The sequence below is a fragment of the Streptomyces coerulescens genome (genome assembly GCF_042657965.1).
Lineage (GTDB): Bacteria > Actinomycetota > Actinomycetes > Streptomycetales > Streptomycetaceae > Streptomyces > Streptomyces coerulescens.
The window spans coordinates 288358-517518 of sequence record NZ_JBHSKM010000044.1; the positions used below are offsets into that span (position 1 = coordinate 288358).

At 69.2% G+C, this 229161-nt stretch carries 197 protein-coding genes and 14 pseudogenes (1 of these 211 only partly in view); 107 read left to right on the plus strand and 104 right to left on the minus strand.

Translation table 11 applies throughout. From position 1 onward, the window contains the following. Positions 1 to 414: 414 nt before the first annotated feature. The 3 genes from ACFPQ9_RS38675 to ACFPQ9_RS38685 all read right to left on the minus strand — a co-directional run bounded on the left by ACFPQ9_RS38675 (position 415) and on the right by ACFPQ9_RS38685 (position 2430). Positions 415 to 657: a hypothetical protein gene (locus tag ACFPQ9_RS38675; protein ID WP_380863846.1), complete on the minus strand. Its 243-nt coding sequence runs from the start codon at positions 655 to 657 to the stop codon at positions 415 to 417. Between the two features lie 333 nt (positions 658 to 990). Then, positions 991 to 1560, minus strand: a complete 570-nt coding sequence (locus tag ACFPQ9_RS38680) for a dihydrofolate reductase family protein (RefSeq protein WP_380863848.1) — start codon at positions 1558 to 1560, stop codon at positions 991 to 993. 189 nt (positions 1561 to 1749) lie between these two features. Next, a complete protein-coding gene (locus tag ACFPQ9_RS38685; RefSeq protein ID WP_380863851.1) occupies positions 1750 to 2430 on the minus strand; it encodes an NAD(P)H oxidoreductase in 681 nt (226 codons plus the stop codon). Between the two features lie 113 nt (positions 2431 to 2543). Here ACFPQ9_RS38685 and ACFPQ9_RS38690 point away from each other — a divergent pair, with 113 nt between their 5' ends. The 3 genes from ACFPQ9_RS38690 (at position 2544) to ACFPQ9_RS38700 (ending at position 5429) form a co-directional block, all read left to right on the plus strand. Next, the gene (locus tag ACFPQ9_RS38690; protein ID WP_417804906.1) at positions 2544 to 3509 is read left to right on the plus strand and encodes an AraC family transcriptional regulator; all 966 of its coding nucleotides are present in this window, start codon (positions 2544 to 2546) and stop codon (positions 3507 to 3509) included. A gap of 462 nt (positions 3510 to 3971) precedes the next feature. Further along, positions 3972 to 4580 (plus strand): mycothiol-dependent nitroreductase Rv2466c family protein, encoded by a 609-nt coding sequence (locus tag ACFPQ9_RS38695; protein WP_380863857.1) that lies wholly within the window; start codon positions 3972 to 3974, stop codon positions 4578 to 4580. Positions 4581 to 4625: 45 nt separating this feature from the next. Next, complete coding sequence (locus ACFPQ9_RS38700) at positions 4626 to 5429, plus strand: GNAT family N-acetyltransferase (RefSeq protein WP_380863860.1); 804 nt, start codon at positions 4626 to 4628, stop codon at positions 5427 to 5429. An 11-nt stretch (positions 5430 to 5440) separates the two neighbouring features. Here ACFPQ9_RS38700 and ACFPQ9_RS38705 read toward each other — a convergent pair whose 3' ends face one another. Genes ACFPQ9_RS38705 through ACFPQ9_RS38715 form a run of 3 tightly spaced genes read right to left on the minus strand, consistent with a single transcriptional unit; the run spans position 5441 to position 7951 of the window. Further along, positions 5441 to 6802: a hypothetical protein gene (locus tag ACFPQ9_RS38705; protein WP_380863863.1), complete on the minus strand. Its 1362-nt coding sequence runs from the start codon at positions 6800 to 6802 to the stop codon at positions 5441 to 5443. Then, the gene (locus tag ACFPQ9_RS38710; protein WP_380863866.1) at positions 6799 to 7350 is read right to left on the minus strand and encodes an ATP-binding protein; all 552 of its coding nucleotides are present in this window, start codon (positions 7348 to 7350) and stop codon (positions 6799 to 6801) included. Before ACFPQ9_RS38710 ends, ACFPQ9_RS38705 begins: the two co-directional genes overlap by 4 nt. A 10-nt stretch (positions 7351 to 7360) precedes the next feature. Next, entirely contained in the window at positions 7361 to 7951 is a 591-nt protein-coding gene (locus tag ACFPQ9_RS38715; protein WP_380863868.1) for an MmyB family transcriptional regulator, read from the minus strand. Between ACFPQ9_RS38715 and ACFPQ9_RS38720 the strand changes: the two genes are divergently transcribed. Continuing rightward, entirely contained in the window at positions 7847 to 8584 is a 738-nt protein-coding gene (locus tag ACFPQ9_RS38720; RefSeq protein WP_380863870.1) for a DUF998 domain-containing protein, read from the plus strand. The genes ACFPQ9_RS38715 and ACFPQ9_RS38720 overlap by 105 nt on opposite strands. Before the next feature lie 294 nt (positions 8585 to 8878). Here the strand turns inward: ACFPQ9_RS38720 and ACFPQ9_RS38725 are convergent, their stop codons facing one another. Both ACFPQ9_RS38725 and ACFPQ9_RS38730 read right to left on the minus strand, forming a co-directional pair. Next, entirely contained in the window at positions 8879 to 9316 is a 438-nt protein-coding gene (locus ACFPQ9_RS38725) for an SRPBCC family protein (protein WP_380863873.1), read from the minus strand. Continuing rightward, a complete protein-coding gene (locus tag ACFPQ9_RS38730) occupies positions 9313 to 9654 on the minus strand; it encodes an ArsR/SmtB family transcription factor (protein WP_380863876.1) in 342 nt (113 codons plus the stop codon). The genes ACFPQ9_RS38725 and ACFPQ9_RS38730 overlap by 4 nt, the downstream gene beginning before the upstream one ends. A gap of 95 nt (positions 9655 to 9749) precedes the next feature. On the opposite strand from ACFPQ9_RS38730, the gene ACFPQ9_RS38735 reads away from it, so the two are divergent. From ACFPQ9_RS38735 to ACFPQ9_RS38765, 7 genes and pseudogenes are all read left to right on the plus strand, one after another. Continuing rightward, positions 9750 to 10172 (plus strand): SRPBCC family protein, encoded by a 423-nt coding sequence (locus tag ACFPQ9_RS38735; RefSeq protein WP_380863879.1) that lies wholly within the window; start codon positions 9750 to 9752, stop codon positions 10170 to 10172. 15 nt (positions 10173 to 10187) lie between these two features. Next, on the plus strand, positions 10188 to 10907 hold the full coding sequence (locus ACFPQ9_RS38740; protein ID WP_380863882.1) for a TIGR03086 family metal-binding protein: 720 nt from the start codon (positions 10188 to 10190) through the stop codon (positions 10905 to 10907). A 31-nt stretch (positions 10908 to 10938) separates the two neighbouring features. After that, entirely contained in the window at positions 10939 to 11190 is a 252-nt protein-coding gene (locus tag ACFPQ9_RS38745; RefSeq protein WP_380863885.1) for a hypothetical protein, read from the plus strand. Between the two features lie 207 nt (positions 11191 to 11397). Then, positions 11398 to 11724, plus strand: a complete 327-nt coding sequence (locus tag ACFPQ9_RS38750) for a PepSY domain-containing protein (protein ID WP_380863887.1) — start codon at positions 11398 to 11400, stop codon at positions 11722 to 11724. A gap of 336 nt (positions 11725 to 12060) precedes the next feature. Beyond that, positions 12061 to 12738 (plus strand): response regulator transcription factor, encoded by a 678-nt coding sequence (locus ACFPQ9_RS38755; RefSeq protein WP_380863890.1) that lies wholly within the window; start codon positions 12061 to 12063, stop codon positions 12736 to 12738. Between the two features lie 25 nt (positions 12739 to 12763). Next, positions 12764 to 13957 (plus strand): sensor histidine kinase, encoded by a 1194-nt coding sequence (locus ACFPQ9_RS38760; protein ID WP_380863893.1) that lies wholly within the window; start codon positions 12764 to 12766, stop codon positions 13955 to 13957. A 155-nt stretch (positions 13958 to 14112) separates the two neighbouring features. After that, positions 14113 to 14345: pseudogene (locus ACFPQ9_RS38765) on the plus strand (ABC transporter permease); the annotation flags it as partial. A gap of 304 nt (positions 14346 to 14649) precedes the next feature. Here the strand turns inward: ACFPQ9_RS38765 and ACFPQ9_RS38770 are convergent. After that, positions 14650 to 17193: an AMP-binding protein gene (locus tag ACFPQ9_RS38770; RefSeq protein WP_380863896.1), complete on the minus strand. Its 2544-nt coding sequence runs from the start codon at positions 17191 to 17193 to the stop codon at positions 14650 to 14652. Between the two features lie 275 nt (positions 17194 to 17468). Here ACFPQ9_RS38770 and ACFPQ9_RS38775 point away from each other — a divergent pair, with 275 nt between their 5' ends. The 9 genes and pseudogenes from ACFPQ9_RS38775 to ACFPQ9_RS38815 all read left to right on the plus strand — a co-directional run bounded on the left by ACFPQ9_RS38775 (position 17469) and on the right by ACFPQ9_RS38815 (position 28242). Continuing rightward, positions 17469 to 18512, plus strand: a complete 1044-nt coding sequence (locus ACFPQ9_RS38775) for an iron ABC transporter substrate-binding protein (RefSeq protein ID WP_380863899.1) — start codon at positions 17469 to 17471, stop codon at positions 18510 to 18512. A gap of 34 nt (positions 18513 to 18546) precedes the next feature. Continuing rightward, positions 18547 to 20142 (plus strand): ABC transporter permease, encoded by a 1596-nt coding sequence (locus ACFPQ9_RS38780; RefSeq protein ID WP_380863902.1) that lies wholly within the window; start codon positions 18547 to 18549, stop codon positions 20140 to 20142. After that, a complete protein-coding gene (locus ACFPQ9_RS38785) occupies positions 20139 to 21203 on the plus strand; it encodes an ABC transporter ATP-binding protein (protein ID WP_380863905.1) in 1065 nt (354 codons plus the stop codon). Before ACFPQ9_RS38780 ends, ACFPQ9_RS38785 begins: the two co-directional genes overlap by 4 nt. A gap of 704 nt (positions 21204 to 21907) precedes the next feature. Further along, positions 21908 to 22072 (plus strand): annotated as a pseudogene (locus tag ACFPQ9_RS38790) (PhoU domain-containing protein); the annotation flags it as partial. A 1301-nt stretch (positions 22073 to 23373) separates the two neighbouring features. After that, positions 23374 to 23988 (plus strand): hypothetical protein, encoded by a 615-nt coding sequence (locus ACFPQ9_RS38795; protein ID WP_380863907.1) that lies wholly within the window; start codon positions 23374 to 23376, stop codon positions 23986 to 23988. After that, positions 23978 to 24674, plus strand: a pseudogene (locus tag ACFPQ9_RS38800) (alpha/beta hydrolase). Before ACFPQ9_RS38795 ends, ACFPQ9_RS38800 begins: the two are co-directional and overlap by 11 nt. A 158-nt stretch (positions 24675 to 24832) precedes the next feature. Next, a complete protein-coding gene (locus ACFPQ9_RS38805; protein WP_380863910.1) occupies positions 24833 to 26194 on the plus strand; it encodes a carotenoid oxygenase family protein in 1362 nt (453 codons plus the stop codon). A 96-nt stretch (positions 26195 to 26290) separates the two neighbouring features. Beyond that, positions 26291 to 27223, plus strand: coding sequence for a sigma-70 family RNA polymerase sigma factor (locus ACFPQ9_RS38810; protein WP_380863912.1), 933 nt, complete (start codon positions 26291 to 26293; stop codon positions 27221 to 27223). A 197-nt stretch (positions 27224 to 27420) separates the two neighbouring features. Next, positions 27421 to 28242 carry a PhzF family phenazine biosynthesis protein gene (locus tag ACFPQ9_RS38815; RefSeq protein ID WP_380863915.1) on the plus strand — a complete coding sequence of 274 codons (822 nt, stop codon included), beginning with the start codon at positions 27421 to 27423 and terminating at the stop codon, positions 28240 to 28242. 76 nt (positions 28243 to 28318) lie between these two features. Here the strand turns inward: ACFPQ9_RS38815 and ACFPQ9_RS38820 are convergent, their stop codons facing one another. Beyond that, positions 28319 to 28762: an Lrp/AsnC family transcriptional regulator gene (locus ACFPQ9_RS38820; protein ID WP_380863917.1), complete on the minus strand. Its 444-nt coding sequence runs from the start codon at positions 28760 to 28762 to the stop codon at positions 28319 to 28321. A gap of 154 nt (positions 28763 to 28916) precedes the next feature. Here ACFPQ9_RS38820 and ACFPQ9_RS38825 point away from each other — a divergent pair, with 154 nt between their 5' ends. After that, positions 28917 to 30101 carry a trans-sulfuration enzyme family protein gene (locus tag ACFPQ9_RS38825; protein WP_380863920.1) on the plus strand — a complete coding sequence of 395 codons (1185 nt, stop codon included), beginning with the start codon at positions 28917 to 28919 and terminating at the stop codon, positions 30099 to 30101. Positions 30102 to 30201: 100 nt separating this feature from the next. Next, positions 30202 to 31500: an amidohydrolase family protein gene (locus ACFPQ9_RS38830; RefSeq protein ID WP_380863923.1), complete on the plus strand. Its 1299-nt coding sequence runs from the start codon at positions 30202 to 30204 to the stop codon at positions 31498 to 31500. A 148-nt stretch (positions 31501 to 31648) separates the two neighbouring features. Here the strand turns inward: ACFPQ9_RS38830 and ACFPQ9_RS38835 are convergent, their stop codons facing one another. After that, positions 31649 to 32758, minus strand: coding sequence for a carboxylate-amine ligase (locus ACFPQ9_RS38835; protein ID WP_380863925.1), 1110 nt, complete (start codon positions 32756 to 32758; stop codon positions 31649 to 31651). Between the two features lie 140 nt (positions 32759 to 32898). On the opposite strand from ACFPQ9_RS38835, the gene ACFPQ9_RS38840 reads away from it, so the two are divergent. Both ACFPQ9_RS38840 and ACFPQ9_RS38845 read left to right on the plus strand, forming a co-directional pair. Continuing rightward, positions 32899 to 34323, plus strand: a complete 1425-nt coding sequence (locus ACFPQ9_RS38840; protein WP_380863928.1) for an NAD(P)/FAD-dependent oxidoreductase — start codon at positions 32899 to 32901, stop codon at positions 34321 to 34323. A 151-nt stretch (positions 34324 to 34474) separates the two neighbouring features. Beyond that, positions 34475 to 34633 (plus strand): hypothetical protein, encoded by a 159-nt coding sequence (locus ACFPQ9_RS38845; protein WP_380863931.1) that lies wholly within the window; start codon positions 34475 to 34477, stop codon positions 34631 to 34633. Positions 34634 to 34637: 4 nt separating this feature from the next. Here the strand turns inward: ACFPQ9_RS38845 and ACFPQ9_RS38850 are convergent, their stop codons facing one another. Both ACFPQ9_RS38850 and ACFPQ9_RS38855 read right to left on the minus strand, forming a co-directional pair. Then, on the minus strand, positions 34638 to 35399 hold the full coding sequence (locus ACFPQ9_RS38850; RefSeq protein WP_380863934.1) for a maleylpyruvate isomerase family mycothiol-dependent enzyme: 762 nt from the start codon (positions 35397 to 35399) through the stop codon (positions 34638 to 34640). Between the two features lie 752 nt (positions 35400 to 36151). Continuing rightward, a pseudogene (locus ACFPQ9_RS38855) lies at positions 36152 to 36327 on the minus strand (transposase); the annotation flags it as partial. Between the two features lie 183 nt (positions 36328 to 36510). Here ACFPQ9_RS38855 and ACFPQ9_RS38860 point away from each other — a divergent pair. Continuing rightward, complete coding sequence (locus ACFPQ9_RS38860) at positions 36511 to 36939, plus strand: transposase (protein WP_380863937.1); 429 nt, start codon at positions 36511 to 36513, stop codon at positions 36937 to 36939. Between the two features lie 44 nt (positions 36940 to 36983). Further along, positions 36984 to 37214, plus strand: a complete 231-nt coding sequence (locus ACFPQ9_RS44735) for a zinc ribbon domain-containing protein (protein ID WP_465269603.1) — start codon at positions 36984 to 36986, stop codon at positions 37212 to 37214. 105 nt (positions 37215 to 37319) lie between these two features. Here the strand turns inward: ACFPQ9_RS44735 and ACFPQ9_RS38865 are convergent, their stop codons facing one another. Next, entirely contained in the window at positions 37320 to 37979 is a 660-nt protein-coding gene (locus tag ACFPQ9_RS38865) for an MSMEG_1061 family FMN-dependent PPOX-type flavoprotein (RefSeq protein ID WP_380863940.1), read from the minus strand. Between the two features lie 221 nt (positions 37980 to 38200). Beyond that, positions 38201 to 38551: a MerR family transcriptional regulator gene (locus tag ACFPQ9_RS38870; RefSeq protein WP_380863943.1), complete on the minus strand. Its 351-nt coding sequence runs from the start codon at positions 38549 to 38551 to the stop codon at positions 38201 to 38203. A 61-nt stretch (positions 38552 to 38612) separates the two neighbouring features. On the opposite strand from ACFPQ9_RS38870, the gene ACFPQ9_RS38875 reads away from it, so the two are divergent. Then, positions 38613 to 39179, plus strand: a complete 567-nt coding sequence (locus ACFPQ9_RS38875) for an RBBP9/YdeN family alpha/beta hydrolase (RefSeq protein ID WP_380863946.1) — start codon at positions 38613 to 38615, stop codon at positions 39177 to 39179. A gap of 101 nt (positions 39180 to 39280) precedes the next feature. Here ACFPQ9_RS38875 and ACFPQ9_RS38880 read toward each other — a convergent pair whose 3' ends face one another. From ACFPQ9_RS38880 to ACFPQ9_RS38900, 5 genes are all read right to left on the minus strand, one after another. After that, positions 39281 to 39853, minus strand: coding sequence for an SLATT domain-containing protein (locus ACFPQ9_RS38880; RefSeq protein ID WP_380863949.1), 573 nt, complete (start codon positions 39851 to 39853; stop codon positions 39281 to 39283). Positions 39854 to 39874: 21 nt separating this feature from the next. Continuing rightward, positions 39875 to 41200, minus strand: coding sequence for a hypothetical protein (locus ACFPQ9_RS38885; RefSeq protein ID WP_380863951.1), 1326 nt, complete (start codon positions 41198 to 41200; stop codon positions 39875 to 39877). Then, on the minus strand, positions 41197 to 42012 hold the full coding sequence (locus ACFPQ9_RS38890; RefSeq protein ID WP_380863954.1) for a nucleotidyltransferase family protein: 816 nt from the start codon (positions 42010 to 42012) through the stop codon (positions 41197 to 41199). Before ACFPQ9_RS38890 ends, ACFPQ9_RS38885 begins: the two co-directional genes overlap by 4 nt. 383 nt (positions 42013 to 42395) lie before the next feature. Continuing rightward, the gene (locus ACFPQ9_RS38895) at positions 42396 to 44027 is read right to left on the minus strand and encodes a TolB-like translocation protein (protein ID WP_380863957.1); all 1632 of its coding nucleotides are present in this window, start codon (positions 44025 to 44027) and stop codon (positions 42396 to 42398) included. Next, positions 44024 to 47437, minus strand: a complete 3414-nt coding sequence (locus ACFPQ9_RS38900) for a hypothetical protein (RefSeq protein ID WP_380863959.1) — start codon at positions 47435 to 47437, stop codon at positions 44024 to 44026. Before ACFPQ9_RS38900 ends, ACFPQ9_RS38895 begins: the two co-directional genes overlap by 4 nt. Positions 47438 to 47714: 277 nt before the next feature. Here ACFPQ9_RS38900 and ACFPQ9_RS38905 point away from each other — a divergent pair, with 277 nt between their 5' ends. Both ACFPQ9_RS38905 and ACFPQ9_RS44740 read left to right on the plus strand, forming a co-directional pair. After that, entirely contained in the window at positions 47715 to 49205 is a 1491-nt protein-coding gene (locus ACFPQ9_RS38905) for a hypothetical protein (protein WP_380863962.1), read from the plus strand. A gap of 84 nt (positions 49206 to 49289) precedes the next feature. Beyond that, a pseudogene (locus tag ACFPQ9_RS44740) lies at positions 49290 to 49698 on the plus strand (winged helix-turn-helix domain-containing protein); the annotation flags it as partial. Between the two features lie 5 nt (positions 49699 to 49703). Here ACFPQ9_RS44740 and ACFPQ9_RS38910 read toward each other — a convergent pair. Next, on the minus strand, positions 49704 to 50300 hold the full coding sequence (locus ACFPQ9_RS38910) for an NADPH-dependent F420 reductase (RefSeq protein ID WP_380863965.1): 597 nt from the start codon (positions 50298 to 50300) through the stop codon (positions 49704 to 49706). A 60-nt stretch (positions 50301 to 50360) separates the two neighbouring features. After that, positions 50361 to 51194: an inositol monophosphatase family protein gene (locus ACFPQ9_RS38915; protein ID WP_380863966.1), complete on the minus strand. Its 834-nt coding sequence runs from the start codon at positions 51192 to 51194 to the stop codon at positions 50361 to 50363. A 136-nt stretch (positions 51195 to 51330) separates the two neighbouring features. Between ACFPQ9_RS38915 and ACFPQ9_RS38920 the strand changes: the two genes are divergently transcribed. The 3 genes from ACFPQ9_RS38920 (at position 51331) to ACFPQ9_RS38930 (ending at position 55031) form a co-directional block, all read left to right on the plus strand. Continuing rightward, positions 51331 to 52224: a LysR family transcriptional regulator gene (locus ACFPQ9_RS38920; RefSeq protein ID WP_380863969.1), complete on the plus strand. Its 894-nt coding sequence runs from the start codon at positions 51331 to 51333 to the stop codon at positions 52222 to 52224. A 294-nt stretch (positions 52225 to 52518) separates the two neighbouring features. After that, entirely contained in the window at positions 52519 to 53739 is a 1221-nt protein-coding gene (locus ACFPQ9_RS38925) for a bifunctional class I SAM-dependent methyltransferase/NUDIX hydrolase (protein WP_380863971.1), read from the plus strand. Positions 53740 to 54227: 488 nt separating this feature from the next. Further along, the gene (locus ACFPQ9_RS38930) at positions 54228 to 55031 is read left to right on the plus strand and encodes an MBL fold metallo-hydrolase (RefSeq protein WP_380863974.1); all 804 of its coding nucleotides are present in this window, start codon (positions 54228 to 54230) and stop codon (positions 55029 to 55031) included. Between the two features lie 250 nt (positions 55032 to 55281). On the opposite strand, the pseudogene ACFPQ9_RS38935 reads toward ACFPQ9_RS38930, so the two are convergent. The 9 genes and pseudogenes from ACFPQ9_RS38935 to pyrF all read right to left on the minus strand — a co-directional run. Beyond that, positions 55282 to 55594, minus strand: a pseudogene (locus ACFPQ9_RS38935) (GNAT family N-acetyltransferase); the annotation flags it as partial. A gap of 14 nt (positions 55595 to 55608) precedes the next feature. Next, positions 55609 to 57792, minus strand: coding sequence for a geranylgeranyl reductase family protein (locus ACFPQ9_RS38940; RefSeq protein ID WP_380863976.1), 2184 nt, complete (start codon positions 57790 to 57792; stop codon positions 55609 to 55611). Positions 57793 to 57794: 2 nt separating this feature from the next. Then, complete coding sequence (locus ACFPQ9_RS38945) at positions 57795 to 58763, minus strand: polyprenyl synthetase family protein (protein ID WP_380863979.1); 969 nt, start codon at positions 58761 to 58763, stop codon at positions 57795 to 57797. Beyond that, positions 58750 to 59202 carry a hypothetical protein gene (locus ACFPQ9_RS38950; RefSeq protein ID WP_380863981.1) on the minus strand — a complete coding sequence of 151 codons (453 nt, stop codon included), beginning with the start codon at positions 59200 to 59202 and terminating at the stop codon, positions 58750 to 58752. The genes ACFPQ9_RS38945 and ACFPQ9_RS38950 overlap by 14 nt, the downstream gene beginning before the upstream one ends. Positions 59203 to 59251: 49 nt before the next feature. Further along, positions 59252 to 60670, minus strand: coding sequence for a S8 family peptidase (locus tag ACFPQ9_RS38955; RefSeq protein ID WP_380863983.1), 1419 nt, complete (start codon positions 60668 to 60670; stop codon positions 59252 to 59254). A gap of 578 nt (positions 60671 to 61248) precedes the next feature. Next, positions 61249 to 61581, minus strand: coding sequence for a putative quinol monooxygenase (locus ACFPQ9_RS38960; RefSeq protein ID WP_380863985.1), 333 nt, complete (start codon positions 61579 to 61581; stop codon positions 61249 to 61251). Positions 61582 to 61785: 204 nt separating this feature from the next. Next, on the minus strand, positions 61786 to 62328 hold the full coding sequence (locus ACFPQ9_RS38965) for a hypothetical protein (RefSeq protein ID WP_380863988.1): 543 nt from the start codon (positions 62326 to 62328) through the stop codon (positions 61786 to 61788). A 180-nt stretch (positions 62329 to 62508) separates the two neighbouring features. Continuing rightward, a complete protein-coding gene (locus ACFPQ9_RS38970; RefSeq protein WP_380863991.1) occupies positions 62509 to 64398 on the minus strand; it encodes a propionyl-CoA synthetase in 1890 nt (629 codons plus the stop codon). Positions 64399 to 65094: 696 nt separating this feature from the next. Continuing rightward, on the minus strand, positions 65095 to 65790 hold the full coding sequence (gene pyrF / locus ACFPQ9_RS38975) for an orotidine-5'-phosphate decarboxylase (protein WP_380863994.1): 696 nt from the start codon (positions 65788 to 65790) through the stop codon (positions 65095 to 65097). Between the two features lie 463 nt (positions 65791 to 66253). On the opposite strand from pyrF, the gene ACFPQ9_RS38980 reads away from it, so the two are divergent. After that, complete coding sequence (locus ACFPQ9_RS38980) at positions 66254 to 67291, plus strand: hypothetical protein (protein ID WP_380863997.1); 1038 nt, start codon at positions 66254 to 66256, stop codon at positions 67289 to 67291. Between the two features lie 288 nt (positions 67292 to 67579). Here the strand turns inward: ACFPQ9_RS38980 and ACFPQ9_RS38985 are convergent, their stop codons facing one another. From ACFPQ9_RS38985 to ACFPQ9_RS38995, 3 genes are all read right to left on the minus strand, one after another. Continuing rightward, on the minus strand, positions 67580 to 68164 hold the full coding sequence (locus tag ACFPQ9_RS38985) for a hypothetical protein (protein ID WP_380864000.1): 585 nt from the start codon (positions 68162 to 68164) through the stop codon (positions 67580 to 67582). 329 nt (positions 68165 to 68493) lie between these two features. Beyond that, positions 68494 to 69078 carry a DinB family protein gene (locus tag ACFPQ9_RS38990; RefSeq protein WP_380864002.1) on the minus strand — a complete coding sequence of 195 codons (585 nt, stop codon included), beginning with the start codon at positions 69076 to 69078 and terminating at the stop codon, positions 68494 to 68496. A gap of 134 nt (positions 69079 to 69212) precedes the next feature. Further along, complete coding sequence (locus ACFPQ9_RS38995) at positions 69213 to 70529, minus strand: MFS transporter (RefSeq protein ID WP_380864005.1); 1317 nt, start codon at positions 70527 to 70529, stop codon at positions 69213 to 69215. Positions 70530 to 70618: 89 nt separating this feature from the next. Here ACFPQ9_RS38995 and ACFPQ9_RS39000 point away from each other — a divergent pair, with 89 nt between their 5' ends. Continuing rightward, entirely contained in the window at positions 70619 to 71599 is a 981-nt protein-coding gene (locus ACFPQ9_RS39000) for a winged helix-turn-helix domain-containing protein (RefSeq protein WP_380864008.1), read from the plus strand. A gap of 146 nt (positions 71600 to 71745) precedes the next feature. Here the strand turns inward: ACFPQ9_RS39000 and ACFPQ9_RS39005 are convergent, their stop codons facing one another. Continuing rightward, positions 71746 to 72708: a hypothetical protein gene (locus tag ACFPQ9_RS39005; RefSeq protein ID WP_380864010.1), complete on the minus strand. Its 963-nt coding sequence runs from the start codon at positions 72706 to 72708 to the stop codon at positions 71746 to 71748. Positions 72709 to 73162: 454 nt separating this feature from the next. Between ACFPQ9_RS39005 and ACFPQ9_RS39010 the strand changes: the two genes are divergently transcribed. The 4 genes from ACFPQ9_RS39010 to ACFPQ9_RS39025 all read left to right on the plus strand — a co-directional run bounded on the left by ACFPQ9_RS39010 (position 73163) and on the right by ACFPQ9_RS39025 (position 78555). After that, a complete protein-coding gene (locus tag ACFPQ9_RS39010) occupies positions 73163 to 74170 on the plus strand; it encodes an NADP-dependent oxidoreductase (RefSeq protein ID WP_380864013.1) in 1008 nt (335 codons plus the stop codon). Positions 74171 to 74201: 31 nt separating this feature from the next. Then, the gene (locus ACFPQ9_RS39015; RefSeq protein WP_380864016.1) at positions 74202 to 75254 is read left to right on the plus strand and encodes an alcohol dehydrogenase catalytic domain-containing protein; all 1053 of its coding nucleotides are present in this window, start codon (positions 74202 to 74204) and stop codon (positions 75252 to 75254) included. A gap of 365 nt (positions 75255 to 75619) precedes the next feature. After that, complete coding sequence (locus ACFPQ9_RS39020) at positions 75620 to 76867, plus strand: choice-of-anchor Q domain-containing protein (RefSeq protein WP_380864019.1); 1248 nt, start codon at positions 75620 to 75622, stop codon at positions 76865 to 76867. Beyond that, positions 76864 to 78555 (plus strand): carboxylesterase/lipase family protein, encoded by a 1692-nt coding sequence (locus tag ACFPQ9_RS39025; RefSeq protein ID WP_380864022.1) that lies wholly within the window; start codon positions 76864 to 76866, stop codon positions 78553 to 78555. The genes ACFPQ9_RS39020 and ACFPQ9_RS39025 overlap by 4 nt, the downstream gene beginning before the upstream one ends. A gap of 34 nt (positions 78556 to 78589) precedes the next feature. On the opposite strand, the gene ACFPQ9_RS39030 is transcribed toward ACFPQ9_RS39025, so the two are convergent. Further along, the gene (locus ACFPQ9_RS39030; protein ID WP_380864024.1) at positions 78590 to 79339 is read right to left on the minus strand and encodes a TetR/AcrR family transcriptional regulator; all 750 of its coding nucleotides are present in this window, start codon (positions 79337 to 79339) and stop codon (positions 78590 to 78592) included. Between the two features lie 718 nt (positions 79340 to 80057). On the opposite strand from ACFPQ9_RS39030, the gene ACFPQ9_RS39035 reads away from it, so the two are divergent. Further along, the gene (locus tag ACFPQ9_RS39035; RefSeq protein WP_380864026.1) at positions 80058 to 83990 is read left to right on the plus strand and encodes an AAA family ATPase; all 3933 of its coding nucleotides are present in this window, start codon (positions 80058 to 80060) and stop codon (positions 83988 to 83990) included. A gap of 263 nt (positions 83991 to 84253) precedes the next feature. On the opposite strand, the gene ACFPQ9_RS39040 is transcribed toward ACFPQ9_RS39035, so the two are convergent. The 3 genes from ACFPQ9_RS39040 to ACFPQ9_RS39050 all read right to left on the minus strand — a co-directional run bounded on the left by ACFPQ9_RS39040 (position 84254) and on the right by ACFPQ9_RS39050 (position 86468). Then, positions 84254 to 84436: a hypothetical protein gene (locus tag ACFPQ9_RS39040; RefSeq protein WP_380864029.1), complete on the minus strand. Its 183-nt coding sequence runs from the start codon at positions 84434 to 84436 to the stop codon at positions 84254 to 84256. Between the two features lie 174 nt (positions 84437 to 84610). Then, positions 84611 to 85066, minus strand: a complete 456-nt coding sequence (locus ACFPQ9_RS39045; RefSeq protein ID WP_380864031.1) for a cytidine/deoxycytidylate deaminase family protein — start codon at positions 85064 to 85066, stop codon at positions 84611 to 84613. Next, the gene (locus ACFPQ9_RS39050) at positions 85059 to 86468 is read right to left on the minus strand and encodes a hypothetical protein (RefSeq protein ID WP_380864034.1); all 1410 of its coding nucleotides are present in this window, start codon (positions 86466 to 86468) and stop codon (positions 85059 to 85061) included. Before ACFPQ9_RS39050 ends, ACFPQ9_RS39045 begins: the two co-directional genes overlap by 8 nt. A gap of 370 nt (positions 86469 to 86838) precedes the next feature. On the opposite strand from ACFPQ9_RS39050, the pseudogene ACFPQ9_RS44745 reads away from it, so the two are divergent. Further along, positions 86839 to 87104, plus strand: a pseudogene (locus tag ACFPQ9_RS44745) (IS110 family transposase); the annotation flags it as partial. A 378-nt stretch (positions 87105 to 87482) separates the two neighbouring features. Here ACFPQ9_RS44745 and ACFPQ9_RS39060 read toward each other — a convergent pair. Together ACFPQ9_RS39060 and ACFPQ9_RS39065 are read right to left on the minus strand one after the other, a co-directional pair. After that, a complete protein-coding gene (locus ACFPQ9_RS39060; RefSeq protein ID WP_380864036.1) occupies positions 87483 to 87848 on the minus strand; it encodes a darcynin family protein in 366 nt (121 codons plus the stop codon). After that, positions 87838 to 88755 carry an NAD(P)H-binding protein gene (locus ACFPQ9_RS39065; RefSeq protein WP_380864039.1) on the minus strand — a complete coding sequence of 306 codons (918 nt, stop codon included), beginning with the start codon at positions 88753 to 88755 and terminating at the stop codon, positions 87838 to 87840. Before ACFPQ9_RS39065 ends, ACFPQ9_RS39060 begins: the two co-directional genes overlap by 11 nt. Before the next feature lie 107 nt (positions 88756 to 88862). Here ACFPQ9_RS39065 and ACFPQ9_RS39070 point away from each other — a divergent pair, with 107 nt between their 5' ends. The 3 genes from ACFPQ9_RS39070 to ACFPQ9_RS39080 all read left to right on the plus strand — a co-directional run bounded on the left by ACFPQ9_RS39070 (position 88863) and on the right by ACFPQ9_RS39080 (position 90965). Beyond that, positions 88863 to 89807 carry a LysR family transcriptional regulator gene (locus ACFPQ9_RS39070; protein ID WP_380864042.1) on the plus strand — a complete coding sequence of 315 codons (945 nt, stop codon included), beginning with the start codon at positions 88863 to 88865 and terminating at the stop codon, positions 89805 to 89807. 232 nt (positions 89808 to 90039) lie between these two features. Beyond that, a complete protein-coding gene (locus tag ACFPQ9_RS39075) occupies positions 90040 to 90300 on the plus strand; it encodes a hypothetical protein (protein ID WP_380864044.1) in 261 nt (86 codons plus the stop codon). Between the two features lie 20 nt (positions 90301 to 90320). Continuing rightward, the gene (locus ACFPQ9_RS39080; RefSeq protein WP_380864047.1) at positions 90321 to 90965 is read left to right on the plus strand and encodes a GAP family protein; all 645 of its coding nucleotides are present in this window, start codon (positions 90321 to 90323) and stop codon (positions 90963 to 90965) included. Positions 90966 to 91058: 93 nt separating this feature from the next. Here ACFPQ9_RS39080 and ACFPQ9_RS39085 read toward each other — a convergent pair whose 3' ends face one another. Continuing rightward, positions 91059 to 91733: a class I SAM-dependent methyltransferase gene (locus ACFPQ9_RS39085; RefSeq protein ID WP_380864050.1), complete on the minus strand. Its 675-nt coding sequence runs from the start codon at positions 91731 to 91733 to the stop codon at positions 91059 to 91061. Positions 91734 to 91837: 104 nt separating this feature from the next. Between ACFPQ9_RS39085 and ACFPQ9_RS39090 the strand changes: the two genes are divergently transcribed. Further along, positions 91838 to 92173 (plus strand): ArsR/SmtB family transcription factor, encoded by a 336-nt coding sequence (locus ACFPQ9_RS39090; protein ID WP_380864053.1) that lies wholly within the window; start codon positions 91838 to 91840, stop codon positions 92171 to 92173. Continuing rightward, positions 92173 to 92883 carry a cation efflux transmembrane domain-containing protein gene (locus tag ACFPQ9_RS39095; protein ID WP_380864056.1) on the plus strand — a complete coding sequence of 237 codons (711 nt, stop codon included), beginning with the start codon at positions 92173 to 92175 and terminating at the stop codon, positions 92881 to 92883. Before ACFPQ9_RS39090 ends, ACFPQ9_RS39095 begins: the two co-directional genes overlap by 1 nt. Positions 92884 to 92970: 87 nt before the next feature. Here ACFPQ9_RS39095 and ACFPQ9_RS39100 read toward each other — a convergent pair whose 3' ends face one another. Then, entirely contained in the window at positions 92971 to 93864 is an 894-nt protein-coding gene (locus tag ACFPQ9_RS39100) for a helix-turn-helix transcriptional regulator (protein ID WP_380864059.1), read from the minus strand. A gap of 179 nt (positions 93865 to 94043) precedes the next feature. Between ACFPQ9_RS39100 and ACFPQ9_RS39105 the strand changes: the two genes are divergently transcribed. From ACFPQ9_RS39105 to ACFPQ9_RS39140, 8 genes and pseudogenes are all read left to right on the plus strand, one after another. Continuing rightward, positions 94044 to 94907: an SDR family oxidoreductase gene (locus tag ACFPQ9_RS39105; RefSeq protein ID WP_380864061.1), complete on the plus strand. Its 864-nt coding sequence runs from the start codon at positions 94044 to 94046 to the stop codon at positions 94905 to 94907. Positions 94908 to 94998: 91 nt separating this feature from the next. Further along, a complete protein-coding gene (locus ACFPQ9_RS39110; protein ID WP_380864064.1) occupies positions 94999 to 95691 on the plus strand; it encodes a type 1 glutamine amidotransferase domain-containing protein in 693 nt (230 codons plus the stop codon). A gap of 131 nt (positions 95692 to 95822) precedes the next feature. Further along, positions 95823 to 97349, plus strand: a complete 1527-nt coding sequence (locus ACFPQ9_RS39115) for an NAD-dependent succinate-semialdehyde dehydrogenase (RefSeq protein WP_380864067.1) — start codon at positions 95823 to 95825, stop codon at positions 97347 to 97349. Then, complete coding sequence (locus ACFPQ9_RS39120) at positions 97346 to 98737, plus strand: class-II fumarase/aspartase family protein (RefSeq protein WP_380864069.1); 1392 nt, start codon at positions 97346 to 97348, stop codon at positions 98735 to 98737. The genes ACFPQ9_RS39115 and ACFPQ9_RS39120 overlap by 4 nt, the downstream gene beginning before the upstream one ends. 99 nt (positions 98738 to 98836) lie before the next feature. After that, positions 98837 to 99612: pseudogene (locus ACFPQ9_RS39125) on the plus strand (IS5 family transposase). Positions 99613 to 99700: 88 nt separating this feature from the next. Beyond that, on the plus strand, positions 99701 to 100279 hold the full coding sequence (locus ACFPQ9_RS39130) for a hypothetical protein (RefSeq protein ID WP_380864071.1): 579 nt from the start codon (positions 99701 to 99703) through the stop codon (positions 100277 to 100279). 230 nt (positions 100280 to 100509) lie between these two features. After that, a pseudogene (locus ACFPQ9_RS39135) lies at positions 100510 to 101275 on the plus strand (IS256 family transposase); the annotation flags it as partial. A 92-nt stretch (positions 101276 to 101367) separates the two neighbouring features. Further along, positions 101368 to 101730 carry a VOC family protein gene (locus ACFPQ9_RS39140; RefSeq protein ID WP_380864408.1) on the plus strand — a complete coding sequence of 121 codons (363 nt, stop codon included), beginning with the start codon at positions 101368 to 101370 and terminating at the stop codon, positions 101728 to 101730. 150 nt (positions 101731 to 101880) lie between these two features. On the opposite strand, the gene ACFPQ9_RS39145 is transcribed toward ACFPQ9_RS39140, so the two are convergent. Next, positions 101881 to 102357 carry a potassium channel family protein gene (locus ACFPQ9_RS39145; protein ID WP_380864074.1) on the minus strand — a complete coding sequence of 159 codons (477 nt, stop codon included), beginning with the start codon at positions 102355 to 102357 and terminating at the stop codon, positions 101881 to 101883. 499 nt (positions 102358 to 102856) lie between these two features. Between ACFPQ9_RS39145 and ACFPQ9_RS39150 the strand changes: the two genes are divergently transcribed. Genes ACFPQ9_RS39150 through ACFPQ9_RS39160 form a run of 3 tightly spaced genes read left to right on the plus strand, consistent with a single transcriptional unit; the run spans position 102857 to position 107239 of the window. Beyond that, entirely contained in the window at positions 102857 to 103186 is a 330-nt protein-coding gene (locus ACFPQ9_RS39150) for a CU044_2847 family protein (RefSeq protein WP_380864077.1), read from the plus strand. Next, complete coding sequence (locus ACFPQ9_RS39155; RefSeq protein ID WP_380864080.1) at positions 103183 to 104028, plus strand: S1 family peptidase; 846 nt, start codon at positions 103183 to 103185, stop codon at positions 104026 to 104028. The genes ACFPQ9_RS39150 and ACFPQ9_RS39155 overlap by 4 nt, the downstream gene beginning before the upstream one ends. Then, positions 104021 to 107239 (plus strand): hypothetical protein, encoded by a 3219-nt coding sequence (locus ACFPQ9_RS39160; protein WP_380864082.1) that lies wholly within the window; start codon positions 104021 to 104023, stop codon positions 107237 to 107239. Before ACFPQ9_RS39155 ends, ACFPQ9_RS39160 begins: the two co-directional genes overlap by 8 nt. 193 nt (positions 107240 to 107432) lie before the next feature. On the opposite strand, the gene ACFPQ9_RS39165 is transcribed toward ACFPQ9_RS39160, so the two are convergent. The 7 genes from ACFPQ9_RS39165 to ACFPQ9_RS39195 form a co-directional block, all read right to left on the minus strand. After that, entirely contained in the window at positions 107433 to 107765 is a 333-nt protein-coding gene (locus tag ACFPQ9_RS39165) for a putative quinol monooxygenase (RefSeq protein WP_380864084.1), read from the minus strand. A 146-nt stretch (positions 107766 to 107911) separates the two neighbouring features. Continuing rightward, entirely contained in the window at positions 107912 to 108991 is a 1080-nt protein-coding gene (locus ACFPQ9_RS39170; protein ID WP_380864087.1) for an ABC transporter ATP-binding protein, read from the minus strand. A 1-nt stretch (position 108992) separates the two neighbouring features. Continuing rightward, complete coding sequence (locus ACFPQ9_RS39175; protein ID WP_380864090.1) at positions 108993 to 110081, minus strand: ABC transporter ATP-binding protein; 1089 nt, start codon at positions 110079 to 110081, stop codon at positions 108993 to 108995. Then, positions 110078 to 110923, minus strand: coding sequence for a carbohydrate ABC transporter permease (locus ACFPQ9_RS39180; protein WP_380864093.1), 846 nt, complete (start codon positions 110921 to 110923; stop codon positions 110078 to 110080). The genes ACFPQ9_RS39175 and ACFPQ9_RS39180 overlap by 4 nt, the downstream gene beginning before the upstream one ends. After that, positions 110920 to 111798, minus strand: coding sequence for a carbohydrate ABC transporter permease (locus tag ACFPQ9_RS39185; RefSeq protein WP_380864095.1), 879 nt, complete (start codon positions 111796 to 111798; stop codon positions 110920 to 110922). Before ACFPQ9_RS39185 ends, ACFPQ9_RS39180 begins: the two co-directional genes overlap by 4 nt. Before the next feature lie 81 nt (positions 111799 to 111879). Beyond that, positions 111880 to 113481 (minus strand): ABC transporter substrate-binding protein, encoded by a 1602-nt coding sequence (locus ACFPQ9_RS39190; RefSeq protein ID WP_380864098.1) that lies wholly within the window; start codon positions 113479 to 113481, stop codon positions 111880 to 111882. 18 nt (positions 113482 to 113499) lie between these two features. Then, positions 113500 to 114525, minus strand: coding sequence for an NAD(P)-dependent alcohol dehydrogenase (locus ACFPQ9_RS39195; RefSeq protein WP_380864100.1), 1026 nt, complete (start codon positions 114523 to 114525; stop codon positions 113500 to 113502). A 182-nt stretch (positions 114526 to 114707) separates the two neighbouring features. Between ACFPQ9_RS39195 and ACFPQ9_RS39200 the strand changes: the two genes are divergently transcribed. Next, positions 114708 to 116492, plus strand: a complete 1785-nt coding sequence (locus tag ACFPQ9_RS39200) for a sigma-54-dependent Fis family transcriptional regulator (RefSeq protein WP_380864102.1) — start codon at positions 114708 to 114710, stop codon at positions 116490 to 116492. 94 nt (positions 116493 to 116586) lie between these two features. On the opposite strand, the gene ACFPQ9_RS39205 is transcribed toward ACFPQ9_RS39200, so the two are convergent. Further along, positions 116587 to 117132: a hypothetical protein gene (locus ACFPQ9_RS39205; RefSeq protein WP_380864105.1), complete on the minus strand. Its 546-nt coding sequence runs from the start codon at positions 117130 to 117132 to the stop codon at positions 116587 to 116589. A gap of 171 nt (positions 117133 to 117303) precedes the next feature. Further along, positions 117304 to 118359 carry an LLM class flavin-dependent oxidoreductase gene (locus ACFPQ9_RS39210; protein ID WP_380864108.1) on the minus strand — a complete coding sequence of 352 codons (1056 nt, stop codon included), beginning with the start codon at positions 118357 to 118359 and terminating at the stop codon, positions 117304 to 117306. Positions 118360 to 118593: 234 nt separating this feature from the next. On the opposite strand from ACFPQ9_RS39210, the gene ACFPQ9_RS39215 reads away from it, so the two are divergent. Together ACFPQ9_RS39215 and ACFPQ9_RS39220 are read left to right on the plus strand one after the other, a co-directional pair. Beyond that, a complete protein-coding gene (locus ACFPQ9_RS39215; protein WP_380864110.1) occupies positions 118594 to 119388 on the plus strand; it encodes an SAM-dependent methyltransferase in 795 nt (264 codons plus the stop codon). A gap of 67 nt (positions 119389 to 119455) precedes the next feature. Further along, the gene (locus tag ACFPQ9_RS39220; RefSeq protein WP_380864112.1) at positions 119456 to 119659 is read left to right on the plus strand and encodes a hypothetical protein; all 204 of its coding nucleotides are present in this window, start codon (positions 119456 to 119458) and stop codon (positions 119657 to 119659) included. 114 nt (positions 119660 to 119773) lie between these two features. On the opposite strand, the pseudogene ACFPQ9_RS44750 reads toward ACFPQ9_RS39220, so the two are convergent. The 4 genes and pseudogenes from ACFPQ9_RS44750 to ACFPQ9_RS39240 all read right to left on the minus strand — a co-directional run. Next, positions 119774 to 119890 (minus strand): annotated as a pseudogene (locus ACFPQ9_RS44750) (IS630 family transposase); the annotation flags it as partial. Positions 119891 to 119960: 70 nt separating this feature from the next. Next, positions 119961 to 122123, minus strand: a complete 2163-nt coding sequence (locus ACFPQ9_RS39225; RefSeq protein ID WP_380864114.1) for a hypothetical protein — start codon at positions 122121 to 122123, stop codon at positions 119961 to 119963. Positions 122124 to 122399: 276 nt separating this feature from the next. Further along, positions 122400 to 123486 (minus strand): annotated as a pseudogene (locus ACFPQ9_RS44755) (IS630 family transposase). Between the two features lie 66 nt (positions 123487 to 123552). After that, a complete protein-coding gene (locus ACFPQ9_RS39240; protein ID WP_380864119.1) occupies positions 123553 to 124005 on the minus strand; it encodes a VOC family protein in 453 nt (150 codons plus the stop codon). 348 nt (positions 124006 to 124353) lie between these two features. Between ACFPQ9_RS39240 and ACFPQ9_RS39245 the strand changes: the two genes are divergently transcribed. The 5 genes from ACFPQ9_RS39245 to ACFPQ9_RS39270 all read left to right on the plus strand — a co-directional run bounded on the left by ACFPQ9_RS39245 (position 124354) and on the right by ACFPQ9_RS39270 (position 130705). Beyond that, a complete protein-coding gene (locus ACFPQ9_RS39245; protein WP_380864121.1) occupies positions 124354 to 125820 on the plus strand; it encodes an aldehyde dehydrogenase family protein in 1467 nt (488 codons plus the stop codon). Between the two features lie 97 nt (positions 125821 to 125917). Continuing rightward, complete coding sequence (locus tag ACFPQ9_RS44760) at positions 125918 to 126292, plus strand: GMC oxidoreductase (RefSeq protein WP_465269608.1); 375 nt, start codon at positions 125918 to 125920, stop codon at positions 126290 to 126292. Then, a complete protein-coding gene (locus tag ACFPQ9_RS39260) occupies positions 126289 to 127785 on the plus strand; it encodes an APC family permease (RefSeq protein ID WP_380864124.1) in 1497 nt (498 codons plus the stop codon). The genes ACFPQ9_RS44760 and ACFPQ9_RS39260 overlap by 4 nt, the downstream gene beginning before the upstream one ends. 221 nt (positions 127786 to 128006) lie before the next feature. Then, entirely contained in the window at positions 128007 to 128756 is a 750-nt protein-coding gene (locus ACFPQ9_RS39265) for a dienelactone hydrolase family protein (RefSeq protein ID WP_380864127.1), read from the plus strand. A 233-nt stretch (positions 128757 to 128989) separates the two neighbouring features. Next, on the plus strand, positions 128990 to 130705 hold the full coding sequence (locus tag ACFPQ9_RS39270) for a SpoIIE family protein phosphatase (RefSeq protein ID WP_380864129.1): 1716 nt from the start codon (positions 128990 to 128992) through the stop codon (positions 130703 to 130705). A gap of 79 nt (positions 130706 to 130784) precedes the next feature. Here ACFPQ9_RS39270 and ACFPQ9_RS39275 read toward each other — a convergent pair whose 3' ends face one another. The 6 genes from ACFPQ9_RS39275 to ACFPQ9_RS39300 form a co-directional block, all read right to left on the minus strand. Then, complete coding sequence (locus ACFPQ9_RS39275; protein ID WP_380864132.1) at positions 130785 to 131225, minus strand: GNAT family N-acetyltransferase; 441 nt, start codon at positions 131223 to 131225, stop codon at positions 130785 to 130787. Positions 131226 to 131282: 57 nt separating this feature from the next. Further along, entirely contained in the window at positions 131283 to 132947 is a 1665-nt protein-coding gene (locus ACFPQ9_RS39280; protein WP_380864134.1) for a (2,3-dihydroxybenzoyl)adenylate synthase, read from the minus strand. A gap of 14 nt (positions 132948 to 132961) precedes the next feature. Then, complete coding sequence (locus tag ACFPQ9_RS39285) at positions 132962 to 133855, minus strand: ABC transporter ATP-binding protein (RefSeq protein WP_380864136.1); 894 nt, start codon at positions 133853 to 133855, stop codon at positions 132962 to 132964. Continuing rightward, entirely contained in the window at positions 133848 to 134621 is a 774-nt protein-coding gene (locus ACFPQ9_RS39290) for an ABC transporter permease (RefSeq protein ID WP_380864138.1), read from the minus strand. Before ACFPQ9_RS39290 ends, ACFPQ9_RS39285 begins: the two co-directional genes overlap by 8 nt. A gap of 77 nt (positions 134622 to 134698) precedes the next feature. Further along, positions 134699 to 135475, minus strand: a complete 777-nt coding sequence (locus tag ACFPQ9_RS39295) for an ABC transporter permease (protein ID WP_380864141.1) — start codon at positions 135473 to 135475, stop codon at positions 134699 to 134701. Positions 135476 to 135491: 16 nt separating this feature from the next. Next, positions 135492 to 136460 (minus strand): ABC transporter substrate-binding protein, encoded by a 969-nt coding sequence (locus ACFPQ9_RS39300; protein ID WP_380864144.1) that lies wholly within the window; start codon positions 136458 to 136460, stop codon positions 135492 to 135494. Between the two features lie 288 nt (positions 136461 to 136748). On the opposite strand from ACFPQ9_RS39300, the gene ACFPQ9_RS39305 reads away from it, so the two are divergent. The 3 genes from ACFPQ9_RS39305 (at position 136749) to ACFPQ9_RS39315 (ending at position 140861) form a co-directional block, all read left to right on the plus strand. Next, positions 136749 to 137636 (plus strand): TrmB family transcriptional regulator, encoded by an 888-nt coding sequence (locus tag ACFPQ9_RS39305; RefSeq protein WP_380864146.1) that lies wholly within the window; start codon positions 136749 to 136751, stop codon positions 137634 to 137636. Between the two features lie 82 nt (positions 137637 to 137718). After that, the gene (locus ACFPQ9_RS39310) at positions 137719 to 138591 is read left to right on the plus strand and encodes a 3-hydroxybutyryl-CoA dehydrogenase (protein ID WP_380864148.1); all 873 of its coding nucleotides are present in this window, start codon (positions 137719 to 137721) and stop codon (positions 138589 to 138591) included. Between the two features lie 491 nt (positions 138592 to 139082). Further along, positions 139083 to 140861 carry an ATP-binding SpoIIE family protein phosphatase gene (locus ACFPQ9_RS39315; protein WP_380864151.1) on the plus strand — a complete coding sequence of 593 codons (1779 nt, stop codon included), beginning with the start codon at positions 139083 to 139085 and terminating at the stop codon, positions 140859 to 140861. A 67-nt stretch (positions 140862 to 140928) separates the two neighbouring features. Here ACFPQ9_RS39315 and ACFPQ9_RS39320 read toward each other — a convergent pair whose 3' ends face one another. Next, complete coding sequence (locus ACFPQ9_RS39320) at positions 140929 to 141702, minus strand: SDR family NAD(P)-dependent oxidoreductase (protein WP_380864154.1); 774 nt, start codon at positions 141700 to 141702, stop codon at positions 140929 to 140931. Between the two features lie 36 nt (positions 141703 to 141738). Continuing rightward, complete coding sequence (locus ACFPQ9_RS39325) at positions 141739 to 142536, minus strand: amidohydrolase family protein (RefSeq protein ID WP_465269609.1); 798 nt, start codon at positions 142534 to 142536, stop codon at positions 141739 to 141741. A 225-nt stretch (positions 142537 to 142761) separates the two neighbouring features. Here ACFPQ9_RS39325 and ACFPQ9_RS39330 point away from each other — a divergent pair, with 225 nt between their 5' ends. Beyond that, positions 142762 to 143688, plus strand: a complete 927-nt coding sequence (locus ACFPQ9_RS39330) for a VOC family protein (protein ID WP_380864158.1) — start codon at positions 142762 to 142764, stop codon at positions 143686 to 143688. Next, complete coding sequence (locus ACFPQ9_RS39335; protein ID WP_380864161.1) at positions 143685 to 144734, plus strand: quinone oxidoreductase family protein; 1050 nt, start codon at positions 143685 to 143687, stop codon at positions 144732 to 144734. The genes ACFPQ9_RS39330 and ACFPQ9_RS39335 overlap by 4 nt, the downstream gene beginning before the upstream one ends. A 75-nt stretch (positions 144735 to 144809) precedes the next feature. Here ACFPQ9_RS39335 and ACFPQ9_RS39340 read toward each other — a convergent pair whose 3' ends face one another. Both ACFPQ9_RS39340 and ACFPQ9_RS39345 read right to left on the minus strand, forming a co-directional pair. Beyond that, positions 144810 to 145613, minus strand: a complete 804-nt coding sequence (locus ACFPQ9_RS39340; RefSeq protein ID WP_380864414.1) for an enoyl-CoA hydratase/isomerase family protein — start codon at positions 145611 to 145613, stop codon at positions 144810 to 144812. An 88-nt stretch (positions 145614 to 145701) separates the two neighbouring features. Continuing rightward, positions 145702 to 146844, minus strand: a complete 1143-nt coding sequence (locus ACFPQ9_RS39345; RefSeq protein ID WP_417804941.1) for a thiolase family protein — start codon at positions 146842 to 146844, stop codon at positions 145702 to 145704. 47 nt (positions 146845 to 146891) lie between these two features. On the opposite strand from ACFPQ9_RS39345, the gene ACFPQ9_RS39350 reads away from it, so the two are divergent. Continuing rightward, positions 146892 to 147695 (plus strand): enoyl-CoA hydratase-related protein, encoded by an 804-nt coding sequence (locus tag ACFPQ9_RS39350; protein ID WP_380864166.1) that lies wholly within the window; start codon positions 146892 to 146894, stop codon positions 147693 to 147695. Positions 147696 to 147846: 151 nt separating this feature from the next. On the opposite strand, the gene ACFPQ9_RS39355 is transcribed toward ACFPQ9_RS39350, so the two are convergent. Together ACFPQ9_RS39355 and ACFPQ9_RS39360 are read right to left on the minus strand one after the other, a co-directional pair. Next, complete coding sequence (locus tag ACFPQ9_RS39355; protein WP_380864169.1) at positions 147847 to 148653, minus strand: fumarylacetoacetate hydrolase family protein; 807 nt, start codon at positions 148651 to 148653, stop codon at positions 147847 to 147849. 151 nt (positions 148654 to 148804) lie between these two features. Beyond that, the gene (locus ACFPQ9_RS39360) at positions 148805 to 149170 is read right to left on the minus strand and encodes an antibiotic biosynthesis monooxygenase family protein (protein WP_380864172.1); all 366 of its coding nucleotides are present in this window, start codon (positions 149168 to 149170) and stop codon (positions 148805 to 148807) included. A 357-nt stretch (positions 149171 to 149527) separates the two neighbouring features. Here ACFPQ9_RS39360 and ACFPQ9_RS39365 point away from each other — a divergent pair, with 357 nt between their 5' ends. Next, positions 149528 to 150730, plus strand: coding sequence for an MFS transporter (locus tag ACFPQ9_RS39365; protein ID WP_380864175.1), 1203 nt, complete (start codon positions 149528 to 149530; stop codon positions 150728 to 150730). A 245-nt stretch (positions 150731 to 150975) separates the two neighbouring features. On the opposite strand, the gene ACFPQ9_RS39370 is transcribed toward ACFPQ9_RS39365, so the two are convergent. From ACFPQ9_RS39370 to ACFPQ9_RS39385, 4 genes are all read right to left on the minus strand, one after another. Further along, a complete protein-coding gene (locus tag ACFPQ9_RS39370) occupies positions 150976 to 153117 on the minus strand; it encodes a hypothetical protein (RefSeq protein ID WP_380864178.1) in 2142 nt (713 codons plus the stop codon). Between the two features lie 4 nt (positions 153118 to 153121). Beyond that, complete coding sequence (locus ACFPQ9_RS39375) at positions 153122 to 153874, minus strand: AAA family ATPase (protein ID WP_380864181.1); 753 nt, start codon at positions 153872 to 153874, stop codon at positions 153122 to 153124. Positions 153875 to 153978: 104 nt separating this feature from the next. Next, positions 153979 to 157131, minus strand: coding sequence for an SUMF1/EgtB/PvdO family nonheme iron enzyme (locus tag ACFPQ9_RS39380; protein WP_380864184.1), 3153 nt, complete (start codon positions 157129 to 157131; stop codon positions 153979 to 153981). A 4-nt stretch (positions 157132 to 157135) separates the two neighbouring features. Next, positions 157136 to 158203 carry a trypsin-like peptidase domain-containing protein gene (locus tag ACFPQ9_RS39385; protein WP_380864186.1) on the minus strand — a complete coding sequence of 356 codons (1068 nt, stop codon included), beginning with the start codon at positions 158201 to 158203 and terminating at the stop codon, positions 157136 to 157138. Positions 158204 to 158631: 428 nt separating this feature from the next. On the opposite strand from ACFPQ9_RS39385, the gene ACFPQ9_RS39390 reads away from it, so the two are divergent. Next, entirely contained in the window at positions 158632 to 159606 is a 975-nt protein-coding gene (locus ACFPQ9_RS39390; protein ID WP_380864189.1) for a GNAT family N-acetyltransferase, read from the plus strand. A 61-nt stretch (positions 159607 to 159667) separates the two neighbouring features. Here the strand turns inward: ACFPQ9_RS39390 and ACFPQ9_RS39395 are convergent, their stop codons facing one another. Both ACFPQ9_RS39395 and ACFPQ9_RS39400 read right to left on the minus strand, forming a co-directional pair. Beyond that, entirely contained in the window at positions 159668 to 160753 is a 1086-nt protein-coding gene (locus ACFPQ9_RS39395; protein WP_380864191.1) for a quinone oxidoreductase family protein, read from the minus strand. Between the two features lie 137 nt (positions 160754 to 160890). Further along, positions 160891 to 161397 (minus strand): MarR family winged helix-turn-helix transcriptional regulator, encoded by a 507-nt coding sequence (locus ACFPQ9_RS39400; RefSeq protein ID WP_380864194.1) that lies wholly within the window; start codon positions 161395 to 161397, stop codon positions 160891 to 160893. Positions 161398 to 161484: 87 nt separating this feature from the next. On the opposite strand from ACFPQ9_RS39400, the gene ACFPQ9_RS39405 reads away from it, so the two are divergent. The 5 genes from ACFPQ9_RS39405 to ACFPQ9_RS39425 all read left to right on the plus strand — a co-directional run bounded on the left by ACFPQ9_RS39405 (position 161485) and on the right by ACFPQ9_RS39425 (position 165558). After that, complete coding sequence (locus ACFPQ9_RS39405) at positions 161485 to 162312, plus strand: SMI1/KNR4 family protein (protein WP_380864196.1); 828 nt, start codon at positions 161485 to 161487, stop codon at positions 162310 to 162312. Positions 162313 to 162536: 224 nt separating this feature from the next. Next, entirely contained in the window at positions 162537 to 162911 is a 375-nt protein-coding gene (locus tag ACFPQ9_RS39410) for a roadblock/LC7 domain-containing protein (RefSeq protein WP_380864199.1), read from the plus strand. Positions 162912 to 163119: 208 nt separating this feature from the next. Next, complete coding sequence (locus ACFPQ9_RS39415) at positions 163120 to 163476, plus strand: ArsR/SmtB family transcription factor (protein ID WP_380864201.1); 357 nt, start codon at positions 163120 to 163122, stop codon at positions 163474 to 163476. 178 nt (positions 163477 to 163654) lie between these two features. Continuing rightward, the gene (locus ACFPQ9_RS39420) at positions 163655 to 164707 is read left to right on the plus strand and encodes an ABC transporter substrate-binding protein (RefSeq protein WP_380864204.1); all 1053 of its coding nucleotides are present in this window, start codon (positions 163655 to 163657) and stop codon (positions 164705 to 164707) included. A 17-nt stretch (positions 164708 to 164724) separates the two neighbouring features. Then, positions 164725 to 165558: a class I SAM-dependent methyltransferase gene (locus ACFPQ9_RS39425; protein ID WP_380864207.1), complete on the plus strand. Its 834-nt coding sequence runs from the start codon at positions 164725 to 164727 to the stop codon at positions 165556 to 165558. A 79-nt stretch (positions 165559 to 165637) separates the two neighbouring features. Here the strand turns inward: ACFPQ9_RS39425 and urtE are convergent, their stop codons facing one another. The 5 genes from urtE to urtA form a co-directional block, all read right to left on the minus strand. Then, positions 165638 to 166330, minus strand: a complete 693-nt coding sequence (urtE, locus tag ACFPQ9_RS39430; RefSeq protein WP_380864210.1) for an urea ABC transporter ATP-binding subunit UrtE — start codon at positions 166328 to 166330, stop codon at positions 165638 to 165640. A 2-nt stretch (positions 166331 to 166332) separates the two neighbouring features. Beyond that, complete coding sequence (urtD, locus tag ACFPQ9_RS39435) at positions 166333 to 167133, minus strand: urea ABC transporter ATP-binding protein UrtD (protein ID WP_380864212.1); 801 nt, start codon at positions 167131 to 167133, stop codon at positions 166333 to 166335. Beyond that, positions 167130 to 168248 (minus strand): urea ABC transporter permease subunit UrtC, encoded by a 1119-nt coding sequence (gene urtC, locus ACFPQ9_RS39440; RefSeq protein ID WP_380864214.1) that lies wholly within the window; start codon positions 168246 to 168248, stop codon positions 167130 to 167132. Before urtC ends, urtD begins: the two co-directional genes overlap by 4 nt. Next, on the minus strand, positions 168245 to 169132 hold the full coding sequence (gene urtB / locus ACFPQ9_RS39445; RefSeq protein WP_380864216.1) for an urea ABC transporter permease subunit UrtB: 888 nt from the start codon (positions 169130 to 169132) through the stop codon (positions 168245 to 168247). Before urtB ends, urtC begins: the two co-directional genes overlap by 4 nt. A gap of 93 nt (positions 169133 to 169225) precedes the next feature. Then, positions 169226 to 170479 carry an urea ABC transporter substrate-binding protein gene (urtA, locus tag ACFPQ9_RS39450; protein ID WP_380864219.1) on the minus strand — a complete coding sequence of 418 codons (1254 nt, stop codon included), beginning with the start codon at positions 170477 to 170479 and terminating at the stop codon, positions 169226 to 169228. A gap of 408 nt (positions 170480 to 170887) precedes the next feature. On the opposite strand from urtA, the gene ACFPQ9_RS39455 reads away from it, so the two are divergent. Continuing rightward, the gene (locus tag ACFPQ9_RS39455; protein ID WP_380864222.1) at positions 170888 to 171379 is read left to right on the plus strand and encodes a MarR family winged helix-turn-helix transcriptional regulator; all 492 of its coding nucleotides are present in this window, start codon (positions 170888 to 170890) and stop codon (positions 171377 to 171379) included. Here the strand turns inward: ACFPQ9_RS39455 and ACFPQ9_RS39460 are convergent. The 5 genes from ACFPQ9_RS39460 to ACFPQ9_RS39480 form a co-directional block, all read right to left on the minus strand. Beyond that, positions 171336 to 172454, minus strand: coding sequence for a substrate-binding domain-containing protein (locus ACFPQ9_RS39460; protein WP_380864225.1), 1119 nt, complete (start codon positions 172452 to 172454; stop codon positions 171336 to 171338). The two genes, ACFPQ9_RS39455 and ACFPQ9_RS39460, sit on opposite strands and share 44 nt — an antisense overlap. 196 nt (positions 172455 to 172650) lie before the next feature. Continuing rightward, positions 172651 to 173862 carry an MFS transporter gene (locus ACFPQ9_RS39465; protein WP_380864227.1) on the minus strand — a complete coding sequence of 404 codons (1212 nt, stop codon included), beginning with the start codon at positions 173860 to 173862 and terminating at the stop codon, positions 172651 to 172653. Positions 173863 to 173867: 5 nt separating this feature from the next. Then, positions 173868 to 175250, minus strand: a complete 1383-nt coding sequence (locus ACFPQ9_RS39470; protein ID WP_380864230.1) for an FAD-dependent oxidoreductase — start codon at positions 175248 to 175250, stop codon at positions 173868 to 173870. A 249-nt stretch (positions 175251 to 175499) separates the two neighbouring features. Further along, the gene (locus ACFPQ9_RS39475) at positions 175500 to 176633 is read right to left on the minus strand and encodes an MFS transporter (protein ID WP_380864232.1); all 1134 of its coding nucleotides are present in this window, start codon (positions 176631 to 176633) and stop codon (positions 175500 to 175502) included. Then, positions 176633 to 176974 (minus strand): ArsR/SmtB family transcription factor, encoded by a 342-nt coding sequence (locus tag ACFPQ9_RS39480; protein WP_380864235.1) that lies wholly within the window; start codon positions 176972 to 176974, stop codon positions 176633 to 176635. The genes ACFPQ9_RS39475 and ACFPQ9_RS39480 overlap by 1 nt, the downstream gene beginning before the upstream one ends. A 97-nt stretch (positions 176975 to 177071) precedes the next feature. Between ACFPQ9_RS39480 and ACFPQ9_RS39485 the strand changes: the two genes are divergently transcribed. Next, positions 177072 to 177437 carry an ArsR/SmtB family transcription factor gene (locus ACFPQ9_RS39485; protein ID WP_380864238.1) on the plus strand — a complete coding sequence of 122 codons (366 nt, stop codon included), beginning with the start codon at positions 177072 to 177074 and terminating at the stop codon, positions 177435 to 177437. Between the two features lie 62 nt (positions 177438 to 177499). Continuing rightward, entirely contained in the window at positions 177500 to 177892 is a 393-nt protein-coding gene (locus ACFPQ9_RS39490) for a hypothetical protein (protein ID WP_380864240.1), read from the plus strand. A gap of 17 nt (positions 177893 to 177909) precedes the next feature. Here ACFPQ9_RS39490 and ACFPQ9_RS39495 read toward each other — a convergent pair whose 3' ends face one another. The 3 genes from ACFPQ9_RS39495 to ACFPQ9_RS39505 are packed head-to-tail and all read right to left on the minus strand — an operon-like array spanning position 177910 to position 180096. Further along, positions 177910 to 178971, minus strand: coding sequence for an ArsO family NAD(P)H-dependent flavin-containing monooxygenase (locus tag ACFPQ9_RS39495; RefSeq protein ID WP_380864242.1), 1062 nt, complete (start codon positions 178969 to 178971; stop codon positions 177910 to 177912). Beyond that, complete coding sequence (locus ACFPQ9_RS39500; RefSeq protein ID WP_380864245.1) at positions 178968 to 179750, minus strand: aquaporin; 783 nt, start codon at positions 179748 to 179750, stop codon at positions 178968 to 178970. The genes ACFPQ9_RS39495 and ACFPQ9_RS39500 overlap by 4 nt, the downstream gene beginning before the upstream one ends. Positions 179751 to 179787: 37 nt before the next feature. Then, on the minus strand, positions 179788 to 180096 hold the full coding sequence (locus ACFPQ9_RS39505) for an ArsR/SmtB family transcription factor (RefSeq protein ID WP_380864247.1): 309 nt from the start codon (positions 180094 to 180096) through the stop codon (positions 179788 to 179790). 93 nt (positions 180097 to 180189) lie between these two features. Here ACFPQ9_RS39505 and ACFPQ9_RS39510 point away from each other — a divergent pair, with 93 nt between their 5' ends. The 5 genes and pseudogenes from ACFPQ9_RS39510 to ACFPQ9_RS39530 form a co-directional block, all read left to right on the plus strand. Continuing rightward, positions 180190 to 180603, plus strand: coding sequence for an arsenate reductase ArsC (locus ACFPQ9_RS39510; protein ID WP_380864249.1), 414 nt, complete (start codon positions 180190 to 180192; stop codon positions 180601 to 180603). Further along, positions 180600 to 180755, plus strand: a pseudogene (locus ACFPQ9_RS39515) (FAD-dependent oxidoreductase); the annotation flags it as partial. The gene ACFPQ9_RS39510 and the pseudogene ACFPQ9_RS39515, both read left to right, overlap by 4 nt. Before the next feature lie 116 nt (positions 180756 to 180871). Continuing rightward, positions 180872 to 181300: an arsenate-mycothiol transferase ArsC gene (locus ACFPQ9_RS39520; RefSeq protein WP_380864252.1), complete on the plus strand. Its 429-nt coding sequence runs from the start codon at positions 180872 to 180874 to the stop codon at positions 181298 to 181300. Beyond that, the gene (locus ACFPQ9_RS39525) at positions 181293 to 181955 is read left to right on the plus strand and encodes an arsenate reductase ArsC (RefSeq protein ID WP_380864255.1); all 663 of its coding nucleotides are present in this window, start codon (positions 181293 to 181295) and stop codon (positions 181953 to 181955) included. The genes ACFPQ9_RS39520 and ACFPQ9_RS39525 overlap by 8 nt, the downstream gene beginning before the upstream one ends. Before the next feature lie 204 nt (positions 181956 to 182159). Further along, a pseudogene (locus ACFPQ9_RS39530) lies at positions 182160 to 182424 on the plus strand (sporulation protein); the annotation flags it as partial. Positions 182425 to 182441: 17 nt separating this feature from the next. Here ACFPQ9_RS39530 and ACFPQ9_RS39535 read toward each other — a convergent pair. The 3 genes from ACFPQ9_RS39535 to ACFPQ9_RS39545 form a co-directional block, all read right to left on the minus strand. Next, complete coding sequence (locus ACFPQ9_RS39535; RefSeq protein WP_380864258.1) at positions 182442 to 182798, minus strand: hypothetical protein; 357 nt, start codon at positions 182796 to 182798, stop codon at positions 182442 to 182444. Between the two features lie 196 nt (positions 182799 to 182994). Next, the gene (locus ACFPQ9_RS39540; RefSeq protein WP_380864260.1) at positions 182995 to 183312 is read right to left on the minus strand and encodes a hypothetical protein; all 318 of its coding nucleotides are present in this window, start codon (positions 183310 to 183312) and stop codon (positions 182995 to 182997) included. A gap of 16 nt (positions 183313 to 183328) precedes the next feature. Then, positions 183329 to 183604, minus strand: coding sequence for a hypothetical protein (locus ACFPQ9_RS39545; protein WP_380864262.1), 276 nt, complete (start codon positions 183602 to 183604; stop codon positions 183329 to 183331). Between the two features lie 936 nt (positions 183605 to 184540). Here ACFPQ9_RS39545 and ACFPQ9_RS39550 point away from each other — a divergent pair. Next, positions 184541 to 184768 carry a hypothetical protein gene (locus ACFPQ9_RS39550; protein ID WP_380864264.1) on the plus strand — a complete coding sequence of 76 codons (228 nt, stop codon included), beginning with the start codon at positions 184541 to 184543 and terminating at the stop codon, positions 184766 to 184768. Between the two features lie 465 nt (positions 184769 to 185233). On the opposite strand, the gene ACFPQ9_RS39555 is transcribed toward ACFPQ9_RS39550, so the two are convergent. Genes ACFPQ9_RS39555 through ACFPQ9_RS39565 form a run of 3 tightly spaced genes read right to left on the minus strand, consistent with a single transcriptional unit; the run spans position 185234 to position 189018 of the window. Continuing rightward, positions 185234 to 186259 (minus strand): hypothetical protein, encoded by a 1026-nt coding sequence (locus tag ACFPQ9_RS39555; RefSeq protein ID WP_380864266.1) that lies wholly within the window; start codon positions 186257 to 186259, stop codon positions 185234 to 185236. Further along, positions 186256 to 188427: a hypothetical protein gene (locus ACFPQ9_RS39560; protein WP_380864267.1), complete on the minus strand. Its 2172-nt coding sequence runs from the start codon at positions 188425 to 188427 to the stop codon at positions 186256 to 186258. The genes ACFPQ9_RS39555 and ACFPQ9_RS39560 overlap by 4 nt, the downstream gene beginning before the upstream one ends. Before the next feature lie 12 nt (positions 188428 to 188439). Next, positions 188440 to 189018, minus strand: a complete 579-nt coding sequence (locus ACFPQ9_RS39565; RefSeq protein ID WP_380864270.1) for a hypothetical protein — start codon at positions 189016 to 189018, stop codon at positions 188440 to 188442. Positions 189019 to 189850: 832 nt separating this feature from the next. Between ACFPQ9_RS39565 and ACFPQ9_RS39570 the strand changes: the two genes are divergently transcribed. The 5 genes from ACFPQ9_RS39570 to ACFPQ9_RS39590 all read left to right on the plus strand — a co-directional run bounded on the left by ACFPQ9_RS39570 (position 189851) and on the right by ACFPQ9_RS39590 (position 196665). After that, the gene (locus tag ACFPQ9_RS39570) at positions 189851 to 191386 is read left to right on the plus strand and encodes an alanine/glycine:cation symporter family protein (RefSeq protein WP_380864273.1); all 1536 of its coding nucleotides are present in this window, start codon (positions 189851 to 189853) and stop codon (positions 191384 to 191386) included. Positions 191387 to 191642: 256 nt separating this feature from the next. Then, positions 191643 to 192941, plus strand: a complete 1299-nt coding sequence (nhaA, locus tag ACFPQ9_RS39575) for a Na+/H+ antiporter NhaA (RefSeq protein WP_380864416.1) — start codon at positions 191643 to 191645, stop codon at positions 192939 to 192941. A gap of 18 nt (positions 192942 to 192959) precedes the next feature. Further along, complete coding sequence (locus tag ACFPQ9_RS39580; RefSeq protein WP_380864276.1) at positions 192960 to 193220, plus strand: hypothetical protein; 261 nt, start codon at positions 192960 to 192962, stop codon at positions 193218 to 193220. A 172-nt stretch (positions 193221 to 193392) separates the two neighbouring features. After that, positions 193393 to 194634 carry a cation:proton antiporter gene (locus tag ACFPQ9_RS39585; RefSeq protein ID WP_380864279.1) on the plus strand — a complete coding sequence of 414 codons (1242 nt, stop codon included), beginning with the start codon at positions 193393 to 193395 and terminating at the stop codon, positions 194632 to 194634. 111 nt (positions 194635 to 194745) lie between these two features. Next, on the plus strand, positions 194746 to 196665 hold the full coding sequence (locus tag ACFPQ9_RS39590) for a potassium channel family protein (protein ID WP_380864418.1): 1920 nt from the start codon (positions 194746 to 194748) through the stop codon (positions 196663 to 196665). Between the two features lie 427 nt (positions 196666 to 197092). Here ACFPQ9_RS39590 and ACFPQ9_RS39595 read toward each other — a convergent pair whose 3' ends face one another. The 3 genes from ACFPQ9_RS39595 to ACFPQ9_RS39605 all read right to left on the minus strand — a co-directional run bounded on the left by ACFPQ9_RS39595 (position 197093) and on the right by ACFPQ9_RS39605 (position 204633). Beyond that, positions 197093 to 201994, minus strand: coding sequence for a DNA repair ATPase (locus ACFPQ9_RS39595; RefSeq protein ID WP_380864282.1), 4902 nt, complete (start codon positions 201992 to 201994; stop codon positions 197093 to 197095). Positions 201995 to 202076: 82 nt separating this feature from the next. Next, positions 202077 to 204113: a flotillin family protein gene (locus ACFPQ9_RS39600; RefSeq protein WP_380864284.1), complete on the minus strand. Its 2037-nt coding sequence runs from the start codon at positions 204111 to 204113 to the stop codon at positions 202077 to 202079. 91 nt (positions 204114 to 204204) lie between these two features. Further along, positions 204205 to 204633 (minus strand): hypothetical protein, encoded by a 429-nt coding sequence (locus tag ACFPQ9_RS39605; protein ID WP_380864285.1) that lies wholly within the window; start codon positions 204631 to 204633, stop codon positions 204205 to 204207. Positions 204634 to 204880: 247 nt separating this feature from the next. On the opposite strand from ACFPQ9_RS39605, the gene ACFPQ9_RS39610 reads away from it, so the two are divergent. Further along, the gene (locus ACFPQ9_RS39610; RefSeq protein WP_380864286.1) at positions 204881 to 205939 is read left to right on the plus strand and encodes a PucR family transcriptional regulator; all 1059 of its coding nucleotides are present in this window, start codon (positions 204881 to 204883) and stop codon (positions 205937 to 205939) included. A gap of 124 nt (positions 205940 to 206063) precedes the next feature. On the opposite strand, the gene ACFPQ9_RS39615 is transcribed toward ACFPQ9_RS39610, so the two are convergent. Beyond that, a complete protein-coding gene (locus tag ACFPQ9_RS39615; protein WP_380864288.1) occupies positions 206064 to 207521 on the minus strand; it encodes a dihydrolipoyl dehydrogenase family protein in 1458 nt (485 codons plus the stop codon). Between the two features lie 382 nt (positions 207522 to 207903). Here ACFPQ9_RS39615 and ACFPQ9_RS39620 point away from each other — a divergent pair, with 382 nt between their 5' ends. Beyond that, positions 207904 to 208656: an SDR family NAD(P)-dependent oxidoreductase gene (locus ACFPQ9_RS39620; protein ID WP_380864290.1), complete on the plus strand. Its 753-nt coding sequence runs from the start codon at positions 207904 to 207906 to the stop codon at positions 208654 to 208656. Between the two features lie 31 nt (positions 208657 to 208687). On the opposite strand, the gene ACFPQ9_RS39625 is transcribed toward ACFPQ9_RS39620, so the two are convergent. Then, positions 208688 to 209587: a LysR family transcriptional regulator gene (locus tag ACFPQ9_RS39625; protein WP_380864292.1), complete on the minus strand. Its 900-nt coding sequence runs from the start codon at positions 209585 to 209587 to the stop codon at positions 208688 to 208690. Between the two features lie 450 nt (positions 209588 to 210037). Between ACFPQ9_RS39625 and ACFPQ9_RS39630 the strand changes: the two genes are divergently transcribed. Then, the gene (locus tag ACFPQ9_RS39630) at positions 210038 to 210778 is read left to right on the plus strand and encodes a DUF4142 domain-containing protein (RefSeq protein WP_380864293.1); all 741 of its coding nucleotides are present in this window, start codon (positions 210038 to 210040) and stop codon (positions 210776 to 210778) included. A gap of 3 nt (positions 210779 to 210781) precedes the next feature. Here the strand turns inward: ACFPQ9_RS39630 and ACFPQ9_RS39635 are convergent, their stop codons facing one another. From ACFPQ9_RS39635 to ACFPQ9_RS39645, 3 genes are all read right to left on the minus strand, one after another. Next, positions 210782 to 211447, minus strand: a complete 666-nt coding sequence (locus tag ACFPQ9_RS39635; protein WP_380864294.1) for a hypothetical protein — start codon at positions 211445 to 211447, stop codon at positions 210782 to 210784. A gap of 263 nt (positions 211448 to 211710) precedes the next feature. Continuing rightward, positions 211711 to 212247: a MarR family winged helix-turn-helix transcriptional regulator gene (locus ACFPQ9_RS39640; protein WP_380864296.1), complete on the minus strand. Its 537-nt coding sequence runs from the start codon at positions 212245 to 212247 to the stop codon at positions 211711 to 211713. A gap of 34 nt (positions 212248 to 212281) precedes the next feature. Then, positions 212282 to 213370 carry a PP2C family protein-serine/threonine phosphatase gene (locus ACFPQ9_RS39645; protein WP_380864298.1) on the minus strand — a complete coding sequence of 363 codons (1089 nt, stop codon included), beginning with the start codon at positions 213368 to 213370 and terminating at the stop codon, positions 212282 to 212284. A 173-nt stretch (positions 213371 to 213543) separates the two neighbouring features. Between ACFPQ9_RS39645 and ACFPQ9_RS39650 the strand changes: the two genes are divergently transcribed. The 3 genes from ACFPQ9_RS39650 to ACFPQ9_RS39660 all read left to right on the plus strand — a co-directional run bounded on the left by ACFPQ9_RS39650 (position 213544) and on the right by ACFPQ9_RS39660 (position 217531). Beyond that, positions 213544 to 214065, plus strand: a complete 522-nt coding sequence (locus tag ACFPQ9_RS39650; RefSeq protein ID WP_380864300.1) for a nitroreductase family deazaflavin-dependent oxidoreductase — start codon at positions 213544 to 213546, stop codon at positions 214063 to 214065. A 1377-nt stretch (positions 214066 to 215442) separates the two neighbouring features. Further along, entirely contained in the window at positions 215443 to 215811 is a 369-nt protein-coding gene (locus tag ACFPQ9_RS39655; RefSeq protein ID WP_380864302.1) for a hypothetical protein, read from the plus strand. 967 nt (positions 215812 to 216778) lie between these two features. Next, positions 216779 to 217531 (plus strand): class I SAM-dependent methyltransferase, encoded by a 753-nt coding sequence (locus ACFPQ9_RS39660; protein ID WP_380864304.1) that lies wholly within the window; start codon positions 216779 to 216781, stop codon positions 217529 to 217531. A 424-nt stretch (positions 217532 to 217955) separates the two neighbouring features. Here ACFPQ9_RS39660 and ACFPQ9_RS44765 read toward each other — a convergent pair. Then, positions 217956 to 218087, minus strand: a pseudogene (locus ACFPQ9_RS44765) (molybdopterin-dependent oxidoreductase); the annotation flags it as partial. A gap of 65 nt (positions 218088 to 218152) precedes the next feature. On the opposite strand from ACFPQ9_RS44765, the gene ACFPQ9_RS39665 reads away from it, so the two are divergent. The 3 genes from ACFPQ9_RS39665 to ACFPQ9_RS39675 are packed head-to-tail and all read left to right on the plus strand — an operon-like array spanning position 218153 to position 220300. Further along, the gene (locus ACFPQ9_RS39665) at positions 218153 to 219484 is read left to right on the plus strand and encodes a hypothetical protein (RefSeq protein WP_380864306.1); all 1332 of its coding nucleotides are present in this window, start codon (positions 218153 to 218155) and stop codon (positions 219482 to 219484) included. Positions 219485 to 219513: 29 nt separating this feature from the next. Beyond that, positions 219514 to 219963: an SRPBCC family protein gene (locus tag ACFPQ9_RS39670; protein WP_380864308.1), complete on the plus strand. Its 450-nt coding sequence runs from the start codon at positions 219514 to 219516 to the stop codon at positions 219961 to 219963. Between the two features lie 7 nt (positions 219964 to 219970). Next, a complete protein-coding gene (locus ACFPQ9_RS39675) occupies positions 219971 to 220300 on the plus strand; it encodes a TfoX/Sxy family protein (protein ID WP_380864310.1) in 330 nt (109 codons plus the stop codon). A gap of 216 nt (positions 220301 to 220516) precedes the next feature. On the opposite strand, the gene ACFPQ9_RS39680 is transcribed toward ACFPQ9_RS39675, so the two are convergent. Further along, positions 220517 to 221584 (minus strand): TauD/TfdA family dioxygenase, encoded by a 1068-nt coding sequence (locus ACFPQ9_RS39680; RefSeq protein WP_380864312.1) that lies wholly within the window; start codon positions 221582 to 221584, stop codon positions 220517 to 220519. 168 nt (positions 221585 to 221752) lie between these two features. On the opposite strand from ACFPQ9_RS39680, the gene ACFPQ9_RS39685 reads away from it, so the two are divergent. From ACFPQ9_RS39685 to ACFPQ9_RS39715, 7 genes are all read left to right on the plus strand, one after another. Continuing rightward, on the plus strand, positions 221753 to 222775 hold the full coding sequence (locus ACFPQ9_RS39685; protein WP_380864313.1) for an AraC family transcriptional regulator: 1023 nt from the start codon (positions 221753 to 221755) through the stop codon (positions 222773 to 222775). Between the two features lie 349 nt (positions 222776 to 223124). Beyond that, positions 223125 to 224177 carry a beta-keto acid cleavage family enzyme gene (locus ACFPQ9_RS39690; RefSeq protein ID WP_380864315.1) on the plus strand — a complete coding sequence of 351 codons (1053 nt, stop codon included), beginning with the start codon at positions 223125 to 223127 and terminating at the stop codon, positions 224175 to 224177. Positions 224178 to 224242: 65 nt separating this feature from the next. Next, positions 224243 to 225217 carry a quinone oxidoreductase family protein gene (locus ACFPQ9_RS39695; RefSeq protein WP_380864317.1) on the plus strand — a complete coding sequence of 325 codons (975 nt, stop codon included), beginning with the start codon at positions 224243 to 224245 and terminating at the stop codon, positions 225215 to 225217. 44 nt (positions 225218 to 225261) lie between these two features. Next, complete coding sequence (locus tag ACFPQ9_RS39700) at positions 225262 to 226176, plus strand: TauD/TfdA dioxygenase family protein (RefSeq protein ID WP_380864319.1); 915 nt, start codon at positions 225262 to 225264, stop codon at positions 226174 to 226176. Positions 226177 to 226244: 68 nt separating this feature from the next. After that, positions 226245 to 227591, plus strand: coding sequence for an MFS transporter (locus ACFPQ9_RS39705; protein ID WP_380864321.1), 1347 nt, complete (start codon positions 226245 to 226247; stop codon positions 227589 to 227591). Beyond that, positions 227588 to 228166, plus strand: a complete 579-nt coding sequence (locus ACFPQ9_RS39710; protein ID WP_380864323.1) for an RBBP9/YdeN family alpha/beta hydrolase — start codon at positions 227588 to 227590, stop codon at positions 228164 to 228166. The genes ACFPQ9_RS39705 and ACFPQ9_RS39710 overlap by 4 nt, the downstream gene beginning before the upstream one ends. A 28-nt stretch (positions 228167 to 228194) precedes the next feature. Next, positions 228195 to 229161, plus strand: partial view of an acetoacetate--CoA ligase gene (locus ACFPQ9_RS39715; RefSeq protein WP_380864325.1) — the 5' portion only. 1028 nt of this gene lie beyond the right edge of the window; 967 of the gene's 1995 nt are visible here — the first part of the coding sequence; the start codon lies at positions 228195 to 228197; its stop codon lies off the right edge, out of view.

Below are 229161 nucleotides of genomic sequence, written 5' to 3' on the forward strand. Positions count from 1 at the left end.
CGGCCCCTCGGTGACCAGGGGGGAGCAAGATGCGGTGAACCCGATGGCCGCCGGCATACCAAGAAGCCTTGCTGCCGCCAGCGGTTCAAGCGCGATCGTCCCAGTCTCCCTTGTCGGCGAGCGGCACCGCGTACAACGAGGCAGGTCCTTCTGGCAGGTGCTCAGCAAAAGAGGCCAGATGTACGACTGGTCTTCGCTGCCGCTCAAGGCCGCGGCGAAGCAATGCCGCTGCTCGCGGTAGCCCTGTGTGGCTGTTCCGCCGGCAGCGTGCCCCCGTCGGCGAAGTGCTCGTACAGCGCTGCCACGCTCACGCCGGCCCGACGGCCCGCCTCTGCCCGCGTGAACCCGTGGGGAGCCTCGCCCGCCGACCGGTTCCAAGGACGCTTGCAGGAGGGAGGGGGTGATGCCGGTCGCTCAGCCGAAGAAGCCCACGATCCGGGCGATCCGGTTGTCCGCGGTGAACTCGACGAAGTCGAGTCCGGGCAGTTCCCGGCCGTAGTTCACGCCTGCGGCGACGATGGGGCCAGGTGCGGTCATCAGCCAGCTGAACCTGCCGACGCCGTGGTGGGTGTCAAGGCCATTGATGGGGCGGAGGGTGAAGCCGGGATAGCGCTCCGCCGTGCCGAGGACGAGCCGGACCATGCCTTCGACGCCCACGATTGTGTCGGTGTAGGTGCTGCCACACCGCAACCGACGTCGGCCTGCACGCGTTCCGAGGCTGGCTGGACGGCTTCAACACGGTCTCCGAACGGGCCCGTCGGCCCTTGCAGATCCAGATGCATTTCGCCCAGCGCGACCATGCCGAGGAATAGTCAAGACCTGTGGATCTAGTGCCACGACAGGCAACGTTTACCCTGTCCGCTACCGGCACCCCGGGGCGATGTCCCCCGTCGATATGCCCGCCGTTCGGGGGCACGGCCGGCGCGGGGCAGCGCGACCCCGAGCCGTCGTTCCGTCGCGAGGGGGGCCAACGTGCCAGGACAGAGCACGTCAAGTCGTAATTCGCGTGGACCGGTATCGCAGGGCTACCGCCCCCGACCGGAACTCATGGCGGTCCACGAGCTCGAGTTGGACGCGCTCGCGCAGACCGGCGAGCAACGTCGGACCGTGTCCGGCAAGGACCGGCTGAACAAGGAACTCGTACTCGTCGATCAGTCCCAGATCTGCCAACGCCAGGGGGAGCGTCACGCCACCCACCCACAGGCCTTCGCCTGACTCCTGCTTGAGCCGCTGAACCGCTTGCCCCAAGTCGCCTCGCACGAGGTCGGCATTCCAGTCGACCCCGCTCAGCGTGCTCGACACGACGTACTTTTTCGCCCGGTCGATGGTCTCGGCGAACGGGATCTGCCACGCATTCATCCAGTCAGGCCACGTGCCCGTGGCCGGCTTCCGCCACGCCGACTCCATCATCTCGTAGGTCACCCGGCCGAAAAGCAGGGCATCGGGGCGCTCCATCTCAGCGGTCCAGTAGCGCATCGACTCCTCGTCCGGGGGGAGCCCTGCCTCGTGGTGGCAGCAGCCGTCGAGCGTGACGTTGATCGAGTATCGAAGTCGTCTCATCCCGTTGCTCTCCCTTGATGCGCGCCCCGCGTTCACCGGACCGTACTAAGACGACTGCCGACGCCTTTTCTCATCGGTGCCCTGATCGCGCCTACTTTGACGCCGTCGTGATGCGACCTCTGACGTCGTCGTGACGCGAACCAATTGGGTCTGAGTGTCACCTGGCAGCGCGGGAGCCTGCGCCCATCCTCAGCCCGCCACCAGTTCCGCTGTAAGGAACCCTTCCACAGCCTTCCGCGCGCGGCGGTCGAACTCGGCATACTGCGCCTCCCGCTCGGCTCCCGCAACCGCGTCGCCGACCAGCAGATTGCCCTCGGCATCGATGCGCTGCGGGCGCTCCTCGGCGTCGGGGAGCAGGGCGACGGAGGAGTAGGAGAATCCGCAGTAATAGGCGATGCCCTCGCTCAGGTTGGTCTCCAGCACGGTCTGCATTCCCTCGGTGATGGCGTCGTCGGAGGTGGCGCCGGCCAGGCCCAGCCACAGCATGCGCTTGCCCGCCAGGCGGGGCTTGCTGCGGCCGTAGGCGAATCCGTAGTTCCACACGCGATCGATCCAGCCCTTGAGGAGGGCGGGCACGCTCTGCCAGTACACGGGGAACACAGCGACGACGACATCGGCGTCGAGAACACGCTGCATATGGGCCTGGACTTCGTCCGAGTACGGCTTCTCCCGGTTGCCCCAGTCCGGCTGGTCCGCCACGTTCATCCGCGGGTCGAACCCTTCGGCGTGCAGGTCGAGCAGGTCGACGCGGTATCCGGCGGTCTCCAGTAGCGCGGCGGTACGGCGGGCGGTGTGCGCGGTGAGGGAATCGGTCCGATGGTGTGCGATGACCACAAGGGCGGTCCTGGCAGCGCTGCTGCGGTGCGACACGGTTTCTCCTGACTGGTCTCGGTCAGTTCGACCAGTCCAGTACACCTGTGATCGATTGGATGATCCATGGGAGAAACGCTCCGCTGCATAGGAGTTCGTCTACGATGGCGTCCGTGGATCCTTTGAGTGCGCTGCTCAGTGGCATTCGGGCCGAGGGCTCGGTCGTCAGCCACGCCGTGCTGGAAGCGCCCTGGAGCATCCGCTTCGCCGACGGCGCCGCGCTCACGATGGTCAGCGTGTTGCGGGGCGGTGGCATCCTGCTGCTGCCCGACGGTGCCGAACAAGCGGTCGGCGTGGGCGACACAGCCATCGTGCGCAGCGCCGACACATTTCACCTCGTGGACCAGCCGGCCACGCTCGACCGCCCACACGTCGAGTACGAAATCGCGTGCTTCGCAGCGGATGCCGAATGCACTGCCCAAGACCTCGGCGGCATCCGCTGGGGCAACGAACCGGACGGAGCAACCGCACTGATCGTGGGCGCCTACCGCGCCTGGGGCCATCGCCATGAACGACTGCTCCGCGCGTTGCCGCCCGTACTCGTGATCAACGAGGGCACAGAGGTCTGCGCCTGGCTGGAGACCGCCGCCGCCGACGCCGCCCTGCGCTCGGCCGGCTCCCAGGCTCTGATGGACCGACTGCTGGACTGGGCCCTGGTGTGTACGCTGCGTACCTGGTTCGACCGGGCGGACTCGGAAGCCCCCGACTGGTACCGCGGCCTGGCCGACCCGGTCCTCGCCCCCGCCCTCGAAGCCTTCCACGCCCGGCCCTCCAAGGGATGGACGGTAGAGGCGCTCGCCACCGAGTCCGGTGTCTCCCGAGCGCTGTTCGCCAAACGCTTCACCCAGGTGATGGGCAGCCCGCCCCTGACCTACCTCACCGAATGCCGTATGGACGAGGCCGAGGCACTCCTGTCCGACACCGACTCCTCCATCGCTCTGATCGCCAAGTCTGTCGGCTACGCCGATGCCTTCGGCTTCAGCGCCGCCTTCAAACGCCATCGGGGGGTGAGCCCCAGCGCCTTCCGCGCCGCAACAGCCCCCGAAAGGGCGCTCCGTCCCTTCCCTCTCGGTTCATGATCGCTCGTTCGTGGTACTGGTCGTCGCGCGGCCCAACTGATCGGAATGTCGTGTACATGATGGGGTCGCAGGCATGGAACGGATGCCGTACGCAACTGACTTGCCCGACGAGCAGTGGTCGTTGATCGAGCCGCTGGTCACCGCGTGGAAGCAGGAGCTGGTGGCCCGGCCGACGACCGGGACCCGGGCTGCTGCGACCTGCGCGAGGTCGTGAACGCGCCGCTCCAGTCGCCGAGCAGCGGCTCGATCGCCGCCCACAAGTCGTCGTCCACGATGCACGGCCGCGTACCCACAGCCCTTCCGGACGGCCGACTTCCCACATCGGTCACGCCCGGCCAGGACACTTCAACAAGATCATGTCGCGGGCTCTGAGCGATTCGGAAAGCATGCTTTGAAATGGCCCAGAGATATTGGTTCGGATTGGCCCAGCTGTCCGGGCCACTCCGTCGTTAGGTTGCAGGCATGCCGAAGACCCGAGTCGACTTCTACTTCGACCCCGCCTGCCCCTTCGCCTGGATCACCTCCCGGTGGATCCTCGAGGTGGAACCGCTGCGCGACCTCGACGTCCGCTTCCACGTCATGAGCCTTTACCTGCACAACGACGGCAACGACCTCCCGGACTGGTACCGCGACCTCGTCGACCGCTCCCTCGGCCTCGTCCGGATCGCCGTCGCCGCCGCGGAACACCACTCCCCCAGCGTGCTGCGCGACCTCTACACCGCGCTCGGCACCCGCATTCACACCAAGGGCAACGACGATTTCGACGCCGTCGCCGCCGAAGCGCTGGCCGAGCTCGGGCTCCCCGCGGCCCTTGCGGACGCGGCCGGCACCACGGCCTACGACGCCGCACTCCAACGTAGCCACGACGCAGGCAAGGACCCGGCGGCGGGTGGCTACGTGGGCACGCCCACCATGCACATCGATGGCACCGCCTTCTTCGGACCGGTCCTCAACAGCATCCCCCGCGGTGATGAAGGGGCGCGCCTCTTCGACGCCGTCCGCACCCTCGCGGCCCACCCGGACTTCCACGAACTCAAGCGGGAGCGGAGCGGGAGCCTGCGCTTCGACTGAGAGCCTCCGGACTTCGCCGAGCGAGAGACTGAACGGGAGCCACACATGGCCGGCACGTCGCAGACCACCCCTCGGGCCCGCGGCTCGGGCTTCAGCCAGCAGAACCCTCCGGACCAACCCCCAGCCCTCGGCGAGGCAGCGATGCGCCAGGCCCGCAACTCCGCCGCCTTCTGGGCCGCAACCGGAAGGTCCCGTGGCCACGAGGTGATCCACCGCCGCGGCTTCCTCGCCGTGCTCGGCGGCGAGCGCGCCGGGACACGAATCCTCCTTCAGGAACCCGACCCCGACGCGAGCGAGCTCGCCGAGTTGACCCAACTGCTTGACCGGTCGACCGGCCCGGTGGTCGCCGAGGATCCTTTCAGCTCGACCGACCTCGGTCACCTGGGCATGCGCAACTGGCAGATGCCGATCATGCTGCGCCGGCCCGGCCCTGTCTCCGCTCCCGCGGCAGAGGTGATCCGGGTCCAGCGGGCGCCGGAACTCCAGGCCGCCGAGCGGATCGTGATCTCAGGCTTCGAGCTGACCGGATTCGTCCCCTACCGTCCCGGCGAGATGTTTCCCACGACGCTGATCGAGCAGCCGGGAGTGGACGTGTACCTCGCCGTCCTCAACGGCGAGGCGGTCGCCGCCTGCGTCACCGTCACCGACGACGGGTTCGGCAGCCACTACTGGGTCGGCACACCGCCCGAACACCGCTCCCGCGGCGCCGGGCGGGCCGTCATGCTCGGCGCGCTCGCCCCGATGGCGAACCTACCGGTGACCCTCACCGCCTCACGGCTCGGACGACCGCTGTACGAGTCGCTCGGCTACACCGCCGTCACCATGTCGACCTGGTGGTCCTCACGATGACAACCGCTGGGTCATCCCTGTTGAACCTTCGCGATGTCCTCCGTCAGCTGCGGCGCAACCTGCCCCGCCACCGCCGCATCCTTTTGGTCGGCAGCATCACGGGCCTCGCGCAGGTCGGCCGTGACGGCAGCCGATGCGGCCGAGTCGTCTCGCAGCCGCTCCCAGGCGAGTTCGAGGCTGGTGACATCGCCGGCGACGGCGCCCTCGTCACGCGCGGCCGCGTCGATCCCCAACTGCCGTGCCCACATGTCGAACCGCTCCAGATCGACCGTCCGTACCGGCTCGTACCGCAGCCGCAGATCGGTCGTGTTCTGCGCGACTCGCAGCGCGGCGCCGTGCGCCTCCGCCTGCTCTCCCGCGCCGACGGCCTCGGCCAGCGTGTCGAGGTCGCGGGTCATCTGCTTGTCCAACAGGTCCGGTACGGCGTCGGAGTCGCGGTACCCCGTCCACGCAGCCTGCACCGCCTTCAGGTCCCCGTCGGTGACCTCACCGTCCTGCGCCGAGTGCGCCGCCTTGTCGAGGACGGCGAGCCGGTCCGGCAGCGGGCCCCGCTTGGCGTCGGGCGGTACGGCGAGGGACACCGCCTCGAGCTCACCGTTCGCGGTGCCGGTGGAGAACTCCCCGTATCCGGGGGCGAAGATCTTGTCCTCGGTCGAGCCGTCCATGTGCAGCTCGCGCACGGTCACCGCGCCGTTGATCTCGCCGTACGGCCCGTCGACGGTCTGGTCGACGGCCTTGACCGTGACCTCCTCGAAGACGACTCCCGGCAAGTTCTCGGGCCGGTAGACATCGCCCTCCCGCGGATCTGCCGGCATGATCATCGCTGCCGGTGCCTTGTCCCGCCCGGCCTGCCAGGTGCCTTCTGTGTCCGCGACCACGCCGTCCTCGTAATTGAAGACGTCCTCGCCGAGGTACCAGACGGAACCGTCGTCGGCCTGGGCGTAGCGGTCGAGGGCGACCTCGTGGATCCGGCCGTCTGAGAAGGCGACGTACTGTTGGGTCAACGCGTTGACCGTCTTGCCGTCGAACGTGATGGTCTCGGTGCCGGGCAGCAGGCTGACCTCGGTGCGGAACGGCGCGTCGTCGACCTGGCCGCCCATGATGACCTGATCGACCTCACGGGTGGGGTGCAGGGGGTTGGTGATCTTCGTCGGGTTGGAGAACGTCGGCTCGATCAGGTCGACGCGGTCGCTCCGGGGGGCGATCGGCAGACACTCCTCGCCCGTCTTGCCGGTGCCCTCGTCGACGACGTGCACGCACTCCTGCGAGTTCGCCTTCTCCGATCCGCCGGCGTTGCCGGAGCATGCGCCGGCCATCAGCACGACAGCACCCGCGACGGCTCCGGGCCACATGATCTTGTGTCGAGCGTTCATGGCGGCCTCCTCGATGCGTACTCGCATGCGAATCCGATGTGCCGAGCGTCCCTCGGAGCTGCTGAACGGAGCCTGAACGCACCTGAACGCCGTGTCAGGGAGGTAGGAAGCACCCGCCGGGCCGGGGAACCCCCGACTCCGTGCCTCACTCCCTCGCCGAGAGCAACACCACCGTGAACCGCGCCCCGTCCAGCCCCTCCGCCGCCTCCACCATGCCCCCGTGTGCCGCCGCCACCTACGGCCGCGTTCGCCAGCCCCAGACCCGCGCCGGCCGCCTCCAGCCATCGAGACTCGTCCAGTCGTACGAAACGGTCGAAGACCAGCTTGCGGTCGGCGGCGGGAATGCAGGGCCCGTCGTCCGCGACCACCAGACGCACCCGCCCGTCGCCCCGGTCGGACAGCGTGAACACCACCCGCGTGCGGGCGTACCCGGCCCCGTTCTCGCCGAGGTCCACCGGCGGAGCCCGGCCCGCAGCAGCGCGCTTCCGCGGAGAAGGGGCAAAGAGGGCGAGTACGCGTGCTCCCCCGCTCTCTCGCGCTCGACCCACATCCGACCCTTCAGGGAGAGCGCGGCTGCCCGGTTTCTTTACGCAGATGGTGAGCGGGGTCGATCGGCCGGGGCCGACACGGCGGCTCCCGGATCGGCAGCGGACAGAGTGCCGAGCAGTGCGTGTGCCTGGGCCGAGGGAGTGTCGGGGTCGGCGTGGTGGACGACGAGCAGGATCCCTCGTCGCCGGCGACGGCCAGCTTCTCTCGACGAAGATGCAGCTCGCCGACCTGCGGGTGCATCAGCCGGGTGATGGCTCCCCCCCCTCGGCGCACGTCGCGGCGGGCCCACAGCTGTCGGAAACGTTCGCTCTTCAGGGACAGCTCGCCGATGAGCTGGGCCAGGCGCGGGTCATCCGCGTCGCTGCCGACCGCGGCTCGAAGCTGCGCGACCACACCCGCCGTGCCCTGTTCCGCACGAGCAGAAGACAAGTCCTCATCGCACGCCCCGGCCCGAAAGAACGGAGCTCTGAAGTGACCACCGCAACCAGGCAGCTGATGCTGCGCCGAGGAACGGCGTTGCGCACCGGAATCCTGCTCCTGCTCGCAGGACCCGTCCTCTCCTGGCTCGCCGAACTCATCACCGCGGCGGCCTGGCAGCATCCGCACTACGCGCCGCTGCACAACTACGTGAGCCATCTCGGTGTCAAAGGCCCGGAGACCGCCTTCGACCAGATCGCGCACTCGCCACTGGCGTGGGTGATGAACACCGGTTGGGTGGTCTACGGACTGATCCTGATCGGGTCAGCGTTCCTGGTCTTCGACTCACGTGCTGCCGGGAGGCGGCCGGTCGTCCTACAGGTACTCGCGGTCCTCGCCGGCATCGGCGTCATGCTGGTGGGGATCTTCCACGTATCACAGGCAAACGTCGACAACGGGCTCATCGCTTTCCACCTGATCGGTGCGCAGCCAGCCTTCGTCTGCGGCAACCTCTTCGCGCTGCTCACCGGAGCCTGGGGGCGCTCGCTCGGCCTCCCGCCCGCGGTCCGCAGGGCCCAGATCGCGCTCGGCGTCACCGGGCTCACGGGATTCGTGCTCTTCATGATCGACGTGCGCGGTGCCATCGCCTGGAACATCGGGTTGTTCGAGCGCATGGCGGTCTACCCCGTGATGACAGGCCATCTGCTGCTCGCCGTCACGCTGCTGCTGCGGACAGCTGCACGCCGTCCGCGAGCCCCCGAGGGCGACGATACGTCCGCGGAGCTCGTCGGGCGTGCCGCTGCGAAAGCCCTGTGAGTCGGCACGGAACCTCCCCGGATCGCCAGCGGGCAGGAACTTGGCAGAAGGTCTCGCGCGCCGGACGGCAGATTCTGGTGGTTCGTGAGAACCCCCTCAGCAGGTCAGCAGGCGCGGGATGCCGTGTGCCGTACCCCGTGGACTGCTTTCGTCCGCGGTGTCCGCTCGACGATGAGTGAGCACTCCGTGGCGGCCGGTGCAGTCGCCCGTAGCCCTGCCCGCGCGCGAACCCCGCGGCGCATGGCCGAGCCGCGCCAGGCCACCCTGCACTGATGGGCGTAGTCGCCCGGCAGGTCACATCCAGACGTCGTCCCCCGGATCGCCGCCCTGCGCGGCTGTCGCGAGCCGCTCCACGTAGTGCGTCCACCCCTCCTCGTGCGCGGCGCACGCCTCCGGGGTGGGCAGGCCGCGATGATGCAGGCGCAGAAGCGTCCCCTCGGGGACGGGTTCGAGGGTGATCTCGACTGTGGTCGAGCCCGGCGCTACGGGCATGCCGCCCTCGGCCCAGCCCCAGGTGAAGACGAGCCGCTTGGGCGGGTCGATCTCGATGAAGCGACCCTCGGCGACGTTCTCGCCGGTGACGTTGGTCCGGTAGGCGCCGCCCGGTTCGAAGACGAATTCGCCGGAACGGCCCATACAGGACAGCCACTTGTCCCGGTCGGTGAAGAAGGAGAACACCGTCTCGGGCCGGGCGGCGATCAGCCGCTCGATCATGACCACGCCTTCGTTCACGAGCTCGCCCCTTCCTGACGCCCGTCCCGATCCTGGCGCCCGTCCCGTTCGGCCGCTTCCGCCAGCTCGGCGAGGGTGTCGAGCTTGGCGGCCCACATGGACTGGAGGTAGTCGGCGAGGGGGCCCATGTTCTCCCGGTCCGCCCGGTAGAAGCGCTTCTTGCCGTCCTGGCGCAGCGTAACCAGGCCGGAGTCCCTGAGCACCTTGAGGTGCTGGGAGACCGCTCCGAAGGTGACGTCGAACCGCTCGGCGATCTCACCCGCGGACAGCTCTGCGTCCCAGACCAGACGCAGGATCTCGCGCCGTCTGGGCTCGGCAACAGCCCGTACCGCATCCATGGAGTTCATTTTAGCCGCCGCTACAGCTTGCACACCCGAGCCGCATCATTTTAGCCTTGACTAAATCGAACATGACCGGAGTGAGGAGCACCGCCATGGCGGACATCGCGATGCAGCTGCACATAGCGGCCGACCCGGACACCGTGTACGCGGCGATCTCCACGACCGACGGCATCCACGGCTGGTTCACCACCACCGCAACCGCGGAGCAGGGCGTGGGCGGGGCGCACGAGCTGCGGTTCCCCGGCGTAGAGGAACCCTGGCGACTGCACATCACCGAGGCCGAGCCCGGCAAGCGACTCGTCCTCACAGGAGAGAACGGCCCCTGGACGGGCACGGTCCAGACGTACGAGATCCTGACCCGCCCCGACGGGGACGTGACCCTGCGCTTCACGCACAGCGGTTTCCCCGGCATCGACGACGCCTACCGAGACTTCACCTACGGCTGGGCGACGAAGTTCACGCAGCTCAAGACGTACACCGAGACGGGCGAACCCGCGCCGTTCTTCACAGGCTGACGCCGCACCCGAAACATGTCCGCCGGCGCAAGCCCATCCGACCGCGAGAGCGGGTCAAGAAGCGATGCGGTCCATGCCACCCATGCCTACGCACACATCACCGACAAGACCTCGCCGGGGTCGCAGGCACCGGCGCACGAGAGAGAGAACCCCATGAACCCCATGACCGCCCCGCACAACACGCTGCACTCCGCTCTGAGCCAGTGCGCCGGCATCGTCACGGCGACGGCTTCCGGCATCTCTGCCGAACAACTCGGCAATCGCACGCCTTGCGAGAAGTTCACCGTCGCCGAATTGCTCGACCACTTGGGCCAGACTCTCTCCTCTTCCGCACGAGCCGCGCGGAAGGAGTCGCAGCCCGGCGAGGGGTCCGTTCCGGGCATGTCGGCGGAGACGGTGGCCCAGTGGGCCGAGAGGGCCGCGGCGGCCTGGTCCGCCCCCGAAGCGTACGAAGGCACCACCCACTTCGGTCCGGGAGAGATGCCGGCCGGCTTCGCCGCCACGATCACCTTGGAAGAACTCGCCCTGCACGGCTGGGATCTGGCCCGCGCCACCGGCCGACCGTTCGACCTCGGCGAGGAGACGGCACAGCTCGTGCTGAACGCGGTCGAGGAGATCGCTGAACAGGCCCGGGCCAATGGCGCCTTCGGCCCGCCCGTGCTCGTACCCGCCGACGCACCGGCCTTCCACAAGGCTCTCGGAGCCAGCGGGAGGAATCCCGCGTGGAGCGGCTGACCGCCGGGAGCCCAGGAGAGGAATTCGCGGCGTGGTCGCCATCCTCGTGACGGTTGCCTCCCCGCTGCGTCCGGAGGGCATTCTCGCCGCCCTGGTCCCCTTGGCCGTGACAGGGGTCCCTGGCCTGGCCGCCGTGGTCGCGGGCCACGAACTCGCCGAGGTCCTCGTCATCGGCAACGGAATCCGCGCCGGCCGCGAGCGCCGCCTGCCCGCCCACGCCCCCTTCGCACCGCCGGCAAGGCCGCGTCCTGGGTCCGCATCCCTGCCCAGCCGGCACCCGTGATTCCGGCGCCGGTTCCGGCAGGGAAGGTCCTCGGTGGTGGGCTTCGCACCCCGCTCGGCGTGCCGGTCCCGCACAGGGCGATCCACCACGCCGCGGAGGCTGACGCCTCGTTCAGGTTCATTCAGCTTCTGTTCAGCGGGCCTGTCGCACCCTGAGGCAGTCAGCTCGGCCGCACCCGGTGGCCGGCGCGCGGCGAGAGGACGCGTCATGAAGCGCAAAGGTAAGTGGATCTTGGGAATCGTGCTTTCGGCCGCCCTCATCGGCGGTGGCACCGGCATCGCTGTAGCCACGACCGCTGGTGACGACGACGAGACGCCCATCTCGGGACCCGCGCTGGAGAAGGCGAGCGCCGCGGCACTCGCGCACACCGGAGAAGGCAAGGTGACAGACACCGAGGTCGGCGACGAGGAGGGCTATTACGAGGTCGAGGTCACGCTCGACAACGGCAAGCAGGCCGACGTACACCTCGACCAGGACTTCAAGGTCCTCGGCAGCAAGGTTGACGGCGGGGACAAGCCGAGCGACAAGGACTGATCCCGGCGCACCGTATCGGACCCATCCGGTGCCGATGCGGCGCCGGCCAGAGCTCCAGTCGATGGCCGCGGCCATGGTGACGATGGGGTTCGGCGGACCCGAATCGGTTCTCGTCCCCCGGCCCTTTGGCGTCAACGCCGTACGGGACAGGGCCGCATTCCCGATACCGGGTGAGCACCGGCGACCGGCTCGGACTCTTCGCACCGGAGCGGACTTCGCCGGGCCGCGTGCGTGGATATGCAAGGTCAGATCGCCGGGAGGCCAAGGGGCCACGGTCCTCCGCCTCCCCTCCTACATGCGCTTGTCCCCGCCCGAGACTCCCGTAGCGTGGACCGTATGCGCGTGCTGATCGTCGAGGACGAGGAGCGGTTCGCGGCCGGGCTCAGGGACGGGCTGGAGGCTGAGGGGTTCGCCGTGGACGTGGCCCTCGACGGCGTGGACGGACTGTGGATGGCGCGTGAGAACGCCTACGACGCGATCGTCCTCGACATCATGCTGCCGCGCCTCAACGGCTACCGGGTCTGCCGGACCCTGCGCGGCGAGGCCAACTGGACGCCGATCCTCATGCTCACCGCCAAGGAAGGCGAGTGGGACGAGATCGAGGGCCTCGACACCGGCGCCGACGACTACCTCACCAAGCCCGTCTCGTATGCGTTGCTGCTCGCCCGGCTGCGGGCGCTGCTGCGGCGTGAGGCCCGCGAGCGTCCGACGGTGCTTGCGGTGGGCGACCTGCGGCTGGATCCGGCGGCGCGCACGGTGACCCGGTCGGGGCGTCAGGTCGAGGTGACGGCAAGGGAATTGGCCGTACTGGAGTTCCTGATGCGGCGGACCGGCGAGGCGGTGAGCAAGCGGACCATCCTCGACCATGTGTGGGGCGACGACTTCGAGGGCGATCCGAACATCGTCGAGGTGTACGTGCGGCGCCTGCGCAACAAGATTGATCGGCCCTTCGGGCGGGACTCGCTGCGGACCGCGCGCGGGCACGGGTATCGGTTGGTGCCCGATGGCGAATGAGCGGCGGCGCCTGCGGACGGTGCGCGTGCGAGCCACGGTGATCGCCGCACTGGCCGTGGGGCTCGCGCTGATCGCCGGAGGCGCCGCCCTGGTGCTCGGGCTGCGGGTCGAGCTGAGCAACGACGTCCGGGACGCCGCGCGGGCCCGCGCCCAGGAGGTCGCCCAGGTCATCGAGGCGGGGCGGGGGGTGCCCCAGGTGAGCGTGGCCGACCCTGCGGAGGAGTTTCTTCAGGTGTTCGACGAGCGGGGGACGGTCGTCGCGGCGAGCTCGAAGATCGAAGGACTGCCCGCGCTGACCCGGCTCCGGCCCGGCGGAAGTACCCAGGTCGACACTCCGCTCGACGAGGACCCGTTCCTGGTGGTGGCGGTCGAGGCGCGGGACGGCGACCGGCGTCTGACCGTCCTGGACGGCCGTACGCCCGCCGGGGTCGCCGAGGCGACCTCCACGGTTACCCGGATGCTGCTCGTCGGCGTGCCCGTGCTGCTGGTCCTGGCGTCCGCCGCGACCTGGGTGGCTGTGGGGCGCACGCTGCGGCGGGTCGCACGGGCCGAGGCGGCGCAACGGCGGTTTGTCTCGGACGCCTCGCACGAATTGCGCTCGCCCGTCGCCACGGTCCGGCAGCACGCCGAGGTGGCCCTCGCCCATCCGGCGCGCGCTGATGCGGGGGTGCTGGCTGGGACGGTCCTGGACGAGGCTGTCCGCATGCCGCGCCTCGTGGACGATCTCCTTCTCCTCGCCCGCGCCGACGAAGACGCGATCCGACCACCACGGCGCCCCATCGACCTGGACGACCTGGTCTTCGAGGAGGCCCGGCGACTGCGGGAACAGCCGGAGGGTCCGAGCGTCGACAGTGGCGGGGTCTCGGCCGGGCGAGTCCTGGGCGATGAGGACGCCCTGCGCCGCGTGGTCCGCAACCTCGGTGAGAACGCCGCCCGCCACGCCCGCTCCCGGGTCGCCCTGGCGCTCGGCGAGGCCGACGGAACCGTACGGCTGGACGTGGACGACGATGGTCCCGGCATACCGGAGAATCAGCGGGCCCGGATCTTCGACCGCTTCGTGCGTCTGGACGAGGCCCGCGCGAGGAGAGAGGGCGGAGCCGGCCTGGGTCTCGCGATCGTGGCTGAGCTGGTGGCGGCGCACGGGGGCACCGTGGCAGTGGGGACGGCGCCGGAACTGGGCGGGGCACGCTTCACGGTGAGGTTGCCGACCAGCCAGTGAGGGGTGCGGGGTATTGACGTTGCGCTGCTTCGCCGCGCGGGCGCGACGAGCCACCACGAAGATCAGAGGGTTCCTGAGGATCCAACTCAGAGCCCAGCGCTGCGACACGGAGCTGACCGGGCCGCGACGATCGCTCATGAACCGCCAACGTGCCGCCGCTGGTGATCCCGCCACTCCTCTCCGGCGCCTGTGTGCCGGTCGACGTGATGCCGGGCTGGATCCGATCGCCGAGTACCAACCGTGCACCCCTGCCGTCGAGACCCTGGGCGGGCTGCTGCTCTGCACCGAGATCGGCCACAACGGCTGGCTCGACGCCGTCTGGTGCCTGGGGCCGGCCGCGCTCGGCTACTGCTGGTCCAAGTCGCCGTTCCATCGCGACCCGCAGTAACGGGAGAAGGTCCAGTCGGCAGCCTGCGAGCCGCCGCCCACAACTCGTCCCACTCCAGGGCGGCGTACGCCGCCCGTCAGGGTGCTCGGCCATCCGCCGTGCCCGAGCCGCGGCCAGTGTTGGCTGGCGAAATCTGCGTTGGCGTGGGCGATGTCCCGGTCGTGCGAGGCAGGGGACGGACTGGCTTCGAGTGCGAAGCTCCGGGCGTCGTCTGCCCCCTACCTCCGGGGGGAGGAGGTAGGGGGACACTGTCTGGATGCCACCGACTGCCACCGTGCGGGTGGCTCCCAACAGATCCGCGGGCTCAGACCGCGCTGGGCGTGAAGGGTTTCGCGAAGGATCCGGTCGGCGACAGGAGACTGCGTGTCAGGCGGGTGGCGGCTGTTCCGTAGGCAACACCGAACACCAGGGAGACCACTAGCGCCAGTACCGGTGAGTCGTCCCGCAGGTAGGGGTAGACGTGAAAGTGCGTCAGGTAGATGTACAGCGAGCTGCCGGCCAGGACGCCCGCCAGCCGGTTGAGCGGGTCGATGCTGGGCAGGGCCGGGACCCACAGCAGCAGCATCAGGCCACCCACGACGATCGACGTCCGCAGCGGCTGTCCCCCGGGGAACAGCCCCGGCACGGCAACCAGCACCACCGCGGCCAGCAGCAGCCGCTGTCCCACCACACGTGCCCGCGCCGCCGCCCAGCCGACCGCGAACAGGAAGAAGACCACGGTGGGGCTCAGGTGATAGCGGACATGGGCAAGACCCCAGGGGTCGTAGCGCCCAACCAGTCCCACGGCGACCAGCGCCAGCGCGAAGCCGAACGGGCTGCGCCGCTCCGCGCGGTCCAGCAACGGGATGGCGAGCAGGACCGCCAGCCCGGTCAGGAAGTAGACCAACGCCTCGACGAACCAGTACCGCCACTCCGGGTCGGAGCTGTCCTGTTCGAAGAGGCTGTTGGCCAGCACGACGTTGGCCAGGTCGTACTCGCGGGTGAGCAGGAGCGCGAAGGCGATCCACACCATGCTCGGTACCGCGATGCGCGCGATGCTCCGCCCTGTCCTGCGCAGGCGCTCCCGGCGCTCGTGTGCGGAGAGGTGGAAGCGGGCGAAGTTGAACCCGGCGACACCGAGCAGTACGTGGGCGCCGCCCTGGACGAGGACGACGGGGATGTGCGAGCTCACGATCAGGACGATACCGATGGCACGCAGGGCGATTCCGGTCTCCAAGGTGCGCCGCATCCCGCTCCGGGGGCGCGTGCTCGCACTCGTGCTTCGCGCCGGGCTCTGGGCGCGCAGCCTCCGGATCGGTGTGGCGTGCCAGTCGGCAGGCAGCGCGCCCAGCGCCTGCTCCAGCCGCAGCGACATCTCGACGTAGGAGAGTGAGTCGCCACCCAGGCTCACGAAGCTGCTGTCCTCGGTGACGTCACTCCGGTCGAGGATCAGTGCATAGAGGACGCAGAGGTCGTCGCTGCCGGGGCCGGGCGGCGGCACCGGCTCGCGCGCGAGCCGGCGTACGGCCTCGTAGTCGGGCTTGCCCGAGGCGAGCCGCGGGAGCTCGGACACCGCCCGCACGCGTATCGCGCGGGGTGGAAGGCCGCAGCTGTCCGCCACCAGACGCCGGGTCGCTGCCGCATCGAAGCCCTCCGCGCGGGCTGTGACGACGGTCAGCACGTCGTCATCACCCGTGCAGAAGGCGGATATTGCGTGTTCCTCAAGGATCGCCTCGACGCGCTTCGGGTCGATCCGCAGACCAAGGATCTTGGTGAACGTGCTGCGGCGCCCCACGATCTCGTACAGGCCGTCAGGGGCGCGCCGGGCGATGTCCCCGGTGTGCAGCTCCTCCACGGTACGGCCAAGGGCGAGGTCTGCTGGGCACTGGGCGTACCCGAGCATGACGTTGGGGCCCGAGTAGAGCAGTTCGCCCGTGTCCGGCTCCCCGACGCCGTCCGCCGTCCGCAGCCGGAAGGAGCCGCCGGGGATCGGCACTCCGACCGCCTGCGGGCGCTCGGCCGCGAGCGCCGGGGGCAGATACGCCATCCGAGCCGTCGCTTCGGTCTGCCCGTACATGACGAAGAGCTCCCAGCCGGACCGGCGGCCCAACTCGGCGTACTGGGCGACCCGTTCGGGCGCCAGACGGCCTCCGGCCTGAGTGACGCAACGCAGGTGCGGCAGGTCCAGTCTCTGGAAGCCGACCCGGTCGAGCAGGTCGAAGGTGTAGGGCACCCCGGCGAGCGACGTGGCGCGGGCGGCGCGGAACTCCTCCCAGAAGACGGCGTCGGACACCGACCGTTCGGTGAGGATCAGTGCGGCGCCGCTCAGCAGGTGGCTGTGGATGACGGACAGGCCGTAGCAGTAGTGCATGGGCAGGGTGGTGGCCGCGCGGTCGGCGTCGGAGATACCCAGGTAGGTGGCGATGGACTCGGCGTTGGCCTGGAGGTTTTCGTGCGAAAGCCGAACCAGTTTGGGTGAACCGGTCGATCCGGAGGTGCTCAGCAACAGCGCGAGGTCCGGGTGGAGAGTGTGGGAGCTCCCGCGCCGTCGTTCGTCGAGCGCCCAGGTGCCGTGGTCGTCCGGCCGCGCGACCACGTCCGGGTCGTACGTGGCGGTCAGGGCGTCGATGGTGTCGGCGCTGTCGCCGGGGACGAGCAGGACGGGGTGGCCGCAGGCGAGGGCGGCGAGGTGGACGACCAGGGCGTCGGCGCGGTTGGCCCCGGCCAGCAGGACCAGGCGGCGTGCGGGGCCGAGGCGTTCAGCGGTGGCGGCCACCCGTTCGGCAAGCGTGCGGTAGCTCACCTCGCCGGATGGCGTGATCAATGCGGTGCGGTCGCCGTACGACGCGAGGTCACGCGCGAAGGGCACTACTCGCCGCTGTAGGGGCGGCTGGGGCAACGGAATTGCGTGGAGGGGCGGTATCGGCCCTGTCAGCGGGGCCGGGAGAGGGCTGGACAAGTCTGGCACGGGCGCGCGACCTTTCTGCGGCAGCGTCCGCAAATAGCACAGGTCCCTTGACTCTTAGGTAAGCTTTACCTTATTCATAGCATGTTCACAGTTGGCTGGAAAGCATCGCTTCGCCGCTCGCTGACCGACGACGCGACCTGCGGCGTATCGGCGAGCCACGCAGGAAGGCACACCACATGCGACGCCCCTCGGCTCGCCGGATCACCGCGCTCCTCGCGGCCGGCCTGCTCCTCCCTGTCCTCGCCGCCTGCGGCTCCGACAACAAGGGCGCCTCCGCGGAGGGCGGCGACTCCGCCCTCGTCATCTACTCCGGGCGCAACGAGAAGCTGGTCAAGCCGATCCTCGACAAACTGGAGAAGGCCGTCGGCGCCAAGGTCGAGGTGCGCTATGGCGACAGCGCCGAACTGGCCGCACAGATCCTGGAGGAGGGCGAACGCACCAAGGCAGGGCTGTTCCTCTCCCAGGACGCGGGCGCGCTCGGCGCCCTGTCCAAGGAGGGCATGCTGGCGAAGCTGCCCCAAGCCAGCCTCGACGAGGTGGACCCGGTCTACCGCGGTGGTGCGGGAGACTGGGTGGGCCTGTCCGGGCGGGTCCGCGTCATCGCCTACACCCCGGACAAGGTCGCCGAGGACAAGGTCCCGGACAGCGTCCACGACGTGGTGAAGCCCGAGTGGAAGGGCAAGGTCGGCTTCGCGCCCACCAACGCCTCCTTCCAGGCCTTCGTCACCGGCATGCGCGTCCTGGAGGGCGACGACGCCACCCGCGAGTGGCTCAAAGGCCTGAAGGCCAACGGCAAGACATACGCCAACAACCTCGCCACCCTCGACGCCGTGGAGGCCGGCGAGGTCTCCCTCGGCCTGGTCAACCACTACTACTGGTACGAGCGCGTCGCCGAGAAGGGCGAGGACAAGGTCAACGCCAAGCTGCACTTCCTGCCCGGCAGGGACCCCGGCGCGCTGATCAACGTCGCCGGCGTCGGCATCCTCAAGGACAGCGGCCAGGCCGAGACCGCCCAGAAGGCCGTCGACTACCTTCTGTCCAATGAGGCGCAGACCTACTTCGCCGACACGACGAAGGAGTACCCGCTGGCCGCGGGCGTCACCAGCAAGGTCGAGGGCTTGCCGCCGTTCGACTCCCTGCAGTCCCCCGACATCGACCTCGGCAAGCTGGAGTCCCTGCAGGAGACGCTGGCCATGCTGCAGGACGTCGGGCTGGTCTGAGGAGCGTGAGCCCGACGCAAACCGTGAGTCCGACGTGACCACAACGCAATCCGCGGCGGACCCGGCCGGGGCGACCCCTCCTGCCGGGCGTCGCTGCGTCTCCACGCCGCGCAAGGCGCCCACCAGCCGCAGACCTCCGCTGGTCCTGCTCGTCCCCGCCTGCGTCGCCGCCCTGTTCGCCCTGCTACCGCTGGGTTACCTCGCCGTCCGTGCCTTCGAGCGCGGACCTGCATACGCCTGGGACGTCGTCGCCGACGAGCGCACCCTCCAACTCCTGGTCCGCAGCCTCGGCTTGACGGCAATCGTCGTGGCGGCCTGCCTCGTGCTCGGCGTCGGTCTGGCCTGGCTGACCGTGCGCACCGCCCTGCCCGGCGCGCGCGCCTGGTCGGTGCTGGCCACGCTGCCGCTCGCCGTGCCCAGCTACGTAGCCGCCTTCGCCTGGCTGGCCGCCGTACCGGAAACCGCCGGATTCACCGGAGCCGCGCTCGCCCTGACCCTGGTCAGCTTCCCCTACGTCCAGCTGCCGGTCGCGGCCGCGCTGCGCGGCATCGACCCAGCACAAGAAGAGGCCGCGCGCTCCCTCGGACACGGGCCCCTGCGCACCTTCCTGTGGGTCACGCTGCCGCAGCTGCGCCCGTCCGCCGCGGGCGGGGCACTGCTTGTCGCCCTGTACGTGCTCTCCGACTTCGGCGCGGTCTCGCTCATGCGATACGACACCTTCACCCGGGCCATCCACACCTCCTACCGCGCCTCCTTCGACCGCACCCCGGCCGCCGCACTCAGCGTCGTCCTGGTGGTGATGACGGTGACCCTGGTCGCGGCCGAGTCCCGCACCCGGGGACGCGCGGGCCATGCCAGGACCGGCGGCGGCGCCGCCCGCCCCATCGTCCCGGTACCGCTCGGGCGCTGGCGGATCCCCGCCCTCGCCTGGTGCGCCACGGTGGTCGCCGCCGCCGTGGCCTTCCCGCTCGGCACCCTCGGCTACTGGCTGGCCGTCGGCAGCTCGGCGACGTGGGACCTCGGCGCCCTCAGCCAAGCCGCCTGGGCCACCCTCGGCGTCGCCGCCGCGGGAGCCGCACTGACCACCGTGCTGGCGCTGCCGGTCGGGGTGATCGCCGCACGACACCGGGGACGTGGCGCACGCCTGCTGGAACAGGCCGCCTACGCCGGTCACGCACTGCCCGGCATCACCGTCGCGCTCTCCCTCGTCTTCTTCGCCGTCCGTTACGCCTACCCGCTGTACCAGCAACTCCCGCTGCTGGTCGGCGCCTACGCCGTCCTCTTCCTGCCGGTCGCGGTCGCCGCCGCGCGGGCCGCCGTCCTCCAGGCGCCGCCCGTCCTGGAGGACGTGGCCCGTTCCCTGGGCCGCTCGCCCATACGGGTGCTGCGGGAGGTGACCGTCCCCCTGGCCGCACCGGGTGTCGCGGCCGGCGCCGCCCTCACCTTCGTGGTCTGCATGAAGGAACTGCCCGCCACACTGCTGCTGCGCCCCACCGGCATGGACACCCTCGCCACCCGGTTGTGGACCGAGACCGGAGCCGGCTCCTTCGCAGCCGCCGCGCCCTACGCCGCAGCCCTCATCCTTCTCGCCGCCGTCCCCTCCTACCTCCTGGGCAGGCACCGCACATGACCGACCCTCACAACGAGCTCCGCATCGAGCAGGTGGCCAAGTCCTACGGCCCCGGGGCCCCGGTTCTCCAAGGGCTGGACCTCACCGTGCCGGGCGGCGCACTGGCCGCCGTGCTCGGACCCTCCGGCTGCGGCAAGACCACCCTTCTCCGTATCGTCGCCGGATTCCTGCGCGCCGACACGGGCACGGTCACTCTCGGTGGACGCACCCTCGCCGGCGCCGGCGTCCATCTACCGCCGGAACGGCGCCACATCGGCATCGTGCCGCAGGAAGGCGCCCTCTTCCCACACCTGAGCGTGGCCCGCAACGTCGCCTTCGGCCTGAGGGGGCTCGACCGTGGCAAGCGCCGTCGCAGGACAGAGGAGATGCTCGACCTCGTCGGGCTCGCCGGATACGGCGACCGAATGCCGCACGAACTGTCCGGAGGACAGCAACAACGCATCGCCCTGGCCCGGGCGCTCGCCCCACGCCCCGCGCTCGTCCTGCTCGACGAACCCTTCAACGCTCTCGACAGCGCGCTGCGTGCGGGGGTCCGCGCCGATGTCCGCACGGCCCTGCGGCTCAGCGGGGCCACCGCCGTACTCGTCACCCACGACCAGCAGGAAGCTCTGTCCAGCGCCGACCTCGTGGCTGTCGTGCGGAACGGCCGCGTGGCCCAGTGCGACACCCCGCAGGAGCTCTACCGGCGCCCGGCCGACCCATGGGTCGCCGGCTTCGTCGGCGACGCCGTCCTCCTGCCGGCGACCGCGGACGACGGCACGGTGGACACGCCCCTGGGCTCCGTTGCACTCGTCCAGGGCACGACCGCAGCAACCGGCACCGTGCTCCTGCGCCCAGAGCAACTCGAACTCACCGAGCCCGCGTCCGGCCCAGCCACCGGCACTGTGACCGACATCCGCTTCTACGGCCACGACGCCATGGTCACCGTTACCGTCGACGGCCTACACGATCCGGTAGACATCCGCGCGGCCGGCCCCCTCGCCGTACAGCCCGGAGACCGCACCGGGATCCGGGTCACGGGAGAAGCGGTCCTGCACAGCGACGACCTTCCAATCTCCTGACAGCTGCGCTTCTCGCTGGACACCCACGCTTCTGCTGAGGTGCCGGATGGGCCGGTGCGAGAATCAGCTCGAGGCAGGGCCCCACGCGCGCTGCGCATCGCAGTGAACGCCTTCCGCCGCGTACCGCCATTCCACTGGGTCGGCACGATGATCATGCTCCAGCGACCCTCGACGCCGCCACCAAGAACTACGCCAGACCCTTGGTTCATGGCATTCACGGTCGTGCGGGTAGGAAAGGTTGGTGTCGCTTACGCCGACGGAGCCCCCACCCTTCCTGGCGCGTGCGGCTCTCCCTGGTTCTCACTATCCCTGCGACGTCGAGCTGGGATGCGACGCGCAACGTGCGGCCCGGCACGATCGCCGTCAGCACGCCTCCAGCCGACAGCACCGGCAACCCCCTGCCCATGGATTGGCAACAATGGAGCGCTGAGAAGCCCACCGAGACGGCCTACCGGTACGCGGTCGGCGCAGACCGCTGCAAACCTCCAGAACCTCGCCGGCGCCAGTGGCGCGGCTGAGTCCGTCAGACGGCTGGGTGTGCGCTGGCGGCGCGGGCGCCCGGTCTCCGGGCGAATGATGCTCAGAGAATGACGATGCAGATCACGATGGCGACCCAGGTCGCGAGGAAGATTCCGGTCTGCTTGCCCGTCATGGCGTCCGTCGGCTGCCCCGAGCGTGCGAGAGCCAGCTGGCGGCCGAGGTACGACCGCTGGCATCACGGGGTGGAGACTGCCGTCGACGTCACACTGCTCGGACGCTACTACGAGCGATTCGCCGACCATGCCGTCTCCATCGCCCGCCGCGTGGTCTTCCTGGTCACGGGCGAGGACACGGCCGAAGGAGCCCACGAACCCTCCGCGGCCGATTGATTCCGTATCCGGCGCAAGCCGTTCGCCTGAGCAGATCATCGATGTGCTGCAGAAGACCCTCCAGCGTGCAGCGGATTCAGCAGTCGCAGCTCCTCTGGTCGCCGCTCGGGTGCCTGGCAGTAGGGTTGTGATCGACCCTGATGGTGGGCCGAAAGAGCATCTCCCTGAACTGGCGCTCTCCTGGCGAGAGGTGCAGATGATCCTTGGACGTCTGGTCACGCCGACAAAGCGACCGACACGGCGGCCGCGACGATCGTGACGGCAGCCAGTGCCACCATCACCGTCCTCGCTGCCATCACCGATCAGCCTCGGTCGGACACTTGCTCAGCCGTTACTGTCCCATCCACGATGCGAGCCAAGGTTCTTCCTCTCCTGCCCGCGCCTGACGCGCCGCGAAGTCCACCGCCCACACTTGCCCACACCACGCTGCGGGTGTCCACTTCTGGCCGGTTGGTCGCACACCGACGCACGGCGATCGCACGATTCCCGAAGACCCTCATGCCCGCTCAACGACTCAACTGAGGTTGCGCAGTCGACACGTCACCCGTTTGCCGCATTGCTCATACACTGCGAGGGCCCGGCTGACGGTGTGGAGCCAGGCCCCGGTTCGCCGGGAAGGCTCATGCATCATCACATTGGGCCGGCTGGTCTGCGGGCGCGCGGACGTACCTCTCTCCTGGTCCACCTCCGGCTGGCGGACACCAGCCGGTGGCGGGAGTTGTCCACTGGAACGCGGCAGCGTCTTGGGGGAAATCGCGGAGCACTCCACGGCTCACGTCGCGGTTACCAACAGGCATAGGAGCGGTCTCATGTTTCACTGCGGCCTACGTGGCTTTTCACCTTCGGCAGGACGCAGGTGCCCGAGCACCAGAACGTGGCGAAAGTAGACCTCACGTCAGCCGGGGGCCCGACCGAGCCGCGCACGAAGCAGGCGCTGGACTCCTCCACCTGCTTGTCGAACTTCCTCTACGCCATGCCGTTCAATGCCCTCACTGCCCGGAAGCCTGGGGCGCACCACTCCTGCGAGGAGCGGATATTCACCGGTGGGTGCGCCCGCTCCCCCTCGCCCTGGCATCCATCGCGCTCCTCGTCCTCGTCGTCATGCCGGGCGTCCTAAGGCGCTGGGAGACCTCGTGCACGAAAGCCCTGCGCACAATCGCCGCCCACTGACATTCACGTGACAGCAAGAGCCGGGAAACCCGCATGTGACGGGCGTCACATATCGAGGTTCGAACCTTCGCGCCCGGCCCGCATCCAGTCCGCGTCGACCACGTTCGAACCGGCTCAACAAGGAAGGCTCAATGGGTTATTTGCACGGATTCATCCCCTGGATCGTCGCCGGCTTTGTGTCGGGCTTCGTGGACTGGCGCTGGGGTGCGGTCAGCGGTTTCGCCTCGGGGGTGCTCCTTCTGATCCAGGACCGCCGTCGTGGGGTGGACCTTGGTGCGTTGATCCTGGAGATCAGCACCATCGTGTACTTCGCCGTGGTCGGTGTCATCGCCCTCACGTGGCCGCACTCGTCCCTGTCGCAGCACACCGACGTGGTCTCCTTCGCATGGCTGGCCGCCACGGCCTGGGGGACGTTGGCGATCCGGCGCCCCTTCACGCTGGGCATCGCCAAGCGCCAGACACCGCGCGAGTTCTGGGACATGCCGGAATTCATCCGTGTCAACGACCACATCACCGGCGCGTGGGGCACTGGCTTCACGTTCATCGGCGTCAGCCTGGCCGTCGCGGGTGCGGTGGACGCCCCCGTGTGGGTGGGCATCGCCGCGCATGTCCTCGGCCTCGTCGGCCCGGCCGTCTTCACGAAGGTGTATCCCGCGCGCGCCCAGGCACGTCTGCAGGCCTCTCAGGCGCCGGTCACGGTCGTACCCCAGCAGTCCGACCAAGGAGTGAGCACACATGAGCACTGAGGCGAGGAATGTAGTCCTGGTCCACGGCGGGTTCGTCGATGGTTCGGGCTGGAAGGGGGTCTACGACCGGCTGACCGCTGACGACTACACCGTCACAGTGGTCCAGAACCCCACCCACTCACTCGACGGTGACGTCGCCGCCACCGAGTTGATCCTCGATGCCCAGGACGGCCCGACCGTACTCGTCGGCCATTCCTACGGCGACGCGGTGATCTCCGAGGCGGGCAACCACGACAAGGTGAGCGCGCTCGTGTACATCGCGGCGTTCGCGCCGACAAGGGCGAGTCCGTCAACACCCTTATCGCCGACCCGCCCCCCGGCGCGCCCGTACCGCCGATCCTGCCGCCCCGCGACGGCTTCCTCTTCCTCGACCGGGAGAAGTTCGCCGCGTCCTTCGCCGCCGACCTGCCCGCCGACGAGGCGCGGTTCCTGGCCGACTCCCAAGTGCCCTCGGGTGCCGACGCGTTGGGAGGCACCGTCAGCCGGCCCGCCTGGCGCGCCAAGCCGAGCTTCTACCTCGTCGCCGCCGATGACCGTATGATCCCGCCCCCGGCGCAGCGCGCCATGGCCGAGCGGGCCGCCGCGACGGCCACCGAGACCGGCGGCAGCCATGCCCTCTACGTGTCCAAGCCCGGTGTGAGGTCGCCGCGCTCATCCAGCGGGCCGCCGCGGGATTGGACGCATGACGGATCGTCGCCGACGACGGTCGGTGCCCCGAGTGCCCGAACGGGCGCCTGACCGGCAAGGGCCGCACTGTTTCGGCACGGCACGTCCGGGCTCCTCGCCACCCCTGCGGGTCCCGTGAACGCTGTGGGACCCGCAGGGGCCAGACCAGGAAAGCAGCATGACCGACGAAACAACTCCTCCCCTGTACCTGCGGGGCCGCTTCGCCCCGGTCCCCGACGAGCACAGCGCCGCCGGTCTCACCGTGCGGGGTTCGTTGCCACCCGAGCTCGACGGCCGCTATCTGCGCAACGGCCCCAACCCGCTGCCCGGCGAGGACAAAGGGCACTGGTTCGCCGGACCCGGCATGCTGCACGGCATCCGGCTGAGTGACGGCCGCGCCGAGTGGTACCGCAACCGGTGGGTGCGCACCCGGGAGTTGGAGGGACATCCGTTCATCCGCCCGGACCTCAGCGTCGATCTCGCCGCGACTCCGGCCAACACCCACGTGATCCGGCACGCCGGCATCGTGCTCGCCCTGTGCGAGGTGGGGCTTCCTTACTGGGTGACCCCGTCGCTGAAGACCGTCGGGCCGTACGACTTCTTCGGACGGCTGACCACCGCGATGACCGCGCACCCCAAGGAGGACCCGGTCACCGGTGAACTGCACCTGTTCGGGACCGGATTCACCCCGCCGTACCTCACGTACCACCGGGTCACCGCGGAGGGCGACCTGCTCGACAGCCGGCCGATCGAGGTACCGGGCCCGACGATGATGCACGACTTCGCCATCACCGAGCATCACATCGTCTGGCTGGACCTGCCTGTCGTCTTCGACCCCGAACTTGCCGGGGGCGGCGGAATGCCGTACCGGTGGGACGACGCCTACGGTGCGCGGCTCGGGGTCATGTCCCGCACACCTGGCAGCACGGATGTGCGGTGGTACGACGTCGATCCCTGTTACGTCTTCCATGTCGGCAACGCTCATGAGGACGTACACGGGCGGATCCTGCTGGACGCGGTGCGCTACGACCCCGACGCCTTCCGGCGCAGTTGGTCGGACATCGGCGGCCCCACCTCACCGGGCCGGCCAGCCGGCGCGCGGGAGCCGCTTCACAGCGGGGCCCCCTCCGTCCTGCACCGCTGGATCCTGGACCCTGCCACCGGCCAGGTCACCGAGACCCAACTCAACGACCGCGCAGCCGAGTTCCCCACCCACAACGAGACACTCACCGGGCGCTTCCACCGTTACCCGTACACGGTCTCCGACGACGGCATCACCAAGCACGACCTCGCGCGTCACACCGCGCACACCCACGAGACGCCCAGCAGCCGCTACGCCGGCGAGGCGGTCTTCGTACCGGCGGCTGACAGCGCGGGTGAGGACGAGGGCTGGCTGCTGTCGCTCGTCTCGGACGACCACGGCGCGGCGGGCGAACTGCTCGTACTCGACGCCCGGGAACTGGCCGTTCAGGCGGTCGTGGAGCTGCCGCTCCCCGTCCCCGCCGGTTTCCACGGCAGCTGGCTGCCGGAGCCGTCCTGACCGGGGCATGATGCAAAGCAAGCACTCCGAGCGTCTCGGCCGGCGGCCGAGGCCCTGCGGACGCGCACCACGTCACTACGGAGGCGTTCGCACACCATGACAGCCCTCAACCTCCCGCCCACGGACGAGGAACTCACCCGCCGGGCGGCGCTCGGACTGCTGCTGGCCCGCCACCAGGCGCCGATGCGGGCGGTGGCGCTGAGCCTGCTCGGCTACGGCCCCGACGCGGAGGACGCGGTGCAGGACGCGGCACTGACCGCGCTGCGTCGCATCGGCGACGTACGAGACCCCGCCGCCGTGGGCGCGTGGCTGAAGGCGATCGTGCGCAACAGCTGCCGCATGCGACTGCGCGCCGGCCGGGAGACACCGGGCCTGGAGGGTCTCGACCACCTGTACGCGCGCGACCACGGCCCGGCGTACCCCTCGCACCCCGAGCGGGTGGTCGACCAGCATGCGATGCGCGACTGGATCTGGGACGCGGTGGAACAACTGCCCGAGCAGCTGCGGCTGGTGCTGATGCTGCGCCACTTCAGCGGCATCACCTCCTACCGGGAGATCGCGCACGCCTGCGAGATCCCGGTCGGCACCGTGCGCAGCCGCCTCAACCAGGCCCGGACCAAGGTCGCCCAAGTACTGCTGACGACCGCCGCACACGTACACGACGACGCCTCCCGGCTCACCGAGGACAGCCGGCAGGAGGCCGAGGCCACGCTGGAGGGCGCCCGCCGCGGCTGTCAGCCCAGGGAGATCCTGGAGCTCTGGCCGGCGGAGACCGAACTGCTCGGCGTCCTGAGCACGCCGGGCGAACGCTGCCACCCCATCCCGGCCATGAGACGGAACCGGGAAAAGGGCGTGACCCAGCATCTGCGCCACGTGGTGGCCAGCCGCTCCATCACCATCTGGGAAATGGACGTCACCAACCCCGCCGGCATCCCCGCCCCCTGCCCGCCGACCCTCACCTGGCTCATGCTCCGCCGCAACAGGCGAGTTCAGACACTCCGCGTGATCTTCCCCGAGCCGCAGCGATGAGGGACGGACGGAAATCGGCGTAGGAGGGTTCCGGCGGCCTGCCACGGCCGGTCGGTCCACTCTGTGCCGACTGGCCCTGTCCCGGCGGCGTGGACTCGGCTGGGATGGACCCGCTTCCGCCGGCCGGTGGAGGCGCGGGATCCACATCTGCCGCGACCGAAAGGCACTCGATGGCCATGCCGCGTACACGCTCATTCGTGCAAGTCGACGTGTTTTCCACCAGCCCTTATCGAGGCAACCCGGTCGCGGTCGTCCTGGACGGGACGGACCTGGCCGATGAGGAGATGCAGCGCCTGGCACGCTGGACGAATCTGTCCGAGACCACGTTCGTCCTGCCTCCGACGACTCCCGAGGCGGACTACCGACTGCGCATCTTCACGCCGCAGGACGAGCTGCCGTTCGCCGGGCACCCCACCCTCGGCTCCGCGCGCGCCTGGCTGGACCGGGGCGGCAAGCCTCAGCACGCCGACCGGATCGTGCAGGAGTGTGCGGCCGGCCTGATCACTGTCCGCCTCGGCGAGGACGCCCTGTCCTTCGCCGCCCCACCACGGGTCCGCGACGGCGCCCTCGACGACCACTACCTCGATCAGATCGTGACGGCGTTCGGCATCACCCGTGACCAGGTCCTGGCTCACCAGTGGGTGGACAACGGGCCCGGGTGGGCAGTGGTGGAGCTGGCCACCGCGGACGAGGTACTCGCCCTCGAACCCGACCTGTCCCTCATCCCGACTGCGATGGTCGGCGCGATCGGTGCCCACCCCGAGGGATCCGAGCACCGCTTCGAGATGCGAACCTTCGCCCCCGGCGCAGGGGTGGCCGAAGACCCCGCGTGCGGCAGCATGAACGCCGGTGTCGGCCAGTGGCTCTCCTCGTCGGCCACCGCACCCTCCACCTACCGGGTCTCCCAGGGCACGAGACTGGGAAGAGCCGCCAGCATCGAGATCACCGCCGACGCCGACGGCACCGTCTGGGTCGGCGGAGCCGCCACCGTCTGCATCCGCGGCACCATCACCCTCTGACCGTCCCCGGCCTGCTCTCGCAACCGTTGCCGGAGCGCGGGCGGCAGGGCGGCGATCCATGCGAGGGACCAGGCTGTCAGGTGGTGTCGGCGGAGAGCGTCTTCATGGTGACGTAGCTGGTCACCGTGGCCACGCCGGGCAGGGTGGCCAACTGGTTGGCGTGGAAGTCCTCGTAGGCGGGCAGGTCGGCCACCTCGACCTGAAGCAAATAGTCGAAATTGCCGGTGATGTGGTGGCAGGCGATCACCTCGGGCAGTTGGGTGACCCCACGCTCGAACGCGACCACGTCCGGGCGGGTGTGCCGCGTCAGCCGCACGCCCGCGAAAACCCGCAGACTGCGGCCGACCGCGGCGGGGTCGATCAGCGCCCGGTAACCGCGGATCACGCCGGCTTCCTCCAACTGCCGCACGCGCCGCAGACAGGGAGATGGCGACAGCCCGACCCGGGCGGCCAGCTCGTTGTTACTGATCCGACCGTTCTGTTCGAGCACGGCCAGAATCGACCGGTCAACCGCATCCATGGTGGCAGATTATTGCGCCAGGCCGTCGACTACCACAACTGTGCACCCACAATGGGCGCAATTTACTGCCGAAGTTGCCGTGGTCAGCCCATTTCCGTGCGTCGGTCGCCCAGGCTTGATGGCGTCACCTCAGCGGTCCACGGAAGGGCAGGCCATGCCAGGTAAGAGCACCATCACGGTCCACGCCGATCGCGAGATCCATCCCAGCCGCGCCGTGGCACCGCCCATCTACCAGACGGCGACGTTCTGGGCCGAGGACGGCGAGACGTTCGCGCAGGGCGCCGTCGAACCGCGCGGCAAGGACTTCTACACCCGCTTCGGCAACCCCAACCACGCCCAGGTCGCGGCGGTCGTCGCCGAGCTGGAGGGCACCGAGGCGGCCATGGTCACCGCGTCCGGAATGGCCGCGCTCACCACCGCCGCGCTGGCCCTGGTCTCCGCCGGTGACCATGTCATCGGGCAGAAGTCCACCTACGGCGGCACCGGCTCGGTGCTGCTGAACCTGCTCCCGCGCCTGGGCGTGTCGACCACCCTGGTCGACCAGACCGACCCCGAGGCGTTCGCAGAGGCACTGACCCCCAACACCCGCCTGATCCTGGTGGAGTCGCCCAGCAATCCGCTGCTGCAGATCACCGATCTGCGCGCCGTCGCGGACCTGGCCCGCGCCCACGACGTGCTGACCATGGCGGACAACACCTTCGCCACCCCGCTGAACCAGCGCCCGGCGGACCTCGGCATCGACCTGGTCTGGCACAGCGCGACCAAGTACCTCAACGGCCACTCCGACGTCTCCGCCGGAGTGATCGCCGGACCCGCCGAGCTCCTCAACAGGATCTGGGACGTCGGCCTGCTCACCGGCGCCACCCTCGGCCCCATCGACGCCTGGCTACTGCTGCGCGGCATACGCACCCTGCCGCTGCGCGTGCCACGACACAACGCCAACGGCCAGGCCCTCGCCGAGGTGCTGCAGGAGCATCCCGCCGTGGCCAAGGTGCACTATCCCGGTCTGGCGACCCACCCGCAGCACAAGCTGGCCGCCGACCAGATGAGCGGCTTCGGCGGGGTGCTCGGCATCGAGTTCACCGGCGGCTTCGAGATGGCCGACGCCTTCCTCGGCCGACTGCGCTACTCCTTGCGGTCGGCCAGCCTCGGCGGCGTGGAATCCCTCGCCGTGCACCCGGCGTCCATGTGGCGCGGGATGCTCACCGAGGATCAGATCGCCGAGTCGGTTCCGCTGGGCCTGGTCCGGCTGGCCGCGGGCAGCGAGGACACCGCCGACCTGGTCGCCGACGCACTTGCCGCAGCCGACGCCGTACACACCACCGAGGCTCGTGCCTGAACCACCCCCAGCGCCTGATCTACGCGGCCGCGACCGGGATCGCCGAGATCGGCGCAACATGATCTTGAACGAGGAACGTGCCCGTGAAGGAGTACACCCAATGAAGACCCTGCTCACCGGTGGCGCCGTGGTCAGTATGGACCCGGCCGTCGGCGACCTCGCCCGCGGTGACGTGCTGATCGAGGACAGCGTGATCGTCGAGGTGGCCGAACGGATCGACGCGCCGGACGCCAACGTGATCGACGCGACCGACCGGATCGTCATGCCCGGCTTCGTCGACAACCACCGCCACAACTGGCAGACCGCATTCCGCGGCACCGGCGCGGACTGGACGTTCGCCGAGTGGGCGACGGCCATGCACGTCACGGTCAAGCCCCACTACACACCCGAGGACGTCTACACAGCCACCCTGCTCGGACGCCTGGAGGCCCTGCACTCCGGCATCACGACCATGTTGGACTGGTACCACGTCGCCCAGGGCCCCGAACACGAGGACGCCGCCGTCGCCGCACTGCGCGACGCTCCCGGACGGTCGATCTTCTGCCTCGGCGCCGGCTGGGCCACCCCCACTCCCGTCGACGCGGACATCCGCCGCGTCCGCTCCCAGCTGACCGGGGACGGCCTCGTCACCATGGCGTTCGGGCTACGCGGGGCCGAGGACACCGGCATGGACACTCTCGCCCGCGAACTGAATCTCGCGGAAGAGCTCGGCCTGCGGACCAGCCTGCACATCGCCTCCGACGGCACCCAGCGCCCGGTCGCCGATCTCCACGAGCACGGCCTGCTGAGGGACACCACCACGTTCGTGCATGCCAACGGCATCAGCGACGAAGAGCTGCGGATGCTCGCCGACGCGGGCAGCTCCATCTCGGTCAGCCCGGACGTCGAGCTGAAGATGGGCTTCGGATCGCCGATGACCGGCCGGGCCCTGGCCGCCGGCCTGCGCCCGACACTGTCCATCGATGTCGTCCCGTCGGTCGCCGGAGACATGTTCTCCGCGATGCGTGCCGCCTTCGCCGCCCAGCGCGGTCTGGACGGCGGTCTGCGCTCCCGCGACCTGCTGCAGTTCGCCACCGTAAATGCCGCCCAGTCGTGCGGACTCGACACCCGGACGGGCAGCATCACCCCCGGAAAGGACGCCGATATCATTCTGCTGCGCGCCGACGACCTGACCGTTTTCCCGGTCACTGAACCGGTCGCCACCATCGTCAGCGCAGGCCACCCCGGCCTGGTGGACACCGTCCTCGTCGCCGGTCGCGTCGTCAAACGCGACGGCGTGCTGGTGAACGTGGACCTGCGGGCCCTGCGAAACCGACTGGTGGAATCACGCAACCGCATCGCGGCAGCCGCCCGCGTTCCCCTCGACGGCACATGGCACCCACAGCCGGAATCGAAGTAGGAGAACCCTTCAACCGGACCGACGCGCCGGCCGATCCGTAACTGCCGGCGACGCCGCTGCATGCGGCCATGCCCCTCCTCCCATTGAGAAGGCGCAGTGGCCCAAGGGGAGCTGATGGGCTGGGGCAGCGGTTGCGTGGTGACTCTCTTCATTGCCGGCAGGTGGCGGAGACGATGTAGTCGACGACATCCTCCGCGCTGGAGCGCTGCCGGTGGGCGATGCGTTGGCGGTCGGCGCCGGTTCCTTCGGTCCGTAGGCGCCGCCACTGCTCTCGCACCAGGTCGAGATCTTGGTGCCGGCGGAGTGCTGGGGTGATGGTCCGCAGCAGTCGTTCGATCAGGGTGGTCTGGTCAGTCAGCCGACCGGTGAGCGGATCGATGCCGCTTCCTGCGAGTCCGTCGCGTGCCGCGCGCCAGTGGGCCGCACGCAAGACCTCTGGCACGGGGCGTGGGGCTGCCTCGCCGGCCTGGACGGCGGTGAGGGCGGTGGCGGTCAGGGCTCGGGCGACCGCGGTGAGCAGGAGGGTGTCCTCGGGGGTCAGGGCGGCGTCGGCGACGCGGATCTCGATGGTGGGCAGGTGGTGGGAAGGGCGGATGTCCCAGTACAAGCCGCCACGGTCGATGAGTGCCTCGGCTTCGAGCAAGGTGTGGACGAGGTCGTCGAAGTGCGCGGGAGACTCGAAGTACGGGGGCGGGCCGGAGACGGGCCAGCGTCCCCAGGTGGTGGTGCGCCAGCTGGCGTATCCGGTGTCCTGACCTGCCCAGAAAGGGGAGTTCGCCGCGAGCGCGGTCAGGGTCGGCAGCCACAGCCGCAGGTGGTTGCTTACGTAGACGGCGGCACGGGAGTCGGGCAGACCGACGTGGATGTGGCAGGCGCATGCGATCTGCTCATCGTCCAAGGAGCGGAAATGACCGGCGCTTCGTGCGAAGCGGGCGCCTGGTGTGATGGGGACAGGGGCCTTCTGGCCGAAAACCGGTGTGCCGGTGGAAGCGATGCGCAGACCGAGGCGGGCGGCGGCGCGAGCGGCCGTCGCTCTGTGGGAGCGGATCTGGTCGTTGGCCTCTTTCAAGCAGACGTGCGGGTCGGTGCGCAGTTCAACCTGGTAGCGGGTCAGTTCGGTGCCTACCCGGTCGCCGAGTTCGCGGGAGGCTTCGCCCACGACCTGGGGACCCTGAGGGCTGGGGGCTCGGGTGGCCGGATCGATCAGGAGGACTTCCTCTTCGATCCCGACCGTGAGTGCGGTGGGAGTGCGGCCCAACCCGGTGGGGAGGACTGGCGCGGGAGCGTCTGTCGGGGCTGGCTCACTGTCATGTTGACTGCGCATAGTGATGAAACTGTCTCAGACGGTATCGGGTCGGGGTAAGGCAACGGCGTTCGTCGGCAGTTGAGGAGCACGGCGTGCTTGAACAGACCGAGGTCCTGGTAGTCGGCGGCGGCCCGGCAGGTGCGACCGCAGCGGCCCTACTGGCCCGTCAGGGCTACCGGGTGACCGTTTTGGAACGGGAACGGTTCCCGCGCTACCACATCGGAGAATCGCTGCTGCCGTCCCTGCTACCGGTGCTGGACGTGCTCGGAGCACGCGAGGCAGTCGAGGCCCACGGCTTCGTCCGCAAGCGCGGCGCGTTCTACGGCTGGGGTGGCCAGGAGTGGGCGCTGGGCTTCGACGAGCCCGGCAGGCCGGCCCCGTACAGCTTCCAGGTGATCCGTTCCCAATTCGACCAACTGCTGCTGGAGCACGCCCGCGCGCAGGGAGCCGACGTACGTGAAGAGACCCGCGCGGCACGAGTCACGTTCGAAGACGGCAGCGAACACAGCTCCAACCACCGGGCAGTGGAAGCGTCCTGGACCGCCCGGGATGGCACTGAGGGGCGAATCCGCTTCGGCCAGCTCGTCGACGCCTCCGGCCGCGCAGGCCTTCTTGCCGCCCGGCAACTGCGCACCAGGCGCGCCCACGACGTCTTCCGCAACGTGGCGACATGGAGCTACTGGCGCGGCGCTGCACCTCTCGCCGCCGCACCCAGCGGCGCGATCGGGGTATTTTCCCTGCCGGACCACGGATGGCTGTGGGCCATACCGCTGCACGACGGCACCCTCAGCGTCGGCCTGGTCACCGACCATCATTCCTTCTCCCGAGCCAGGCATGCGGCGAAAGGCTCACTCCAGAGCGTCTACGACCAGGCCATCACCCGCTGCCCCCTGCTGGCCGGCATGCTGACCAACGCACGGCAGGTCACATCACTGAAGACCGAGCGGGACTACTCCTACGTCAGCAAGGCGTTCGGCGGACCCGGCTACTTCCTCGCCGGAGACGCCGCCTGCTTCCTCGACCCTCTGCTGTCCACCGGAGTGCACCTGGCCATGTACAGCGGTCTGCTCGCCGCCGCCTCGATCAGCAGCGTGCTGAGAGGCGACGTCGACGAACTCGACGCCCGCGCCTTCTACCAAACGGCCTACCGACACGCCTACGAGCGGCTCCTCATCCTGGTCAGCGCCTTTTACCGCATCCACGACGGCCGCGACACCTACTTCCGCACCGCCCAGCAACTCAGCAGGCGCGACCAAGCACGACTACGCCTGCACGAAAGCTTCCTCAACATCATCACCGGCGCCGAAGACCTCCACGACACCCAGACCGACGACGCCGTCGACACCTTCCTCCACGCTGTGCGGCATCCCGTCAACGACCGACCTGCGCAGGGCCTCGCAGGGCACGGGACAAGCGACCTGCTCCCCCTGCCCACCACCCCCCGGCACGCCACCGCCGGCCTCTACCTCCAGCTTCACCCGCACCCCCGCCTCCACAGCTCAACCGACACCACCTGACGACGTCTCGGTTCTCCGTCCGTTCGTCGCGCCTTGGAAGTCCAACTCGCCGCACCAGGCGTGCCGACAGGCCGGCGCGACACCGAACACTCCTGACGAGCCGCCCTTCGCCGCGATTGGCCCGGTACGGGGCGACGGCATCGGGAGACAGGTGGCCGGCGAGTGGGCGGGCTGTGAGTCGGCGGTGCCGCGAGAGGCGCTCGGGCCCGAGCTGTACGAGGCCGTACCGGCCATCCGCCGCACGGAGGCGGAGCTGTTCGCGATGTTCACCGACGCGGACGTCATCAAGGCCGTCCGCTGGCGGTATTGACTGGCTAATCCTCGGGCTCCCAGGCGATCAGCTGCTCGAACTCCTGCTGGTCGCCCTCGATCTTCAGGTCGCTCAGCGTGAGGCGGCCCCAGACGAAGAGGAGCAGCTGCTCGGCCGTGCCGGTGGCCGCAGCGGAGGCGGGCGCGGCGTCGTCCGTGAGGGGTGCGGGCCAGGCGCCGGTGCCGTCCAACGCGAGGAGCCAGGAGCGGCCCTCGGTGGCGTGGTAGTGGATGGTGGCGGCCTCGTGCGGCCAGGCCGCCGGGGTGGAGTTGCAGGTGTCGAGAAACTCGGCCACGCCGTCGATCGCGACGTCCGCCGGCATCGGCTGCACGGCGCCTGCGGCGAGCTGGGCGTCGTAGGTGTGCACCAGCACCTCGTGCACCCGGCGCCGGGCAACGCCCCAGGCGTTCGCCGGCGACACGCCGGCGCACCACCACGCCCAGCACTCGCGCTCCGGGCCGGCCTCGCGCAACGCGCTCAGCAGCAGCTCGTTCGACTCGGCGTACCAGGCCAGCAGCGCCCCGAGCTCGCGCGGCGCCTCCGCGGCATCCTTGTCCGGCGGAGCCTCGGCCGGGCCCGCAGCGACGATCGCGGCCCACCAGCGCTGGCCCGTACCCAGGTGCTGCACCAGATCGAACAACGTCCACTCGGGGCAGGACGGCACCGGCGCGTCAAGGCTGGGCGAGGCGGCAACCGCACTCCGGAACGCGGCCGACCGCTCGTCGATCCGTTGCAGCAGGGTGGAAAACTCAAGACTCTCTGTCACATCGCATACCTATCACCCCAGCTCAGCCGACCACATCCTCTTTTCCAGGCCGTCAGCTGCGGGAGTTGGAGCACCCAACAGAAAGCCTGGTCGTAGCCATATCCCCTTCCTGGCAGGCTCGTTGAACGAGCCTGGAGTATCTACATCCTCGACGTGACACGCTGGGCGATCTCAGCCCGCAGCGATTCGTACTCCGGCATGAGCAGAGCGATGACCTCGGCGTCGTGGTCCTGGCTCTTCTGCTGTGCCATGCCTCCCCCAACGGCCGACCCACATCTGCCCCTGGCTTTCCCCAGCCCTGTGAAGCCAACCCGCATTCAAGGAAGACCTGCGCCCACCCGCCGAGTTACCGACTGCTCTCCATCGGCAATGCCGGACGCACCGGCATCCTGCTTCGCGCCGAACGCGATGACGCGACCCACGCCCGCCGCCGGGCCGAGCGCACCATGGCACGATTGCGTGCGGGCGGCCCCCTACTGCAGGCCATCAGCGAGGCTGCACCCCCTCCGCCGCCAGCCGTCACACCCCCGGCCCGGCTACGAATCCCACCACCGCCACCGCCGCTTCCTCCTCACCTGCAGGCTTCCTCATCAGGCGGAAGGCGGACGCGCCCGACGCCGCGATAACCGAGAAGTCGGCCGTGGCTACCGGCTTTCATTCGCGGGGCGCTGGGCTTCGGCCCGGTGGTGAAGCGGGTCTTCAGCCCGCTCTGGCCTCGGCCCGGAGCATGGATCTGCGCGGCTGACCTCAGCTCAGACGGGCCGGTTCTGCTGCTCGATGTATTGCTTCACCATCGACAGGGGTGCACCCCCAACCGATCCGGCGAAGCAGGAGCCGACCAGAGGCGTTGTGCCCGCCAGTAGTGCCGGACCAGTTCCGGGTACTCCTGGCGGAGCCGCCGGGATGAGACGCCCTTGAGCGAGTTGAGTCCGCGTGTACCCGAACGGGCCCTAGCGTGGCAGGAAGCCGTACCCGAAGATCTGAGACCTGTCCAAGCAGGTCATCACCGGGCTCCCTCCAAGGCTCCCGCAGGGCACCGAAGATCCAAGAAGCCCCGGTTCAAGAGCCGCAAGGACAACCGGCTGGCTGTACGGTTCACCGCGAACGCCCGATGGTCCCTCGCCGCCGGCAAGGATCTGCGCCTGCCGAAGATCGGGGACGTGCGGGTGAATTGGTCCCGTACGCTGCCGTCCGTGCCGTCCACGGTGACTGTGATCAAGGATGCGGCCGGTCGTTACTTCTGCTCCTTCGTCGTGGAGACCGACCTCGAACACCTTGCAGCTGTGGCTTCCGAGGTTGGCATAGACCTCGGCCTGGGCCATTCGCCGTCCTCTCCGACGGCACAAAGATCGACAGCCCGCGCTTCCTGCGCCGGGCCGAGAAACGACTCAAGCGCGCACAACAGGCCCTCTCCCGAAAGGAGAAGGGCAGCAACAACAGGGACAAGGTCCGGCTTCGTCTCGCCCGCGCTCACGCACGGGTGGCCGATGCGCGCCGCGAGTTCCACCACCAGCTCTCTACCAGCTCTCCACCAAGCTGATCCGCTAGAACCAAGCGGGCGCCGGATGGTCCGCGTTCACGGCCATGCTCGAATACAAGGCCGCCCGGTTTGGGCGCACCCTCGTACGCATAGGCCGGTTCGAGCCCACCTCTCAGGTCTGCTCGGCTGCGGCGCCAAGGACGGCCCCAAACCCCTCCACGTCCGCGAACGGACATGCAACGAGGGCGGGACCGTCCTGGGCCAGGACATCAACGCTGCGGTCAACCTCGCCAAGGCGGCCGGACTGGCCGTGTCAGCCCGTGGAGCGCAGGTAAGGCTGGAAGCCCTGGTCCCGGCACAGCGCCGTGAAGCGGGAACTCACCGAGACGGTCAGACGACCGTGGCCGGAATCCCCGCCCTTCAGGGCGGTGGAGCGGAAGTCATTCGTACCGGTACTTCAGCGAATCCGCCTCCACCTGCTCGATGTCAGCGATCGTCAGCTCCGGCATCCGCAGCTGGGCCAGCGTCACCTCGGCCGAGGTCGGCTGGGCGTCCGCCGGCAGCCACTGCTCCGGCTTCCAGGCCGCGCTGCGCAGGAGCGACTTGGGGCAGTGCGGGTACACCTCCTCGATCCCCACCACCAGCGCACTGGCCGGCGGCTTGCCCACGGCGGTCAGTTGCGACAGCAGCTCCGGGCGGGTGGAGACGCAGGCCCGGCCGTTCACCCTGAGCGTCGTGGTGCGCCCCGGGATGACGAACAGCAGCCCGGCCCGTCCGGTGGCGACCACGTTCTGCAGGGTGTCGAGACGCTTGTTGCCGGTCGCGTCGGGTATCGCCACCGTCCGTGCGTCCAGGACGGCGACGAACCCTGCGGGGCCGCCGCGCGGAGAAACGTCGCAGTTGCCGTCGGCGTCCGCGCTGGCGACCAGGACCAGCGACGAGCATCCGATCAACCGCTGGGTCTGCTCGGTGAGCTCGGTCATCTGCTTGCGTACGGCCGCGTCGTTGGGGAGTCCGTAAGTCTGGCGCAGGGTCTCCTGGTCGTGCACGGCGTCGAGGCGGAGCGAGTCGAATGCACTGCTGGCAGGGAGTGGCGTCATACCTCCGACCCTACGGGGCCGACTTGTGATTGATCCTTGGTGGGCGAGTGCGGGGACATGGAGACGGTTGCGCCCGCTGATCCACCGCCCTGCCGAACCCGCAGGCCACCAAAGCCCGAGATCACTTGCAGGTCAGCCAGTCAGGGGGACCGGGCGGCTCACAGGCTTCCTGGCGGATCTTGAACGCCCAGCTGTTCCAGGCATGACGTCGTAGACACGCCTCAACCGGCTGATGCGAGCTCACTCAATCGCTGCTGTGTCTCGCGGAGTTCGACTTGCCTGGCGTTGAGGCGTCTGGCCAGAGAATCCAGCTCAGCCCGCAGTTCCGGGCACATCTCCAGCGAAATGCCGTGATCTCCGCCGCGAGCGCAGTCGAGGTATCGCTGGATGATCGAGGTTCCCAAGCCTGCGGAGATCATCACTCTGATCTGCGCTACGCGCGTGACGTCGGATGCGGAGTAGTTCCGGTACCCGCTGCTGTTGCGGGCCGGGACCAGTAGTCCTCGGTCCTCGTAGTGGCGCAGCGCTCGCGCGCTCACCCCGGTCAGCTCGGCGAGCTCGCTGATCAGCACCGTCGATTCCTCCTCATCGGCTTGACCTTCACGCTGACGTGAACCCATACCGTCCCGCGGCATGACACCTGCAACAACCCGGCAGCGCGCCTCGATCATCCACGGCTACGGCGCGACCCCCGAAGACCACTGGTTCGGCTGGCTGGCCGAGCAACTCCGAGCGGACGGCATCCCGACCACGATCCCTGCCCTTCCGACCCCGCAAGCCCCAGACCCCGCACAGTGGACGGACGCCGTGCGCACCGACCTGGGAACGCTTGACGAGCACTCGATCGTTGTCGCACACAGCCTGGGCTGCCTCACCGTGCTGCGTCATCTGCGCTCCCTGCCGAGCCCCTGGCGCCTTGGCACCCTCGTGCTGGTCTCCGGCTTCGTCGACCAACTGCCCGCGCTTCCGGACCTGAACGCCTACATCGGAGACGGCTGTGACGTGACGGGACTCGGCAGCCACATCGATCGACTCACGGTCATCCGGTCGGACGCAGACCCCTACGTACCGCCCGGCCACACCGACCGTCTTGCCGACCTACTCGGAACCTCCGCACAGATAGTCCCCGGAGCAGGGCATTTCCTCGCTTCTGACGGCGTCGCTTCGCTGCGCGAAGTTCGTGAAGCCATCGCGTGGTAATGGCTCGAACCGAACTGCACGGCAATGCCCACTGCCCGTCACACCCAAATCGTGCCAGGACGCGGAAATGCCGGGGCGCAGAAGGGGAGCAGGACCGCTGGTCACGGTGTCGTGCCTGAGGGTTCCGGCGTGTCCGGGCTGATCGCGGTGAGCCCACGGTCCACGGCGTACGTCTGCCCGCCGCGCCCGATGTTGGCCTGGGCGCGGCGGTAGGCGCGTCGGCCCGGTGGATCCGCGGTGCGGTTCTGCTCGTCCCGACGGGCCGTCAACTCCGTGAGGACGGCTCGGACTTCGTCGACCGGCAGCACCGGAAGGTCCACCGTCCGAGTCTGCCGGGCGGCTGTCTGCACCTCCAGATAGGCGTTCGCACAGGCCGTCGCGTGGGTCATGCGCTGCGGCGCGTTCACCGTGGTCATCACGGCGCTGAGCCCGGCGGAGACGAGCGCGAGGACGCCTGCCGCCACGCGCCCCGTCGATTCGACCAACACGGTCGTACCGGCCACCGCGGCCAGCAGGCTGGTGGGGATACCCAACATCAGGTGCACGCCCCGCCAGTGCTTGGCGGTCTCGAACTGCATCTGGGCGCTGTACATGGCGCTTTCCTCGAGGCGTCGCAGTTCGTCGGCGATCGCCGCCCGCCGAGCCCCGGGGGCAACTTGTGAGCTGTCGGCCATGGTGTCTCCTCGTCGTCCGTGTCAGCCGGCGATGTCCTCCCGGTAGAGCCGGAGGGCCACGGGTACGGAGTGGTGGGCAGGGAGCGCCGTCGCCGCCGCGTCCCACAGGCGCTGGGTGGCGGTGGAGGAGGCACGCAGCGAGGGCAGGAGTTCGATCGCGGGGATCGTGCGCAGCGCCGCGAACGGTACGGCGGGCTCGTCCGCGACCAGTTCGAAGCGGTCCGGCGGAGCGAACAGGTCGAGGACGCCCACCAGGGATCCCTCTCGCCTGCGCAGGGCGATCCAGAGCCGGCGCGGCTCCGAGTCCGCCGTGCGGACGGACAGGGGCGCCACGAGGTCGTCGGCAGCGGCGGCCCACGTGGCCTCCTCCGCGCCGGCGGGGAACGTCAGGGTCACCCGTACGCGGCCGCCTGGGGTGTGCTCCGCTTTCGCTTCGAACAGTTCGTCGCGGACGGCCCTGCGGTAGGTGGCCCCGGTCGTACGGGCCGCCGCGGGCAGCACGGGGTCCAGTCGGAGGGACAGGGACGGCGAGTGTCCGGCCGGTGGCTCGTGCAGGCGGGAGCCGATGACCCGGGCTGTGTGCCGGAGCAGTGGATCCCGTGTGCTCAGCCGTTCGGCCAGCCGCACGAGCCCCTGGGCGGTGGCGGCGGGGATCCTCGCCGGTGGTGCGGCCAACAGGCCGGTCATCAGGGAAGCGGCCTCGTGACGCAGAGACTCCGGTGCCCGTCCTTCCCGCATACCGCGTTCCAGGACGGCCAGGGGGCCGGCCAGGCGCTTCGCCACCGGGGTGAACCAGTGGCGGAGTTCGCGGGCGGGACGCTCGACGGACCCGGTTCCGTCGAGCATGGTCAGGATGTTGCCGGCCACCAGGTCCAGGTCGGCCCAGGGCAGTGCGTGGTAGAGGGTCGCAGGTGGGTCGGTCTCGACAGCGAGCCGGTGCAGCAGGGCGTGCCTGAGGTCGGGGCTCTCTCCGCCGAGGACCCGCAGGACGTCCGGCCCCGAGGGTGGAGCGTCCCACCGCTGCTCGATGCGGGCGATCAGGTCCGTGCCCTCCTGGCTCACCGTCAGGGGCCGACCGTAGTCGTCCAGTTCGACGTAGGCCGTGCCGCGTCCGGGGTGTCGGAGCGCCAGGGCGCGGACGGCCGGACCGTCGTCCCGCCCGGCGTTGAAGCTCGTTCTTCGCCAGGCCGGGTCCTGGAACAGGGGCAGCGTCCGTGCGTCGGTGCGCTCGGCTCCGTCGTTCATGGGTCCCGTGATGCGGTGCGTGCCGGGCTCCTGGCCGGCGGTGCCGAGCCGTGCGACCCAGCGGGCGAGTGGACGGTGCTGGGCGGGGGCGGTGTCGCTCATCGCTGGTCCGCCGTCCGTACGGTGCTCCCCAGCAGTGTCTTGAGCAGGTGCTCCACGGCCGGCCCCAGCGTGCTGGCCGCGGTCGTCTGCCGGTCCGCGGGGACGTCGCCGAGGCACTCGTTGTGGAGGGCTTGCACCTGGGCCCAGGTGTGGTCGCCCCGCTCGCGGACCTGGTCGGCCAGGTCGTGGGGGAACTCGGCTGTCCAGGCGCGCAGTTCGCGTGTGTCCACGGGGCCGTCGGCTTCCCAGCGCACGAGGAATTTCACGGCCCGCAGTGCCAGAGCGGTGCGGATCAGAGGATCGGTCGATCGATCGCCGGGGACCAGGGCGCGTGCCGGGGCCGACAGGTGCAGCAATCCCCTCTCGCCCGCGTCGATGACGAGGTGGCGCTCGAAGTCGTAGAGGATGCTGTTGACGGTGAAGTCACGTTGGCGGCTGTCGGCGACGAGATCGGTGCCGGTGGCCGGGACCCCGAAGCCGCCCAGCCCCAGGCCCCGGTACTCGATCAGAGGGGTGGACAGGTCGGTGTCGAGCACGGTGCAGACCAGGGAGTCGGGGCTCACCGGGGTTCTCAGCTCGTAGGTCTCGCCGTCCTCCTCCAGCGTTTGGCGTGCCAGCTCCGCGAAGCGGCCCGCCGGTGCGGTGCCCGTCAGATCCAGGTCCCGGACCGCCTCGCGGCCGCGGCCCGCAATCAGTTCCCGGGTGGCACCGCCGCTGAGCCAGAGTTCGTGTCCTGCCGCCCGTATGGTCCGGGCGATGGGGTGGAGCACTCGCGCCCACGGCGCGGACCCGTCGACCAGGAGGTCGTTCACAGCAGCCGGGAGACACGCTGATCTGCGCGCGGCAGGGACCACGGCCGTCTCCGGCAGTCTGTCGTGAGGGAGCCTCTCGTCGCCGGGGCCTGAAGGGCGGACGGCTGGGACAGGGCGCTGTGTGGACCACGCGCCGTGGCCGTCGCCCTCCGTCAGAAGGCGGTCGTGGTGTGCGGCGGCCGGAATCCCTGCCTGTGGCGACACGTAGGTGAAGCCGAGGACGCGTTCACCGGCCACCAGGTCTCCTCCCATGACCGGGCCGTCAGGGGCGCGGCGTTCATCGGTCGCGGGGACCGGCGAGTACGGTGGGCAGTTCCGGCCGCAGTGGCACTGCGCTGCCTCTCCCCCGGCCGCACCGGCGTCCCCGACGTCCTCCGTGCAGGTCATGGCTCGTACCTTCCCACCCACAGGGCCTTGCCGCCCGATCCTGTCCGCAGTTGCAGCCGCTGCTCGAACTCCGGCTCGTAGACCTGGCCCTGGTAGGTGTCGGTGCTGTCCGCGACCGGGATGTCCAGCAGGGCGATGTCGTGGAGCTGCGCGGCGGTGCAGGTGATGTCCTGTGCGGGCTCGTCGACGCAGCGGTGGGCCGCGAGCCCGGGGTACACGATGCCGTTCTCGGTCAGGCCCGGATGGCTGCTCAGCAGCTGCACCAGCTCGCGGCGGCCCTCGGCGGATCGCAGAGCGGCCCGTGTCTCGTCGTCGCAGTGGTCGCACAGTGCCCGCAGGCGTGTGACGTCGTCGTTCTGGGCCGCGTCCCTGATGCGCTGCGCCAGCGCTCGCAGATGTGCCGGGACCGGCTCTGCCCGGTCGGTCATGTGCGCCACCCTGCTCTGTTCGGGCTGTGCCGCCGGGGCGGGCGGCGCCGCCTTCGCGCTCTCCGCCGGGGTGAAGACGAAGGCCGACACCTGGGAGCCCAGGACATGGCGCTTGCCGCTGCGGTCGGTGAACTCCAGGTCGCCGAGGAGAGGGAGGTAGTACTCCTCGTCCTTGCGCTTCTGGGGCCGCTCGGGCACCAGGAGCCGGGCCATGCGCCCCTGGGCGCCGTATCCGACGGCCCGCATGCCCGAGCCCAGGTAGCTCCACTTGCCGTCGCGGAGGTAGTACGACACGAAGCGCTGGGGCGGAACGGCCTGGCATCCCACGTTCGGTCCGAAGGTCACGGCGAGGCCGTCGCCCGCCCAGGCGAGGCCGGTCACGGTGACCCGATCCTCGAGGAGGGCACGGGTCATGGCCGCGTCGGCGGGGCGCTCCGGCGTCTTGCGGCCTTCTTCGCCGTATGTCGCGAGCAGCACGTTCCCGACGTTCCAGCAGGCCCCGCCGGAGTCGGCCGAGTACCAGCCGACGTGCCGTCCGTCGGGGGACTCCAGGCCCTCGGTGAACGAGGTCGGAGTTCGGGCCGGAAGGAACGGCCGGACCGTGCCTGACCGGTCGGCGGCGAGCATCTGGTACTGGCCGCGACCGGCCTCCTCCTCGGGCAGCGGGCTGGCGATCGTCACCGCGTCCCGGCCGCCGACCGCGACCTTGGCGTAGTCCCCCTGCGGGGCACTCAGCGGTGCGCGCCGGACCTGTCCGTCCGCGTCGAAGAGCAGGAGCGCGTCGCCGTCGGTGGTCAGCGTGGCGGCGTCGCCGCCGAGGAAGCCGACTCCCCGGCAGGGGCAGGGCGTCGTCCGCTCGCGGCTCGTCGCGATGTCGAGGCGGTGCAGCCTGCGTCCGTCGGGGCTGTCGTTCTCGTCGTCGATCCACGCCAGCGCGGATCCGTCGGGGGACCATCGGACGTCGTCGGCGGCGGCGCTCAGCCGCGCACCCCGCCATGTCCGGCCGGCTGCGTCGGACAGGACGATCTCCTGCGCATGCGGCCGGACGAACGCGAGAACAGCGGTTCCGTGCGCGGTTCCGGGCCCTTTCCCGTCCGAGGCGTCGTCCCGACCGCCCGGCCCATCGCAGCTCGCGCCCAGCAGCGCCGCCCCCGCGACCAGGGCTGCCGCCCGTCTCACCCATGCGGCGCGGCGGTTCACTCGGCCACGCCCTTGCACAGATCGATGTACGGCACGGACTCGTCCACGTACTTCTCCCACTCGCTGTGCGACAGACCGCCGTCGGTCCAGTCGCACATCCGCTGCTCGAGCGAGCCCTCCGTCATCTTCCAGATGTTGACGATGCCCGGTCGCCTGAGGTCACGTCGGGGCGGCAGAGTGGCCCCGGTGAGGTAGGCGCCGTCCGATGACCAGTTCACCTGCACCACGGTGTTGCCGTCGGTGCCTCGCAGTGGCGGCATCGACTGCTGTCCGGTCTTGAGGTTGTGCACGACGACGTGGTCTCCCATCGCCGATGCCACCAATCGGCCGTCTGGCGAGATCGCGATGTCCCGGGGAAGTTCGCCCACCGGCAGCCGCAGTGGTTTGCGCAGCGGAGTCAGCTTCCTGGCATCCAGCAGACTCACGGTGCCCCTGGTCCAGGCAAGAGCGGCGAGCCGGGACCCGTCCTTCGAGATCGACAGTCGAACGACATCGGGAGCAGTGACCGTCCGCAGCCTCTTACGGGTGACGAGGTCCACCATGACGAGCCGGGTCTTGGCCCCCTTGCCCTCGGCGAAGACGGCGGTCCTGCCGCGGATCGCCATTGCCGTGGAGTCACCACGGAGCGGGATCGAGCCGACGCGTTGCCAGTTGCGGGTCGACCAGATGCCCACGTCTCCGAGGGCGTTCCGCGCCACCAGGAGATCGGCTTCCGGTACGAAGCCGACCTGCGCGACGATGCGTTCCTCGGGCTTGCGCGTGCGGTCCTGTTCGGGGGACATGAGGAGTTCCGTGAGGTGGGATCCGTCCTTCTTCCACACGTTGACAGCCGCGAAGCCTCGGCTCTGGCCGGCGGCGGCCACGAACTTGCCCGACATCGCGAGGTCGTTGATGTACCCGGCCGAGGCCGGGTAGTCGACGACCGGTTCGTACGACGCTGCCGCGGTGCCGGCCATCTCGGGCACGGAGTCGAGATCGATCGTGTAGGCGCCGTAGGAGGTGTTCGTCATGAAGTCGGTGAGCAGCAGGGTGTGTCCGGGGCCGAAGGTCACGCCGGTGGACGGCTGTGCAGGAGGCAGGGCCCGCTGTACCGGATGGTTGCCGAGCACGGTGACGCGGGCATCGCCCGCAGCCACGACCGTGCCGTCCTCCGCGCGTACGGCAGCGACGGAGCGCCCGCCGCTCGGCACGGAAAGCGGCTCGGTGGAACTGTCGAGGCCGGGCTGCACCGGAATCACCGCTGTGCCGTTCGGCCCGGCGATCACGACGTCGCCGGCATCCTCCTCCATCGCCTCGGGGCGGGTGGACAACCCACCGAGCGGGTAGGCGATCCTGCTGCGCGTGGAGCGGTCCCAGGCGAGAATCCCGCCACCCGTGGCCAGTGTCACCACGTCCTCGGACGCCTGGACCAGACTCGCGTTGCCGGGGACCTGCTCGGCCGGGACGAGGTGGGACACCTTCTTCGCCCCGAGGTTCACGGCGACCACGTCGTTCGTGGTGAGCAGGAGGACGGCTTGGTCTGCGCCCCTGCCCTGGCCGTCGTAGGAGGCGGGCACGACGTCCGCGTTGATCGCCATCCGTCCCGACGGCAGCAGCTCAAGGACCTCCTTGCCCGCGATGTCCTTGAGCCGCACACAACTGGTCACCGTGCGGCTGACGGGGTCGATGGTGGCCACGGCGCCCTCGTCCCAGACGGTGGTGAGCGCGGAACCGTTGGCCATGAAGCCCATCCCGACGATCTCGCCGTAGGGCCCGACACAGGACGGCGCCTTCACCGTTCCCAGGGCCTGCGGCTTGTCGCCCGACGCGTCGAACAGCCTCAGGTCCCTGCCGTCATGAGCGGCGAGGATGCCCGATTCGACACCACGGGCGAGCCCGGCCGCCCGTCCCTTCACCTCACCCAGCTTCCGCCCCGACCGGGTGTCCCACACCCGGATCGCGTCGTCGGCACCCGAGGTGTACGCCCGGTGGCCCGCATTGTCGACGGCGAGTACGTCCACGAGGGTCTCGTCCGCCACCCAACTGCGCACGGTGTTGCGGTTGGTCTCCAGGACCTCCTGGATGGCGTCCTTGGCTTCCTCGTTCCCTGAATCGATCTCGAACCCTGCGAGGGCCAGCAGCCCGGCGGTGCGCGGCTCGCTGCTCTTGAGGCGGACGGCCTGCGCGGCGAGTCGGGCCGCCTCGGCACGGCGGTTGTTCTTCTCGCTCTCGCCGTTGGCGATGCCCCACGCCACCAGCGCGCCGACGAGAGCCGCGGACAGCACCCCGGCCCCCAGTCGGACCGCCACGTGCCTGTCGAGACGCCGGACCTGCTTGGCGGCCTCGTCCACGGTGACCACGCCGACGATGTCGGCCTGTCCATTGATCTCGCGGGCCTTGCTCTTGTCGCGCTCCGGTACGACGACCCGCTCGCCCTCGTTGACCACGCTGAGCTTGGTCTCGTACCCGGTCACGGACTCGATGACCCGTGGGTTGGCGGCGGACACCGCGCCGACGACGGCCGTACGGGGATTGACCCTGCGCACCCGCACCGGTCCGAGCCAACTGCCCCTGGTCCTGACCAGTTCCGTGAGCAGGACGGCGAAGGCCGCACCGAATGAGGAGTCGTTCACATGGTCGACCGGGCCGTCACCGTCGCTCAGCGACCAGAGCACGGCGCCGTCCAGCTTCGCGGGGTGCGCGGTCCGCCAGGCGTCGTCGAGCGAGCGCCGGAACCCCTCGTCGCCCAGGAATGCCGACATGCTGCGCGGGTCCGGCAGCAGACCGGAGGGCAGCCCACGCACCAGATCCAGCCGGAGTTCGAAGCGGGCGCCGACGGGACCGCGGTCGGCGAGCACCGTCAGGCGCGGCCCCTTGAGGGGTTTGGGAATTCCTCCGTCGAGGGCGAGCAGCACGAGCGCCAGGTGCCCTCGGACCGAGGCGGGGGCACCGTCGTCGGACATCAGTCGGGCCAGTCGCTCACCGTGCCGCGAGCCGGTCGGCAGGACCAAGGTGCCCGCGTCGTGGTCGGTCCCCGGTGCCGCGGCGGCACTGCGCTGCAGCCAGGACGTACCAGTCCGCAGATGTCCTTCGGCCTCGTCGGCGGCCCCGACGAGTGCGAGACCGAGGGCGGCGTAGGCGCGCAGGGCACGAGCCGGTGCCGGCTCCCCGGCGACGAACGGAGCGTCCACAGGTTCCCGCAACTGGACGTAACCGGGAGCCTCGTCGAGCACGTCGTGCAACGGCGTCCGGTCGGCCATGACCCGCTGCAGCGTCTCCGCGTCGTCCTCCGCGACACAGTGGGTGAGAAAGCCCCACAACGACTGGCTCTCGCCGGTGAGTCGGGATAACAACTCCCATTCGTTGGTCTCGGGCGGCAAACGATCCAGCAGTTCGCGAACCGCGGAGGGGAGCATACGTTCTTCGGTCACGACTGCCTTCCCTGGCTGCACGTTTTGTGAGAGGTCATCCTGGCAGCAGGTACGTCCAAAAGGAGCCGGATCGCGTGGATTTGAAGGACAGTCAGAATTTCGGACATCCAAGCGAGAACACAAACGCATCACCAGCAACACGGGAACCAAAAGCAACATCACGCATATGTGTGCGACGGAATTCGAACTCCCTGTCGTGTGTGCGTATATGTCACAGCGGTCTGGAAGCTCTGCCATTCTTTCCCGGCATCTGCGACCATCCGATCGAAGGAGAGCAGTGGCCTCCACGACCCCACCCCGGCACCTCCGGCGGCTTCTGTGTCTGCTCGGCGCCGCGCTCGTGCTCTCGGCCTGCCAAGGCGGAGGAGACGACGACCGGTCCGGTCCCGATGTCGCCACGACGCGCTGGCGTCAGATTCCCCTCACCGAACTGCCCTCCGCATTCTTCGGGCTGTCGGCCCGCTCGCTCGTGGCGGCGAGGGACGGATTCCTTCTCGCGGGCCGTACACAGGGCGGCGGATCGGAGTTGTACCGCTCCGAGGACGGAATCAACTGGCGCGAGTCCCGCCCGTCGACACAACAGATGTCGGTGGACGTCCTGGCCGAGCACGATGGTGACGTCATCGCCGCAGGCAGGGTTTTCCGGGACGGAGAAGAGCTGCCGGCGATCATGCGCCACCGAGGCAAGGGCCGGTGGGGCAAGGTCGAGGCCCTGCCCGGGGGCCGCGCCTCAGATGTTGTGCTGGCCGCGGCCCGGGGGCCGCACGGCGCCGTCGTCGTGGGGCACGACGGCGGTCCGTTCGACACGACGACCGACCGGAAGAGAGGCCGCAGCCTGCGCGTCTGGGTCTCGACGGATACCCATCCCTTCGGCGCGCCGCACGACGTCGTATGCCCTCAGTGGCCGGACCAGGCACCCGAGGCAGGCGCCCTCGCCGACGATGACGGGTTCACGGTGTGGGTGAAGTGCAGGGACGCCTGGGGCACGTCGGCCTCCTTCACCCTGGAGACCTCCGACGGCGAGGCCTGGCGGCGCAAGCCGGAGCCTCCCCCGCCACTGGCCGTGCGCGCGGGCACGGCCAGTCCTTCGGACGGTGCCCGGGTCGGCCAAGTCGTCGCGGTCCAGGGCGGATATCTGGCCCTGGGGTCGGCCGAGTCGTCCACGAGGAGCACCGGCTCCCTGTGGTCCTCCCCGGACGGCCGACGCTGGACGAGAGCGACCGGCGGCAAGGACGGCTTCCGGCAGTCGGTACGAGTGGACGCCGCGGCCGAGTACGACGACACGCTGCTCGTCTTCGGCACCGACCCGGAACCGGACGGACACCCGCCCGTCCGCACCCGGGTCTGGCTCGGCACCCCGGCCGGGCGCTCGCCGAAGCCGGTGCCCACACAGGGCGAGGGACTGCCGACGATCACCGGCACCTGGAGCTGGGCCCAGGGCACGCTGAAGATCTCCCGCCAGGGCGAGTTCACCTACCGCTACCGAGTCCTGCGCGACTGCGCCACCGACGCTCCGCCCTGCGACGATGTGTCCACCTCTACCTGGGGCGGACTCGTCACCGGCACCCTCAAGGAGAGCCCCCGCGGCGCGCTCCAAGGCACCGTTCGCTCGACCAACACGTCCGAGCGCGGTCACACGCCCGGCGCTGCGGTGACCGTCGCCCGCGAGCCTTACAACGCCGTCGGCCTCACGATCGGCGACTCGGTGGTGGGCATTTTCTGCCACCCGGGCGACTACGACGAACGTTGCCAGGACGTACACGGCTGAACACGCGGAGTCTGCCCGCCTCCGAGGCTCGGCGGTGCGGGAGGTCCGTGCCCGCCACCCGGCCGCCGTGAGCAGACGAACGACATCGCCCGAGCCGTCAGCCCTGAGAGATCTTTAAGGCTCGCAGCCGCTGACCTGATCGAGGCCGGGGCCAGTGACCGAGAAGTGGCCCGGCGGTTCAGGGTGACCAGGATGTCGGCGAACCGCTGGCGGGGGGCGTTGGCATCGGGTGATAGTCAGGGCCTGGTCGCCAAGGGAACAGGGGGCGCCCATTGCGAGCCAGATGCGGGTCAACTCCGGTTGCTGGATGTCGTGGAAGCCGGCCCAGGCCCTCCGGCCGGAGTGACCAGTGCTGGACGCCGGCGAGGATCGCAGAGATCGTGCACGGCCGGTTCGCGGTCGAGTACCCCTGGTAGGACTGGACTTGCTGCGGCACCGCATCGGCTGGGGCGTGCCAGTGCCCTCCCGCAAGGCCACCGAGCGGGACGAGGCGTTGTGTCAGCGGGTGATCGAGATTGCGAAGGGCGCGAATCCGCTGGCTCGGATCACGTGCGGTACGAACAGGATCGCGGCTTCTGCGGCCCGCGCGGTCTCGATCCCGCCGAGGTCCGTGATCCACTCCTGCTGCCAGCCGAGGTCGGCGAGAAGCCCGCGTACGACGTGCTTGGCCTCCGGGTCCTTGCCGGAGAGGAAGGCGGTCGGTGTCTGCGTGAGCGCGGCGGGTGCGGTCATCACCGTGTAGAGCATCGTGTTGAGTGTCTTGACGACGCGCGTGTCCGGGAGAGCTTCTTGAAGTTGCTCCGCAAGGCTTGAGCCGGGGTAGAGCAGCTCGGCCGGCAGTCCGTCCGGTCCGTCGACGGTGGCGTTGGAGACGTCTACGAGAATCTTGCCCTGCAGTTCCTCGCGCAGTGCGACGAGCCGCTCCAGCGAGCCGGCGCCGGGGGTGGCGTTGATGACGATCTGCGCTGTGCGGGCGGCGTCGGCGGCAGAGCCTGGTGAGCGGTCCGCCACGGTCACCTCGTGCCCGGCCCGGGTGAGGGCCGGGGCGAGGCTGCCGCCGACGCGGCCGTTTCCGAGAACGGCGATCATGGTCATGTTGATGTGGTCCTTCCGGTGCTTGGTGGTTGTTCCCAGTGCTTGCAGTTCTCGTGGGAGTCAGCGGGAGAGCGTGGTGACGGCTTCGGTGTGCACGCCGGGCGCGGCGGCCAGGAAGCTCTCGCTCTCCGGGGTCCAGGGGCTGCCCTCGGCGTCGGTTATCCGCCCGCCGGCCTCGGCGACGAGCAGCGCCCCGGGGAGCAGGTCCGCGCGGGCCCCCGCGAACTGCCAGAAGGCGTCGATCCGGCCTGCCGCCACGTTCAGTAGGTGCAGGGTGGCGGGCACGGATGTCCGTACCACGAGCGCGTCGAAGAGCATCGCGGTGATCGAGGAGCCGATGCGCCGCACGACCGTCTCGTCCTCGTCCGGTCTGGCCTGGCTCGTGGCCACGAGGCTCAGGCCGAGGTCCGTGATCTGGGACACGTGCAGCGGGCGCCCGTCGAGGTGGGCGCCGCCGCCGGCGAGTGCGGTGTAGGTCTCACCGGTCAGCGGCAGGTGAACTGCGGTGAGCACGGGCTGGTTGTCGCGCACGAGAGTGGCGGTCACCGCCCACTCCGGCAGGGCGTGCAGATGGTTGACGTTGCCTTCGGCCGGATCCAGGACCCACCATTCGCCGGGGGGCAGAGCCCCGCCCGCAAGCTCGTCCTCCACCCAGCGGGCGTCCGGGCGCAGGAGGGTGAGGCGAGGGCGCAGGACGTCGAGGGCCGCGTCGTCGTTGGCGGCGAGCGCGCGCATCAGCTCTTCGCGGGTCCGGTAGCGGACCACCTCGCCGAACCGCTCCCGCAGCGCCGAAGCCGCCGCGCGCACGGCGATCGCGGTCTGCGCGAGCAGGTCGGCGTCGGACGCGGAGCCGGCGGTGGCAGCAATTCCGGTGGTCTGAATCGACTCGGGCATGGCGGTGCTCCCATCTGAGCAGGGGGTGATGAGGCGGACCGGACGAAAACCGTGCTTCCTTCGCCCCGCATCTCGAAGGTAGGAGGGGGCCGTCATTAACTGCAAGTGCATGTAAAGCACGGCTAGGATGATTCTCATGCAATTGGATTTGAACCTGCTCGCCGCGCTCGATGCGCTCCTGGAGGAAGGCAGCGTGGCCGGAGCTGCTGAGCGCCTGCACGTCACCGCCCCCGCGATGAGTCGAAGCCTCGGCCGGATCCGGCGCACGACGGGGGATCAGATCCTGGTGCGTACCGGGCGCACGATGACCCCGACGCCGTACGCGATCGCCGTCCGGGAACAGGTGCACGAGCTGCTGCAGCAGGTCCAGGGCGTGCTGGCGCCCAGCCGCGAACTCGACGTCACGACGCTCGAGCGCACCTTCACACTCCGCTGGCACGACTCACTCGTCGCACTCAGTGGCCCCGCGCTTCTCGCGGCCGTGCGCAAACAGGCGCCGGGCGTACGTTTGCGCTTCATCGCGGAATCAAGCATCGACACCCCCGAGCTGCGTCGCGGCGCGGTCGACCTGGAGGCGAACGCGAACCGCCCCACCGCACCCGACATTCGCGCCGATCGGGTGGCCGAGACCCGGCACGTCATCGTCGTGCGGCGAGGGCACCCGCTCACCCGAGTCAAGACTGTCACCGCCGCGCGGTACGCCGCGGCCGAGCACATCAACGTCTCGCGGCGCGGAACGCTCGGCAACGCCCTCGACGACGCGCTCGCACAGCTCGGCCTCACCCGACGGGTAGTGGCGACCACGCCCACCGAAGGGGCCGCATTCGAGTTCGTACGCGGCTCCGACCTCCTCGTCACAGCCCCCGAATCGACGACGCGTTCAGCGGCCACGAATCTCGATCTGACCCTGCTCCCACTGCCGCTCGAACTGCCGCCTGCCCCGGTGTACCTGTCATGGCATCAGCGCTATGACACCGACCCCGCACACGTCTGGCTACGCGATCTGGCGCGGACCGCGTTGGCAACCTGACGTAACCCGCACCTTCAAGGATCTCTCGTGCTGTGGCCGCATGGGTCCACCGGGTTGGAGGGTTTTCCTCCCTCACCGAGCAGGCGCTCGGGAACCCTCGTGCAAGGGAACCGCCGCGGGAACACGGAAGGGTCACTGGTGCTCGAATGAGGATCGTTGTCGGGAGAGGGCCAGCCTGCGTCGCTCTCGGTCGATCCTGGTGATGACGACGGTGACATCGTCGCTGACGGCGCTCGGCGACGAGCAGGACGACGTGACGAGGCGGCCCGGTGACGGGCCCGAGGAGGGGACACCATGACGGCACCCGACACACCCGGTACGGCCGATGCCGAACAGGTCAACGCCGCGATGTGGCACACCTACGGGGCGCACCACCTCGACCGGGCCACGCCCCTGCCCGAGGTGGACGAGATCGCCTGGGGTCCTGCGGGAACAGGGCCGGGAGATGCTCTCCTCGGTGATCTGACAGGCCGGCGCGTGCTCGACCTCGGCTGCGGCCCCGGCCGGCACGCCGCCCACCTCGCGCGTACCCATCAGGCCGCCGTGGACGCCGTCGACCTCTCACCGACTCAGATCGAGCGCGCACGGGCACGCTACGGCGACCTCTCGGGCCTGCGGTTGATCCAGGCCGACGCGGTCGGGCATCTGCGCGCTTCGGCGCCGTACGACGTGATCTACTCCCTGTCCGCCGTCCACTTCGTCGACCCGCACCGGCTGCTGCCCGCCCTGGCGGCGGCCCTCAGGCCCGGCGGACGGCTGTACTTCACCGTGCTGCACACCAACTCGTCCGGGAACGGTCCTTCTTCAGAGGTGAAGCCCCGTCCGGAGATCCTGCGACTGGCCGGCGGCGGCGAACTGACCGGGCACATGTGGGTGCTCACCACGAAGCTGTGGACGGACCTGCTCGCGGAGTACGGGCTGCGCACCGAGGAGGTCGCCGTGCTGGACGCGCCCGAGGAGAGCAATCAGGCCTCCTACCGGCTCTTCCAGGTCCGCAGGCCCGTCCGGATCACCTCTCGTGCCCGTACGGCCCAGCCGCCCGTCGCGCACGCGGCGGCCGGGGTCGGCGCGGTGCTGGTGGGACCGCGCGGACTTCTGCTCGGCCGCCACCGGCGGGGGACCGTCGAGCTGCCCGGCGGTACGGTCGAGCCGGGTGAGTCGCTGGAAGGGACGGTCGTGCGCGAACTGGCCGAGGAGACCGGTCTGCAGGCGGACCCGGCCGACGTACGTCTGCTGGGCATGCTCTTGGACCAGGTCGGCGGCGTCGTCCGGATCACGTTCGGCGCGCTCGTCACGCAGTGGAGCGGCGAGCCCACCGACCAGCCGGGCGAGCCGGTCGGAGACTGGGGATGGTGGCCGCTGGACGGCCTGCCGCCGGGCCTGTTCGAATGCAGCGCCCAGATCCTCACCGCCTGGCGCCCCGACCTGCCCATCGACCATCCCCCAGCCCGTTTCACCCCCTTCGCCGAGCCGCACGGCGCCGGTCAGGACGACCTTGGCCGGGTCGCGAAGTAGTGGCTCAACGCGCAGCCGGCGATAAGCGCCATCTCCGTCCGGTGGCCGTTCGGCGGCGAGAAGGCCGGGGGCAGTTCAGGAAGGCGAGTCCGGGCAGCGGCAGGGCCGCGACCTGGTCGCGTCCAAATCCGCCGCGCAAAGCCGTTGCAGGGGGTCACACGGCTGCCCCTCCCCCGGGCGGACACGCCCACGTCCTCGACAACAGTCAGGTCGCCGCCGGGGGGCCGTAGCACTGCTGGAGCACCTGGGACACGGCAGCCTCCTCCGCCGCGGATCTCGGAAACAGCGCCCCGGCAGGCGGCGTTCGCCGACCCCCACCACAGCCACACCGGAATTTCCCCGTGCGGCCCTGCTGAGACGGAGGCGGCTGATGCCCGGGCGACGCACGGGTTTGAGGTCTGCCCGTTCACGAGGCGCCCACGACCTGGAGCGGGCCCCGGGACGACCCGTCTGATCGTGGGCCGCCCTCCGATGGCACCATCTGTGGCATGCCCCCTTCCCTTCAGGTCGGTCCGTACACCGTCATCGCGCTCGCCGACGGCGTGGGCCCCTTCTTCTCCCCCAGATCGGAGGCGTTCCCCGACGCCACCACCGAGCAGTGGGCGGCGGCCGACCGGCTCGATCCCGGCGCGCTCGACGCCGATGGGCGCTGGCTGCTCCAGTTCCGCGCGTTCGCGATCCGCAGCGACCAGGGCGTGACGCTGGTCGACGCGGGGATCGGCCCGGCCGACAGCCCGGCGGCCTCGTGGGCGCCCGTGCCCGGGGCACTCCCGGCCTCGTTGGCCGCCGCGGGAATCGAACCGTCCGAAGTGGACACCGTGGTCCTCACGCACCTCCACACCGACCACGTGGGCTGGGCCGTCGTCGGCGGCGAGCAGACGCGACCGTTCTTCCCGAACGCCGCATACCTGTTGCAGCAGGCCGAACTCAACGCTCTCGAGGAGATCAACCCGCAGCTGCGGTCCACCATGATCGACCCGCTCCAGAAGGCCGGTCAGCTACGGCTGCTCGACGGCGACACCCCGCTGCGCAGCGGCGAGCGCGTGTTCGCCACGCCCGGTCACACACCCGGACACCAGAGCGTGCTCGTCGCATCCGGGCGCGAACTGGTCGCTGTCACCGGTGACCTGCTCGTGCACGCGATCCAGGTGCTCCACCCCGAACTCGCATACGCTCACGAAATGGACCCTGCGCAGGCAAGGGCCTCAAGGGAACAGGTGCTCGAGAGCCGGGCCGCCGACACTCTCTTCCTCGCAACCCCGCACCTGACCGAGCCGTTCATCGCCCGCTGACCCACCGGGCGGTCGAAGTGGCGGGCCGAAGCACGCCAGTTCTTCGGGTGGGCGATCCCGTGCTCGGCCCGGATACGCCGCGAGGAACGCGCTCTGCGCTGCCGCTCGTGCCTCTCCTCCTGCCTCTCCTCATGCCGGTCCGAATGGTTCTTCTTGACCCCTGCGAACAACGCCGCGGGTCACACTCAAGGCCGAGAGCGAGACAGACCCAACGGAGGCCTACCAGCAGAGGGCACTGCCGTGAGGTGTCCGGCTCCGTGAACAGGACGACGACGGCCGCGGCCAGCGCTGCCCGGCCGCCTCGACCGTCACGGCGCCCGCGCAGCCGCGGCCCCGCAGGTCGTGCCGGGGTGTGGAAGGGGTCCACCCGGACCATGCCGCCGACGATCGAGGGCGCTGCCGCCGTCGGGACTTGAGTGCCGTCCGGGTCTCCCAGAACGTGAAGTGCCTGTCAGCGAAACGCGGGCCGTCCCAGGAGCCGGCGTCCATCAATTCGATGGAGGCTGCTGCTCCCTGACATCGACACAGAACTCATGGCACCAGTGCGCGACTTGCTCTCGGCCCTGCTCGCCCGTTGCTAGGGGTGTGGACGCCCGGCGAACGCCGAGGCCGGACGAAGTTTTTCCGGAACCTGTCGCCCGACCACATGGTCGACCAGCGCCAACAATGACGCCTGTGCAGGGCCTTCCGGCAGTCCCTCCAGCGTGTCGGCCGCCCGGCGCGCCTGCTCGCGGGCCAGCGCACGGGTCACATCGAGCGCTCCGCTGTCACGGACGATCGCAACCGCTTCCTCGACATCGTCCGCCGTCAGGCGCCCCCGACGAATCAAGCTCGTCAACCTGCCGGGGCTGCGCCGCAGGGCGACCAGTACGGAGTGGGCCAGTGTGCCTTCGCTCAGTGCGACGCCCACGGCGTTGTCCGTCGGGCGCGAGGCCCCGGTGATGATGCGGACCTCCTCGGTCAGTCGGAATGCGACGCCCAGCGCACGGCCGTAGCTCCCGAGTGCTCCGACATGTTCCGGATCGGTTCCGGCGGCAACGGCACCGAGGCGGCACGGCAATTCGAATGTCACCGCGGTCTGCGACTCCACCAGCGACAGGTGATCGTTCTCGGCCATCCGCGCGTCGAATGCGTGCCGCCGCTCGCCCATTCTGCCGATGCACACCTTCGTGACGGCACGGGAGATGAGTGCGAGCGCTTCAGGACCACCGTCGGCGGCCAGGTGCAACGCTTTCGACATCAGGAGATCGCTCACCAGGATGGCGAACCTGTTTCCCCAGTTGGAGTGATGTGTCGGTGCGTCCTCGACACCGAGTTGTGCGAGCGCCGCCAGGGCGCTGAGTTCGATCGCGGCGCCCATCCTGATGCGACGGCGCGCGCCGATGTCACCGAAATGGCTTGCCAGCAGCAGCAACAGCGCCGGCCGGAACGGTACGCCGGGATCTCCCCAGCTCGACATCGCCAGACGGGCCAGGAATGGCCACTCGTCGCGGACTGCGCTCGCCATGAGTTCACCGACGCCGAGCAGGTCGGTGCGTACGTCGACTCCGGGCGCCATCAGCCCGGCCACGTCGTCGATCGCGCGATGTGCCCGGAGCTCGCCCATGCCCTCGGGCAGCAGGAGCGCCCGGCGACAGAGCGCGAACGGAACGCGCTCGCTGTTGAACGTGCTCTCGAGGACCCGCCAGACGAACTGGTACCGGTGGGCCGACCGGCGGCCGGCCGTCAGGAGCCCGGAGTACGAGTTCTCCAGCAGCAGCGCATGGTCCAGGAGGTCCGGACACTCGGGATCGCGGGTCAAACCGCGGTCGATCACCTCGGCAGCGGTCCTACCGGACTCAAGCGCGTAGCTGATGCCCTCCCCCGTGAACGGGTTGACCAGCCCCGCCGCATCGCCGACGAGCAGGATGCCGTCGCCGACGCAGCGACCGGGGGCGAAGTCGAGGCGAAGCGGCGCAGTGGCCCACTCCCCGCGCAACCGGCCGTCGAACGCCTTCCGCGCTCTGCCCAGCCGGGCGAGGAAGCTCTGCAGTACCTGCTCCGCGCGGCCCTCGTATCCGGGACGGAACAACGCCACGCCGATGTTGGCTTCCGACGCACACGTCGGATTGATCCAGCCGAACGACGGCAACAGGTCCCGCCCCACCACGTCGTCGAGGGGCAGGAAGACCTCCTGCAGGTCCAACAGGCCGTCGAGACCGGTCAGATAGCCGCGGACGCCGACGCCGAGGTCGCCCTCGGGCAGCAGACCCAACGCACGCGCCAGCGGAGACCGTGCGCCGTCGGCCGCGACAACCGCGGACGCCCGGACGTCGATGAGCCGGCCGTCGCGGCGCACCCGCACCCCGACGACTCGTCCCCGCTCGACGATCGGGGCCGTGACCGCGGCCCCCTCCCAGAGTTCGGAGCCGACCGCCACGGCGCGGGCGCAGATCGCTTCGTCGAGCGCGCGGCGCGGCACTACGAGGCAGTGGCTGTCGGCGCCCGGATAGGCACCGTAGGCGAAATCTCGCCGCCCGCGGCCGCGCATGTGGACCCGCAGGCCCCGCACGCGTTGCGAAGGGGGAAGCGAGTCGAGGACACCCATCGCGGCCAGGACCCGGACCGCGCGCTGTGTCAGCGCATCACCGCACACCTTGTCCCGCGGGAAGCGCTGCGCCTCGAGCAGCAGGACCCGGCGGCCCTGGACCGCGAGGTGATAGGCGGCTGAGCCACCTGCCGGCCCGGCGCCGACCACCAGCGCGTCGTAGTGGTTGCGCACGATCATTCCATTCGGCTCGCAGTACGTCGTGCCGTGACGGCGAGCGCGTCCCGGCCCGGGAATTCCGGTAGCTCGGCGAGCGCGGCGGCGGCGCCGTCGGCATACGTGCGTGCGAGCTCTCGCGTCGCGTCCACGGTGCCGGAACGACGCACCAGCGCAGCCGCTTCGCTCGCTTCGCGCGCGCTGAGGTTCTCATGACGCAACAGTGCGGCCAGTCGCCCGCCCGGGGTCTGTCGCAGGGCGAGAAGAACCGAGTAGGAGAACACTCCGGCGCGCAGATCGGTACCCGTCGGCTTGCCGAGGTCGACCGGGTCGCCGAGGAGATCGAGCAGGTCGTCGGTGAGCTGGAACGCGATGCCCAACTGCTGGCCGTAGCGGAAGAGAGCGTCGACGTGTCCGGGGTCGCAGCCGGCCAGCTCCGCACCGAGTCTGCACGGCAGCCCGAACAGCGTGGCCGTCTTCATGCGAATGATCTCGAGGTGCTCGTCGACCGCGAGATCGACGTCGTACACGTGCTCGGTTTCCCGGAGCTGGCCGCTGCACAGCGTGAACGCCGCTTCCGTCACGGTGGACACGACACCGTGCGGCAGATGTGCCAGCTCGGCCATCGCACAGGCGAGCACGTGCGTTCCCGTGGTGACGGCATGTGCGTTGCCCCACCGGGAATTCACGCTCGGCGCTCCGCGTCTGGTCGTCGCGCCGTCCATCACGTCATCGTGGAGCAACGACCCCACATGCATGAGTTCGATCGCGGCGGCGGCGTGCACGAGCAGCGCTTCGTCGGCCTCTCCAAGGCTCGCGGAGAGGAACAGCAATCGGGGGCGAAGCCTCTTGCCGCCGTGACGGATCAACTCGCCGGCGGTCCGTCCCAGGCCCGCGTCCTGTGCGGTGACCGCCTCATGCATGGCGTGGGCGAGCCGCGTCGCCCAGCCGTTGTCGACCGAAGGTGGCAAGGTCTCAGAGGAATTCATCGCGCAACTCGTCGAGCTGCGTGCGCATTCTCGCCGACGCGAAGGCCAGTTCGGCGAATCTGACGAAGAAGCCATAGCCGTTGTGCAGATCGCCTGCCGGAGCCCGCACGATGACGTCTCCCCGGAAGTAGGCCTGAAGTGGTGTGAGGACACCGCTCGCGATCGCCTGCGCGGCCTCCAGATAGACGGCGCCGTGCATCATCTCGTCCGGTCCGAGCCCCGGCTCGATCACGACGTCCCCGCCTCCGACACGGACGTTGATCCGCCCGAATCCGAGCACGGCCACGTTGGCCCTGCGGCCGTCGAACTCGCCGACCATCTCCTGGAACTCGACCGGGTTGTCGGTCCGGAAGTTCGCCACCCCGCGCTTCACATGGGCCGCGAGTGCCTTGTCGTTCGGAGTGACGCTTGCGGCTCGGGGCGCGAAGTCGTCGGACATGGAACGTCTCTCCTCGTCGAAGGTTTCCGACCTGCGGTGGGCTGCTCCGTCACAGTGGCGGCGGTGTGGCGTTGACCGCCGCCAGGGCGTCGATCCTGCCGTACCAGATGTTGGGAATCAGTCCCGGCGTGTTCGTGATGATGAGCTTCCTGACCACGGCAGGAGCCAAGGTGTCGTTCTTCTCCAGGATGAGCGCGGCGAGACCCGCCACGTGCGGGGTCGCCATACTGGTGCCGGACTTGTTGATGAAGCCCGGCGCGACGACGTTCGCCGGCTTTCCGGTCCCTGCCGCCCGCGCGGAGGCGATGTCGACACCCGGTGCTGCCACATCGGGCTTCGGCCTGCCGTCCGGCGTATAGCCGTGGCTGGAGAAATCCCAGAGGTGGTCGTCGTCCTTGGTGGCGCCGACGGTGATGACCTTGAACGCGTTACCGGGACAACGAATTACGGGGTACGGATCCCCCCAGAATTCGACGCCTTCGTTCCCGGCGGCGGCAACCACCACCACACCGAGGCTCACGAGACCCTCCGCTCCGGTGCACGCTACGCAGGTACCGCCGGCGCAGACCCACTGCCAGTCGTAGAGCGTGAACCCCCAGCTGTTGCTCGCGACGTCGGCTCCGGAGGTCGCCACGGCGATCAATCCCTCGACCGCCCATTCCGCCCTCGTCCGGCCTTCGCCGTTGATGATGCGGATGTCGATGATGGTCGCTCCCGGGGCGATCCCCCGGAACGTCGCGTCCTGGCTCGCGATGACCCCCGCGCAATGAGTGCCGTGGCCGGTGTCGTCGCGCTTCACCGCCGTACCGGTCATATCCTGTTGCGGGCCTACGATGCCTGCGAGCGCGGGATGGGTGTCGTCGACGCCGCTGTCGACGACCGCTACGGAGACGCCCGTGCCCGTGATGCCGGCGGGCAGGACGTTCGCCCTGATGTGCGGCCGGCTGAAGTCGAGAGCCTCGACGTTGCGCAGCTTGTTGCTGGTGACACTGCTGACGTCGTCTCGCGCCGCCACCGCCAGCACTTCGGAGGACGTCAGCTTGGCGAGCACGCTGTGGGTCAGCCAGAACTCCTTCTGGACCTCGATGCCCCTGCGTTCGAGGTCCGCCCGGATGCCCCGCAGGAAGACCTCGGCCTCGGCTTGGCGCGCCTCGACCGCCCGGGCCCGTTCGGACTTGCGGGCAATGGCGCCGCGCGCGGCGGCCCGGCCCGACACCAGGTTGATCAGCACCTCGTGCACGGGCTCCTCAGGAGGCAGGGGCGCACCCGTCCAGGCGGCGAGCTTGCGTCCCTCGCGCTCGACAAGGATCGAGATGACGATCCACTGATCGATCTTGGGCACCGCGATCGGATTCTCCGCCGTCAGCTCTTCCAGCTGCTTCCGGCGTCTCTTCTTCACGTACCAGTCGAACTGATCGCGGCTGCGCTCGGCCGCGGACCGACCGTCTCTCCCCGTCGGCGAGGACATCCCGGCTCCTCTCCACGCTGCAGCCACGATCTCCGCCTGCCGCGGCGAACCCAGCAGTACCTGCCGGACCTCCGGTCTGCCCGGGCCCGCGAGAAGCGACGGTATCGAGACACGGGCTGCGACCGTGTAATCGAGCCGGAACTCGCGGATTTATCGCCCACCCGCCGCAACGGGTGTGTCGACCGCCGCGGCGACTCGGCGGCCGAACACCGGACACCGCCCCTTCTCTGTGGCGCGGCTGCCTACGCCGGGGCTCAGCCCGCCTGGACCACCCATCGCCCGGGTCCGGTACCCCGTGCTGACGCCGGGCGCGGCCTGGCCGGTGTCGGGCCCCCGATCGTGATCGGCCTCGGCCCGAGGGGCTCGCAGCGTCCGGAGCCCCAAGCACCAACAAGCCGTCTCGATCCCCCACTCTGCAGGGTGGGTACGGTGGCGTAAGCCGCTCATTGCGCAAGTACTGATGGCCGCTGGTGTCTCGGCGTACCGCGGCGGACGGGGCGGGGAGCCGTGGCGGACGGGGCGGGGAGCCGTGGCGGTGATGCCGTGAGCGCACGGCTCCCTGCCGTTCGGTCCGGGTGCTACTCCTGTCCGGGGACCTCCATCTCCCCAAGGAGCGACCAGTCGTCCTGAGGAATCGTCGCGTTCACGATGCGCGGCGTCTCGACCAGATGGGGCGGCAGTGTCTGCTGGGCGGCCTTGAAGTGTGCGGACTGTACATGCGCGCCCCCGGCCTCGTCGTCGCGGAAGGCCTCGACGAGGACGTACTCGGTCGGCTCGTCCGTGCTGCGCGACCAGTCGAACCACAGGCAGCCGGGTTCGGCGCGCGTCGCCCGGGTCAAGTCCGCGGTGATCTCGGGCCAGCTGTCGGCGTGCTCGGGGCGGACCCGGAACTTGGCGGTGATGAAGATCATGGAATTCCTTCGCTGGTGTTCTGCGGCCCAGTATCAGGAGGGGCGTTGTGTGTACCTGACTGGCAGCACGGCGAGCGTGCGGCTGGGCAGCCCGCCCAGGAGCCGACGCCCCTTCCCTGAGCAAGCTGCCGGGGCCCGGCACGCGGAGCTGGTCGTCGCCGGGCGCCCGCGGGGTCTTCTGGACGCGGTGAGCTCCGCAGGCCGTCAACGGTCGGCAGTGGCCCGTGGATTGACCTCGCAGCGATCGATCTGGTCCACGCGGCCCGTGCTGGCAACGGCGACCCGGTAGGTTGCCGTGCCCTTCGCGGGCACCGACACCTGATCGCCAGTGTCGATCATGGTGAAGCCATGTGCGTCCTTGAAGCTGATCCTCACGGTGAAGAGACCGTCGCGTCCGTTCGGATTCCTGACCTCGACGGTCGCGTACGGATCGTCCGCGCTCGCGCAGCTGATGAGCACCGCGGTGCCGTCCTTCAGGGGCCGGGCGGTGTCGCTGGAGGGCGACGCGGTGGGGGTGGAACGGTGGGTGGGTCGCGAACGGTCCGTACCATCGCCGCTGCCACCGGTGCTCGTGCCGGAGTCATGCGTGTCACTGCCGGACGTGCCGCTGGGCGAACTGTCGGGCGAGACACCGCTGCCCGTCGTCGATGGACTGTCGTGGTCCCGGCTGGAGCTGCTGCAACCGCCCCCGCCATCGCTGTGATCACCACGGCCGGACGAGAACCCCGTCAGCGCCAGCACGACCATCGCTGACACCGCTGTAAATCTGAGACTTCTCCCCCGCGTGGACATGCCGTCACTTTACCCACGGCCGTCACACGCGCCCCGGCGACCGTCGAGCGACTCTGCGCGAGAGTACCCACGTCGTCACTGTCCGTAGCCCCGGCCGGTCCAAGTGGTGACAGGGCCGCCGACCCGGTCGCCATCTCACACGGTGTGATCGTGGCGACGGAGAAGCGGGCGCAGGGTCTCGATGACGCTCGGGTCGTCGACCGTGGACGGGATGGGTTCGTCGAAGCCGTCGGCGATACCGCGCATCGTCTTGCGCAGGATCTTCCCGGAGCGTGTCTTGGGCAGGGCGGCCACGACGGCGACCTCCTTGAGGGAGGCCACGGCGCCGATGCGCTCGCGTACAAGCCGGACCAGTTCGGCCTCGACCTCCTTCTCATCGCGGACGGTACCCGCCTTCAGGACGACGAAGCCGCGCGGAACCTGCCCTTTGAGGGCGTCGGCGACGCCGATCACGGCGCACTCGGCGACGTCGGGGTGCGCGGCCAGGGCCTCCTCCATGCTGCCGGTGGAGAGTCGGTGTCCGGCGACGTTGATGACGTCGTCGGTGCGGCCCATGACGTACACGTAGCCGTCCTCGTCGATGTGCCCGCTGTCGCCGGTGAGGTAGTAGCCGTCGTAGGCGGAGAGGTAGGAGGCGACGAAGCGGGCGTCGTCGTTCCAGAGGGTGGGCAGGGCGCCGGGCGGGAGGGGGAGTTTGACGACGATCGCGCCGTCGACGCCGGCGGGGACGGGCTGCCCGGCGGGGTCCAGGACGCGGACGTCCCAGCCCGGCAGCGGGCGGGTGGGCGAGCCGGGTTTGACGGGTACGGCCTCGATGCCCACCGGGTTGGCGACGATCGGCCAGCCCGTCTCCGTCTGCCACCAGTGGTCGATCACGGGGATGTCCAGAAGGGCGCTCGCCCAGTGATACGTCTCGGGGTCGAGGCGCTCACCGGCGAGGAAGAGATAGCGCAGTCGGGAGAGGTCGTACCCGGCGGTGAGGGTGCCCTCCGGGTCCTCTTTTCGGATGGCGCGGAAGGCGGTGGGTGCCGTGAACATGGTCTTGACGCCGTGATCGGCGGCGACCCGCCAGAACTGGCCCGCGTCCGGCGTGCCGACCGGTTTGCCCTCGTACAGCACGGTCGTGGCACCGGCCAGCAGCGGCCCGTAGACGATGTACGAGTGCCCGACGACCCACCCGACATCGGACCCGGTGAACATCGTCTCGCCCGGGCCGATGTCATAGACGGCGCCCATCGACCAGTGCAGAGCCACGGCACAACCGCCGCAGTCGCGGACAACTCCCTTGGGTTTCCCGGTCGTTCCGGATGTGTAGAGGATGTAGAGCGGGTCGGTCGCGGCCACGGGAACGCAGGCGGCCGATCGTGCGTCGGCGACCAGGTCGGCCCAGTCGAGGTCGTCCGGTCCCAACTCGGCGCGCTCCTGGGGCCGTTGCAGGATCACCCTCTTCTGCGGCTTGTGCTCGGCGAGTTCGATCGCGCGGTCCAGCAGCGGCTTGTACGGGATGACGCGCTTGCCCTCGATGCCGCAGGAGGCGGAGACCACCACCTTGGGGGTGGCATCGTCGATACGGACCGCGAGTTCGGGTGGGGCGAATCCGCCGAAGACGACCGAGTGGACGGCGCCGATGCGTGCGCAGGCCAGCATCGCGATGGCGGCCTCGGGGACCATCGGCATGTAGATGACCACCCGGTCGCCGTGCTCCACACCGAGCCCGGCGAGCGCCCCGGCGAAGGCGGCCACCTCGTCCCTCAACTGGGCGTAGGTGTAGGTGCGTCGGGAGCCGGTCACCGGGGAGTCGTAGACGAGCGCGGGCTGTTCGCCCCGGCCGGCTTCGACATGCCGGTCCACCGCGTTGAAGCAGACGTTGAGCCGGCCGTCCGGGAACCAGCGGTGGAAGGGCGCGCCCGAGGAGTCCAGGGCACGGGAGGGCGCCACCTCCCAGTCGATGCCTTCCGCCGCCCGCAGCCAGAACCTCTCCGGGTCTTCCAGGCTGGCCCGAAAGACGTCCTCGTACATTCCCATCGCACTCTCCTTGACCAGGGTCGTGGTGGCCCGCCTGCCACCATGTCACACGTGGATCATGCGATCGGCCAATCCGTGTGCGCTCACCTTGACCGCGTCACCCAGGGTGGGGGCCGGCATGGACGACGACCGCGAAACCGCGCCGGCGTACCGGGCACGACCACCGCGAGAGGAAGCAGGCCCTGGGCCGGCCCACTTGGGAAGCCGCGCCTGGAGAGGCCGCCAACACGTGATCCCGTCTCCGCCGCCCACGCCTTCCGCGCCCTCCAGAGCATCACCCGGTCCCCAAAAGAGACGGCGCCAGCGCGAGCCTCCACCAAGTCACCCGCGAACCCCGTCCACAAGGTTGCCAGGATCAGACGGTGGGCAGCTCGGAACAAGGTCGAGCTGTGCTTTACGCCGACGAACGTATCCTGGGCGGACCCGATCGAGGCGCACTTGGGGCCGCTGCGGCAGTTCACCCTCGCCCACTCGAATCACCCAACCACGCCGTGCAGTCGGCGGGAGCTGCACCGCTTCCAGCGCGGGGGCAACCAGAACGCCTGCCACCCGACGTCCCGGCACGGCCGGCTGGCCACCCAGCGCCGCGAACGCGCCCGCATCCGCATCCGCATCCGCACAGCGAGAAGAGGCATCCGTTGGAACGGTCGTCCCCTCGCCGCCGCATCACCGACCCCTGTGGTCGAGGCGCGCCTGCTACGGAGTGAGACTCGCCCGGACGAAACGGAACATGGCCACCGGGTCCGTGGCACGGGTGACCGCCCGGCCAACGACAACATGCGAGGCCCCCGCTATGACCGCCGCACGCGGGGTCCCCGGGCGGGCGTGCTCGGCCGGGGATTCGCCGGGCAGCGTGACGCCCGGAGTGACGATTTGGGCATCTGGACCCAGAGTGCTGCGCAATGCCGCGACCTCCTGTGGCGAGGCGATCACGCCATGGCAGCCAGCCCTCTGCGCCAGACGGGCCAGCCGGAGCACCTGCTTGTCCACCGCATCACTTACGCCGATGTCGGTCAGATCCGCGTCGGTCATGCTGGTGACCACGGTCAAGGCAAGGATGCGCAGGCCGGGAAAGTCACGGGCGGCCTCGACTGCGGCGGACATGATGCCGCTGCCGCCCATGCCGTGGACGGTCACCATGGACACGCCCAGTGCCCCTGCGGCGCGAACCGCACCGGCAACCGAGTTCGGGATCTCGAAGAGCTTGAGGTCCAGGAAGACCTCCTTGCCCCGGGCGACAAGGTCCTTGACGACGTCCGGGCCCACCGCGGTGAGCAGCTCCAAGCCGACCTTGTAGAAACGGCACTCGTCGCCCAGTTGCTTCACGACGGCATCGGCAACTGCGCGATTGTTGCAGTCCAAGGCGACGATGATCTGGCTGGTCCGATCCACGGCGTCATTGTGTCGCCACCCCCGCCACGCCCCATCACCAGGGCCGTCAACGTGACCGGTGATCGTTTCCGGTCGCAGCACCAGGGCGCCAGGGCTTATTGAGCCGTGATCATGTCGATGGATGAGGTCTACGATCCGGATCAAACGGGCGGGGCTGTTCGACTGCTGGTCGGCTTCATGGCACCAGGCCGAAGTTGCGGTGCCACCGTGAGACAAAGCGCGGCGACGGAGCAGACGAACGAGGCGGTTCCAGAAGTTGTGCATTGCTCGCGGACGTGCTGGGCGAACTGCCGTCGACGTTCGGAGGGATTGGCGCGTTCGGGGATGCGGTAGCGGTCGGGGCGAAGGTGTCCGCGCGACCACTCGTGGAGTCGGGACGGGCCTCATTCCGGTCGTGAGCGGCCGAGGTTTGACCAGCCGAGATGATCGGCCGATTGTCAGTGGCCGTTCCTATTCTGACGTCATGGAGATCACCAAGCGGATACTTGCGGAGGCGTGGCAGCGGACCGTCGCTGGACACGACCTGCTCCAAGGGGTCGGGCTGCCGCCCGTGGCGTTGTCGGACGACGAACTGGAGGAGTGCGCCGAGCGCGCTGAGGAGGCGGAGGATGACGGCCTGTGCCTGCTGCTGGACGAGAACGGCACAGTGCGCGGCCATCACGGTCCCTACCGGGAGGTCTTCGCCACCCGTGACCTCGAACAGGCGCTTTACCTGATCGCCGAGGCCGCGGTGCGGCAGCGCGGCGGCAGCCCCGAGGAGGTGGCCGACGCGCTGGAGCGGATCGATCCGGTCTGGGGCAGACGGTTCCGCAACGGCGGCCTGGACGATACGGGGACAGTCGAAGCGTGCGGGCGCGATCCCCTGGAAGGGCTCGCCTGGATAGCCAGGTCCTGGCGCGAACAGGACCCGTACACCACCCTTGCCTTCTTCCGCGCAGCGCCCGGGCGAACCGTCGACGCCGAGCGGCTGGCCCTGCTGTACGGGGCCGACCCCGAGCAGGTCGCGGCCGGCACGCGCCTGAAGGACCTGCAGGCCGTGGACGGCGGCCGGGCCCACTGGGACCGCCAGTGGAAGAGCTGCTGTTTCGGGCAGGCAGGCGGGTGGACGTTCCTGCTGCACCACGACACGCCGCCAGGGGCCTTCGCCGACAAGGGGGCGTACGCGGCGCTCGGAATCAAGGAGAGCGTGTGGCTGACCGCCACCGCCGCGAAGGCCATCTACACCCTCGACTACATCCGGGACGGTCGCCGCGTGGACGACGACTGGGGCGCGCTGGAGCTGATCTGGTACGAACGAGGCCGCGCCCCCTATCTGCGGGGCGGCGAACTGGACTTCCTCAACCGTGCCATACGCCGCGCCGAACTGGACCACCCCCAACTCACCAACACCTTCGAGCTGTACTTCCATGCCTTGGAGGAGTCCCTCGGTCTGCGTGTACCGCGCCGGGACTTCGTGGAGGGGGAGGTGCGGGCCGCGTACTGGGCCGAAAAAGACCACTAGGTTGATCAGGTTTCGATACGCGCTGCAGAATCCGCTGCTGTTTCGTGAGCGCCCCTTGCCCTGCTCACCGTTTTGTATGACACGGGCGCAACAGACAGGTGCTGAAAGGGAGTTCATCGGGCCGTGCCTGCCCATAGGCAGGCACGGCCCGTACCCTGAGCGGCTGCGGCAGCAGTCCGAGGGCGCGATCTGGCGGTTCGGACGTGCGGGCAGTAGCGAGAGATGCCGCGGCGGCGACTGACAGGCATCGGCCCCGGGCCGCCTCGCGCGGCCGCCCACGGGATGGGCTCAGCCGCGAGGCTTCAGGACCTCGATGACCGTGGCCGTGCCGACGGCAGGTCGGCCCTCGTGCATGGTGATCACGTCGCCGGTCTTCAGATTCCTCCACTGCTCGGGGCTCAGGGGAGCCAGCCGGACATCGGCGGTCTCCCCAGGACCGAGCTCCTGCGCGAACTCCACCCATACCGAGGCGATGTTCAGATCTCGCTCTCCATCGGAAGTGCGGTTACCGATGTCCCACAGAGGTCGGAGCTGACCGTCCCCTGAGAAGGCGCCCCGACGTCCGCCCTCGTCTGTGCCCAGCAGGGTCAGCGTCGCGCGGACGGTGCCGTGCTGGACTTCCCAGCTCCGCCACTGGCACCAGCGGCGGCTGCGGTCGAGCATCATCTGCCGAGCGGCCTCAGCGAGGATCTCCCAGAAGGAATCGGACACGGGATGGATATCCGCGATCTCTATGAGAAGGCCAAGCACCATCTCCCATTCCTGGCGCGCGATGTCCTCGCGAACATCCCCGACCGTCACGCCGTTCTCAGCCGCGGCGTCCTCGGGCAGCAGGTCGACAGCCTGCCGGAGAAGTGTGAACGCATCATCCATGTGCTGGATTGTCGGCTGGCCCCAGCCCCCTTGTCACAGGCGACCAGCCGGGATCCGGCAGCGCGACACACCCGGACACCACGAGACGCCACGACTTCTGACCACATCGCTACCCGAACCTGCTCAGCCGCTACAGCTTCACCGCCGCGACCGCGGCCGCCGGCGCCCTGCGCCCTGCACCCGCTGAGCAACACGGACGCCCTCTAGATGGGCGAGGACGACGAACGCGGAACGCCCACATCGGGTGACGCGGGCATATCGGGTGGCCGGGTGCTCAGATATCGCAAGCCTCGGTAGGGAGCGGATGTAAGACTGCCCGATATGTTCGACTAAGCCTTGATTGATACGGCCGCCCTGGCGGCCTGCTCGATCTTCGCGCAGTAGGCTGCGCGGGCTTCCTCGTCGATCGGCTGCTCGTTTTCGGCGCGCACCCCGGTCCGGCCGTCGAGGCCCTCGCGCAGGATATCGGCGTGCCCGGCATGCCGAATGGTCTCGCCGAGGACATGGACCATGACGGCGAACAGGTTCGTGTTGGGAGAAGGCTCCTGCCACCACGGCACGTGGCCGGGGGCGTCGAGGGAGAGCTCGTTGATCGTCGCGTCCGAGTGTTCCCACGTGCGCCGGTAGAACCCGATGATCTGATCGCGGGTCTCGTCCTCGGTCGCCCACTGATCGCTGCCGTCGGAGTCCTGCCACCGGCACAGTGGTTCCGGGGAAGGGCGGTCGAAGACCTCGCCGAAGTACCTGGCCTCGACGGTGGCCACGTGTTTGACCAGGCCGAGGAGGTTCGTCCCGGTCGCCGTCAAAGGCCGGCGGGCGTCGTATGCGGACAAGCCGTCGAGTTTCCAGAGCAACGCCTCGCGGTCCCGCTGCAGTCTCCTGTGCAGGTCGCCCTTCGCGAATTCATCGATCATGCGGCATGAACCTTCCATGGGTTGTTCGTGGTCTCAAGATCCCGTACGTGGTCCGTAACGGCCGGCAGAGCCGAGGCTTGGGACTCGTGGGGGTCGGGTGCGTGACGGCTCGCGGTCGACCCGACCTGCGACGGTTACCGCGCAGGAGAACTGCACGCATGCTGTTCGAGGCCGTTCTCTGATCCCGTTGAGTAGCTCGGGACGGGGGTCGGGGAGGTGGGCGGGTGCCAGGTGAGAATCCAGCCGGCGGTGAGCATCGCCGCGCCGCCTGCCAGGGCGATTGCGCTGCCTGTTCCGATGCCCGCGGCCACCGAGCCGAAGCAGGCCGGCCCGAGGCCCTGCAGCGTCATGCTGCCGGAGCCGAGCAGGCCGAAGGCCTGGCCCTGGCCATCCTGCGGCAGGGCGTCCAGGAACGGCCGTTGCAGGCCGAGACCGTAAGCCAATCCGAAGCCGCAGAGCAGCAGCAGACAGGACGAGACACCCACTCCTGGCTCGGTGGCGAACCCGACCAGCGGCAGTCCCGTCAGCGCGATCAACGGGACCACCAGTCGCTCCCGGGCGGGTGGCCGTAGGAGTCGACCCACCAGCAGGTCACCGACAAGCATGCCGACCGGCAGACAGCCCATCAGCACCGCGTACCAACCGGGCGCGAAGTGGCGTCCTCCCGCGTAGGCGACGATCAGACCTTCCGCGCCCGCTACGAACGCGGGCGGTAGCCACTGGGCCAGCATCAATCGTCGTACCGTGTGTCCGCGCAGCAGCAGGCCGGCACCGTGCAGGCTTGCCCGGACGGCCATGCCATCGCCCCGAGCACTACCGGCGGTGCCGCCGAACTCTCCCGGCTCCAGCCGGGGTAGCCGGATGCGGACAGCGAGCGCGCAGCCGAGGTAGAGGGCGGCGCTCACCGCGAGCGCCCGGTGCGGGCCGAGCACCGCGACGACCGCACCTCCCAGCGATAGACCGAACAATTGCGCGCCGGAGGAGGCGATGTTGTTCAGTGAACGGCCCAGTACATAGGCGTCGCCCTTCAGCCACTGCGCGACCAGCCGACTCGACGCGCCGCCGAACACCGGTGTGGTCAGGGCGACCAGCGCCACGACACCAAGGCTTGCCGCGATCGGCATCCGCACCAGGGCGAGCAGCAGTGCGGCGACGCACTCCAAGGCGTAGCCGCCGGCGATGAGCGCGCGGGGCGGCAGACGGTCGGCCAGTGAGCCCAGCAGCAGCGAGCCGAACAACTGCGGGAGAAAGCCGATACCGAAGGCCAGTGCGCTGAGCAGCGCGGAGCCGGTGGTCGCGAAGACCAGCACCGAGAACGTGGTGATCCGCAGCGAGCCCGCAGTGATCGCGACGGCGCGGGTCGCGAAGAGCAGCCGGAATCGCGGCTCGGCCAGCACCTCACGGTAGGTGGCACGGCGGTTGGCCTGCGCGGGTTCGGCGGTTGCAGTCATGACGCGCAGCCTCGCCGTGCGCCAACGCCACTCACCAATGATTCGTCGCTGGACGAATCGCAACAGACGTCCGGCGGTAGCATCGCAAGGTGCTCCGCTTCGAAGTCTCCGTCGAGGACCTGCTTCGCAGCCGCTTCGCACTGTCGCCCGCGATGGACCTCTGCTTCCTGTTGCGCTCGCTCGCCGGCCAGGACCGGCCGCTGCCGCGAGCCTGGGCCGCCCGGCTCCGGCCGGGCTTTGAACGGCTTCGCCGCGAGACCGAACTGGACGCCGTCCTCGCCCTGCACACCCCGCAATCCGGACCGGACTTCGTCGCCCCGCCTCCGCGCAGCCTCAACCAGACCTGGGCGGACGACCTGGCCATGATCCGGGCCACACCGCTGGAAGCGGCCCGCCACGAAATCGCCACCAACGCGACCGGCCCGTCCGCCCGTGATCCCCGCGTACGCGCGGTACTGGACTCGACGGACGCCGTCTCCAGGATCGCCGAGGCGATGGACCAGGCATGGCACGCACTGCTCGCGACGGACTGGCCGCAACTGCGCGCGATCTGTGAGCGCGATGTCGTGCACCGGGTGGGGGTGATCGGCGAACACGGATGGGCCACGGCCATCGAGAGCCTGCATCCGACCATCGCCTGGCGCGCCGGCGGTATCGAGATCGGCTATTTCCCCCCAGTCGGAACAGTCCGCCTCGCCGGCGACGGTCTCCTGCTGATCCCTTCGGTCTTCGTCGCGAATATCGCCGCCCACCTGGAAGACCCCTGGCCCAGGACCTTGGTCTATCGTGCCCGCGGCACCGCCGCCCTGTGGGGCGAACAGGAGACCGTCCCCCAACCCGACGCGCTGACCGCTCTGGTCGGCCGGGCCCGAGCCCGGCTGCTGTTGGCGCTGGACGCCCCGGCCAGTACCAGCCACCTCGCCCGAAGCCTCGCCATGGCACCCGGCGCGGTGGGAGACCACCTCGCCATCCTGCGAGGCGCGGGGCTGCTCGTCCGCGCCCGGTCCGGACGGTCGGTCCTCTACCGGCGCACCCCGCTCGGCGAGGCGCTGGTCGCCGGTTCGGGCTGAGGACTGAGGACTGAGGACTGAGGGCTGAGGGCTGAGGGCTGAGGGCTGAGGGCTGAGGGCTGAGGGCTCAGATCAGCACTGCTTTTGAGGCGCCGCCACGCCTCTGTGGGCCCGGCGAGGTGCCCGGGCCTCGTGCGGGCCGACCCTCATGAGCCGTCTTCCAGGATCTCCTCGGCCCTGCGGGTCGCGTCGTCGTTCCAGCGGCGGTGTGCCTCCAGTGTCGCCCGGTGCCGGGCCACGAGTTCGTTCTGGATGCGTACGTCGATGGCGTGCACGGTGCCGACGTAGCCGGTCTCCTGTTTGCAGCGGGCGTCGGCGGTCGCGGTCCGCTTCTCGAGAACGGACGGCTCATCGGGGTCCCGGGACGCCCCGGTCAGCCGCTCCTCCAGATCCTGGCGTTGGCGGTCCTCTCCGATCTCGGCATCCCTCGGGCTCGCATACTGGTAGCCCGCTTTGCGCATGCAGGCCGACCACGTCCTGTCCGCCACCTGCCAGGCGGGCACCCGCCTCCCCTGCTGAAGGCTCTTCGTCTCCAGGTCCAGGACCGGATCCTTGCGGTCCTGCGGATTCGTTCCGTAGATCGCCCGGTCCGCCTCACCGAGACAGCCGCGCCTCGGGATGCGGTGGCCGTGCGCGCTCTTCGGATCCTCCCCGACGAACTCACCCGTGAGCGCGAGGTATTCGGACAGGGTCCGGTCCTTCTCCGGGTAACTCTGCTCGTGCTCGGCCCGCGCCGCCTGATAGCCGTACCGCGCGGCCTGCTCGGGATCCTGGACGCCGTAGCGGAGGTCGTCGGAGGTGTACAGGGCAAGCTGCACCACGCCTGTGCCCTCGGGGCGTCGGGGCCAGGCGGGGAGGGGGTCGATGTCGAGGCTCCTCAGGCCCTGGAAGCCGAGGCGCGTCATGCATTCCTTGGCGAGCGTCCACCGCGCCGTGCCGACCGTATGGCCGTCGTCGTCGGGCATGTCGTAGACGGCGAGCGGCAGGAAGCGCGGGTCGTTCGAGGAGATGGGGCTCGGGTGGGATGCGGGCGGCCCGGATCGTTGCCCGCATCCGGCGAGGGTGAGGGCCAGGGCGAGGGCCGTTAAGAGGGGGGCGGCGGTGCGCATGGAGCCACCTCATCAGGGCCGGGGAAACGCGGACCGTGGCGGAGGCCACACTTCCGGGTCACATCCGCATCACAGGTCCGGCGCCGGTCCGCGGGTCACATCCACATCACAGGTCCGGCGCCGGTCCGCGGGTCGCGGGTAGCTCCGGGTGCGAGCCGGTCGGGTCGCGAGTACCTCCGGGTGCCAGCCGGTCGCGTCGCGCATAACTCCAGGTGCGAGCCGGTCGCGTCGCCACGGTGCGCGCCGGGCAGTGGCATGCCGGATTTCATCCCGGATGTCGTGGCGGTGGAATGGGCCGCCGCAGCTCGCGCCCGGCTCCCTCTTGTCCCGAGCGGCATGCCACCCGTACGCTCACACTCCACACCGACCAGTCGGTATGGCAGATGAATGGGCCGGTACGTGGCACCGGCCGCAGAGTCAATGCGTAACGGGACCGTCGAAGGAGCCCCCGGAGATGAGCAGAACCAACCGACAGGTGCGCCTGGCCGCACGTCCCGTGGGAGAGCCGCAGCCCGGCGACTGGGAGCACGTCGAGGAGCCGGCCGGGCAGCCAGGTGACGGGGAATTCCTGGTGCAGGTGCTCTGTCTGTCGATCGACCCGGCGATGCGCGGCTGGATGAACGCGGGCAGGTCCTACATCCGCCCGGTGGAGCTCGGCGAGGTCATGCGGGCCGGTGCGGTGGGACGAGTGATCGCCTCCCGGCACTCGGGATTCGCGGTCGGCGACCATGTGTCGGGCTCGTTCGGCGTGCAGGAGTACTGCGTGTCGGACGGTCGCGACGTGACGAAGGTCGACCCGGCGGCGGCCCCCTTGCCGACGTATCTCGGCACGCTCGGCATGTCGGGTCTGACGGCCTACTTCGGTCTGATCGAGGTCGGGCGTCCCGAGCCCGGGCAGACCGTCGTGGTCTCCGGAGCGGCCGGGGCCGTCGGCAGCGTCGTCGGACAGATCGCCAAGATCCTGGGCTGCCGGGTCATCGGCATCGCCGGCGGCGAGGCCAAGTGCCGTCTGGTGGTGGACGAGTTCGGGTTCGACGCCGCGATCGACTACCAGAAGGACGACATCCGCAAGGCGCTGCGCGAGCACGCCCCCGACGGCGTCGACGTGTACTTCGACAACGTCGGCGGCGACGTCCTGGACGCCGTACTGCTGCGGCTGGCGCGCGGTGCGCGCATCGTCGTCTGCGGCGCGATCTCCCAGTACAACAGCACCCAGCCGCAAGGCCCCGCCAACTACCTGTCGCTGCTGGTGAACCGCGCCTCCATGACGGGCATCGTGGTGTTCGACTACGCCGACCGGTACGGCGAGGGCATCGCCCAACTGGCCACGTGGCGGGCGCAGGGCCGACTGAAGTCCCTGGAGGACGTGGTGTCCGGCTCGGTCGCGGAGTTCCCCGAAACCCTGATGCGCCTCTTCCGTGGTGACAATCACGGCAAGTTGGTGCTGAAGATCGCGGACTGACCGGGCCGGGCTGAGGGGAGAGAGAAATCCGATGAAGGCACTGACGTACCACGGTCGTCACGACATCCGCTACGGGGATGTCCCCGACCCGGCCGTCACCAGTCCGACCGATGCGGTGGTGCAGGTGACCGCGGCCGGTATCTGCGGCAGCGACCTGCACATCTACGGCGGCAACCCGTTCAGCCCGGAACTGGGCTACACACCCGGACATGAATGCGTCGGGGTGGTCGTCGAGACCGGCGGCCAGGTCACCCGCTTCAAGCCCGGCGACCGGGTTCTCGTGCCCGCCTCCGTCGGCTGTGCGCAGTGCCGGTCGTGCGCGGCCGGGTTCACCGCCCGGTGCGAGCGCGCCAAGTCGAGCACGGAGCTCTGCTTCGGAGTGAGCCCGCAGCTCCCAGGCAGTCAGGCCCAGGCCCTGGCGGTGCCCTGCGCCGACGTCAATCTGGTCCACTTGCCCGAGGGCGTCTCCGACGAGGCCGCCCTCGTCCTGACCGACAACGCCCCTACGGCCTGGTACGGCTGCCGGCGTGCGCGCATCCAGCCCGGCGAGACCGTTCTGGTCATCGGCCTCGGCCCGGTCGGCCTCATGGCCGCCCAGTCCGCCTTCGCGATGGGCGCCGCGCGGGTGCTGGGCACCGACCTCGTCGCGGAGCGCCGTACCTTCGCATCCACCCTGGGCGTCGAGCCCGTCGAGGGCGAAGACGTGCGGGCGGCCATACGGGAGATGACCGCCGGACGCGGGCCGGACGCCGTGGTGGAGGCCGTCGGCTCGGACGCCACCATCGAGCTCGCCCTCAAGGCCGTCCGGCAGGCCGGCCGGGTCAGCGTCATCGGGGTCAGCCAGAACAAGGCGTTCCCCTTCCACATGGGACTGGCGCAGATCAAGGAACTGGAGTTCGCCATCGGGCTGTGCTCGGTGCACTACGAACTCCCGCCCCTGATCGCCCTCACCCGTGCCGGCCGGATCAGGCCCGACGCCGTGGTCTCCCATCACTTCGCCCTGTCGGAGGGCCCGGCGGCGTACGAACTGTTCGCGGGCCGCTCCGACGGTGTCCGCAAGATCCTTCTCGACCCCACCCGCTGACGCTGCTTCACGGATCACCGCATCGGCTCGTCGGCCCCTCGGCAGCCCGCGCGAACCCGGATGAGATGCCGGGTTGGCGGCCTGGTTCCGGTATGGGCCGATGGGCCGACTGCGGGCCGCCGTGCGATGTCCGGGCGCCCCCTCGGGTCACGACATCACCATTCAGCCATTCCGCGCCCGTCCGTGGACACACGACCGACTGAATGGAACGCTCGCTCCAGAAGGCGAATGGTGCCGGGAGGCACTCCCCCGGCCCGCGCCTGCGCCGTTTTCCCGTACGAGCCGCGCATCGCTCACCAGCACGAAGTCCTCGCAGTCGCCGAGTCCTGGCACGCCCGGAACGCTCGCCGAGAGGGGTTCACCCCATGAAATCCACAGCCGTCACAGCCGTCATGGCCGCAACTGCCGCCGTCCTCCTTGCCACTGCGGCGCATCCCGTCGCCCTCGCCGCCGCTCCCCCGTCCGTCGGCCCGGCCGAGTTCACCGTGGACACCACGTCCGACGCGGTCGACGCCGACGCGGCGGACGGCCGGTGTCTCACCGCCTCGGGCACGTGCAGCCTGCGTGCCGCGGTGATGGCCGCCAACGCCCGGCCGGACAGTACGATCACGCTGCCTCCCGGCCACTACCGGCTGACGATCCCGCCCGACCCGAGGCTGATCATCGGCGACCACCCCGACCCCACCACGGGCGACCTCAACGTCGCCGCCCCGACCACGATCAAGGGCGCGGGCGCACGGACCACCGTCATCGACGCCAACCACCTGGACCGGGCCTTCCGCATGCAGGCGGACAGTCGGCTCTCCGATCTGACGATCACCGGAGGCGTGACAAGGCAACGCGAACTGCCCATCACCGACACGGGCGGTGGCGCGATCGCCAACGGACATCACATGACGCTGCGCCGGGTCACCGTGACCGGGAACTCCGCCGGCTACGGCGGGGGCATCTTCAACGTCCCGGACTCCCACCTCGATCTGATCGACAGCACCGTCAGCGGGAACAGCGCGGGAGAGGCCGGAGGCATCCGGTTCGACGACACCGGCACCGTGACCAACTCCACGATCGCGGACAACCGGGTGACGAACCCCGGCGACCGCCCCGGCAGCCTCGCCGGCTACGGCGGGGGCATCGACATCCGCGGGAGGGGGCCCGTGCAGATCCTCAACTCGACCATCACCGGAAACCGTTCGAGCGATGGCGGCGGGGGGATCAACATCGCCCCGGCCTACCTCGACAGCCTGCCCTCACCGATCCCCGACGTCATCGACCTGCCCCTGGGGCGTATGACACTGCGCAACTCCATCATCGCGGGCAACACCGTCGACGGCGCGCCGGCCGACTGCAAGAGGGCCTTCGCCACCATCGCGTCGCTGGGCAACAACCTGGACGGCAGCGGCAGTTGCCGCCTGACCGCGGCCGGCGATCTGCCCAGCCGTGCCCCGCTGATCGGACCTCTCGCGGACAACGGCGGCCCCACCGACACCGTCGCCCTGCTGCCCGGCAGCCCCGCTCTGGACGCGGCCGACGGCTGCCCGGCCACCGATCAGCGCGGCATCCCGCGCCCCCAGGCCGGCGCCTGCGACATCGGCGCCTACGAGCACACGTCATGACCCCGGCCGCGTCGCGGAGATGGCTGGGAGCCCTGCGTCTGCGCCCCACTCCGGCCCGTGTCACCGCTGTCTTCGCGGCCCTGCTCCTCTCCCTGACCGGGCCCCTGCCCACCGCTCACTCCCACTCCGGCCCCGAATCCCTGGTCGTGCACACCGACCGGGGCTGGGTGCGGGGCACGGCCGTCCGCGACGGCGGCCGGGCCTTTCAAGGGATCCCGTTCGCGGCCCCGCCGACCGGTGAGCTGCGCTGGCGTCCACCGCGCCCCGCGGCCCGGTGGTCCGGCACACGGGACGCCACCGCACCGGCCCACCCCTGCCCCCAGTTACCGCTGACGCTGCTCCCCGACGGCGGCCCCGTCCTGCCCGGCGAGTCCAACCTCACCGGCAGCACGGTGGAGGACTGCCTGTACCTCAATGTCCGTACACCCGCCCGCACCCACGGCCGGCCTCTGCCGGTACTGGTGTGGCTGCACGGCGGCGCCAACGCCTACGGCGCCGGAAGCGACTACGACGGCGTCGCCCTGGCCGCACACGGCGTGGTCGTGGTGACCGTCAACTACCGCCTCGGAGCACTGGGGTTCCTGGCGCACCCCGCCCTGTCGGCCGAGAGCGCCGACCGCGCCTCCGGCGACTACGGCCTGATGGACCAGCAGGCCGCGCTGCGCTGGGTGCGGCGCAACATCGACGCCTTCGGCGGTGACCGGAACCGGGTGACGCTCGCCGGCCAGTCCGCCGGATCGGCGGACACCTGTCTCCACATCGCCTCGCCGACCGCGAAAGGCCTCTTCCACCGGGCGATCCAGCAGAGCGGAGCCTGCGCCGCCGACGGCGGTCTGACGCCCCTCACACTCGCCGCGGCCGAGCGGAAGGGAGGCGTCTTCGCGGCCTCGGTCGGCTGCACCGACCCGCTGAACGCGGCGGGCTGCCTACGCTCGGTGCCCACGACCGAACTCATCCGCGCCACCGGAACCGGTGCCGCCGCTGCCCTGTGGGCACCGAACACCGGTCCCCGTGTCCTCCCCCGCACTCCGCAGACGGCCTGGGCCGAGGGACGAGTGAACGCGGTCCCGACGCTGAGCGGCAACACCCATGACGAATACCGCTACTTCACCGCGCTGTACGTGGATCTGCTCGGCGGCGGCCCACTGACCCCTGACTCGTACGCCGCCCTCATCAGGCTTCACCACGGCGCCCGAGCGGCCGCGGTCCTGAACACGTACCCCGCCTCGGCGTATCCGTCCCCCAACCTGGCCTACTCCGCCGTTGGCACCGACCAGAGGTTCGCCTGCCCGGCGCGGGCCGACAGCCGTCTGTACGGCACCCGGGCGCCCGTCTACGCCTACGAGTTCCACGACGCCCAGGCACCACCGTTCATCCCGGCACCGCACACGCCCCAGGGCGCCTTCCACGCCTCCGAACTGGCCTATCTCTTCCCCACGGACGCACTGGCACCCCTGACTCCCGCCCAGCGGCGGCTGTCCGCCACGATGACCGCCTACTGGGCCCGCTTCGCGGCCACCGGCAACCCCAACGCACCCGGGACTCCGCCCTGGCCGCGCTACACCGCCACCGGGGACCGTATCCAGGTCCTGGCACCCGACCGGGTCGAACCCACGACCGGATTCGCAGCCGACCACCACTGCGCCTTCTGGCAGCCCGCGCCGATCCCGGGAGCAGCCGCGCGATGACGTCGGGCACTCGGCTCCGGCAACTACCGGATCGTCATTCCCCTGTCGTGACATGACGGGACGGGGCGCCCTCGCCAGGGGCGTCCCCGACGGCGGCGTCCTCGCCAGGGGCGCCCTCGACTGCGGCATCCCGTACCGCGGTCGCCCGGTCGGGGGCGTCCCCAACCGGTGCGTCCCCGACCGGGACGCCGTGGTGGGCCGCCAGAGCCACCAGCGCCACCCTCAGCGCTCCGGTATCCAGGACGGTATCCGGCTCGAACCAGCGGGCCACGGCGGTTCCACTCGCCACCCTCAGCGTGAAGCGCGCCAACTCGTCCGCCACCTCGGGCCGGTCTCGCAGTCCGAACACGGAACTCACCGAATCCCGGGCCCAGGCAAGCAGCGCGTCGCGGTACTGGCGCACCTCGGCCGCGGCCGCCGCACTGGCATCCTGCTGCACCATGCCCAGCCCCAACAGCAGCCTCACACCTCGCGGGTGGCGCTGGAACGCGTCCTCGACCTCCGTGAGAAAGGTGTCCAGACGCTGCCCGACGTCGGCGCCCGGCACTTCGCTCGGGGGCAGGGCCGCCAGCAGCGCGGTCCTGGCGCGCTCCAGTACCGCGACGTAGATCCCGTCCTTGCTGCGAAAGTGCCAGTAGATGGAACTGGTCGGCAGACCGGACGCGGCGGAGATCATCGAGATGGACGTGGCGGCGTAGCCGTGGCGCGACATCAGCTCACCGCCGGTGTCGAGTATCGCGTCACGGGACCGCGCACCGCGGTCCAGGGCGGGTACCTCCGTCATAGGGCCGACTCTAGAGGAGGAACAGGCGCGCGGTGCCGCGAACTTTGCGCCGCTTCGACGCTCTGCATGCCCATCGTGCCCTGCTGGCCCGGCGTCAGACCGGCGCCTGCGAGGACCTGGAGGGAGGGCCACGGGCGGCTCAAATGCCGGCGACTGCGGCTTGTTGGGGGCAAGGGTTGCAGGGGCCGAGATAATGACTACGACGTCAGCCGGTACGGGTAGGAGGGGGATTTTCGTGTCTCGCCGACGTGACAGCTCCGCAGCATCCCCCCGCCCCGGACCGGGTCGTGTTGTCGGCAGCGACGTGAACTTTGCCTGGGCGTGTCGCCGGAGCAGCCCGACGCGTCTGTGAATCAGCGGACACGGCGGCGCAGAAGGATCGCGAGCGTCTGGCGCGCATCCCGGCGCCGTTCCGAACTGCGGGAGAAGACTGAGGCTGCTGCGACGACGGCCACGCTCGCGGCGTAGAGGACGCTGACAGCTGCAGCACCAGTGTCGAGCAGCGTGGGGAGCGCGGACATGGCTTCGTATACCTCCTGGGGCGGTCCCCGGCGCTCGTCTCCGCCGAGTGGTGGTGGCACACTTTCTCCGCCATCCGGCGAGTTTCCGGCGAGCTCCTCCCAGACGAGATCATGCCAAGTAGCCTGGTCAGTACGCGTGGACGAGTCCACCGGGGGGTTTCCGGCCCCGGTTCCCCGGACGTTGGAGGAGGGGGAGGTTGACCGGCGCCCGTTCGGCCTTACAGGAGTTCATGGCTGCCCTACAGGAACTGTGGGAGGCGGCTGGCAAGCCCCCGTACAGCGCGCTGCTGAGGCTTGACGACCACGAGTTCGGCGTCCAGACAATCAGTTCCCAGAGTCTGAGTGACTGGTTCAACGGCAAGAGCTCCCCCTCCGGAGAGAAGACCAAGTACGCCCGCGCTCTGATCCGCCGCCTGGTCACCCGTGCACCCGAGACTTCCCCCGGCCGCAGGCAATTGATGACTCGCCAGATGGAGTCCCTCCTGCTGAAGGCCCAGACCGAGAGCAGGCAGAACCGCGGCGGGCGGCCGAGGACAGCGCTGACCGAGCGACGCGCTGTGGCGCGGCAGCGGAGCGGTCCGGCGCCCACGGAACGAGACCAGGTGGAACGGCACCGCGCATCGCGGGAACGCCTGGCTGTGGCCGGACGTGGGGTACGCCACGCCGGTGAGCACGGTGACTATTTCGTCGGCCGCCGCGATGCCCTCACGGCTCTTGCCTCCTGGCTGAGGCAGGAACATGACCGCAAGGCCAGGGTGGTCACCGGCGCCCCCGGCACGGGCAAGTCCGCTCTGCTGGGGCGGCTGCTCACGCTCGCGGACCCGGGCACCGCCACAGTTCGTACGTCGGCGGACCCCACCACAGTCCCACCGCCCGGGTCTGTCACGGTGGCCATGGACGCGCACCACACCAACTTGGAGGCGGTCACCGGCGACTTGGCCGAAGCGTTGGTCGGCCGGCGCGAGACCAGCCCGGAGTTCCTCCTCCAACACTTGAGCGAACTCGCCGATCCGGTCACGATCCTCGTCGATGCCCTTGATGAGGCGGGTCCCGTTGGTGACGGCCGGGACGCCGTCCGCATCGCCCGCGAACTCCTCCAACCATTGTCAGCGATGCGCAGCGTGCGCCTCATCGTCGGCACCCGTCGTCCCCTCGTCGATGCCCTGGGGCCTGCTGTGGTCGTGCTCGATCTGGACGAGGAGCAATGGGCAGACCACGAGGACATCGCCGATTACGCCGAACGCCTCCTTCTCGATCGTGCCGACCCTTACAGCCGCTCGCCCTATCGCGACCAGCCCAGGCTTGCCCGCACCATCTCCAGGGGGATCGCCGCCCGGGCCGACCGCTGCTTCCTTGTGGCGAGGATGACCGCCCGGTACCTGGTCGAAGGCCAGATCACCATTGACCCTGAGCAGTTCGGCTGGCAGAACGAGTTGCCTTCAGACGTCGGCCAAGCCTTCGCCGCTTACCTGCGGCGCTTCGGGGAGGACGAACAGCGTGTACGACGTGTCCTCACTCCTCTCGCCTATGCCCAAGGCCCGGGGCTGCCCGAACCCCTGTGGGCGCCCCTGGCCGAGGCGCTGTCCGGGAAGCCGTGCGCACATGAGGACATCGATTGGGTCCGTCGGGAACACGCCGGCGCGTACATCTACACCACATCCACCGAAACCGGGCCAGTCTTCCGCCCCTTCCACGAAGCTCTGGGGGAATACCTACGCGGCTTACGGAGCAACCAGGCGGCGGCTCATGCTCGGATCACTGACGCCCTGAAGCGCCTCGTGCCTGTGACGGCAACGAGCTCCCTCGCAGCCATCGACCTGCAAGCCGTGCCCTCAGCCTGCCCCACCGTGCTGCCCGACCTCGTGCCCTCTCGTGACTGGTCCTGCGCCGACTCCTACACGCTTCGCTACCTGGCCGCCCACGCCACCGTGGCCGGTCAGTTGGACGACGTCCTCAGGGATACGGACTACCTCGTCCATGCCAACCCTCGCGGCCTGACCCCGCATTTGTCTCATGCCGGCACCGAATCTGCGCGAATGGCCGCGGCTGTGTACCGCACCTCCCTCCGCATCCACGCAACGGCCAGCAGGGGCGTACGCCGTCAGGTCCTCGCCCTCGACGCCGCACGCGTCGGCGCCACGTCCCTGCAGAACCGGCTGGTCAGCAGCATCCCTGAGGGCTGCTGGACACCGCAATGGGCAACCGGAAGCGGCTTCTCGCCCGCGCTCCGCGATACCCTGAGCGGCCACACCGGGCCAGTTCTGGCGGTCTCATGCACCGTGCTGGACGGTACCCCCGTCGCCGTCACCGGCGGCGACGACCACACGGTCCGGATGTGGGACCTGACCTCCGGCGCTCCCATCGGCCGACCCCTGACCGGCCACACCGGCAGAGTGTGGGCGGTGACATGCACCGTGCTGGACGGTACCCCCGTCGCCGTCACCGGCGGCGACGACCACACGGTTCGGGTGTGGGACCTGGCCTCCGGCGCTCCGATCGGCCGACCCCTGACCGGCCACACCGGCAGGGTGCGGGCGGTGGCATGCACGATGGTGGACGGTGCACATGTAGCGGTTACCGGCAGTGATGGCGACACGGTTCGGGTGTGGGACCTGGCCTCTGGTGCTCCGTTTGGTCGACCGCTGCCCCGCTGTACCAAGTCGGTGGGAGCGGTGGCGTGCATGCTGCTGGACGGTACCCCCATCGCGGTCACCGGCGACGATTTCGGAAGGGTTTACGCATGGGACCTGACGTCCAGCAACCTGGTCGGGCGTCACTTGGACAGTGACAGGGACGGGGTGTCGGCGGTGGCGTGTACGGTGCTGGACGGCGCCCCGACCGTCGTCACCGCGAGCCGCCTCGACGGAACGGTGAGGGCCTGGAATCTTGCTTCCGATGCTCCGGTCGGTCGGCTGCTGGCCCACCACGGCAGCGGGGTGTCCGCTGCGGCTTGCACCGTACTGGACGGAACCCCTGTCGCCGTCACTGGCGGTGGCGACCACACGGTTCGGCTGTGGGACTTGGTCTCCGGCGCTCCGATCGGCCAGCCCCTGACCGGCCACTCCGGTGGGGTTTTCGATCTGGCCCTCACCGAACTGGATGGCACCCCCATCGCTGTGACTGGCGGCATCGACAAATCAGTTCGGGTGTGGGATCTGGGGCCAGGTGCTCCGGTCGGCCGACCGTCGACAGGTCACTCGAAGTCGGTGTGGGCGGTTGAGTGTGCGAAGTTGAGTGGCGTCCCCGTTGCTGTCACCGGCGGCGGCGACACCATGCGGGTCTGGGATCTGGCGTCCGGCGCTCCAGTCGGCGAGCACTTGACCGGTCGCGACCGTGATGCGTCCGCGCTGGCTTGCGCGGTGCTGGACGGCACCCCCATCGCTGTGACGGGTGGTGCCGACCCGGCGAAGGTTTGGGACCTGGCGTCCAGCCCGCTGGTCGGGCGACCGCTGAACAGCGACGAGAACATAGTGTCCGCTGTCGCCTGCGCGGATCTGGAGGGCACGCCCCTTGCCGTCACCGTCAGCCATCCCGCGGACCGTGACGACGACTTGCACACCGTCGACACGGTGCGGATCTGGGATCTGGCGACCGGTGCTCCGGTCGGCGAGCCGCTGACCGGCAACCACAGTAGGGTCTCCGCCATCGCGTGCACACAAGTGGATGGCACCCCTCTCGCTGTCACCGCCCACTACGACCGCACGCTGTGGGTGTGGGATCTGGCGTCCCGCCCTCCGGTCGGCCGGCCCCTGACCGAATGCGACAGCGGGATGTCCGCCGTCGCCTGCACGGAGCTGGAGGGCATCCCCATCGCCGTGACCGGCCACCACGACGGCACAGTGCGGGTGTGGGATCTGGCTTCCGGCGCTGCGGTTGGCCAGCCGCTGACCGGGCACGGCAGTGTGCAGGCGGTAGCGTGCACGGTGCTTGACGGCAAATCCGTCGCCGCCACGGCCGGCTTCGATGACACAGTGCGGGTTTGGAATCTGCGCACCGGCGAACCCACAGGGCTTCTGCCGGTGCCCAGCCCGCATGCCGTTGCGTTCACCGGCGCGGGAGATCTCGTCGTGGCGATGGGCAAGGATGTCGCGGTATTTCGCCGATCCCTGCAGGCGGGACACCCACACTGACGGCGTTGGAATCGACGTCCCAAATCGCCTTTCCCAGGTGGTATCCCAGCATCAGTGCATCTCCGACGGGACATTCCGAATGCGGTCCCACATCTGACTCGGTGTAGAGGAGGGAGTGGGCATAGCCCTGCTTGGGCCGGTCAGGTTCAGCTCGGGATGGGCGCGGGCCGTCAACTCGGCCCCCTTCATTGCTGTTGTGGTGATGACGGTGCCTCAGCAGAGCATCGCCCGGCTGGAACGCATTCACGCCTACTCCGCAACCGTCAGGACCAGCAGGAGGACATCGGTGCCTTGCGGGTGCATGCGAGCAGTTGCTGGGCGCCTGTGGGGTGGTGGAGGACATCGCGCGCCTGGATTGCGGCCCTGGCGGAGTTCGGGCAGGCCGTCCGCGCGGCAACCGCGCCGAGGCTGTCCTGGTGGGCGCGGCGCCGCGCGCTGCGGGCCATGCGCCCAGGCTCGCGGCATCCGACGAGGGCCGACTTGGCCTGTTCCTGGGGCCCACCTGTCCGCGCGTCAGGCGGAGCTGGATAGCTGGCCCTTCACGAATCCGACGGCCCGCCGAGGCGATCAACACGCTCGGCAATCGTGGAGGCCGCTTGCCGACGCGTGAAGATGGCTGATCAGGCTCTCGGCGGGCCGGAGATTTCCGGCTGGCCCGCGATGCCCCCGAAGGGGAAAAGGTCCCTTGCCTTGATTCGGGCCATCCGTCCCCCGACATCGAAGAGAACGTCGCAGTCGGGATTCTGATAGTTGATCAGCTCTCGGCAACTGCCGCAGGGCGAGATCAGGCCGGTACGGCCGTCCGGGCCGACGAGGACGACCGCGGCGATACGGTGGATGTCGTAGTCTCCCACCGAGTGCGCCGCAGCAATCGCCCCCGGCTCGGCGCATACGGCGTTCTTGCGGGACCGCAGGTCGAGACTCGCGTACCGCCGTCCGGACGAGGAGAGGGCCACCGCGGCGACCGAGTGGAATCCCTCCCTGCGCCGGCTCAGCAGCAAGGCGGTGGCTTCCTCCATCAGCTCGCGGTCGAGTTCATCGGCAGGCACACTCGGCAGCTGCCATGCGTCAGCCACGATCCCGCCTCCCCGAATTCAAGGACCGTCCTGCCGGGGCACGCGTCAACAGGGTCCTCGTACGACGCAGGCGACCCTGGCCCCTGTCGGGACGCGGCGGACGAAGCCAGCGAACTCGCCGTAGCAGCCCCCATCCCACCAGTGCCATTACAGCCAGCAGCCCGGCGGTGAGGGCGAGGTAGGCGAGGGGGTGGCTGAACGGGAAGTCCTCGAAGGTGCCGTCGAGTCCCAGCACGCTGCGGGCGGCGACCTGGCCGCCGGGCACCAGAGCCGTAGCCGCGACGATGCCGAACAGTACGGCGGCGGCGACGCCGGCGCGGTCGCTCTCCGCGTCGAGCCGTCCCTGAAAGGCCTCGATGTTCAATCGAACCTGGGATTCGAGCGTCGTCATGTCCCGTAGTGACGCTGCCTGCTGGAAGCACACCTTCATACGCTCGAAGCGTGCCGCCTGCCATCCGGCGAGTACGTATTCGTCCATGGCCACCGACATCAGCCACAGCCACTCGGAGACCCGGCTTCGAGCCAGCGGCGCCCGCTCGGCCGCGACTCGCAACGTCTCCCGCTGGATCGAACGCAGCACTCCGCGGCGTAAAGCCAGATACTCGATCAACTGGACACGAAACTGCTCATAGACACCGTTGCGCGGCCGCATCTCGTCATCCTGAACGACGGAGACCGAGAGGCTTTGGAACTCACGCATGAACCACCAATAACGCCCGTGGCTTTCATCCATGGTGTACGACTCGAGCTCACTGTCCTCGGCGAACCCCATCAGACCCGGAGCCCACCGGGACGGATCAGGGCCCACCCGCCGGGCATCCGTCCAGAGCAACTCCATGTGGGTTCCGAAAGTCGCGGGATGGATGTAGGCGTTCTCACCGGAGTCGACGAGCTCGCTCGCCCTCTGACGGGCGGCTGCGCCGGTGTACGACCACCTGTGCAGGAGGTCCGGATCGATCGGGCGGTCAAGCATGAACTCGTGGGCGGCGAAGCCCAGATAGTCGAAGAGCCGACGCACATTGCCCCGTACCACGTGTTCCCGGTCGTCCAGACGGAGTCGCCACTCGGCCACCGGGCCGTCCGGCAGTTCGTGCTCAAGAGCGTGCAACCCGGCGATCCATTCACGAGCGGCATGGCTGGGCAGGCGGACGTCGTCGCCGCACATGGTTACCCGCCACACGGCGAAGCCGATGGACCAGACCGTCACATGGACGGAAGCCTCGGCCTCGCATTCACCACCGGGCAGCCCTTCCGACCTCAGGGACAGCCCTTCCAGTGCCATACGGCGAATGTGGCCGCGTCGTTCCACCTCAACGTCGAAGAAATCGTCCAGGGGGACTTCGGTGTATCCCGCCCGCACCATACGGACCAGGCTCTCATCGGTGTGCGCCCAGCCGTACATGGGCCGAGCTTGGATGAACGACACCGAATACCGCTCCGGCCCCCCGCGCGGATCCGATCCGGCGGGAAGCCGCCTGGTGGGACCAATGGACACGCCGCGCTGACCAGGTAATAGTGGGCCACGCCGTCCTGGAGCAGTGCGGTGCCGACGTACAAGGTGACGGCTGCTCACTCGTCCAGCCCTCCCGGGGAATCGACTCGTGGCCTGTGATCATACTGTTCGGGCCGTGTAGCCGCCCGTGAGTCCCCGAGCTCAAGGCAGCTGTGTGGTGAGCGAGTTGGGGTCCCCTTCGCCCTGGTCGGCCATGCAGCACAGCCGTCGTGCTTCCAGGTCTGCGTGAGGCTGCATCCGCACGACGAGTTCGAGCGCCGCCAGGATCCTGGCTGAGATCGGCGACGACCGCACCCGCTTCGCAGACGCCGGCGGCCTGAAGGCATACGCGGGGTCTTCGCACGTCACCAGGGCTTCCAGCAAGTAGTTGTCTACCGGCTGCGGCACGGGCACTGGCACTGGCACGCAGCTGTCCAGCGCAACCTCTTCGACCGCGTGATCGGACAGCACTACCACTGCCTTCAGCACGGCAAGCTGCTCGACGAGCACACCGCGTTCCCTGTCGAGTTCGCCGAAACGGCCTGATGCGATCACAGATCCGCTGAGTGATCGGCGCTCGGAACTCTCCGGCCAGCGCTGACTTCAGCAAGCACCTGGCGGGCTGTCTCACGGCCGTCGGGACGTGGTGCCAGCACTCTCGGGCCGGCCAGATCGCGGCCGGTGAGTGACCGGGCGGGGACCGCAGCCCAGTCACCTCGGTGCACTACCGCGACGTACCCTTCCACCCAGGCCTGTTCGTCCTGCCAATGGTCGGGCGGGGCCATCAGGATCCGTAGGGCGTATTCATCAACCCAATCCAGCTCCAGGACCTGCCGGCCTGTACTCAGGCACGCGCGTCTGCTCACCTCAACCGCCGGCCGGTGCTTCCGCAGGGCGGTGGCACCGGCCGGTCCGGCAGGGGTGTCAGGTGGCGAGAGTGGCTACGGGCTCCACGTCGTAGGTGCGGGCGTAGCCGTTCTCAATTCCCACGAGCAGGTCCACGACGATGAAGTAGCGGTCCCAGAAGGGGGTTTCGCGCAGCGCGTCGATCAGTAGCCGGTAGGCGTCATGGTCGTCCGCCTCCCAGACCCAGATGTCGGTGACCCGGGCCGAGTAGAACTCCGTGTCGTAGAAGCGGGAGCGGACGCCGCGGGTGCGCGCCTCGATCACCGGGACGACTTGGGTGCTGAAGGCGTGGATTCGTTCCTCCACGGTCATCGCCAGCCATTCGGGCGTGGTCTTGACCAGTATGAACGCGGTAACCGGTGCTTCGGTTCGGTCAGTGGGCATCGATTGCCTCCGGTGTGGCGAGGACGACGGGCTTGAGGGTCTGCGCGCACCACTGCGCGAATTCGGTGGCTGGGCCGGCCTGGGGTGCGCGGTGAACGCCCGCGTCCAGGCCCTGGTCCTTGGCACGCTTCATGTGGACCATGCCCTCGACGAACGCCTCGTTGAGGCCGTGGCGGAGCATGGCGGAGCGCAGGTCGTCGAGCGACTGGCGGCGGTAGCGGACGGGACGGCCCAGTTCCTCGGTCATGATGCGGGCCAGGTCGTTGGGCGAGAGATCTTGCGGGCCGAGTACCGGAACACTGCCGACTCCGGTCCAGGAGCGGTCCAGCAGCAGCCCGGCCGCCGTCGCGGCGATGTCGGCGACGGCCACCAGCGGGGCCGGACGGTCCGCGGCAGCGGTGTCGGTGAAGACGCCGTGGTCGCGGATCGAGTCCGCCTCCTCCAACAGGTTCTCGAAGAAGGAGGGGTTGGCCAGGGCTCGGTAGGCGACGCCGGAGTCGGCGATCAGGTCGTCCATGGCCAGCGACGCGGTGACCAGCCCGGCATGGGCGGCCTGCGGCGTGCCGCGGCCGAGCGCCGAGACGCCGACCACATGGCCGACGCCGTGGGCGGCGAACGCTCGCGCGGCCGGGCGGGTGAAGCCGCTGTAGGCCTCGTCGGGCGTGGTGGAACCGTCCGGCGGCACCAGCCAGAAGACTGCGTCGGCCCCGGTGAAGGCGCGCTCGACGGTCGCGGCGTCGCCGTGCGAGCCCGTGACCACCTCGGCCCGTCCGCGCACGGCGTCAGGTAGCCGGGCAGGATCGCGGACCACGACGCGCAGCTCCTCTCCGTGTGCGGGCGCGGCCTCGACCAGCAGCGACAGCAGCCGTCTGCCGATGTTCCCGGTGGGCGCGGTAATGACGATCATGAATACCTCGCGGTGTGTCGGTTCGGTACAGCCCGTTCATCGTGCGAATCCGAACCGCGTTGCCACAATGGGAACTTGAGCAACCAATCATTGCCTGGAATGGAATAATGCCGGTGAGCAGCCCAATCCCGAACCTCGACGCAAATCTCGCCGTCGCCCTCGACGCCCTGCTGACCGAGCAGAGCGTCACTCGTGCCGCCGCGCGGCTGCACACCTCCCCCGCGGCCATGAGCCGCACCCTGTCCCGGCTGCGCCGGGTGCTTCACGATCCGCTGCTGGTGCGGGCCGGGCAGGCGATGGTGCCCACGCCCCGCGCCGAGGCGCTGCGGGACGAGGCCGCCTCGGTGGTGCGGCGGTTGGAGGCGCTGCTCACCCCGAGCGGCGGGATCGACCCCGCCGCACTGCGCCGCACCTTCACCGTCCAGGCCTCGGACTTGGTCGGCGCGGCGCTGGCGCCGGGTCTCCTCGGACTGGCCCGGCGCCGGGCGCCGGGCGTCTCGTTGCGGATGCTGGCCGAGGAGTGGGAGGCCGGTCCCGCGCTGCGTGAGGGCCGGATCGATCTGGAAATCGGGTCCATCGACCACGTCGACCCGGAGACCCGGGTCGAGGAGCTGGTCACGCTGCGGATGGCCGCCGCTGTCAGAGCCGGGCATCCGCTCGCCGAAGGAACCCTGACCGCCGCGCGGTTGGCCGCGGCCGAGCACGTGGTGGTCAGCCGCCGGGGACGCTTCACCGGCCCGTTGGACGCGGCCCTGGCCGAGCAAGCGCTGAGCCGACGGGTCAGCGCCGTACTGCCCGGGCATCTCGCGGCGATGGCGCTGGCCGCGGCCGGCGACGTGGTCTGTCTGGTGCCGACGTCCCTGCCGGGCGAGCCCCCTTCACCACTCAGCGACGCGGCGCTCACGCTGGGACTGCACCTGCTGGACATCCCGCTGCCGCTGCCACCACTGACGATCGGCATGGCCTGGCACCCACGCCACAGCGCCGACGGCGCCCACCAGTGGCTGCGCGGCGCCGTGCGCCGGGTGCTGTGTCCGGCCCCGGGGGAATAACCCACGACTCGGGTACGCCCACTTCCGACCCCTCGGACACAGCCGCGAACCCGAACGAGGCCACGGGCCGGAGCGGTCGGCAGCCGCCTGACGTGACCAGAGTTCAGCGACCGGTGACCCCTCGGCGCATCCTGCCGCATCCGAGTGGGCCGGGGTGTCGGCGACGACGAGTCCGACGTCACCTTGGCGTGTCGCCGGAGCAGGCCTGTTGCGTTGGGGCACCGTCGTTGTCATGACAACGAACACCCGGTGCGCATCCGCGGCGCCGGCCTGGGAGACGGTGCGGCTGCCCGGTGCTGCCTTCCTGATGGAATCCGGGATCTTCTCTCCGGAGGAGCGTCCAATGCGCCCCGTGCTCGACGGCAGCCTCTGGGTGCACGAGCATGGCACCGGCCGGGCGGGTCGCCGGCCGCAGCGGCGCGATACGGCACCGCAGCAGCACCGCTTCGCCGGCCGACCGGTCTGCCCGTGCGCAGCCGGCAGACGGCCGTGACGCCCGGGAGCGGCTGATCCATGGTCCTCGACCTGGTTGTGATCGGTATGGCCATCACCCTGGGGCCGTTGCACAACAGCGCCTTCATCCTGCTGCTCTCCTCACAGCGCGGCGTCCGCCTGGGCCTGGCATTCCTGTTGTCGTGGCTGGCCAACCTGATCGCAGTGATCGCTGTCGTGGTGCTGCTGACCGGCGGTCAGCCCCCCGCCCATCACAGCGCGCCGTCGACCGCCGCGATCGTTGTGAAACTCGCCATCGGCCTGACGCTGGTGCTGTACGGCGCATACCGGCACCACCGACCACCCCGCCCGCACAACCCGCCTCGCTGGACCGCCCGGCTCGACGACGTCTCCCCCATCACGGCGGCCGGCCTGGCTTGGGTGGTGCAGCCCTGGGCCCTGGTCGGCGCCGGCGCCGCGACCGCCGTCGACGCCGACCTCTCCACCCTCTCCGACTGGCTCGCACTGAGCGGCTACTGCCTGCTGGCCACCCTCAGCCTCATCGTCATGGAGCTGTACGTGGTCTGGGCGCCCGCGGTCGCGAACGCCCGGCTCAACGCCCTGCGGACCTGGCTGGAGCAGCACCAGGAGCAACTGATCGTCGCGCTCTCCCTGATCCTGGGCCTGTGGCTGACGGCTCGGAGCATCGCCGAGTTGGTCAACTGACGCCGACAGCCCTGGTGGCACACTCCGATACGCGTGCCCTGTGCGGGTCACCCGACTACTGGTCGCGGTCCAGTCCTGCTGTGGCGGGGTCCGCTACCTCGTGCTCCGCGGCAGGCTCTGGGTGACGCGCCACAGCCGGCGCGGCAGTTCACCCTCCTCGAAGGCGTGAACCTCGTGGAGTGTCCAGCCGTCGGCGAGGGCGTCGACCAGGGGGCGGTCGAAGAAGTGCACGGCGAAGCCGCCGTGTTCGAAGATGTCGTCCCCGCGGGCGGTGCCGGCACCGTAGTGGGCGTCGCCGGTGTGCCGGACGGTGTAGACGAGGACACCGCCGGGCCGCAGCACGCGGCGCACCTCGCCGACCAGCGCGTGGATCTCCTTCGTGGACAGGGCCATGCACAGCAGCATGTGCGCGAAGACCGCGTCCATGGAGCCGTCCGGCAGCGGCAGGGGGTGGCGCACGTCGTGCACCACGGTGGTCATCCGTTCCGCCACCCCCATCCGCCGGGCGGCGTCGCGCGACTGCTCCAGGCCCGTGACGGAGAAGTCTGCGGCCTGGACGGAGAAGCCTTCACGAGCGAAGTGCAACGCGTCCCGGCCGTGGCCGGCGCCGAGTTCGAGCACGTCCCGGGCGCCTGCGGCACGGAAGACCGCGGCAGCGTGGACGGCCGGCGCCGACGGCTCGGCCCCGTACATGCCGGGGTGAGCGGCGTAGGTGTCCTGCCAGTGCTCCCGCTGGGCATCGGCCAAGTCCCGCTCGTCGTCTGTCACAGCTCCTCGCACTCCCCTTCCGGTGATCGAAGCGTAGGCCGAAAGCCCGACCCGAACATAGTCCACCGTTTCCTGAATTCAGGATTCTATGTATCGTGATGGCTGTGCTGACCGTTGCCTCCGACATCGACGTGCTGGTCCGCTTCGGCCGCGCGCTCGCCGACCCGATCCGCTGCCGGATCCTGCTCGCCCTGCGCCGGGCACCGGCCTATCCCGCAGACCTCGCCGACGCCCTCGGCGTCTCCCGCACCCGCCTGTCCAACCACCTCGCGTGCCTACGGGACTGCGGGTTGGTCGTCACCGTGCCCGACGGCCGCCGGACCCGCTACGAACTCGCCGACGAACGGCTCGGCCACGCCCTGGACGACCTGCGCACGGCAGTGGTGGCCGTGGAGACCGACCGCACCTGCGTCGAAGCCGACGACAAGGGGTGCTGCTGATGGCCGCGATGTCCCTAGGGCCCTCACCGGCCCGCCGCGACGTCCTCACCAAGCGCATACGGCTGCTGGTGACGGCCACGATCACCTACAACGTCGTCGAGGCGGTCGTCGCCATCACCGCCGGCACCCTCGCCTCCTCCACCGCTCTCATCGGCTTCGGACTGGACTCCGTCATCGAGGTCTCCTCCGCCGCCGCGGTCGCCTGGCAGTTCTCCGCGGCCGACCACGCCGTACGGGAGGCACGCGAGCAGCGCACCCTGCGGATCATCGCGATCTCGTTCTTCGCCCTCGCCGCCTACGTCGCCGTCGACGCCGTCCGCGCCCTGTCGGGCACCGGCGAAGCCGAACGGTCCATCCCCGGCATCGTGCTCGCCGCCCTGTCCCTGGCGGTCATGCCGTTCCTGTCCGCCGCCCAGCGCGATGCCGGGCGCGAACTCGGCTCCGCATCCGCGGTCGCCGACTCCAAGCAGACCCTGCTGTGCACGTACCTGTCGGCCGTGCTCCTGGCCGGGCTGGTCCTCAACGCCACCCTCGGCTGGTCCTGGGCCGACCCGATCGCCGCCCTCGCGATCGCCGCCATCGCCGTCAAGGAAGGCCGCGATGCCTGGCAGGGCAAGGGCTGCTGCGCACCGTCCACAGCCACCATGGCACCCAGGCCCGCCGCCGACGCCCACGCATGCGGCTGCCGGCCGGGCTGTGACTGCTGCTGAGTAGTCGGTGGTCACCGAGCTGAGACGCCCTTCAGAGGCGGGCCACCGCCGTTGTCGCCGACGGTGCCGCCAAATAGGCGGTGCGGGTCACTGTTCTTGGGCGTTCCTGGAACGGGCTTGACGTTCCGGTTCGGTGTCGGACGCGGTGAGAGACCAGCTCGCGAGGAGATCCAGGGCCCTTTTCGAGGGTGATCCGGGGTCTGTGGTGTAGATGAACAGGGTGGTGTCGGGGTCTCCGGGCAGGGTGAGGGTCTCGTATTCGACGGTCAGTTCGCCGACGAGGGGGTGGCGGAGGCGTTTGGAGCCGTGAGTGCGCTGGTGGACGCGGTGTTGCTCCCACCACTGGTCGAATTCCTGGCTGTGTCGGCGCAATTCTTCGACCAGGGCGGTCGTGGCCTGGTCGTCGGGGTCACGGCCGACCTCGAATCGCAGGCTTTCGACGGCGGCCCGCGCCTGGACCTCCCAGTCCACGAACAGGGAGCGGGCGTCGTCGTCGAGGAACATCCAGCGTGCGTAGTTGCGGTGTCGCGGAGGCAGCTGTTCGAAGTCGGTGAACAGCGCTTTGGCCATCCGGTTCGCGGCAAGGACGTCGGTGCGGCGTCCCAGGACGAGGGCGGGCTCGCCGTCGAGGGCGTCCAGGAGCTGATACAGGCCGGGGCGGACACGCTGGACACCGCGGGGGCGTCGGGCCTGCGCCGTGGTCCCTCCGATGAGGTCCCGTAGGTGTGCGCGTCCCGCGGTGTCGAGTCCGAGGGCGTGACCGAGGGCTTCGACGACGGCGGGTGAGGGTGTGATGCGCCTGCCCTGTTCGAGACGGGTGTAGTAGTCGGTCGACACCCCGGCCAGGAAGGCGACCTCCTCGCGGCGCAGGCCGGGGACGCGGCGCACGCGGCCGTCCGGAGGGAGCCCCGCTCGCGACGGGTCGCCCTGGCTGCGAGCACGTTTCAGGAAGTCAGCCAGTTCACGGTTGGTCTTCGCCACACACATCAGTGTCGCTGACGCCGGGTGTTCCTGGCTGGCCCTGCGAGTCCTAGGTTGCCTCGTCCGCGGCATCGCAGGGCGCGATATGCGCCTCCACGGCCGGGTGTGGCGATCCACGCTGGATGCATGCCGACCCGGGGCGACCGCCCAGGGCGGCCTCGCACTAGCGAAGGGCGATCATGGCTTTCCCGAAAGACCGATCCGCGATCTGGTTCGTGACGGGTACCTCCCGCGGCCTGGGGCTGGAGTTGGTCAAGCAGCTGCTGGAGCGCGGTGACCGTGTCGCGGCGACGACACGATCGTCCGAGCGGCTGCTCGCGGCGCTCGGTGACGGCGTCGACACATCGCGTCTTTACCCGCTCACCGTCGATCTGCGTGACGAGACGCAGGTGAAGCAGGCCGTACAGAAGACTGTCGAGCGCTTCGGCGGACTGGACGTCGTCGTGAACAACGCGGGCTATGGATTCCTGGCCGCGGTGGAGGAGACCAGCGACCGCGAGGTCCGCGACATGCTCGACGTCCAGGTCGTCGGCGTGTGGAACGTGCTGCGCGCCGCGGTGCCGGTGCTGCGCGAGCAGCGCGGCGGCCACGTCGTGAACGTGTCGTCGGTCCTGGGCCTGACCGCCGTACCGGGCTGGGCGCTGTACTGCGCGGGCAAGTTCGCGCTGGAGGGCCTGAGCGAGGCGCTGGCGGCCGAGGTGGCGGACTTCGGTGTCGACGTGACCATCGTCGAGCCCGGCTACTTCCGCACCGACTTCCTCGCCCAGGACTCGCTCGCGCTGCCGGCCGGCACCACGGTGCACTACCCGGGCATCCGCGAGATGGTCGACAACCACCTCAAGCTCCAGGGCGCCCAGCTCGGCGACCCGGTCAAGGGCGCCGCCTCGATCATCGACCGCGTCGTGGCCGGTGAAGGCCCGCTGCGCCAGGTGCTCGGTTCGGACTCGCACGCCTACGCCACCGCCAAGGTCCAGGCGCTGCTGGCGAACCTGGACGCCACCGCGGACACCGCGCCCGCCACCGACTTCCCCACCGACTCCTGAGAACCACCGTCTCCCGAGACCACCAGCCGTCTCCCGAGACCACCAGCCGTCTCCCGAGACCAGTCGAAACATCACAGAGGAGAGCTGCCCCATGAGTAAGGTCCTGATCGTCATGTCGGCTGCCGATGTCTGGGAGCGCACCGACGGCTCGGCGTACCCGACCGGCTACTGGGCCGAGGAACTGGCCGCCCCGCACGAGAAGTTCGTCGAAGCCGGCTACACCGTCGATTTCGCCTCCCCACGAGGGGTGCTCCAACCGCTCGACAAGCACAGCGCCGACCCGGAGATCGCCGGAGCGGACTGCGCCCGTCACGTGGCGCACGCCGAGAAGGCACTGCGGGAGTTCGGCCCCCTGCTGAAGCTCGACGAGGTCGACATCAACGACTACGTCGCGGTCGTCCTCCCCGGGGGCCACGGTCCGGTCGTCGACCTCCACCAGGACGCTGACCTCGGCCGTCTGCTGATCGAGGCGAACGCGTCCGGGAAGCTCATCGGAGCCGTCTGTCACGGCCCGGCCGCCCTGCTCAGCGCCGTCGACTCGCAGGGCCACTGGATCTTCGCCGGACGTGAGATGACGTCGTTCACCGACGAGGAGGAACGGCTGTTCGGCACGGCCGAAGGCGCCCCGTGGCTGCTCGGCGCCCGGCTGCGGGAGCTGGGAGCGGTCTACTCCGGCGGTCTTGCCTGGCAGCAGTTCAACGTGCGCGCCGGCAACCTGTTCACCGGCCAGAACCCGGCCTCCAGCGCCCCCATGGCGGAGGACATGATCGCCGCGCTCGCCTGACCTCGTCACGGCAGCTACGCGTCCGGGTCCCTGCCGGTGTCGCTCCTTCTGTCCCCGCTGACCAAAGGGAGCGACACCGACCTCGGGCCCCGCCCGCCCTCAACCATGTTCAACCCAGAAGGAAGAGCTCCGTGGAAACAACCACCCTGCCGCAGCACGACGTCATCGGCCACGTGGAGAAGGGGGTGCTCATCGGCGGCCGGTGGCGGTCCTCCACCGGGGGCGCAACGTTCCCGGTGGAGAACCCTGCCAGTGGCGGGACGCTGTGCGAGGTGGCCGACTCCGTCCCGGTGGACGCGCTGGCTGCACTGGATGCCGCGAGCACGGCACAGGTCGGCTGGGCGGCGGTCCCCCCGCGTCGCCGCGGGGAGATCCTCCGTCGCGCTCACGATCTTCTGATCGAGCGCATCGAGGAGTTCGCGCTGCTGATCACCCTGGAGATGGGCAAGTCACTGGCCGAATCACGGGCGGAGGTCCGCTACGGCGCGAGCTATCTACGCTGGTTCGGCGAGGAGGCCGTCCGGATCGACGGCACCTGGAAGGTCAGCGAGGACGGCACTGCCCGGGTTCTGGTCACCCGTCAGCCAGTGGGCCCGTGCCTGCTGATCACCCCCTGGAACGCGCCGCTGGCGATGCCGGCCCGCAAGATCGGACCTGCTGTGGCGGCCGGCTGCACCATGATCGTCAAGCCGGCGGCACAGACACCGCTCACGACAGCCGCGCTCGCCGGTGTGCTCACGGAGGCGGGCCTGCCCGACGGTGTCCTCAACGTCATCCCCACCACTCAGGCGGGCACGGTCACCGAGCCCCTGATTCGGGACGGCAGGCTGCGCAAGCTGTCCTTCACCGGGTCCACCCCCGTCGGCCGCCTCCTGCTCTCGCAGGCGGCCGGCACCGTGCTGCGGACCTCCATGGAGCTCGGTGGCAACGCCCCGTTCGTCGTCTGTGAGGACGCCGACCTCGATGCCGCGGTCGACGGCGCGATGACCGCGAAGCTGCGCAACATCGGAGAGGCGTGCATCGCCGCCAACCGCTTCCTCGTCCACGCCGACATCGCCGAGGAATTCACCCTGAGGCTGGTCGCACGTATGGACACGCTCGCCGTCGGAGCGGGCACCGACCCCTCCACCGATCTCGGACCGCTGATCGACGAACGCCAGCGTCGCCGGGTCGCCGACCTGGTCGACGCCACGGTCGCCGCCGGCGCGCGGGTACGGGCAGGCGCTCTGGTGCCGGACGGTCCGGGCTACTTCTACCCCCCGACCGTCCTGACCGGCATTCCCTCAGGCGCCCGGATCACACGCGAGGAGATCTTCGGCCCGGTTGCCGCGATCCAGACCTTCACCACCGAGGAAGAAGCACTCCGCGCGGCCAACGACACCGAGTTCGGCCTCGTCAGCTACCTCTATACCCGAGACCTGAACCGGGCCCTGCGCATGAGCGAGCAGCTCGAATCCGGCATGGTGGGCCTCAACCGTGGATATGTGTCCGACCCCAGCGCCCCGTTCGGCGGCATGAAGCAGTCCGGCATCGGCCGTGAGGGCGGCAACACCGGAATCGACGAGTACCTGGAACAGAAGTACCTCGCCATCGACATGACACCTCCCGCAGAGCGGACCCCGCCCAGTCGGCCGGAGGCATCGGAGACCGTCCGATGAGCAGCAGCACCGTCTTCGACTCCCTGCTCTTCAGGGACATGTTCGGCACCGCCGAGATGCGTGCCGTTTTCAGTGACGAGACGTATCTGGAGACGGTTGTCCGGGTCGAAGTGGCCCTGGCACGGGCGCAGGCCCGTGTCGGGATCATTCCCCGGAGCGCGGCGGACGCCATCGCCGCGTGCTGCGACCCCGCACGACTCGACCGCGAGCGGCTGCGCCGCGACACCGACATCGTCGGATACCCGATCCTGCCGCTCGTCACCCAACTCGCCGCCCAGTGCGGCGACGCCGGCGGCTACCTGCACTGGGGCGCGACCACGCAGGACATCATGGACACCACGACCGTCCTTCAGTGCGCCCGGGGCCTGAACCTGATCGCCGACGCACTCGACCGTCTGCGGGACGAGTTGCGACAACTGGGAGACCGGCACCTCGACACCGTCACCGCCGGCCGGACTCACCTCCAGCATGCCCTGCCCATCACGTTCGGATATCGCGTCGCGGTATGGCTGTCGGCTTTGGACCGCCACGCCGAGCGGCTGACCGCCGTGCGGCGACGCGATCTGATGGTTCAGTTCGGAGGAGCCGCCGGCACCCTGGCCTCCCTCGGGCCCGGCCCCGACGCCCTGCGCGTCCGCGCCGAACTGGCGGCGGAACTCGGCCTGCGGGACCCCGAGATCACCTGGCATGTCGCGCGGGACGGGCTCACCGAGATCGTCGGTCTCCTAGCTGCCGTCGGCGCGTCCATCGGCAAGATCGGCATGGACGTCGCCATGATGTGCGCGACCGAGTTCGGGGAGCTGGCCGAGCCCTACGTGGAGGGACGCGGCGCGAGTTCCACCATGCCGCAGAAACGCAACCCCATCTCCAGCGAACTCATGATCGCTGCCGCGAAGCTCCTGCGCGACAAGTCCTCCGCCATGCTGGACGCGACGATGCAGGACTTCGAGCGCGCCACCGGGCCCTGGCACATCGAATGGGCCGTCATCCCCGAGGCGTTCCTGCTCCTGTCGTCCTCCCTCGCCCAGGCCACCCAGACGCTGGCGAACCTCCAGGTCGACACCGTCCGCATGCGCGACAACCTCGACCTGACCGGAGGGCTCGTCCTCGCAGAAGCCGTGATGATGGCCCTCGCGCCCGACCTCGGCCGTCAGCGAGCCCACCACATCGTCTACGACGCATGCACCCGTGCCACGGAATCCGGGACCGATCTCGCCGACGAACTCCTCAGACAGCCGGACATCGTCGCAAGCCTCGGTGAACACCGTATCCGGCAGCTGAGCGACCCCTCCGCCTACCTCGGCAGCGCTCAGACCATGACACACACCGTCACACACCGCCTATCGCAGGTTGCCGAAGGACAGACACCGCTGAATGACCTTCATTGAGCGTCCAAAGGCAACAGGGCCCAGGCAAACGAGAGTTAACGCCGCGGGCCACGTCGCGGCGTTCGGCAGGACGACCGCAGCGGGTGAGCAGCCGACGAGCTGTGGGTGCTGTTTCGGCGAGTGGTGCCGCCGACGGAAGTGATACGTCCGCAGGGTGGAGGACGGCGCCGGGCAGGTGATCGTGAGGCCCTGGCAGCGATCATCTTCGTGACGACATCGGGCTGCACCTGGCGGCAGCTTCCGCCAGTCTTCGGTCCGAGCCGGCAGACGGTCTACCGAAGGTTCGCCCAGTGGAGCCGCAACGGGTCTGGGCCCGGCTCCACCGCGTGACCCTCGACAAAGTCGGAGTTCGAGGCGAACTGGGCTCGTCGCGATGCGCCATCGCTTCCGTCAGCCTGCGAGTCACAAAAAAGGGCGGGCGGCGACGGGACCCAACCCGACCGACCCAGGCAGTTGGGATCGAAGATCCACCTGATCACGGACGGGAACGGGCTGCCGCTGTCCGTGGGCGCCTCAGGCGCGAAAACATGCACGACAGCCAGGGCCTGGAGCCGCTCGTGCGCGGCATCCCGCCCGTCCGGTCTCGCCGCGGGCCCCGGCGCCGTCGGGCCACGAATTTGCACGCGGGCAAGGGCTACGACTGCGACCACCTGCGTCGTTGGCTTCGCGGGCGCGGAATCCGCTACCCATCCGCTGGCAAGGGCCGTGAGTCCTGCCAGCGGCTGGGCCGCTACCGCTGGGCGGTCGAGAGAACCGTGTCCTGGCCGGCCTGCTACCGACGCCTGCACCGACGCTACGAAGGCAGAACTGAGCACTTCCTCGCGTTCGTTGCCATCGCCGCGGCGCTCATCGGGTACCGCCGCCTCAGCAGGTGAGTCCGGCCAACCGTACAGCTGCTGGCCGTGCCCGCGTTGTCAGCGCCAGCCCGTAAAGTGCGCTCACCATCTCGAAGGAGGAACTGCCGTGGGGTTCTCGGGTCACCTGGTCTTTGCTCGCAGCAGCCGCCCTCTGCTGGAAGCCCCCGTGTTCGACAACCTCGACGAAGAACTCAAGGCAACCGTGCACGCCTGGGAGTCACGGCCGGGTGGCTGGCAGACGCTCCAGCTTGATTCCGGGACATGGGACGAAGCGGATCTGCCCGCTCTGGTCGAGTGGAGCAGGGCACCGGCCTGCGTCGCCGAGGTCTCCGACAGCTCCCTTGCTCTCGTGGCTGGGCTGAACACCGCCGGAGAGCGCTGGCAGGCATGGCTCAACCTCGATAACGCTGCCAGGCTTCTGACAGAGGAGCCCGAAGACCTCGAAGATCAACTTCTGTGGCTGGACACGCCTGAGTTCCATGAAGCCGTCAGGTACAAGCGCGCGGAGCTCGACGCCGAGATACCCACCGACGCCGGGGGCGCCATTGCTTGGACCGCAGCCGCCGGCATCCCCGTCGCACCGCAAAAAGCCGAGATTGAAGAGCTGCTTCGCTCACACGAAACCTTCGCAGAAGACCTCTTCAGCACGCTGCTCGACCGGCTGGGCTTCCCCCAGGCCACTTAAGCCACGCCTGAACCATAAGAAGCGACGTCTGACCGCCTCAACCCCGAGCGCCGTGCCCCGCCCTCTCCAGCGGGGCACGGCGCTCGCTCGTCTGCGACAAGGGAGACCCGGTTCATGGCCCACATCACCGTCCGAGTCGAGCCCCGTCACGATGCGAGGTGAAGCCGTCCGGCCAGCCCCGCGACCCCGCCTCCGGGTGTCGGGGCGGCCGGAGGGGTGCTGTTCAGGCCCGTGACCTGTCCGGCCGCGATTTCGTCTAAGTGTGGGCCGACCGTGTGCACCCGAAGGTCCGGCTCGGCCAGGCGCACTCCTGCGTGCCGGTCCTGCTCGGGGTGCGAGTGGACGCCGCCAAGGAACTGATCGCACTCGAGGAGGGCTTGCGTGAGTCGACCGAGTCGTGGGCCGAGCTGCTGCGCGACTGTCGTCGCCGTGGCATGCGCGACCCCGAACTGGTCGTCGGCGACGGCGCGATGGGCCTGTGGAAGGCCCTGGCCGAAGTGTTCCCCGCCGCCCGCCATCAGCGGTGCTGGCTCCACAAGGCCCGTAGTGTCTCGAACGCCCTGCCGAAGTCCGCGCAGCCGGGCGCAACGAAGGCGATGCAGGAGATCTACAACACCGAGGACCGCGCGCACGCCGAGCAGGGGATCGAGGCGTTCGCGAAGAGCTACGGCGCGAAGTGGCCCAAGGCCGTCGCGAAGATCACCGACGACCGGGAGGAGCTGCTGGCGTTCTACGACTTCCCGGCCGAGCACTGGATCCACCTGAGGACCACGAACCCCATCGAGTCGACGTTCTCCACCGTCAAGCTGCGGACCGAGGTCACCTGCGGCGCCGGAAGCCCGGCGGCCGCGCTCGCCATGGTGTTCAAGTTCGTCGAGTCCCCCCAGGACCGCTGGCGCGCGATCACCGGCGCCCACACCTGGTCCCCTGGTCCGCGCAGGCGCCCGGTGCGACAGCGGCGTCCTGATCGAGCCCCAGGAGGGCACCGCCGCCTGACTTCAGGCAACCGTCGGCGATTACACGGTCAAGCCCGCGACAGGAACGTGATCACGAGGCAAGCTACCTGAATGAGATCTCGAACTGGTGGCATGTGGTGGGGAACGACGATCGAGGCACCCGACCCTGGCCGCTTGGCGAGGTTCTACGCCGAACTCCTCGGTTGGCACATCGGACACGAGGAGCCGGGAACGGCCATCGTCGCCGCTTCCCCGCAGGGACCGTTCTTCGTGTTCCAGCAGGCGGACGGCTATCGGGCCCCAGTGTGGCCACCAGCCGACGGGGAACAGCGTCCCATGATGCACTTCGACTTCCAGGTCGGCGATCTGGACTCGGCGGTCGCCGAGGCAGTCGCCTTGGGCGCTACCGCCGCGGAGTTCCAGCCGCAGAAGAACGTTCGAGTACTGTTCGACCCCGCCGGACACCCCTTCTGCCTTTGTCTCGACGAGGCATGAGGGCCATGTCCGACGCGGATCAGAGCCGGACGGTGGAGCCATTTGGCACGGTTGCTGAGCTGCCCATTGTGACGGGAGTGCGAGCGCAGAACACATCGCTTCATTCTGTTAGCCGTTGTAAATGGGTTCAGGTGCTCACGTCCAGTGCAGTCACGACGTCCTGCCCCCTTCGAGCATGCGCTCAAGGCGATCGAAACGCTCGTGCACCGAGTGAGCCACCTCCGCGTACGCCTGCTCCACCGCTTGCTCCGCTTGGTGCAGGCGCCGGTGCCGGCGTTCCTCGTCCCGTCCCACGAACCAAGTCGCAAGGGCCGCGGTGACCATCCCGTAGGCCGTGATCCCGACGACCATCACCACCACCGCGATCAGCCGGCCCCACAGCGTCACCGGATAGAAGTCGCCGTAACCGACCGTCGTGGCGGTCTCCACCGACCACCACAGCGCACGCGGATACGAGGTCAGCCGCGCCCCAGGTGTCCCCCGCTCGGCGGACACCACGAGGCTCGAGCCCACCAGGATCACCATGACGAGGACGACCGTCGCGACGCCGGCCGCCTTGAAATGCAGCGAACGCCCCTGACGGCCCAACAGCAGCTCGACCATCCGGGCCAGGAAACGGGGAAACATGTCCCGCATCCTGCGCCCAGCCCGAGCCGGCTCCACGAGAACGCGCCGCGCGGCTACGAACCCCGACCCGAACAGCGGTCCCGGTCGCTGTGCCGCAGCCCTCGCACGCGCATCAGCGCGCGAGAGGGCCTGCCCCAGGCCGCGTAGGGGACTCGGCCGAGCACTTCTGCCCTGCGCCAAGGCGGTGGGCCACCACGACCGACCACAAGCTGACCGGCAACCGCTATCTGACGACCGCCTCCGGCTACTTCCTCCTCGGCGGCGCCTTCGCGCTGCTGATACGGACCGAACTCGCGTGCCCCGGAACGCAGTTGTTCAGCAAGCCCGTCCGTGTACGCCGACTGACCGAGGCGACGGGCTCGCACGGCAGCCGACTGCGGCGTCCGCATCAACGTGAAGATCGCCTCCGGGACAACCTTCTCATTCCCCCTCCACCGCCCGGCCCTTCGGGTCTACGCTGGCCTGCACCGGGGACAGCTTGACGGGACGGGGGGCGACCATGGCTGATCAGTACGCTCCTTCGCTCGTACGGATCGAGACCGTCGAGACCGATGGGAACGGCTCCCGTCAGATCAGCAACAGGACGCGCCGCTCCGCCCCGCTCGCCGAGCGTGCCGACGAGGTGCGGGAAGCCATCCAGCAGGCGACAGTCCTCGCCCAGGACTCTCTGGCCCAGGTGCCCGAGCGGCACGGCTGGGCGGTCAGCAGTGTGCAAGTCGCCTTCGGCCTGACGCTGGCTGCCGAGGCAGGCGTCATCCTCTCGAAGGCGTCGGCGGAGGCGTCTCTCGAGGTGACGCTCACTGTGGAGCGGGCAGACGCCGCGCTATGAGCGCAGAGTCGTATGCGGATGCGTACTGGGTGCGGATCCACGAGGGTGAGCTGCACTTGGGTGCCGGGTTCCTGGTCACGCGGGGCTTTGTCCTGACCGCGCTGCACGTCCTGTCGGCGGCCTCCGGCGACGACGTACGTCTGGATCTGCACCTGCCGGACGGACAGCGGGTCCCGGGACGGCTCTGCGACCGGATCGAGGACTCGGACCTCGCGCTCATCGCGGTCCTCGACGCCCACGCGTACGACCTCCCGCTCGCCCCGCCCACCGACCGTCCGCGGCCGGACGTGGCATGGCTCGGCAACTATCGTCCGCCGGACACGAAGACCGCGCTGAGCGGGCAGGTCACCCACGCACCGATCACTCATCGCAGCGACGCGCACGGCGAGTTCACGGGGCTGCAGATGACCGTCGCCCAGCTGGTGCACGACTTCGCGGGCTATTCCGGCAGCCCGGTGCACGCCGTCCCCGCCGACGCGGGACCGGATGAACGGCCCGTCGTGGGCATCCTCATGGAGCAGGAGCTCAGCCGAGCGGACGGCTCCCGGGACACGAACGTGGTGTTCGCGGCATCCGTACAGCACGCCGCCGAGCGGTTTCCGTACTTCGACGTCGGTCATCTGCGCGATGTGGTGGCCGGGAAGCCGGCGGTCCTGCCGGGCCCTAGACCCCCGGCCGAGCCCCGCCGGGACCCGCCGACCCTGGATGTCGAGGGGTACTTGAGGAGGATCCGGCAGTTGCTGGACGACGGCCTCATCACGCCGGACGATGCTGCGCGAAGTCGTGATCGGGCGCTTCGTGCGCTGGACGACGAGTTGCTGGGCGGGGCTTCAGGTGACTGAGCCCACCGCGCCGGACTGGGCGCAGCGGATCGGCGCCGCCGAGCGGGCGGTACGGGGCGAGCACGGATCGCTGGACGCACTGCGCGCCCACCTCACGACGCTGCCCGGCGACCAGAGGCTTCTCCTCACCCCTGACGACGCACAGCAATTCACCTACCTGGTCACGCTGTTGCGCGAGCTGGGGCTGGCCGAAGAGCTCGCCGCGGCGTTGGACCTGGCCGCGGAATGGATCGATGCCTCGCGCGTGGGGCCGACATACCGGTGCTTGGTGCACAACCGGCTTGCCGCGGCCCTCATCGACGAGGGCGGCTCCTACCTCGACCATGCCCTGACCGCGCTGGAGTCGGCGCTGGACGCCGCGGACACCCCGGTCGAGAAGGCTCACACCCACACGAACCTCGCCCTGTGCGCCGCCGGCCAGGGCAAGTGGCGGGCCGCCGAGTCGCACGCCCGGCAGGGGAAGGAAATCGGCCACTCGCTGCCGGCGTCCGGGCCCCGGCTCAACGTACTCCTGCGCACCACCTCCGTCCTCTTCCGGTCCGCGGGCCGCGCCGGGGACGACGCGCGTGTCCGGCAACTGGCCCAGGACCTCGAAGAGCTGTGCCGACAGCAGATGGAGCGGCTGGGGGACGACCATCCCCGGTCCCTGGAAGCCCTGGTCCTGATGGCTTCGGCCCGGCATGAAACCGCCGCGTTGGACGGCGACTTGAATGGTATGGAGCGGCTCGTCGACGTCCTCGCGGTGGCGGCCCAGCGCGCGTCGACCACGCTGGGGCTACGGCATCCGCAGGCCAACGCGGTACGCAAGGCCCTCGCCCACACGCACGAGGTCACGGCCCGGGCCCGCGCCGGCCTGGCCACCGCACCACGGTCCTCTACCCCGGAACGCCACGCGAATCCCGGTCTCGTCCTCGAACTGCTCGTCCACGGCATCGAGGGCGCGACGCCCGAACGGACGCTCGCCGACCCGCGCGTCGTGCAGATCGCCGGTGACGAGATCGCGGCGCTTCACCGCAGGGCCGAGGACGCGGACGCGGAGCAGCGACCGCACGACTATCAGGGACGCACCGTGCCTGAGACCTACAGTTGGGGGCCGCTCGCGCCGGGCCGGCCCGGTCAGGTGCTGTGGTTCCTGCTGCTCCCCTTCATGCTGGTGAACCTCGCCCACTGGATGCGCCCGCCCGCCCTTGGCCACGAGCTCACCATCAGACTGCACTCCCTTCTGATCAGGCTCGCGGGGCTCAGCCTGACGGTGATGGTGGTGGCGGCCGTCTGCGAGCTCTCCCTGGACCTCGTCGCCTGGCAGTGCGCGGGCCAGGCCGCCTGCGCCCGCGGCCAGAGCTTCTGGCTGGGTTTCCTCTCGGCGGAGTCCGGCTGGTGGGGGCAACCCGGTCGCCGTCTCGCCGTGGGCTCGCTTCTGCCGTGCGCGCTCATCTATCTGCTGTGGCGGCTGTCCCGGCAGACGTGGAACGCGTTCGAGTCCCAGCAGCCGCTGGCCCACCCCCCGAGCGAGTCCGACTATGGGGAGGCGTACGAGATGCCCGCCCTCTCGAGGCCGGGCTTCTGGTACGGCAGACGCCTCCTGGCCAGGCTCAACTCGACGCACACCATCGCCGGGCTGTGCACGGTCGCCATGTTGCTCGTAGCGGCGCCCTACCGCTACGACCGGCAGGCCGGCGGACCGGTCGCCCTCGCCGCGTGCGGCGAGCTACTCAGCGCGATGATCTTCAACTTCGGCGCCGTCGCGGTCTGGGGGGTCTGTCGTCGGGGCCGCTCCGAGGGCCGGATCGACCGCCGCCTGGACCCGATGTTCACCCGAGCCGTCCCCGTCGCGGCCGCACTCGTCGTGCTGTGCCTCCTGTACGCCCTGTGGTCCCGGCCCGGCTGGCGGTCGGCGGGACGGCTGCCGAGCGGTGAACTCATCTACGGCGGACTGCTGTTGACGCAAGGCACGATCGTGGTGGCGCTCGCCGTGGCCGGGACGGTGCTGTTCCGCAGTGCTCGCGACCCGCGCATCCTGTTGCGGGGGCTCGCCCCGGCGACCGCCGTGACGCTCGCCTTCTCCCTCTACAACATGATGTCCGCCGGCGCCGTACAGGGGCTCGCGGACTGGCTGGGCAACTACGGCAAGCCGGGCACCGAGGGCGGCTCGATCGCGGGCCCCCCTCCCCTGGTCACCTGGCAGATGTCCGCCATCCCGGTGCTGCTTGCCGTACTGCTGGCTCTCGCCGGTGTGTTGCGCCTCCAACTCCGCAGAATCGAGCGGCGGTTGCTCACCTACGTGCAGGCCGACTATCCGGGCGAAGGCCACGACCCGCTGCGCACGCGCCGGATCACCACCGCCCGGGCGCGCGCCCGCATCACGGACTCGATCCCCATGATGCTGAGCACCACGGCCACGGCCGTGCTGCTGCTGAGCGTGGCCTCCCTGGTGGGGGCGTTCGTCACCGGCGCCCCGCCGGGTGACGCGGGAACCGGGCTGCCGGAGCCCCTGCTGGAACTGAGCCAGGCGCTGAAGGGGATCGGGTCCTGGCTGATCGCCGTCGGGGTCGTCGTTTTCCTCAACTCCAGCCGCCGGGCCTCCCGTGCACCCACATCCCGCAGCCTCCTCGGCATCGTGTGGGACCTGGGTACCTTCTGGCCCCGGGCCGCCCACCCGTTCGCGCGGCTCAGCTACTCGGAGCGGGCCGTCCCCGATCTCACCTGGCGGATGTCCACGTGGTGCCGGTCGACGGGCGGCCGGGTCCTGGTGTCAGCCCATTCCCAGGGCAGTGTGCTCGCGGCCGCAGCCATCTGGCAGCTTCCCCCGTCCGAACGCCGCCGTGTCCGACTGCTCACCTACGGCTCACCGTTGGAGCGCCTGTACGGACGGCTGTTCCCTGCTTTCTTCGGGCAGCGGGAGCTGCGGGCCCTGCACCGCGAGGTGCACAGCTGGCGCAATCTGTGGCGGGCCACCGATCCCATCGGTGGCCCGGTGTTCCTCGCGGCGCAGCCGGACGGCCCCGTAGTCGACGTTCAGCTGAAGGACCCCCTCACCTTCGGCCGGAGCGTCGAGTACCCACTGCCCGCGCCGATCCGGGGGCACACCGACTACGACGCCGATCCGACGTTCGCCATGGAACACGAGCGCATGACAGCGTCGGCGTTCCCGGAGCGCAGCGCCCTGCGCCCCACCGCACACCCGACCGGACGCAGGCCGCTCCCCGGATGACGCGGCCGGAAAGCGGCAAGTTGGAGCTGCCGACCTCATCCCTGTCAAGATCGGTACCTGGACGGCTCGCCATTGCACTGACCGGACAGGCTGGCCCGTAGTTGGTCTCGGCGTACTGCGGCCGACGGCACAGGGAGCCTGGCGGTGGAAGGTGATGCCATGAGCGCGCGGCTCCCTGTCCTTCGGATCGGTGCTACTCCTGTCCGGGGACTGTCATCTCGCCAAGGAGCGACCAGTCGTCCTGGGGAATCGTCGTGTTGACGATGCGCGGCGTCTCGACCAGATGGGGCGGCAGTGTCTGCTGGGCGGCCTTGAAGTGTGCGGACTGTACATGCGCGCCCGCGGCCTCGTCGTCGCGGAAGGCCTCGACGAGGACGTACTCGGTCGGCTCGTCCACGCTGCGCGACCAGTCGAACCACAGGCAGCCGGGTTCGGCGCGCGTCGCCCGGGTGAAGTCCGCGGTGACCTCGGGCCAGCTGTCGGCGTGCTCGGGGCGGACCCGGAACTTGGCGGTGATGAAGATCATGAGATTCCTTCGCTGATGTTTGTGCGCCCCGGCATCGCACGGGCGTTGTGTGTGTACGGCACTGGCAGCACGGCGTGCTCGTCCTGGCGGCGCCGACGCGCCGACCCCGCAGCGCCGGACGCGTCGCGAGCAAGGCGTACGGACCGTCACGGGCGGAGTACCAGCCGGCCGTCGGCGTACGGAAGGGCCTTTGCGCGCGGCAGATGCACCAGAACACTCTCGCTGAGCGGGACTCCGTCCTCTCGTGGTGTTTTGGCCCTGACAGACTGCCCGGCAACCTCGACCTCGAGCACGCGTTGCGCGCCGTGGTCGCTGACGCTCCGCAGCCGGCCCGGGAAGGTGTTGGGGCCGGGATCCGCGACGATCTTGACATATTCGGGCCGCACACCCACCTGAACCTCGGTCGTGCTCCGAGGGATGTCCCAGGCGACGGACAGCGGCCGGCCACCGAGCGCGAAGGGGCCGTCGCCTCGGTCCACGGTCAGGAAGTTCATCGCCGGTGAGCCGATGAAGTAGCCGACATAGGTGGAGGAGGGCGCCTCGAACAGCTGCTCAGGGGTGCCTTGCTGCACGGCCCGGCCGTCCTTCATGACGAGCAGTTCCTGCGCGAAGCTCATCGCCTCGTACTGATCGTGCGTCACATAGATCACCGTGGGCCGGAACTGCTCGGTGATCTCCCGGATCCTGCGCCGCAGCGAGTGCTTCAGCTGCGGGTCGATCACGGTGAGCGGCTCGTCCATCAGGACGGCTGCCACGTCGTCGCGGACGAGGCCGCGGCCGAGTGAGATCAGCTGCTTGTCGTCGGCGGTGAGCCCACGGGCGGGATGCCTCAGCCGGTCGTGCAGGTCCAGGGCCTCGGCGACCTGCCGGACCTTGGTGTCGATCTTGGCCTTGTCCCAGCGCCGGCACTGCAGCGGGAAGGCGAGGTTGTCGTAGACCGTCATCGACTTGTAGATGACGGGGAACTGGAAGACCTGGGCGATGTTGCGCGCCTTCGTGGGCAGGGCGGTGACGTCGACGCCGTCGAACAGCACCCGTCCCCGGGATGGTCTGACCAGGCCGGACAGGATGTTCAGCAGCGTCGTCTTGCCGCAGCCCGAGGGCCCGACCAGCGCATAGGTCTTGCCGGATTCGAAGGTCAGCTTCAGCGGCTTGAGAGCCCACCGCTCCTCCTCGGCGCCGGGCGTGTACGCGTGCCCGACGTCGACGATGTCCAACTGCGCCATATCAACGGCCTTCCACTGAAGCGAGATCGTATGAAGGAGTCCGCACGAGCGTCCCCTGCTCGTCGAAGGCGAACAGCCGGTCGGGACGCAGCCGAAGTCTGACCAGGTCGCCGAGGGCGACGTCGTGGATGCCTTCGATCTGTACGACGAAGGGGGTCTCGCCGACGACCACATGGACGAAGGTCTCGGAGCCGGAGATCTCGACGAAGGTCACTTCGCCCTCGACACCGACGTCGGCCAGGCTGACGTCGGTGGCCCGGAGGCCGAACTGGTAGGCGCCGTCAGGCAGGTCGGCCAGGTGCGCGGAGGTGTGCGTGGCCTGGAAGCCGGCCACCGTGACCTGGCCGGCCTCGAGCCGGCCCGCGAAGATGTTCATGGGCGGGTCGTTGATGATGGACGCCACGGTGGTGGTCGCCGGGCGTTCGAAGACGTCCTGCGGGGTGCCGGTCTGGAGGATCCGCCCCTCGTGCATGACCAGGACCACGTCCCCGAGCATCATCGCCTCGGCGGGTTCGGTGGTCGTGTAGATGACGATCGTGTCTCCCTGGTCCGAGAAGAGGGCCTTGAACTCGTCACGCAACTGTTCGCGCAACTTGTAGTCCAGGTTCGCCAGGGGCTCGTCGAGCAGGAGGATGCCGGTCCCGCGGGCCAGGGCACGGGCCATCGCGACGCGCTGCTGCTGGCCGCCGGAAAGCTGGGAGGGCCTGCGCTTCTCGAAGTCCGCGAGGCCCACGCTCGCCAGGCTGTGCCGGACCCGCCGCCGGATCTCGTCCCGTGACAGGCCGGCCCGCTTCAACGGGAAGGCCACGTTGTCGAAGACGTTGAGATGCGGGTAGTTGATGAACTGCTGGTAGACCATGGCGGTGTCGCGCCGCCACACCGGCGTCTTCAGGAAGTCGGCTCCCGCCCGGGTCAGCGAGCCGGAGTCCACTTTCTGCAGGCCGGCCAGGGCCCGAAGGAGCGTCGTCTTCCCGGCCATCGTCCGGCCGATGACGGTGTGGAGCCGTCCCGGCCGGAAGGTGGCGGTCACGTTGTCGAGATGGTCGACACCGTCGACGGTCAGGCACAGATCGGTGGCACTGAGGTTCATCGGACCGCTCCCGACAGGTTCCCCTTGGACAGCAGGCGCTCCACCCACAGGGCGAGCAGGATCAGCGGTGCCACGCCGAAGAGCGCGGCGGCGGACAGCGTCCACCACGGTGGAATGGAGGAGTTGAGGGCGACGACCGCCTGGGGCAGGGTCTGGACCTCGGTGAAGGTCAGCCGGAAGGCGAAGAAGAAGTCGTTCCAGCCGAACACGGCGCAGAACATCGCCGCCACGGTCAGTCCGGGCAAGGAGTTCGGCAGGATCGCCCGTACGAAGGTCTGGAACGGGGGACAGCCGTCCAGCATCGCCATCTCGTCGATCTCCCGGGGAATGCCGTTGAAGAAGTCCACCATCACCCAGACCGCGATCGGCAGCAGCAGCGCGACGGTCACGATGACCAGGCCCGGGATGGTGTCCAGGAGGCCTCCCCACTGCAGGAGGTAGAAGAAGGGGATCACCAGGACGACGGGCGGCATGATCCGCTGGGAGACGAAGAAGAAGACGATGTCGCTGTTCTTGATGAAGCCCAGCTTGAACCGGTACCGGGACAGCGCGTAGGCGGCCAGGGATCCCAGCGCCAGGCTGATGGCGGAGGCGGCGATGGTGACGACGGCGCTGTTGATGAACGGGTCGATCACATCGACGCCGCCCGCTCCGCCGAAGATGTTGCGCCAGCCGGTGAGGGTGGGCTCGTACTGCGCCCAGGGGAGGTAAGTCGGGCCGCCCTGGACGGCGTTGGCGCTCTTGAAGCTGGTCGTCATCGCCCAGAAGAACGGTCCCGCGACGAAGCAGGCCCACAGGGCGATCACGATGTACTTGAACACAGGGTAAAGGCGCGACCTCATGAGCCACCCTTCAGCTTGAAAGCCCTGGTGAGCAGGGCGGCGACGACCGTCAGCGTGACGATCATCAGGACGAGGTAAGTGAGGGACATCGCCCCGCTGTAGCCGGTCTGCTGATCTCTGAGCCCCTGGATGTAGAGGTAGTAACCCGGGGTCTCCGTGGAGGACCCCGGCCCGCCGGAGGTCAGGACGTAGACGCTGTCGGAGAGCTTGGATGCCTCGATCAGCCGGATGACGACCGCCGCGACCGAGACCGGTGCCATCAGCGGGAAGGTCACCTTCCAGAAGGTGCGCCAGGTGCCGGCGCCGTCGATCGCCGCGGCCATGAACGGTTCCTTGGGAAGGCTGAGCAGGCCGGCGAGCAGCAACAGGAACATGAAAGGGGTCCACTGCCAGACCTCGACGGTCATCAGCGCGAACAGGGCCGGGCCGGACTCGGTGAGCCAGGGGACCGTCGACAGGCCCAGCATTCCCAGCAGGTCGTTCACCGGTCCGAGCGACTCATGGAAGATCGTCTGCCAGATGGCGGCCATCACCACGGGCGTGGTCATCATGGGGACGAGGAAGAGCACCCGCCAGAATCTGCGGCCGCGTACGTCGCGCCAGACCAGCAGGGCCATGCCGAAGCCGATGAGGTACTGGATCAGGACCGTGCCGCCCGCCAGCAGGATCAGCCGGGTGATGGAGGCCCAGAAGCGGCTGTCGTGCAGCATCGCGGTGTAGTTGGCCCCTCCGATGAAGTCCATCTGAGGGTTGCTGACGTTCCAGCCGGAGAAGCTGACGCGGATGGTGAACAGCAGCGGGAAAATGATGATCAGGAAGAGCGTGAGCAGTCCCGGCAGCAGGAACATGCTCTTGTGCCGGCGCAGGCCGTCCATGGTTCTCCTTGCGGAAGCGGGCGGGAGACCCCGGGTGGCCGGCCGGTACGGTCCGGCGACCCGGGGTGCCCTGCGTTCGGATCAGGACTCGTCCTCGAGCGCCACCACGTTGCGGTAGGCGCCGCGGACCTTGTCCTTGCCGATCTGGTCGGTGATCTTGGCCCATTCCCCGGCCACGCCGTCCAGGGCCCGCTGCGGGGACTCCTGGCCCGCCACCGCCGCGGCGACTCCGTTGGCCAGCGCGGACATGTACTGGTTGACGCCGGGGACGCGCAGGTCGAAGACGCGGTTGGGGTTCTCCTCCATGCCGGAGAGCGTGTTCACGTACGCCTCGGCGACCTCCTTGTCCCAGCCCTGCTTCTGCCAGAACTCCGGGTCGAAGTGGGAGATGCGGTAGGGGTTGACGCCGAAACGTCCGATGGTCAGATCGAGAGCGGTGTTGGCCTCGTTGCTGAAGAAGCACAAGTAGTCGAAGGCCATCTCCTGATGGCTGGAAGCCTTCGCCACCGCGGAGGTCCATCCCCAGGTGAAGTAGGCCGCCTGGTTCGCCTTCTTGTCCCACGACTTCGTCGTGCGGTTGTAGACCTCCGCGGAGCCCGGCAGCGGCGCCGCCTCAACCGTGTTGCGGATCTTGCTGTCCGGCTGCTGGGCCTGGATGAAGGCGTCGTCCCAGGAATAGGACATCAGCGTCTGACCGCCTCCGAAGGAGAAGATCTCGTCTCCCAGCCCGAAGTTGGCGCCGCCGGGTGCCCAGGTGGACTTGGCCTTGACCATGTCCTCCAGGGCGCGCACGAAGCCGGGCGTGTTGATCAGCGGCTTCATCGTCTCGACGTCGAAGAAGACACCGCCCTTGACGTCCGGGTTCTTCACGTACGGCGCCGCCCGGCTGACGAATGCGGAGAAGGTCAGGTCGTCGCGCTTGGTGACCTCGGCGCTGCCGTAGTTGGACTTGCCGTCGCCGTCGACGTCCTTGCCGCTGAAGAACTGGGCCACTTCCTGGTATTCGGCCCACGTTTCGGGTATCCGGAGCTCCTTGCCCGTGGCCTTCGCGTACTGTGCCCGCCACTTGGGGTCCTTCAGCACATCGGTCCGGACCTTGAGGTAGTGCCGGTCACCGTCCACCGGGTACTGCACGACCTTCCCGTCCCAGGTCGCCACGTCCATGTAGGCCGCGGTGACATCCTGCATGCCGGTGGTGTTGAGGTACTTCTCCGGCACCGGTGCCAGGTACGGGGCCATGTCGCCGATCCACAGGGACGGGTAGAACATGACGTCGTAGGCCGGCTGGCCCGCCTGGAGGGGCGTGAGGATCTTCTGGTGCAGCTCGCCGAAGGGGACGTTGACCACCTCGACCTTCCCGCCGGTGATCTCCTCGAACTGCTTGGCGTGCAGTTGCGTCGGCTCACCGATGACCGGGACGGCATGGCTGATGATCTTCAGTGTCTGTCCGGAGTAGTCCTTGCGGCTGATCGACTCGTAGCTGCAGGAGCCGGGGACGTCTCTGACCTTGGTCGCCGGGTAGTTCTTGCCGTACTTCTGGTAGCTGATCTGCGAGCCGGACTTGAAGAGCGCGGCCTTTTCCTTGGGCTTGTGCTGTGCTTCGTTCTGGGCGGTGCACGCGGTGGCGGTCAGGACCGCGACGGCCGCGACGGCGACCAGGCCCGGGTACGGTCTGCTGCGCATGGGGCTTCTCCTGCGGTGTCAGGGGATGAGGATGGCTCGGCCGCGTACCGCGCCGGTGTCCAGGTCGTCGAGGGCCTGCTGGAAGGAGGCGAGGGGGTAGCGCTGGGTGTGCAGGGTGACCTTGCCGCGGGCTGCCAGGACCATCAGCTCGGAGAGGTCGTTGTAAGAGCCCACGAGGTTGCCAATGAAGTTGATCTCCGTGGAGATGACGTCGATCGTCGGCACGTGGAGGTGGCCGCCGTAGCCGATGACGTAGTAGTTGCCGTTGCGGCGCAGACAGGCCACGCCCGTCTCGACGGCGCCCCCCTCCCCGACGAAGTCCAGTACGGCCTCCGCGCCGTGCCCCGCGGTGAGGTCCCGGACGCGGTCGGCTTCGCTGCCGTCCGCGAGAACTGTGTGGTCGGCGCCGAGTTCCTTGGCCAGCGCGAGGGCCTCGGGGCTGCGGTCGATGACGATCATCTCGACCGGCGAGAGGGCCCGCAGCACCTGGATGCCGATGTGCCCCAGTCCACCGGCGCCGATGACCACGGCCTTGTCGCCGGGCCACAGGGCCCGGGCCGCCTTGGCCGCGGCGTGGTACGCCGTGAGCCCGGCGTCGGCCAGGGCCGCCACCGAGGCCGGTTCCAGCGACCGGGCGAGGGGCACCACCGAGCGGGCGCTGGTCTTCAGATACTCGGCGTAGCCGCCGTCGGCGTCGATGCCGGGGAAGGCCGAATTCATGCAGTGCACGTCGTCGCCGGCCCGGCAGGCGCGGCACAGACCGCAGGTCACCAGCGGGTGCAGGATGACCGCGTCACCCGCCTCGACGTTGGTGACGGCCTCCCCGACCTCCGCCACCCAGCCGGCGTTCTCGTGACCGATGGTGTACGGGAGGGCGACGCCGCTCTTCTCCTTCCACTGTCCTTCGAGGATGTGCAGATCGGTCCGGCAGACCCCTGCGCCCCCGATCTTCACGATCACATCCAGCGGGCCGGTGATCTGCGGGTCCGGCACGTCCACGAGCACGGGTGGCTCGTCGTACTCGATGACCTGCACGGCTTTCATGGCGGCTCCCTGCGACTCGGCGGGTGGGGGGTGCGCCGATTACACAGGCGGCCGTTCGCAGGCCGATGTCTCAGAATCCGTCCGCGGATGTCTCAATGTGATACACGCCGTAGGCGTGAGGCCGCCTGGCTGTTCCAATCACTGCACCGAGGACTGTGACGCGCGCCGTACGGGAGTGTTAAATGCCCCGACACCAACCCGGGAACTCACTGAGAGTAGCCAGAGAGCTCTATCTGGAGGTCACCAACGATCCGAGCGCCCGGCCGCTCGTGGTCGCCTCATGGCAGCGCTCGATCGAGTACAAGGTGAAGTCGGGCAGCCTGGACGCTCCCTACCTGGACAACCCGAACCTGGAAAGCCCCCTGGCCAGGGCGGCACTGCCCATCCTGAACACGCTGCACGAACAGCTCGCCGACGACCCGGTGTCCACGATGATCACGGACCGGAACGGCGTCGTGCTGTCCCGGAAGGTGTCCCACGAGGGTCTGACGACGCACCTCAACCGCGTGCGTCTGGCCCCGGGGCACGTGTTCTCCGAGCGCTATGTGGGCACCAACGGCATCGGGACCGCGCTGGCCAGCGGCCGCCCGGTCGTGATCGCCGGAAGGCAGCACTACGTCGAAGAGTTGCGGGAGTTCCACTGCGCGGCCGTGCCGATCCTGCATCCGACCCGGGGCAGCCTGCTGGGAGCGTTCAACCTCACCACCATCCGTCAGGGCTCCGACGGCATGCTGATGGCCTTCGCCCGTTCGGTCGCGGCCCAGATCGAGGCCGAGATCGCGGCGATCACCTCGCGGCGCGAGCGGGCTCTCTTCCAGGACTACATGGAGGCGTGCTCCTCGGCGCGCCCGGGACCCGTGCTGGCGCTCAACCGCGATGTCGTCATGATGAACGAGCAGCTCAGTGCCGCCGTGACCGGGCCCGATCAGTATGCGCTGCTCGACCATGCCCGTGAGATCGCCGACCATCCCCGGCTGGAGGGGACCCGCAGCATCGCCCTGCCCTCGGGACGCGTCGCCGAACTCAGGGTCAGCCGCTGCCGACGCGAGGACAGCGACGCGGGCGCCGTGTTCCGCGTCCGGCTGATCGGACGGGCCCAGCCCACACCCGCGGCCTCCGCCGCGCCGGTCCGCTTCGACCTGGGGCTGGTGGGCTCGTCCCCGAACTGGTTGCGCACGGTCGCCGACAGCGAGTCGGCGTTCGCCGCCGGGACCTGGCTTCATCTCCTGGGCGAAGCCGGCGTCGGCAAGAGGACGCTGGTTCAGGCCCTGCACCGGGCCCACGGCGCCGGACGCCGGCTGGAGGTGCGGGAAGCGCCGCCGTCGGACTCACCTGCCGTCACCGAGCGCTGGCTGCACGACATCGGTGAGCTGCTCCTCGTACCGTCCAACGTTCTCCTTCTGAGCGATGTGCACCTCCTGGGCGACCAGCTACGGAGGCGGCTGACGGACCTGCTGGCGCCGAGGAACGACAGCGCGACCGCACAGCTGGTCATGACCAGCCAGCCGTCGATGGCCGGCGCCGACGACGGCCTCGACCATGTCTGCCGCGTCTCGGGCGAGGTCCCGGCGCTGCGCCATCGCCATGGGGACACCGAGCACCTCGCGCGATTCTTCCTGCGCAAGTACCGGCCGAGCGCAGACAGCAGGTTCTCCCCCGATGCACTGACCATGCTGCAGCGATGCCCCTGGCCGGAGAACGTCCGGCAGCTGGAGTCGGTGATACGGGGACTGGCCCGGCGCGCTTCGGGCCCGGTGATCCATGCGGAGGACCTGCCGCCGGAATGCCGGGTGTCGTCGAGCAAGGTCCTGACGACGATCGAGGCGCTGGAACGCGACGCCATTCTGCGCGGGTTGATGGACCGCAACGCCAACGTCCAGCGCACCGCACAGGACCTCGGGATCTCCCGCGCCACGATGTACCGCAAGATGCGCCGCTACGGGATCGTCCCCTCCAGCCTGACATGACCGGCCGGTCCCACACGCCTGCCGCGGCGGGCCTTGTCGCGTAGCAGGCCGCAGTTGCGCCGCCCCGGCGCCGAGCGATCGTCCGCGGTAACGGTCACGGTGTGGCGATCTCTCGTCGGCAGCACTCCAGGAATACGTCGCCGGCTTTGCCCATCTGCATCGCCACATCGTGGGCTCGCGCACCCCAATCGGCCGATTCAGTGGGGCGGTCAGCGGCAGCAAGGTCGCGTAGGTAGTCATTGCCTCCGTGCCAGCCGGCGAGCCACATCTGGTGAGCAGCGGTGCGCACCTCGTCCGTCGCGAAGAGAGCGACTTGGTTGTAGGCCTTGCGGTACGCCGTTCGCAGCTCTCGCCACCTGCTCTCGACTGCGGCCCACTGTGCGTCCCCGGAGGAGGTGGCGAGCAGCGGCAGTTCGGAGCGGATGAACTGGAGTGCTTCCTCCCCGGCCAGGGAGAGCTGGGCGTATGCGTTCAGCCGGGCATCGCGCAGCCAGTGCGCATGTTCCGCGGCGCGGCGCATCGCTTCGAGCTCGCGGGCATCGCGTCCCCGGCGCCGTTCGAGGTAGGCATTGGTCAAGAGGGTCAACACCACACCGCTGAGTGTTGCCACCACCGTGATCACCTGCGTCGTCGTCTCCACAGCTCCCCCGCCCCCGGACCTCGTCACAACGCCTGCGGTCATCTCCCTTCGTGAGTTTGCGACAGCGGGCAAGTGACGTACAGCGCTGAGGACTTGTGGAGCGATTTCGGTGAGGACGCTTCGGGGACGGACAGTCGGCTGGATCAAGCCGTTCCTCCACCGGCGGGGCGCTCAGGTGAGGAGTTCGGCGAGTTGGGCCATCTCGGTGGGTGGGTCGATCACCGGCTGGATGAGGAGTTCGTCGACGCCTGCCTGTTCCAGGGCGGTGATGCGGGTGCGGAGGTCGTCGTGGGTGCCGACGAGGGCCACGGCGTTCATCAGTGAGGGCAGGATCAGGTCCCGGTCCTGGGGTGCGATGCGTCCGAGGTAGTTCGGGTAGAGCTTGGTGTACCGGTCCGGTGCGGTGGCGGTGGTGCCGCGCCGCCGGAGGAGCTGTCGGACCGCCTCGCGTTGGTCGGGTGCGAGTTGCCCGGCGAAGGCGGGGGTGTCGGCGGCGAAGTCCAGCAGTGACAGGACGAGGTGACCTGTCGCGTCCCGGGCCGCGTCGCTACCGGCGTCCTCGTTGCCGTCCAGTAGGTGCAGCGCGGTGACCAGGTAGGAGTGGGTGCGGGAGTCGGGGGCGTAGAGGGTGCCCTGGGCGGCTTGGCGGCGGGCGGTGTGCAGCGCGTGCCAGGCGGTGGGGTCGAGCAGGCCGAAGGAGATGAGGCCCGTACCGCGGCGTCCGGCGACGGCTGCGGCTTTGGGCCCGTGCAGGGCGGCCACGACGAACTCGATCGGATCGGTGGTGTTCACGTGCGCCCCGGCGTGCAGGAACCGGATGTCGCGGACCCGGTCACCTTCGCGGTACTCGGTCGGGCGCCCGGCGCACAGATTCTGCAGGGCCGCGGTGAAGTTCTCCAGCGCGGCAGCCGTGGCCGGCGGCATGCCCAGGGTGCGCCGGGCGGTGTTCCCGGTGCCGACCCCGCAGATGATCCGGCCCGGTGCCAGGGCGTTGAGGCTGGCGAAGGCGCTCGCCGCGGCCGGGGCCGAGCGTAACGCCGGTGAGGTCACGCCGATACCGAGCCGGATGCGACGGGTGGCCTTCGCACACAGGCTCAGGGCGACGAAGGGGTCTCCGTGGACCATCGGGGAGTCATTGACCCAGAAGCTGCGCAGGCCCAACTCCTCGGCCTGCACGGCGAGATCCTCCACACCGGGCTGTGCGGAGACCACGACGCCTGTACGCATCAAACCTCCAAGGTACGAGGATCAGGATCGAGCTTGCTCATGCCGGCAGGTCCCAGAGCTGAAGCCCACGGCAAGGGAACAGTCGACACCCGGGAGAACGCCTGGCAGGCACACGTGAGTTCCGACCCGGGCAACAACGACGAGCAGGCCTCCAGTGAAGATCCACAGTGCTCCGGCACCCGACAGGGTATTGCGGCTAGATTGTGCGGTATCCGGCCAACTCTGGGAGATCTCATGTCAGTTCAACGTCCGCTCATCAACAGCAACGTGCCGCACTCCGCCCGCATCTGGAACTACTGGCTGGGCGGCAAGGACTGTTACGAGATCGACCAGCAGGTCGGCGACCAGATAGCCGAGGCCAACCCGGCCATCCTCGACATCGCCCGGGAGCAGCGGGCCTTCCTCGTCCGTGCCGTGGAGTACCTCGTCGCCGAGGCCGGTATCCGCCAGTTCCTGGACGTGGGAACAGGCCTGCCCACCGCGAACAACACCCACGAAGTCGCCCAACGACTCGTCCCCGAGACCCGGATCGTCTACACCGACCACGACCCGATCGTGCTGGCCCACGCCCAGGCCCTGCTGACCAGCACCCGCGAAGGCGCCACCGACTACATCGACGCCGACCTGCGCAACCCCGACGCCATCCTGGAACACGCGGCCAAGACACTCGACTTCACCCAGCCGGTGGCCCTGGTGCTGCTGGGAATCACCGCGCACGTCACCGACGACTCCGCCTACGCGATAGTCGGCCGTCTGGTGGACGCCCTGCCCTCCGGCAGCTACCTCGTGCTCTGCGACGACACCGAGGTCCTCAACCCCGAGCAGATGCGCCTGATGATCGAGCAGTGGAACGAGGCGAGCGACAACCCCCGTATCAATCGCAGCCCGGAACAACTCGCCCGGTTCTTCGACGGTCTGGAACTGCTGGAACCCGGCCTCGTCTCGGTCTCGCGCTGGCGCCCCGCGACCACTGGTTCCCAACTGCCTGCCGAGGTCGACGACTTCGGCGGCGTAGCACGCAAGCCGTAGCGTGCCACGACGCGCCCCGTCGTCCCCGCCGCCGCGGCCCAAGCCGGAGAGCGCTGGCCGGGACGACGTGAGCCCCGGCTGCCTTCTGAAGAAGCTGGCCCTGTGGACCGGACTCAAGAAGCTGGCCCTGTGGACCGGACTCGCCCTCTGCGTCGCCTTCATCGCCTGGGTGGCGTGGGGGTTCCTCCACTTCGACCACGCCATCGACCATCCCGGCGAGGGCGGCTTCTCCGGCTGGCAGTGCGATACCGGCCGAGACTGCGGCTCCTGACGTCCAGGGCGGCAGGCCGACAGGGCGGCGGGAGCGCCCGTGATGGGACCGGGAGTTGGGCCGACCCCTGTACGCGGCCGAACCTCTAGAGATCTTTAAAAGCTGAGGGTTCTGCGGTTGGAGGTTGATCCCGGTCTTGCCGATGAGGCTCCCGATGAGGCGGAGGCGTTCCTGCATCCGTTTCAGCCGTGTCCGCACCAACCCGGTGAGTTGGTCGAGGCTGTGTTCGGTGGCTGGTTGAAAGCCCGCGTGCGGCGTTCCGGGATCCGCTGCCGTTCAGAGGAATCCCCTTGGGCTCGGCTCATGCGGATGGCCGCCGGAATCGCGACCACGGCTTCCGGCCTGCGGTATGGAGAGCGATCGCGCAGGCCAGCACCACCACGATCAGGGCGCCCGAAAAAAGCGTGCCCGCGAACGGGGTATCAGGGCCGGGTTCGGTGAACGGGGAGGCGCGGACCTGGGGCCACTTCACGACCACGTCGCCCGAGGCGTCGAGGTAGGCCAGCGCGCCGGCGAAGCGGTCCACCGCCCAGAACAGGCCGCGCCGGTCCTGCGGGGTGTGGGCCGGTGAAGGCAGCGGACCCAGCTCGATCGTGCCGACACGGTCGGCGGGCACCGCGTCCGGGAAGTAGGTGATCAGCAGCTTGCGGGCCGCGGTCGCCTGGCTGACCAGGTAGCCGTCGGCCAGCTGCGCGTATCCGGACGGTACCTCGATCAGCCGCCCCGTGACCCGGTCGTACACGCCCGCGTCACCGCCGGGCCCGCAGGACCAGTAGATCCAGCGGCCCACCACCTGCAGCTCCCCGGGAACGCAGGGGGCGCCGACGGACTCCGTGCCCGCTTCTTTGAGGGACGGCAGGGAGACCGCGGAGACTGTGCCGCGTTTGCTGCCCGGCGTCCACAGGGTGCTGTCCCACAGGGCCGCGGGCTGCCGGGGACCGCTGCTCAGTACCTTGTTCCCGTCCCGCACCTCCTGGTTGCCGGTTCCTACGGGGCAGATCTTCTGGTCCGACGGGCGGACCACCCGGTAGGGACCGGCGGCCGCGACGACGTGCCCGACCCCGCACACGCTGTGGGCGACGGAGGACTCACCCGTGGCGGTGAGACGCAGACAGTCCTCGTAGCACGGCTGATGCCAACCCGCGCTCATGGCGTCGATGTAGGGCTCTTGGTCCGGCACGTCGTACCCCAGGTCGCCCAGCGCCTCGGGCGGTCCGGCGGTCAACGTCCCGTCCGCCGCAAGGGAGAGCTTGGACGCGGTGAGGAAGGTGTTGCCCTCGCCCGGTTCGGCCGCGTTCTCCGTGGCGAACAGCAGCCGCCCGTGGTCGAGTGCCATGCCGCCGACCTCCCACTCCGTGACCGCAGGCAGTGGCCCGACCGGCATGGCGACCGGAGTGCCGTCGTCGGCGAGCGTGATGCGCTGCACCGCCCAGTGCTCTTTGTCGCTGCCACCCTCGACGTACAGGCTGCCGTCCCGGGCGCTCACGAAATGGCGGGTGGAGCTGGGCAGCAGCGTTCGGACCGTTCCGCCCACGAGGGGTGCGGCGTGGACCGTGCCTTCGGCGAGTTCGACGTAGACCAGCCAGTCGCCGAGCGTCCGCGTCGCGCCCACGTCAAATTGGCCGTGGTACGCGTTCTCGTGTCCGGGGATTGCGTCGATGCGGGTTCCGGGTTTGTTCGGATGATCGCGGTCGACGAGGTACATATGCAGTTTCTTGATCTCGTTCTTGGAAGCCTCGTGGTCCTCTTCAGTGGTTTGGAAGAGGACCTTGTCGCTGCCGAGGTTCTGGACGGACAGCCCGTCGTAGCCGTTCACATAGGCCAGACGGGCTGTCTCGAAGTCCAGCAGCGCAGTGCGCCGGGTATCGAACTGCCATACGGCGCCGCCTACCGGCTCGTAAGAGAGCACTCCGCCGCGGTCGTCCGAAGCCGCACCGTGGACGAAGACGCCGTCGTCGTCGGCCACAGCACGGTCGAGGTCGTCCTCGACTCCGGACACTTGACGATCCGTCGGCTGCCCGCCGCCCTCGGGGACTTCGAGCAGGTGCAGGGTTCGCTCGCCGTCGACCACGCGCTGGGTCAGCAGACGGTTCTCGGCGAACACCTCGGTGGCCGTGTCGGTCGCGGGCAGCTCCACGCGTACGACCTCGCCGGTCGCGTAGTGACGGATCCGGTAGGTGTTCGTCTCCCGGACCCGTTCGAGCCCGAAACCGCCGCTGACAGCCACCGGATTGGGCAGGCCCTCGACGGTCGAGCCGTCGTGACCGACCCACGTCGTTAGGCTCGACGGGGCGGCAGGCGATGGCGACGACAGATAGCCGGAGCTGTCCACGGCTTTCAGGTGCGCCGGCATTTTTGCCACGGGTGCCGCCCGAAGCGTGACGGACGGCATCTCCTCGCCGTCCGTCACGGCCGCCGAGGCCGGCGTCCAGGTCAGCAGCCCGGCTCCTACCGCCAGCGCCACCGCGCCGACGGCGAGTCCCGCCCTGCCCCTTCGTCCACTTCCTCGCCCTGCACGCACCACGCGCCCCCTGAGCACTTGAATGCCGTCGACCGGCCGTCCGACCGGTCCGACCCACGGCACGGGGAACAGGTTGCGTCCTCCTGGCGGAAAGATCCGAACTGACCCAGGTCCATGCGAAGTAGACACTCGGCCGCCACGTGCCGTACTTGCGTGAGCCGTCCAGCGTTCATCCCGCCGGAATCGGCCAGAGACACCTACTGAGCAAGCTATGAGAGATCACGCACGGCGAGGTTGCGGCGGTTGGAGGTCGAGCCCGGTCTTGGCGATGAGACCCTCGATGAGGCGGGGCGGCACCGCATCCGTTTCAGCCGCGTCTCCACCAGCGCGGTGAGCTGGTCGAGGCTGTGTTTGGTGAGGTTGGCCGGCGACCTCTTCAGGTGCGACCACACACCCTCGACGGGGTTGAGCTCGGGAGCGTACGGCGGTAGCTGGTAGACGGTCAGCCATGATCGGGCGGCGATCAGCTCGTGCATGGTGCGGCTGACGTGCGTGTTCAAGTTGTCCCGGACCAGAACGATGGGGCCGCCGAGCTGCTGGTGCGCGGCATCCAGCAGGCGGGCGTAGTCGGTCTCGATGAAGCCCTTGCGACGACCCTTGGCGGGACCACGGTCGAGGTGGATGCGGTAGATCAGCCGTGGTCAGTGACCGGCCTTGGTGCAGATCAGCGCCGCCATCGAGACACGTTTGGTGCCTGCGGCGGTGACCCTTCACGACCCGGGGTGCGGCCTCGGCGGCCCCAGGTGCGGCCCTTGGGCGGCCTCAAGCCCTGACCTGCCTCGTCCTCGAAGTTGACCCAGGCGCCCAAGTCCGCCGCCCTCTTTTTATGACGGACCACCGCTCGTCCTTCCAGACGGCGATCTTCGACTCGTCCCGCTCGGCGGCCTTCCGGCCCGGGACCTGTACGCTCCAGCCAATGCGGTGCAGCGGCAGGTCCAGCCCGGCCAGGGTGTACTCGGCCCCGAACCAGCGGCGCACGACCTCGCCGATGCGGGCCAACGTCCAGCACTGGTCACTCCAGCCCCACGCGGCCGGACCGGCCTCCAACACCGCCTCCAGCAAGCGCAGTTGACCGGCATCGAGCTTGCAGCGGGCGCCACCGGGACCCTTGGAGGCCAGCGCCTGGCGGCCACCCGAGGCCAAGGCCCGGCGCCAGCGGTTCGCCGACATCCGGGTCACCCGGAACCGCCGGGCCACCTCCCGGTCACTGGCCCCCCGCCTCGATCAAGTCAGCCGCCGCGAACCGGACTTGCTCACGCCGATCCCGCTCCTCGGCCGTCAGCCCACCGCCATCGGGATACCTCATCCCTCCGGCATAGCGCGGCCCACGACCACCGTCACGACCCGACGTAACCCCAGCCGTGAAAGATCTCTAGCTCGTGCCGGCAGGCGGATCGGCGTACACGCCGTGCAGCATGCCCGTGGCCTGCCCCACCTCGATGAGATAGCCGTCCGGGTCACGCAAATAGCACCGCAACTCGGCCCCGCGGTCGATCGGCGGCGTCAGGAATTCGGCGCCCTTCGCGCTCCACTCTCGGTGAGTCGCCTCGATGTCTGCGGCACGGAGGTTGAGGAAGCTGCTGACCGTGCTCGGGTCGGTGGGCGGGCGCAGCGTGACATCCGGCTTGTCCGGGGTGGGGCCGCCGCCCGGGTTCATGATGATCCATCCGTTGGCGAGCCTGATGGTGCAGGGATTCTCCTCGAGAATCACCTCGCCGCCGAGAACGTCGCTGTAAAAGGCGCGAGAACGGGCCACATCGGCCACCGTCAGAAAATGAGTGAGCAAGAGCCCTGAATCCGGGGCCGGAAAACCGTCACGCTGCACGTGAGACCTCCAGATGAATTGGATCTTCCCGTCATGGTGGCGGACCGGCGTCCGAGCGCACGGATCAACACGGCCCGGAAGGGAAGCACCCGCACACCTGCCATCCGACACCCCGCAGCCTCGTGCCCGCGCCGGCGGCGCTGGGCAGGGCGGTGCGGGGCAGGACGTGGCGGCCCTGGCCGATCACCTGGTCAGCCTCAAGCCGCCACCACTAGCCCACCCGAGTCCTCCAGACCACCCGGACGCGATCCCGGCGGTGCGTCCCGCCGCCCCGCGCCCGTCCGATGGGCCATGTTGCTGAACGTCGAACCGATCGATCGGTACGGCCGGACGCAAAGGAGGCCCGCGGTGGGTGAGCTGTACATCGACGGTGAGTGGACACAGGCTGCGGCCGGTGCGCGGAGAGAGGTGGTCAACCCCTACGACGCCTCCGTCGTCACCACGGTCGACGAGGCCGACGCCACCGACGTGGACCGCGCCGTGCGCGCCGCCCGGCGTGCCTTCGACAAGGGCGACTGGGCGAACGCCCCCTCGCGGGACCGGGCCGACCTGCTGCTGCGCGTCCGCGACCTGTTGCTGCGGGACAAGGAGGACATCGCCCGTACGGAGACACTCGACACCGGCAAGACGCTGACCGAGGGCCGGATCGATGTGGAGGACGTGGCGAACGCCTTCCGCTACTTCGCCGAACTCACGGGCAAGGACGGCGGCAGGGTCGTGGACGTGGGCCCGGATGTCCTCAGCCGTATCGTCTACCAGCCGGTCGGGGTGTGCGCGCTCATCGCGCCCTGGAACTACCCGCTGCTCCAGGCGTCCTGGAAGGTGGCTCCTGCCCTGGCCGCCGGCAACACCTTCGTCCTGAAGCCGAGCGAGATCACTCCGCTCACCACGATCGCCATGGTGCGGCTCATCGAGGAGGCCGGCGCACCGCCCGGCGTCGCCAACCTGGTGCTCGGCTCCGGGGCCACCGTCGGGGCCGCCCTCACCAGCCACCCCGACGTCGACCTGGTGTCCTTCACCGGCGGCCTGTCGACCGGGCGGTCCATCATGGCCGGCGCCGCCCAGGGGCCGAGGAACATCGCACTGGAGCTGGGCGGCAAGAATCCGAACATCGTGTTCGCGGACGCCGACTTCGACGCCGCCGTGGACTACGCACTGGACGCCGCCTTTCTGCACTCCGGGCAGGTCTGCTCGGCCGGTTCGCGGCTCATGGTCGAGGACTCGTTGCACGACCGGTTCGTCGAGGCCTACGCCGAGCGCGCGCGGTCGATCCGGCTGGGCAACGGCCTGGAAGACAGCACCGAGAGCGGCCCGCTGAGTTCCGCCGAGCATCGCCAGAAGGTCGAGAGCTACATCGCCGTAGGACGGGAGGAGGGCGCTCGGCTCGTCACCGGCGGGACCCGCCCCGACGATCCCGCCCTGAGCCGGGGCTTCTTCCTGCTGCCGACGATCTTCGCGGACTGCGACCGGTCCATGCGCATCGTCCAGGAGGAGGTCTTCGGGCCGGTGGTCACCGTGGAGCGCTTCCGCACCGAGGACGAGGCGGTGGAGCTGGCCAACGACACCCGCTACGGCCTGGCCGGCGGCGTGTGGACCTCCGACGCGAGCCGCGCCCAGCGCGTCGCACAGCGGCTGCGCCACGGCACCGTGTGGATCAATGACTTCCATCCCTATGTGCCCCAGGCCGAGTGGGGCGGATTCGGCCGCTCAGGTGTCGGACGGGAACTGGGCCCCACGGGGTTTCGCGAGTACCAGGAGGCGAAGCACATCTACCAGAACCTCGCCCCCGCTCGCTCCGGCTGGTTCAAGGGCTGACCCTCCCGGCTGCTCAGCGCCCGTGCACAGCGGCGCGACGACCACCACAGACCGGCCGTGCGCCCCTCTGCGCAACGGCGACGAAGAAGGACACCGCATGGCACCCACTACCGCGGACGGCGCCGAGTCCGCCCACGACTACGTCATCGGCGGCGGCACCGCCGGCTGTGTGCTCGCCGCCCGCCCGAGCGAGGACCCCCACCGCCGCGTCCGCGACATCGAGGGCGGCCCCAGCGACGTAGGCGACGAACGCGTCCTGCGCCGCATGGGCGCCCCGGACGACCCGATGGCCTTCTGCGACCCGGAGTTGAGAGTGCGCGGCGGTGAGGGCGGACGGATCGTCGAGGGCGTACGGATCGTCGAAGCGTCGGTGTCCCCGGCGATGCCCACCATCAACCCCATGGTGACCGTCCCGCTCGCCGCCGAACGCGCAGCAGACCTGATCACCGCCGGACCGGAGGCGCGGCCATGACCGGCACCCAACCCCCCGTACCCGCACCCGCGTCCGGCGTCCCGGGCGCGGAGCCCGGCTCGGAGTTCCGCAAGGACATGGGCCCCTGGGCCAACTTCGCCCTGGGCTTCACCTACCTCTCCCCCGTGGTGAGCACGTACACCCTCTTCGGCACCGCGATCGTCGAGGGTGGACCGCCGATGGTCTGGGCGTTCCTGATCGCCGGCTGCGGGCAGTTCCTCGTCGCGCTGATCTTCGGCGAGATCGTCGCCCAATACCCCATCGCGGGCGGCGTCTACCCCTGGGCCCGGCGGCTGTGGGGCAAGCGCTGGGCGTGGATGACCGGCTGGGTGTACATGTGGGCCCTGCTGGTGACCATCACATCCGTCGCGTACGGTGCCGGCCCCTACATCGCCATCCTCTTCGGCTTCGATGCCACCGTGCACACCACCGTGCTGTGCACCGCCGTGCTCATCGTCGTCGCCATCCTCATCAACTACATGGGCACCAAGGCGCTGTCGGGGGCGGCCGTCATCGGATTCGCCGGCGAGCTCATCGGCGCCCTCGTCGTCGGGATCTACCTGCTGACCACTCACCGCCACCACGGCCTCGGCGTCATCTTCGACACCTACGGCACCGAGCAGAACGGCTCCTACCTCCCGGCGTTCCTGGCGGCCGCCATCATCGGCCTCTACCAGTACTACGGCTTCGAGGCGTGCGGCGACACCGCCGAGGAGGTCGCCCATCCCGGCCGGGTCATCCCCCGCGCGATGCGCCGGACCATCTACATCGGCGGCGCCGCGGCCACGTTCACCTGCATGTCGCTGTTGCTGTCGGTCACGGACTTCAACGCGATCATCTCCGGCGAACAGGCCGACCCGGTGGTGGACGTGCTGTTCGACGCCATGGGCGAGACCGGGGCCCGGCTGGTGATGGCCGTGGTACTGATCTCCTTCCTGTCCTGCACCATCAGCCTCCAGGCCGCCGCCGGGCGACTCATCTACTCCTACGCCCGTGACGAGATGATCGTCGGCCACCAGCTGCTGCGACGCTTCTCGCACGCACGCGCGGTACCCGGCTACGCCCTGTTCGTGTCCGCGGCGGTGCCCCTCCTCATCGCCTTCGCCTCACTGCTCTCCGAGGACGCCCTCACCAACATCGTCTCCTTCGCGATCCTCGGCATCTACGGCTCGTTCCAGATGGTCGTCCTGGCCGCACTGCGCGCCCGCCTCAAGGGCTGGCACCCGGCAGGAGAGTTCACCCTGGGCCGCTGGGGCCTCGCCGTGAACGTCGCGGCTCTCGTCTACGGCATCCTCGCCATCATCAACATCTCCTGGGCCCGCACCCCGGAGAAGCCCTGGTGGGAGAACTGGATCGTCCTGCTGTGCGGCGCGGTCGTCGTGGCCTCCGGCCTGCTCTACATGTTCACCACCCATCACTACGGCCGCGGGGACGCCCCGGCCGGTGACGCCGTACCGGATGAGCGAGCACCGTCCGCCGGCTCACCCAAGTAGCTCCGCGCGGTGTTCCGTCTCCTTGGCGTCCGGCCACGGAGCCCGCGCAAAAAGCAGGTGGCGGACCACGGCGGCCGCTGCTACTTTCGCGGAGGCCGTGCGAGAGAAAGAGGAGGTGGTACCCGTGAACGTATCGACATGGGTGCTCTCCTCCAGGGTCACGGTCGGGCAGTAGGTCGTCCGGGAGCGCCGTTCACAGCGCATTCCCGAAAGGTACGACCATGTCCCTTCACTTCACTTCCGAGCAGCGCCTCGACGACGGCGTCCTCGAACGCGAATTCACCCTCGGTGAGGTCCCCGGCATCCTGTGGACGCCCGGGTCCGCGCCGGCGCCGCTGATCCTGCTCGGCCACCCCCCGCTCGGCCTGCAGAAGATGTACCCCCGGCTGGTGGCGCGGGCCCGGCACGCCGCGGCGGATGGTTTCGCCTCGGCCACCATCGAGCTCCCCGGCAGCGGTGACCGGCCCCGTTGGGCCGCCGCCGAGCAGGCCCGCGCCGAACAGGCACGCGCCGACCTGCGCCGGGCCAAGGAAGCCGGCGAGCCGGTCAGCGACGAGATCATCGACGCCCTCGTCCTCCCTCTCGTCGACAAGGCGGTCCCGGAATGGCGGGCCGCCCTTGACGCCCTTCTGTCACTGCCCGAGATCGGCGGCCCGGTCGGGTACTCGGGCGGGGTGATCTCCATCGGCGTTCGCCTTGCGGCGGTCGAGCCGCGCATCGTGGCCGCCGTCCTCTTCGCCGGGAGTTTCGTGCCTCGCACCATGTTCGAAGAGGCCCGCCAGGTCACCACTCCGCTGCACGTCCTGCTGCAGTGGGACGACGAAGGGAACGACCGGCAGGCGGCCCTGGACCTGTTCGACGCCTTCGGCTCCAAGGAGAAGTCCCTGCACGCCAATATGGGCGGCCACACCGGCGTCCCGAGTTACGCGGGGGACGCCGCGGCCCAGTTCTTCGCCCGGCACCTGAAGTGACGCCGGGCCGCCGGGCCGGTCTCCGAGGAAGTCGACGAAGCCAAGAGTGACAACACCGACACCGAAGGGTCCGGCGGCGTCCAGTGGGAGGGGACGCCGCCCGGCCCGTGCCGGTGTCAGGTGGACTTTGGCCGTTCGGGGGCACACGGGAGGGGACGGTGACATGGGGCGCCGTAGGCAGGGGCGCGCCTGCGGGCGGGTGGGCGCCGGACCGATCAGCTGGGAGGCAAGAGGTGGATGGGTCGCAGGACGCGGGAGCCGTTCGAAGAGAGACCGTTCCGGTCGCTTCCGCCGCGCTGTCCCGGGCGCTGGACGCCATAGGCGCCGGAGCCTACGTCGTGGACGAGCGGGGATGCATCATCGCGGTGAACTCCGGCGCCGAGGACCTGCTGGGCCGGTCCTCCGACGACCTCATCGGCTATGACGCGCACGACCTGCTGCACCGAGGCCCGCACGGCCAGCCGTTGCCGCGGAGCCAGTGCGCCATGCGGCAGGCCTTCCACGCCGGCCGCCCCGCCCAGGCCGACGAGGACTACTTCGCGCTGGCCGACGGCACCGTGCGGCCCATCTCCTGGCTGATCACGCCGTACGACATCGGCGACGACCAAGCCTGCACCCTGGTCGTCTTCCACACTCGGGAGAACGGGCAGGAGACGAACTCTCCACCGGCATCACCGGACTCCGGCCTGCCCGAGTTGCAACGGCTGGCCCTGTTGGCGGAAGCCACCGCGCAGCTGACCTCCACGCTCGACACCGACGAGGCGATGCGACGGCTGACCGACCTCGTGGTGCCCCGGCTCGCGGACTGGGTGATCGTCGATCTGCTCACCGAACGCGACGAGGTGTGGCGCGCTGTCGTCGTCCACGCGGACGGCGACAAGCTCACACACCACGAGGACCTCCAGGGGCCGATGCCGCCGGTGCTGGAAGAGTCCCTGATGCCCCTGTCGCGCGCCCTGCGCGGAGTGGCCTCCACGGTGACCGGGCCCGAGACGTACCACCAGGTGCCGGACTCCGGCATCGCGGTCGAGCAGCGCCGCCTGTTCGACAGGACGGGGATGCACTCGGCGGCCATCGCACCCATCCACGGCACGCGCGAGGTACTGGGCGCCCTGACCCTGGGCCGCGCCGAAGCACCGGTGGCCTTCACCATCGCCGATCTTCCGCTGGTCGAGGACATCGCGCGCCGCGCCGGTCTCGCCCTGGACAACGCCCGCCTGTACCAGCGCCAGCGCAAGGTCGCCGAGACCATGCAGAACCATCTGCTGCCGCAGATGCCGGGCGTCCCGGGCCTGCAGATGACAGCCCGCTACCTGCCCGCGCCCGACGCCTCGCAGGTGGGCGGTGACTGGTACGACGCCTTCCCGCTGTCCGACGGAGCCACCGCCCTGGCCATCGGCGACGTCGTCGGCCACGACCTGGAGGCGGCGGCCGGCATGGCGCAGGTGCGCAACATGCTGCGCGCCTACGCCTGGGCGCAGCACGAACCCCCGAGCCGGATCGTGGAACGGCTCGACGAGGCGCTGGAGCACATCACCGACGTGAGCATGGCTACCATGATCTTCGCCCGGATCGAGGTGTTGGGCGATGGCCACTGGCAGCTGTCCTGGACCAACGCGGGCCATCCTCCGCCGCTGTTGATCGGCCGGGACGGCGTGGCCCGCTATCTCGACGCCGGCCACGGTGTCGCCCTGGGCACGGGGCTGCGCACCTCGCGACCGGACGCCGAAGTGGTGCTGCGGCCCGGGTCCACCCTGGTGCTGTACACCGATGGCCTCGTCGAGGATCCCGGCGTCGTCATCGACGTGGGCCTGAACCGTCTGCGCCGCCACTCGGCGGCCCTCGTACACCGCCCCCTCACGGCCTTCGCCGACCAGATCGTGCGCCGCGTCCGCCCCACCGACAACGACGACGACGTGGCCCTTCTCGCCCTGCGCGCACCCGCGTGACCCTGCTGGCGTGAGGCCGCGCGCAGTCAGCAGTCCTGGATCCGACGCTGCCGCACCTTGCCTCCCCGACCCGAGGCCGTCACAGGGGCCTGGTGAAGACGACCATCGGCCGGCCGGGACCGTCGTAGTCCTCCACCACGCGGGCGTCGAAGCCGAGCGTCCGGTGGAAGGCGATCGACCCCTCGTTGGTGACCGAAGTGATCGCCTTGAGGCGGACCGCACCTTGGCCGCGGGCCACCTCGGCGAAGTGCGTGTGCAGGCGGCGCCCGAGGCCCGTGCCGCGGCTGTCGTCCCGGATGGCGATCAAGTGGACGTATCCGGTGTGGTCCGGTGTGACGAAGCCGAGGAGGTAGCCGCGGATGCCGTCCTCGGCGCGGGCGACGACGCAGGTGGCGCCAAACTCCCGCACCAGCACGGGCTGATGGAGGGCACGCAGGTCCCGCTCGCCCCAGTAGCGTGCATGGTCCTGCAGCACCTGGTGGAGGTCGTTGACATCGGCGGGGACTATCTCGAGCGGCATGGGGCGATCATGGCATGAGCGCCCTGCCGCAGCGGGCTGTCACCGGGCCTGTTCCGCTCAGGTGCGGGACAGAGTGGACCGCAGGCCCTCGACGAGGTCCTTCTTCGAGACCTTGCCGACCGGTGAGAGAGGGAAGCTGTCGTACACCTGGACGTACTCGGGAAGCTTGTGGCGTGCGAGTTCGAACTGGGTGAGGTGCGAGACGAGTTCGGACAGATCGAGTGTCGCTCCGGGTCTCAGCACGACGCATGCGCACATCCGCTCGCCGAGGACGGCGTCCTCGACCGGCACGCAGGCGACGTTCAGCACCGCGGGGTGCGTGAGGATGAGGTTCTCCACCTCTTCGGCGGAGATCTTCTCCCCTCCGCGGTTGATCAGGTCCTTCTTCCGGCCGGCGACGACGTAATTGCCCGACGGGTGCTTCCACATGAGGTCACCCGACATGTAGAAGCCGTCGGGCGAGAACGCCGTCTTGTTGTGTTCGGCGGCGTTGTAGTAGCCGCGCAGTGTGTACGGACCGCGGGTCCACAGCTCGCCCACCTCGCCGTCCGGCACGTCCTGGCCGTCCTCATCGACGATGCGTACCTCGTCGTCGGGGCACACCGGCCGGCCGACCGTTTCGAGACGGATCTCTGCCGGGTCGTCCAGTCGGACGAACATCAGCAGGCCCTCCGCCATCCCGAAGTTCTCCTGCACGAGAGCTCGGCTGAAGACCTTCTCGGCTCGAATCCGGGTTTCGGGTTGCAGACGCTGCCCACCGCTCTGGATGACGCGGACCGACGAGAGATCGAAGCGGGCGGCCTGCTCGTCGTTGATCATCTTGATGAGCAGGGCCGGTACGACATGCATGTGGGTGACGCCGTCGGATTCGATGCGCCGGAAGATGTTCTCCGCGCGGGTCGACCTGCTCAGGGCGACCGTCGCACCGTTGAACAAGAAGCCCTGGAGCCCGGGACAGGCCAGCGGCAGATTGTGCGCCAGGGGCAGCACATCGAGCAGGACGTCGCCCTCCTGGATGTCGACGACCGACGCGGCCAGCTCCGAATTGAAGGCGTAGTCGTTGTGACTGCGCGGGATCAGCTTGGGGATTCCGGTGGTGCCGCCGGAGAGCTGGAACACGGCCGGGTCCTCGGGGTCGATCTCCGCTCGCAGAGCCGCGAGGTCTTCCGCCGAGCGCACAGGCTCCGCCTCCAGCAGGTCCTCGACGCGCAGGCTGCGGCGCTGCCCGGCGTCGGAGCCCTGCTCCGTCTGCTCCTCGCTGCCCTGCATGATGTGCAGGTTCAGCGACGGCTGCTGGTCGGCGATCCGGGCGAAGATGTCACGGAAATCCGCGTCCTTGGCGGTGACGGGGGAAGCGAGGGCGACGGCTCCCGACAGCCGCACGAACTGTTCCACCTCCCGGTAGCGATGCGAGGGCAGAGCCATGATGGGAATGGCCCCGATGTGCTGCAGCGCCAGGTAGAGGGAGACGAACGCGATGGTGTTCGGCAACTGCATCACAACCCGGTCGCGCGGGCGGATTCCCTCATCGGCGAGCACGCGGGCCAGCTTCTCGGATCGGTGCGCCAGCTCGGCGTAGGTGAGCGACTCCGTGTCGTCGACGAGCGCGGTCCGGTTCCCGTAGTCGCGGAATGCCTCTTCGTACCTTTCGATCAGTGGCCGGTCTCGCCAGTAGCCCTTGTCACGGTATGCGGCGGCGAAATCCGGGGGGAAAGGAGTCACATGGTCGAGCTTCATCAGGCGGACCTCTCCGGCTGTGTTCCCAAGGCCCGGGCGGGAACCGGGGAATCTGCTGTGGCGGACGTACTGGATTCCGTGTTGACGATCACGTCATGAATGAGACGCCGGTACTCCTGGAATCGTGGCATGGCCTTGACTTCGAGTGCATCACGCGGCCGGGGAATATCGACGACCACCTCGGCGACCACATGACTCGGACGAGGCGATAGGACAATGACACGGTCGGCCAGGAAAACCGCCTCATCGATATCGTGCGTGATGAGAAGGGTGGCCAGGCCGAGCTCCGTGCTGATGGAGGCGGTCATCGCCTCCAGCCTCATCCTCGTCTGAGCGTCTACCGAGGCGAAAGGCTCGTCCATCAGCAGCAGGTTCGGACTGGTGGCTATGGCCCGTGCTATCGCCACCCGTTGCTGCATTCCGCCGGACAGCTGCCAGGGATAGTGCTCCGGGACATCGGCCAGGTGCACTCGCTGGAGGGCCTCCTCGGCCCGCGCGCGGCGTTCCGGCTTGGGCAACTCGGTCAGCCCGAACTCGACATTGCGTCGCACGGAGAGCCACGGGAAAAGACTCCTGTTGTACTCCTGGAACACGACGGCGACGTCGTCCGGAACGCCGTCGACCGGCTCTCCGTTGTACCTCAGCTTTCCGCTGTCCGGCTTGAGGAGGCCGCACAGACAGCGCAGCAAGGTGGTCTTGCCGCATCCCGAGGGGCCCACAATGGCTACGAACTCCCCTTTGGCGATGGAGAGGTTGATGTCTCCCACGGCCGGCGTGACCGACCCGTTGCGGTGCGGGAAGCTCCTGGCGATGCCCTGTGCTTCCAACAGCGCGGCCGGCCCGGCCGTCACGGCCCCGGTCCCGGGGTTCGCATCCTTGACGGATTCAGGCATGATTGCGTCCTTTCATTCCCTCGAACCACACCAGCGCACGCCGTTCGGCAGCTGAGAAGAGCAGGGTCAGCAGCCAACCGGTGAAGGCCAGAATCAGGACGCCGGCGTACATGGGCGTCAGGGCGTAAAGCCGCTGACTCTGCAGAATGAGGTAGCCGAGACCGGAGGACGAGGCGATCATTTCGCTGATCACCATGAGGATCAGCGACAGGGCGAGCCCGATGCGCAGTCCGCTGGTGATCTGGGGCAGCGCCGCGGGAAGGGCGGCGCGCCTCAGTACGGCGGTCGCGCGTCCGGAGGTGTACACCCGTGCGCTGTCGATGTAACCGGCCTCGACGCGGCGTAGGCCGTCGGTCGTGTTCAGCAGGACCGGCCAGCAGGCCCCCAGAGCGATGACCACGACACGCAGGGTGTCGCTCGCGCCGAAGGCCACCACCGCGATCGGGACCAGGGCCGGCGGCGGCACCGCCCGCAGGAACTCCAACGGCGGCCGCAGCCATGGGTCCAGGCTCCGCCACCATCCGAGCACGATGCCCACGGTGACCCCGATGAACGATCCGAGGGCGAAGCCGAGCAGTGCCCGCAGTACGGAGGGCAGTACATCGCTGGTCAGGCGCTCGTCGGTGAGGATCGCGACCACTTCGGCCGCGACGTCGCTGAAGGGCGGCAGCAGCCCGGTGGTGTCGTTGCGGCCGGCGAGTTGCCATCCGGCGAGCAGGAGCAGGAAGGCCGTGAAGCTCGCTGCACTGCGCGCCAGATCCCTCACCCGACGGCCACGATGCCGGGCGGGCGTCCGCCCTGCTGCCACCGGTTTCCGCGGTGGTCGAAGCGTTGTGTTCGGCGTCATCGTCGCCCCTCCGTGCTCTGCTGCTGCCATCCGGCGAGCCGGTTCTCCCCGGCAACGAACAGGGCGTTGACGGTCAGGCCCAGCACTCCTGAGATCAGGACGGCCGCGAAGGCAGCGGCGTCGTCACCTCCCTGCTGAGCCTGCGTGAGGTATTGCCCGAGACCGGGGCTCCCGGTGACGATCTCCGCGGCGACGGCCACGACCACTCCCAGACTCGCGGCCAGGCGGACACCCGTGGCGATGGCGGGCGCGGTCGCGGGCAGAGAGACGCGGACGGCGATCTCTCTGCGTGACAGCCCGAGCATCCTGGCACTGTCGATCATGAGAGGGTCGATGGCCCGCACTCCATGCCGGGTTCCGATCAGCACCGGCCAGAGGCAGGCGAATCCGATCAGGAACACCTGCATGCCTATTTCGAGGCCGAAGCTGATCACCGCGACCGGCACGAGCGCCACCGCGGGCACCGGCCGCAGGAACTCGACCGTGACCTTCGCGAGGGAGTCGGCCCACCGGGATGCCCCGAGCGCCATGCCGGCCGGGATGCCCACCGCGCAGGCGCTCAGCAGGCCGAGGGCCCAGGCGTGCAGTGTGTCGCCGGTCGCTGTCCCCAGGGAGCCGGAGAACACTTCCTGGAAGGCCGACGTGACGATGGCGATCGTCGACGGCATGGCTTCATCGGGGAAAACACCTGAGGCTCGGCCGGCCTCATAGAGCACGACCAGCAACAGCAGCCCTGTCAGGCCCTTGCCGACATGGACCAGGCGGTGTCGCATCGGGCTGCTGCCGCGGCTACTTCTGCTGAACGTAGGCACCAGAGACGTCGACGTCACCCTTCACCGCCCCTTCCTCCCGTAGCACGTCGGCCCAGTTCTGCCAGCCCTTTTGCGTGACGGTGGACTTCCAGGTGGGCATGTTGATCGCCTTGGCGAGCTCGGCCGGCACGGCCGTGTACGTCGGCACGATGGCGCGCGCCTCGTCAGGGTGCTCACGGGTGTAGGCGACGGCCGCATCCATGGCCCGCTGGAACGCGGCGACGACCTCCGGGTTGCCCTTGACGAAGGCCTCCGAGCCGAGCGAGACGGTGTGGGGCCAGTCGGTGGTCTGCCCCTCGGCGTTGGAGATCAGGGTGTGCAGCCTCTTGTCCTGCTCCGCCCCCGTGGCGAAGGGTTCCGTCATGTCGGCCGCAACCACCTGCCCCGACGTGAGGGCCTCCTTCATCTGCGGAAACGGGATCTCGACGAACTCGACCTCGGACGGATCCACACCCTTGGAGCGCAGGGCGGTGCGAAGGGTGAGATCGGGCAGCTGGAAGAGCGTGTCCACCGCGACCTTCTTCCCTTCGAGATCCTCGGGGTCCTTGAGAGTGGTGGCGAGCAGTCTCAGGGGAGAGTCGGCCGGATCCTCGTTCGCCGTGCTGAGGACGCTCACTCCGACAACAGGGACGCCGTTGCTCCGGGCCGCGAGCACGGCCGGCGCATTCAGAATGGTGAAGTCCGCCTCGCCGCCGACCACAGAGGGAACCGCGGCGGCCGCCTCCACGTACTTCAGGGTCACGTCCAGACCCTCGTCGGCGAAGAAGCCCTTGCGTTGCGCGATCTCCACCGGAACTGTCGCGGAGACCTTGAGTGAGGCGACGGTGACGGCCGTCTTGCCGGAGCTGTCCTTACCGGCCTTCTCCCCGACGCCGGTCCCAGGTGCGCATGCGGCAAGAACCAGGCCAGTAGTGAGGAAGAAGCCGGCTGAGCGTTTCAGCAGCATCCCAGAGCCTCCAGTCGCGTCTTCGCGATTAGTACCTACTTGAGTAGTAACTAGTTCGAAAGCTAGCCGTCTCCCCAGGTGGCAGTCAAGGTGTCGCCGAGGAAGAATGTCCCGAGGCCCTAGAAGTCGCGCGAGCCCATACGTCGAGCGGTCGAGGGACCCGAATCCTGGGCATCGGATTGATGAGCCACCTACGATGGTAGGTATGATTGGTGGCGTGAACCCCGCTGAGCCAAGCGAGGCCGGCGGCATGCCCTCACTACAATGGTGGTGACCTAGGGAGGGTTAATGACGGAACGGCTGAACGTGATCGAGCGGCTGGTCGAGTTGGGCTTCACCCAGTACGAAGCCCGGGCCTACGTGGGCCTGCTCGGCGAGCAGCCCATGACCGGTTACGCCTTGTCCAACAGCACGAAGATTCCTCAGCCGAAGGTCTATGAGACCCTTCGGCGCCTGGAGGACAAGCACGTGGTCGTACGCATCAACGACGAACCGGCCCGCTACGTGGCCGTCCAACCCGACCACCTGATGTCCCAGCTGGAGGGCGATTTCGGGCGAAGGCTGGCGGTTGCGCGGCTGAGTCTGCACCGGCTCCGCCTGGACGGCACGGACGACGGCCTCCGCGTGATGAACTCCATGGGCAGTTTCACGGCCGCGGCGGCCAAGGCTTGCGCACTCATCGACGCGGCCAATCGGCACGTCTACCTGTCGCTCCACTCCGACCAACTGGACGCGCTCGCACCTGCCGTCACAGCGGCGGACAGCCGCGGCGTCCGGCTCGACGTCCTTCTCTTCGGCCGCGGCGAGATCGCTCTGCGCAACGGCCGGCTCGTTCGTCACGCCAGCACCAGCGGCATCGTGTACCGCCACCATCAGGCCCGACACCTCGCCCTGGTCGCCGACACCGACGAGGCGCTGTGGGCGCTGGCACCGGGCGGACACGACTGGCAGGGCATCTACGCGAAGGATCAGCTCCTCGCCGCGGTCGTGAAGGGATACGTCCGGCACGACCTCTACGTGCAGCAGATCTTCGCGGACCTCGGGGAGGAACTCGAGGACCGTTACGGTCCGGGCCTGGAGCAACTGGTCTTCACGCCCCCGGACGCCGGCGAAAGCACAGAGGCCGCCCCCAGCACCACCAAGCCCAAGCGCACCCGCTCGACCAGGTCCGCGTAGCCGCGGAACGGCTCGGAGCCCATCCACTGACCCGCCGTGTCGCCTTCGGCGCGCGGAGATCCGCACGTCCAGGAGGACCGACATGACCACGAGCAGTACCTCCGACATCAAGACAGTGGGCGTCGTGGGTTGCGGGCTCATGGGCTCCGGGATCGCCGAGGTCTGCGCCCGGGCCGGAGTGGAGACCAGGGTGTTCGAGGTCAGCCCGGACGCCGTACGGGCCGGACGCGCGAGGATCGAGGACTCCCTGAGTCGCGCGGTGCAGCGCGGCAGGATGGACAGCGAGGCCCAGGCGGCCGCCCTGGGCTCGCTGTCCTTCACGACGGATCTGGCCGACTTCGCCGACTGCGATCTCGCCATCGAAGCGGCACCGGAGAAGGAGGAGGCCAAGAGGGAGATCATCACGGCACTGGACAAGGTCATGCCCGGGCCTCAGGCCGTCATCGCCTCCAACACCTCCTCCATACCCATAGCGCGTCTGGCCACGGTGACCGCCCGCCCCGCGAGAGTCATCGGACTTCACTTCTTCAACCCGGTACCGACGCTGAGGCTCGTGGAGATCATCCCGTCGGTCCTCACGGACGACGCCACCAGCCTCCGCGCGCACGCTTTTGCCAGCGGCCCGCTCGACCGCCATGTCATCCGGGCCAAGGACCGGGCCGGCTTCGTCGTGAACGCGCTGCTGATCCCCTACATCACCTCGGCGGTCAGGATGTACGAGGCGGGACACGCGAGCGCCGAGGACATCGACGCCGGCATGGTGCGCGGCTGCGCCCACCCCATGGGGCCACTCGCCCTGGCCGATCACATCGGCCTCGACACGACTCTCGCCATCGCCGAATCGCTCTACGAGGAATTCCGGGAGCCTCTGTACGCCCCTCCCCCGCTGCTTGCGCGCATGGTCGACGCAGGTCACCTGGGACGCAAGACGGGGCGGGGCTTTCACCGGTACTGACGTGCAGCCAACCGTCCGGCGCTATGGTTGACAGGTCACGAAAGGCGAGCGACATGCCGGGCAACCGACGGCCAAGCAGGTCGCGTGCAACCGCACAGGCGACTTCTGGCCACCAGAAGATCGCGGCGGAGGCGATGCGCTGTGTGCGTGACGTCCAGGCGTCCGCCGGCTCCGTCTACCTGCCCGACTCCGAAGCGAACGCTCTGGCTGCCACGGTCGCCGTCGTGACGCCCCTCGGAGCTCTGGCGCTCCTGGAGCGTATCCCGCTCAATGACACCGCGTACGGCTCAGCGCGCGCGTTCGAAACGGGCCGTATCACCAGAACGCATTCGGCGGAGCTGCTCAAACGCCGGCCTCAGATGGCGGTGCTGGCATCCGCTCCCTTCACAATCACCTCGATCCCGCTGATCGTTGCCGACGCCGTGCGAGGCGTGTTGACCATTGCGACGCCTGGGACGGACGGTTCGTCTCTGCCCGCGGTCACGGAGCGTATGGCTCAGGCCGCACACAGCATCGCCAAAATTCTCGAGGACCTGTCCGTCGGAGCAGTGCCGCTCACCCCGCCGGTCGTCCCCTTCGTGTTCTCCGGACACACCGTGTCACCCGCCGCGTTGCCCTGGACATCCACCGATGAAGCGGTGACCGCGTACCACCTCCACAAGCTGGCACTGCAGCTGTCGTCCGAGACGACCACGGAACGCGCGGCCCAACGCGTCATGGACCGGCTCGTGCACGGATTCCGGGCATCAGGGGTCGCCATCAGCCTGATCGAGGCGGGACGTCTTCGGCTCGTCGGTGCCACCGGATGCGCCGACGAGTACCTGCGCGCACTCAGCGGGGCACCGTTGAGCAGGCCGTCGCCGGAGACCGGCACAGTCAGCCGGTGCGAACAGGTGGTACACACCGTGGACGTCGGCCGTGACGCATCCCGGCTGTCGGGGACGGCCGCGCCCGGGCAGAACGAAACCTGGTGGGTTCTTCCGCTGCTCGCAGCCGACCGGGTCATCGGTACCTGTTCCGTCGGATACAGGTGGCCGCACGGGGAGCCTGTCGATCAATCTCCGCTGACCTCACTGGCCACCCTTCTGGGACAGACGTTCCACCGAACGCAGGTCACCGATGCCCGTCGCGCACTCGCCCAGAAACTGCAGGAGACCCTGCTTCCGCGAGTCCTCCACCAGACGGCCGGCCTCGCCAGCACCTGCCGCTACGCACCAGCAGCCGGAGCGCTGGAGCTCGGTGGTGACTGGTACGACCTCATCGAGGCGCCCGGCAGCGGAATCGTGGCGGTCGTCGGTGACGTCGAAGGCCACAACACTGCGGCGGCCGTCGTCATGGGCGAACTGCGCAGCGCCATCCGTGCCTACGCGACCGAGGGGCACACCCCGACCACGATCCTCGCACGCACCAACAAACTGCTGGTGGACCTGTCCACGGGACTCTTCGCGACCTGCTGCGTGATGTCGTTCGACCTCGACACCGGTATCTGCGAAGTCGCGCTGGCCGGTCATCCTCCCCCCTGTATCCGCACCGGGGACGGCGCGTTCGTCACACCTCACGCCGACGCCGGGCCCCCTCTGGGTGTCCACCCCGACCCCGCATACCGCTCCGCCGAAGCCGAGCTGACACCGGACACTTTGATCGCGATGTTCACCGGACCGCTCGCCGAGGTCTCCGACGGCATGGACTGCGACCTGTTCAACACGGCTGTCGCCACTTCGCAGGGAGAGCTTGAGACGCTCGGGGACCTGCTGATCGGCGCCTGGGGCGATCGAGCGCCCCGGACCGACGACGCCGCACTCCTCGTGCTGCGCTACGAGGGCCCGTCGGCCGAGGCCCAGCGTTTCATCCACCACATGGAGATCCCCCATCACGACCTGCAGGGCGTGTCCCGCGCCCGGCAGTTCCTGCACGACTGCATGAGTGAGTGGGGTCTTTCCGAACTCTCCGACGAGGCCGTGCTGCTGGCCTCCGAGGTCGTCACCAACGCTCTGGTCCACGGAGACAGCGACGTTGATGTGCGGCTGCGCAGATACCCTTCGCACGTCCGCGTGGAAGTCCGGGACAGTACGCCACAGCCGGCTGTGCCCGTCACGATCCCCCGGGACGAGGACCGTGCGGAAGGGGGACGCGGTCTGTTGATCGTGGAGGCCCTGGCCAAGGCGTGGGGCAACTCGCCAAGTGGCAGAGGCAAGACGGTCTGGTTCGAAATGGCGACGGACGCCACGGCGTCCCACCACCTCAGTGGCATGTCCAGGACTTCGAGTTGAGCTCAGCAGGATGGCACGCGCCGGGAGGTCAGCCCTCGATCTGACCCCCGGCATTCTTGGCTGTGCGTCAGGTGGTGGCCGTATAACCGCCGTCGATGACAATCACCTCACCGGTGACGAACGGGTGCGCGGTGGCCATGGTGTGGACGCTCTCGGCAACGTCCTCGAGGGTGACGTTGCGCGCCAAGGGTGTCATGCGCGCGCGTCGTTCCATGAGCTTGTCGTAGTTGTCGCCGAGTGTCCGCTCCATCCACTCCCCCGCGATCCAGCCCGGCGCCACCGCGTTCACCCGCACCTGCGGAGCGAGTACCCGTGACAGTGTCTTGGTGAGGCTGACGACCGCGGCCTTGCTGGCCGCGTAGGCCAGTGGCTGCGGGCCGGGGCGCAGGCCGACGATGCTGGCCACGTTGACCACGGACCCGCGGCCGGCCCGCAGGGCCGGGGCACAGGCTCGGGTGACCTGGACGAGACCGCGGACGTTGACCTCAAAGACCCGGTCCCAGTCCGCGAGGTCGATCCCGTCCAGGTCGTCGGGCGGCGTTTCGCTCGTGGTGCCCGCGTTGTTGACGAGGATGTCGAGGGAGCCGGAGGCGTCCGCGGCGATGCGGGCCAGTTCCCGTACGGCCGCGTCGTCGCTGACGTCGGCCCGTACGGCCTGGTGATGCCCCGGGTACTGCTGCATTTCCTTCAGTGTCGCCTCAGCGCGCTCCTTGGACCGGCTGTAGTTGATGGTCACGTCGTAGCCGGCTCGTGCAAGCCGTAGTGCGACGGCTCGGCCGATACCGCCGGCGGCTCCGGTGACCAGCGCGGACCGTCCATTGGGAGCAGTTGTGTCGCTCAAGGAAGTCTCCTCGGATTTCAAGGATGTACGGGGTGATCAGAGGCCGAGTAGGCGTTCCGCGTTCTGATGGAAGACCTTGTGCAGGATGTCGTCGGAGTAGCCGAGTTCGTCCCACTCCCGCAACAGCCGGTCGAACGGAATGCTGGGATGGTCCGTTCCGAACATGATCTTGTCTTGCAGTCGGGCGCGGATGTCCACCTTCAGGGCGGGAGGGAAGTACTTCGGAGCCCAGCCGGACAATTCCCAGAACACATTGCCCTTGTGCAGGGCCACAGCGGTCATCTCGTCCACCCAGGGATATCCGGGGTGGGAAGCGATGACGGTGAGGTCGGGGAACTGTGCGGCGAGCCTGTCCACGGCCATGGGGTGGGCATGGCTGATGACCGAGCCCAGTCCGCCGGGCAGACCGGCGCCCATCCCTGTCGTGCCGACGTCGATCATGACCGGCAGGCCCAGGTCACGAATGCAGGCGAACAAGGGGCGCCACTTCGGATCGTCCACCTGGAAGCGTCCCATGATGGGATGGAAGTGGAAGCCCAGCACTCCATCCGCCTTCGCAGCGCGTTCGGCCTCTTCGATGGCGGCGTCTCCCTTCAACGGGTCGACCGCACCCCAGGCGCCGAGGAAGACATCGGGGTGGCGGTCGCGTATGTCCGCCACTGCCGTGTTGCTCATCGGAGGAGCACCGGTCAGACACTCGATGTCGAACGCCACGAGGAGCGCTTGCAGGCCAGCGGCCCTCAGATCCGCGACGACGTCGTCCTCCGGCCGTCCGACCCACGGTTTCTTCCAGTACTTCGCCAGTGCTTCCGCGAACGGGCCCTGGGAGGCCACCCACTCAGGGGTTCCGGGATAGCAATGCAGATCAATCCGACGCATCTCTCACTCTCACACGTCAGGGCCGTCCTACTCACGGCCGGCGGCACGTCAGGTCGGTATCCAGCATCCTCATGCTTGCTACCTACCCTGGTAGGTGGGAAGCTACCATGACAGTAGCGCGCCGAGAAGGTGGGCCGGGTTGAGTCCTCCCACCTCCCGACGCGGTGAGGAGATCGCCCTATGACCGGCATTACCCATTTGCGTAGCATCGACATATCCGTGGGATCCCCCCGGACACTGCTCGACTTCTACGAGCGCACCTGGGGTCTGCGAACCGTCCAGGAGGTTCCCGGCAGCGACGAGAACGCCCCTCGGATCGAAATGCGTGCGCGTGGGCCTGAACACCACGTCCTGGCCCTCTGCTCCGGCGCGGGCTCGCCGGTCAGGATCAGCCTGGGCGCGGCGAGCGCCGGGGCGGTCGACGCCCTGGCCGAACGACTCCGGGCCGTCGGAGCCGAGCCGCTGACCGGCCCGGGGCCGCGAACGGCTCACGGGGGTGGTTACGCGATGGAGTTCCGCGACCCCGAGGGCCGGCTCATCGAGGTCAGCGCGGGGGTCGAGGAGCACACAGAGCCGATGGACTCGCCTCACGGCCCCGACCGGCTCAGTCACATCGTGCTGAACTCGGTCGACATGGCCGCGTCCAAGGCCTTCTACACGGACGTCCTCGGCTTCCAGGTGTCCGACTGGTACGAGAACGAGCAGATGGTCTTCCTGCGGTGCAACGAGATGCACCACTGCATCGTCCTCGCCCCCGGCCAGTGGACCTCCCTGAACCATGTCGCCTTCGAAGTCGAGTCCGCGGACGAGGTGATGCGGTCCCTGGGGCGGATGCGCGCGGCGGGCTGCGACACCATCTGGGGCCCGGGCCGTCATGGGCCGGGCGGCAACGTCTTCTGCTATTTCGTGGACCCCGTCGGCAATGTCATCGAGTACACCGCCGAGCTGCTGGAGGTGGACGACAGCTGGGTCGCCCAGGAGTGGGCGCGCACTCAGGCCAATGCCGACGTCTGGGGTACGAGCGGCGGCCTCACACCCGATGTGATCGCGGCCATGGCCAATCCACCCCGGTCCGCGCAGGCCGAAGCCGAGAGGAAGACCCAGTGAAGGCTCTTGTCATCCACCGCTTCGGCGACCCTGGAGTGCTGGCTCTCGAGGACGTACCTGCCCCGGTGACCCAAGCCGGGGAGGTCCGCGTCCGGGTGTCCGCCGTGGTCGTGGCCCGTACGAAGGACGTCGCCACCCGTGCCGGGCGACCTCCGTTCGCCTCTCAGGTCCCCGGGTTCCCGCACATCCTGGGAACCGAGCACGCCGGCGTGGTCGACGAGGTGGGCTCCGGCGTCGATCCGGGGCTCCTGGGGCGCCGTGTCGCGGTCTCGGCCGTGCTCTCCTGCGGTGACTGTCGCGCCTGCCATGCCCATCGCGAGGAGGCCTGCTCGACGTTCTCCCTGGTCGGCGTGCAGCGGCAGGGCAGTTACGCGCAGTACTGCACCGTACCGGTGGCCAACGTGCAGGTGCTTCCCGACGACGTCGGATTCGTCGAAGCCGCTGCCATGGCGGCGAACGGTCCTGTGGCGCGGGCGCAGCTGGAGGCCGGCGCGGTCGGTCCGGACTCGACGGTGCTCGTGGTGGGTGCGGCGGGAGCCCTCGGGTCCACGGTCGCCTCACTTGCCGCCTTCCGCGGCGCGAAGGTGATCGGCGTCGACCGGCTCGCGGCGAAGCCGGGCTGCCTCGACGCCCTTCCGCTGGCCATGGCATTGGACGGGGACAGCCCCGATCTGCCCGAGCTGATCAGTGCGGCGGGGGGCGACTGGGGGATCGACTGCGTCGTGGACAATCTGGGTCTGCCGGCTCTGTGGGACGCCTACCGGGACTCTCTCGCGGACATGGGCCGCATCATCGTGAGCGGAGCCATCAGTCACGAAGCCACCCCGATGCGTCTGCTGCCCTTCTACCTCCGCAGCCAGTCCCTCATCGGGGTGCGCACCGGAAACCGGACGCAGATGGAGGCTTTCTGGAAGGACGTCGCCGCCGGCTTCCGGCTGCCGGAGGCCATGGTGCGTTCCACCCCCTGGGAGAGCGCGCCTCACGTCCACCGAAGTGTGGAGAACGGTACGTCCCTCGGCCAGGCGGTGCTCGTAGTGAGCGAGTAGACCGGCGCGCCGGCGGCCGGGGTGCGCACAACAAGCAGGAGGCCGGGCCCGAAAGGGCCCGGCCTCCTGCCGTATTCATTCTCCGGGCCACACAGGTGCTCTCTTCTCATTGAACGCGGCGATGCCCTCGGTTCGGTCGGCGGAGGACGCCACCAGGCGCCACGCCGCGTCCTCCAGGTCGAGCCCCACCCGCAGGCCCACCCCCTGGCCCTCGCGCAGCGCCCGCTTGGCCGCCCGCAGCGCAACGGGTGAATGGCCGGCCATCGTCGCACCGAGCTCCAGGGCTCTGGCGCGGGCTTCGTTCTTCTGCACCACAACATCGACGAGACCGCGTGCCAGTGCCTCGTCCGCGGGTACTCGCTGTCCGGTGAAGATGAGCTGGGCTGCTCGAGCGGCCCCCACCCGGCGGGGCAGCAACTGCGTTCCTCCGCCGCCGGGAACGATCCCCACGGAAACCTCCGGCAGCCCCACTACAGCCGTCGTGTCGGCGACGATGAGGTCGCACGCCAGGGCCAGCTCGTAACCGCCCCCCAGGGCATACCCGTGGACCGCCGCAATGGTCGGCATGGGCAGCTCGAGCACACCGCCGTAGACAGCTCTCATCAGCAGTCGTTGCCGAGCGAGGTCCTGCACGGTGAAGGCATTGCGTTCCCTGAGGTCGGCCCCCACGCAGAAGGCCCGTGTACTCGTCGAGGACAGGAGCACGACGTTGACCGAGCGATCCGTGGACAGCTCGGTGCACGCGTCGCTGATCGCACCAGCCATGGCCGTTGAGAGGGCGTTCATCGCCGTCGGCCGGTCGAGGACGAGTTCGGCGATGGACTGCCCGCCGACAGGGCGACGGACGATCACATGTTCCCCGAACCGCCGCTCGCCCACGTATGGTTCGGCGCCATCGTGTCCGGTCGGCTCCGCGGCGGTTGCCCCTTGGTCCGTCACTTGGCCTCCTCCATACCTGCCGCCGCCGTCACAGTCGCTCGAGAACGACTGCCATCCCCTGCCCACCTCCGACGCACAGCGTGGCGAGGCCCAGCGTGCCGCCGCGGTCCTCCAGATTTCCCAGCAGCGAGCACAGAAGCCTGATGCCGGTCATACCGAAGGGATGTCCCAGTGCGATGGCGCCTCCGCTGGGATTGAGCTGTCGCTCGATGTCTATGCCGACGGTCCGGCAGACGGCCAGCACCTGGGCGGCGAACGCCTCGTTGAACTCGACCACGTCGATGTCGTCGATCTTGAGGTTGGTCAGGCTCAGGACCTTGCGAATGGCTTCGGTGGGGCCCACTCCCATGATCTCGGGAGCGACCCCGCTCACGGCCGTGGCCACGATCCTGGCCCGAGGAGTGAGGCTTTCGCGCTCGGCGAGCCGCTTGCTGACCAAGATCGCGGCGGCCGCGCCGTCGTTCAGCGGGCAGGAGTTGCCGGCCGTGACGCTGCCGCCCTCCCGGAAGGCGGCCGGCAGACCGGCAAGCTTTGCGAGCGACGTGTCGCGGCGAGGGCCGTCGTCACTGCTGACGATCCGGCCGTCGGGAAGGACCACTGGGGTGATCTGCTGGGCGATTCTGCCCGAGTCGATCGCCTCGACCGCCAACCGGTGGCTGCGCAGGGCGAAGGCGTCCATGTCCGCCCTGCTCACCCGGTACCGCTGTGCGACGTTCTCGGCAGTCACCCCCATCGGCATGTACACATCCGCGATCCCCCCTTCGTCGAGCGCGGGGTGGCGGTCCTCCTTGCGCGTGGTACGGCCCACCTGGCTCACCGACTCGACACCCGAGACCAGGTAGGCCTCCGCCTCCCCGCAGGCGATGGCATGGGAGGCCATGCGGACCGCTTGCAGACTGGACGCACAGAAGCGATTGACGGTGGTGCCGGGTACGGCGAACGGCAGCCCGGCCAGCAGGCCCGCCCGCCGGGCGAGATTGGCCCCCTGCTTTCCCTCCGGGTATGCCGTACCCAGCGCGTGGTCGTCCAGGAGCTCCGGATCGAGGCCGCTGTCGCGGACCGTCTGCTCGATGACCCCGGCCACGAGGTCGTCGGGACGACACTGTCTGAGCGATCCCTTCACCGCACGGCCGATGGGAGTCCGCGTGGCCGAGACAAGATAGGTGTCCATCATCGCGCTCCTCGCTAGTACCTACAGCAGTAGGTACTATAGGCGGCATGACGCGATCCGAAGTCTCACTCTCAAGCACCCGCGGCGTGGCCATCGTCACCCTTCAGGCACCTGAGCGGCGCAATCTGCTGTCGGCGGAGATGGTGCGCTCCCTGGCGGCGACTTTCGACGAGCTGGAAGCGGACGCCTCGATCCGCTGCGCGGTCCTCACCGGCGCGGGCAGCGCGTTCTGCGCGGGCGCCGACCTGTCGACACTGGAGGACGCGGCCCGCGGGCACTTCGAGCCCGTCCGCGAGGTCTACGAGGGGTTCTTGCGTGTGCTGCGCTCCCCACTTCCGACCATCGCCGCGGTCAACGGTCCGGCCGTGGGCGCGGGCCTCAATCTGGCCCTCGCGTGCGACGTCCGCCTGGCGGCGGAGTCCGCACGGTTCGACACCCGCTTCGCCCGGCTGCATCTGCATCCCGGCGGCGGCCACACCTGGTTGCTGGCTCAGGCAGTGGGGCGCCAACAGGCCACGATGGCCTGTCTGTTCGGGCAGGTTTGGAACGCGCGCGAGGCGTACGAGCGCGGACTGGTGGCGGGCGTACACCCCGACGGGGATGTGCTCGACGCCGCTGTGGCGCTGGCGGAGAGCCTCAACGGCCATGACCGGGCTTTCGTCCACAGACTGACAGCCACGATCCGGGAGTCCGCCGTGACAGCAGACCACCAGACGGCGTTCCTTGCGGAGACCGAGGCACAGATCTGGTCGACCGAGCAACCGGCGTTCCTGAGCGGAGTCACAAGGCTCCGCGAAGCCATCGGCCGGCGGTCCACCGGGGGGAAGCCGGGGGCCGACGGTAACCGATGACACGGCCCGGGGTCCGGGTGTACGGCCTGGGACGGGGCAGACCGTCTGGGACAGAGGCGGACGGTCTGGGACAGGGGCGGACGGTCTGGATCCCGGTATACAGCCCCGGCCCCGGACCGTCCGTCTCAGGCCAGGGCCAGGGCCGTGACCGCTACTGACGGACGCGGACCTGGTTCCGGACCCGTCCGACGCCCTCAACACTCACTTCCACCTCGTCACCGGCGGCGAGGAACCGTCCTCTGCCGGCCCCCACACCCGACGGGGTACCGGTGGCGATGATGTCGCCCGGCTCCAGAGTCACCAACTCGCTCGCCGCGGAGATCAGTTCGGCGACTGTGCACACCATCAACGAGGTGGACGCGGACTGCATCAGCTCACCGTTGACGCGCGTCTGCACGAGGAGATCCTGTGGATCGCCGACCAGCCAGGAGGGGACGACACCGGAGGCGAGGGGAAGAGAGGTGTCCGCTCCCTTGGACGCGAGCCAGTCCCAGACGAACGGAGCCGGGACATCGTCTCGCCGGTGCGGAGCACGCAGCGAGATGTCGTTCACGACGGTGTACCCGCCTGCATGGCCCAGCGCGGCATCCGGCGAAATGTTGCGGCCGCCGATGCCGATGACCACCGCGAGCTCGCCCTCCCAGTCGACCCTGTCGTCGCGGTCCCCCTCGATGAGAACGGCCTCGCCGTCCATGACCAGCGAGGTCGTGGGCGGCTTGAGGAAGAAGTACGGTCGCCACTCGGCCCCGAAGGACTCCCCCATCTCCGCCAGATGGTCCGTGTAGTTGGGACCCGAGCAAAGGATCTTGCGCGGGTACCGCAACGGCAGGTCCAGCACATAACTGTCGACGACCGGAGCATCGTCCAGTGCCGCCGAGCGGAGTACCGGCGCCACGCGCGCCCAGTCCTCCATGACAGCGAGCACTCCGGAGTAGCCCTCGAGCTCCGAAGGGGCCACGAGTGTGCCGTCCTCAAAGCGGACTCCCGCCCGCCACGCCTCATCGCTCCCCCGGCCGGGCCGCCGGTAGCTCACCAGAGCCCAGCCGGTCATTCGACACACCACGTCAGGGAACTCACGTCACTCATACCCACTACCGTAGTAGGTACGGTCAGTCGACGTCAAACACCCCGCCGCCGGCCGCGAGCCAGTGCGTGCGGTCCTGCGTGGCCGGCAGCACCGTGGAGTAGATGTCGGCAACGTTCTCGAAGATCGACGGGTGACCTTTGACCCCCTCGACGGAGTACTCACCGGGGACGTACGCGACGTGAGCGGTTCGCCAGGCTTCGGCGCTGACCCATCGGGCGATGTTGACGAAGCTGAAGGTCCCGTTCCCGACCCCGGTGTTGCGGTGGAGGTGCGCCTCGATGAGGCCGCCGCCATCCCGGTAAATCTCCGATGTCCTGTGCCAGTTGGTCAGGAATTCCTCCTCCTTGTCCGCCGGCACGATGAACACGTTGATGAGCGTTGCTTCCACTGGCCCGACGCCTCCTGATTCAGACACGATGCGGCCGCCAAAGGGTTCGGACCAGCCGGGGAACGACCACCCTCGGCTGGACCTCTGACGCGTCAGCCTGCATGCCGACCCGCGCACCGACGTAGAGTACCTACTACAGTAGTGAATGGCACTATCCATCTGCACACGACACCACTGTCCGTGTTCTAGACCTGGCAGTTCTGGCGTGATAGCAATACCTACTCGAGTAGGTATGACGCTCATTCAGAGACACCAGACCCGAGGGCCGACATGGAACCAGTCACGCATGTCCAGACGAGGGGCGAGCCTGCCCATCCGAGACGTTGGAGAGGCCGCACCGTCCTGCTGCTGGGGACGTTGCTCTACTTCGTCTTCGGCTACGACTTGTTCGCGCAGCAGGTCGTCGCTCCCTCACTGCTCAATCACTCGACCTGGCGGGTCACGCCCGGCACGTTGGCCCTCTTGGCCAGCATCACCGCACTGGGTGGGGCGATCGGCGCCTTCGTGTCCAGTGGGCTCAGCAGCACTCGCCGCCGCAGAGCCAGCATCGCCATCAGCGTCGGCTGGATTTCAGGCTGCATGTTGTTCGCCGGTGTCACCTCCAGCTTTGTGGCCTTCGGTGTCAGCCGCTTCCTGCTCGGTATCGGCCTGGGCGTTCTGGCCCCGCTGATCTGTGTCCTTGTCGTGGACTGGTCCCGGCCCGAGCGCCGCTCGCTCTACTGCTGCGTCGCCCAGTCGGGAATCCCCCTCGGCGCACTGGCAGCGGCGGGCGCCGACCACACTCTCCTGGCCGGCACAAACTTCCAGTGGATGTTCCTCCTAGGTGCCCTGCCGATCCTGCTGGGTCCGGTCTATTGGACGCTGATTCCGGTGGAGGAACCCCTTGAGGCGTCCGTCCCCGACCGTGCCACACGACAAGACGCGCGGGTGGTCACCAGCGAGTGGTGGGGCCTGTTTGAACGTGGATGGCTGTTGGCCAGCACACTGTTCTCCATCGCGTCCTTCATCGGATTGCTGATGATCTACGGAGTGGGTTACTGGCTGCCGACCCTGATAGCGGACCTCAGCTCCACCTTCGAGTTCGTCATCGCCTTCAACAGCGGGGCCGTCGCCGTAACCCTGCTCTTCGCCGCGATCGCCGACCGGGTTCCCTCCAAGCTATGTATCGTCACGCTGTTCATGTGCGCCATGGTGGCCATGTATGTCCTGCCCTCGCTTGAAAGCCGCCTGGCCATCCTCGGCATGGTGGCTCTCGCGGGCGGGGGGATTCTGGGCGCTCAGAACGTCCTTTGCGCATATGTGGCCCGTTACTATCCCCGGCCGATGCGCAGTACGGCACTCAGTTTCACACTGGGAGTCGGCCGATTCGGTTCTTTCATCGGTCCGAGTTACGTCATCCTCCTCCTCGGCGTGAGTTCCGATCCAAAGTCCGACTTCTACGACCTCGTGACGCCGGTCGTCATCGGTATTGCCGCCATCCTCATGGTCCCCGCACCGACTTCCAGGCAGTCGGCCAAGAAAGCACAGTGCGAATCCTCTTGGCGCCCGACATCTACGTGACCCACTGTGGACATTCTCGGCGCACTCACCTGGGACCGAATCAGTAGCCGAAGGAGCGCCACCCGTGTTCCGGCACTCCCAGGCCCCGCCACGAGACCACGTCGACCCGGCACCAACCACGCCGCCGACACTGTCGACGGGCTGATCCGCAGCTCCCTCGCCACCTCTCGGCTCTGCCGCAGCCAGGAGATCATCGCCCGCCTCGTCGCTGCGGCCGGCACACAGGAATGACCGGTCGACCCAAGTCATTCCCAGAAGCGTTTCATGACGTCCGAGAACTGAGAAATCAGCCACTCGTTGTATTCCGGGTCGTTCGCGTCGTGACGCTTCTTCGGATACTGGTGTTCCAGGTGGTACTGAAAACCGAGTTTGCGCAGTTCCTCGCGGGTGAACCGGGTGGTGGGAATCCGGGCAATTCGCTTACCGCTCGCTTTCGCCGTCTTGTTGATGCGGGCGGGGACGACGAACTGGGGCGGTGCGACGAGTACCACCGTCTCCCGCGCGTACTCCAGCGCCATGGCCAGGAGGATGTCCCACCAGCGGCTCCAGTCGAGCGCCAGGCCGTATCGGTCGGACAGGCGGAAGAGTTCCTCCTCATCGAGCGCCTCCGGCCTCGGGACTCTGGCGGAGATCTCGCTCCCCAGCCGCTTGTAGAGCTCATCGAGGGTGAGCTCGGCCTCGGTGAAGGAGACCCGGCCGTAGTATTCGTACGACGACACCTCGACCGCTTCGCCGTGCCGATTCCTCAAAGACTGTGCCGCACCCGTCTTGGCGACGAACCACTCGCAGACTCGCGTTTCCTCCACAGTGCCGTTGAGCCAGCAGTCCAGGATGCACCCGTTCTCGTCCAGCCGGCCCGACTGATAGGCCTCCGAAAGCCACACCACGGGCTCATCACGGTCGATGAGCTGTTTCTCCACGGTGTGGCTCTTACGTACGTACAGCTTGGGCTGTCCCCTGTAATGACTGCGCATGGTGCGGCGGAAGTCCAGACCGTTGTGCAGGGCGCCCTGGAACTCGACACTCCTGGCCTCCTCGTGTGTGCGCACCTGGGCCAGTGCGAGAGCCTTGAGCCGCATGGCGTCCGAGAACCTGAATACGGGTACCCAGATCGACGCCTCCCTTCCGTCGGTCCAACTGCGCGGCAGAAAGCGCCGGTTGCGCGGTTTCACCGGGTCGAGGTCGACGATGTCGCCGGTGGGAGGAGGCGGAGCGAGGTCGGGGGCAGCCTCGATCTCGCCGGTCCGCGGCTCCCCGGAAGCCCTGACCACCTCGTACATGTACTCGAACTGGGTACAGTTCCGCGCCACATATGGCGGGCCGCTGTGACTGGGCGGGCTCATCATCGACATCTGGAACAGCGGCTCCCGATTCGCCCTGATCCGGCCGATGCGCTCCACGCGCACATGGTCGAAGTAGCCCAGCAGATGCCGGAAGACGCGTTCTTTGAAAGGCTCGTTGAAGCAGCCCCCGCACGCGGTGAGCACGGCCTCGAAGGTGGGAGAGATGCGCTGGTCCTGCTCCAGCAGCTTGGTCAACACCTGGGTGAAGACCTGAAAGTGACGGATCGACAGCTTGAGGTCGGGTGACTCCTGCCGTAGCTCGTAGATGAGCTCGAGAAGGACCTGGTGCTTGTCGAAGGGCTCCGGAGAGTCCGTCGAGCGGTGCTCCTCGTACCGTTGGACGAGGCGTGGAATGTAATCCAGATAGCGCAGCAGCACGGCCAGGCTGGGCCGCCGGATCTCGTATCCGGGCAGGGGCGTGGCCGAGCGGTCGTCATCGGTCAGGAGCGCCGGCTCGCGCAGCAGTCGCTGGACCGTGCGCACATGGGGCGCGTTGCACACGAAGAGCACACGTCGATGGCGTGGCAGCAGCCGTTGCAGACAGGCGGCCATATAGGCCTCGCGCCAGGTGTCGACCGGTTCGAACCGGGTCGGCGGATGCGTGAGACGGCCTTCGATCAGGTCGAGGTAGCTGTCGGCGCCCTTGTGGAGGGCGAGAGCGTCGTCCGGCCAGTCCGCATCTGCCATGCAGAAGCGGTCGATCAGATGGCCTGGCGCGATCTCCTGGTCGACGAACCGCAGCGGGATGCCCTGTTCGGAGGCGGTGCGCACCGCCTCGACAATGCCGTCGGCCGGGGTCACCGGAAAGACCTCGCGCTGCGCGTCGCCACTGCCCAGGGAAACGATCAGGTGGACGCGCGGGAGCCTGCCGACCGCTTCGAGGGTCTTCTCCCGGACGGACTCCGGAAGCCCGACCGCGACGACGTCCCGCCCGCCCAGGGCCAGCTCCTGCATCGCCCTGCGCACGAGTTCCGCGAAGTCGAGGTGATGACGCAGGACGGGCACGAGATAGACGTTGCCCTGTCGCACGAACGGCGTGGTCATGGGCTCAGCCGCGCCGAGGAAAGACGTACGACGCGACCCGCTCGAAGATGCTCGCCTTGGAGCCGCCGACATGTTCGTCGAAGTTCTTGGCGTACTTCACCAGCGTGATCGCCTGACGGATCGAGAGCTGTCGATCACTCTCGCGCTCGTACCAGTCCTCGAACGCGCTCAGGAAGTCCGGCGACGGCTGCAGCGTCGCCTCGACGATTTTGTACAGGTCCTTGAACTCCGGATGGTCGATCTGGATCACCGGCAGGGTGCGTTGCTCGATGTAGTCCGGAAGGACATGGCCGTTGTCGCTGAGCGAGGGGTTCATGGCACAGCAGAATCGAAAGCGCCTGCGGGCTTCATCGTCCTTCGGACCGATCTTGACGCCGGCCATGGCCGAGGCGACGTACTGCCGTCCGTCCAGTACCGATGCCAGCGGACTCAGCGCGCGCTCCGGTACGCGGTTGATCTCGTCGAAGAAGCAGAGCGCGCCTTCGTACAGCGCGGTTGCCAGGGCGCTGGCTCGCAGGGTCAGCGGGATCGAGCCGCCGTACTCGGCCTCCGGTTCCGGCGTCAGCAGCAGGGCCAGGTCCTCCGGGGTCATCTCCTCGTGCCCCTGCACGATGTACAGGGGCACGCTCAGTTGGCGGGCGATCTCATACACGATCTCGTTCTTCCCGAGGCCCGGCGCACCTTCCAACCTGAAGTTCAGCGAGGGCGCGCCGCTCTCGATGAGCTCGCTGCCGTCCTTGCTGATGCCCCAGGCCACCCTGCACATCCGTAGCTCGTCCTCGCGTCCGATGAACAAGCACTCGCGCAACGTGTCCGGTTCCGCCAGGGTGAACCTGACGCCTTCGGCCTCGCCCCATCGGTTCATGCCGTCCCCCTCACTCGGAACCCCAGCTGGTGGAACCGTACGAACGGGTCGAACCACCCGCCGATCAGGGACCACACCGGATCATGCGCGGGTGTCGCAGCTCCGCCCTTGACCACGAACGCCTCGCCCGGCCCGAGTCGCACGCCGCGGGGCAGGTGCCGCACCTGCTGATCCTCGGCGTCGTCCACCGACAGGGACGAGTCGCACCACTGCCACACGCTTCCGAACAGGTCGTGGATCCCCAGCCGGTTCGGCTGGAAGGACCCGACGGATGGCGGTGCGCCGGATCCGGAGGAGACTGCTGAGTACCCGTCCATGTACTTCTTGACGGCCGAGACCAGCCCCTCTTCGTACCCGTCGTCGGCAGGCCCGGCGCCGTTGCCGTTGCGCCGCGCGGCCTTGAGAACGGCCTCGTGGACAGGGTTGGCGCCGTACGCGGCGCTGTCCCACTCAGCAGCGGACGGCAACCGGAAGTGTCCGGAGTGCCGTTCGCTCAGCCACGCGCAATAGGCGTCGGCCTCGAAGAGGTTCACCCCTGTGACGGGCTGGTCCGGCAGGTTGAGCCGGCCGTGCAGCCAGTACCGGGGAAAGCGGATCTCGTGTTTCCGCCGCCACTCCCAGCCGGCGGCGCCCCACCACCGGTCGGTCTCATATCCGTCTGCCCGGACGAATCCGGCGAACTCGGCGTTGGTGACGGGGTACTTGCCGATCCGGAATGCCTCGAGGAACCCCGATCGTGGTACGCCGACGAAGTTTCGCGACACACTGGCGACGGCGGCGAGCGGCTGGCGCCGGCCGGAGGTCCGCCGCAGCTCTTCTGCGTACTCCTGCGCTTGTGCACGGGACGTGCGTTGCTCTACCCAGTGGAGCAGCCGGTCCGCACCCTTGGGCGGCAGGAGCGTGACCGCGATCCGGAGCACGTCCTGCCAGTCGTCCGGATCACCGACGTACCGGTGCAGCGTGTCCTCGACACCACCGGTGCGGATCGCCTCGGCCAGTGCCCTGGCCGCGAAGTAGTCACGCACTTGGTCGAAGGGGAACTCCAGGACGCCGGGGGCATCGCACTGCTTGAGCAGCCCTGCCTGCCGCGCTGCCGCGATCGCCGCCTGCTCCCCCGGATCGTCGGTCGTCCTCCTGCGGACCCCAGTCGTCTTGAACTCCAGCGCTGTCCGCGGAAGCACGTCGTCCAGAATCGCCTGTTCACGCCTGCCGACGATCCGTTCGGACTGCCGGGACACGTACAGTTCCAGAATTCGCCTGAGGTTCGCGTCCGCGAGCTCCGGCCGTGTGAGCCGCAATTCGCGTAGCAGCGCGAGGAGTCGAGGGTTGCGCATGTGCCGCTGTGACAAGCATGTGCCGTCGACGATGAGAAGGCCGAGCAGCGCGGATTCGTCCCGTTCCGACAGGAGAGTCCTGATCTGCCGCTCACTCAACTCACGCAGCTTCAGGCGGCGTAGCGCCGCGGGGAGCACGGTCCGATCGTCGCGGCACGCCAGGAGCATCCCGACGGCGAGGTCATCCTCATACAGGACGTGCAGATCGGAGCAGAGCCGGCTCAGTCCGGCGGTGGACAGCCCGTCGACGTCGTCGAGCAGGAGGTACGGCGGTGAGCTGAACAGGCAGCGCAGGGTGGTCAGCGAGCCCACTTTGCGAAGGAGAGCGTGGCAGGGCAACGTGAAGCGCTCACCTCCGTAGTCGAACCCGTCCGGCAGGTTCCGCCGCAGATGTGCGGTCAATTGGCCCGCCAAGCCAGCCGGGGCATCCCCGTCCAGGGACACATACAGCGGAAGGCTCGGGGTGACGGCGCCCGGTTCGTCGAGCCGGGGCACGTACCAGGAGTGCTCGACGCTCAGCAGCGACGTGGTCTTGCCGGACCCCGCACTGGCAGTGAGTACCCCGCGCCGGACCGCAGCGGGGATGTCCGCGGTCGAATCCAGGAACCCGAAGATCTGCTCGTCGTCCCTGACGCCGGTCGGGTTGGGGAGCACATCGGCCGCCAGCGGGACGAGTCCGCGCTGCCCGGAGACGGTACGGCAGTACCCCTCGAGCCGGTAGGCGATCTCATGGAAGCCCTCTTTCATGAACCCTGCCGCGATGTCCAGCGCGATCGTGATCCACTCTGGTGCGTCCAGGGCGCGGTCTTCCAGCCCAGGGCGGATGCGCAGCTCGCGGACCAGCCTCTCGGCCACCCGTGGCAGCGCGGCGCTGTTCGCGCTCAATAGAGGAAACAGCACCTTCCTGAAGGGCAGTTTCCTGCGCAGTTTCTGTTCACACGCCTCCGGCCGGAACCGGTAGCGGGCGGAGAAAAGGTCTGCTGACTCGATCATGTGCAGGGGGCGTCGGCGCAGGGTCTCCAGGTCCAGGCGGGCCAGCGCGAACCTCGGCAGCGCCAGGACGACCCGATGTCGCCTCCCTGCCGCCCAGTCCAGGATGGCTTCGACCAGCGCCGTGGGCGTCGGCTCGGTCGTGGGCTCCGACTCAGGTGTGAGCAGGTGTTCGGGCTGGACCGCGGAGCAGTCGATCAGGAGGAGAGAAGGGGGCAGTTTCGAGAGGCTTTCCGAGCCGGGGTGTGGGGCGCCGGCCGGGTGGAGCAGTTTCTGACCGCCCAGCCAGACCGGGTTCCTGTCGTCGGCGGAGAGGGCTGACAGCACCTCCGGCACGTCGGCGGCAAAGTCCGTGACCAGCAAGAGCGGTTGCTGCCGTGTGAGGTTCCCGCGGAAGGAATTCACCGGATGGGCCTCGGCGGCCTGCCCAGAGGCCGAGCGCGGACCCAGCGGCCGGAACAGTACGGGCGACTGGCCGTCGTCAGGACGGGCCGGGCTCGTCGTCCGCTGTAAAAGGGTCAGCGGATCCTTGAGGGCAGGCACGCCCGCTGCCGCCAGGATCCTCCGGCACAAGGACTCGACCTGCTCCTCCTTCTCCGCTCCCGTGGGAACCTTCCTGAGTACGGCCGTGAGCAGTTCTGCTGGTAGGACGTCGACCAGTCGCGCGGTGAACGAGCCGGCGGAACCCCCGTAGGTGATGCTCGTCCTCCCGTTCCACGCGCCCACTACCGGCAGCAGAACCGCATCGCGCTCCTCTTCGGTCCGGAAATGCGGCATCAGGAAGGTGATGATCTCGCCGAGCAGGTTTGGTTCCGAGATCTCCACCCTGTCACCCCATCAGCCGCTCGGCGATCTCGGATGCGTTCTGCTTGACGTCGTCGAGCACGGCGATGGCACTCGTCCCCGCATTGCGCAGATACCTTTGCCGGCCGCCCGGTTCCCTCAGCATGCCGCCGCTGTGGTGAATGCCGATTACCTCGAACGCGTTGTTGAAGACGGGGGCTCCGGACGAGCCGGGCTCCGTGGACGTCGTGTACTGGAGTGTGCGCTCGTCGGCGTAGGCCACGAAGTTGTTCTGCATGGATATCTTCTTGTAGTGCCCTCCCGGGTGCTGAATGATGTTCACGCGTTGATCCTTTCTGGCACGTTCGGCTTTCAGCACGAGCGGGGGGAGATCAAGAGGTATGCCGGCCAGTTCAATAAATGTGAAGTCGAGTTCCGCATTTGTGTAGAACAGTCCGCCCTGACGAGCCGCGAAGCTGCGGACGGGAGCCACTGCGCCGTACCGGTCGAGTTGATAGTTGAAGTCGAACACGCTGCCCTCAGCCCCCCATCTGTCCGCGATCACATGGTTGTTCGTGACGAGGAGACCGGGGGCGGCCATGAAACCCGTGCCCACGCCCACGGATGTCTTCACACGGCCGACTGCCTGCGCCGCTTCCAGGGCGACTTCGAGCAGTGCGATGTCCCGGAGGGTATTCTCGCCGATGATCTTTTCGGTGACCTGGTCCGGTGACTCCTGGCCGGCCCAGTCGTCGGGTGCGCCCCGGTCGGCGGTCGGCCTGGTGTGGAAGGGGTAGCGGGTCATCAACTCCCGCAGGTAGCGGGCGTCTTCGGTACCGCCGAGATACGAGAGCATCTTGTTGACGAGGACGCCGAGGGTCTCTCGCCCGGGCTCGTCCTGGCCGAAGGTCTGCAGACGGTCCACGAACCGGACCGCGACGGCCTGTGGAGTGCCGTCCACGTTGAGCGAGGCGATCAGGTCGTCGCGGCGCGGAGTCCCGGCGAACACGTGCGTCACAAAGTCCATGCGCCCCTGTGCGGTGCGAAAGTCCGGCATGCCGCCGAGAATTCCGACCAGCCGTTCGAAATCGTTCTGCTCCAAAACGATACTCATCGGCAGTCCTCCCCCGGCGGTATTGTGCCGTAAGGCATCGAGAAAAGAAGAGGGTTCGGCCCGCCTCCTCCTCTACGACGTCCAAATCGCCGACACCGGTCCCGCGAGGCCGTCGTCCAGAGGTCGCGGGCGCACATCAAGGGTCTGGAACCACCTCTCCTCGCTGGCTGTGTCACTTACGTATCCAGCCTTTCGAGGCCGCCCAGGCGTGTCCCAGAATGATCCTTTGAGTGCTGCGAACACTTTCACGGTCAAGCAGCCATGGCGGGCTCCGATAGTTCGCTGGGCGAACTTGTCGACAGCGGTGATGGCTGCCCGGTCGTCCGGGAACGCGGCCGCTCGATGCATGAGACACCGCCGGACCTGTCGCTTCGCCCGCGGCGCACGTCCGTGGTGCGATGGAACGGGGGGCGGAAAGGAGAGCGATCATGCCCGCAGCGAAGCGAACGAGTGTCGCCGCCTCGGTGTCGGTCCGCCCACTGGTTGAGCCGGACCTGGATCGGGCCGACGAGATCTTCAGGGTCGCCTTCGGGACCTTCCTCGGAGCCCCAGAGCCGGAGACGTTCTTCGGGACCGCCGACTATGTCCGCACCCGCTGGGCGGCAGATCCACAGGCGGCCTTCGCAGCGACCGTCGAGGGCGAGGTCAGCGGATCGAACTTCGCCACCAACTGGGGCAGCGTCGGGTACTTCGGCCCACTGACCGTACGTCCGGATCTATGGGACCAAGGCATCGGCAGACGCCTCATGGAACCGGTCATGGCGTGCTTCGACACCTGGGAGAACCGCCACCTCGGCCTGTTCACCTTCTCGCACAGTCCCAAGCACCTCGAGCTCTACCGTCGGTACGGTTTCTGGCCCCGATTCCTTACGGCCATCATGAAGAAGCAGGTCGCCGTCAGTGGCGCGGTCCCCGGCCGAGTGCTGTACAGCGAGCTGACCGCCGACGAGCGGCCCGACGCACTGAGCCTCAGTCGCGCCCTGACGGGGGCGGTGTACGAGGGCCTGAGCTTGGAACGCGAGATCAAGGCCACACAGGCGCAGGGGCTCGGTGACACCATCCTCCTCGAGGGCGCCGACTCCGACCTCGACGGTCTGGCCGTCTGCCATTGCGGAGCGGGGTCGGAGGCCGGTGAGGACGTGTGCTTCATCAAATTCGGTGCCGTACGCCCTGGCCCGGACGCCCCCGACCGGTTCGAACGACTGCTGGATGCCTGCGAACAGCTGGCCACCGAGAAGGGACTGGGACAACTGGACGCCGGAATGAACCTGGCCCGCCAGGATGCCTACCGGCGCATGGTCGACCGCGGTTTCCGTACCTGGCTGCAAGGCGTGACCATGCACAAGCCCAACGAACCCGGCTACAGCCACCCCGACGCCTACGTGATCGACGACTGGCGCTGAGCTCCGCCATAGCGGTCCGTCACCGGACAACTCCGGACAGGAACGATGCCCCCGAGCCGGTTCACTGCGGCAGAAGTACGACTCGCCCGACGGCGTCGGAGTTGGTTTCGAGGAAGCGGTGGGCTTCGGCTGCCTTCGCGAGAGGGAAGCGGGCCGCTATGGGCGTGTGGATGCGGCCCTGGGCCAGGAGATCGAGGGCACGGACGGCATCGATGCGGCGTGCACCGCGCACTCCCAAAAGGCTCATCTCCATGCGGATGAGGTCAGCGGGAGTGATGGGAAGCGGGCCCGAGGTCTCTCCTGCGGCAATGCAGTAGCGGCCACCCAGACGCAGGTGACTCACCGCGAAGCGGGTCATCTCGCCATCCCCCACATAGTCCGCGACATGATCGACTCCGCGCCCCCTTGTCACTGCATCGAGCTGGGCACCCGCGCGGTCCAGGTCGTCGAGGACAACCACCTCGTGGGCTCCCAGCGCGCGCAGGCCCTCGGCCTTCGCCTGGCTGCGGGTGGCGGCGACCACGGTGGCGCCCGCCAGCGCGGCCAACTGCACCGTCGCAACGCCCATCCCTCCCGATGAGCCGAGCACGAGAATGACGTCGCTGGACCGCACGTCGAGGCGATCGCGAACGACCCGGTGCGAAGTCGCGAAGGACCACAACGTCACTGCGGCCTGTTCCAGATCGATGGACGCATCAAGCGGGAGCCACATCGACTCATGGCGGGTGAGGTAGGCCGCGTAGGAGCCGAGGGCCTGGTGGCCGGGCATCTCGATGTTCGGCGAGAGGTTTCCCAGGCCGCGCGCGGCCTCCTCCGACAGCGGGTCCTCCGGGTGGACTACGGCCACGACCGGATCGCCGGGCCGGAAGCGAGTCACCGCCTCTCCCACAGCGAGCACACGACCGGCCGCTTCGCGCCCCAACTGCTGGGGAAGCGGGTACGCGGCACGCCCCGGCAACCGGAATCCGGGCGGCAGACCGACCCGGTACTTGATGTCCCACCGTGAGACGGATGCCGCGGCGAGCTGCACCACCACGTCTTCCGGACCAGGCTGATCAAGGGGGTACTCGCCGTAACGCAGGACGCTCTCGTCACCGTGCTCGAAAATCCGCACGGCGGGTGTCAGGCGTGGGACAACGGAGGTCATGAAGCGGCATCTCCAAGGGAGTAGAAGAAGAAGCGGCAAGCCAACGGGGTCGGGCTGCCGGCAACGCTCCAAGCGGGTTCGCCATGTGTCGGCCGGCTCATGGCCTCAGTGCCGCCATCGACACCATCGCCCGCCCCTCAGTGATCGCTGCCGGTTCGAGCGGACGGGCTGTCAGGTCCAGCCGCACTCGCCCCTCGCACACCTTCGTGCTCCACCGGCAGACCGAGACCTTGGGCGATCTGCAGCAACAAGGAGTGCAGCCGCGCGCGATCGTCAGGCTCGACGAGGGCGAGTGCCTTGGCATTCACCCCGGCAGTGAGCTGTTGCGCCTCCTCGGCGAGCGTCTGTCCCTCACGGGTGATGTGGATCTCGACCACGCGCCCATCGATCGGATGGGCTGCGCGCCTGATCAGCGATCGCCGCTCAAGCCCTGACAGTGCGGAGGCCATCGACTGCGCCGTCACGCCGCAGCGCCTTGCCAGCACAGCCGTGGACAGGCCCTCACTCAAGCCCAGTTGGACCAGCGCGGCCAACTGCACCTGGGTAAGACGAACCGGACGCAGGGCCTGCTCCACCTCCTGCGTGAGGAGGCCAGAAACCATCCGGATCACGTAGGCGATTCGCTCGGCAGGGTGAACGATCATGGCAGATATCATAACAGATATCTGTGCTTTCTGAGGGACGCCCTACCCGCGGTGGCGATGTCAGTGCGATGCGCTTCACTGTCCGTCATGGAGCTCACGCAATCTGCCGTCAACGACCTGCTGGACCAACTCGCCCCGGGGAGCGGTTATCTGTTCCTGCCCGGGGATCTGGATCCGCAGCAGCTGATCGACCTCCTCGACGGCAGATACGGCGCGCCGCGCACTCTTGTCCTCGACGGCTTCACCGATCCGACGGTCGACGAGTCCAAGGGTGCAGCGCTCCTCATCCCCTTCGAGGACCGGGCCGTGACCATACGGGCGTGGGCGTACGGGGATCAGTGGATCGGCACGGGTACGGCCCGTGACGACGAGGGGATCGAGCGGGCGGTGCTCGTGGTCGCTCACCGGGAAGTGCCAGAACCCTCGGCGGTCGCCCAGGACGCGGACGGGGGCGGCGACGAGGACGGAGACGCGGACGTCGACTGGATGGAGCGGCTCATACAGATCACTGGCTGGACACAGTCCGCCCAGCGGCCGGATGTGGACTGGAAGGAGTTGGAGTCACGCCTTGGCACCGCGCTGCCGAGCGACTACAAGCGCATGGTCGAGACGTTCGGCGACGGCGCCTTCGACGGATTCCTGGGCTTGAACCAGGAACCGTGGACGTATTTGAGGGAGGACGGCCTGCTGATCTGGGCCGGCACCGAGCACGAGAACCACTATTGCTGGAGGACCGACGGCGACGACCCCGATCGTTGGCCCGTCGTGGTGCGGTCCTTCGACGGCGAGGACGTCCCCTTCGACAGCCGGACCGCCCAGTTCGTCTGCCGCATCCTCACCGACCCGCACCACCCGTTCACGATGGCCCACTTCTTCGACACCCACTGGTTCATGAACTACCGGGAGATCGTCTGACCGAACGCACACCGCACCGGGGGGCGTGGAAAGGGCCGTCAACTTTGCCTTCTGTCACGGCACTTGAGGCCCGCCGAGCGATCAGGTCGTGCTGTTGTCCGGTCGCCGAAGACCAGTCCCGAACAGTGCCGCCTCACGTGTGGGTGACGTGCCTACCGTCCGGACACCGAGGCGGGTCGGCCGGCACCGGCCCGCGTAGTCGAAGGCACGCAATGGGAGGCGCAGTGGCGAGTGTGGAAGTGTCGTTGAAGGAGATGATGGCCGGGGTCGAGGGGGCCTTGGGAGCCGCCGTCGTCGACTACACCAGCGGAATGGCGCTGGGCACTCTCGGTGGCGGCAAGGATCTCGACCTGACCGTCGCCTCGGCCGGCAACACGGATGTCATCCGGGCGAAGGTCCGCACCATGGAACAGTTGGGTCTCAAGGGTGAGATCGAGGACATCCTGATCACGCTGGACCACCAGTACCACGTGATCCGGCTGGTGACCGGCCGTTCGGGCAACGGGCTGTTCCTGTACCTCGTCCTCGACAAGGCCAACTCGAATCTGGCGATGGCCCGTCACCAACTCAAGCGCGTGGAGGAGGCGATCGAGATTTAGCGCGCCCGACGACGCCGGTGGCCACGTCTGCCCATGATGTGAAGACTTTTTCAAGTCACCACATCAGCATGGTGCGAATGTGCGTTCCTGCCGGGTCCGAGGCGTGAAGGATCGGCATCCGATGACGGTCTGCGGCGCGGCGGTGTCATTCGATGCCGCCGCACCGCGGCCGCCGCAGTCCCACCCATCCGATCAGGAGCGAGCGTCCATGCAGGCCCCCCTCTACCAGGTCAAGGCAGAGTTCTTCCGCATGCTCGGCCACCCCGTTCGCATCAGGGTGCTGGAACTCCTCCAGCACGGGCCGGTGTCCGTCCGGGACCTGCTGGCCGACATCGAGATCGAGCCGTCCAGCCTGTCGCAGCAGTTGGCCGTCCTACGGCGCTCCGGCATCGTCGTGTCCATGCGGGAGGGCTCGACCGTCCGCTATGCGCTCGCGGGAGGCGACGTCGCCGAACTCCTTCGTGCCGCGCGCCGGATCCTCACCGAGCTCCTCGCCGGCCAGAACCAGCTGCTCACCGAACTCCAGCAGGTCGACGCCCCGACCACCCTGCCCACCAGCAGGTGACGGCTCCGCCCATGGGCAACGCCCGCTCCCGCTGTCCACAACTGCCGTACGCGCGGGAAGCACCCTTCCCGGAGGCGGTAACTTAGGTTAGCCTTACCTGGCTCTCCGTGCTGGGCATTGCCTGTCGGACCTCGGCTGTTCTCTGCAGTTCCCCTGTGCATGAAAGAGAAGCACCGTCATGACCGCAACGCCGTCCCGCCCCGACGCTCCGTCCGTCCCGTCCCGACGTCGCCTGCTCGCACTCGGCGGCGCGCTCGCCCTCGGCCCCCTGTTCGCCGCCTGCGGCAACGACGACAAGCCCACGACCGGGTCATCGGCCGAAGCGAGCACGCGCGGCGGACCCTGGTCGTTCCAGGACGACCGCGGTCGTACGGCCAGGACCGACAAGAAGCCGAAGACGATCGTCGCGTTCGTCAGCACGGCCGCCGCCCTGTACGACTACGGCATCTCGTGCACAGGCGTCTTCGGCCCCAGCGAACCGGTGGACGGCAGGCCCAACCCGCAGGTCGGCGACATGGACGTATCCAAGCTGACCAGCCTGGGGACCGCTTGGGGCCAGTTCAACGTCGAGAAGTACGCGGCCCTCCAGCCCGACTTGCTGATCAGCAACATGTTCCCTCCGCCGAACCTGTGGTTCGTCCCCGAGGAGAGCAAGAAGAAGGTCGAGGTCCTGGCTCCCACGGTCGGCATCAGCGTCGCGCGCACCTCCCTGCTCAACCCGCTCAAGCGCACCGCCGAACTCGCCGAGTCCCTCGGAGCGGACCTGAGCGCGAAGAAGACCACGGACGCCAAAGCACGCTTCGACAAAGCCATCGCGACCCTGCGCGACACGGCCAAGGCCAACGGCGGACTGAAGGTCATGGCCGTCACCGGCGACAAGGACAACTTCTATGTCGCCGTCCCCGACTCCTATTGCGACCTGAACTACTTCAAGGACCTGGGAGTGGAGTTCGTCGAGGGCAAGAAGTCCGATGAGTGGGGTTTCTGGGAGTTCCTCAGCTGGGAGAACGCCAACAAGTACCACGCCGACCTCATCATGATCGACAACCGCTCCGCCTCCATGTCCGTGGAGCAACTCAACGAGAAGGCCACCTGGCGCCAACTGCCCGCGGTCAAGGCCGGCCAGACCACGCCCTGGTCGATGGAGGAGCGCTTCAGCTACGCGGGATGGGCGCCGGTCGTCGAACGCCTGGCCGCAGCCGTGCGGAAGTCGAGGAAGCTCAAGGCGTAACCCAGGAGGCGCATCCCGTGACCCAGCCCAAGCGGCCGCCCGAACTCGGCGACGTCCAGGAGACGTTGCTCATCCCGCTCTACGCACGGGCGGCGGAGACCCGCAAGCGGAACGGCATGCTCAGCGACCCACGCGCAGTGGAGATGGTCGATGCCATCGACTACGACTTCACCCGGTTCGACGGTGCCAAGAGCCTGCTCGGCGCGAACCTGCGGACTCTGCTGTTCGACGCCTGGGTCGCCGACTTCCTCCGGCGGCACCCCCCGGGCACGGTCGTGGAGATCGGCACCGGCCTCAACACCCGGTTCGAGCGGCTCGACAACGGCATAGTGCACTGGATCGACATGGACCTGCCGGACGTCATCGCGCTACGGCGCGCGTTTTTCGAGGACACCGACCGCAGGCGCATGCTCGCCGCCTCGGTCACCGATCCGGCCTGGACCGACGAGGTACGCAAGCGCCCGGGGCCGTACTTCCTGGCCGCCGAGGCCGTGCTCATCTATCTGGAGGAGTGGCAGGTCCGGTCAGTGTTCGACCTGATCGCCGAGCGACTCCCGGGCGCCCTGCTCGCCCTGGAGACCGCCGCCGGGCGGATGGTGGACAGCCAGGACAGCCACGACGTCCTGGGCAAGGTGGCGGCCCGGATGCGCTGGCGTTGCGACGATCCGGCGGCCTTGGAGCGCTGGCGCCCAGGCGTCCACCTGGCCGACTCCCGCAGCTTCACCCGCCTCCCGGCCCCTGTGGCCCGTCGGCTCAACACGACCTACCGCCTGATGCTGCGCGCCGCCTCGGCACTTCGCCGCCGCGACGTGGAGGCGTACCGCTTCAACCTTTTCCGGTTCGCCGACTGAGCGCGCCGAAGCGGGCCTTCGACGGAGACCGACGTCTCGCAGTCGAAGGCCCTGTTCCGTGAGGCACTGGACCGACGTCTCACACGCTCAGTGCCGCCCGCACGGTCTGCTCGGAGCCGGTGCCGCCCTCTCCGGTCGAGGTCACCCGGCCCGCTTCCAGGACGTAGTAGTGCTGGGCGGCGCGCATGGCGAAGCCGACGTGTTGTTCCACGAGCAGTACGGAGAGTCCGCCGCGCCGGGTCAGGGCGAGGATCGTCTCCTCGATCTCGGCGACGACGGAAGGCTGGATGCCCTCGGTGGGTTCGTCGAGGAGGAGGAGCTTCGGGCGGGTGATGAGGGCGCGGGCGATGGCGAGTTGCTGGCGCTGACCGCCGGAGAGGAGACCGGCGCGGCGACCGGACAGCTCGCGCAGGACGGGGAAGAGGTCCAGGGCCTCGGCGACGGCCTCCTTGCCGCCGCTGCGGCCGTCCGCGACGAGTTGGAGGTTCTCGGCCGTGGTCAGGTGCGGGAAGGACTGCTGTCCCTGCGGGACATAGGCCATGCCGCGGGCCACCCGCCGGTGCGGGGCGAGGCGGGTGATGTCCTCGCCGTCGAGGAGGACGGTGCCGCGCTTCGGCTTGATCAGGCCCATTGCGGCGCGCAGCAGGGTGCTCTTGCCGGCGCCGTTGTGGCCGAGGACCGTGGCGACGCCGTCCCTCGGGACGGAGACCGTCACGCCGTGCAGCACCGTGGTGCGGTCGTAACCGGCATGGACGGAGCTGATCTCCAGCATGGTCACGCCTCCTCGGCGACGGCCACCGGCATGGTGACGGGGGCGGGTTCGACTTCCTCGGTCTCCGGCTCGGAGGCGCGGCCCAGGTAGACGTCCTGGACCTTGGCATCGGCCTGGACCTCGGCGACCGTGCCCTCGCTGAGGACCTTGCCGGCGTGCAGGACGCTGACGCTGCGGGCGAAGGAGCGCATGAAGTCCATGTCGTGCTCGATGACGACGACGGTGTGGTCGGCGCTGACGCGTTGCAGGAGTTCGCCGGTGGCCTCGCGTTCGTCATGGCTCATGCCTGCCACCGGTTCGTCGAGCAGGAGCAGCTTGACGTCCTGGACGAGCAGCATGCCGATCTCCAGCCACTGCTTCTGGCCGTGCGCGAGCGCTCCGGCGGGGCGGTCCCGCAGGTCCGTCAGCCCCGTCGTCTCCAGTGCCTTGGCCACCTCGTCGGGTATGCCCTTGCGGCGGCGCAGCATCGTCCACACGCCACGCCCGGCTCCGGCGGCGATGTCGAGGTTCTGAAGGACGGTCAGCTGCTCGAAGACCGTGGCTGTCTGGAACGTACGGCCGATGCCCATGCGGGCGATCCTCTGCACCGGCCTGCCCAACAGGTCCTGGTCTCCGAACCGGACCGAGCCGGTGGCCTTCACCAGGCCGGTGACGGCGTCGACGAGCGTGGTCTTACCGGCGCCGTTCGGGCCGATGAGGAACCGCAGGTCGCCGGGGTGGATGTCGAGATCCACCCCGTCGACGGCGGTGAACCCGTCGAAGGTGACCTTGAGGTCGCGAATGGTCAGTCCCTCGCCGCTCATGCCGTTTCTCCCGTCGTACGAGTGGCGGCCCGGCGCCTGCGCAGCGCCACGCCCAGGGAGGCGAGGCCGCCGGGCAGGAAGCCGACCGCGAGGACGAACAGCATGCCCTGGAGGTATGTCCACGCGGCCGGGAAGGCGTCGGACAGCTCGCTCTGTGCCCAGGCCACGGCGATCGCGCCGAGTACCGCCCCGACCAGCGAGGCGCGTCCGCCGACGGCCGCGCCGATCACGAAGCCGATGGACGGCACGATCCCGATCAGCGCCGGGGAGATGATCCCGACGGCCGGCACGAAGAGCGCGCCCGCCAGCCCGGCCATCCCGGCCGCGACGACGTACGCCACGAGCTTGACGTTGGCCGGGTCGTAGCCGAGGAAGCGCACCCGCTCCTCGGAGTCCCGCACCGCGACGAGGAGTTCGCCGTACCGGCTGACGAACAGTTGGCGGGCCAGCACCATCAGCAGCAGCAGGACAGCGGCGATGACGAAGTAGACCATCCGCAGGTTGACCGGGTCGTCCAGCGCGTAGCCGAAGAAGCCCTGGATGTCGGTGAGGCCGTTCGTGCCGCCGGTGGTGGCCTGCTGGCCGATCAGCCAGATGGACAGGGCGGCCGCCAACGCCTGGCTGAGGATGGCGAAGTAGGCGCCCTTCACTCGGCGGCGGAAGACGAAGAAGCCCAGCAGGGCGGCCACGGCCATCGGCAGCACCACGGTCATGGCGAGCGCGAACGCCGGGTTCGCGAACGGCTTCCACCACCACGGCAGGCCGTCGCCGCTGCCGTAGAGCTGCATGAAGTCGGGCAGGGTCTCGCCGGTGGTGGCGGCGTCGGCGAGCTTGAGGTGCATGGCCATGGCGTAGCCGCCGAGGCCGAAGAAGACGCCCTGGCCGAGCACCATGAGCCCGCCCCGGCCCCAGGCCAGGCTGACGCCGACCGCGACGATCGCGTAACACAGGTACTTGGCGAGGAGGTTGAGGCGAAAGTCGGTCAGGGCGAGCGGTGCGACTCCGAGGAGGAGTACCGCGCCGAGGGCGAAGCCGGCGGGGACGCGGAAGCGCTCCAGCGGGGACGGGGGCGGCGTGGTCACCACCGAGGGGGCGGGTTCGGTCGTTGTCGTCATGCCAGGCTCCGGGTGCGCAGTGTGTACAGGCCCTGGGGTCGCCACTGGAGGAAGGCGACGATCGCCACGAGCACGACGACCTTGGCGACACTGACTGTCGTCGAGTATTCAAGGACGGACTGGAGCACGCCGAGCGCGAAGGCGGTGATGACGCTCCCCTTGAGCCGGCCGATGCCGCCCACGACGACGACCAGGAAGGCGTCGACGATGTAGTTGGTGCCCATGGTCGGGCCGATCGGGCCGACCAGGGTGAGCGCGACACCGGCCACGCCCGCGAGTCCCGAGCCGATGAAGAAGGTGATGCGGTCGACCTGGCCGGTCGCGATCCCGGACACCTCCGCGAGGTCCCGGTTCTGTACGACGGCGCGGATACGGCGCCCCAGCGGGGTGAGCCGGAGGAGCAGCGTGAGGCCGAGGACGCACAGCAGGGCGAGGCCGAGGATGAACAGCCGGCTGTTGGCGAGGGTGATGCCGCCGCCCAGGGAAATGTTGCCGGTGAGCAGGTCGGGGGCGCTGGTCTGCACGTTGGGGGCGCCGAAGACGTCACGGGCGAGTTGCTGGAGCATCAGCGAGACACCCCAGGTGACCAGCAGCGTGTCCAGCGGGCGGGTGTAAAGGCGCCGGATCAGCAGCCATTCGAGCAGCGCGCCCATGGCTCCGGCGACCAGGAAGGCCAGCGGCAGCGCGACGAGAAGCGAGACGCCTGCGCCGCTGATGGACTTCTGGAGCACGTACGTCGTGTAGGCGCCGGCCATGATGAACTCGCCGTGCGCCATGTTGATCACCCCCATCTGCCCGAACGTCAGGGTCAGGCCGAGGGCGATGAGCAGCAGGACGGCACCGATGCTGATGCCGGTGAAGGACTGGTTGAGGATGACCGTCATGAAGCGGCTCCGGGTCGGGGACGGGCGTGCGGGCGTTCCATGGGCACGGCCCGGCCTCGGTGTCGAGGCCGGGCGCCGGGAGGGACCCGGGGTTCAGGACAGGCCGGAGGCCCAGGAGTAGCCCTTCAGGTACGGGTCCGGCTTGATCGGCTTGCCCGAGTTCCAGACCTCCTCGATGAGGCCGTCGGCACCGACCTTGCCGATGCGGGCCGTCTTGTAGACGTGCTGGGAAGCGCCGTCGACGGTGACCTTGCCCTCGGGGGCGTCGAGTTCGATGCCGTCGGAGGCCGCCTTGACCTTGGCGATGTCGAAGGACCCCGCCTTCTCGACCATGTCTTTCCAGAGGTGGACCGAGATGTACGCGGCCTCCATCGGGTCGCTGGTCGGCTTGTCCTTGCCGTATGCGGCCTGGTAGGCCTCGACGAACTTGGTGTTGGCCGCGCCCGGCGTGGTCTGGTAGTAGTTCCAGGCCGTCAACTGGCCTTCCAGGTACTGGGTGCCGATGCTCTTGACCTCCTCCTCGGCGATCGAGACGGAGAGCACCGGCAGGCTCTTGGCGGTGAGGCCCGCGGACTTGTACTCCTTGAAGAAGGCCACGTTGCTGTCGCCGTTGAGGGTGTTGAACACGGCGTCGGCGCCGGCGTCCTTGACCTTGTTGACGATGGTGCTGAACTCCGTGGAGCCGAGCGGCGCGTAGTCCTCGCCCTTGATCTCCATGCCGTTGGCCTTGGCGTACGCCCTGATGATCTTGTTGGCGGTGCGGGGGAACACGTAGTCGCTGCCGACCAGGTAGAGCTTGGTCAGGCCCTGCTTCTTGAGGTAGTCGAGGGCGGGCACGATCTGCTGGTTGGTGGTGGCGCCGATGTAGAAGATGTACGGCGACTCCTCCAGGCCCTCGTACTGCACGGGATAGAAGAGGGGTGACTTGTAGCGCTCGAAGACCGGCTTGACCGCCTTGCGGCTGGCGGAGGTCCAGCATCCGAAGGTGGCGGCGACCTTGTCGTCGGTGATCAGGGCCTCGGCCTTCTCGGCGAAGGTCGGCCAGTCGGAGGCGCCGTCCTGGCTGATGGGCTTGAGCTTCTTGCCCAGCACACCGCCGGCCGCGTTGATCTCCTTGACCGCCAGCAGCAGCGCGTTGTGGACCGTGACCTCGCTGATGGCCATGGTGCCCGAGAGGGAGTTCAGCAGACCGACCTTGACGGTGTCGCCCGAGGTGTCCGCCTTTGCGCCGGCCGCGGACGACGTATCACTGCCGGTCTTGGCGCCACAGGCACTGAGGGCGGCGGACGCACCGACGGCGGATATACCGGTCAGGAGACCGCGTCTGCTGATGCTGAGCCCGGACATACACAACCTCCTTGCCCCGGAGGGGGCGAAGTGAAATGAGCGGAAGAGCTCCGAGTGGAGCCGAGGGAGGGAATGGATGTGACGCGCTTCAGACGCGGTGGCGTTGACGCACGGCTTCCCCAGCCGTACCGGGGTGGTGTCCGGACTGGTCGCTTAAGTGCGACCACAGCCTGCGAGGAAACTGTTTCCAATGCGTTTCGACGCAATTGAAGGGTAGTTTCCAACGGAAGTAAAACTGCGGGTACCGCAAAGGAAGTCGCCACTGCTGATGCGGGGTTGACAGCATCACAGCATGGGCAATTAATGCTTCCCGCGGGAAGGATCAGTTTCCCCGGTCCCCCCTTGTCATGCCTCGGGTGATCGAAGGTAGGCTCGGGCAGCGGTCAAGGGCATGAGCGGAGGAGCACGATGGCGAGACGGCCCCAGGAACTGCTCCACCTGCTGACGCGGGCCGAACGACTGGCCGCCCGCCGAGTGCAGTCCGTGCTCGACGAGTTCGACTGCTCCATCGAGGCATGGCGAGTACTTGATCTGCTGTCCGACGGACAGGGGCACAACATGACGGCCCTCGCCGAGCACGCCTTCCTGCCGGCGCCCAGTCTGACGAAGCTCGTCGACCAACTCGTCGATCAGAACCTGGTGTTCCGCCGCGTCGACCCCGCCGACCGGCGCCGGGTCTTGGCGCATCTCACCCCGCGCGGAATGCAGCGCCGGCAGCTGCTGCTCCGTGAAGTGCGCGCCGACTGGGCAGACGTGGAGAGCCTCCTCGCGGATGAGGACACGGAGCAGCTCGGCGCCCTGCTCGAGCGTGTGTCCGGCGCCTTGGAAGAACGCGGCCCGGCAGGTGCGCGGAGGGTCACAACAGGTCGTGCGGAGCGCATAGTTGGGCGAGCACGTTGAAGTCGAGCCCATCCGCCTGTGCCAGGTAGATGCGTTGCCGCACATGCCCGTCCTGGAGGTGGAGCAGTCCGCGCGGCCCCTCGTAGGACACGTTCTCCGCGGTGGCCGAGATCGCGGACACGTCCAGGGTGCGGGCGCGTTCGATCAGTGACGCGAGCAGCAGGACACCCTCGTAGCAGGACTCGCCGAGGCTTCCCGGGGCCGGGGCTTCGAAGCCGAAGCGGTCGGCGTACCGGCCGTGGAAGTCCAGGGTGTCCTGGTTGGCCAGAGAGGCGAAGAAGCCGGCCGTACTGAACAGATCGCCGGTCGCCTCCGGCCCGCTGGCCATCAGCATGTTCTCGTCCATCAGAGTGCTCAGCCGCAGACAGCGCTGGTCGAGGCCCGAAGCGGCGAAGGCCCGGTTGAAGCGGACCGCGTCACTGCCGACCAGCAGCATCAGCACGCCGTCGGCGTCCGCGTGCTCGATACGCCGCAGGACTTCTCCGAAGTCGTCCGTCCCTAGCGGCAGATACGCCTCACCGCACACCCGCCCGCCGCGGCTCACGCGCGCGTAGCGGCGGGCGGCGCGGGCCGTGCGGCGTGGCCAGACGTAGTTGTTGCCGACGACGAACCACCGCCGCACCCGCCGCGTCTCGGCCAGCAGCCGCATCGCGGGCAGGAGCTGCCAGTCGGGGGTCTCGCTGGTGAGGAAGACGCCGTCGGTGTGCTCGCCGCCCTCATAGAGGGCGGTGTAGACGTACGGCACCCGGTGGGCGATGCGCGGCGCCACCGCCTGCCGGACCGAGGAGATGTGCCAGCCGGTGACACCGTGCACCGTGCCCGTGGCCACCAAGGCCTCCACCGAGGCGGCCACTGTGTGCGGGTCCGCTCCCCCGTCGACCTCGAGCAGCCGCAGCTCCTTGCCGAGCACGCCGCCGGATTTGTTGATCTCTTCAGCGGCCAGCTGCGCGCATGCCTCGCATGCGGGACCGAAGATCCCGGCAGGCCCCTGCATCGGGTACACCAGCGCGACGTTCAGGGTTGAATCGTCGGCTGTGAACCACTCGGGAGCATGAAGGCGGAACGGCCGGGACATGCCGACATGATTGCCGGACGGCGATCAGCACCCAAGCGGCAGCCGGGATATGAGACCGATCTGTAGGGATGAGGGGGCCGACCCGTGGTATGGAGGGGGCGCGGGGCGCATCCGAGCCACCCTGCGGGAACTCCCTGCGGCGAAGTGGCCTTTCACTGCTGTTCCTCGTCGAAGTCGACGTCTGAGTGAGCCCGTGTCAGGGCTTGCGCCCCGACCCGAATGCGAGGACGCACGCGATCAGCGAGATGACGGAAAGCAGGGCGAAGAGGACCGAGTATCCGCCCAGTTCCTTCGCGAGTGCCGCCCCGGCGAAGGGAGACAGTGCGCCGGCGATGGTGACCGGTGCGGCGAGAAGGCCGGAGAGACGGCCGTAGTGAGCGGTGCCCCAGCGGTCGGTGACGGCGGTGGCCTGAAGGAGGGTGAGGTTGCCCCGTACCATTCCGGCCGCGATCGCCAGGAGGACGAGCAGGGGCACAGGACCGGGCACCGCTGCGAGCAGCGCGGTGGTGCCGCCGCCCAGCGCGATCAGGGTGACGGTGCGCGTGGTAACGGCCGTCCGGCGAGCGAGACTTGTGTAGAGCGTGCGGCCCAGTGTCTGGCCGGCGCCGCCGAGTCCAAGGGCCCAGGCAGCCGTCGTGGGGTCTGCTCCGCGTTCCGTCAGTAGGGGCACAAGGGCGATGACCACGGCGTACATCACGAAGCCATTGAGAGTGAGGGCGGCGGCGAGCAGCAGGAAAGGGCGGCTGCGAGCGATCTCGCCGCTGTCGCCAGGGAGGTCCGCGGGCTGCGTGGGCGTGGGCGGCCACGGTGCTCTCAGCGCGATCGCATGGGCGGGGATCGTGATCAGGGCCAGGAGCACGGCGAGCACGGTGTACGTGGCGCGCCAGGTGAGGTGTTCGGCGAGCGTGGCCGTCAGGGGTGCGAAGGCGGTGGAAGCGAGACCGCCTGCGAGGGTGACGATCGTGAGCGCTCGGATGCGCTGCTCGCCCCACCAGCGGGTGAGGGCGGCGAAGGCGGGCTGGTAGAAGGTGGCGGCCATGGCCACTCCGGCAAGCATCCAGGCCGCGGTGAAGGAGGGCAGGTTGGGTGCGTACGCGAGGGCCAGCACGGCCACGACCCCGATCAGCGAGCCGGCCGTCATGACGGCACGCGGCCCCTGGCGGTCGAGGATGCGGCCGACCGGGACGCCCGTCAGGGCCGAGACCAGCAGAGCCGCGGAGAACGCCGCCGTCGTGGCGGTCGTGGACCAGCCGGTGTCGGCGGTGATCCTGGCATTGAGGACGGGGAAGGCGTAGTAGACGATCCCCCAGCTGGTGATCTGGGTGGCGCACAGGGCGGGCAGAGCAGCGCGGGGCCGCGACCGGTCCCCGGTTCCGGTCGCGGCCCCGCGGGCGTCGAGGTCGGCCACGAGGGTCAGCAGCCGCCGGAGGCGGTCGGGGCGCCGACGCCGATCTGCAGGGTGGCCGGGGCTGCGCAGCAGCCACCGCCCTCGCCCGCCTGTGCTGTCTCGGGCTCGTCGAACAGGCCCGCGCCGCCGCAGACTCCCGTCTCCGGCAGAGTGAGCTCGACGCGCTCGGCGGCCTCCTGGTCCCCGGCGATCGCCGCCGCGATCGAGCGGACCTGTTCGTAACCGGTCATCGCCAGGAACGTGGGGGCGCGGCCGTAGGACTTCATGCCGACGAGATAGACGTCCTTGTCCGGGTGGGTGAGCTCATTCACGCCGTGCGGGTAGACGGTGCCGCAGGAGTGGACGTTGGGGTCGATGAGCGGGGCCAGCGCGGTCGGGGCCTGGAGGCGGTCGTCGAGGCCGAGGCGGACCTCAGAGAGAAAGGACAGGTCGGGGCGGAAGCCGGTCAGCACGATCACCTCGTCGACCGGATCCAGTCGGCGGCCGTCCTCGGCGACCAGGACCAGACCTTGGTCTCCGTCGAGTTCCACAGCCTGTGCCCGGAATCCGGTGACGGCGGAGGCGTACCCGTCCTCGACGGCGTCCTTGGCACGCAGGCCGAGGGCGCCGCGCGCGGGCAATTGGTCGGCCTCCCCGCCGCCGTAGGTGGACCCGGTGATCCCTCGGCGCAGGATCCACACCGTGTGCGTGCCGTTGCTTTCCTTGGCCAGATCGGCGAGGTGGGCGAGCGCGGTGAAGGCGGAGGCACCGGAGCCGACGACCGCTGTGCGCTTGCCCGCGTACCGGGTACGGACGGCCGGGTCCTTCAGGTCGGGCACACGGTAGGAGATGCGGCCGGCGGCCGCCTTCTCGCCGAGGGCGAGCAGGCCGTTGCCGCCGAGCGGGCTGGGCGTCGACCAGGTGCCCGAGGCGTCGATGACGGCTCGGGCGGTGATGCGTTCCTCTCGTCCCTCGGCCGTCGTGATGTGGAGGGTGAAGGGCTGCTCGTCCCGTCCGGCGTCGACGATCCGGTCGCGTCCGGCGCGGGCGACCCCGGTGACCGTAGCGCCGTAGCGGATCTTGTCACCGAGGATGTCGGCGAGCGGCTGGAGGTACTGCTCGGCCCAGTCGCCGCCGGTCGGGTACGCCGCCCCGTCGGGACGCACCCAGCCGGTCGGCGCGAGGAGCTTCTCGGCGGCAGGCGCGATGACCTCGGCCCAGGGGGAGAACAGCCGCACGTGCGCCCACTCCCGCACGGCGGTCCCAGCGGAGGGGCCGGCTTCCAGGACCAGCGGTTCGAGGCCGCGCTCCACGAGGTGGGCGGCGGCGGCCAGGCCGACAGGACCGGCCCCGATGACCACGACGGGCAGCTGGTCGGGGGTGGACCCCCCGGTGATAGGCGCACTCACGACGATTCCCCTTTGCCTCTACTTCGACATCCGTCGATCTCTTGGCTGCCAGCATCCCACCTGATTCGATGAACGTCAACATAGACATTCATCGAATTGGAAGGCTCCTTGTGGAGCACGTCGACCTTGCGGTGATCGGGGGCGGTCGGTCGGGGCCCGCCGCACCGTAGGACTTGCGGGCCCTGGGCATTGAGGTTGGACGCTGCTCGGCATGACCCAACGGGGCAGAGCCGCAATGCCGAGCCCGGCTCACGACCGACGGGGCCGGGACAGCATCACGGCGAGCGCCGCCGCGGTCAGCGCGACCATGATGGCAACCGCCCCGTAGCCGAAGGCGTCGGCCGCGGGTCCGCCGAGGAGTGGAGCGAGCAGGTAACCGAGGATGCCGATCTGGGACCACAGCACCATGGCCGTCACGATGCGTTGCGCCGACCCGGCATCCAGGAGGAGGCCGGTGGCTCCTGTGTTGGCCAGGCCGATGCCGACCCCCGCAAGAGCGAGCGCCGCGATCCATCCCGGTACGGCCGAAGTGGCTCCAGCGACCGCGAACCCGACAGCCACAGGAACGGTCGAGCCCAGCATCACCTTCCGCGGCTGCCATCGTGCCGCCACTGCCCCCGCCACCACGACCAATACCGATGTCGCCGCATACAGCACCCCGATCTGGGATTGACGCAGCCTGGTGCCGAAGTGGAGCGGCAGCACGCCTTCGAGTGTCCCGAGCGCCATGACCGCGAAGGCGATGGAGGCAGCAGCCGCGAGGAATTCGGGCGAGCGCACCGCTCGCCGGTCGCTGGTGAACGCCCCCACCGCTGAAGGAAGCCGAAGCGTCGCCACAGGCACAACTGCGAGGAGGGCAAGGGTCAGGTAGGCGACGAAGGGGCCGCGCACCCCATGGATCGTGCCGAGCAGCGGGCCCAGGAGCCCTCCTGCGGAGTAGGCGGCGTAGATGCGGCTCATGCACAGGTACTCCTGTCCGGGCCAGGCGGCCAGGGTGGCAAAGGTGATCCCCAGCCACAGGAACCCGGACCCCAGGCCCATCACCAGACGCGAGACGGCGAAGGCGGCCAGGTCAGCGCCGAAGATGAACCCCAGGCTGCCCGCGGCGACCAGCAGCAGTCCCATCAGGAGCAGCCGCGCCGGGGTGCTGCGCTGGACCACGGCCCCGCCCAGGGCGAAGCCCGCGACCATCCCCAACGGGAACGTGGCGACCAGCAATCCCATCGCCGTGGCACCGGCGCCGGTCTGCGCGGCCAGACCAGGAAGCACCGGCGCGATCAGGCTGTACCCGGCCGCGTCCAGCGCACCCAGTGCCAGCAGCAGGGCATAGACAGCCGCGGAACGCATCGGCGCCCGCTCCGCCTGTCCGGCGCCGGCGCCCATCAGCCGCTCCGCCGGCGCCCGCGCGCCTGACCGCCTCCGCTCCGGGCAGGAGCGGGGCGCCCCATGACGACGTCAGCAGCCGAGGGGAAGGCTTCGACGCATTCCTCGTTCAGCCGGTACCGGCTGAACGAGCCCTCACGCTCGACCAGCACAAACCCGACCTCCGCCAGGCCCTTCAGGTGATGCGAGACCGTCGACTGCCCCACCGCCACAGCCTCGACGATCTGCCCCACAGTCAGAGGCTCACCGCTGCGTGCCAGCAGAGTCACGATCTGAATCCGGGTGGCGTCGGCCAGCGCCTTGAACCAGCTCGCGTACTGCTCGGCCTCGGATCGTTCCAAGAATCCACTCATCGGTCATCGACGATAGTCGATGACCGGGCAGCTGTGACCCCCTGCGCCCATCGACCATTGGATCGACGTATGTCAACATAGATGCATGTCGAATACGAGGGTTCTACCGTTGCTCGAACCCGAGGCCCCTGATGGTGCGGTGCCGTGCTGCCCGCCTCTGACCGAGCGGCCCTTCACCGCGGAGGAGGCGGAGCGGACCGCGCGGATGTTCAAGGCGCTCGGCGACCCCGTCCGCCTCCGGCTGTTCTCTGCGGTGGCCTCGCACGAGGGCGGCGAGGCATGCGTGTGCGACATCTCCGACGTCGGCGTCTCCCAGCCGACCGTCTCCCACCACCTGAAGAAGCTCAAGGAAGCGGGTCTGCTCACCTCCGAGCGACGCGGCACGTGGGTCTACTACAGGGTCGAACCGTCGGTGCTCGCGGCCATGGGGCAGCTGCTGACCGTCCGGTAGTCCGCCCAGCCTCCCCGGCCCACCACGCACGGCACAGCAGTACGGCTGCGCGACAGAAGCACGTGTCGACAGACATTCGCCTCCGCGTCACCACCACACGCGCGACATGGGCAAGCATCTATGTCCCGGCGGGGTGGAGTGCGAGTCAACGGGCCGCGACGGCGCGGACGGCGTCCGCCGGTGTCGCCGCCGCCAAGGTGATCGGCAAGGGCAAGGACCTGACCCTGAGGTTCGACTACCAGACCTCCGCCGACGGCACGTGTCCGATCGTGCTGGTCAGCTATGAGATCGTCTGCGACCGGGGCAACGCGGCCGACACACTGCCCGCTCTGAAGTCGTTCCTGGCCTGTACGGCCAGCGACGAGGGCCGGAAGCCGCTGTCCAGGCTTCACTATGCGCCACTGCCGAAGTCCGTCGCCGTACAAGTGCCCGGGGTTGTCGATTCGTTGAGCTGACGGTGTGGCGTGCGACCTCAGACATCGAGGAGTCCAGCGATCTCGCTCGCCGCGTCGCGGGCCGGCCTGCCGACGCCTATGAGGGTGGCGGAGGCGGGGCCGGTCCAGTCGCCGTAACCGAGCAGGTGCAGGCGGGGCTCGTCCACCGCGCGGGTGCCGGCGGTGGCGATGTGGCCGCGGCGTCCGCGCAGTCGGAGCGGGGCGAGGTGGGAGAGGGCCGCGCGGAAGCCGGTGCACCAGATGATCGCGTCGGCCTCGGCTCGGGTGCCGTCGGCCCATTCGACGCCGCCGGGGACGAGTCGGGTGAACATCGGCGTGGCCTTCAGCACGCCACGGTCACGAGCTTCCCTTACGGGCGGTACGGCGACGATGTCGCCCAGCGAGGCGACGCCGCCGGTGTCGGTCCCTCCCTCGTCCAGGGCCCGGCGCCGGGCGGAGGCCACGTCGAACAGCACTCGGCCGTCGATGTCGTCGGCCAGGAAACGGGGCGGGCGCTGCGTGACCCAGATCAGGTGGGTGTCGTACGCCAGGTCGGCGGCGATCTGGGCGCCCGAGTTGCCGCCGCCGACCACGATCACGCGGCCGCCCGCGAAGTCCTGTGCGTGTCGGTACTCCACGGTGTGCAGCTGCCTGCCGCCGAAGGACTCCCGGCCCGGGACGGCGGGGAGGAAGGGGCGCTGCCAGGTGCCGGTCGCGCTGATGACGGCCTGGGCGTGCCAGGTGCCGGAATCCGTCTCCACCCGCAGCAGCTGATCTGCGTCGCGGTGGACGCCGAGGACGCTTACCGGCCGGCGCACGTCCAGCTCGTACCGCTTCTCGTAGTCGCGCAGGTACGTCACCACGTGCGCGGCGTCCGGGTACTCCTCGCCCGGCTGCGGGGGCATGAGCCACCCGGGCAGGGAGGAGTGGGCGGCCGGGGAGAACAGGTGCAGGGAGTCCCAGGTGTGCTGCCAGGCTCCGCCGGGATCGGCCTGGGCATCGAGGATGACGAACGTCAGGCCCCGGCGGCGCAGGTGGTACCCGGCGGCGAGCCCTGCCTGGCCGCCGCCGATCACCACCACCTGGGTCGTCCGCGTCATGTGGCGGGCTGCTCCGCGGTCGTCCGGGCGGGCGCGAAGATCAGCACCACGAGTGCCAGTCCGACCACCGCGCCGACGGTCTGCATGCCGATGAAGCCCGCGAGGGATCCGGGGGCGATGCCCGCGAAGGTGTCCGTGAAGGCGCGGCCGATCGTCACCGCCGGGTTCGCGAAGGACGTGGAGGACGTGAACCAGTACGCGGCGCCGATGTAGGAGGCGACGGCCACGGGGGCGAAGCGCAGGCGGTCGGTGCGGGCCAGACCGAAGATCAGCAGGATCAGGCCGGCGGTGGCGACGACCTCGCCGAGGAGGAGATGTCCCGCCGAGCGGTCGTGCGTCGACCACTTCACGAGCGGTTCGCCGAACATCGCATCCGCCAGGACGGCGCCGGCTATCGCACCCACGATCTGCGCGGGGACGTAGACGGCCGCCTCACGAAGCGTGACTCCGGCGCCGCCGCGCCGGGCGGTCCACCACTCCGCCAGTGTGACCGCCGGGTTGAAGTGTGCGCCGGAGACCGGCCCGAGCAGGGTGATCAGGACGCCGAGGCCGAAGACCGTGGCCAGCGAGTTGGCCAGCAGCTGCACTCCGACGTCCTGGGTGAGCGCCGTGGCCTGGATGCCGGAGCCGACCACGACCGCCACCAGGGCCGCGGTACCGACCAGTTCGGCGGCGGCCCGCGCGAACAGCGGCGCGCGGGGCGGGGTGGCCCGCGGGGCGGGCTCGGGAGAGGCGTCGGTTCTGGCTGACTGCGCAGCGGACTCGTGCGTGGCGGTCAACAAAGACTCCTTGGTGCAGTCGCCGGGCGGCGAGGGATCAGGGGCAGGACCGCTTGTTGTCGGCAGCGGAACGGGCGGCCTCGGCCAGATCGGCGAACTGGCCCGCCAGCGAGGCGATGACGTCCGCACGCAGCTTGTAGTAGGTGAACCGGCCGCACGGTTCCGTCTCCACGACTCCGGCCTCGCGCAGCACTCTCAGATGGTTGGAGAGGTTGGTCTGCTTGGCACCCGTCTCCTCCACGAGGTGGGTGGTGCACAGCGTCTCTTTGGCGAGGAGGGTCACGATCTGGAGCCTGAGCGGGTCGGCCAGAACCCGGATCAGATCAGTGTCGACTGACGTCAGCATGCACTGATACTCTCACATCAGTGGTGACTGACACCACCGGGTACTGATGTGTGCCGTGCCCGTATCTTCCTTGCGAGACAAGAGAGACCTCTGATGTCCGACAAGCCCTCCGTGCTCTTCGTCTGTGTCCACAACGCCGGCCGTTCGCAGATGGCCGCCGCGTGGCTGACCCACCTGGCCGGAGACCGCGTCGAGGTCCGCTCCGCCGGCTCCAACCCCGGCGCGAACGTCAACCCGGCCGCCGTCGAGGCCATGGCCGAGGTCGGCATCGACATCTCCGCCGAGGTCCCGAAGATGCTCACCGTCGACGCGGTCAAGGAGTCGGACGTCTGCATCACCATGGGCTGCGGCGACACCTGCCCGGTCTTCCCCGGCAAGCGGTACCTGGACTGGCAGCTGGAGGACCCGGCGGGCCAGGGCGTCGAGGCGGTGCGTCCGATCCGCGACGAGATCAAGGTGCTCGTCGAGGGCCTGATCAAGGAGATCGCGCCGAAGCCCCAGGCATGAGCACTACGACGGACATACGCGACGTCATCGTCATCGGATCCGGCCCCGCCGGATACACAGCCGCCCTCTACGCCGCCCGTGCCTTGCTGAAGCCGCTGGTCTTCGAGAGAGCGGTCACGGTCGGCGGCGCGCTGGTGCAGACGACCGAAATCTCCTGGCCCACCACCTCAAGCTGCTCGAACAGGTCGGCCTGGTCGAGCGGTCCCGCTCCGAAGGAGACCGACGGCGTACCTACCTGCGCCTGCGCGTCCAGGACCTGGCCGACACGATGCCCACCCCTCTGCGCACGGCACCGCGTGTGGTGTTCGTCTGCACCCACAACTCCGCCCGATCCCACCTCGCCGCAGCCCTCTGGAAGCGCCACAGCACCATCCTGACAGCCTCGGCGGGAACCGACCCCGCGCGACGCGTCCACCCCCGGGCCGTCCAGGCCGCCCGCAAACACGGCCTCTCCCTGGCCTCCGCCCGCATCGCGCACATCGACGAAACGCTGCGACCGGACGACCTGGTGGTCGCCGTCTGCGACAACGCCCACGAACAGCTCGGACCCCAGGCAGCCGACCGTCTGCACTGGTCGGTCCCCGATCCCACCCGCACCGGCACCGACGACGCCTTCGCCGACGCCCTGAGTGATCTCGCCGACCGGGTCGACCGGCTGGCTCCCGCCGTCCGCCCTCCTGGAGGCAGCGATGGCTGAGACCGCGTCCTTCCCGCACCGCAACCTGAGCATCGACCAGCAAGTCGCCCTGCGCACCGCCGCCACCCACCTGCAGCGCCAGTTCGACGGCACCTTCGGCGAAGAGACCATCGAGCGGTTCCTGACCTCCAGCTACGACCAGTTCGCCAGCCGCAGCACCATCCCCAACTTCCTCCCGCTGCTGGCCGAACGCTTCGCCCCCCAGCGCCTGCACGCCCTGGCCAAGGTCGAGGGACTCGCCACCGACGGCAAGCCCGTCGTGCTCTTCCTCTGCGTCCACAACGCCGGGCGCAGCCAGATGGCCATGGGCTTCTTCCAGCACCTCGCCGGCGACGGCGCCGTCGCCTGGTCCGGCGGCTCCGAACCCGGAAACGAGATCAACCCGGCCGCCATCGCCTCGATGCGCGAGCGCGGCATCGACATCTCCCGCGAGTTCGCCAAGCCCTGGACCGACGAGATCGTCCGCGCCGCCGACGTCGTCGTCACCATGGGCTGCGGCGACGCCTGCCCCGTCTTCCCCGGCAAGCGCTACCTCGACTGGACCCTCGACGACCCCGCCGGAAAGACGGTCAACGACGTCCGCCCTATCCGTGACGAAATCGAACGGCGTATCCGCGGGCTCCTCGACGAACTCGGCGTTCCGGCACAGCACTGACCCGGGCACGGCTGCTCAACCTCAGCACCGTGGGGGGCGACACGACCGGCTCATCAGTCGCATGATTATGTCCCAATGGCGCTGGTGACGAGCCTCGGGGCTGAAAGGGTAATCGGCAGTGGACTGCACTTCGAGTTCGGCCGCGAGAAACCCAGGAAGCTCTTCGCGGACCAGCTCCAAGGCGATCCGTGGTCCGTGCTCCGCCACGACGCGCTCTCCCGTTTCACCGTGGGGCCACCCCGACTCCGGCGAACTGGAACGCCGAAGTCGACCGCTGGATCCGGCGGTTGCTGGAGCACCGGGCGTCGCATGACCCGTACGGGCACGGCGAGCATCACCACGACGGACACTACTCCGGCCTCCGACGACACCGCCGGCCGGGCCGGCCGGCGGTGTCGTCGGAGGCATGGTCACGGACGAAGTCGTAGACGAGGTCGGGCACTTATTCGAGAGCGAGGAGGAGAGCTGACCCCTTCCGAATGCGGGTCAGTCGCGTTGCCGGGGCTGCGTGGCGTGCGGGTCCGTCAACGGCTCGGTCCGCCGTACGAACCAGTCGGAGAGAGCCGCGCCGCCCTGCAGCCCCAGGCTCAGGAACAGCAGGTGAGGTGTGGTCGCGGACCGCAGGAGGTCCAACGCCTCACGGGGCATGCCGGCCAAGTCGGCCACCGCCGGCAGCAGGCCACCCACATACAGCACGAGCGCGGAGACCCCCTGCACCCGGATCCGCGCCGGGGACCAGCGTGCGCGCGCTCTCTTCGGTGCCCAGCCGCGGAGCATGGCGATGCCGAGAGGCAGCAGTACCGCCGTGAACAGGCCGATCCAGCACCACAGGAAAATCGTCACGTCCCGCTCCCCCTCCGTACTTCCCGGCGGGGAGCCTGCCACCGGGCGCGGTCCTCTGTCACTGCCGGGGTCCGGAAGTCTCCGGGCGTCCGGAGCGCAGGGTCACTGCGGCTCGCCACCATGCCGACTCGCCCTGTCATTCAAGGACCGGGCCCGACGCGACCGGCCAGGCTTCGGAATGGCCGGCGTCCGAGGTTCACTGCACGACCGGGCAGTTCCCCCAGGCCGCGGACATGGCTTGAGGAATCTGGTGAACATCGCGGCAGCCGTACGCTCCCCGGGGGAAGCCGTCGCTGGTGAGGTAGATCCAGCCGCCCTTGGACGTACTGCGGAAGTACTTGGTGGCACTGCCCTCGTCCTGCATGCCCACGAGTTCCTCGTGCGTGGCACCGGGGCTCGCCTCGAAGCGGGTGGCTGCATAGCTGACGTCGCCGCACTGACCGTAGAAGAACTGGTGCGGTACCGGTCGGACATGGACGAAACGGGGAAACGCGTGCTGATACGCCCTCGTCACGGCGGCCTTCACCGGGTCACTGGCGGTCAGGTTTCGGCAGTCGTTCTGGTTGGCGGACGTGGAAGGCGTTCGCGCGGGAGCAGCGGACGCTGTGCTGGTCGGGGCGGCCGAGGTGAGCGACGGCCCGGGCGTGCGAGTGGCCGGACTCGCCGACTCGGTGGCCGCGGAGGTCGAAGGTGAGGCGGTTGCAGGAGCCCTGGACGAGATGCCGGCCGGCAGCGAGGCGGTTACGGAAGGCGAGGACGAGGAGAAGGCGCCCGAGCTGGCATCGGAGCCCGATGGATCCTGGCATCCTGCCAGCAGCAGGATCCCTCCCACCACCGCTGTCACCGACGTACCTCTCAGACCGGGCATGGCAAGTCCTCTTCTCTACGATGAAGCCACGGCCACGTCCTGCGTGACCACCCTGCCCAGGAGGTGCGGTGCCGTGCGGCCGGCTGCCGGCTCGTTCCCGGAGTCACGGGTCGTTTCTAGACACCTGGGCCGCCTCCGGGGTTGTGCGCACGCGCAGGCGGGAGGGTCTCGAATCCGTAACGCACGCGGTTCGGGGTGGCTCCGAACAGCCGGCGCGTACGGGCGGCCCCGACCCGGCTCGAGGCCGGAAGGCTGCCGCACACCGCACAGGCAGGTGCGAGCCGGCTGATGGCACGATTCCCCGCATGACCGGTCCCCCGGCAGTGACGTGCCGTACCCCGCGTGAAGCTCTCTGTGGCTCCTTGTCGTCCTGGGGCAGCCGGAGCGAGCCTGGCGCGGCGAACCTGGCCACGGAACGCATGATGTGGTGGGGCGGGGTCGGGGACGTGCGGGCGCGCGGCCTCTTCCTCGCGCTGCCAGGCATCGCGTGCGCCTCCAGGGCCACTGCCCAGGCGAGCGCCGACGCATGCGGCCTGCGCACCCGGACGCTGCCGCGCCACCGGAACATGCCGTGGCACGACATCGCCGACCTGAGCGTGTACAGGTCGGGCTCCACGGACAGGAGATCCACCGCGACAGCGTGGGTGTTGCCCGGTGGACGCACACGACGCCTGCCACGACCGGAAGCTCGCCGCAAAGAAGCCCCTGCACCGCCGGTACGGAGCCCTCGCAGTCCGCCCAGGTGCCCGTCATCTCGTACCGGACCGCCGGTCGCGGCTCAGCCTGGGACTGAGCCTGTGCGCGCTGCTGTTCGCGGGCGCGGGCCCAACGGCTTGGTTCGTGCCGGACGAGGAAGCCGGCAGCGGGAGGAAGAGTGCCTGACCACTGTGCCGCCCGTGATCACGCGGGCCGAGGTCGGCACGGGCGCAGCTGGCTGTACTTCCCCGACGGTCGGCCGCTGGAGCGGCTCTCGGTGTCGCAGGAAGGGGCCGGGCGGTGCCGGCCCGGTGACCGCATCCATCTCACCGTCTGGCACCACCAGCTGGGCGACCTCTCCCTGGCCCTCATGTGTACGGGCGCGGGCCTTCCCTGGACACGCTGAGTCTGTGCGCTCACCTATGCATGAGCGCCACGTGCATCCGTACGGCCCAGACGACCGCAACCGCCCCGACTACGTGGGACTCCCCCGACGAGAAAGCCGGCCTGACGGGGAAGGGATGCTGCGCCTCGCCTGCCGCTTCGGCGGCGCTCGAACCACACCGAGCCGACCGCTTGCGGTTGCCGGTTCAGATGCGGCTGCTGCAGTTGACAAACCATGGCAGACAATCGACCGCCAGGCCATGGAGCCAGGGTTCACGGCCGACCGTCCTCTTGGACACGGGGAAACATCTAGTCGGCTACGCCTACAGCAGCACCGTCGAGCACGGCGAGCCTACAGGCAGCGCTCACCGTCATGATTGACGCCAGCCGTCGACCGACAACACCCCCTATCGATGGCTCCGCCCTGGGCGAGACCCCTCACCGCGGCACGGCGGACGACGCTCGCTTTTCTCGAGCTGACTGCCGCTCACCCGCATTCCATGGGGTGCCTCGTGCATCGCAGAGTCCCTTCGGTCTCCACCGCGCTGGAGTTGGCGTCACCCGCGACCGTGGCCTGGAGGTCGTTCACTCTCTTCGAGTCAGTGCCCTCACCCCGTGCGGCGGCCCAAATGACGACGATCCGGGCGCTGTCCTCCTTGAGGAACCGGGTCTGATCGACGTCGACCTGCTCGATGACCGCCAGCTGCCATCTTCCCGCGATGTGCCGCGCGGGATCGGCCTCGTAGGACGGGGGGCTGCCGACAGTGTCCTTCAGACGCAGCAGGACGTCCGAGCGCCACTGCTCGGCCTGGGACTTGGGGATGTCGTCAGCGATGCCGTCAAAGTGGCCGAGGCCGGCGGCGCAACTGCGGGCCGGCGACGTGTAGCGGGCGTCGGTGGCCCGGGTGGGGACCTTGATCAGGCGTGCGGCGCACTGACGGACATGTGCGGCTCGCAGGTCGCCGTACGCGGCTGGGTCCTGGGACACCGCGCGCAGCACCTTCACGAGTTCGTCGATACGGGCCGGCATCCGGACGGTCCCACCGTCCCGCCACGGCGCATCGTCCTCCCGATGGGTGTACTCACCATTGACGCCGTTGAGTATCTCTTGGGTGTCCTGTGCGTAGTCCACCAGCGCCGCCGCGAGCGGGGCACGCAGGTCAGAGGCGACGACCGGCTCCCGGCGCCGTTCGATGTCCTCGGCGACTGCGGTCAGGGCCGCCTGCATGGCACGGGCTTCAGCGAGCGTGTGCCGTCCGGGATCTGCGCCTGTCGCGGCACTCCGTATCGCCTTGCCGAGGGCGCCGCAGTCCATGTCCTCCCGGTACACATCGCCAAGAGCGCGTCGCAGAGCGGTGTCCGACGACAGATCTGTGCAGTCCAACGGGTCCTCGCCCGCGACGTGGGCGTAGCCGACCGCTCCGCCCCCGATCAGGGCGAGGGCGGCCGCCGCCGCGGCGAGGAAGCGTGTGCGGCGTGCGCGTGTCGTCTGGGGTGATGTGTTGTCGTTCATCGGCCGATCGCGTCGTTGGCCAGCTTCTCGCCGGTGGTGTGGTCGTTGCGCATGTCGAATTGCAGGTCGTTGACGGACGGGTCGTCCATACCCGGCATGCCTGGTCCATTGGCCCACTCGTCGACGAGGAACTGCATCTCCCGTTGGGACTTGAGGCTTCGGTCGGCGACCTCGGCGGCCGCCGCGTCGTTGTTGTAGCCCTTCTCCTCGTTGGAGACGTCGTAGGTCCAGGCGTCCAGCATGCGCTGAGCAGCGTCACCGATGCCTGGGACCATGGTCACCGGAGTGCCGGCCACGTGATAGATGGTCTTGGCTTTCCAGTCTTCCTGGGCGTTGGCGCTGTCCCGCTTGTCGTAGATGACGTCCTCGCGCACGGCGTCGTAGGCGCCAAGGGCGGAGCCGCCCTTGCGGACAGGTTCCCGGACGGAGTCGGCGGTGTTTCCGCCGTTGTCCTCCATCTGCTTGGCGATGTAGGCCGTTTCGGCTTTGTGCATGGTGCCGTAGGCCTCTGGATCCTCGGAGATCCCGCGCATCATGCGGATCAGCTTGTCCGAGTTGGGCGCCATGTGGGCGTCGTTCTTGTCGCCGAACAGGCCGTCGCCGCCTCGCCCGTGTTCCTGGGGTGCCTCGTGCGTGTACGAGCCCTGGACTCCCGAGAGGATCTCGTGGGTGTCGTTGGTGTAGTCAGCCAGGCAGTTCGCCAGCGGTTGACGCAGGTTGGGCCTGATCTCCTCATGGCCCGGCGCGGTGTCCATCAACTCGACGGTGTCCCGCATGATGCGCGCCTGGCCTGCCGTGTGCGGGGGACCCGCTTCCTCACCGGTTGTCGCGGCTTCCAGGACGCTGCCGAGACCGACGCGTGTGTTGGAGGCGTCGATGTGGTCGATGTTCCCGGTCGGCTCCTGTCCGCGGTAGACCTCCCGGACTTCCAGGTCCGGCCAGTCGCGCTCGTTGAGCAGGTACTCCAGGCGCTTGTTGCCCCCGTCGTCACCCGGGTCGAGGTAAACGGTGGCCGTGTCCGGATCACGGCTCATGATGCCGAGCATGTCGTCCACCGGATCCATGACAGGAACGGGATCGACGTCGGCACCGGCATTGGTCTGGTCGTACTTGTTCCACAGGTCCGGATGCTTCTTCTCGGCCGCGATGATGTCGTCGGTCAGCCCTGTAGTGAGCCGTGGCGGGTAGTCGGCGGTGTCACCGTGCTTCAGCAGGGTGGTCAGGGTCTGGTACCCGTACGGCTGGGAGCCGTCGTCGCCGGTTCGCTTGACGCCGAGTGCGCGCATCTCCTTGCGCCACTCGTCCGAGAACTCCTTGTCCTTGTTCGCGGTGGCGATGTTGTTGGCGAGGGCGTGCTGGATGTTGTTGTACTTGTCCTTGTTCGGCCCGTCGCCGGCACGTTCGTGCTCCAGGTCCTGTGCCAGACGCAGGGTGCCCTCGGGGCCGAGGTTGTCGAGGACCATGCGGCTGAACTCAGGGTCCTTCTGGTTGTGGCTCATCAGCCGGTTGAGCTCGTTGAGTTCGGCGGGGGAAAGCTTGTCACCGCTCTCGTACTTCTTCAGGAGCTTCGCGGCGCGCTGCGACTCGTCCTGGTCGACGGACTTGACGGTCTTGTCGTTGAAGCCTTCGTCACCGCCCTTGCCGGTGTTGCGCTTCAGCGCGATGGCGGCGGACTGGTCCGCGTCCGCGGCCGCCGTGAGGATGAGGACGATACGCGCCTGGACGTGCAGGATCCTTTCCTCGTTCTGTGACGGCAGCACGCCTCCGGGGCCTCGGCGTTGGTCGCCGGCCTCGTCGGGGTCGATCAGGCTCACTTCTCCCGTGCCGCTGATCCTCACACCGTTACGCTGGGCGTCGGCGGCCAGTTCATGCAGGTCCGCCTTGTACTTGCGCAACTCCTCGTAGGCGTCCTCCAGGACGGCGCGTATGCCCTTCGCCTCAGTGACCGCGTCGCCGAACTCCTTCTCGGCGGCCGCGACCTGAGCGCGGGCAAACATCGCGGTTCCGTCGATGCTGGTCCAGCCGGCCTCGTCGAAGGGCTTGGTGACGCCGTCACCGAACCCTTGGCCCCACTGTTGGTAGCGGCGGGCGACGTCGTTCCACTGGTCGGCGGCGGTCTTCAGGGAGGCGACGTCGAGGTGGTAGAGCTGTTCGTAGGCAATACTCATGGCAGGTCCCTGTCAGTCGAAGTCGGGCAGCGAGGCGTGGACGGCGTTCATCTCGGACTCGTTCGCCGACTCCGTGCGCACGTGGTTGTGCGCGGTCATGATGCATTTGTCCCCGATGTCACCGCAGGTGCGGGCCAGACGGCGGGCCTGCTTGTCCCAGCTCTCCAGCGTGTTCATCAGGGTCACACCGAGATCGCCGCCCCACAGGTCACCGCTGAGGGACCCTACGGCCCCCATCATTTCGGCGTCCTCGCCGACGTCCCCGTTGGAGTGCACGAGGCTGGCCAGCTGGTTGGAGTTCTCACCCGCCCGGTTCAGCGCTACCGGATCGTCGACCCCGCTGAACCCGGTGGTCTGCACACCACCGTTGCCGCCGCTCGACATCGCCTGGAGTCCACCGCTCCCCGTCCCCGTCGAGTGGGAGCCCGGTGCTGGGTCCAGGTCGCGCACGTCGACGGGCCGATCGGGCCCGGAGATGGGCGAGCCGGCGGAGCCTGAGCCCGAGGTGCCGGCTGCGGGCGCCGGCATGGTGCGTACACCATCTGCGTAGAGGCCGACCGGATCGGGGTTGGTGCCGGGCGAGGGGTCCATGTCCCGGACGTCCGCGTCTGGCCCTGGCGCCGGCATTTGATACGCGGTACGCGGATCCGGCCCCGCGTTCGATGCCGATATAGGACGTACGCCATCTGCGTCAGAACTCATCGCTTCCCCCGCGCAAGTGACGCGCCGGCACCAGACTGCACGTCAAGACGACCATGATCGAACCATCGTCACCCTAGCGACCTTTGCACCCCGCACGTCAAGAAGATCGGATGGGCCTGACGAACGTCTGACGTCTCGATTGGGCGCTTCGCCCTTCAGGTGCGCCGGGAAGTCCGGTCGGCGATCGTTGCCTGCCGCCCGGAGTTCTCAACGCGGCTCTTCCGCTTGCGCCGCGGCAGCTGGGCCGGGGCCCGAAGCCCCCCCCGGCACCGCTTGGTCCGACTGCACGGCACTTCATCTCAGCCCAGAAAGATCGACTTCCCCGCCCCCTGCCCGCCAGGACCACGGACGACCGCTGATCGAAAGCGTGCCGTCACGATCCGCTCACATGGAGATACATGTCCGATGAACGGACTTAGGCGTCCGTATAACGGTCCGGTCTCGCCACCTGGCGCTTTAGTCGATCGCAGCCGGATATGTGATTCACGTCACTAAAGATCTCGTAAAGAGCGTGGTAGAACTTCGCAAATCCGCAGGTGGCATGACCCCTCGCCGCCGCGCGGAAGCGTCGGCGCATGCGCCGGACAGGCCAGGGCCGTGACATTCCGAGTCCGCGGACATGTCATCCCGGGTCGCCGATCGGACAACGGCGTTCGCTCAAAGACCGCACTTCCTCGGCGCAGGCTTCTGCGCCCGTCCCCGCGTCACCGAGGTAGCCATAGTGTCACTCGACTCCATCACCACGTCCGTCGACGAAGCAGTCAGCGGATTCTTCGAGCCCATAGCCACATGGCTCGGGGAAGTCGTCTTCTACACGGTCCCCGTGGGAGGGACCGACCTTCCCTTGATCGTCGCCTGGCTCGTGGTCGCGGGTCTCGTCTTCACCGGCTGGTTCGGCCTCGTCCAGTTCCGCAAGTTCAGACTCGCCGTCGACGTGGTGCGCGGGAAGTACGACGAGAAGGGCTCGACCGGCGAGGTCAACCACTTCCAGGCCCTGACCGCGGCCGTTTCCGGCACGGTCGGCCTCGGCAACATCGCCGGTGTGGCCGTCGCCGTGTCCATCGGCGGCCCCGGTGCTACGTTCTGGATGATCCTGTGCGGCCTGCTCGGCATGGCCACCAAGTTCGTCGAGGTCACCCTCGGCGTGAAGTACCGCGAGGTGCACGCGGACGGCACCGTCTCCGGCGGCCCGATGCACTACCTGCCCAAGGGCCTCAAGGAGCGCTTCGGCAGCGGCGGCGCCAAGTTCGGCAAGGTGCTCGCCGTCCTCGCCTCGATCATGGTCCTCTTCTTCGGCCTGTTCGGCGGCAACCTGTTCCAGACCAACCAGAGCTACGCGCAGGTCGCCTCGACCTTCGGCGGCGAGGACGGCTTCCTGTCCTCCTCCGCCGGGGCCGTCCTCTTCGGCCTGGTCGTCGCAGCGCTGGTCGGTCTCGTGCTGCTCGGCGGCATCCGCTCCATCGCCTCCGTCACCAGCCGCCTCGTGCCCGCGATGGCCGGCATCTACATCGCGGCCTGCCTGGTCGTCATCCTGGTCAACGTCACTCATGTGCCGGACGCCTTCCAGACCATCCTGCAGGGCGCCTTCGAGGCCGACGGCGTCGCGGGCGGTGTGATCGGTGCCCTGATCATCGGTTTCCAGCGGGCCGCGTTCTCCAACGAGGCCGGTCTCGGCTCCGCCCCGATCGCGCACTCCGCGGTCAAGACCAACCACCCCGCGAGCGAGGGTCTGGTCGCCCTGCTGGAGCCGTTCATCGACACGGTCGTCATCTGCACCATGACCGCGCTGACCATCGTCATCGCCAACCCGGCCAGCTGGGGCGAGGCCCGCGAGGGCAAGAGCATCGGCGGCGTCACCATCACCTCCGACGCCTTCGAGACCGTACTGCCCTGGTTCCCGGCCATTCTCACCGTCGCGGTGCTGCTGTTCGCCTTCTCCACGATCCTGACCTGGGGCTACTACGGCCTCAAGGCCTGGTCCTACCTCTTCGGCAAGAGCAAGACCAGCGAGACCGTCTTCAAGGCCGTCTGGAGCCTGTTCGTGGTCGTGGGCGCCCTGATGTCCCTCGACTCGCTGATCAGCCTGGCCGACTCCGCGCTCTTCCTGCTGTCGGTCTTCAACATCATCGGCCTCTACCTCCTCGCCCCGGTCGTCAAGCGCGAGCTCAACTCCTTCCTGGAGTTCGTCCGCGCCCGCAGGGCCGGCGAGATCGCCGACGGCGACGATGACCAGGAGTCGGTGAAGACCACCGTCTGACCGCCCCCGCGGCCCGGCTCCTGAGCGGGCCCGTGCTCACCTCGCGCCTTGGTGAACACGGGCCCGCTCGTCATGCCTTACACGACGTTTCCGCAGGTGAAAGGGCGCCTAGCGAAACGGAATGACGCCGGTTAGGGTGTTAGGAACGCGTCAACACACAGCCTCAGCGGCTTGTGACCGACGCGCGGTGTGCCGGGAAGTCTGGTCGGCGTCAGGGGCTCGTATGCCCGCAAGACGATCCCCGGAGGACTTCTTCATGGCTGCCGCCCCGCGCCCACGTTCCCCCTTTCTCGGCCTCCTCCCGCTGCCCGAGCGCACGGCCATCGCCCAGGCACTGAGAACGGAGACCGTCGGCGGGCTCGTCCTGCTCGGGGCGGCCGTGGTGGCGCTGGTGTGGGCGAACACTCCCTGGTCCGACACCTACGAGCGCATACGCGACTTCCACTTCGGCATACCGGCGCTCGGCCTGGACCTCTCCATCGGGCACTGGGCCGCCGATGGCCTGCTCACGCTCTTCTTCCTCGTCGCCGGCATCGAGCTCAAGCGTGAACTGGTCGTCGGCGAGCTCCGCACCCCCGCCACCGCCGCACTGCCGGTCATCGCCGCCCTCTCGGGCATGATCGTCCCCGCCGCCCTCTACGCGATCACCGCGTCCGCGGGAGGCGGCAGCCTGGACGGCTGGGCGGTGCCCATGGCCACCGACATCGCCTTCGCGCTGGCCGTGCTCGCGGTGCTCAGCACCCACCTGCCCGCCGCACTGCGCGCCTTCCTTCTCACCCTCGCCGTCGTCGACGACCTCGGCGGCATCCTCGTCATCGCCGTCTTCTTCACCAGCGACCTGAACTTCGCGGCTCTCGGTGGAGCGTTCGCGGGCCTGGTCGTCTTTTACCTCCTCCAGCGCTTCCGCGTCCGCGGATGGTGGTGGTACGCCCCGCTCGGACTCACGATCTGGGCGCTGATGTACAACGGCGGCGTCCACGCCACCGTCGCCGGCGTGGCCATGGGCCTCATCCTGCGCACCACCCGCGACAAGGACGAGGACCGCTCCCCGGGCGAGCGCACTTCCTATCTCCTGCACCCCGTCTCCGCGGGGGTAGCGGTCCCGCTGTTCGCGCTCTTCGCCGCCGGCGTCAGCGTCTCGGCCGCGTCACTGAGTGACGTGTTCACCAGGCCCGAACCGCTCGGCGTGGTGCTCGGGCTCGTCCTCGGCAAGACGGTCGGCATCTTCGCGGGGACCTTCCTGGCCGCACGCTTCACCCGCGCCCGGCTCAATCCGGAACTGGCCTGGGCCGACGTCTTCGCCCTCTCCTCGCTGGCCGGCATCGGCTTCACCGTCGCCCTGCTGATCGGCGAACTCGCCTTCCCCGACCCCGCGGCCGCCGGCTCCGTCAAGGCCGCGGTCCTCATCGGCTCGCTCACCGCGGCCGCGCTGGCCGCCATGCTGATAAAGCGCCGCAACGGTGTCTACCGACGCCTGTACGAGGAGGAGAACCGCGACGACGACCACGACGGCATCCCCGACATCTACCAAGTCAGCGCCACCAGCGAACGCTGACGTGAAGAGGGGTGGAATGTGGAACCTTCGCTCGCCACAGCGCCGATCCTCATTGCGGTCCTCGTCATCAGGACCGCGGTGATGCAGCTGCGTGACCCCGGCAGCGCACGACGGGAGTGGGCCTTCGTCAGGGACGGGGTCGCATTGGCCGGCGGTGCGTTGACAGCCCTCGTCGTAGGCGCCCTGGGCTGGTCGTACGGAGCGTACGGCGTGGTGGCGTGGGCCCTGCTCGCCGGTCTCCTGGTCGCCCAGGTCATGGGCCGACGCTCAGAACGCTGACGCCGGCAGAACGCCTTTGAGTTGCCGGAATCCGGCAAGAACCCCTGTCCCGGAGTGCGCGTCAAGGGGCTGTCAGGAACGCGTAAAGCATGTGTAAGCTCCTCACCGGTGTGCCGGGAAGTCTGGTCGGCGGTGTGGACAGAAGTCTCTTCGTCGCTCGGGGGTCCTGGTCATGGTGCTCGTTGTGGTGTTCGGTGTGGCGCTGCTCATCGCGGTGCTGCTGTCAGGGCTCGCGGCCCGGACCGTGCTTTCGACGTCCTTCCTCTTCCTCGTCGGCGGCGCGCTGGTCAGCGACGGCTTTCTGGGTCTGATCCACATCACCCCGGACAGCGAGATCGTGTCCGTGACGGCGGACCTGGCGCTGTTCGCGGTGCTGTTCACCGACGGCATGCACGTCTCCTTCCCCAAGCTGCGGGAGAACTGGCGCAACCCGGCGCGTGCCCTCGGGCTCGGCATGCCGCTCGCGTTCGTCGGCATGGCTCTGATCACGCACTTCGTGGTCGGGCTGGACTGGACGACGTCCTTCCTCGTCGGCGCCGTATTGGCCCCCACCGACCCCGTGTTCGCCTCCGCGATCGTCGGGCGCAAGGAAGTCCCCTCGAAGCTGCGGCAGTTGCTGAACGTGGAGAGCGGCATCAACGACGGTCTCGCCCTGCCGGTCGTCCTCATCATGATCGCAGCGGCCGGTCCGACGTCCGGGCAGGCCGAGGCCGACTTCGCGAAGATCGCGCTGGAACTGGTCCTCGGGCTGGCCTTCGGTGTGGTCCTGCCGTTCGTCGTGAACGAGCTCGTACGGTTCCGGCTGCTGGGCGCCGAGCCCAAGCTGCAGCCGCTGCTGCCGCTCGCCATCGGCGTGATCCTCTACGCCCTGTGCCACCTCACGCACGCGAACCCCTACCTGGCCGCGTTCTCCGCCGGCGCCGTGCTCACCGCGCGCTCGCCGGAGGCGAAGGAGGCGTTCGAGCCGCTGGGCGAGGCGCTGGCGGAGCTGGCCAAGTTCGCGGCGCTGCTGGTGTTCGGCGCTCTGCTGACCCCTCAGCTGTTCGGCGACCTCTCCTTCGGCGGCTACGTCGCAGTGGTCCTCGCCATCGTGCTGATCCGCCCGGCCTCGCTGCTGCTGTCGCTGCTCGGCACGCGGTTCACCCGCCAGGAGAAGCTGGTGGCGGCCTGGTTCGGGCCGAAGGGCTTCGCCTCGGTGGTGTACGGGCTGCTGGTGCTCCAGGCGGGGATCCCGCAGGGCGAGGAGGCGTTCACCCTCATCGCCGTGTGCATCGCCTTCTCGATCGTCGCGCACAGCTCGACCGACGTACCGATCGCCCGGCTCTTCAACGTGGAGGACATCGCCGGGATGCCTGACGGTGACTCGGCACCGGCGTCGCGCGCGACCGGACAGTCGCAGGAGGTGGGTGCCTGACCGGTCCCGCACCAGCAACCCCGCTCCCACTGTGCGTCCGTCCGACCGGAGGTCTGCGACGACATGGCCCTGTTCCCTCAGCCGACGCCGGGTGTTCCGCGCCCGGGACACATGATCGTGTGTGGTGACGACGCACTCGCCGAGCGGCTGTCGGCCGAGCTCACGACGGTGTACCGGGAGCGGGTCACGCTGGTGGTCCCGAGCTCGAACGTCACCGGTGTCACCAACCCGACGCGTGCCTCCGCTCTGCTCGACCGGCTGCAGGCCGCCATGAATCGTGCTGCTGACACGCCCGGCGGGAGCGGGGAGGCTCCCCGGATGCTCGAAGCGTCCTTGCTCACGGAGGCGGTACTGGTCGAAGCGGGTGTGCGGGAGGCCGCCGCGCTGGCGCTGGTCCACGACGACGACGCGGCCAACATCCACGCGGCCCTCGCCGCCCGTCGGCTCAACCCCCGACTGCGCCTGGTGATCAGGCTCTACAACCGCAAGCTCGGCCAGTACCTGGAAGAACTCCTCGACCAGGCCGCCGCCCTCGCCGCGCCCGGCCTGGACCCCGACGCCCTGGACACCTCCACCACCGTCCTGTCGGACGCGGACACGGCGGCGCCGGCGCTGGCGGCCACCGCGGTCGCCGGGACCAGCAAGGTGGTGCAGGCCGACGGCCTGCTGTTACGGGCAGTGGAACGCACCCCACCAGACCGGGGCGAGGTGGCCGACCCCGGCCTGTGCACGCTCGCCCTGCTGTCGTCGACCACCAACGACCCGGCGGGAGCGGAGGGTTCGGACGCGAGCGGGCAGGACGGACCGGCTCTGCTGCCCGACGTGGACGCTGTCGCCTCCGCGACGGGGCGCGGCACGGTGGTCCTCGAAACCGTGGCCCACACCGGCGCCACCTCCGCTTCCGGTCGACTGGCAGGGCGCGGCCTTCCGCTCGCCTCCCTCTTCTCACGTCGACTGCGCTGGTCGCTGGCCGGGCTCGTCGCCAGTGTCCTCGGGCTTGCCGTGGCGAGCTGGCTGACCACCGACGACCATCCGCTGCATGCCGCCTACCTCACCCTGCTGGACCTGTTCGCGATCGGGGACCCGGCGGTCGGCGAACCCACCGCCCGCCAGGTTCTGCAACTCCTGTCCGGCCTGGCCGGACTGCTGCTGCTCCCCGTCCTCCTCGCGGCCGTTCTGGAAGGGCTCGGCACCTTCCGCACGGTCTCGGCACTGCGACGCCCGCCCCGCGGTCTCTCCGGCCACGTCGTCCTGCTCGGTCTCGGCAAGATCGGCACCCGTGTCCTGGCCCGGCTGCGGGAACTCGACATCCCGGTGGTGTGCATCGAGGAAGATCCCGAGGCACGCGGCCTGCCCGTTGCCCGCCGCCTCCGTGTCCCCACCGTCCTCGGCGACGTCACCCAGGAAGGTGTCCTGGAATCCGCCAAGGTCCACCGCGCGCACGCTCTGCTCGCCCTCACCAGCAGCGACACCACGAACCTCGAAGCGGTCCTGTACGCACGCTCCGTGAAACCGGACCTGAGGGTCGCACTGCGTCTGTACGACGACGACTTCGCCACCGCGGTGTACCGCACATTGCGCGCGGCCCACCCTCAGGCACTCACCCGCAGCCGCAGTGTCTCCACGCTCGCCGCGCCCGCCTTCGCCGGCGCCATGATGGGGCGCCAGATCCTGGGGGCGATCCCGGTCGAACGCCGTGTCCTGTTGTTCGCGGCCCTGAATGTCGCCGGGCACCCTGAGTTGGAGGGGCGCACCGTCGCCGAGTCGTTCCGGGCCGGATCCTGGCGCGTCCTGGCGCTGGACACCGCCGCCCCGGACGACCGGCTCCCCGACCTTGCCGCCAATCCGGCGCACGAGGACACCGATCGGCCTGCCGGGCTGGTATGGGACGTTCACCCCGGCTACGTCCTGCGACCCCGTGACCGGGTGGTCCTCGCCGCCACCCGACAGGGCCTGGCCGAGCTCCTCGGTCGACAGCCACAGGGCGGGACGCACGGCGCGGGCCCAGAGCGGACGGGACGGAGGGACTGAGCATGGACGGCCCGCTGCGAACACGGCCACCGCGGGATCGTCAACCGAGCGTCACGCGGGACCAGTGCCTGCGGATCAGCGCAGTCTTCTGCTCGAAGGCGGCATCACGACTGCCGCTGCTGAACACGCACGGACCCGCCCGAGATCGTCCTTGAACCCGGACGGCGCGCCCCTCCCACCACTCACCGCCGCGCGGCAGGTGGCTGTGTGGCTCGATCCGGCGATCTCCTCCCACCGGATCGCTCTACGACAGATGAGGCTGTGGAACTCCATCCCGCTGGAGGTCAGAAGCGTTGGGCCATATCCGAGGTTGATCATGTAGCAGAGCGAACCGAGCCAGCAAACGCCCACCCCTCCGGCCCACCATCATCGGTCAGGCAGGGCGTGATGCCGGTCGTGTTCATGCATCCCGCCGAAAGCACGCACGTCAGTGCTCCTCCCCACCCGGTGGCCGCCCCGCTGCGTGGCGGGCCTGGGAGCCCGCCGACAAGTGCCGTGGGTCGGCGGCCCGGTCGATCGCCGTCTCGATCGCCGCGATCCGGTCGGCGAGCAGGCCGAGCGCGGCGACCGCCCGGGACAGGGGAGCGTCCTCGGGACCACCGAGGGTTTGCGAGCGGACGTAGACTGCTTTCATCCCCGCCCACCTCGACGCCTGTTGCGCTGTGAGCGTGCCGCGCAGTTCCGCCAGCTTGAGCAGGTTGGCCTCGGCACCACTGGTGAGGGTCTGTGCCTCGGCCGTGTAGTGGTCGTCGATCAGCGCGGCGAGTTCTGTGTCGTTCATGACGGGCTGGATGCGCTGGGCGATCTTGTTCATGTTGCGGTAGGAGCCCTGGAGCTGGAAGGGCGGTTCGGTGCGGGTCGCATCCGACTGGGCAGCCGAGGTGATGTACGCCGCGTTCACCGCCAGGACCGTCTGCCGGACGGTGAGCAGGTGCCGCAGAACGGCCAGGATCCGCTCCAGCTCGGCGGGGGCGTACGCGTGGGCGAGACGGTCGGCACGGGACGCCCCGTCCCCCTCCACCAGGCGGATGAGGAGTTCCAGGTCGGCGCGGTCTCGGCCGGCCAGTGGGGCGAGCACGGGATTCGACGTGAGGGCGTTCTCGATGAAGCTGACGGCAAAAGCGTCGTCCTTGCCCGTAAGTACGTCGCCGAGGTTCCAGACGTCGGCTCGGTTGGCGAGCATGTCGGGCACGCGGAAGCGGCTGCCGGACTCGGTGTAGGGGTTGCCTGCCATGCATACGGCGAACCGCTTGCCGCGCAGGTCGTAGGTGCGCGGCACACCGTCCCGGATGCCCTCGATCCGGCGGGTGGCGTCGCACAGCGGGATGAACTTCTGCAGCAGTTCGGGGGAGGTGTGCTGAATGTCGTCCAGGTACAGGAGGGTGTTGTTGCCCGCCTCCAGAGCGAAGTTGATCTTCTCGACCTCCTGGCGGGCGGTGGCGTTGGGCGCCTCTGCCGGGTCGAGGGAGGTGACGGCGTGGCCGAGCGCCGGACCGTTGACCTTCACCAGGATCAGGCCGAGCCGGTCGGCGACGTACTCCATGAGGGTCGTCTTGCCGTAGCCCGGCGGGGAGATGAGCAGGAGCAGACCGCCGGTGTCGGTGCGCCTGGTCTCGCCCGTGGTGCCGAGCTGCTTGGCGAGACTGTCGCCGATGAGTGGGAGGTAGACCTCGTCGATGAGCCTGCTCCGCACGAACGCGGACATCACGCGCGGTCGGTACTCGTCCAGGCGGATCCGCGTGCGCTCGGCGGCCACGAGCGCTGTGCGGTGCCGCTGGTAGACGCGGTGGGCGGGAACCTCGTGCAGACGGAAGTGCCGTGTACGGGCCAGGAGTTCGTCCACTCGGACGGTGAGCGTGCGGCCGGTGACGCGCGGATGCGTTCCGAGCAGTCCCGCGACCGTCTCCGTCAGCACCGCGTCCGACTCGTATCGGACCAGGTCGGGGCAGAGCTCGGCCGCCACCGCCTCGGCCAGGTCGCCCGGCGTGACGTCCAGGCCGGTGGCGGAGGCGTATGAGGACAGCCATGCCTCGACCAGTTGCTTGCGGGCGGTCAGGTCGTCGAGGGCGGTGAGGTCGTCGTCGTAGGCCGACGTGCCGACGGTGTGGCGGAACTTGTCGAGCATGGTGCGGGTGCCGGCGCTCATGACGAAGCCGTCGGGTCCGGTGGTCAGTTCCTCGAACAGGTAGGCGGCGGCGGTGTCCGCTGCCTCGCCTCCGATCGCCTCCGCCAGTTCCGCACGCAGGTCGGCGATGGCGGGCGCGAGGCCGAACGTGTCCCTCGCCCGAGCCAGTGACGCTGCTCGGCGCGTCCAGCGCGTGCGGGCCTCGGCCGCAGTCGCGTGTTGCCAGAACAAGTGGGCCGCGGCCCGGGCGCCGGGTTCATGGCGGAGCAGTCCCGCGTCGTCGTGCAGGCGCAGGAGCGCGGTGAGGATCGCCGTCGCGTCGTGGTCGTGAACCCCGCGCTCGTAACCCTCGTCGTACGCCGCCTCCGCTGCCTGTCGCACGAGAGTGGGCAGGTCGGCCTCCGCCAGGGCCTCGGGGCCGTGTTCGTCCAGCAGGCGGGCGGCGAGGTGTTCGGCGCGGTAGACGTCGGGCGACTCCGAGGGCAGGGGGCGGTCCCAGTACGGGCGGGTGGTGGTGAACTCGGGTTCGCTGACCGGGGAGCGGTAGTCGGTTCCGGTTACCGCGAAGGCCAGGCCGTCGCCGTGAGGGACCAGGGTGAGATCGAGAGGCTGGGTGTTCACGGCGAAACGGTGGTGGCCCAGGCGAAGGGCTCGGCCGTCTTCGGAGTACAGGTCGATGCGGTCGCGCAGGGCGCGAAGTGCCTCCTGCCGGGCGGCCTTGAGGCGGCCGTCCAGTTCTTCGGCCCGCACCTGGTCGCCGAGGTCGCGCAGTTGGTCGGCGGTGCTGCGGACCTTGGCGGGCATGGGGTCGCAGGTGAAGTAGGTGGTGACGGCGTCAACGTCCGTCAGGCTTCCGGCCCGGCGGGCCACGGTGCCGAGGACGCGGGCCGCGGAGTCGGCCAGGCGTTCGGCGTGACGAGCGCGGGCGTCGGCGAGGGTCTGTTTGCGGGCGGAGAACGCCTCGTGCACCTCGTCGCGCTTGTCCGCGAGGGTGTCCAGGAAGTCGTCGAACTCGGCGAACCGGGATTCGAGACTCTCCACCTGGACCAGGAGGCGGCCGAGCTGCTCGTCGCAGGCATCCGGGCTGTCGGCCACCGCGAAAGCTCCGGCGAAGGCCTGTCCCAGCAGCGCGATCTCGGCGGTGAACCCGGCTCGGCTCTCCTGGTCGAGGAGGGCACGGCGGCGGGTTTCGAGGACGGCGCGGGCCCGGTTGACCGCGCCGAGGACTTCGGCGACGCGCTCCAGCACGGACGTACGGACCGTGGCGTCACCGATGTCGAGCCCCGCGACCACCTCGGTCACCACGCCCATCCCGTCGGCGAGTTCGTCGAGGCGGAACACGATGGGCCCGGCTTCGGCGGCGGTGGCGACGGCTTCGGTGTCCGTGATGAGCTGCTCGATGTCCGCGTGGTGGTTGGCGAAGGCGTCCTCGTGTGCCAGGTGGGTGACGGCCCGCCGGCCGAAGGCGGCCAGATCGGCCTCGCTGTCGGAGGCGAGCGCGTCGATGCGGTCGTGGTCCGCGTACCGCATCTCCTTGAGGGTCAGCAGGTGCCCCTGCTCCTGACGGAGTTCGGTCAGCCCGGTCACCCAGGCGGCGGCCCCACGCGGTGCCTCACCGCGTAGCCTTCGTACGACTGCGGAGATCCGCTCGGCGGCTTCGTCGAGCGCGTCGGCGGCCTGCCGGGTCAGGGCCTGGACGGTCTCGAACTCGGTCAGGACCTGTTCTGCCGTGGCGCGCACCTGGGCCAACGGGGTGTGAAGGTCGCCGAGTTCGGGGTCCCCCAGCCAATGGTGGGTGTCCGCCACCCGCACGCATGCGGCCACCAGCGCCTCGTACACACCGCTAGTGGGGGTGGTCTCGGCGACGGCGCCGGTGATGGACAGGCAGTCGGAGATGCCCCGCACCAGATCGGCGTTGCCGACCCGGGCCAGCGGGCCGGTGCCGATCGGCTGGGCGGCGGCGTGGGTGTCGGAGACGTACGGGGAGTTCCACAGCTGTACGGGATGGACCCGTTGCGGCTCGTCACCGGCGCGCAGGACCACCAGCGCGCCGTCGTCGAGGAGCGCCCAGCCGTGGCAGGACAGTGGAGCGGCCATCTCCCTGCGGATCGTGTTGTACGGCAGAAGCAGGCTGCGGCCCTCAGCTCGCGAACGGAAGGCGTAAAGCACGTCCTCGCCGTTCGGTGAACGGATCTCCCGCTCGAACTCCAATTCTGCCGTGTCGAGGTCGAATGTCTTGTGGGCACCGGCGGCCAGGCAGTAGCCGCCGGGGAAGACGATGCCCTGGTCGTCCGGCAGGCGGCGGCAGGCCCTGCCGATGTCGTCGAGGCGGACGACGGTCCTGGTGAGGGTGTTGAAGACCAGGTGGCGGTCGGTGGCCTCCTTGTAGGGGCGCACGCGCAGCAGGATCAGGGCGCCCACGCGCGTGTAGGCGATGTCCGCGTCCGCGAGGGCTTGCAGCGGCTCATCGACCGGCGCGGTGTAGACGCTCTCCCCGGTCTCCATGTCGTCGTCGATCTTGACGCTGAGGGTGCCGCCGACCGTGGAGACGAACACTTCGCCGCCGATGGCGACGTGGGGATGGCGGCCCAGGACATGGTCGTCGCGGGTGGCCCCGATCCACTCGATGTCGTGGGAGGGCGGCAGGACGTGATCACGGTCGCCGCGTGCGTCCAGGAACGTTGCCCGGCCGCCGCCGGCCAGAGCCCAGCGCAGGACGCGGACGTCGTCCGTCTTTACGCCGGTCTGGAAGACGGCGAGCACCTTGTCCTCGACGAGACGGAGTCGCAGAAGGCGGGCCTGGCGGTAGTAGCGGTGCAGGGCCTCGAACTCCCGGACGAAGGCGGGGTCGTCGAGCAGGCCGGGCACGGCGTCGTCGGGCAGCCGCCCGAGGTTGCGGTCGTGCAGGGCCAGGACATCGCCGACGCACGTGTCCGCTTCGCGGCTCGGGAGGGCGTTGTAGCCGTAGAGCAGCACGTCACCCACGGCGACGATGTCGCGGGGCACCACCGCGTGTTCGGTGCGCAGTCGCTCGGTGCCGGCGAGTTCCAGGCGCATCGCGCCGAACTCCTCGCCCCGGCGGGCGTTCAGCGCCTCGGTGCGGCGGGCGAGCTCGGCGGCCTGCGTGGTGAGGCGGTCGCGCAGCACGTCGTAGGCACCTGCGTCCAGTGGCTCGTACATCCCCGTGTCCAGGCCGGGCGTCATGGGCTCCCTCTCAGGAAGTCGAAGAGAACACTCGGTCCGGAGCCGCCGTCCCTGACGGCTCCGGACCGAGTGGCGGGGCGGGTCAGGCTTGGACGGCCTTGCCGTTGAGAGCGGTGAGCGGCTTGTCCGCCAGACCCAGCTCGCCGGCCTTGTCGAGCAGCTGCTGGAGCTGCCCCGAGTCGCCTCCGCCGGTCCGCATCAGCTTCATCAGCAGCGCCGACACCGTCAGGTTCTGTACGTCGGCCGCAGAGACCGAGCCGAGGATCCTGCTCAGGTCCTCGGTGAAGCTGGAGGTGCCGTCGAGCCAGGGCCCGGCCAGCGCCTGCGCGGTCTCGGAGTGCTGGACGAAGCCGTCGATGCCCTTGCCGAGTGCGATCGAGGACACCAGCCGGTCGAAGAAGACAGACTCGCCGCCGACGATGTTGATGTCGGCGTTCTCCAGTCCGGTGGCGAGCACCGTGGCCTGCGCCTCGGCGACCTGACGCTGCACGTCCAGGCCCGCGAGCCGGATGTCCTTCTCGGCCTCCAGCCGCAGCCGGTACTCCTCGTGGCCACGGGAGGCGTCGTCGAGGGCAGCCATCGCCGCCGCCTTCTCGGTCAGCCCGGCCGCCTCGGCCTTCAGCTTCTCGCCGATGCCCTCGGCCTCGGCGAGGGCCTGCGCCTTGGTGCCCTCTGCCTCGGCCCGCATCCGGGCCTGCGTCGCCTCTGCCTCCGCGCGGCCGGCCTTCTCGATGACCTCGGCCTCCTTGTCCCGGACCTGTACGGCCGCGAGCCCTTCGGCAGCCGCCTCGGCCTGCACGCCCTCCGCGAGGCGGAGCTTGGCGCGGGCGTCGAGGTCGGCCGTCTTCAACCGGGCCTCGGCCAGGGTCAGTTCCTCGGCCGCGCGGTGCGTGGCCGACTGCTCGGCGGCCTCGGCGGCCTTGATGTCCTTGACCAGCTTCTCCTGCGCCTCCGCCTCGGCAGCGATGATCACGGCCTGCCGCTGCCGCTCCGCCTCCTCCACGGCGCGCAGCCTCTTGATGGACTCCTCCTGCTCGGCGACCGTACGGTCCACCGCGACCCGCTCGCGGATGACCTCGGCGATGTCCCGCTTCTCCGCCTCGACCTCCTTCTCGGCGGCGATCCGGGTCAGCTGGGTCTCCCGCTCCCGGGCGATGACTTCGAGGAGACGGTCCTTCTCGATGCGCTCGTTCTCCACGGCGATGACCCGCTCGCGGTTCTTCGCGGCCACGGCGACCTCGCGGGCCTGGTTCTCTCGCTGCACCCCGAGCTTCTCCTCGGTGGCCAGGAACGCGCCCTGGGCCCGCAGACGCTCCTCCTCCACCACCCGCGCCGTCTCGGCCTCCTCCCGGGCCCGTACGGTCGCGATCTCCCGCTTCTGCTTGATCTCCGCGTCGACCTGCCGGCGCTCCAGCTCCAGGATGGCCTCGCGGGCGTCGACGTTCTGCCGCGTGATCTCCTTCTCCTCGGTGCGCTGGGCCTCGTTGGTGCGTACGTGCTCGACGGCCGTCAATTCCGTGATCTTGCGGATGCCCTGGGCGTCGAGGACGTTGGCGGGGTCGAGCTGGGTCAGTGGCGTCTGCTCCAGGTAGTCGATCGCCGCGTCCTCCAGGTGGTAGCCGTTCAGGTCGACGCCGATGACCTCGATGATCCGGTACCGCAGCTCGTCGCGCTTGGTGTACAGGTCGGTGAAGTCCAGCTGCTTACCGACGGTCTTCAGCGCCTCGGAGAACTTCGCGTGGAACAGCTCCTGCAACGTGTCCCGGTCACTCGCCCGCGCGGTGCCGACCGCCTGGGCCACCTTGATGACGTCCTCGATGGTCTTGTTGACCTTGACGAAGAACGTGATCCGGATGTCGGCGCGTATGTTGTCCCGGCAGATCAGCCCGTCCTTGCCGGTTCGCGTGATCTCGATGGCCTTCACCGAGATGTCCATCACCTCGGCCTTGTGCAGCACGGGCAGCACGACCTGCCCGGTGAAGGTCACATCGACCTTGCGCAGCTTGGAGACGATCAGCGCCTTGCCCTGCTCCACCTTCCGGAACAGCCGGGAGACGACGAGGACGGTGAGCGCGGCGACGACGATGAGCACGCCGACGCCCAGGGTGATGGCATTCATGGCATACGTCCTTGAGGCGTAAGGAAGAGTGAGACGCAAGGAAGTTGGAGCGTGGGGAGGCAGGGCGAGGCGAGGCCGGTGGCGCCGTGCGTCAGGCTGCGTGGTCCATGTGGACCCGGTCCCGGCCTTCGGTCCGGCCGAGGCCGGACAGCTCGGGTTCATCAGGGAAGAGACGGTGCAGGGGCCGTACGAACAAGCGAGACATCCGCCATGCGGCCAACAGGGCAAGCACCGGCACGAACATGCGCAGCAGCCCGGTGGCGAGCCCCGGCGATGTGAACGCGACCAGTACGAGAGTCCCGCCGACGCTCAAGGACCAGGCAAGAGCTGTCAGCAAAGAGAGGGCGATCGTCACCGGTACGCCGCCCATGCCCCACGCGCGGAGATCCAGGTCCGCGTCGAAGCTGTAGGTGCTGGTGAGGCGCGCGGCGACCAGGCCCCAGAAGCACAGCACCACGACGAGGGCGGCGGTCAGCAGGATCGTGGGCAGGCCGGTGGCGATCGCCAGAAACGTCCGCACGACCATGTCCCCCTTCCGCCCGCAGTGCTCGTCGACCGTGTTCGGTGGCGCATCGCGTGCTCCGGGCTCCGGTGCCGGACACCTGCCGGTGTCCGGCACCGGCGTCCCCCGCAGTGCTCCCCGAGGGCCATGGTGCACGGATGGCGCACGCCCGCGCATTGCCTGATCCCGGCAACGTTCACTAGGGTCTGCATGCCGGTGAGCCGCTAAGAAACCGTCATCGGCGCGTTAAGGAAGCGGGGGCGACATGACGGATCGGGAGATTCCCGAGCAGTATCTCGAGGGCTATGCCCAGATCCTGACCGAGGTCTCGGCCACTGGCCGGCGCCTCACTCGGGAGGAACTCACCTCGCGCCGGGCCCTCGGCGAACAGGCCGCAGACGCCGGCCACAGCCTGCGCACCCTCGTCAGCGCTCACCTGAATGCCGCCCGCGCCGCATGGCCGACCGGCCCCGGCACGACAGACAGCGCATTGGCAGCCACCCAACAGGTCATAGACGCCTTCACAGAGGGGTACGAGCGCGCCCAACGCCACGCCGTACGCCAAGAGGAGGCCGCCCGCAGGGAGTTCATCGACGACCTCCTCTACGGCCGTAGCGACTTGGGGCGCCTCGCCGAACGCGCCGAGCGCTTCGGCCTGCGCCTCTCACACGCCCACGCCGTGGCCGTCGCCCAAGGGCCCACCGCCTACGACGAAGGCGACAAGGTTCCCCAACAGGTGGAACGCGCCCTCATCTCCCGTTTTGGTGACCGCAGCACCCTGCTCACCACCAAGAACGGTCGCCTGCTGTGCATCGCCCCCGGCCACCAGGACGAGGTCCTCGCGTACTTCGCCAAGCAGGCCCACGCGGCCACGGAAGGCGGCCAGGTCGCCATCGGCCGCGCGCAGACCGGACCCGGCGGAGTCGTCCAGTCGTACGAGGAAGCCCTCAACGCCCTGGAACTGGCCAGGCGCCTGGAGTTGGAGGAGCCGGTCCTGCACGCTGCCGACCTGCTCGTCTACCCCGTCCTGACCCGCGACCGGCAAGCCATGGCGGATCTCGTGGTGAGCAGCCTCGGCCCGCTCACCACAGCACGCGGTGGCGCCGGACCCCTCCTCGACACCCTCACCGCCTACTTCGACTCCGGCTGCGTGGCCGCCGAGGCCGCCCGTCGGCTCTCACTCAGCGTGCGGGCGTTTACCTACCGGCTGGAGCGGATCCACAAACTCACGGGCGCGGACCCCTCGGATCCCGCCCACCGATACATGCTCCAGACCGCGGTGATCGGCGCCCGGCTGCTGGACTGGCCGGCCAAGGAACTCTGACGCGGCTACGACTGCTGACCGCCCCACGCGAACTGTGCTCGGCGGGCCGGTCGTGGGTCTCACGGGCCGGTACGTACGGCTTCGCTGAGCACGTGCCCTGGTCGTTGTCCCGTACAGTGCGGGCTCAGTCGCCGTCACGCCGGTAGGCAGCGAGAAGGAACAGCCAGATCTCGCTCACAGTAGGGAAGCAGGCGATGGCGTGCCGCAGCCGCTTGAGGGGGACTTCGCCTGCGACCGCCACGGTGGCGGAGTGCAGGAGTTCGCTGACTCCGGGGCCGACGAAGGTCGCACCGAGCAGAATGTCCCGGTCGATGTCGACGACGAGCCGTGCGTGTCCCGGGTAATGGTCGGCGTGGAGGTTGGCGCCCTGGGCGGCGTTGAAGTCGAGGTCGACGATCTTGGTGCGGTGCCCGGCGCGTTCGGCCTGGTCCGCGGTCAGTCCCACGGAGGCCGCCTCGGGATCGGTGAAGAAGACCTGCGGCACGGCGTGCTGGTCGGCGGTCGTGGCGTGGTCGCCCCATGCATGCTCGTCCAGTGGGCGACCGGCGGCGCGGGCGCCGATGGCGTCGCCGGCGGTCCGTGCTTGGTACTTGCCCTGGTGAGTGAGGAGTGCGCGATGGTTGACGTCGCCGAGGCCGTACAGCCACCCTCCCTCAACGTCCTTGACCAGGCAGGTGGTGTCGACGTCCAGCCACGATCCAGGGGTGAGCCCGACCGTGTCCAGGCCGATGTCTCCGGTGCGCGGGGTACGGCCCGTGGCGAACATGACCTCGTCGACCTCCAGCTCACCGCCGTCGTCGAGGGTGAGAGTGACCGGCCCGTTCGGATCGGGACGGCGCAGCGCGGTCACCCGTACACCGATCCGCACGTCCGCGCCGGCTTCCGTGAGGCCTTGAGCCACCAGCTCACCGGCGAAGGGTTCCATGCGGGGAATCAGACTGCGGCGGGCGAACAGGGTGACCCGTGATCCGATGCCCTGCCAGAGGGTGGCCATCTCGACCCCGACTCCTCCGCCCCCGACCACGGCCAGACGGCCGGGCACGGTGCTGGAGTCGGTGCCGTGCCGGTTCGTCCAGGGCCTGGCCTCCGTGATGCCCGGGAGGTCGGGCAGCACGGGATCGCTGCCGGTCGCGACCGCCACCGCGTGCCGGGCGGTGAGCGTCTGGGATGCGCCGTCGTCCCGGGTGACGGTGACGCGGCGGGGGCCGTCGATCCGGCCGTGGCCGCGGAAGAGGTCGGCGCCGATGGACTTGACCCAGAGGGCCTGTCCACTGTCGTCCCAGTCGGTGACGTAGCGGTTGCGGCGGGCGAAGACCCGGTCGGTGTCGATGCGCCCGGACACCGCCTCCCGAGCGCCATCCACACGGCGGGCGTCGGCGACCGCGATGACCGGCCGCAGGAGCGCCTTGCTGGGGACGCAGGCCCAGTACGAGCATTCGCCGCCGACGAGTTCGCGTTCCACCACGGCTACGGAGAGACCGGCGGCGCGAGCCCTGTCGGCGACGTTCTGGCCGACGGGTCCCGCGCCCAGCACGATCACGTCGTAGGTGGTGATGCCCGGGGTTTGCTGCGGCTCGCTCATGGTGTCCCTCGCCTCACGATCGGTTCTGTCTCGGGCTTGGCCCGGGTCGCCGGACGGCGGTCGCCCCAACCAGGCATGTAACCGCACGGCACCCGCCGCCCACCGCATCCCGCCCATACGGCTCACCAAGAGCGGCCATAAGCGCCGCCTGTGGCCCGCTCACACACCCTGACCAGCGCATCGGCAATACGGCGTGCACCACCACGTACGGCATAGCGCGCCCTTATGGCCGGCCTCGGATCCGGCAATGGCCGGGCCGGAATCCCCGGAAGGACGACGCGGCTTGAACGCTCGTCACCTCAGGGACGAGGTGCCGGGACAGCGAACGCGGCACGACCGCATACCCGTTGGTCCCGAGTTTCTGATGCGAAGGACGAGTCTGATGGGTTCTGTTGATCTGGCCGGACGCGTGGCACTGGTGACCGGCGCGACCAGCGGTATCGGTGCCGCCACGGCCACTCTGTTCGCCGAGCGGGGCACGCACGTACTGGTCGCTGGTCGCGATGCCGACCGTGGCGAAAACCTGGTTGGCGACATCAGGTCGCGTGGCGGCAAGGCGGACTTCGTCGCGGCCGACCTGCGCAGCGCGAGCGCGGTGCGGCAGCTGGCGCGGGAAGCCACCGAGCTGGGCGGTGGGCGGGTGGACATCCTCGTCAACAACGCGGGCATCTTCCCGTTCGGGCCGACGGACGCGACGGCTGAGAGCGACGTGAACACCGTCTACGACCTGAATGTGAAGGCGCCGTTCTACCTGGTCGCGGAGTTGGCACCGGGGATGGCCGAGCGTGGGAACGGGGCGATCGTGAATGTCACCACCCAGGTCGCCTACTACGGCGCGGCAGGCATGGCCCTGTACGGATCCAGCAAGGCGGCGCTGCACCAGCTCAGCCAGGCGTGGGTCGCCGAGTACGGTCCGCGCGGGGTACGCGTCAACACCGTCTCCCCGGGCCCGACCCGCACCCGGGGCACCGCCGCCATGGGCGATGCTCTGGAGGCCCTGGCCGCCGAGGCACCGGCGGGCCGCCCAGCGGAGGCGGAGGAGATCGCCGAAGCCATCGCCTACCTGGTCGGCGACTCGGCGAGCTTCGTCCAAGGCGCCCTGCTGACCGTGGACGGCGGTCGCACCGCCGTGTGACCCACGGCCCGATGGCGTGTCCTCGGCCGGCTCAGCGGTCGGCCGGACGGTCGAGCGCGGCAATGAACCGGCCGAGGTCACGTCGGCTCGCATCGGCCGGCCACACCGCCCACGTGCGCCGTACGAGGGGATGCCCGACCAGCGGCGACCACGTCACCTGGTCGGGCAGCGGCTGCTGCCAGCCGGACGGGGCGAGGGTGAAGGCCCGCCCGTCCCTGACGCCCGCCAGCTTCACATCGGCGATCAGAGCCTGCCCCTCCGGCGCGTCCGGCCCCAGATCCAGCCCGTGTCCGCGCAGGATCGCGGTCAACTCGTCGAACCACACCGGGCTCCCGGATCGCGGGAACCCCACCCACCGCAACCCGACGAGGGCGTCGAGCGGGACCCCGCCCGGCCCTGCGAGCTCGGCGGCCTGCTCCGTGGCCAGCAGGACACCCAGGTTCTCCCGTACGACGAGCAGCGCATCGAACTCCGGGCCGACCGGGCGCTCCCGCAGGAACCCGACGTCCAGCTCACCCGCACGCAGGGCGGCGAGCTGATCCGCGGTGGACAGGTGCCGAGGCTGCACTCGGGTGTCAGGGTGAGCCTCCGCCAGTTCCGCCAGCGCCGCGTCGAGAAGCCCGGCCGGCAGCTCCAAAGGGATCCCGATGCGCAACGCGCCGCCACCGGGACCGACGTACCGGGCCATCACCCGCAGCGCCTGATCATGCCGCGCCAGCACCGCGCGCGCCTCTGTGAGCAGGGCCGTTCCCGCCTCCGTGGCCCGTACCCCGGTACTGCTGCGCACCAGCAGCTTCACCCCGAGCTGCCGCTCCAGCCCACTGATCGTCTGGGACAGCGCCGGCTGGCTCATGTGCAACCGCCGCGCCGCCGCCGACAGCCCGCCTTCCTCCACCACCGCCACGAACGCCCGCAGCTCCCGCAACTCCATGGCCCCAATGTCACCACGTTCGTCCGGCCGACGTCGCTCTACCCCGCACCAGGTCCAGCCGAAGCAGATGTCTGGGCACTCAAACTGTGGCGCCGCGCCATCGACCCCGAAGGCCCAGCTCCCGGGACACGAATCGGCACCCAGCCGGTGAGCTCAGGCATGGCACCCTGCCGTGAGCTCAGTCATGGCACGCCGAGCCGCCTGCCCCGTGGCCACTCACCAGCCCCTGACCAGGCACTGCACACCTCGCTCTCGACAGCAGGCACCCGGATTCCGGTCCCGACCCAATGCACGGCAGGTCGGCTGACTGGCTGAGCACTCAATGCGCGCACCACATGCACCTGGGCTCCGAGACACAGAGCAGAATGCAAAATTTACCCTGTGCAATGAAAGCCGGAGCTGGCTCGTCCGTACCTCCTGGCATCCGGACCGCTCACGTCAGGAGCTTCCATGCCCCTCTCCCGCAACACGATCGGCGCCGTCTTCGTGGGCGGCGCGCTGGTTCTCACCCTTTCCGCGCTCGCCTACCCGGCCATGCTCGGCGTCGAGAGCACGTCGTCGAACACGTCCCGCATCATCGCCAACACGCCGTACGGCCCCCTCACCGAGGCCGACCGCGACTTCGTCGTGAAGGTCCGCGCGGCCGGCCTGTGGGAGTACCCCCTGGGCGAGATGTCGATGAAACGGGGTACGACCGAGGAGATGAAGGAGGCCGGCGAGCACCTCGTGGTCGGGCATGCCGGTCTCGACGCGATGTGCCGCAAGATCGCACCCGAGCTGAACATCACGCTGCCCAACCAGGCCAGCCCTCAGCAACAGCAGTTCGTGGCAACTGTGGACTCCAAGTCCGGCAAGGAGTTCGACTCCACCGCCGTCGCCATCATGCGCGTGACCCACGGGCAGATTTTCCCCGTCATCGCCAAGATCCGGGCGACCACCGAGAACACCCTCGTGCGCCAGCTGGCCGACCTCGCCAACGACACCGTGCTGGACCACATCACAGTTCTGGAGAAGACCAAACTGGTCAACTTCGATCAGGTCAACTTCCAGCAGACCACGGCGCCGAAGCTGCCCAAGGAACAGCTCACTCCTCCCGCGCCCCAGCCCGGGTCACCGGTCGTGGTTCTCACCCCGCGCCCGGATCTGGATGTGAACACCGCCTCGCCCACGCCTTCACCTTCGGCCGGCTGAGCATCAGGCGGTGACGCCATCCTTGTCGCGGGTCGGGCCTGCCGCGGCGGCGGTCAGCCGGTAGGAACGCACGACTGCCAGCAGGCACGCGGCGACCAGTGCGGCCGCCCAGCCGACCACGGCGCGCAGCGGCCCGCCCGCCGTCACCCCTGTCTCCACTCCCCGCGGCGACACGTGCCCCTCCGGGTCGTAGACGACGGCGAGCGCATCACCCGGCCGGGTCGCCTGTCCGCAGCCACGCCAGATGCGGACCCTGAGCGGGACGCCGCCCTGGTCGGCCACAGAACACAGGTATCGGCCCTGGCCGGCCGCACCGCCCTCGACGGATGTCACCACTACGGATTCCACCCTCCCCCGCTCCGCGAGCACCACGCCCGCGGCAGCCTGCGGGACCTGGAGCGCGAGGCACACCGCCAGAACGGCGACGAGCCCGACCAGTGCCCGGCCTGCGCGCATCACGCCCAGGTAGAGGACGAGGGCCACGGCGCAGACCAGGCCGACCTCACCGGCCGCGAGCGCAGGAAGCCCGTACCAGGCCCCGGCGACCCCGGTGCCGACGATGGCCACCACCCCGAGTCCTCCGGCCAGGAGCCCTTCCCTGACCAGCCACCACGGCGGCAGGCCGACGAACTCCGCAGGACCCCACACCGAGCTACGCAGGTGGGCCATCAGGTGCCGCTCCGCCACAGGCAGGGGTCGGCGCACTCGGCGCATGCGCGTGTCCACCTCCAGTCCTGTCCCGTGTCCTGCCACCGCATCCTGGCGTCACAGATGGGCGATCAGCATTGCCCTCGGCCGGACACACACACGCGGCCCGTGTTGCCGGTATCCGGCAGCCGGGCCACGTCTTCGCGATTCCCTTGCATTATGCAAAACGTGTGGAGGCTGGAAAAGTGGCGCCCCTGTCCACCATCCGCCATGCGGACGGCGAGTCAGGCGTCTCGCGCCGCCGCGACATCCATCGCCCAGCCCAGCGGGTGCGGTTCGGTGTCGTCCCATGCCGGGGCGAGGGGCTCTCCCCCGGCCTCGTTGAACGCGGCCAGAGCCTCGATGAGCGCCGCCCGCCGCTTGGGGGCGAGCCGTTCGACGATCGTGGCGATCTCGGCCCGGCGCCGGGCGGTGACGTTCTCGACCGTACGGCGCCCCTCATCGGTCAGCCGCAGCAGGGTCTCCCGACGGTTGTCCGGGTTGGTCTGCCGGTCCGCGAGTCCGGCCGCGATCAGCCGGTCGACCATGCGCATCGCGGTGGACGGCGCGACGCCCAGCAGGTCGGCGAGTGCGACCAGCTTGGTGACACCCCGGGTGTGCAGGACCACCAGCATCCGGAACTGCGGGAGCGTCACTCTCTCCTCGACCTCGGCGAGGGAGCGGGCGGAGACCGCCACCAGCAACCGGGACGCGGTCAGCACCGCCCGGGTCACCGCATCGACATCGTCCATCGCCCCTTCGGGGGTCGTGCGCTCCGCCATGGCTCCTTTCTACCGCGCCGAAGGCGCTGCTCACTCACGCCATGGGAACAGATTTTCCTTCCCCATGACCGTGGTAGCGCAACAGGAGCATCGCGGCGTCGTCGCGGGGCGGGCCCGCAGCATGCTGCGCGAGGTCCGCGCGCAACGCCTCCAGGGCACGGTGCGCGTCGAACTCCTTCAGCAACTGCGCCCGATCGCCGAGCGGGTAGAAACGCCCTTGATCGTCGCGGGCTTCGGTGACACCGTCGGTGTACAGCAGCAGCTGCTCGCCGGGGGCGAAGTCCGCCCGGTACGGCTTCGGGCCCTCGCCTCCATGGGCGCCCAGGCCCAGCGGCAGGGCGAAGGCAGGCGGATGCGGGAAGTCGACGGTGCCGTCCCGGCGCACCAGCATCGGAGCCGGGTGGCCGTAGTTCAGCAGTACCGCCTCGTGATCCGAGCCGATCTCGGCCAGGATCGCGGTGACGAACTTCTCACCCTCCAGCTCGCGGGCCACACTGCGCTCCAGACGCTCACCCAGACCCACCAGGTCAGGCTCGTCGTGCGCCGCCTCCCGAAACGCACCAAGGACGACCGCCGCCGTCTCCACCGCCGCCAGTCCCTTGCCCTGCACATCCCCCACGATCACCCGGATGCCGTGCGGCGAGGCCACCACCTCGTACAGGTCGCCGCCGATCCGCGCCTCGGCAACGGCCGAGGTGTACGACACCGCCGCCTGCAGCGGGCCCGCGGTCAGCGGCACCGGCCGTAGCAGCACACGCTGGGCGACCTCGGCGATCGACCGCACACTGGCCAGCTCCACTTCCCTGCGCGAGCGCATCACGGCCGCCGTGATGCCGACGCCGGTGACGCCGGCCACCGCTGCCAGCGCGGTGTATCCCCGACGCTCCTCGAACAGACCGTCGTACAGCCCCAGCCCCACACACAGCACCAGCGCCACCAGCCCGAAGACGGCCGTACGACGCCACCCGCCGACCAGGCCGGAGAAGGCGGGTCCGAGCGACACCAAGGGCAGGAAGCCCACCCCCGGCCCCGCGACGACGTCCGCGACCGCCACCACCGCCATCACCACAACGGGCATGGAGGACAGCACCGTCGACGTCGACGGCGGCTTCGTATCGGTCATGGCGTACTCCAGCGGTTCGAGGCGCTCAAGAGTCGCCCCTCACTTCCGTGGGCACGCCTCCCCCTCACCTTTAGACTATGCAAAGGTGGCTCGCCTGACACGGCTCTCAACCGTGGTCCTTTACCCAATCGAGTCCGAGAGCCGACATTTCCGCCCACCACCGGAAGGCAACGATGGCACCCAGAGACACCGCATCCCGCCACCCTCGACTCCCCGCCGGATGGCGGCGCCTGGGGTTTCGGTTGCCGATCCTTCTCTTTCGCGCGGGGCTCGGGCCGCTCTTGGGAAGACGACTGCTTCTGCTGCACCACACCGGCCGCCTGACCGGCCTCGACCGTCGGGTCGTCCTGGAGGTCGTGTCTCACGATGCGGTGAATGAGAGCTGGATCGTCGCCTCCGGCTTCGGGGCGCGGGCGGACTGGTACCAGAACCTGCGGCACCAGCCGAAGACCCTCATGCAGGTCGGCAATCGACTCTACGCCGTCACCGCCCACTTCCTCTCGCCCGACGAAGGTGCCGACATCATGGCGGACTACGCCCGGCGTCACCCTCGAACGGCCGTCCGCCTCTGCGCCTTCATGGGCTTCCCATCCGACGGAAGCGAGGCGTCGTCTCGCGAGGCGGGTCACTCCATCCCCTTCGTGCGACTCGACACCGCCCACGAACTCCATGGACACGGGCCCGGACAGGCGTGACGCCCGGACCGTCATCCGCGGCGGCCACATCCCCTCAGACCGCGGCGACACCCTCCATGCCGAACTCGGCGAAGGCGGGCAATCCAGGGGCGACGACCTGTACCGGGCGCAGTCGAGCACTTGCCAGTGCATCGGCTCGTACCCGTGGACCTGGAACACGCCACGGTGTCCGTTGCCCATTACCCGCGGGACGAGCAGGACAGGGCGGTTTCGCTTCCGCGTCAGGCTCTCGGGAGAGCTCCGCCTGCTTGGGAAACGGCCCGAACGACTAGAAATCTCATTTTGCACTGTGCAATGATTGGGCCCGGGGGTCGAGCCGACGGTCGTTTGCCGTCCGGCGCCCAGGAGTGACACCGGCAAGGTAACGCGGCACGGGACGGCGTACTGGCCGTCGGCGGGCCCCTCTTTCACCGTCCCATGGCTGACTGACCTCTGGGTCGAACGGCCCGTCCTCGGCGGATCGGGGCGGCCCACCCTGCGTCGACCTCATCCGCGCAGGAACGCTTCGCTCGGCACTCGGCCTGTGGACAAGAGGGGAAAAGGCAACGGTGACCATGCATGGAGGGGGCGGCGCCCCAACTCCCGAAGAGCCCGACGGCACGTGGTACGTCTCCGACGAGGTCTGGCTCAAATTCCTCTCGGACACTGAGAGCGCCAGCCGCGCGTCCGCTCCCAGGGAAGCCTCTGCGCGGGAGCGCGCGCCAGGGTGGCCCGACGCCGCGGCACCGGGCACCTCGGGCCGACGGACTCAGCACCGAGATCCGGCGAACCGCCGAGCGGACACGGTCGGCGACCTGTGACAGCCGTCAGAGGTGGCCCGACCGGCTTGGCGGGACCTCGACAGCCGAGGCAGACTCCGACGCGTCGGCAGCCTGATCACCACGGCCGTCGCGATAGCCCTTGCCCTGACCGTCTGGTCCCAGCTGGCCACCAGCGCGGGAACGCCGCACGACGGGCCGGGCGATATCACCCTGCGGCAATCCGAAGAGGCTCCTGACGAAGTACCTGCGGCACCTGCCTTCCCGACCGGACGGGTCTCACCGGAGCCCTCGTCGTAGACCCCGCCGACTCGGGTCGTCGCCCGCCCGACGGAGGCAACGCGAACGAGAGAACCGCCGGTCCAGTCCAGAACTACGGCGCGGAGGCGTCCAGGACTTGAGATGGGGCGACGTCCGAAGTGCGGGTTCCCGGCTGTGCCCTTGACCGGATCCACCGCATTTCTCCACCGAACTCCGCATGAGAGGGGCGGACGGCACCGAACCATGGCACGATGCAAAAGTGCCCCGCCGCACGCCGCCCTCGCTGGGCCTCGGCAGGGCTGGAGCGCCGGGAAGCCTGGTCGGCACGGAGGAAGTCCGTGTGCCGAGAGGGGCGGCCTTGTCCACCATCCACGTCGCGCTCACTCGGGCGATTCGCGTCGAAGGAGCCCTCGGCGCCGTCCTCGTCGACTACGTCAGCCGCATGCCGCTCGGTTCCATGAGCCGCCGGAAGAGCCTCGACCTGACCCGCGCCGCCCACGGCTGCACCGACATCGTGCGCGCCCATCTCTCCGCGCTGAGCCAGTCGGGGCACCAGCCGGAGCAGATCGAGGACATCCTGGTCACCTTCGTTGGCGAACTCCACCTCATCCGTCCCCTGACCCGGCGGACTCACGAAGGGCTCTTCCTCCTCCTCGTCCTCGACCGCGAACGCGCGCACCTGGATCTCGTGCGCAAGGAACTCCGAATCATCGAAGCCCTGTTGTGAGATCTGGCAGCGCTCATGTGATGCCCGTCCGAGCTGGTGAATCTCACTCCATTGCGCCCCCGCCTGCTATCGACGCGGCGCAGCGCACCGCCGTCCGGCAGATCGCCGTACTGTCCACGATCGGCGCCGAAGCCGCTTCGCACACGGTACTCACAGGCGGCACAGAGGCCACCGCCTGCTGTGACGCCGGCTCCGTCCCTGCCCTCGTTGCCCAGCCACTCGGCCAGGCCGAACTGACCCAGGCTGCCTGAGACCGCGTCCCCGGAGTCGGTCTGGTGGCGCCGGGCCCGCGCTCCCTGCCCCCGCCCGGCGCACCAAGCCCCTGCCACTACCGGCACCGCCAGGCAACCCCACGTCCCCGGGCGGCTCACGGCGTCCCGACGGCATGCACCATGCAGAGGGAGCCAATACACCGCCCGAGAAACACTGCTGGGAGGCGCTCTCCCCGGTGGGAGAGAGACGAGCGCTCGAAAGGAGGGTGGCTCCCCGGCCAGGACCACATCGCGAACCCAGCCTTGGGCAGGTAGCGGTGATCGTCTTTGCCACCGAACAAGTCTGCGAAACCTTGCGCCGCCTCCTGCAGAACAGCGCCACGACGCGGCCCTCTTGTTGGCGCACTGGCATCCCACATAACAAGCGAGTTCGCCCAGCCAGCCGGGCGGCATCAGGTCCGGCAGCGCGCGACGGCTCGGTCCGACTGATCGGCCATGACCTCCGTGACGTTGGACAGTCGACGACCGGAGAAGCCGGCCGCGGGCGACCACGTACGACTGGCGCTCCCCTCCAGGCTCGCAGCGGCCCCGCTTCGGCCACCTCGACCGGTTCCCGCCCCTCCGACCTCCGCGTTTCGTAAGGAGCAAGGACCGATAAGCCCGACTTCCTTTCGTAGGGTGAGAGCCGTGACCATCGACCCCGATCACAGGAAGCTCGCGGCCGGGCCGGCTCGGTACCGAGCCGCGACGCACCGATGACCACGCCGCCGGCGGCCTGGGCAGCCGCCGACCCGTACGCCACCGCCCTGCGCGCCGGCCGTGGGCCGTTGTTCCTGCGTCGCGCCGACGGCTGGTTGTTGCCCCTCGACGTCGAACGCTGGTGCGCGCGCGCCGACCCGGTCGACCTGGACGTACTGGACCGGTGCGAGGGCGCCGTGCTGGACGTCGGCTGCGGCCCCGGGCGCCTGGTCGCGGCACTCTCCGCCCGCGGCCGGACCGTCCTCGGCATCGACGTCAGCGCGACGGCCGTCCACCGTGCCATGCGGCTGGGGGGCGAGGCACTGCGGCGGTCCGTTTTCGATCCCTTGCCCGGCGAGGGTCGCTGGGACACCGTCCTGCTCATGGACGGCAGCATCGGCATCGGCGGGGATCCGCGCGCCCTGCTGGACCGGGTGGCCGGGCTTCTCTCCCCCGGCGGTCTGTTGATCGCCGAGACCGCTCCGGTGGACGTCGACGAGCGCGTCGAGGTGCAGGTCGTCGATGTCGTCGACAGTCCCATGTCCGACGGCGCGTTCCTCTGGGCGCGGCTCGGCACCCCGGCCCTGCTACGGCACGCCCCCCGCACACGGTGGACTGCCGTCGCTCACTGGACGGCCGGCGGCCGCTGCTTCGCCGCCCTGCGCAGCCGCAGCGCCAGCAGCAGCGCCGAGCCCGCGAAGAGCACGGCGGTGATCAGCAGCCATCGGGTGAGAAAACCGTCCGAGGACAGCCCGGTTCCCAGCCGGTAAGCCTGCTCCACCCTCCCGCTGATCAGTGGGAACCACACCAGCAGGAGCAGTCCGGAGAAAGCTGCGGGGACACGGACGTACATCACCCACTCCCGGTGACCTGTCACGTCGAGGCCTCGTACGACGGCCCGGTCCGCCATCGCGTACAGCGGCAGCAGGACGAGATCGTGCAGCAACGCCGCCCCCACGAACCACACCGCCACCGCGAACCAGTCGTCGGCGAGTAGGCGAACGCCCGCATAACCGGCAAGGGCGAACGAGGCGGCGAGCAACAGAATTTGGAACGGACTTCCGACAGGAATCCGCGGTCGGCGCATCAGAGGTCTCCGAACGTCATACGGGCAACCCACTTGGCGTTCAGCACGGTGCAGGGTGAGCAGGGAGTGCGGGTCAGCGAGCTGGTTGTCCGCGCCACCGCTGGTCGGAGGACGACGCCGAGCACCGAGGTCAACCACGGACCGCGCAGAGGACTGCGCCAGAAGCCCGGCGAGGAAGGTGACCGTGTCATGGCTCGACCGTAGGTCCGGCACACCCCGCGAACGGGCCACCGACCCACGTCGAAACGCTGACATCCGGCCCGGACGGCCGTATCTCGCGCGTCGCCCGGCCTAGCGTTCGGATGTGAACCGCCCCCTCCTACGCGATCTGTACGCCGTCCTGGCCGCCGCTCTCCTCGTTACGGCGGCCGCGCTGGTCGGACAGCACATCCAGCACTCCCGCCACACTCTGTTCGTCAAGTGGCCACCACTGCTGGCTGCCTGGGACCCGCACGTCGGTCCCGGCACCCCGGCAGCCCTGGTCGTGGCAGCCGCCGGTGTCACATACGGTCCCGTTCTCGCCGCCCGGCTGCCCTGGCGGGCCCTGCTCGCGACCGCCTGGGCGACGGCAACGGCCTGGATCACCTCTCTCGCCCTGATCGACGGCTGGCAGCGCGGCATCGCCGGCCGGCTCACTGCCCGCCACGAATACCTCCGTGTCATCGACCGCTTCGACGACATCCCGGCCACCCTGCGGGACTTCACCCACCACATCCTCGTGGAATCACCGGACAACTGGCCCGCCCATGTCGCCGGGCACCCTCCGGCCGCGCCACTCACCTTCGTCCTCCTCGACCGTATGGGCCTGCGCGGCGGGGGGTGGGCCGGGGTGTGGTGCATCGTGGTCGGCGCGACGGCATGCGTGGCCGTGCTGGTCGCGGTACGGGCGCTGGCCGGCGAGAGCCTCGCGCGACGCGCGGCCCCCTTCCTGGTCCTGTCTCCGGCCGCGGTGTGGATGGGGGCCTCGGCCGACGCGTACTTCGCGGCGGTCGGGGCATGGGCCGTGGCGCTGCTGGCGCTCGCGGTCAGCGGGCGGTCGTTGTGGTGGGCAGCGGGAGCTGGACTGCTGTTCGGGCTCACCTGCTATCTCTCGTACGGCCTCACACTCCTCGCGCTGATCGGCGCGGTGGTCCTGCTTCTGGGCCGACGGCGTGTACGAGAACGGCCGGTGCTGCTTGCCGCGCTGGTCGCCGGTCTGGCCGTGGCGCCCATGGCCTTCACGCTCGCCGGGTTCGACTGGTGGGAGGCCTACCACCTCCTGGTCAGGCGCTACTACCAAGGCGTGGGCGGCATCCGCCCCTACGGCTACTGGGTGTGGGCGAACCTCGCCTGCACGGTCCTGATCACGGGTCTGGCGACGCCACCGGCGTTGCGGCGGGCTGGTGCGGTGCTGGTTCGGCGGCACACCGAACCTCCCGCGCATGTCCGCCTCGCCCTTCTCGTGTCGGCGGCCCTCCTGGCCCTGCTGGTCGCCGACCTGTCCGGCATGAGCAAGGCGGAGACAGAACGCATCTGGCTCCCGTTCGCGGTGTGGCTGTTGCCGGCCTGCGCGTTCCTCACCGGACCCCGCGCCTGGCTCGCCGCCCAGGCAGTACTCGCCCTCCTCCTCAACCATCTGCTGCTCACCGGGTGGTGACGCCGGGCTGGAGCGGGGAGGGTGAAGCCATGAGGATCGACGTGACCGCCGAGCGGGTCGTCCCGCTGCCGCGCGAGCAGGTGGCCGCTTACGCCATGGACTGGCGGCACGACGTCGAGTGGACCCAGGGAATCCGCACGGCCGAACTGACCAGGGAGGCGGAGGGCGGAGGTTTCGGCGTCGGGGCCGAGGTCACGCGGACGGCCCACTTCCTGGGCCGCCGCATCGACTATGTGCTGCGGGTCGCCGCGTACGACCCGCCCGGGCTGCTCGACATGGTCTCGGTGGCAGGCCCGATGCCGATGCACGTCACGTACAGCTTCGAGCCCCACCCTGACGGCACCCTCGCCCGCATTCGTGTCCGAGGCGGAGAAGGCGGCTTCTACCGGATCGCCGCCCCACTGCTCGCACGCCAGGTGCGGGGCAACCTCGTCAAGGACCTGCGCGACCTGCAGGCACGGCTAGTGAAACAGGGGTGAGACGAGGGTGGCATACGATGAAGGACTCGCCGTGCGGATCCGGGAACGGCTGGGCGCGGACCCGGAGATCAGCGAGAAACGCATGTTCGGCGGCCTGGCCTTCCTCTACCGCGGCAACATGGCCGTGGGCGTCACCGGCGACGACCTCATGGTCAGAGTCGGTCCGGAGGCGACAGACGCGGCGCTGACACGATCAGGAGCACGGATCTTCGACATGACCGGTCGCCCGATGCGCGGCTGGATCGTGGTGGACGGCACCGCGGTCGCGGAGGACGAGGCGCTCGGCGCCTGGGTAGACGAGGGACGCGCCTTCGCTGCGGGCCTGCCGCCCAAGTGAGGCGGGGACATGATCATGGACGGCATATCTGTCCAGGCCTGACGAGCATGCCGTCCGCGTCGACAGACCTCCGTCGCCGCAGGCAACCTGACCAGCACCCCAACACGTCTGACGCCCCACCAGGCCGAGCGTCGGATCAGCCTCCCGAGTGTTGGCGCACGGCGACGCGATCGCCGTGGGCCGCGGCGGAATCCACCAGGAACGTGGCGAGGTTGGTCATGTCGGCTGTCTCCTTGGGGTCGTCCCGGCCTGCGACGCGGCATTCCGGCGGCGGATCACGTCGCGCGGGGTGACCCCCGCCAGGGCGTCGTCGGTACGGGGGCGGTGCGGCAGGGCCAGCCACAGCCGCAGCAGGTGGCGCTTGAGTTCGGGCCGGTCGTGGTCCTCGAACTCCGCCCGCGCGTGCATGATCGTGTGAGTGTTGAGCAGCAGCAGATCGCCGGGGCGGAGGTCGATGTCGAGCCGGAACTCCGGCGAGCCCGCCACGTTGTCGATGAGGTCGAACAGCTCCACGTCGGCGGGTTCCAGACGCGGCACCTGAGGGAAGCGCTGGGCGGATTCCAGGTAGCAGCGGTTGTAGCGCATGCTCAGTGCGCCGCCTCTCCGGACGGCGAGCGAGGCGGCGGCGTACGGCGGCTCCTCGGGCGCATGCTCCTCGCGACGGTCGAAGAAGTACGTGCGGTACAGCCGCTCGGCCAGATCGGGGCGGCCGGCCAGCACCGTGTCGTGGACCACCGCCGCGCTGACCAGGGAGGTGCGGCCCCCGGTGCGGGGTCCGCGCAGGGACAGCAGCGCGAGCAGGTCGGCGCCGTCGGTGTGGAACGGCAGCGCGGCCCGGGTCTGGTAGCCGCGCGCCGCCGGATCGGCCAGGCTGCGGCCGGTGTCCCTGACATGGCCGAGCAGGTGCCCGTCGGCGTTCTGCGGGACGGGCCGGCCCAGGTACTGACCCAGGCCCCACAGGACCGTACTCGCGGCCGGCTCGCCCAACTCCTCGACCGGGATGCCCTTGACGAGCACGAACCCCCGCCCGTGCTCCAGTACCTCGGCGATGCGTCCCAGCTCCTGGGCGAGCGTGGGCAGCGGGAAGTCGGCGGCTGTCACCTTCAGCAGGGTGCGGTCACGCCTGCGCGCCTCCGTCACGGCGGAGTCAATCTCGGCCAGCTGGTGCGGTGAGAGCCGTACGGTCCACTGCTCGGGGTCGTTCGCGAGATTCCCGCCACGCCACACCGAGGGCCCCGAGCAGGGCGCGTGCGCTGCCTCGCCTGTCTCCGTCATACCGGTCATGTGCGCCTCCGTACCATCGGGCGTTCACCGGCCCGGCGCGGTTGCCATACGTGGACCGGGCCGGTGAACGGGCGCCATGCTAGGTTGCGCATCCCCGCCCCGCTTGTCCTGGCGTGACATGAGACTTTTCATTTCGGGACGACGCCGGGACAGTCCTGGAGTGTGCCCATGAAGCCCCTGGTCCGCACCGCAGCCCTCAGCGGCTATGTCGAGCTGTGCCGCACGCTGGGCATCGACCCGCAGGCGCTGATGAAGCGCGTGGGCCTGGACACCGCCGCCCTCACGGTCCAGGACCGGTGGATCTCCGGCGCGGCCGCCGTCCAGCTGCTGGAACTGTCGGCGACCGCCTCGGGGCACGACGACTTCGGCGTGCTGATGGCGGAGTTCCGGCGCTTCTCCAACCTCGGCCCCGTCAGTCTGGTCGTCCGCGAGGAACCCGACGTGCGCAGCGCCTTGGGCCTGCTGATCCGTCATCAGCACATGTACAACGAGGTCCTGCACGCCCGGCTGTCCGAGGGCGACGGGCTCGCCACGCTGAAGGTCGACCTGCAGATCGGCGAGGCGATGGAGGCCCGGCAGGCCACGGAACTCGCCGTCGCCGTCTTCCACCGGATCCTGCGCGGCTTCCTGGGCGCACAGTGGCAGCCGCTCTCCGTCTGGTTCAGGCACCCGGCCCCGGCGGACACCGCGACGCACCGGCGCGCGTTCGGGCCCATGGTGGAGTTCGGCCGCGAGTTCGACGGCATCGTCTTCTACTCCGACGACCTCGACGCGCCCAACGCGATGGCGGACCCGCTGCTGCGGGAGTACGCCCGCCAGTACTTCGAGTCGATCGTGGTCCCCAAGGACGACACCGTCGGGGACCAGGTGCGGGAGCTGATCGAGGTCCTGCTGCCGAGTGGGCGCTGCTCGGTCGAACAGGTGGCGCGCAGCCTGGGCGTCGACCGGCGCACCGTCCACCGCCAGCTGGCCTCCTCGGGCGTGACGTTCTCCTCGCTCCTCAACGCCACCCGCATGGACCTCGCGGAGCAGTTCGTCGCCAACCCGCGGCGCTCGTTGACGGAGATCTCCGACCTGCTCGGCTTCTCATCGCTGAGCGCCTTCTCGCGCTGGTTCAGCGAGCGGTTCGGGTGCAGCCCGAGGGCGTGGCGCAGCAGGCAGAGCCGGCAGAAACGCCCAGGTCAGGACTGATACCCGAGGCGGGACGGAATCGACAGCGGTCGCGCCATGCGCTCGGCACACCGCCACGACGTCCCCAAATGGCAAGTAATCCGTCCCCGATGGTCAAGCGATCAGCGATCACCCGCCCTACCTTGGCAGGACCGCAGAGACGCGGTCGACCGCCGGAGGAGTCGGTGGACTTCCCCTGTGCACCTCTCCTCCGGACCTGGTCGAGCGGACCGGGGGCCGTCCTGGGCCCCTGTCCCACGGTTTCCCGCATCGATCCTCGCCGGACATCTCGGCCCCTCGCATCGCCCATCGCACATCTCACCGGCGATGCCCCGGCGGATGATCACCGATCGCACAAAGGAGACGGACCGTGCACTTCCACGACGACTCACTTTTCCCGGAGAACCAGGAGAAGCTGGTGATCCAGGCCGCTCCCTACGGGCCGGAGTGGCTGCCCGGAGACGCCGACGACCTTCCCCTGACGATGGACGAGCACGTCCAGGCGGCCGTCGACTGCTACAACGCCGGCGCGACCGTGCTCCACATCCATGTACGTGAGCTCGACGGCAAGGGCTCCAAGCGGATGTCCATGTTCAACGAGCTGCTGGGCCGGCTGCGCGACGCGGTGCCGGACATGGTGCTGCAGATCGGCGGCTCGATCTCGTTCGCCCCGGAGGACGAGGGCAGCGAGGCGAAGTGGCTGAGCTACGACACCCGCCACCTGCTGGCCGACCTCACCCCCGCGCCGGACCAGGTGACGATCGCGATCAACACCAGCCAGATGAACATCGTCGAGATCATGACCGACGACGACCTGGAGGGCACCTCGATCGCGAAGCCCGAGTACTACAAGGCCTACCGCGACATGGTCGTCGAGGCGGGCCCGGACTTCTATCTGGAGCACCTGAAGCGGCTGCGCGCGAACGGCATCCAGCCGCACTTCCAGCTCGCCACGCTGGCCCAGCTCGAAACCGTGGAACGGCTCATCCGGGCCGGCATTCACACGGGTCCGCTGATCCTCAACTACGTGGCCATCGGCGGCGGTTTCGCGGGCCGTCACCCCGCCGACCTGATCGAGTTCGTGCGCCGCACCCCAGACGGCGCCGTACTCACCATCGAGAGCTCCATGCGCGCGGTCGCTCCGATGAACGCGATCGGCATTGCGCTCGGCGTCCACGTGCGCGTGGGCAACGAGGACAACCTCTGGCGGCGCAAGGGCGAGCGGATGACCACCGTCGAGCAGATCGAGCAGATGGTGCAGATCTCCGAGGCCCTCGGCCGCGACATCGCGACCGGCGCCGAGGCCAAGAAGATCTACCAGCTCGGCGAGTACTACTCCGACGCCGACGAGACGCTGGCCCGCCTCGGCATGGTGCCCAACCGCCGTCCCGGCCGGCGCGGCTTCATGCTGCGCGACGCCTGATCGCGGCACGGAACCACCGGCGCCCCATCCCCTCCCCCACCTGTCACGAACAACGGAGCACGTCCATGGCTCACGCCATTCGCTTCAAGGAGACCGGCGCTCCCGACGTCCTGCGCTGGGAAGAGGTCGTCGTCGGCGACCCCGGCCCGGGCGAGGTACGGATCCGGCACGAAGCCGTCGGACTCAACTTCGCCGACACCTACTTCCGCAGCGGCCTGTATCCCGCGCAGCTGCCCGCCGGGCTGGGCGTCGAGGCGGCAGGGGTGGTCGAGGCGGTGGGCGAGGGCGTCACCCACGTCGCCGAGGGCGACCGGGTGACGTACACCGGAAGCCCGCTCGGCGCCTACAGCACGCAGCGGGTCATGCCCGCCGACTCGCTGATCCGGCTGCCGGACGGCATCGGCTTCGAGACCGCCGCCGCGATGACCATGCGCGGTCTCACCTCCGCGTATCTGCTGCGCAGGATCCACCCGTTGCAGGCCGGCGACACGATCCTGCTGACCGCGGCGGCGGGCGGCGTCGGCCTCATCGTCTGCCAGTGGGCCAAGCTGCTCGGGCTGAGAGTCATCGGCACCGTCTCCACCGAGGAGAAGGCCGAGACCGCCCGCGCGCACGGCTGCGACCACGTCATCCACTACCGGCGGGAGAACGTGGCCGAGCGGGTGCGCGAATTGACCGACGGCGCCGGGGTCCCGGTCGCCTTCGACAGCGTCGGCCGGACCACCTACGCCGCCTCGCTCGCCTCACTCCGGCGCCGCGGTCTGCTCGTCTGCTTCGGTACGGCCTCCGGGCCCGTGCCGCCCATCGACGCTATGCAACTGGCCGTCAGCGGCTCCCTGTTCGTCACCCGGCCGGCGCTCGCCGACTACATCGCCGACCCGGCGGAACGGGCGGAGCTGGCGGGCGAGCTGTTCGACCACGTCGCCTCCGGCCGCATCGTCATCGAGGTCAATCAGCGCTACGCGCTCGAGGACGCCGTAATGGCGCACCGCGAGCTGGAGTCGGGGCGGACCACAGGATCGTCCGTCTTCGTCCCCTGAGCCCCCGCGGGACCATCCCCGCCAACCTCTCCTGGAGAAGCACGATGGAGAAGACTCTCGCTGCACCGCAGGGCGCGCCCACGCTGGTGCGCGCCCACTCCCGCGGCTCGATCAAGGTCGAACCGCTGACCTGCACGATCGGCGCCGAACTCACCGGCGTGGACCTCGGCGATGCCTCGCGCGACGACGAGCTGTTCGCCGAGATCAGGGCCCTGCTCCTGCAGTACAAGGTTCTGTTCCTGCGGGACCAGGACATCACACGCGCCGAGCACGTCGCCTTCGCCGGGCGTTTCGGCCCGCTGGAGGATCACCCGGTGGCCGGCAGCGACCCGGACCACCCCGGCCTGGTGCGGATCTACAAGGACCTGGACAGCCCGGCGGAGCACTACGAGAACGCGCTCCACACCGACGGCACCTGGCGCGGGAACCCCTCCATGGGCGCGGTACTGCGCTGCATCGAGTCGCCCCCGGTGGGCGGCGACACGATCTGGGTCAACATGGCCGAGGCCCACCGCCGGCTTCCGGAGCACATCAAGACCCAGATCCAGGACCTGCGGGCCCGGCACAGCATCGAGGCCACCTTCGGCGCCGTCATGCCGCAGGAGAGGCGTCACGCGCTCAAGGCTCAGTTCCCCGACGCGGAGCACCCGGTGGTGCGCACCCACCCCGAGACCGGCGAACAGATCCTGTTCGTCAACGCCTTCACCACGCACTTCGTCAACTACCACACACCCGAGAACGTGCGCTTCGGGCAGGACTACGCCCCCGGCGCGGGCCTCCTGCTGAACTACCTGATCAGCCAGGCGGCCGTCCCCGAGTACCAGGTGCGCTGGCGCTGGACACCCAACAGCGTCGCCATCTGGGACAACCGCTCCACCCAGCACTACGCCGTCCAGGACTACTGGCCCGCCGTCCGCAAGATGGAGCGCGCCGGAATCGTCGGCGACAGACCGTTCTGACCCTTCCCTCTTCTTTCCAAAGCGTCTTCCACAGCAGCTTCCCTTCCACAGCAGTTGAGGTGATGACAATGGGGTTTCTCACCACTGCGGAACCCACCCCGGGCAGAACCGCATCCGGTTCCTCGGAGTGGCCCGGCTCCCGGCGCTACGCCTGGGTCGTCTTTGCACTGAGTTTCGGACTCCTGCTCTCGGACTACATGTCCCGGCAGGTCCTCAACGCCGTCTTCCCGATGCTGAAGGCCGACTGGCTGCTCTCGGACGCCCGGCTGGGCTCCCTCAGCGGCATCGTGGCACTGATGGTCGGTCTGCTCACTTTCCCCCTCTCGCTGCTGGCCGACCGCTGGGGCCGGGTGCGGTTCCTGGTCATCGCGGCCACGATGTGGAGCCTGGCGACGCTCGGCTGCGCGGTGGCGGCGAGCTACGGCCAGATGTTCGTCGGCCGGCTCTGCGTCGGCGTCGGTGAGGCCGCGTACGGCAGTGTCGGCATCGCCGTGGTCCTCAGCGTCTTCCCGGGCGCGCTGCGGGCGACGCTGTCGGGGGCCTTCATCGCCGGTGGCGCCTTCGGCTCGGTCCTGGGCATGTCCATCGGCGGTGCCGTGGCCCAGGCGTACGGCTGGCGCTGGGCGTTCGGCGTGATGGGCGTCCTCGGGCTGGTGCTCGCGGGCGTCTACGCCGTGGTCGTAAGGGAGAAGCGGCTGAACCCGCAGAAGCCCGCAGCCGAGGAGCGTGCGGCTCTGCGTGTGCTCCTGCCCCGGCTGTTCTCCTCCGTCTCGGTGGTCAGCGCCTACATCGGCAGCGGTCTGCAACTGTTCATCGCGGGCGCCCTGATCGCCTGGCTGCCCAGCTACTTCAACCGCTACTACGACCTGCCCACCGCGAAGGCGGGCGCGACCGCGGGACTCTTCGCCCTGGTCATCGGAGTCGGCATGATCCTCGGCGGAATCGCCTCGGACCGGATCAGCCGACGCGCCCCGATCCACAAGTGGACCGTCGCCATCGGCTGCAGCGTGGGCTCCCTCGTCCTGCTGATGACCGCGTTCCGTCTGCCGGCCGGCCAGGCGCAGCTGCTGGTGCTGGCACTCGGAGCCCTGCTGTGCGCCGGAACGGCCGGGCCGGGGGCCGCGATGGTGGCGAACCTGACCCCCGCGGCCATTGCCGCGACGGCTTTCGCCACGCTCACGCTGGCCCAGAGCCTGCTCGGACTGGCCCCCGGCCCCGCGGTCACCGGCGCGCTCGCCGACCGGCTCGGTCTGCTCGGCGCGCTCCAACTCGTCCCGCTGGTGGCGATCGCGGCCACGGGGTGCTTCCTGACCGGCCGCCACCACTACGGCCGCGATCTGCGCCGTCTGACCGGGCTCGCCCCGGTGGCGGAGCCGAAGGAATCGGAGCCTGAGGAATCGGAGCCGTCCGCATGAGCCGTACCACCGAGCCGGCGATCGTGATCGTCCCCGGCCTGCGCGACCACGTGGAGGAACACTGGCAGACCCTGCTGGCGGCCCGGCTCGCCGAGGCCGGGCGAACGGTCCGCACCGTTCCCCCTCTGACGCGGGACCGGCTGAGCCGCATGGCTCAGGTCGCCGCACTGGACAAGGTGATCTCGGAGATCGCCGGGCCGGTCGTGCTGGTCGCCCACAGCGCAGGAGTGATCACCACCGTCCACTGGGCCCAGTGGCACGAGGCCCAGGTGCGGGGGGCGCTGCTGGTGACCCCGCCGGACTTCGAGCGGCCCCTGCCGGAGGGCTACCCCACCTCCGAGGTGCTCGACGACAACGGCTGGACACCGGTACCCCGCTCCCCCCTGCCCTTCCCCAGCATCGTCGCGGCCAGCTCGAACGACCCCCTGGGCGCCCTCGACCGCGTCGCCGAGCTGGCCCGGAACTGGACCGGCCGCCTCGTGGAACTCGGCGAGGTCGGCCACCTCAACCCCGCAGCCGGGTACGGCCCTTGGCCGGACGCCGAAGAACTGCTCCGCGAGCTCGAACAGAGCTGATCCCGTGCGGCCCTCGCGAAAGGCAACGATGGACACCGACACCCCCGCCGACCTGCTGTGGTCTCCCGGTCGCCGCGAGTTGGAGGACTCCAACGTCGCGTGCTTCATGGACTGGGTGAGCGAGACGCGGGGGCTGCACTTCTCCGACTACGCCGCACTGTGGCGCTGGAGCTCCACGGACCTGCCCGGCTTCTGGTCGGCGGTGTGGGAGTTCTACGGTCTGGACTCGGTCACCCGGTACGACGAGGTACTGCGCGACGCGTCGATGCCGGGCGCCGTCTGGTTTCCCGGCGCCCGGCTGAACTTCGCCGAGCGGTGCCTCGCCCAGGCAACGGACGCCCGTCCGGCGCTGGTCAGCGTGGCTGAGGGCGGCACACCCGTGGAGACTGCGTGGCGGGAGCTGCGCCGCCAGGTCGCGGATGTCGCCGCGGCCCTGCGCCGCATGGGCGTCGGCCCCGGCGACTGCGTGGCCGGATACCTCCCCAACCTCCCGCAGACCGTGGTCGCCCTGCTGGCCACCGCCGCCGTCGGCGCCGTATGGACGGCGTGTTCCCCGGACTTCGGCACGCCCAGTGTGCTCGCACGGCTCCAGCAGGCGCGGCCGGCCGTCCTCGTGGCCGCGGACGGATACCGCTACGGCGGCAAGACGTACGACAGGCGCCCGGAGGTCGCCGAGCTCGCGGACGGACTGCCCACGCTCCGTCACGTCCTCGCGGTCGACAACCTCTTCACGGCGCCGACCGAGCCCTGGTCGGCACGCCCCGGACTCGAACAGCACGCATGGTCCGCCCTGCCGGCCGCAGAAGCACCACTGGAGTTCGCCGACGTGCCCTTCGACCACCCGTTGTGGATCCTGTGGTCATCGGGGACCACCGGGATACCCAAGGGGATCGTTCAAGGTCACGGTGGCATCGTGGTCGAACTGCTCAAGGCACTCGGCCTGGGCGCGGACCTACGCCCCGACGACCGTTATCTCTTCCTCACGTCCACGAGCT

Coding starts and splice junctions, on each gene's coding strand:
- ACFPQ9_RS38930 (WP_380863974.1), top strand. CDS start 54,228: ATGCCCCCTTCCCTTCAGGTCGGTCCGTACACCGTCATCGCGCTCGCC.
- ACFPQ9_RS38915 (WP_380863966.1), bottom strand. CDS start 51,194: ATGCCCGAGTCGATTCAGACCACCGGAATTGCTGCCACCGCCGGCTCC.
- ACFPQ9_RS39415 (WP_380864201.1), top strand. CDS start 163,120: ATGCAGGCCCCCCTCTACCAGGTCAAGGCAGAGTTCTTCCGCATGCTC.
- ACFPQ9_RS39565 (WP_380864270.1), bottom strand. CDS start 189,018: ATGGACCCCTCGCCCGGCACCAACCCCGATCCGGTCGGCCTCTACGCA.
- ACFPQ9_RS39215 (WP_380864110.1), top strand. CDS start 118,594: ATGTCAGTTCAACGTCCGCTCATCAACAGCAACGTGCCGCACTCCGCC.
- ACFPQ9_RS38830 (WP_380863923.1), top strand. CDS start 30,202: ATGAAGACCCTGCTCACCGGTGGCGCCGTGGTCAGTATGGACCCGGCC.
- ACFPQ9_RS39345 (WP_417804941.1), bottom strand. CDS start 146,844: ATGGACACCTATCTTGTCTCGGCCACGCGGACTCCCATCGGCCGTGCG.
- ACFPQ9_RS39555 (WP_380864266.1), bottom strand. CDS start 186,259: ATGAACGACAACACATCACCCCAGACGACACGCGCACGCCGCACACGC.
- ACFPQ9_RS39080 (WP_380864047.1), top strand. CDS start 90,321: ATGGTCCTCGACCTGGTTGTGATCGGTATGGCCATCACCCTGGGGCCG.
- ACFPQ9_RS38700 (WP_380863860.1), top strand. CDS start 4,626: ATGGCCGGCACGTCGCAGACCACCCCTCGGGCCCGCGGCTCGGGCTTC.
- ACFPQ9_RS38980 (WP_380863997.1), top strand. CDS start 66,254: ATGGAGATCACCAAGCGGATACTTGCGGAGGCGTGGCAGCGGACCGTC.
- ACFPQ9_RS38795 (WP_380863907.1), top strand. CDS start 23,374: ATGGGTTATTTGCACGGATTCATCCCCTGGATCGTCGCCGGCTTTGTG.
- ACFPQ9_RS39395 (WP_380864191.1), bottom strand. CDS start 160,753: ATGACCTCCGTTGTCCCACGCCTGACACCCGCCGTGCGGATTTTCGAG.
- ACFPQ9_RS39650 (WP_380864300.1), top strand. CDS start 213,544: ATGGCACCCAGAGACACCGCATCCCGCCACCCTCGACTCCCCGCCGGA.
- ACFPQ9_RS39025 (WP_380864022.1), top strand. CDS start 76,864: ATGACCCCGGCCGCGTCGCGGAGATGGCTGGGAGCCCTGCGTCTGCGC.
- ACFPQ9_RS39285 (WP_380864136.1), bottom strand. CDS start 133,855: ATGCCTGAATCCGTCAAGGATGCGAACCCCGGGACCGGGGCCGTGACG.
- ACFPQ9_RS39110 (WP_380864064.1), top strand. CDS start 94,999: ATGAGTAAGGTCCTGATCGTCATGTCGGCTGCCGATGTCTGGGAGCGC.
- ACFPQ9_RS39475 (WP_380864232.1), bottom strand. CDS start 176,633: ATGGGCGCCGGCGCCGGACAGGCGGAGCGGGCGCCGATGCGTTCCGCG.
- urtB (WP_380864216.1), bottom strand. CDS start 169,132: ATGACGGTCATCCTCAACCAGTCCTTCACCGGCATCAGCATCGGTGCC.
- ACFPQ9_RS39385 (WP_380864186.1), bottom strand. CDS start 158,203: ATGAGTATCGTTTTGGAGCAGAACGATTTCGAACGGCTGGTCGGAATT.
- ACFPQ9_RS39070 (WP_380864042.1), top strand. CDS start 88,863: ATGCCGGTGAGCAGCCCAATCCCGAACCTCGACGCAAATCTCGCCGTC.
- ACFPQ9_RS39710 (WP_380864323.1), top strand. CDS start 227,588: ATGAGCCGTACCACCGAGCCGGCGATCGTGATCGTCCCCGGCCTGCGC.
- ACFPQ9_RS38925 (WP_380863971.1), top strand. CDS start 52,519: ATGACGGCACCCGACACACCCGGTACGGCCGATGCCGAACAGGTCAAC.
- ACFPQ9_RS39020 (WP_380864019.1), top strand. CDS start 75,620: ATGAAATCCACAGCCGTCACAGCCGTCATGGCCGCAACTGCCGCCGTC.
- ACFPQ9_RS39200 (WP_380864102.1), top strand. CDS start 114,708: ATGCCCCGACACCAACCCGGGAACTCACTGAGAGTAGCCAGAGAGCTC.
- ACFPQ9_RS39390 (WP_380864189.1), top strand. CDS start 158,632: ATGCCCGCAGCGAAGCGAACGAGTGTCGCCGCCTCGGTGTCGGTCCGC.
- ACFPQ9_RS39120 (WP_380864069.1), top strand. CDS start 97,346: ATGAGCAGCAGCACCGTCTTCGACTCCCTGCTCTTCAGGGACATGTTC.
- ACFPQ9_RS38965 (WP_380863988.1), bottom strand. CDS start 62,328: ATGGTCGTGCTGGCGCTGACGGGGTTCTCGTCCGGCCGTGGTGATCAC.
- ACFPQ9_RS39350 (WP_380864166.1), top strand. CDS start 146,892: ATGACGCGATCCGAAGTCTCACTCTCAAGCACCCGCGGCGTGGCCATC.
- ACFPQ9_RS38785 (WP_380863905.1), top strand. CDS start 20,139: ATGACCGACCCTCACAACGAGCTCCGCATCGAGCAGGTGGCCAAGTCC.
- ACFPQ9_RS39370 (WP_380864178.1), bottom strand. CDS start 153,117: ATGACCACGCCGTTCGTGCGACAGGGCAACGTCTATCTCGTGCCCGTC.
- ACFPQ9_RS39680 (WP_380864312.1), bottom strand. CDS start 221,584: ATGACCGGTATGACGGAGACAGGCGAGGCAGCGCACGCGCCCTGCTCG.
- ACFPQ9_RS39150 (WP_380864077.1), top strand. CDS start 102,857: ATGGCTGATCAGTACGCTCCTTCGCTCGTACGGATCGAGACCGTCGAG.
- ACFPQ9_RS39275 (WP_380864132.1), bottom strand. CDS start 131,225: ATGCCGCTCGAGATAGTCCCCGCCGATGTCAACGACCTCCACCAGGTG.
- ACFPQ9_RS39495 (WP_380864242.1), bottom strand. CDS start 178,971: ATGACGCGGACGACCCAGGTGGTGGTGATCGGCGGCGGCCAGGCAGGG.
- ACFPQ9_RS39295 (WP_380864141.1), bottom strand. CDS start 135,475: ATGCGACACCGCCTGGTCCATGTCGGCAAGGGCCTGACAGGGCTGCTG.
- ACFPQ9_RS39155 (WP_380864080.1), top strand. CDS start 103,183: ATGAGCGCAGAGTCGTATGCGGATGCGTACTGGGTGCGGATCCACGAG.
- ACFPQ9_RS39170 (WP_380864087.1), bottom strand. CDS start 108,991: ATGGCGCAGTTGGACATCGTCGACGTCGGGCACGCGTACACGCCCGGC.
- ACFPQ9_RS39330 (WP_380864158.1), top strand. CDS start 142,762: ATGACCGGCATTACCCATTTGCGTAGCATCGACATATCCGTGGGATCC.
- ACFPQ9_RS39560 (WP_380864267.1), bottom strand. CDS start 188,427: ATGAGTATTGCCTACGAACAGCTCTACCACCTCGACGTCGCCTCCCTG.
- ACFPQ9_RS39175 (WP_380864090.1), bottom strand. CDS start 110,081: ATGAACCTCAGTGCCACCGATCTGTGCCTGACCGTCGACGGTGTCGAC.
- ACFPQ9_RS39165 (WP_380864084.1), bottom strand. CDS start 107,765: ATGATCTTCATCACCGCCAAGTTCCGGGTCCGCCCCGAGCACGCCGAC.
- ACFPQ9_RS39190 (WP_380864098.1), bottom strand. CDS start 113,481: ATGCGCAGCAGACCGTACCCGGGCCTGGTCGCCGTCGCGGCCGTCGCG.
- ACFPQ9_RS39455 (WP_380864222.1), top strand. CDS start 170,888: ATGGCGAGACGGCCCCAGGAACTGCTCCACCTGCTGACGCGGGCCGAA.
- ACFPQ9_RS38960 (WP_380863985.1), bottom strand. CDS start 61,581: ATGATCTTCATCACCGCCAAGTTCCGGGTCCGCCCCGAGCACGCCGAC.
- ACFPQ9_RS39645 (WP_380864298.1), bottom strand. CDS start 213,370: ATGACCGATACGAAGCCGCCGTCGACGTCGACGGTGCTGTCCTCCATG.
- ACFPQ9_RS39685 (WP_380864313.1), top strand. CDS start 221,753: ATGAAGCCCCTGGTCCGCACCGCAGCCCTCAGCGGCTATGTCGAGCTG.
- ACFPQ9_RS39310 (WP_380864148.1), top strand. CDS start 137,719: ATGACCACGAGCAGTACCTCCGACATCAAGACAGTGGGCGTCGTGGGT.
- ACFPQ9_RS38985 (WP_380864000.1), bottom strand. CDS start 68,164: ATGGATGATGCGTTCACACTTCTCCGGCAGGCTGTCGACCTGCTGCCC.
- ACFPQ9_RS39610 (WP_380864286.1), top strand. CDS start 204,881: ATGACGGATCGGGAGATTCCCGAGCAGTATCTCGAGGGCTATGCCCAG.
- ACFPQ9_RS38860 (WP_380863937.1), top strand. CDS start 36,511: ATGGTCCCTCGCCGCCGGCAAGGATCTGCGCCTGCCGAAGATCGGGGA.
- ACFPQ9_RS38920 (WP_380863969.1), top strand. CDS start 51,331: ATGCAATTGGATTTGAACCTGCTCGCCGCGCTCGATGCGCTCCTGGAG.
- ACFPQ9_RS38730 (WP_380863876.1), bottom strand. CDS start 9,654: ATGGATGCGGTACGGGCTGTTGCCGAGCCCAGACGGCGCGAGATCCTG.
- ACFPQ9_RS39615 (WP_380864288.1), bottom strand. CDS start 207,521: ATGAGCGAGCCGCAGCAAACCCCGGGCATCACCACCTACGACGTGATC.
- ACFPQ9_RS39315 (WP_380864151.1), top strand. CDS start 139,083: ATGGCTCAGGCCGCACACAGCATCGCCAAAATTCTCGAGGACCTGTCC.
- ACFPQ9_RS38945 (WP_380863979.1), bottom strand. CDS start 58,763: ATGAATTCCTCTGAGACCTTGCCACCTTCGGTCGACAACGGCTGGGCG.
- urtC (WP_380864214.1), bottom strand. CDS start 168,248: ATGACGACAACGACCGAACCCGCCCCCTCGGTGGTGACCACGCCGCCC.
- ACFPQ9_RS39485 (WP_380864238.1), top strand. CDS start 177,072: ATGTCGAATACGAGGGTTCTACCGTTGCTCGAACCCGAGGCCCCTGAT.
- ACFPQ9_RS39625 (WP_380864292.1), bottom strand. CDS start 209,587: ATGGAGTTGCGGGAGCTGCGGGCGTTCGTGGCGGTGGTGGAGGAAGGC.
- ACFPQ9_RS39260 (WP_380864124.1), top strand. CDS start 126,289: ATGACCGGCACCCAACCCCCCGTACCCGCACCCGCGTCCGGCGTCCCG.
- ACFPQ9_RS39105 (WP_380864061.1), top strand. CDS start 94,044: ATGGCTTTCCCGAAAGACCGATCCGCGATCTGGTTCGTGACGGGTACC.
- ACFPQ9_RS39520 (WP_380864252.1), top strand. CDS start 180,872: ATGCCCACCCCTCTGCGCACGGCACCGCGTGTGGTGTTCGTCTGCACC.
- ACFPQ9_RS38775 (WP_380863899.1), top strand. CDS start 17,469: ATGCGACGCCCCTCGGCTCGCCGGATCACCGCGCTCCTCGCGGCCGGC.
- ACFPQ9_RS38755 (WP_380863890.1), top strand. CDS start 12,061: ATGCGCGTGCTGATCGTCGAGGACGAGGAGCGGTTCGCGGCCGGGCTC.
- ACFPQ9_RS39210 (WP_380864108.1), bottom strand. CDS start 118,359: ATGCGTACAGGCGTCGTGGTCTCCGCACAGCCCGGTGTGGAGGATCTC.
- ACFPQ9_RS38820 (WP_380863917.1), bottom strand. CDS start 28,762: ATGGATGCGGTTGACCGGTCGATTCTGGCCGTGCTCGAACAGAACGGT.
- ACFPQ9_RS39695 (WP_380864317.1), top strand. CDS start 224,243: ATGGCTCACGCCATTCGCTTCAAGGAGACCGGCGCTCCCGACGTCCTG.
- ACFPQ9_RS39640 (WP_380864296.1), bottom strand. CDS start 212,247: ATGGCGGAGCGCACGACCCCCGAAGGGGCGATGGACGATGTCGATGCG.
- ACFPQ9_RS39670 (WP_380864308.1), top strand. CDS start 219,514: ATGAGGATCGACGTGACCGCCGAGCGGGTCGTCCCGCTGCCGCGCGAG.
- ACFPQ9_RS39140 (WP_380864408.1), top strand. CDS start 101,368: ATGTGGTGGGGAACGACGATCGAGGCACCCGACCCTGGCCGCTTGGCG.
- ACFPQ9_RS39195 (WP_380864100.1), bottom strand. CDS start 114,525: ATGAAAGCCGTGCAGGTCATCGAGTACGACGAGCCACCCGTGCTCGTG.
- ACFPQ9_RS38680 (WP_380863848.1), bottom strand. CDS start 1,560: ATGAGACGACTTCGATACTCGATCAACGTCACGCTCGACGGCTGCTGC.
- ACFPQ9_RS38995 (WP_380864005.1), bottom strand. CDS start 70,529: ATGACTGCAACCGCCGAACCCGCGCAGGCCAACCGCCGTGCCACCTAC.
- ACFPQ9_RS39015 (WP_380864016.1), top strand. CDS start 74,202: ATGAAGGCACTGACGTACCACGGTCGTCACGACATCCGCTACGGGGAT.
- ACFPQ9_RS39095 (WP_380864056.1), top strand. CDS start 92,173: ATGGCCGCGATGTCCCTAGGGCCCTCACCGGCCCGCCGCGACGTCCTC.
- nhaA (WP_380864416.1), top strand. CDS start 191,643: ATGGCTGCCGCCCCGCGCCCACGTTCCCCCTTTCTCGGCCTCCTCCCG.
- ACFPQ9_RS39030 (WP_380864024.1), bottom strand. CDS start 79,339: ATGACGGAGGTACCCGCCCTGGACCGCGGTGCGCGGTCCCGTGACGCG.
- ACFPQ9_RS39460 (WP_380864225.1), bottom strand. CDS start 172,454: ATGTCCCGGCCGTTCCGCCTTCATGCTCCCGAGTGGTTCACAGCCGAC.
- ACFPQ9_RS38950 (WP_380863981.1), bottom strand. CDS start 59,202: ATGTCCGACGACTTCGCGCCCCGAGCCGCAAGCGTCACTCCGAACGAC.
- ACFPQ9_RS44760 (WP_465269608.1), top strand. CDS start 125,918: ATGGCACCCACTACCGCGGACGGCGCCGAGTCCGCCCACGACTACGTC.
- ACFPQ9_RS38970 (WP_380863991.1), bottom strand. CDS start 64,398: ATGGGAATGTACGAGGACGTCTTTCGGGCCAGCCTGGAAGACCCGGAG.
- ACFPQ9_RS39420 (WP_380864204.1), top strand. CDS start 163,655: ATGACCGCAACGCCGTCCCGCCCCGACGCTCCGTCCGTCCCGTCCCGA.
- ACFPQ9_RS39180 (WP_380864093.1), bottom strand. CDS start 110,923: ATGAGGTCGCGCCTTTACCCTGTGTTCAAGTACATCGTGATCGCCCTG.
- urtD (WP_380864212.1), bottom strand. CDS start 167,133: ATGAGCGGCGAGGGACTGACCATTCGCGACCTCAAGGTCACCTTCGAC.
- urtE (WP_380864210.1), bottom strand. CDS start 166,330: ATGCTGGAGATCAGCTCCGTCCATGCCGGTTACGACCGCACCACGGTG.
- ACFPQ9_RS39700 (WP_380864319.1), top strand. CDS start 225,262: ATGGAGAAGACTCTCGCTGCACCGCAGGGCGCGCCCACGCTGGTGCGC.
- ACFPQ9_RS39300 (WP_380864144.1), bottom strand. CDS start 136,460: ATGCTGCTGAAACGCTCAGCCGGCTTCTTCCTCACTACTGGCCTGGTT.
- ACFPQ9_RS38990 (WP_380864002.1), bottom strand. CDS start 69,078: ATGATCGATGAATTCGCGAAGGGCGACCTGCACAGGAGACTGCAGCGG.
- ACFPQ9_RS38955 (WP_380863983.1), bottom strand. CDS start 60,670: ATGTCCTCGCCGACGGGGAGAGACGGTCGGTCCGCGGCCGAGCGCAGC.
- ACFPQ9_RS39040 (WP_380864029.1), bottom strand. CDS start 84,436: ATGGCCCGCAGCGCGCGGCGCCGCGCCCACCAGGACAGCCTCGGCGCG.
- ACFPQ9_RS39405 (WP_380864196.1), top strand. CDS start 161,485: ATGGAGCTCACGCAATCTGCCGTCAACGACCTGCTGGACCAACTCGCC.
- ACFPQ9_RS39265 (WP_380864127.1), top strand. CDS start 128,007: ATGTCCCTTCACTTCACTTCCGAGCAGCGCCTCGACGACGGCGTCCTC.
- ACFPQ9_RS39635 (WP_380864294.1), bottom strand. CDS start 211,447: ATGGCCCACCTGCGTAGCTCGGTGTGGGGTCCTGCGGAGTTCGTCGGC.
- ACFPQ9_RS39075 (WP_380864044.1), top strand. CDS start 90,040: ATGACAACGAACACCCGGTGCGCATCCGCGGCGCCGGCCTGGGAGACG.
- ACFPQ9_RS38735 (WP_380863879.1), top strand. CDS start 9,750: ATGGCGGACATCGCGATGCAGCTGCACATAGCGGCCGACCCGGACACC.
- ACFPQ9_RS39065 (WP_380864039.1), bottom strand. CDS start 88,755: ATGATCGTCATTACCGCGCCCACCGGGAACATCGGCAGACGGCTGCTG.
- ACFPQ9_RS39620 (WP_380864290.1), top strand. CDS start 207,904: ATGGGTTCTGTTGATCTGGCCGGACGCGTGGCACTGGTGACCGGCGCG.
- ACFPQ9_RS39005 (WP_380864010.1), bottom strand. CDS start 72,708: ATGCGCACCGCCGCCCCCCTCTTAACGGCCCTCGCCCTGGCCCTCACC.
- ACFPQ9_RS39510 (WP_380864249.1), top strand. CDS start 180,190: ATGTCCGACAAGCCCTCCGTGCTCTTCGTCTGTGTCCACAACGCCGGC.
- ACFPQ9_RS38750 (WP_380863887.1), top strand. CDS start 11,398: ATGAAGCGCAAAGGTAAGTGGATCTTGGGAATCGTGCTTTCGGCCGCC.
- ACFPQ9_RS39050 (WP_380864034.1), bottom strand. CDS start 86,468: ATGTACGGCTGGGCGCACACCGATGAGAGCCTGGTCCGTATGGTGCGG.
- ACFPQ9_RS38695 (WP_380863857.1), top strand. CDS start 3,972: ATGCCGAAGACCCGAGTCGACTTCTACTTCGACCCCGCCTGCCCCTTC.
- ACFPQ9_RS39585 (WP_380864279.1), top strand. CDS start 193,393: ATGGTGCTCGTTGTGGTGTTCGGTGTGGCGCTGCTCATCGCGGTGCTG.
- ACFPQ9_RS38715 (WP_380863868.1), bottom strand. CDS start 7,951: ATGCTGCCAGGCCGCCGCGGTGATGAGTTCGGCGAGCCAGGAGAGGAC.
- ACFPQ9_RS44735 (WP_465269603.1), top strand. CDS start 36,984: ATGCTCGAATACAAGGCCGCCCGGTTTGGGCGCACCCTCGTACGCATA.
- ACFPQ9_RS38910 (WP_380863965.1), bottom strand. CDS start 50,300: ATGACCATGATCGCCGTTCTCGGAAACGGCCGCGTCGGCGGCAGCCTC.
- ACFPQ9_RS39010 (WP_380864013.1), top strand. CDS start 73,163: ATGAGCAGAACCAACCGACAGGTGCGCCTGGCCGCACGTCCCGTGGGA.
- ACFPQ9_RS39600 (WP_380864284.1), bottom strand. CDS start 204,113: ATGAATGCCATCACCCTGGGCGTCGGCGTGCTCATCGTCGTCGCCGCG.
- ACFPQ9_RS38720 (WP_380863870.1), top strand. CDS start 7,847: ATGCTGCGCCGAGGAACGGCGTTGCGCACCGGAATCCTGCTCCTGCTC.
- ACFPQ9_RS38805 (WP_380863910.1), top strand. CDS start 24,833: ATGACCGACGAAACAACTCCTCCCCTGTACCTGCGGGGCCGCTTCGCC.
- ACFPQ9_RS39525 (WP_380864255.1), top strand. CDS start 181,293: ATGGCTGAGACCGCGTCCTTCCCGCACCGCAACCTGAGCATCGACCAG.
- ACFPQ9_RS39630 (WP_380864293.1), top strand. CDS start 210,038: ATGCCCCTCTCCCGCAACACGATCGGCGCCGTCTTCGTGGGCGGCGCG.
- ACFPQ9_RS38825 (WP_380863920.1), top strand. CDS start 28,917: ATGCCAGGTAAGAGCACCATCACGGTCCACGCCGATCGCGAGATCCAT.
- ACFPQ9_RS38705 (WP_380863863.1), bottom strand. CDS start 6,802: ATGAACGCTCGACACAAGATCATGTGGCCCGGAGCCGTCGCGGGTGCT.
- ACFPQ9_RS39185 (WP_380864095.1), bottom strand. CDS start 111,798: ATGGACGGCCTGCGCCGGCACAAGAGCATGTTCCTGCTGCCGGGACTG.
- urtA (WP_380864219.1), bottom strand. CDS start 170,479: ATGTCCGGGCTCAGCATCAGCAGACGCGGTCTCCTGACCGGTATATCC.
- ACFPQ9_RS38875 (WP_380863946.1), top strand. CDS start 38,613: ATGACACCTGCAACAACCCGGCAGCGCGCCTCGATCATCCACGGCTAC.
- ACFPQ9_RS38880 (WP_380863949.1), bottom strand. CDS start 39,853: ATGGCCGACAGCTCACAAGTTGCCCCCGGGGCTCGGCGGGCGGCGATC.
- ACFPQ9_RS38865 (WP_380863940.1), bottom strand. CDS start 37,979: ATGACGCCACTCCCTGCCAGCAGTGCATTCGACTCGCTCCGCCTCGAC.
- ACFPQ9_RS39590 (WP_380864418.1), top strand. CDS start 194,746: ATGATCGTGTGTGGTGACGACGCACTCGCCGAGCGGCTGTCGGCCGAG.
- ACFPQ9_RS38810 (WP_380863912.1), top strand. CDS start 26,291: ATGACAGCCCTCAACCTCCCGCCCACGGACGAGGAACTCACCCGCCGG.
- ACFPQ9_RS39595 (WP_380864282.1), bottom strand. CDS start 201,994: ATGACGCCCGGCCTGGACACGGGGATGTACGAGCCACTGGACGCAGGT.
- ACFPQ9_RS39705 (WP_380864321.1), top strand. CDS start 226,245: ATGGGGTTTCTCACCACTGCGGAACCCACCCCGGGCAGAACCGCATCC.
- ACFPQ9_RS39305 (WP_380864146.1), top strand. CDS start 136,749: ATGACGGAACGGCTGAACGTGATCGAGCGGCTGGTCGAGTTGGGCTTC.
- ACFPQ9_RS39145 (WP_380864074.1), bottom strand. CDS start 102,357: ATGTTTCCCCGTTTCCTGGCCCGGATGGTCGAGCTGCTGTTGGGCCGT.
- ACFPQ9_RS38885 (WP_380863951.1), bottom strand. CDS start 41,200: ATGAGCGACACCGCCCCCGCCCAGCACCGTCCACTCGCCCGCTGGGTC.
- ACFPQ9_RS39660 (WP_380864304.1), top strand. CDS start 216,779: ATGACCACGCCGCCGGCGGCCTGGGCAGCCGCCGACCCGTACGCCACC.
- ACFPQ9_RS39060 (WP_380864036.1), bottom strand. CDS start 87,848: ATGCCCACTGACCGAACCGAAGCACCGGTTACCGCGTTCATACTGGTC.
- ACFPQ9_RS39400 (WP_380864194.1), bottom strand. CDS start 161,397: ATGATCGTTCACCCTGCCGAGCGAATCGCCTACGTGATCCGGATGGTT.
- ACFPQ9_RS38740 (WP_380863882.1), top strand. CDS start 10,188: ATGTCCGCCGGCGCAAGCCCATCCGACCGCGAGAGCGGGTCAAGAAGC.
- ACFPQ9_RS39545 (WP_380864262.1), bottom strand. CDS start 183,604: ATGCCAGGATCCATCGGGCTCCGATGCCAGCTCGGGCGCCTTCTCCTC.
- ACFPQ9_RS39505 (WP_380864247.1), bottom strand. CDS start 180,096: ATGCTGACGTCAGTCGACACTGATCTGATCCGGGTTCTGGCCGACCCG.